This window comes from Pantoea sp. EKM101V, assembly GCF_011800325.1.
Classification (GTDB): domain Bacteria; phylum Pseudomonadota; class Gammaproteobacteria; order Enterobacterales; family Enterobacteriaceae; genus Pantoea; species Pantoea anthophila.
On the sequence record NZ_JAALFP010000006.1, the window covers coordinates 1 to 225,860 of the forward strand.

The 225,860-nt window shown below is 57.9% G+C and carries 226 protein-coding genes, 3 tRNA genes, 1 other RNA gene, 1 pseudogene and 1 other annotated feature (1 of these 232 running past the window's edge); of the genes and pseudogenes, 139 read left to right on the top strand and 92 right to left on the bottom strand.

All coding sequences use genetic code 11. The features are described 5' to 3' along the window. The first annotated feature begins 162 nt into the window (after positions 1-162). Positions 163-239: transfer RNA gene (locus HFD92_RS10995), tRNA-Asp, on the top strand. A 108-nt stretch (positions 240-347) separates the two neighbouring features. Here the strand turns inward: HFD92_RS10995 and yafC are convergent. Further along, entirely contained in the window at positions 348-1,250 is a 903-nt protein-coding gene (gene yafC / locus HFD92_RS11000; RefSeq protein WP_167428938.1) for a DNA-binding transcriptional regulator YafC, read from the bottom strand. A gap of 256 nt (positions 1,251-1,506) precedes the next feature. On the opposite strand from yafC, the gene HFD92_RS11005 reads away from it, so the two are divergent. Continuing rightward, positions 1,507-2,322, top strand: coding sequence for an endonuclease/exonuclease/phosphatase family protein (locus HFD92_RS11005; RefSeq protein ID WP_033736606.1), 816 nt, complete (start codon positions 1,507-1,509; stop codon positions 2,320-2,322). Between the two features lie 73 nt (positions 2,323-2,395). Here the strand turns inward: HFD92_RS11005 and mltD are convergent, their stop codons facing one another. Together mltD and gloB are read right to left on the bottom strand one after the other, a co-directional pair. Beyond that, positions 2,396-3,772: a murein transglycosylase D gene (mltD, locus tag HFD92_RS11010; RefSeq protein WP_033736400.1), complete on the bottom strand. Its 1,377-nt coding sequence runs from the start codon at positions 3,770-3,772 to the stop codon at positions 2,396-2,398. A 71-nt stretch (positions 3,773-3,843) separates the two neighbouring features. Continuing rightward, positions 3,844-4,599, bottom strand: a complete 756-nt coding sequence (gene gloB / locus HFD92_RS11015) for a hydroxyacylglutathione hydrolase (RefSeq protein ID WP_167429022.1) — start codon at positions 4,597-4,599, stop codon at positions 3,844-3,846. A 43-nt stretch (positions 4,600-4,642) separates the two neighbouring features. Here gloB and HFD92_RS11020 point away from each other — a divergent pair, with 43 nt between their 5' ends. Further along, positions 4,643-5,380 carry a class I SAM-dependent methyltransferase gene (locus tag HFD92_RS11020; protein ID WP_046101290.1) on the top strand — a complete coding sequence of 246 codons (738 nt, stop codon included), beginning with the start codon at positions 4,643-4,645 and terminating at the stop codon, positions 5,378-5,380. On the opposite strand, the gene rnhA is transcribed toward HFD92_RS11020, so the two are convergent. After that, complete coding sequence (gene rnhA / locus HFD92_RS11025) at positions 5,362-5,829, bottom strand: ribonuclease HI (protein ID WP_009091940.1); 468 nt, start codon at positions 5,827-5,829, stop codon at positions 5,362-5,364. The genes HFD92_RS11020 and rnhA overlap by 19 nt on opposite strands. Positions 5,830-5,880: 51 nt before the next feature. Here rnhA and dnaQ point away from each other — a divergent pair, with 51 nt between their 5' ends. Both dnaQ and HFD92_RS11035 read left to right on the top strand, forming a co-directional pair. Continuing rightward, on the top strand, positions 5,881-6,612 hold the full coding sequence (gene dnaQ, locus HFD92_RS11030; RefSeq protein ID WP_009091938.1) for a DNA polymerase III subunit epsilon: 732 nt from the start codon (positions 5,881-5,883) through the stop codon (positions 6,610-6,612). Between the two features lie 134 nt (positions 6,613-6,746). Continuing rightward, positions 6,747-6,823: transfer RNA gene (locus HFD92_RS11035), tRNA-Asp, on the top strand. A 64-nt stretch (positions 6,824-6,887) separates the two neighbouring features. On the opposite strand, the gene HFD92_RS11040 is transcribed toward HFD92_RS11035, so the two are convergent. Further along, positions 6,888-8,381, bottom strand: coding sequence for an NCS1 family nucleobase:cation symporter-1 (locus tag HFD92_RS11040; RefSeq protein ID WP_046101291.1), 1,494 nt, complete (start codon positions 8,379-8,381; stop codon positions 6,888-6,890). 144 nt (positions 8,382-8,525) lie between these two features. On the opposite strand from HFD92_RS11040, the gene HFD92_RS11045 reads away from it, so the two are divergent. Genes HFD92_RS11045 through puuE form a run of 3 tightly spaced genes read left to right on the top strand, consistent with a single transcriptional unit; the run spans position 8,526 to position 10,964 of the window. Next, entirely contained in the window at positions 8,526-9,248 is a 723-nt protein-coding gene (locus HFD92_RS11045) for a GntR family transcriptional regulator (protein WP_167428939.1), read from the top strand. Next, complete coding sequence (gene hpxA / locus HFD92_RS11050; protein ID WP_167428940.1) at positions 9,245-9,976, top strand: allantoin racemase; 732 nt, start codon at positions 9,245-9,247, stop codon at positions 9,974-9,976. Before HFD92_RS11045 ends, hpxA begins: the two co-directional genes overlap by 4 nt. A gap of 34 nt (positions 9,977-10,010) precedes the next feature. Next, positions 10,011-10,964 carry an allantoinase PuuE gene (puuE, locus tag HFD92_RS11055; RefSeq protein WP_009091930.1) on the top strand — a complete coding sequence of 318 codons (954 nt, stop codon included), beginning with the start codon at positions 10,011-10,013 and terminating at the stop codon, positions 10,962-10,964. A gap of 51 nt (positions 10,965-11,015) precedes the next feature. Here puuE and hpxZ read toward each other — a convergent pair whose 3' ends face one another. From hpxZ to HFD92_RS11075, 4 genes are read right to left on the bottom strand one after another with little or no spacing between them, the layout of a single operon-like run. After that, a complete protein-coding gene (gene hpxZ / locus HFD92_RS11060) occupies positions 11,016-11,396 on the bottom strand; it encodes an oxalurate catabolism protein HpxZ (RefSeq protein WP_111209066.1) in 381 nt (126 codons plus the stop codon). Beyond that, complete coding sequence (locus HFD92_RS11065) at positions 11,396-12,793, bottom strand: AtzE family amidohydrolase (protein WP_167428941.1); 1,398 nt, start codon at positions 12,791-12,793, stop codon at positions 11,396-11,398. Before HFD92_RS11065 ends, hpxZ begins: the two co-directional genes overlap by 1 nt. Beyond that, complete coding sequence (hpxX, locus tag HFD92_RS11070) at positions 12,790-12,972, bottom strand: oxalurate catabolism protein HpxX (RefSeq protein ID WP_009091925.1); 183 nt, start codon at positions 12,970-12,972, stop codon at positions 12,790-12,792. Before hpxX ends, HFD92_RS11065 begins: the two co-directional genes overlap by 4 nt. 13 nt (positions 12,973-12,985) lie before the next feature. Then, the gene (locus HFD92_RS11075) at positions 12,986-14,572 is read right to left on the bottom strand and encodes a gamma-glutamyltransferase family protein (protein ID WP_167428942.1); all 1,587 of its coding nucleotides are present in this window, start codon (positions 14,570-14,572) and stop codon (positions 12,986-12,988) included. Between the two features lie 138 nt (positions 14,573-14,710). On the opposite strand from HFD92_RS11075, the gene hpxU reads away from it, so the two are divergent. The 9 genes from hpxU to uraH all read left to right on the top strand — a co-directional run bounded on the left by hpxU (position 14,711) and on the right by uraH (position 21,911). Then, complete coding sequence (gene hpxU / locus HFD92_RS11080; protein WP_009091922.1) at positions 14,711-15,550, top strand: MurR/RpiR family transcriptional regulator HpxU; 840 nt, start codon at positions 14,711-14,713, stop codon at positions 15,548-15,550. 192 nt (positions 15,551-15,742) lie between these two features. Continuing rightward, positions 15,743-16,528, top strand: coding sequence for a transporter substrate-binding domain-containing protein (locus HFD92_RS11085; RefSeq protein WP_009091921.1), 786 nt, complete (start codon positions 15,743-15,745; stop codon positions 16,526-16,528). Positions 16,529-16,538: 10 nt separating this feature from the next. Further along, positions 16,539-17,207 (top strand): amino acid ABC transporter permease, encoded by a 669-nt coding sequence (locus HFD92_RS11090; protein ID WP_009091920.1) that lies wholly within the window; start codon positions 16,539-16,541, stop codon positions 17,205-17,207. Beyond that, complete coding sequence (locus HFD92_RS11095; RefSeq protein ID WP_009091919.1) at positions 17,207-17,863, top strand: amino acid ABC transporter permease; 657 nt, start codon at positions 17,207-17,209, stop codon at positions 17,861-17,863. The genes HFD92_RS11090 and HFD92_RS11095 overlap by 1 nt, the downstream gene beginning before the upstream one ends. Beyond that, on the top strand, positions 17,844-18,575 hold the full coding sequence (locus HFD92_RS11100; protein ID WP_009091918.1) for an amino acid ABC transporter ATP-binding protein: 732 nt from the start codon (positions 17,844-17,846) through the stop codon (positions 18,573-18,575). Before HFD92_RS11095 ends, HFD92_RS11100 begins: the two co-directional genes overlap by 20 nt. A 21-nt stretch (positions 18,576-18,596) precedes the next feature. Continuing rightward, positions 18,597-19,832 (top strand): alanine--glyoxylate aminotransferase family protein, encoded by a 1,236-nt coding sequence (locus HFD92_RS11105; protein ID WP_167428943.1) that lies wholly within the window; start codon positions 18,597-18,599, stop codon positions 19,830-19,832. After that, positions 19,829-21,082 carry an allantoate amidohydrolase gene (hpxK, locus tag HFD92_RS11110; protein ID WP_058956403.1) on the top strand — a complete coding sequence of 418 codons (1,254 nt, stop codon included), beginning with the start codon at positions 19,829-19,831 and terminating at the stop codon, positions 21,080-21,082. The genes HFD92_RS11105 and hpxK overlap by 4 nt, the downstream gene beginning before the upstream one ends. 2 nt (positions 21,083-21,084) lie before the next feature. Continuing rightward, positions 21,085-21,579, top strand: coding sequence for a 2-oxo-4-hydroxy-4-carboxy-5-ureidoimidazoline decarboxylase (gene uraD, locus HFD92_RS11115; protein WP_167428944.1), 495 nt, complete (start codon positions 21,085-21,087; stop codon positions 21,577-21,579). Further along, positions 21,576-21,911, top strand: a complete 336-nt coding sequence (gene uraH / locus HFD92_RS11120; protein ID WP_009091913.1) for a hydroxyisourate hydrolase — start codon at positions 21,576-21,578, stop codon at positions 21,909-21,911. Before uraD ends, uraH begins: the two co-directional genes overlap by 4 nt. 9 nt (positions 21,912-21,920) lie before the next feature. Here uraH and HFD92_RS11125 read toward each other — a convergent pair whose 3' ends face one another. Both HFD92_RS11125 and HFD92_RS11130 read right to left on the bottom strand, forming a co-directional pair. Next, positions 21,921-22,688: an amidohydrolase gene (locus HFD92_RS11125; RefSeq protein WP_167428945.1), complete on the bottom strand. Its 768-nt coding sequence runs from the start codon at positions 22,686-22,688 to the stop codon at positions 21,921-21,923. Further along, a complete protein-coding gene (locus tag HFD92_RS11130; RefSeq protein ID WP_058956400.1) occupies positions 22,676-23,836 on the bottom strand; it encodes a pyridoxal phosphate-dependent aminotransferase in 1,161 nt (386 codons plus the stop codon). Before HFD92_RS11130 ends, HFD92_RS11125 begins: the two co-directional genes overlap by 13 nt. 300 nt (positions 23,837-24,136) lie before the next feature. Here HFD92_RS11130 and HFD92_RS21640 point away from each other — a divergent pair, with 300 nt between their 5' ends. The 5 genes from HFD92_RS21640 (at position 24,137) to HFD92_RS11160 (ending at position 27,301) form a co-directional block, all read left to right on the top strand. Then, a complete protein-coding gene (locus tag HFD92_RS21640; protein WP_111208023.1) occupies positions 24,137-25,105 on the top strand; it encodes a colicin D domain-containing protein in 969 nt (322 codons plus the stop codon). Further along, positions 25,095-25,394 carry a colicin immunity domain-containing protein gene (locus tag HFD92_RS11145; protein ID WP_111208024.1) on the top strand — a complete coding sequence of 100 codons (300 nt, stop codon included), beginning with the start codon at positions 25,095-25,097 and terminating at the stop codon, positions 25,392-25,394. Before HFD92_RS21640 ends, HFD92_RS11145 begins: the two co-directional genes overlap by 11 nt. A gap of 68 nt (positions 25,395-25,462) precedes the next feature. Next, positions 25,463-26,077 carry a methylthioribulose 1-phosphate dehydratase gene (locus tag HFD92_RS11150; protein WP_009091910.1) on the top strand — a complete coding sequence of 205 codons (615 nt, stop codon included), beginning with the start codon at positions 25,463-25,465 and terminating at the stop codon, positions 26,075-26,077. After that, positions 26,074-26,757, top strand: coding sequence for an acireductone synthase (gene mtnC, locus HFD92_RS11155; protein WP_111208025.1), 684 nt, complete (start codon positions 26,074-26,076; stop codon positions 26,755-26,757). The genes HFD92_RS11150 and mtnC overlap by 4 nt, the downstream gene beginning before the upstream one ends. 1 nt (position 26,758) lies before the next feature. Next, positions 26,759-27,301, top strand: coding sequence for an acireductone dioxygenase (locus tag HFD92_RS11160; protein ID WP_140923343.1), 543 nt, complete (start codon positions 26,759-26,761; stop codon positions 27,299-27,301). A 64-nt stretch (positions 27,302-27,365) separates the two neighbouring features. On the opposite strand, the gene mtnA is transcribed toward HFD92_RS11160, so the two are convergent. Then, complete coding sequence (mtnA, locus tag HFD92_RS11165; protein ID WP_167428946.1) at positions 27,366-28,388, bottom strand: S-methyl-5-thioribose-1-phosphate isomerase; 1,023 nt, start codon at positions 28,386-28,388, stop codon at positions 27,366-27,368. Positions 28,389-28,510: 122 nt separating this feature from the next. On the opposite strand from mtnA, the gene mtnK reads away from it, so the two are divergent. After that, a complete protein-coding gene (mtnK, locus tag HFD92_RS11170) occupies positions 28,511-29,710 on the top strand; it encodes an S-methyl-5-thioribose kinase (protein ID WP_058956396.1) in 1,200 nt (399 codons plus the stop codon). 92 nt (positions 29,711-29,802) lie between these two features. Here mtnK and fadE read toward each other — a convergent pair whose 3' ends face one another. Beyond that, complete coding sequence (fadE, locus tag HFD92_RS11175; protein ID WP_167428947.1) at positions 29,803-32,253, bottom strand: acyl-CoA dehydrogenase FadE; 2,451 nt, start codon at positions 32,251-32,253, stop codon at positions 29,803-29,805. A gap of 255 nt (positions 32,254-32,508) precedes the next feature. Here fadE and lpcA point away from each other — a divergent pair, with 255 nt between their 5' ends. Both lpcA and HFD92_RS11185 read left to right on the top strand, forming a co-directional pair. Then, positions 32,509-33,087 carry a D-sedoheptulose 7-phosphate isomerase gene (gene lpcA / locus HFD92_RS11180; protein ID WP_009091904.1) on the top strand — a complete coding sequence of 193 codons (579 nt, stop codon included), beginning with the start codon at positions 32,509-32,511 and terminating at the stop codon, positions 33,085-33,087. A gap of 51 nt (positions 33,088-33,138) precedes the next feature. Beyond that, positions 33,139-33,906, top strand: a complete 768-nt coding sequence (locus HFD92_RS11185; protein ID WP_009091903.1) for a class II glutamine amidotransferase — start codon at positions 33,139-33,141, stop codon at positions 33,904-33,906. On the opposite strand, the gene dpaA is transcribed toward HFD92_RS11185, so the two are convergent. After that, the gene (dpaA, locus tag HFD92_RS11190; RefSeq protein WP_046101303.1) at positions 33,877-34,623 is read right to left on the bottom strand and encodes a peptidoglycan meso-diaminopimelic acid protein amidase; all 747 of its coding nucleotides are present in this window, start codon (positions 34,621-34,623) and stop codon (positions 33,877-33,879) included. The genes HFD92_RS11185 and dpaA overlap by 30 nt on opposite strands. Before the next feature lie 245 nt (positions 34,624-34,868). Between dpaA and dinB the strand changes: the two genes are divergently transcribed. Continuing rightward, positions 34,869-35,924 carry a DNA polymerase IV gene (gene dinB, locus HFD92_RS11195; RefSeq protein WP_058956394.1) on the top strand — a complete coding sequence of 352 codons (1,056 nt, stop codon included), beginning with the start codon at positions 34,869-34,871 and terminating at the stop codon, positions 35,922-35,924. Between the two features lie 34 nt (positions 35,925-35,958). Here the strand turns inward: dinB and HFD92_RS11200 are convergent, their stop codons facing one another. From HFD92_RS11200 to pepD, 4 genes are all read right to left on the bottom strand, one after another. Continuing rightward, positions 35,959-37,026 (bottom strand): sugar ABC transporter substrate-binding protein, encoded by a 1,068-nt coding sequence (locus HFD92_RS11200; RefSeq protein ID WP_046101305.1) that lies wholly within the window; start codon positions 37,024-37,026, stop codon positions 35,959-35,961. 25 nt (positions 37,027-37,051) lie between these two features. Continuing rightward, positions 37,052-38,053 carry an ABC transporter permease gene (locus HFD92_RS11205; protein WP_009091899.1) on the bottom strand — a complete coding sequence of 334 codons (1,002 nt, stop codon included), beginning with the start codon at positions 38,051-38,053 and terminating at the stop codon, positions 37,052-37,054. Continuing rightward, positions 38,050-39,555: a sugar ABC transporter ATP-binding protein gene (locus HFD92_RS11210; protein ID WP_154928046.1), complete on the bottom strand. Its 1,506-nt coding sequence runs from the start codon at positions 39,553-39,555 to the stop codon at positions 38,050-38,052. Before HFD92_RS11210 ends, HFD92_RS11205 begins: the two co-directional genes overlap by 4 nt. Before the next feature lie 260 nt (positions 39,556-39,815). Then, positions 39,816-41,273, bottom strand: coding sequence for a beta-Ala-His dipeptidase (gene pepD, locus HFD92_RS11215; protein ID WP_009091896.1), 1,458 nt, complete (start codon positions 41,271-41,273; stop codon positions 39,816-39,818). A gap of 254 nt (positions 41,274-41,527) precedes the next feature. Here pepD and gpt point away from each other — a divergent pair, with 254 nt between their 5' ends. From gpt to crl, 3 genes are all read left to right on the top strand, one after another. Beyond that, complete coding sequence (gene gpt / locus HFD92_RS11220) at positions 41,528-41,986, top strand: xanthine phosphoribosyltransferase (RefSeq protein ID WP_009091894.1); 459 nt, start codon at positions 41,528-41,530, stop codon at positions 41,984-41,986. Positions 41,987-42,106: 120 nt separating this feature from the next. Continuing rightward, on the top strand, positions 42,107-43,354 hold the full coding sequence (gene frsA, locus HFD92_RS11225; protein ID WP_009091892.1) for an esterase FrsA: 1,248 nt from the start codon (positions 42,107-42,109) through the stop codon (positions 43,352-43,354). Between the two features lie 100 nt (positions 43,355-43,454). Next, positions 43,455-43,856 carry a sigma factor-binding protein Crl gene (gene crl / locus HFD92_RS11230; protein WP_009091890.1) on the top strand — a complete coding sequence of 134 codons (402 nt, stop codon included), beginning with the start codon at positions 43,455-43,457 and terminating at the stop codon, positions 43,854-43,856. Positions 43,857-44,155: 299 nt separating this feature from the next. Here the strand turns inward: crl and ompC are convergent, their stop codons facing one another. Beyond that, positions 44,156-45,268, bottom strand: a complete 1,113-nt coding sequence (ompC, locus tag HFD92_RS11235) for a porin OmpC (protein ID WP_009091888.1) — start codon at positions 45,266-45,268, stop codon at positions 44,156-44,158. A 249-nt stretch (positions 45,269-45,517) separates the two neighbouring features. Between ompC and proB the strand changes: the two genes are divergently transcribed. The 11 genes from proB to HFD92_RS21790 all read left to right on the top strand — a co-directional run bounded on the left by proB (position 45,518) and on the right by HFD92_RS21790 (position 54,224). After that, positions 45,518-46,621 carry a glutamate 5-kinase gene (proB, locus tag HFD92_RS11240; RefSeq protein ID WP_009091886.1) on the top strand — a complete coding sequence of 368 codons (1,104 nt, stop codon included), beginning with the start codon at positions 45,518-45,520 and terminating at the stop codon, positions 46,619-46,621. 10 nt (positions 46,622-46,631) lie between these two features. Then, positions 46,632-47,885: a glutamate-5-semialdehyde dehydrogenase gene (proA, locus tag HFD92_RS11245; RefSeq protein ID WP_167428948.1), complete on the top strand. Its 1,254-nt coding sequence runs from the start codon at positions 46,632-46,634 to the stop codon at positions 47,883-47,885. Positions 47,886-48,246: 361 nt separating this feature from the next. Continuing rightward, positions 48,247-48,978 (top strand): S24 family peptidase, encoded by a 732-nt coding sequence (locus HFD92_RS11250; protein WP_009091882.1) that lies wholly within the window; start codon positions 48,247-48,249, stop codon positions 48,976-48,978. 423 nt (positions 48,979-49,401) lie between these two features. Then, positions 49,402-49,680, top strand: coding sequence for a hypothetical protein (locus tag HFD92_RS11255; protein WP_009091881.1), 279 nt, complete (start codon positions 49,402-49,404; stop codon positions 49,678-49,680). Positions 49,681-49,883: 203 nt separating this feature from the next. Next, positions 49,884-50,351 (top strand): glycoside hydrolase family protein, encoded by a 468-nt coding sequence (locus HFD92_RS11260; protein ID WP_009091877.1) that lies wholly within the window; start codon positions 49,884-49,886, stop codon positions 50,349-50,351. Next, complete coding sequence (locus tag HFD92_RS11265) at positions 50,348-50,695, top strand: hypothetical protein (protein ID WP_009091875.1); 348 nt, start codon at positions 50,348-50,350, stop codon at positions 50,693-50,695. Before HFD92_RS11260 ends, HFD92_RS11265 begins: the two co-directional genes overlap by 4 nt. Beyond that, the gene (locus HFD92_RS11270; protein WP_009091873.1) at positions 50,692-50,985 is read left to right on the top strand and encodes a hypothetical protein; all 294 of its coding nucleotides are present in this window, start codon (positions 50,692-50,694) and stop codon (positions 50,983-50,985) included. The genes HFD92_RS11265 and HFD92_RS11270 overlap by 4 nt, the downstream gene beginning before the upstream one ends. Before the next feature lie 204 nt (positions 50,986-51,189). Continuing rightward, a complete protein-coding gene (locus HFD92_RS11275; RefSeq protein WP_167428949.1) occupies positions 51,190-52,944 on the top strand; it encodes a glycosyl hydrolase family 28-related protein in 1,755 nt (584 codons plus the stop codon). Positions 52,945-53,098: 154 nt separating this feature from the next. Further along, positions 53,099-53,521 carry an Ivy family c-type lysozyme inhibitor gene (locus HFD92_RS11280; RefSeq protein WP_167428950.1) on the top strand — a complete coding sequence of 141 codons (423 nt, stop codon included), beginning with the start codon at positions 53,099-53,101 and terminating at the stop codon, positions 53,519-53,521. A 316-nt stretch (positions 53,522-53,837) separates the two neighbouring features. Further along, a complete protein-coding gene (cspA, locus tag HFD92_RS11285; RefSeq protein ID WP_009091867.1) occupies positions 53,838-54,050 on the top strand; it encodes an RNA chaperone/antiterminator CspA in 213 nt (70 codons plus the stop codon). Positions 54,051-54,053: 3 nt separating this feature from the next. Further along, on the top strand, positions 54,054-54,224 hold the full coding sequence (locus HFD92_RS21790; protein ID WP_140028666.1) for a cold-shock protein: 171 nt from the start codon (positions 54,054-54,056) through the stop codon (positions 54,222-54,224). Positions 54,225-54,348: 124 nt separating this feature from the next. Here the strand turns inward: HFD92_RS21790 and HFD92_RS11295 are convergent, their stop codons facing one another. The 3 genes from HFD92_RS11295 to HFD92_RS11300 all read right to left on the bottom strand — a co-directional run bounded on the left by HFD92_RS11295 (position 54,349) and on the right by HFD92_RS11300 (position 57,377). Then, on the bottom strand, positions 54,349-55,926 hold the full coding sequence (locus HFD92_RS11295; protein WP_046101315.1) for a methyl-accepting chemotaxis protein: 1,578 nt from the start codon (positions 55,924-55,926) through the stop codon (positions 54,349-54,351). Positions 55,927-56,225: 299 nt separating this feature from the next. Then, entirely contained in the window at positions 56,226-56,360 is a 135-nt protein-coding gene (locus HFD92_RS21795) for a hypothetical protein (RefSeq protein WP_255348909.1), read from the bottom strand. 54 nt (positions 56,361-56,414) lie between these two features. Beyond that, positions 56,415-57,377, bottom strand: coding sequence for a chemotaxis protein (locus HFD92_RS11300; protein ID WP_167428951.1), 963 nt, complete (start codon positions 57,375-57,377; stop codon positions 56,415-56,417). Positions 57,378-57,544: 167 nt separating this feature from the next. Here HFD92_RS11300 and HFD92_RS11305 point away from each other — a divergent pair, with 167 nt between their 5' ends. Then, a complete protein-coding gene (locus HFD92_RS11305; protein ID WP_009091859.1) occupies positions 57,545-57,937 on the top strand; it encodes a YgiW/YdeI family stress tolerance OB fold protein in 393 nt (130 codons plus the stop codon). Between the two features lie 33 nt (positions 57,938-57,970). On the opposite strand, the gene dbpA is transcribed toward HFD92_RS11305, so the two are convergent. The 3 genes from dbpA to HFD92_RS11325 form a co-directional block, all read right to left on the bottom strand. Then, on the bottom strand, positions 57,971-59,353 hold the full coding sequence (gene dbpA / locus HFD92_RS11310) for an ATP-dependent RNA helicase DbpA (protein WP_046101317.1): 1,383 nt from the start codon (positions 59,351-59,353) through the stop codon (positions 57,971-57,973). A 1,473-nt stretch (positions 59,354-60,826) separates the two neighbouring features. Further along, a complete protein-coding gene (locus HFD92_RS11320; protein ID WP_167428952.1) occupies positions 60,827-62,215 on the bottom strand; it encodes an amidohydrolase in 1,389 nt (462 codons plus the stop codon). A gap of 89 nt (positions 62,216-62,304) precedes the next feature. Continuing rightward, the gene (locus HFD92_RS11325; RefSeq protein WP_167428953.1) at positions 62,305-63,165 is read right to left on the bottom strand and encodes a LysR family transcriptional regulator; all 861 of its coding nucleotides are present in this window, start codon (positions 63,163-63,165) and stop codon (positions 62,305-62,307) included. Between the two features lie 87 nt (positions 63,166-63,252). Between HFD92_RS11325 and HFD92_RS11330 the strand changes: the two genes are divergently transcribed. From HFD92_RS11330 to yniD, 6 genes are all read left to right on the top strand, one after another. Next, positions 63,253-64,422, top strand: coding sequence for a cyanate transporter (locus HFD92_RS11330; RefSeq protein WP_167428954.1), 1,170 nt, complete (start codon positions 63,253-63,255; stop codon positions 64,420-64,422). A 209-nt stretch (positions 64,423-64,631) separates the two neighbouring features. Continuing rightward, a complete protein-coding gene (lldP, locus tag HFD92_RS11335; protein ID WP_167428955.1) occupies positions 64,632-66,287 on the top strand; it encodes an L-lactate permease in 1,656 nt (551 codons plus the stop codon). Further along, on the top strand, positions 66,284-67,057 hold the full coding sequence (gene lldR, locus HFD92_RS11340; protein WP_009091846.1) for a transcriptional regulator LldR: 774 nt from the start codon (positions 66,284-66,286) through the stop codon (positions 67,055-67,057). Before lldP ends, lldR begins: the two co-directional genes overlap by 4 nt. Continuing rightward, entirely contained in the window at positions 67,057-68,244 is a 1,188-nt protein-coding gene (gene lldD, locus HFD92_RS11345; RefSeq protein ID WP_009091844.1) for an FMN-dependent L-lactate dehydrogenase LldD, read from the top strand. The genes lldR and lldD overlap by 1 nt, the downstream gene beginning before the upstream one ends. Positions 68,245-68,302: 58 nt before the next feature. Continuing rightward, complete coding sequence (locus HFD92_RS11350) at positions 68,303-68,731, top strand: OsmC family protein (protein WP_046101325.1); 429 nt, start codon at positions 68,303-68,305, stop codon at positions 68,729-68,731. Positions 68,732-68,856: 125 nt separating this feature from the next. Continuing rightward, positions 68,857-68,961 (top strand): small membrane protein YniD, encoded by a 105-nt coding sequence (gene yniD, locus HFD92_RS21800; RefSeq protein ID WP_370525227.1) that lies wholly within the window; start codon positions 68,857-68,859, stop codon positions 68,959-68,961. A gap of 116 nt (positions 68,962-69,077) precedes the next feature. On the opposite strand, the gene HFD92_RS11355 is transcribed toward yniD, so the two are convergent. The 3 genes from HFD92_RS11355 to HFD92_RS11365 all read right to left on the bottom strand — a co-directional run bounded on the left by HFD92_RS11355 (position 69,078) and on the right by HFD92_RS11365 (position 70,389). Continuing rightward, on the bottom strand, positions 69,078-69,308 hold the full coding sequence (locus HFD92_RS11355) for a hypothetical protein (RefSeq protein WP_046102016.1): 231 nt from the start codon (positions 69,306-69,308) through the stop codon (positions 69,078-69,080). Between the two features lie 99 nt (positions 69,309-69,407). Next, on the bottom strand, positions 69,408-69,578 hold the full coding sequence (locus HFD92_RS11360) for a hypothetical protein (RefSeq protein ID WP_009091837.1): 171 nt from the start codon (positions 69,576-69,578) through the stop codon (positions 69,408-69,410). A 160-nt stretch (positions 69,579-69,738) separates the two neighbouring features. Further along, a complete protein-coding gene (locus HFD92_RS11365) occupies positions 69,739-70,389 on the bottom strand; it encodes a CPBP family intramembrane glutamic endopeptidase (protein WP_009091835.1) in 651 nt (216 codons plus the stop codon). A gap of 208 nt (positions 70,390-70,597) precedes the next feature. Between HFD92_RS11365 and HFD92_RS11370 the strand changes: the two genes are divergently transcribed. The 3 genes from HFD92_RS11370 to HFD92_RS11380 all read left to right on the top strand — a co-directional run bounded on the left by HFD92_RS11370 (position 70,598) and on the right by HFD92_RS11380 (position 74,245). Continuing rightward, complete coding sequence (locus HFD92_RS11370; RefSeq protein WP_009091833.1) at positions 70,598-73,201, top strand: EAL domain-containing protein; 2,604 nt, start codon at positions 70,598-70,600, stop codon at positions 73,199-73,201. A 274-nt stretch (positions 73,202-73,475) separates the two neighbouring features. Continuing rightward, complete coding sequence (locus HFD92_RS11375) at positions 73,476-73,772, top strand: I78 family peptidase inhibitor (RefSeq protein ID WP_009091832.1); 297 nt, start codon at positions 73,476-73,478, stop codon at positions 73,770-73,772. Between the two features lie 152 nt (positions 73,773-73,924). Beyond that, positions 73,925-74,245 carry a hypothetical protein gene (locus HFD92_RS11380; RefSeq protein ID WP_046101327.1) on the top strand — a complete coding sequence of 107 codons (321 nt, stop codon included), beginning with the start codon at positions 73,925-73,927 and terminating at the stop codon, positions 74,243-74,245. Positions 74,246-74,254: 9 nt separating this feature from the next. Here HFD92_RS11380 and HFD92_RS11385 read toward each other — a convergent pair whose 3' ends face one another. Then, positions 74,255-74,506 carry a biofilm development regulator YmgB/AriR family protein gene (locus HFD92_RS11385; protein ID WP_009091829.1) on the bottom strand — a complete coding sequence of 84 codons (252 nt, stop codon included), beginning with the start codon at positions 74,504-74,506 and terminating at the stop codon, positions 74,255-74,257. A gap of 387 nt (positions 74,507-74,893) precedes the next feature. Between HFD92_RS11385 and HFD92_RS11390 the strand changes: the two genes are divergently transcribed. Next, positions 74,894-76,168, top strand: coding sequence for a multidrug efflux MFS transporter (locus HFD92_RS11390; protein ID WP_167428956.1), 1,275 nt, complete (start codon positions 74,894-74,896; stop codon positions 76,166-76,168). Here the strand turns inward: HFD92_RS11390 and HFD92_RS11395 are convergent. After that, a complete protein-coding gene (locus HFD92_RS11395) occupies positions 76,050-79,187 on the bottom strand; it encodes a beta-galactosidase (protein WP_167428957.1) in 3,138 nt (1,045 codons plus the stop codon). The genes HFD92_RS11390 and HFD92_RS11395 overlap by 119 nt on opposite strands. 521 nt (positions 79,188-79,708) lie before the next feature. On the opposite strand from HFD92_RS11395, the gene HFD92_RS11400 reads away from it, so the two are divergent. Both HFD92_RS11400 and HFD92_RS11405 read left to right on the top strand, forming a co-directional pair. Further along, positions 79,709-80,011 carry a PsiF family protein gene (locus HFD92_RS11400; RefSeq protein ID WP_033736600.1) on the top strand — a complete coding sequence of 101 codons (303 nt, stop codon included), beginning with the start codon at positions 79,709-79,711 and terminating at the stop codon, positions 80,009-80,011. A 200-nt stretch (positions 80,012-80,211) separates the two neighbouring features. Next, positions 80,212-81,738, top strand: a complete 1,527-nt coding sequence (locus tag HFD92_RS11405; protein ID WP_167428958.1) for an FAD-dependent oxidoreductase — start codon at positions 80,212-80,214, stop codon at positions 81,736-81,738. Positions 81,739-81,785: 47 nt separating this feature from the next. Here HFD92_RS11405 and proC read toward each other — a convergent pair whose 3' ends face one another. Beyond that, complete coding sequence (proC, locus tag HFD92_RS11410) at positions 81,786-82,598, bottom strand: pyrroline-5-carboxylate reductase (RefSeq protein WP_167428959.1); 813 nt, start codon at positions 82,596-82,598, stop codon at positions 81,786-81,788. Positions 82,599-82,763: 165 nt separating this feature from the next. On the opposite strand from proC, the gene HFD92_RS11415 reads away from it, so the two are divergent. After that, positions 82,764-83,213, top strand: coding sequence for a YaiI/YqxD family protein (locus tag HFD92_RS11415; protein WP_167429024.1), 450 nt, complete (start codon positions 82,764-82,766; stop codon positions 83,211-83,213). A 2-nt stretch (positions 83,214-83,215) separates the two neighbouring features. Here the strand turns inward: HFD92_RS11415 and HFD92_RS11420 are convergent, their stop codons facing one another. Further along, positions 83,216-83,926, bottom strand: a complete 711-nt coding sequence (locus tag HFD92_RS11420; protein WP_009091814.1) for a DUF2076 domain-containing protein — start codon at positions 83,924-83,926, stop codon at positions 83,216-83,218. A 315-nt stretch (positions 83,927-84,241) separates the two neighbouring features. Here HFD92_RS11420 and aroL point away from each other — a divergent pair, with 315 nt between their 5' ends. The 7 genes from aroL to ppnP all read left to right on the top strand — a co-directional run bounded on the left by aroL (position 84,242) and on the right by ppnP (position 90,004). After that, positions 84,242-84,766 carry a shikimate kinase AroL gene (aroL, locus tag HFD92_RS11425; RefSeq protein WP_167428960.1) on the top strand — a complete coding sequence of 175 codons (525 nt, stop codon included), beginning with the start codon at positions 84,242-84,244 and terminating at the stop codon, positions 84,764-84,766. A 111-nt stretch (positions 84,767-84,877) separates the two neighbouring features. Continuing rightward, a complete protein-coding gene (locus HFD92_RS11430; RefSeq protein ID WP_009091809.1) occupies positions 84,878-85,069 on the top strand; it encodes a YaiA family protein in 192 nt (63 codons plus the stop codon). 343 nt (positions 85,070-85,412) lie between these two features. Next, positions 85,413-86,165, top strand: a complete 753-nt coding sequence (locus HFD92_RS11435) for an IclR family transcriptional regulator (RefSeq protein ID WP_167428961.1) — start codon at positions 85,413-85,415, stop codon at positions 86,163-86,165. 271 nt (positions 86,166-86,436) lie between these two features. Further along, complete coding sequence (locus HFD92_RS11440) at positions 86,437-87,996, top strand: OPT/YSL family transporter (RefSeq protein WP_167428962.1); 1,560 nt, start codon at positions 86,437-86,439, stop codon at positions 87,994-87,996. Positions 87,997-88,007: 11 nt separating this feature from the next. Beyond that, positions 88,008-88,940 carry a DUF1177 domain-containing protein gene (locus HFD92_RS11445; RefSeq protein WP_009091804.1) on the top strand — a complete coding sequence of 311 codons (933 nt, stop codon included), beginning with the start codon at positions 88,008-88,010 and terminating at the stop codon, positions 88,938-88,940. A 1-nt stretch (position 88,941) separates the two neighbouring features. Next, positions 88,942-89,619, top strand: coding sequence for an AroM family protein (locus tag HFD92_RS11450; protein WP_111208096.1), 678 nt, complete (start codon positions 88,942-88,944; stop codon positions 89,617-89,619). 94 nt (positions 89,620-89,713) lie between these two features. Further along, the gene (gene ppnP / locus HFD92_RS11455) at positions 89,714-90,004 is read left to right on the top strand and encodes a pyrimidine/purine nucleoside phosphorylase (protein WP_009091800.1); all 291 of its coding nucleotides are present in this window, start codon (positions 89,714-89,716) and stop codon (positions 90,002-90,004) included. 71 nt (positions 90,005-90,075) lie between these two features. Here the strand turns inward: ppnP and rdgC are convergent, their stop codons facing one another. After that, positions 90,076-90,987, bottom strand: a complete 912-nt coding sequence (gene rdgC / locus HFD92_RS11460; RefSeq protein WP_009091797.1) for a recombination-associated protein RdgC — start codon at positions 90,985-90,987, stop codon at positions 90,076-90,078. Positions 90,988-91,133: 146 nt separating this feature from the next. On the opposite strand from rdgC, the gene mak reads away from it, so the two are divergent. Continuing rightward, the gene (gene mak / locus HFD92_RS11465; RefSeq protein WP_150044184.1) at positions 91,134-92,045 is read left to right on the top strand and encodes a fructokinase; all 912 of its coding nucleotides are present in this window, start codon (positions 91,134-91,136) and stop codon (positions 92,043-92,045) included. 111 nt (positions 92,046-92,156) lie between these two features. Here mak and eat read toward each other — a convergent pair whose 3' ends face one another. Next, positions 92,157-93,521 carry an ethanolamine permease gene (gene eat, locus HFD92_RS11470; protein WP_058956377.1) on the bottom strand — a complete coding sequence of 455 codons (1,365 nt, stop codon included), beginning with the start codon at positions 93,519-93,521 and terminating at the stop codon, positions 92,157-92,159. 250 nt (positions 93,522-93,771) lie between these two features. On the opposite strand from eat, the gene HFD92_RS11475 reads away from it, so the two are divergent. Further along, a complete protein-coding gene (locus HFD92_RS11475) occupies positions 93,772-94,776 on the top strand; it encodes a phosphotransferase enzyme family protein (protein WP_009091791.1) in 1,005 nt (334 codons plus the stop codon). A 183-nt stretch (positions 94,777-94,959) separates the two neighbouring features. Beyond that, positions 94,960-96,027, top strand: coding sequence for an AraC family transcriptional regulator (locus HFD92_RS11480; RefSeq protein ID WP_046101340.1), 1,068 nt, complete (start codon positions 94,960-94,962; stop codon positions 96,025-96,027). On the opposite strand, the gene HFD92_RS11485 is transcribed toward HFD92_RS11480, so the two are convergent. Further along, positions 96,024-96,374, bottom strand: coding sequence for a cell envelope integrity TolA C-terminal domain-containing protein (locus HFD92_RS11485; RefSeq protein WP_255461719.1), 351 nt, complete (start codon positions 96,372-96,374; stop codon positions 96,024-96,026). The genes HFD92_RS11480 and HFD92_RS11485 overlap by 4 nt on opposite strands. A gap of 239 nt (positions 96,375-96,613) precedes the next feature. Between HFD92_RS11485 and HFD92_RS21805 the strand changes: the two are divergent. Beyond that, positions 96,614-96,727, top strand: a pseudogene (locus HFD92_RS21805) (GNA1162 family protein); the annotation flags it as partial. On the opposite strand, the gene HFD92_RS11490 reads toward HFD92_RS21805, so the two are convergent. After that, positions 96,722-100,396: an AAA family ATPase gene (locus HFD92_RS11490; protein WP_167428963.1), complete on the bottom strand. Its 3,675-nt coding sequence runs from the start codon at positions 100,394-100,396 to the stop codon at positions 96,722-96,724. The pseudogene HFD92_RS21805 and the gene HFD92_RS11490 sit on opposite strands and share 6 nt — an antisense overlap. Further along, a complete protein-coding gene (sbcD, locus tag HFD92_RS11495) occupies positions 100,393-101,589 on the bottom strand; it encodes an exonuclease subunit SbcD (RefSeq protein WP_046101343.1) in 1,197 nt (398 codons plus the stop codon). Before sbcD ends, HFD92_RS11490 begins: the two co-directional genes overlap by 4 nt. A 197-nt stretch (positions 101,590-101,786) precedes the next feature. On the opposite strand from sbcD, the gene phoB reads away from it, so the two are divergent. From phoB to proY, 6 genes are all read left to right on the top strand, one after another. Continuing rightward, entirely contained in the window at positions 101,787-102,476 is a 690-nt protein-coding gene (phoB, locus tag HFD92_RS11500; RefSeq protein WP_009091780.1) for a phosphate response regulator transcription factor PhoB, read from the top strand. A 14-nt stretch (positions 102,477-102,490) separates the two neighbouring features. Continuing rightward, entirely contained in the window at positions 102,491-103,804 is a 1,314-nt protein-coding gene (gene phoR / locus HFD92_RS11505) for a phosphate regulon sensor histidine kinase PhoR (protein WP_167428964.1), read from the top strand. A 19-nt stretch (positions 103,805-103,823) separates the two neighbouring features. Beyond that, a complete protein-coding gene (locus tag HFD92_RS11510) occupies positions 103,824-104,744 on the top strand; it encodes a PstS family phosphate ABC transporter substrate-binding protein (RefSeq protein WP_167428965.1) in 921 nt (306 codons plus the stop codon). 164 nt (positions 104,745-104,908) lie between these two features. Then, positions 104,909-106,015: a cobalamin-independent methionine synthase II family protein gene (locus tag HFD92_RS11515; RefSeq protein WP_046101345.1), complete on the top strand. Its 1,107-nt coding sequence runs from the start codon at positions 104,909-104,911 to the stop codon at positions 106,013-106,015. Positions 106,016-106,407: 392 nt separating this feature from the next. Next, positions 106,408-107,727, top strand: a complete 1,320-nt coding sequence (gene brnQ, locus HFD92_RS11520) for a branched-chain amino acid transporter carrier protein BrnQ (RefSeq protein ID WP_167428966.1) — start codon at positions 106,408-106,410, stop codon at positions 107,725-107,727. A 70-nt stretch (positions 107,728-107,797) separates the two neighbouring features. Next, positions 107,798-109,150 carry a proline-specific permease ProY gene (gene proY, locus HFD92_RS11525; protein ID WP_009091770.1) on the top strand — a complete coding sequence of 451 codons (1,353 nt, stop codon included), beginning with the start codon at positions 107,798-107,800 and terminating at the stop codon, positions 109,148-109,150. A 393-nt stretch (positions 109,151-109,543) separates the two neighbouring features. Here proY and HFD92_RS11530 read toward each other — a convergent pair whose 3' ends face one another. From HFD92_RS11530 to HFD92_RS11540, 3 genes are all read right to left on the bottom strand, one after another. Then, positions 109,544-110,800, bottom strand: coding sequence for a histidine-type phosphatase (locus HFD92_RS11530; protein WP_167428967.1), 1,257 nt, complete (start codon positions 110,798-110,800; stop codon positions 109,544-109,546). Then, positions 110,801-111,613, bottom strand: coding sequence for an inositol monophosphatase (locus HFD92_RS11535; RefSeq protein ID WP_046101347.1), 813 nt, complete (start codon positions 111,611-111,613; stop codon positions 110,801-110,803). 207 nt (positions 111,614-111,820) lie between these two features. Next, positions 111,821-112,402 carry an ACP phosphodiesterase gene (locus tag HFD92_RS11540; protein ID WP_167428968.1) on the bottom strand — a complete coding sequence of 194 codons (582 nt, stop codon included), beginning with the start codon at positions 112,400-112,402 and terminating at the stop codon, positions 111,821-111,823. 103 nt (positions 112,403-112,505) lie between these two features. On the opposite strand from HFD92_RS11540, the gene queA reads away from it, so the two are divergent. From queA to secF, 5 genes are all read left to right on the top strand, one after another. Continuing rightward, positions 112,506-113,576: a tRNA preQ1(34) S-adenosylmethionine ribosyltransferase-isomerase QueA gene (queA, locus tag HFD92_RS11545; protein ID WP_009091763.1), complete on the top strand. Its 1,071-nt coding sequence runs from the start codon at positions 112,506-112,508 to the stop codon at positions 113,574-113,576. 79 nt (positions 113,577-113,655) lie between these two features. After that, a complete protein-coding gene (gene tgt, locus HFD92_RS11550) occupies positions 113,656-114,804 on the top strand; it encodes a tRNA guanosine(34) transglycosylase Tgt (protein ID WP_009091761.1) in 1,149 nt (382 codons plus the stop codon). Further along, positions 114,804-115,136: a preprotein translocase subunit YajC gene (gene yajC / locus HFD92_RS11555; protein WP_009091760.1), complete on the top strand. Its 333-nt coding sequence runs from the start codon at positions 114,804-114,806 to the stop codon at positions 115,134-115,136. Before tgt ends, yajC begins: the two co-directional genes overlap by 1 nt. Before the next feature lie 25 nt (positions 115,137-115,161). After that, positions 115,162-117,009, top strand: coding sequence for a protein translocase subunit SecD (gene secD / locus HFD92_RS11560; protein WP_167428969.1), 1,848 nt, complete (start codon positions 115,162-115,164; stop codon positions 117,007-117,009). Positions 117,010-117,019: 10 nt separating this feature from the next. Continuing rightward, entirely contained in the window at positions 117,020-117,988 is a 969-nt protein-coding gene (gene secF, locus HFD92_RS11565; RefSeq protein WP_009091756.1) for a protein translocase subunit SecF, read from the top strand. A 61-nt stretch (positions 117,989-118,049) separates the two neighbouring features. Here secF and HFD92_RS11570 read toward each other — a convergent pair whose 3' ends face one another. Continuing rightward, on the bottom strand, positions 118,050-118,628 hold the full coding sequence (locus tag HFD92_RS11570; RefSeq protein ID WP_140028167.1) for a DUF3251 domain-containing protein: 579 nt from the start codon (positions 118,626-118,628) through the stop codon (positions 118,050-118,052). A gap of 16 nt (positions 118,629-118,644) precedes the next feature. Beyond that, positions 118,645-119,082 (bottom strand): peptidoglycan-binding protein LysM, encoded by a 438-nt coding sequence (gene lysM / locus HFD92_RS11575; protein ID WP_167428970.1) that lies wholly within the window; start codon positions 119,080-119,082, stop codon positions 118,645-118,647. A 185-nt stretch (positions 119,083-119,267) separates the two neighbouring features. On the opposite strand from lysM, the gene nrdR reads away from it, so the two are divergent. The 6 genes from nrdR to pgpA all read left to right on the top strand — a co-directional run bounded on the left by nrdR (position 119,268) and on the right by pgpA (position 123,338). Next, complete coding sequence (gene nrdR / locus HFD92_RS11580; protein WP_009091750.1) at positions 119,268-119,717, top strand: transcriptional regulator NrdR; 450 nt, start codon at positions 119,268-119,270, stop codon at positions 119,715-119,717. 3 nt (positions 119,718-119,720) lie between these two features. Next, complete coding sequence (gene ribD, locus HFD92_RS11585) at positions 119,721-120,821, top strand: bifunctional diaminohydroxyphosphoribosylaminopyrimidine deaminase/5-amino-6-(5-phosphoribosylamino)uracil reductase RibD (protein WP_058956372.1); 1,101 nt, start codon at positions 119,721-119,723, stop codon at positions 120,819-120,821. Between the two features lie 90 nt (positions 120,822-120,911). Continuing rightward, positions 120,912-121,382 carry a 6,7-dimethyl-8-ribityllumazine synthase gene (gene ribE, locus HFD92_RS11590; protein ID WP_009091746.1) on the top strand — a complete coding sequence of 157 codons (471 nt, stop codon included), beginning with the start codon at positions 120,912-120,914 and terminating at the stop codon, positions 121,380-121,382. A 19-nt stretch (positions 121,383-121,401) separates the two neighbouring features. Next, on the top strand, positions 121,402-121,821 hold the full coding sequence (nusB, locus tag HFD92_RS11595; RefSeq protein ID WP_009091744.1) for a transcription antitermination factor NusB: 420 nt from the start codon (positions 121,402-121,404) through the stop codon (positions 121,819-121,821). A 55-nt stretch (positions 121,822-121,876) separates the two neighbouring features. Beyond that, complete coding sequence (thiL, locus tag HFD92_RS11600; protein ID WP_046101351.1) at positions 121,877-122,854, top strand: thiamine-phosphate kinase; 978 nt, start codon at positions 121,877-121,879, stop codon at positions 122,852-122,854. Then, the gene (gene pgpA / locus HFD92_RS11605; RefSeq protein ID WP_111208105.1) at positions 122,799-123,338 is read left to right on the top strand and encodes a phosphatidylglycerophosphatase A; all 540 of its coding nucleotides are present in this window, start codon (positions 122,799-122,801) and stop codon (positions 123,336-123,338) included. The genes thiL and pgpA overlap by 56 nt, the downstream gene beginning before the upstream one ends. Before the next feature lie 51 nt (positions 123,339-123,389). On the opposite strand, the gene HFD92_RS11610 is transcribed toward pgpA, so the two are convergent. The 4 genes from HFD92_RS11610 to xseB form a co-directional block, all read right to left on the bottom strand. Beyond that, positions 123,390-124,364: an aldo/keto reductase gene (locus HFD92_RS11610; protein WP_009091739.1), complete on the bottom strand. Its 975-nt coding sequence runs from the start codon at positions 124,362-124,364 to the stop codon at positions 123,390-123,392. A gap of 80 nt (positions 124,365-124,444) precedes the next feature. Beyond that, a complete protein-coding gene (dxs, locus tag HFD92_RS11615; protein ID WP_167428971.1) occupies positions 124,445-126,310 on the bottom strand; it encodes a 1-deoxy-D-xylulose-5-phosphate synthase in 1,866 nt (621 codons plus the stop codon). Between the two features lie 19 nt (positions 126,311-126,329). Next, a complete protein-coding gene (ispA, locus tag HFD92_RS11620) occupies positions 126,330-127,229 on the bottom strand; it encodes a (2E,6E)-farnesyl diphosphate synthase (RefSeq protein ID WP_167428972.1) in 900 nt (299 codons plus the stop codon). Continuing rightward, entirely contained in the window at positions 127,229-127,471 is a 243-nt protein-coding gene (gene xseB, locus HFD92_RS11625) for an exodeoxyribonuclease VII small subunit (protein WP_009091735.1), read from the bottom strand. The genes ispA and xseB overlap by 1 nt, the downstream gene beginning before the upstream one ends. Positions 127,472-127,703: 232 nt before the next feature. On the opposite strand from xseB, the gene thiI reads away from it, so the two are divergent. Further along, positions 127,704-129,152, top strand: a complete 1,449-nt coding sequence (gene thiI / locus HFD92_RS11630; protein ID WP_009091733.1) for a tRNA uracil 4-sulfurtransferase ThiI — start codon at positions 127,704-127,706, stop codon at positions 129,150-129,152. A gap of 51 nt (positions 129,153-129,203) precedes the next feature. On the opposite strand, the gene yajL is transcribed toward thiI, so the two are convergent. Together yajL and panE are read right to left on the bottom strand one after the other, a co-directional pair. Further along, the gene (gene yajL / locus HFD92_RS11635) at positions 129,204-129,800 is read right to left on the bottom strand and encodes a protein deglycase YajL (protein WP_167428973.1); all 597 of its coding nucleotides are present in this window, start codon (positions 129,798-129,800) and stop codon (positions 129,204-129,206) included. Next, positions 129,754-130,674, bottom strand: coding sequence for a 2-dehydropantoate 2-reductase (gene panE / locus HFD92_RS11640; RefSeq protein WP_167428974.1), 921 nt, complete (start codon positions 130,672-130,674; stop codon positions 129,754-129,756). The genes yajL and panE overlap by 47 nt, the downstream gene beginning before the upstream one ends. 135 nt (positions 130,675-130,809) lie before the next feature. On the opposite strand from panE, the gene HFD92_RS11645 reads away from it, so the two are divergent. Then, positions 130,810-131,301, top strand: coding sequence for a YajQ family cyclic di-GMP-binding protein (locus tag HFD92_RS11645; RefSeq protein WP_009091726.1), 492 nt, complete (start codon positions 130,810-130,812; stop codon positions 131,299-131,301). Between the two features lie 608 nt (positions 131,302-131,909). Here the strand turns inward: HFD92_RS11645 and HFD92_RS11650 are convergent. From HFD92_RS11650 to HFD92_RS11685, 8 genes are all read right to left on the bottom strand, one after another. After that, the gene (locus tag HFD92_RS11650; protein WP_167428975.1) at positions 131,910-133,274 is read right to left on the bottom strand and encodes an MFS transporter; all 1,365 of its coding nucleotides are present in this window, start codon (positions 133,272-133,274) and stop codon (positions 131,910-131,912) included. 132 nt (positions 133,275-133,406) lie between these two features. Continuing rightward, entirely contained in the window at positions 133,407-134,294 is an 888-nt protein-coding gene (gene cyoE / locus HFD92_RS11655; RefSeq protein ID WP_009091722.1) for a heme o synthase, read from the bottom strand. 13 nt (positions 134,295-134,307) lie between these two features. Further along, a complete protein-coding gene (locus HFD92_RS11660) occupies positions 134,308-134,637 on the bottom strand; it encodes a cytochrome o ubiquinol oxidase subunit IV (RefSeq protein ID WP_008924889.1) in 330 nt (109 codons plus the stop codon). Then, on the bottom strand, positions 134,637-135,254 hold the full coding sequence (locus tag HFD92_RS11665) for a cytochrome o ubiquinol oxidase subunit III (protein WP_009091720.1): 618 nt from the start codon (positions 135,252-135,254) through the stop codon (positions 134,637-134,639). Before HFD92_RS11665 ends, HFD92_RS11660 begins: the two co-directional genes overlap by 1 nt. Further along, positions 135,254-137,236 (bottom strand): cytochrome o ubiquinol oxidase subunit I, encoded by a 1,983-nt coding sequence (cyoB, locus tag HFD92_RS11670; RefSeq protein WP_009091717.1) that lies wholly within the window; start codon positions 137,234-137,236, stop codon positions 135,254-135,256. Before cyoB ends, HFD92_RS11665 begins: the two co-directional genes overlap by 1 nt. A 4-nt stretch (positions 137,237-137,240) precedes the next feature. Beyond that, positions 137,241-138,167, bottom strand: a complete 927-nt coding sequence (cyoA, locus tag HFD92_RS11675; protein ID WP_046101354.1) for a cytochrome o ubiquinol oxidase subunit II — start codon at positions 138,165-138,167, stop codon at positions 137,241-137,243. A gap of 444 nt (positions 138,168-138,611) precedes the next feature. Next, positions 138,612-140,102, bottom strand: coding sequence for a muropeptide MFS transporter AmpG (gene ampG / locus HFD92_RS11680; RefSeq protein ID WP_167428976.1), 1,491 nt, complete (start codon positions 140,100-140,102; stop codon positions 138,612-138,614). 61 nt (positions 140,103-140,163) lie between these two features. Further along, a complete protein-coding gene (locus tag HFD92_RS11685; protein WP_009091711.1) occupies positions 140,164-140,742 on the bottom strand; it encodes a lipoprotein in 579 nt (192 codons plus the stop codon). 286 nt (positions 140,743-141,028) lie between these two features. Here HFD92_RS11685 and bolA point away from each other — a divergent pair, with 286 nt between their 5' ends. From bolA to HFD92_RS11730, 9 genes are all read left to right on the top strand, one after another. Then, positions 141,029-141,343 carry a transcriptional regulator BolA gene (gene bolA / locus HFD92_RS11690; RefSeq protein WP_008924895.1) on the top strand — a complete coding sequence of 105 codons (315 nt, stop codon included), beginning with the start codon at positions 141,029-141,031 and terminating at the stop codon, positions 141,341-141,343. A gap of 293 nt (positions 141,344-141,636) precedes the next feature. Continuing rightward, entirely contained in the window at positions 141,637-142,941 is a 1,305-nt protein-coding gene (gene tig / locus HFD92_RS11695; protein WP_009091709.1) for a trigger factor, read from the top strand. A gap of 335 nt (positions 142,942-143,276) precedes the next feature. After that, positions 143,277-143,900, top strand: coding sequence for an ATP-dependent Clp endopeptidase proteolytic subunit ClpP (gene clpP, locus HFD92_RS11700; RefSeq protein ID WP_009091707.1), 624 nt, complete (start codon positions 143,277-143,279; stop codon positions 143,898-143,900). A 134-nt stretch (positions 143,901-144,034) separates the two neighbouring features. Then, positions 144,035-145,306 carry an ATP-dependent protease ATP-binding subunit ClpX gene (clpX, locus tag HFD92_RS11705; protein WP_009091705.1) on the top strand — a complete coding sequence of 424 codons (1,272 nt, stop codon included), beginning with the start codon at positions 144,035-144,037 and terminating at the stop codon, positions 145,304-145,306. 186 nt (positions 145,307-145,492) lie between these two features. Beyond that, positions 145,493-147,847, top strand: a complete 2,355-nt coding sequence (gene lon, locus HFD92_RS11710) for an endopeptidase La (RefSeq protein WP_046101355.1) — start codon at positions 145,493-145,495, stop codon at positions 147,845-147,847. A 215-nt stretch (positions 147,848-148,062) separates the two neighbouring features. Further along, on the top strand, positions 148,063-148,335 hold the full coding sequence (gene hupB, locus HFD92_RS11715) for a nucleoid-associated protein HU-beta (RefSeq protein ID WP_009091701.1): 273 nt from the start codon (positions 148,063-148,065) through the stop codon (positions 148,333-148,335). Positions 148,336-148,582: 247 nt separating this feature from the next. Continuing rightward, complete coding sequence (ppiD, locus tag HFD92_RS11720; RefSeq protein ID WP_167428977.1) at positions 148,583-150,451, top strand: peptidylprolyl isomerase; 1,869 nt, start codon at positions 148,583-148,585, stop codon at positions 150,449-150,451. Positions 150,452-150,591: 140 nt separating this feature from the next. Continuing rightward, positions 150,592-150,945: a helix-hairpin-helix domain-containing protein gene (locus HFD92_RS11725; protein WP_033736593.1), complete on the top strand. Its 354-nt coding sequence runs from the start codon at positions 150,592-150,594 to the stop codon at positions 150,943-150,945. A gap of 97 nt (positions 150,946-151,042) precedes the next feature. Then, positions 151,043-151,441, top strand: coding sequence for a thioesterase family protein (locus HFD92_RS11730; protein ID WP_009091695.1), 399 nt, complete (start codon positions 151,043-151,045; stop codon positions 151,439-151,441). A gap of 47 nt (positions 151,442-151,488) precedes the next feature. On the opposite strand, the gene queC is transcribed toward HFD92_RS11730, so the two are convergent. Next, positions 151,489-152,184, bottom strand: a complete 696-nt coding sequence (queC, locus tag HFD92_RS11735; protein WP_046101358.1) for a 7-cyano-7-deazaguanine synthase QueC — start codon at positions 152,182-152,184, stop codon at positions 151,489-151,491. 41 nt (positions 152,185-152,225) lie between these two features. After that, positions 152,226-153,944, bottom strand: a complete 1,719-nt coding sequence (locus HFD92_RS11740; protein WP_167429025.1) for an SgrR family transcriptional regulator — start codon at positions 153,942-153,944, stop codon at positions 152,226-152,228. A gap of 93 nt (positions 153,945-154,037) precedes the next feature. Between HFD92_RS11740 and cof the strand changes: the two genes are divergently transcribed. Beyond that, positions 154,038-154,859: an HMP-PP phosphatase gene (gene cof / locus HFD92_RS11745; RefSeq protein ID WP_058956364.1), complete on the top strand. Its 822-nt coding sequence runs from the start codon at positions 154,038-154,040 to the stop codon at positions 154,857-154,859. Positions 154,860-154,893: 34 nt separating this feature from the next. Here the strand turns inward: cof and HFD92_RS11750 are convergent, their stop codons facing one another. Further along, positions 154,894-155,928, bottom strand: coding sequence for a PLP-dependent cysteine synthase family protein (locus tag HFD92_RS11750; protein WP_167428978.1), 1,035 nt, complete (start codon positions 155,926-155,928; stop codon positions 154,894-154,896). Positions 155,929-156,044: 116 nt separating this feature from the next. On the opposite strand from HFD92_RS11750, the gene HFD92_RS11755 reads away from it, so the two are divergent. The 5 genes from HFD92_RS11755 to amtB all read left to right on the top strand — a co-directional run bounded on the left by HFD92_RS11755 (position 156,045) and on the right by amtB (position 161,987). Beyond that, a complete protein-coding gene (locus HFD92_RS11755) occupies positions 156,045-156,515 on the top strand; it encodes an Lrp/AsnC family transcriptional regulator (protein WP_167428979.1) in 471 nt (156 codons plus the stop codon). 16 nt (positions 156,516-156,531) lie between these two features. Next, positions 156,532-158,301, top strand: coding sequence for a SmdA family multidrug ABC transporter permease/ATP-binding protein (locus tag HFD92_RS11760; protein WP_167428980.1), 1,770 nt, complete (start codon positions 156,532-156,534; stop codon positions 158,299-158,301). Continuing rightward, positions 158,294-160,069, top strand: coding sequence for a SmdB family multidrug efflux ABC transporter permease/ATP-binding protein (locus HFD92_RS11765; protein ID WP_167428981.1), 1,776 nt, complete (start codon positions 158,294-158,296; stop codon positions 160,067-160,069). The genes HFD92_RS11760 and HFD92_RS11765 overlap by 8 nt, the downstream gene beginning before the upstream one ends. 258 nt (positions 160,070-160,327) lie before the next feature. Beyond that, entirely contained in the window at positions 160,328-160,666 is a 339-nt protein-coding gene (gene glnK / locus HFD92_RS11770; protein WP_003850469.1) for a P-II family nitrogen regulator, read from the top strand. Positions 160,667-160,700: 34 nt separating this feature from the next. Then, positions 160,701-161,987 (top strand): ammonium transporter AmtB, encoded by a 1,287-nt coding sequence (gene amtB / locus HFD92_RS11775; RefSeq protein ID WP_009091680.1) that lies wholly within the window; start codon positions 160,701-160,703, stop codon positions 161,985-161,987. Between the two features lie 48 nt (positions 161,988-162,035). Here amtB and tesB read toward each other — a convergent pair whose 3' ends face one another. Further along, a complete protein-coding gene (gene tesB, locus HFD92_RS11780; RefSeq protein ID WP_140923306.1) occupies positions 162,036-162,899 on the bottom strand; it encodes an acyl-CoA thioesterase II in 864 nt (287 codons plus the stop codon). Positions 162,900-163,089: 190 nt separating this feature from the next. Here tesB and HFD92_RS11785 point away from each other — a divergent pair, with 190 nt between their 5' ends. Continuing rightward, a complete protein-coding gene (locus tag HFD92_RS11785; RefSeq protein ID WP_058956361.1) occupies positions 163,090-163,647 on the top strand; it encodes a YbaY family lipoprotein in 558 nt (185 codons plus the stop codon). 33 nt (positions 163,648-163,680) lie between these two features. On the opposite strand, the gene HFD92_RS11790 is transcribed toward HFD92_RS11785, so the two are convergent. Next, the gene (locus HFD92_RS11790) at positions 163,681-163,998 is read right to left on the bottom strand and encodes an MGMT family protein (protein WP_111207332.1); all 318 of its coding nucleotides are present in this window, start codon (positions 163,996-163,998) and stop codon (positions 163,681-163,683) included. 175 nt (positions 163,999-164,173) lie between these two features. On the opposite strand from HFD92_RS11790, the gene ffs reads away from it, so the two are divergent. Continuing rightward, an RNA gene (ffs, locus tag HFD92_RS11795) (signal recognition particle sRNA small type) lies at positions 164,174-164,270 on the top strand. A gap of 138 nt (positions 164,271-164,408) precedes the next feature. Here the strand turns inward: ffs and HFD92_RS11800 are convergent. The 3 genes from HFD92_RS11800 to HFD92_RS11810 all read right to left on the bottom strand — a co-directional run bounded on the left by HFD92_RS11800 (position 164,409) and on the right by HFD92_RS11810 (position 165,527). Beyond that, complete coding sequence (locus HFD92_RS11800; protein ID WP_003850458.1) at positions 164,409-164,624, bottom strand: HHA domain-containing protein; 216 nt, start codon at positions 164,622-164,624, stop codon at positions 164,409-164,411. 24 nt (positions 164,625-164,648) lie between these two features. Beyond that, positions 164,649-165,026 (bottom strand): Hha toxicity modulator TomB, encoded by a 378-nt coding sequence (tomB, locus tag HFD92_RS11805; RefSeq protein WP_046101364.1) that lies wholly within the window; start codon positions 165,024-165,026, stop codon positions 164,649-164,651. Between the two features lie 147 nt (positions 165,027-165,173). Next, positions 165,174-165,527, bottom strand: coding sequence for a hypothetical protein (locus tag HFD92_RS11810; protein WP_167428982.1), 354 nt, complete (start codon positions 165,525-165,527; stop codon positions 165,174-165,176). A 339-nt stretch (positions 165,528-165,866) separates the two neighbouring features. On the opposite strand from HFD92_RS11810, the gene HFD92_RS11815 reads away from it, so the two are divergent. The 3 genes from HFD92_RS11815 to HFD92_RS11825 are packed head-to-tail and all read left to right on the top strand — an operon-like array spanning position 165,867 to position 168,265. Beyond that, on the top strand, positions 165,867-166,535 hold the full coding sequence (locus HFD92_RS11815; protein WP_009091668.1) for a metal ABC transporter ATP-binding protein: 669 nt from the start codon (positions 165,867-165,869) through the stop codon (positions 166,533-166,535). Next, complete coding sequence (locus HFD92_RS11820; protein ID WP_009091667.1) at positions 166,532-167,371, top strand: metal ABC transporter permease; 840 nt, start codon at positions 166,532-166,534, stop codon at positions 167,369-167,371. The genes HFD92_RS11815 and HFD92_RS11820 overlap by 4 nt, the downstream gene beginning before the upstream one ends. Positions 167,372-167,386: 15 nt before the next feature. Then, positions 167,387-168,265: a metal ABC transporter substrate-binding protein gene (locus tag HFD92_RS11825; RefSeq protein WP_009091665.1), complete on the top strand. Its 879-nt coding sequence runs from the start codon at positions 167,387-167,389 to the stop codon at positions 168,263-168,265. A 45-nt stretch (positions 168,266-168,310) separates the two neighbouring features. Here the strand turns inward: HFD92_RS11825 and ykgO are convergent, their stop codons facing one another. The 4 genes from ykgO to HFD92_RS11845 form a co-directional block, all read right to left on the bottom strand. Next, positions 168,311-168,451: a type B 50S ribosomal protein L36 gene (gene ykgO / locus HFD92_RS11830; RefSeq protein ID WP_009091664.1), complete on the bottom strand. Its 141-nt coding sequence runs from the start codon at positions 168,449-168,451 to the stop codon at positions 168,311-168,313. A gap of 11 nt (positions 168,452-168,462) precedes the next feature. Further along, complete coding sequence (locus HFD92_RS11835; protein WP_009091662.1) at positions 168,463-168,717, bottom strand: type B 50S ribosomal protein L31; 255 nt, start codon at positions 168,715-168,717, stop codon at positions 168,463-168,465. Positions 168,718-168,872: 155 nt separating this feature from the next. Then, complete coding sequence (locus tag HFD92_RS11840) at positions 168,873-172,028, bottom strand: multidrug efflux RND transporter permease subunit AcrB (protein WP_009091661.1); 3,156 nt, start codon at positions 172,026-172,028, stop codon at positions 168,873-168,875. A gap of 16 nt (positions 172,029-172,044) precedes the next feature. Beyond that, on the bottom strand, positions 172,045-173,238 hold the full coding sequence (locus HFD92_RS11845; protein WP_167428983.1) for an efflux RND transporter periplasmic adaptor subunit: 1,194 nt from the start codon (positions 173,236-173,238) through the stop codon (positions 172,045-172,047). Between the two features lie 142 nt (positions 173,239-173,380). Between HFD92_RS11845 and acrR the strand changes: the two genes are divergently transcribed. After that, a complete protein-coding gene (gene acrR, locus HFD92_RS11850; protein ID WP_009091658.1) occupies positions 173,381-174,019 on the top strand; it encodes a multidrug efflux transporter transcriptional repressor AcrR in 639 nt (212 codons plus the stop codon). On the opposite strand, the gene rsmS is transcribed toward acrR, so the two are convergent. From rsmS to priC, 3 genes are read right to left on the bottom strand one after another with little or no spacing between them, the layout of a single operon-like run. Further along, positions 174,016-174,168, bottom strand: coding sequence for a pleiotropic regulatory protein RsmS (gene rsmS, locus HFD92_RS11855; RefSeq protein WP_009091656.1), 153 nt, complete (start codon positions 174,166-174,168; stop codon positions 174,016-174,018). The two genes, acrR and rsmS, sit on opposite strands and share 4 nt — an antisense overlap. 8 nt (positions 174,169-174,176) lie before the next feature. Continuing rightward, positions 174,177-174,422, bottom strand: a complete 246-nt coding sequence (locus HFD92_RS11860; RefSeq protein ID WP_046101367.1) for a GlsB/YeaQ/YmgE family stress response membrane protein — start codon at positions 174,420-174,422, stop codon at positions 174,177-174,179. Between the two features lie 57 nt (positions 174,423-174,479). Next, complete coding sequence (gene priC / locus HFD92_RS11865; protein ID WP_167428984.1) at positions 174,480-175,001, bottom strand: primosomal replication protein PriC; 522 nt, start codon at positions 174,999-175,001, stop codon at positions 174,480-174,482. A 57-nt stretch (positions 175,002-175,058) separates the two neighbouring features. Between priC and HFD92_RS11870 the strand changes: the two genes are divergently transcribed. From HFD92_RS11870 to htpG, 6 genes are all read left to right on the top strand, one after another. Then, positions 175,059-175,448 carry a DUF454 family protein gene (locus tag HFD92_RS11870; protein WP_167428985.1) on the top strand — a complete coding sequence of 130 codons (390 nt, stop codon included), beginning with the start codon at positions 175,059-175,061 and terminating at the stop codon, positions 175,446-175,448. Positions 175,449-175,592: 144 nt separating this feature from the next. Beyond that, positions 175,593-176,144, top strand: coding sequence for an adenine phosphoribosyltransferase (gene apt / locus HFD92_RS11875; protein WP_009091646.1), 552 nt, complete (start codon positions 175,593-175,595; stop codon positions 176,142-176,144). 157 nt (positions 176,145-176,301) lie between these two features. Beyond that, a complete protein-coding gene (dnaX, locus tag HFD92_RS11880) occupies positions 176,302-178,371 on the top strand; it encodes a DNA polymerase III subunit gamma/tau (protein ID WP_111207338.1) in 2,070 nt (689 codons plus the stop codon). Then, positions 177,713-177,774: a sequence feature (DnaX frameshifting element), on the top strand. It overlaps the preceding gene by 62 nt. Positions 178,372-178,426: 55 nt before the next feature. After that, positions 178,427-178,759 (top strand): YbaB/EbfC family nucleoid-associated protein, encoded by a 333-nt coding sequence (locus HFD92_RS11885; protein WP_009091641.1) that lies wholly within the window; start codon positions 178,427-178,429, stop codon positions 178,757-178,759. After that, complete coding sequence (gene recR / locus HFD92_RS11890) at positions 178,759-179,364, top strand: recombination mediator RecR (RefSeq protein ID WP_046101370.1); 606 nt, start codon at positions 178,759-178,761, stop codon at positions 179,362-179,364. The genes HFD92_RS11885 and recR overlap by 1 nt, the downstream gene beginning before the upstream one ends. A 97-nt stretch (positions 179,365-179,461) precedes the next feature. Then, positions 179,462-181,336: a molecular chaperone HtpG gene (htpG, locus tag HFD92_RS11895; RefSeq protein WP_033736390.1), complete on the top strand. Its 1,875-nt coding sequence runs from the start codon at positions 179,462-179,464 to the stop codon at positions 181,334-181,336. A gap of 290 nt (positions 181,337-181,626) precedes the next feature. Here htpG and HFD92_RS11900 read toward each other — a convergent pair whose 3' ends face one another. After that, on the bottom strand, positions 181,627-182,496 hold the full coding sequence (locus tag HFD92_RS11900; RefSeq protein WP_009091634.1) for a LysR substrate-binding domain-containing protein: 870 nt from the start codon (positions 182,494-182,496) through the stop codon (positions 181,627-181,629). Between the two features lie 187 nt (positions 182,497-182,683). Here HFD92_RS11900 and HFD92_RS11905 point away from each other — a divergent pair, with 187 nt between their 5' ends. From HFD92_RS11905 to HFD92_RS11920, 4 genes are all read left to right on the top strand, one after another. Continuing rightward, positions 182,684-183,559, top strand: a complete 876-nt coding sequence (locus HFD92_RS11905) for a DUF6024 family protein (RefSeq protein ID WP_167428986.1) — start codon at positions 182,684-182,686, stop codon at positions 183,557-183,559. Positions 183,560-183,672: 113 nt separating this feature from the next. Then, positions 183,673-184,317, top strand: coding sequence for an adenylate kinase (gene adk / locus HFD92_RS11910; protein WP_009091630.1), 645 nt, complete (start codon positions 183,673-183,675; stop codon positions 184,315-184,317). Between the two features lie 113 nt (positions 184,318-184,430). Next, the gene (gene hemH / locus HFD92_RS11915) at positions 184,431-185,390 is read left to right on the top strand and encodes a ferrochelatase (protein ID WP_058956355.1); all 960 of its coding nucleotides are present in this window, start codon (positions 184,431-184,433) and stop codon (positions 185,388-185,390) included. Between the two features lie 57 nt (positions 185,391-185,447). Next, on the top strand, positions 185,448-186,749 hold the full coding sequence (locus HFD92_RS11920; RefSeq protein ID WP_167428987.1) for an inosine/guanosine kinase: 1,302 nt from the start codon (positions 185,448-185,450) through the stop codon (positions 186,747-186,749). Positions 186,750-186,811: 62 nt separating this feature from the next. Here HFD92_RS11920 and ybaL read toward each other — a convergent pair whose 3' ends face one another. Next, on the bottom strand, positions 186,812-188,506 hold the full coding sequence (ybaL, locus tag HFD92_RS11925) for a YbaL family putative K(+) efflux transporter (RefSeq protein WP_009091623.1): 1,695 nt from the start codon (positions 188,504-188,506) through the stop codon (positions 186,812-186,814). Between the two features lie 505 nt (positions 188,507-189,011). Between ybaL and ushA the strand changes: the two genes are divergently transcribed. Then, the gene (gene ushA / locus HFD92_RS11930) at positions 189,012-190,784 is read left to right on the top strand and encodes a bifunctional UDP-sugar hydrolase/5'-nucleotidase UshA (RefSeq protein WP_167428988.1); all 1,773 of its coding nucleotides are present in this window, start codon (positions 189,012-189,014) and stop codon (positions 190,782-190,784) included. Positions 190,785-190,818: 34 nt separating this feature from the next. On the opposite strand, the gene HFD92_RS11935 is transcribed toward ushA, so the two are convergent. Continuing rightward, positions 190,819-191,250 carry a multidrug/biocide efflux PACE transporter gene (locus HFD92_RS11935; RefSeq protein ID WP_167428989.1) on the bottom strand — a complete coding sequence of 144 codons (432 nt, stop codon included), beginning with the start codon at positions 191,248-191,250 and terminating at the stop codon, positions 190,819-190,821. 89 nt (positions 191,251-191,339) lie between these two features. On the opposite strand from HFD92_RS11935, the gene HFD92_RS11940 reads away from it, so the two are divergent. Further along, on the top strand, positions 191,340-192,209 hold the full coding sequence (locus tag HFD92_RS11940) for a LysR family transcriptional regulator (protein WP_167428990.1): 870 nt from the start codon (positions 191,340-191,342) through the stop codon (positions 192,207-192,209). On the opposite strand, the gene ybaK is transcribed toward HFD92_RS11940, so the two are convergent. The 3 genes from ybaK to copA form a co-directional block, all read right to left on the bottom strand. After that, positions 192,206-192,685 carry a Cys-tRNA(Pro)/Cys-tRNA(Cys) deacylase YbaK gene (ybaK, locus tag HFD92_RS11945; protein ID WP_111207342.1) on the bottom strand — a complete coding sequence of 160 codons (480 nt, stop codon included), beginning with the start codon at positions 192,683-192,685 and terminating at the stop codon, positions 192,206-192,208. The genes HFD92_RS11940 and ybaK overlap by 4 nt on opposite strands. Positions 192,686-192,860: 175 nt before the next feature. Beyond that, entirely contained in the window at positions 192,861-193,664 is an 804-nt protein-coding gene (locus HFD92_RS11950; RefSeq protein ID WP_167428991.1) for a TraB/GumN family protein, read from the bottom strand. 71 nt (positions 193,665-193,735) lie between these two features. Continuing rightward, positions 193,736-196,249: a copper-exporting P-type ATPase CopA gene (gene copA, locus HFD92_RS11955; RefSeq protein WP_167428992.1), complete on the bottom strand. Its 2,514-nt coding sequence runs from the start codon at positions 196,247-196,249 to the stop codon at positions 193,736-193,738. 97 nt (positions 196,250-196,346) lie between these two features. On the opposite strand from copA, the gene cueR reads away from it, so the two are divergent. Further along, on the top strand, positions 196,347-196,751 hold the full coding sequence (gene cueR / locus HFD92_RS11960) for a Cu(I)-responsive transcriptional regulator (protein ID WP_009091609.1): 405 nt from the start codon (positions 196,347-196,349) through the stop codon (positions 196,749-196,751). On the opposite strand, the gene HFD92_RS11965 is transcribed toward cueR, so the two are convergent. From HFD92_RS11965 to HFD92_RS11980, 4 genes are all read right to left on the bottom strand, one after another. Continuing rightward, on the bottom strand, positions 196,739-197,185 hold the full coding sequence (locus HFD92_RS11965; RefSeq protein WP_167428993.1) for an NfeD family protein: 447 nt from the start codon (positions 197,183-197,185) through the stop codon (positions 196,739-196,741). The genes cueR and HFD92_RS11965 overlap by 13 nt on opposite strands. Beyond that, a complete protein-coding gene (locus HFD92_RS11970) occupies positions 197,185-198,099 on the bottom strand; it encodes an SPFH domain-containing protein (RefSeq protein WP_009091604.1) in 915 nt (304 codons plus the stop codon). Before HFD92_RS11970 ends, HFD92_RS11965 begins: the two co-directional genes overlap by 1 nt. 57 nt (positions 198,100-198,156) lie before the next feature. Next, positions 198,157-199,014 (bottom strand): co-chaperone YbbN, encoded by an 858-nt coding sequence (locus HFD92_RS11975; protein ID WP_009091602.1) that lies wholly within the window; start codon positions 199,012-199,014, stop codon positions 198,157-198,159. Positions 199,015-199,093: 79 nt separating this feature from the next. After that, a complete protein-coding gene (locus tag HFD92_RS11980) occupies positions 199,094-199,867 on the bottom strand; it encodes an SDR family oxidoreductase (protein WP_167428994.1) in 774 nt (257 codons plus the stop codon). Between the two features lie 341 nt (positions 199,868-200,208). On the opposite strand from HFD92_RS11980, the gene HFD92_RS11985 reads away from it, so the two are divergent. Continuing rightward, on the top strand, positions 200,209-200,853 hold the full coding sequence (locus HFD92_RS11985; RefSeq protein ID WP_167428937.1) for a hypothetical protein: 645 nt from the start codon (positions 200,209-200,211) through the stop codon (positions 200,851-200,853). Beyond that, on the top strand, positions 200,816-201,001 hold the full coding sequence (locus HFD92_RS11990; RefSeq protein ID WP_140923293.1) for a hypothetical protein: 186 nt from the start codon (positions 200,816-200,818) through the stop codon (positions 200,999-201,001). Before HFD92_RS11985 ends, HFD92_RS11990 begins: the two co-directional genes overlap by 38 nt. Positions 201,002-201,364: 363 nt before the next feature. Here the strand turns inward: HFD92_RS11990 and tesA are convergent, their stop codons facing one another. Next, on the bottom strand, positions 201,365-201,991 hold the full coding sequence (gene tesA / locus HFD92_RS11995) for a multifunctional acyl-CoA thioesterase I/protease I/lysophospholipase L1 (protein WP_140028190.1): 627 nt from the start codon (positions 201,989-201,991) through the stop codon (positions 201,365-201,367). Between tesA and ybbA the strand changes: the two genes are divergently transcribed. Both ybbA and ybbP read left to right on the top strand, forming a co-directional pair. Next, complete coding sequence (gene ybbA / locus HFD92_RS12000; RefSeq protein ID WP_009091595.1) at positions 201,959-202,645, top strand: putative ABC transporter ATP-binding protein YbbA; 687 nt, start codon at positions 201,959-201,961, stop codon at positions 202,643-202,645. The two genes, tesA and ybbA, sit on opposite strands and share 33 nt — an antisense overlap. Then, entirely contained in the window at positions 202,642-205,059 is a 2,418-nt protein-coding gene (ybbP, locus tag HFD92_RS12005) for a putative ABC transporter permease subunit YbbP (RefSeq protein WP_167428995.1), read from the top strand. The genes ybbA and ybbP overlap by 4 nt, the downstream gene beginning before the upstream one ends. Before the next feature lie 77 nt (positions 205,060-205,136). On the opposite strand, the gene purK is transcribed toward ybbP, so the two are convergent. The 4 genes from purK to ppiB form a co-directional block, all read right to left on the bottom strand. After that, a complete protein-coding gene (purK, locus tag HFD92_RS12010; protein WP_058956345.1) occupies positions 205,137-206,201 on the bottom strand; it encodes a 5-(carboxyamino)imidazole ribonucleotide synthase in 1,065 nt (354 codons plus the stop codon). Continuing rightward, the gene (gene purE / locus HFD92_RS12015) at positions 206,198-206,704 is read right to left on the bottom strand and encodes a 5-(carboxyamino)imidazole ribonucleotide mutase (protein WP_111207349.1); all 507 of its coding nucleotides are present in this window, start codon (positions 206,702-206,704) and stop codon (positions 206,198-206,200) included. Before purE ends, purK begins: the two co-directional genes overlap by 4 nt. A gap of 130 nt (positions 206,705-206,834) precedes the next feature. Continuing rightward, complete coding sequence (gene lpxH, locus HFD92_RS12020) at positions 206,835-207,551, bottom strand: UDP-2,3-diacylglucosamine diphosphatase (protein WP_167428996.1); 717 nt, start codon at positions 207,549-207,551, stop codon at positions 206,835-206,837. Further along, positions 207,551-208,045: a peptidylprolyl isomerase B gene (gene ppiB, locus HFD92_RS12025; RefSeq protein WP_009091583.1), complete on the bottom strand. Its 495-nt coding sequence runs from the start codon at positions 208,043-208,045 to the stop codon at positions 207,551-207,553. The genes lpxH and ppiB overlap by 1 nt, the downstream gene beginning before the upstream one ends. A 212-nt stretch (positions 208,046-208,257) precedes the next feature. Here ppiB and cysS point away from each other — a divergent pair, with 212 nt between their 5' ends. Beyond that, positions 208,258-209,643 carry a cysteine--tRNA ligase gene (gene cysS / locus HFD92_RS12030; RefSeq protein ID WP_167428997.1) on the top strand — a complete coding sequence of 462 codons (1,386 nt, stop codon included), beginning with the start codon at positions 208,258-208,260 and terminating at the stop codon, positions 209,641-209,643. 33 nt (positions 209,644-209,676) lie between these two features. Further along, positions 209,677-210,783, top strand: a complete 1,107-nt coding sequence (locus tag HFD92_RS12035) for an AAA family ATPase (protein ID WP_167428998.1) — start codon at positions 209,677-209,679, stop codon at positions 210,781-210,783. A 27-nt stretch (positions 210,784-210,810) separates the two neighbouring features. Here the strand turns inward: HFD92_RS12035 and ybcJ are convergent, their stop codons facing one another. Together ybcJ and folD are read right to left on the bottom strand one after the other, a co-directional pair. Next, positions 210,811-211,023, bottom strand: coding sequence for a ribosome-associated protein YbcJ (gene ybcJ, locus HFD92_RS12040; protein WP_111207351.1), 213 nt, complete (start codon positions 211,021-211,023; stop codon positions 210,811-210,813). After that, the gene (folD, locus tag HFD92_RS12045; protein WP_009091578.1) at positions 211,024-211,890 is read right to left on the bottom strand and encodes a bifunctional methylenetetrahydrofolate dehydrogenase/methenyltetrahydrofolate cyclohydrolase FolD; all 867 of its coding nucleotides are present in this window, start codon (positions 211,888-211,890) and stop codon (positions 211,024-211,026) included. Positions 211,891-212,063: 173 nt separating this feature from the next. Between folD and HFD92_RS12050 the strand changes: the two genes are divergently transcribed. The 3 genes from HFD92_RS12050 (at position 212,064) to HFD92_RS12060 (ending at position 213,324) form a co-directional block, all read left to right on the top strand. Next, positions 212,064-212,567 carry a DUF1198 family protein gene (locus tag HFD92_RS12050; RefSeq protein ID WP_167428999.1) on the top strand — a complete coding sequence of 168 codons (504 nt, stop codon included), beginning with the start codon at positions 212,064-212,066 and terminating at the stop codon, positions 212,565-212,567. A 94-nt stretch (positions 212,568-212,661) separates the two neighbouring features. Further along, positions 212,662-212,738: transfer RNA gene (locus HFD92_RS12055), tRNA-Arg, on the top strand. A gap of 262 nt (positions 212,739-213,000) precedes the next feature. Beyond that, a complete protein-coding gene (locus HFD92_RS12060; RefSeq protein ID WP_167429000.1) occupies positions 213,001-213,324 on the top strand; it encodes a hypothetical protein in 324 nt (107 codons plus the stop codon). On the opposite strand, the gene HFD92_RS12065 is transcribed toward HFD92_RS12060, so the two are convergent. Beyond that, positions 213,321-214,139, bottom strand: coding sequence for a DUF4225 domain-containing protein (locus tag HFD92_RS12065; protein WP_167429001.1), 819 nt, complete (start codon positions 214,137-214,139; stop codon positions 213,321-213,323). The two genes, HFD92_RS12060 and HFD92_RS12065, sit on opposite strands and share 4 nt — an antisense overlap. 326 nt (positions 214,140-214,465) lie before the next feature. On the opposite strand from HFD92_RS12065, the gene ddpX reads away from it, so the two are divergent. Continuing rightward, positions 214,466-215,053: a D-alanyl-D-alanine dipeptidase gene (ddpX, locus tag HFD92_RS12070; RefSeq protein ID WP_140924621.1), complete on the top strand. Its 588-nt coding sequence runs from the start codon at positions 214,466-214,468 to the stop codon at positions 215,051-215,053. Between the two features lie 133 nt (positions 215,054-215,186). Here the strand turns inward: ddpX and HFD92_RS12075 are convergent, their stop codons facing one another. Beyond that, a complete protein-coding gene (locus tag HFD92_RS12075) occupies positions 215,187-215,423 on the bottom strand; it encodes a DUF2171 domain-containing protein (protein WP_003854080.1) in 237 nt (78 codons plus the stop codon). A gap of 195 nt (positions 215,424-215,618) precedes the next feature. On the opposite strand from HFD92_RS12075, the gene HFD92_RS12080 reads away from it, so the two are divergent. The 8 genes from HFD92_RS12080 (at position 215,619) to HFD92_RS12115 (ending at position 222,522) form a co-directional block, all read left to right on the top strand. Next, positions 215,619-216,215 carry a DUF1349 domain-containing protein gene (locus HFD92_RS12080; protein ID WP_111207359.1) on the top strand — a complete coding sequence of 199 codons (597 nt, stop codon included), beginning with the start codon at positions 215,619-215,621 and terminating at the stop codon, positions 216,213-216,215. A gap of 104 nt (positions 216,216-216,319) precedes the next feature. Continuing rightward, positions 216,320-217,339 (top strand): DUF481 domain-containing protein, encoded by a 1,020-nt coding sequence (locus tag HFD92_RS12085; protein WP_167429002.1) that lies wholly within the window; start codon positions 216,320-216,322, stop codon positions 217,337-217,339. Between the two features lie 103 nt (positions 217,340-217,442). Further along, a complete protein-coding gene (locus HFD92_RS12090; protein ID WP_058956335.1) occupies positions 217,443-218,408 on the top strand; it encodes a magnesium and cobalt transport protein CorA in 966 nt (321 codons plus the stop codon). Positions 218,409-218,767: 359 nt separating this feature from the next. Beyond that, on the top strand, positions 218,768-220,132 hold the full coding sequence (locus HFD92_RS12095) for a cytochrome ubiquinol oxidase subunit I (protein WP_167429003.1): 1,365 nt from the start codon (positions 218,768-218,770) through the stop codon (positions 220,130-220,132). A gap of 9 nt (positions 220,133-220,141) precedes the next feature. Further along, a complete protein-coding gene (locus HFD92_RS12100; RefSeq protein ID WP_167429004.1) occupies positions 220,142-221,077 on the top strand; it encodes a cytochrome d ubiquinol oxidase subunit II in 936 nt (311 codons plus the stop codon). Positions 221,078-221,136: 59 nt separating this feature from the next. Further along, a complete protein-coding gene (locus HFD92_RS12105; protein ID WP_167429005.1) occupies positions 221,137-221,652 on the top strand; it encodes a hypothetical protein in 516 nt (171 codons plus the stop codon). 12 nt (positions 221,653-221,664) lie between these two features. Then, positions 221,665-222,114 (top strand): DUF421 domain-containing protein, encoded by a 450-nt coding sequence (locus tag HFD92_RS12110; RefSeq protein WP_167429006.1) that lies wholly within the window; start codon positions 221,665-221,667, stop codon positions 222,112-222,114. Positions 222,115-222,288: 174 nt separating this feature from the next. Beyond that, positions 222,289-222,522: a hypothetical protein gene (locus HFD92_RS12115; protein WP_167429007.1), complete on the top strand. Its 234-nt coding sequence runs from the start codon at positions 222,289-222,291 to the stop codon at positions 222,520-222,522. Positions 222,523-222,541: 19 nt separating this feature from the next. Here HFD92_RS12115 and HFD92_RS12120 read toward each other — a convergent pair whose 3' ends face one another. Then, positions 222,542-223,438: a lipid kinase gene (locus tag HFD92_RS12120; protein ID WP_167429008.1), complete on the bottom strand. Its 897-nt coding sequence runs from the start codon at positions 223,436-223,438 to the stop codon at positions 222,542-222,544. A gap of 170 nt (positions 223,439-223,608) precedes the next feature. On the opposite strand from HFD92_RS12120, the gene HFD92_RS12125 reads away from it, so the two are divergent. The 3 genes from HFD92_RS12125 (at position 223,609) to HFD92_RS12135 (ending at position 224,775) form a co-directional block, all read left to right on the top strand. Further along, the gene (locus HFD92_RS12125; RefSeq protein ID WP_009091548.1) at positions 223,609-223,881 is read left to right on the top strand and encodes a cupin domain-containing protein; all 273 of its coding nucleotides are present in this window, start codon (positions 223,609-223,611) and stop codon (positions 223,879-223,881) included. Positions 223,882-223,893: 12 nt separating this feature from the next. Next, the gene (locus HFD92_RS12130; RefSeq protein WP_167429009.1) at positions 223,894-224,319 is read left to right on the top strand and encodes a DUF4186 domain-containing protein; all 426 of its coding nucleotides are present in this window, start codon (positions 223,894-223,896) and stop codon (positions 224,317-224,319) included. Positions 224,320-224,457: 138 nt separating this feature from the next. Next, positions 224,458-224,775 carry a hypothetical protein gene (locus HFD92_RS12135; protein ID WP_033736382.1) on the top strand — a complete coding sequence of 106 codons (318 nt, stop codon included), beginning with the start codon at positions 224,458-224,460 and terminating at the stop codon, positions 224,773-224,775. 297 nt (positions 224,776-225,072) lie between these two features. On the opposite strand, the gene HFD92_RS12140 is transcribed toward HFD92_RS12135, so the two are convergent. Further along, on the bottom strand, positions 225,073-225,860 hold the 3' portion of the coding sequence (locus HFD92_RS12140; protein WP_009091545.1) for an AI-2E family transporter. Its footprint extends 439 nt past the window's final position; 788 of the gene's 1,227 nt are visible here — the last part of the coding sequence; its start codon lies off the right edge, out of view — the gene reads right to left on this strand; the stop codon is at positions 225,073-225,075.

The following is a 225,860-nucleotide window of genomic DNA, read 5'->3' on the forward strand; positions in this document are numbered from 1 at the left end:
GAACTCAGAAGTGAAACGCCGTAGCGCCGATGGTAGTGTGGGGCCTCCCCATGCGAGAGTAGGGAACTGCCAGGCATCAATTTAGTTCCTTTTCCCCTGACAAGGAAAACAACAGGAACAAACAGTTATCAGCCATCTGCTGACAGCTGTGAAAGAACCGGTGGAGCGGTAGTTCAGTTGGTTAGAATACCTGCCTGTCACGCAGGGGGTCGCGGGTTCGAGCCCCGTCCGTTCCGCCACTTAATTGGAAAGCCCTGACTTAACGGTCAGGGCTTTTTCCATTGCAGCAAATCCTGCCCGGAAATCCCCTCCTGAACGCAGGCATCCTCACCGGGCCTGGGCGCATATCAGATGCGCCACGGTTGTTCAGCACTCCACTCGCTGAGGAAGTCAATAAAGGCACGCACACGCTGGCTGACGCCAGTATCACTGTAATAAACCGCATTGAACGGCATCTCGACCGGCAGGCGCTGGTCTGCCAGCACTTCAACCAGCGTTCCCTCGGCAATTTCACGATCGATCATATATTCCGACAGACAGGCGATACCATTACCTGTGAGACAGAGCTGTTTAATCGTCTCCCCGCTGTTAGAGGATAAAGCCCAGTCGATATCATAGAGTTCACCGCTGTCACGGGCGACGGGCCAGCGATTAAGCCGGGGCGAGTCCTCAAAGCCCAGGCAGTGATGACGATCAAGCTCTGCCACGGTGTGCGGCACGCCATGCTCCCGAAGATAGGCGGGCGACGCAACCAGCTTACGAAAGCTGTTAAACAGCAGACGGGCGCGCAGGGTAGAGTCAGTCAGATTACCGGCGCGGATAGCGATATCCACTTTTCGCTCGATGAGATTGATAAAACTTTCCGAGGAGATTAACGAAAGCCTTACCCCTGGATAGCGGGCACGGAAAGGCTTTATCATCGGCATCAGCAAATACAGAATTACCGGCGTCGCGGCATCAACGCGCAAAAGGCCTTTTGGCTCCTGCAGGCTCTCAATCAGGTCGCTCTCCGCCGTCGTCATCTCCTGCAAAAAGCGCTGAACATGACGGAAATAACGCTCTCCCTCCTGCGTCAGTGCCAGCTGCCGGGTGGTGCGGGTGAGCAGGGCGATGCCCAGCTTGTTCTCCAGCTTTTTAATCGTTCTGCTGACGGCTGAGTTCGCCATCTGCAGCTGTTCAGCAGCGCGACTGAAACTTCCGCTTTCTACTACGCTGACAAACACTTTCAGTTCGTCAGAAGATGCCTTCATTTAACCTCCCTGCACGGACGTGGCGATGGCGCGACGCGGTGGCCGATAGTGCTGTGGTTCCAGTATAGAAGTCTGGTCAGCAATGACCGCACGAATCATGCCTCCCCGCGTTTTGTTCAACGTCTGCAAAGGCGCTGTTTTATTCTGGAAAAGGGTGCTGAATTCTGACATTGACCTGCATCCATTGAAACCCCGGTCTAAAATCCCTATAACAGACAGGTGTTATCTGTTTTTGAATCATCAGCCAGGCGGGAAAGTGCGCAAAAAAACTTATGCAATGCGATATGTGGCGGGACAACCTGTGGAACAAATCTTTCCACCGGGTGCGATGCTCCATCTCGGTCAGGCACTGCCACCTGGCGCTCCCTTGCCCGCGCATCCGAATCTTAAGGTTCTGGTGTGGAACATCTTCAAGCAGCAGCGTGCAGACTGGATGTCGGTGCTGGAGGGGTTTGGTAAGGACGCGCACCTGGTTTTACTTCAGGAGGCGCAGACAACGCCGGAGCTGGTACGGTTTGCGACGAGTAATTATCTGGCTGCCGATCAGGTTCCCGCCTTTGTGCTGCCTCAGCACCCCTCTGGCGTGATGACGCTCGCTTCTGCCCATCCGGTCTACTGTTGCCCGCTGCGTGAGCGTGAGCCGCTGCTGAGGCTGGCTAAATCGGCGCTGGTCACAGCTTATCCTCTGCCCACCGGTGAAATGCTGATGGTCGTGAATATCCACGCGGTTAACTTCAGCCTGGGCGTCGACGTCTACAGCAAACAGCTGGGCCCGATAGGGGAGCAGATTATGCATCATCGCGGTCCGGTGATCATGGCCGGGGACTTTAATGCCTGGAGCCGTCAGCGCATTAACGCGCTCTACCGCTTTGCCCAGCGCATGAAGCTGGAAGAGGTGATGTTCACTGCCGACCACCGCCGTAAAGCGTTTGGTCGCCCGCTGGATTTTGTCTTTTATCGCGATCTCAGGGTGAGTGAGGCCTCAGTGCTGGTGACGCGGGCTTCCGACCATAATCCTTTACTGGTGGAGTTCAGTTCAGGACGGGAGTCAGGGGCAGACAGAAAAGAGTAAAGCGAGGGTACAGCGCAGACGGCTGCGGATGAATAAAAGAAAAAGGCTGACAATTGTCAGCCTTTTCAACGTATCAGGTATCAGGTGTCGCGTTATTATTCACAAACAGCGTTAAATTATCGCCGGGTTGAATATCTTTCGCGCTGTCCAGCACACTATTCCAGCGCATCACGTCTTTGATATTGACGCCGTGATGCCGTGCAATACTGTCAAGAGAATCACCCTTACGAACACGATAGGTGATGCTGTTGCCGTTATCAGCCAGTCGGGTGCCATTCGAACCGATAGTCAGCGTCTGACCCGGTCGGATATCGGCACCGCGCAGGTTATTATCCTGCTTCAGTGTGGAGACGCTAACGCCAAGCTTCGCGGCGATACCCGAGAGCGTATCACCCCGTCGCACCTTGTACCCGCCGCTCGCACTCGCTTTCGCAAGCTGAGTTGGCTGTACCGCTGCGATGTCACCGGACGCCAGTGAGTTACGCAGTCTGGCGACGTTCGACTTCGGCACCATAATATAGTGCGGGCCGTTTGGCGCGGTTGCACCGCCTTTGTAGCCGGTATTGAAGCTCTTCAGTTTCGTGAGCGACATACCTGCCATTTCGGCAGCCTGCGTCAGCTGTATCTGCTGACCCACTTCCACCCGTGCCAGTGCACGACTTTCGTTGGGTGTCGGCAGTTTGATACCGTAACGCTTGTTATGTTTGAGCAGTTCACTCAGAGCTAACATTTTCGGCACATACACCGTGGTTTCGCGTGGCAGCGATAAGTGCCAGAAGTCAGTCGGCTTACCGCGCGCCTTATTCTGTTTTATCGCTTTGAGTACACGTCCTTCACCACTGTTGTAAGCGGCAATGGTTAATAACCAGTCACCGTCAAACATGGTGTTAAGACGCTGCATCATATCCAGCGCAACCCGTGTGGATGCGACAACATCCCGTCGCCCATCGTAATACTGGTTCTGTTTCAGACCATAATTTCGACCCGTTGAGGCAACTATCTGCCAGATACCAGCGGCATTGGCGGATGAGGTTGCGCGAGGGTCAAAAGCGCTCTCCACTATGGGTAGCAGTACCAGTTCCATCGGCATTTTACGTTTCTGTATCTGCTCGACTATCCAGTACATGTACGGCTCTGCCCGTAATGTTACATCGTGGAGATAGCTCTTATTTTTTAAAAATTTACTTTTTTGTTCGCGGATTGCCGGGTTTTCCGGAATCCCCATCTTCAACTCGTCACTAATGAAACTCCAGAGATCTGCGTCTGCTGCGAGGCCAGTTCCATCTTCCTGCCATCGCGGCGACAAAAACTCGTCTCCGTACTTTCCATTTTCACCTTGACCAGCTGAAGACAGGCTCTGTGCATGCTGTTCGGGGATATTGGCATCGTTCCTCGACGCCTGACATCCTACCAGCAAGACTGAGGCGAGTAAGATCGCTTTAGCCTTCATGTGTGTGTCAATAGTTCGCTTAAAAGACGAGCAACTATACGTGACGACTTTTCACAACACAACCCGAAAAATCAAAAAGCGTCTTTCTTCTCGCGTAGAACGGCAAATGTGTGCCATACCGGTTCATCATTCACGTTAACGTTTAACGCCCTTTGCAAATCAACATCTTGCGTGCGGAGAAATAAATTTATTGACCGTTCGTGCCCCAGTTTTGTGGGCAGACTAATGCCATTTTCGGCGCGTAAGTCCTTAATTTTCTGATATTCGGCCATTATTTGCGGGTCATGGGGCAGAATAGCCGCAGCAAACTTCAGGTTAGATAAAGTATATTCATGCGCGCAGCAGACCAGCGTTTCCTCCGGAAGCTGATTAAGCTTTTGAAAGGATTCATACATCTGCTCTGCTGTGCCTTCGAAAAGACGTCCGCAGCCACCCGAAAAGAGTGTGTCGCCACAGAAAAGATAAGGTGAGCTGTAATATGAGATATGTCCTAAAGTGTGACCAGGGGTATGAATCACCTCGAACGTCAGGCCGAGCACCGTCACCTGATCGCCCTCGCTGACCACCGTTCTGGCCCCTTTGGCGACCGTTTCCTGCGGGCCGTAAACTTCGAGCGCCGGGAAATGCTCACACAGCGTTTTCACCCCACCCGTATGGTCGTTGTGGTGGTGAGTTAACAGAATCGCCACCGGCTGCCAGCCGTTAGAGGCCATTTTTTCTAATACCGGCTGAGCTTCACCGGGATCGACAATCAGACACTGACCTTCATCATTATTCAGCGTCCAGATGTAGTTGTCCTGCAACGCAGGAATACTGGTAAGATTCATCATCACCTCTAGCAGGTCGTAGGAATAAGGAAGAGCGTAAAGCATGAAGCCCGCGAAAACACGCCAGATTCTGAACGCTCCGCTATCGTGGCGCGATATGCCGTGGGGAGACTATTTCCGCGACGCGCTGACCCAGCAGCTTCAGCCTTACCTCGGAAAGCTTTATGGCTTTCATATGCTTAAGCTTGGCAACCTCAGCGCAGAAATCAACACCGAACACTGTGCTATTTCACATCAGGTCAACGTGGGCAGCGAGGGCGAGCTGTTACAGGTGCTGGCTGACCCCCTGCAGCTTCCCTTTGAGTCGAAGTCGATTGATGCCTGTCTGCTGGCGCATACGCTGGCCTGGAGTCAGGACCCGCATCGGGTGTTGCGGGAAGTGGACAGGGTACTCATTGACGACGGCTGGATGATCATCAGCGGCTTCAATCCCTTCAGCCTGCTCGGGGTCACGAAAATGATTCCGGGGTTAGGCCGTAAGGCGCCCTGGAGCGGACGGATGTTCAGCCAGATGCGTCTGCTCGACTGGCTAAGCCTGCTGAACTATGAGGTGGTTTACCGCACCCGGTTTCAGGTGGTGCCGTGGCATCGGCAGGGGGGGAAATTGATCAGCGCCCACTTACCGGCGCTGGGGTGCCTGAATATTGTCGTGGCACGTAAACGCACCTTCCCGCTGCTGCCGACACGGGCGAAGAAGAGCATGAGTCCCAGCCAGATCCGCCAGACCGTCAATGCTACCCGCCAGTTCCGGCAGGCAGACGATCAGGACTCGCTCTTGTAACCGATATCTTCAAAGGCGGGATTTTCCGCCGCGCTGCGGGCCAGCACGTCGCAGCGCTCATTCTCCGGATGTCCCGCGTGGCCTTTGACCCACTCCCACTGAATCTTGTGGGTGCTGAGGGCCTGGTCGAGACGCTGCCAGAGGTCGACATTCTTCACCGGTTTTTTATCCGCGGTTTTCCAGCCGCGTTTTTTCCAGTTATGGATCCAGCTGGTAATTCCCTGACGCACATACTGGCTGTCGGTACTGAGCACCACATCGCAGGGCTGCGTCAGCGCTTCAAGCGAAATAATGGCAGCCATCAGTTCCATCCGGTTATTGGTGGTGAGGCGATAGCCCGCGCTGAAGGTTTTCTCATGCTGGCCATAACGTAAAATCGCCCCGTAACCGCCGGGACCGGGATTTCCAAGACAGGATCCATCGGTGAATATTTCTACCTGTTTGCGCATCTCTGGTAGACTTCCTCTCAAAAACGTCAAGTCTGACATAAAACGGGTCTTATGAGCACTGCAAATAACCGCCAGATCGTACTCGATACTGAAACCACCGGCATGAACATGATCGGGGTCCATTATGAGGGGCACCGCATCATTGAGATTGGTGCGGTCGAGGTGATAAACCGTCGCCTGACCGGCAACAATTTCCATATGTACCTGAAGCCCGATCGGCTGGTCGATCCGGAAGCCTTCGGCGTTCACGGGATTGCAGATGAGTTCCTTGCCGACAAACCGATGTTCAGCGAGATTGCGGATGAGTTTCTCGACTATATCCGCGGCGCCGAACTGGTGATCCATAACGCGCCGTTCGATATCGGCTTTATGGATTACGAGTTCTCAAAGCTGAATCGCGGCATTGAGAAAACCGAAACCTTCTGCAAAGTGACCGACAGCCTGGCGCTGGCGCGGCGCATGTTTCCCGGCAAGCGTAACAGCCTGGATGCGCTCTGCTCGCGCTATGAGATAGACAACAGCAAGCGAACGCTGCACGGCGCACTGCTCGATGCCGAGATCCTGGCGGACGTGTTCCTGACCATGACCGGCGGGCAGACCTCACTGTCGTTTTTATCCGAAAGTGAAAGCGCCCGTCAGGCGCAGGGCGAGAGCATTCAGCGCATCGTACGTCCCGCCTCGGCACTGCGCGTGGTGACGGCCAGCGACGAGGAGATCGTTGCCCATGAGTCACGTCTGGATCTGGTCATGAAAAAGGGCGGCAGCTGCCTGTGGCGCGGCTGAATGACGGAAATTTGTGGATAAAATCAACGGCGAGCTGAAAAAAACGGCAAACGATCGCGTCGTCAGGAAAAAGCGTTGACGCCGCAACGGCCTGCCATTACTATGCGCCTCGTTCTCGACGGGGAACAAAGCGCGGAGCGGTAGTTCAGTTGGTTAGAATACCTGCCTGTCACGCAGGGGGTCGCGGGTTCGAGCCCCGTCCGTTCCGCCAATCTCTTTAAAAAAGCCGATTCAGAAATGAATCGGCTTTTTGCTGTCTGCGATTCCGTGGCGGGTTACTCTTTCTGCGCCACGACCTCACCCTGCCAGCGCGCACTGTCTGCCGCTTCACGCTCTTCACGGGCGATAAAGCGGTAGCAGCCTGCCGCCAGACCGGCTCCGATAAACCAGCTGAAGTTCGCCACCTGATGCAGGGAAGGGATGAAGCTGATCACCAGGCAGATGGCTACAGACGGCAGCAGCGCGGCAATCGCTTTAGGGTTAAACCCGCCGCGATACCAGTACCGGCCCGCTGGCGTAGCATTAAACAGGTCGTCGACCGAGATGCGTCCGCGTTTGATCAGGTAGAAATCAGTCAGCAGAATCCCGAACAGCGGCCCGATAAAGGAGCCCAGGACATCCAGGGTGTAGTGAATCAGTTCAGGTGACTGGAACAGGTTCCACGGCGTTAACAGCACCGAGCCCACCGCGGCGATCATCCCGCCGGTGCGGAAGCTGATTTTCTGCGGTGAACAGTTAGAGAAGTCGAAAGCGGGTGAGACGAAGTTCGCCACAATGTTGATGCCGATAGTGGCGGTAATCATCGTCAGCAGCCCAATCGCTACCGCCAGGTCGTTGCCGACCATGCTCACGGTCTCGATCGGATCGGTGATCATTTTACCAAACAGCGACTGGGTGCCCGACACGATGACCACCGTCACCACGGAGAAGAGCAGGAAGTTAAACGGCAGGCCCCAGCGGTTGCCACGACGGATCTCTGACATGCTTTTACCGTAGCGGGAGAAGTCACCGAAATTCAGCAGCGGCCCGGAGAAGTAGGAGACGACCAGCGCGGTTGCGGTAATCATCTGCCACGTCTGCTCGCCCGGGGTGAGTGATTTACTGGCGAGGGTAAAAGAGATCCCATCAAAGCCGGTCTTGTATACAATCCAGCCCGCCAGCGCCACCATCACCACATAGACAGCCGGACCTGCCACATCGATAAACCGTTTGATGGCGCTCATGCCATGCCAGAAGACCATCGCCTGCAGCAGCCACATCACGCCAAAGCAGCACCAGCCCAGCAGCGACAGGCCAAGCCAGTGTGGCTCGGTCATTGAGTTCAGTGACGGGGCGAACTTCAGCAGAACCAGCATCAGCGCGTTCGCCGCCAGGTAGGTCTGGATGCCATACCAGGCAAAAGCGATCAGCCCGCGGATGACCGCCGGAATATTCGCGCCAAACACGCCAAACGCCTGACGGCAGATCACCGCATAGGGAACGCCTGCCATCTGGCTCGGTTTTGCCACCAGATTGGCACAGATCTGCACGATGCAGATTCCGGCCAGCAGGCAGAGCAGCACCTGCCAGCTGGCTAATCCCAGCGTGAAGAAGCTGGCCGCCACCACATAGCCGCCCATGCTGTGGACATCTGACATCCAGAACGAAAAAATGTTGTACCACGACCAGTTCTGGTCGCGGGTGGGCGCCAGATCGTCGTTACAGAGACGTGGGCTGTAACTGGCGTTAGCGTCAGAGGCCGTGCTGGCCACCGTGGAATGATTTGGCATGAAACCTGCTCCTCTACCCGAGAGTGAAATGAATAATCTGGTAAAGGGGTATTGCAGGATTCAGGCCAGATTTCTTTTCCTGTATACAATATTTGCTGTTCACGTATACGATATGTGGCGTACAGAGAGCTTCCGGAGCAGGTAATGACAAGTAAAACAGGCCAGCGAAACGCCGCCAGAACGCAGGATAAAGATGAAGGGATCTACCAGGCACTGATGACCGCCATTGTGGAGCATCAGCTGCCGCCGGGCAGTAAACTGCCGGAAGAGGCGCTCTCCGGCGTGTTTGGAGTAAGCCGCACCGGCATTCGCAAAGTACTGCAGCGCCTTGCTGCGGTGCAAATGGTCACCCTGACGCCCAAACGTGGTGCGCAGGTCGCCACCCCTGGCGTTGAAGAGGCGCGGGAGATCTTCGCCACCCGCAGTTTAATGGAGTGCGCCAATCTGCACGCCGTGCTGGCCCATCTGCAGCCCCCGCATCTGGTGGCGCTGGAACAGCTTATCGCACAGGAGAATCAGGCCCACGCCGCGCATGATGGCCCGGCAGCCATCCGGCTTTCGGCAGCCTTTCATATTCAGCTGCAGGCGATTTCCGGCAATCAGGTGCTCACCGGCATGGTGACCAGCCTGACGCAGCGCTCGTCGCTGGTGATTGCCGCTTATGGCGCGCCGTGGCAGCGCGGCTGCCGCTGTGACGACCACACGCATCTGCTGACTCTGTTACGGGCACGTGCGCTGCAGCCACTGACTGAGGCGCTGCAGCACCATTTTGAGCATATTGTTTCCAGCCTGCACTTTGAGCGCAGCGGTGAAACGCTGCCCGACTTTTCACGACTGTTTGCCACGGGCAAAGGAGCGGCCTCATGAGCCTGATTCAGGTCATTAACCCCAACACCAGCCTGGCGATGACCGAAACCATCGCTCAGGCTGCCCGTGCGGTTGCCGCACCCGGCACCGACATTCTGGCCGTTTCACCCTCGCAGGGCGTGCCTGCCATTGAAGGGCATTTTGATGAGGCGATCGCGGCCATCGGGGTGCTGGAGCAGGTCAGGCTGGGGCGGGAGCAGGGCGTCAGCGGACATGTGATTGCCTGTTTTGGTGACCCGGGGTTACTGGCGGCGCGCGAGCTGGCCAGCGGGCCGGTCATCGGTATCGCAGAAGCGGCAATGCACACCGCCACGCTGCTGGCGACGCGCTTTTCGATTGTCACCACGCTGCCGCGCACGCTGGTGATTGCCCGTCATCTTCTGCAGCAGTATGGCTTTACCCATCACTGTGCCGCGCTGCATGCCATCGATCTGCCGGTGCTGGCGCTGGAGGATGGCAGCGGACTGGCGCAGGAAAAAGTGCGTGAGCGTTGCCTCCAGGCCAAACGGGAAGATGGCAGTGGCGCGATTGTGCTCGGCTGTGGCGGCATGGCGACGCTGGCCGCCTCCCTGACGCAGGAGCTGGGTCTGCCGGTGATTGATGGCGTCGGCGCGGCCGTAAAAATGGTGGAGTCGCTGGTGGCGCTTGGCTTTGGCACCAGCAAACATGGCGATCTGGCCCGGCCTTTGCAGAAACCTCTCTCAGGTGCGTTTCAGCATCTAAACTAACGGAACTTTCCAGACAGAAGACAGGAAGCGAGTAATGACTGACGCTGCAGAGAAGAAAGAGTACAGCTTTAACAAAAACTATCCGCGCGATTTGATCGGTTATGGTGCTCATCCGCCGCACGCCGCCTGGCCCAACAACGCCCGGGTGGCGGTGCAGTTTGTCCTGAATTACGAAGAGGGGGCGGAGAACAGCGTGCTGCACGGTGACGCCGGCTCCGAGCAGTTCCTCTCCGACATCATCGGTGCCGCCAGCTATGCTGACCGTCATATGTCGATGGAGTCACTCTATGAGTACGGCTCGCGCGCCGGTTTCTGGCGCATCCACAATGAATTTCAGAAGCGCGGTCTGCCGCTGACCGTGTTTGGCGTGGCGATGGCGCTGGCGCGTCATCCGGAGGTTGTCGAAGCGATTAAACAGGCGGACTACGATGTGGTCAGTCACGGCTGGCGCTGGCTCCACTATCAGGGCGTGGATGCGAAAACCGAACGTCAGCATATGCAGCAGGCAGTGGATGTGCTGACCGATCTGTTTGGGAAAGCCCCAACCGGCTGGTATACCGGACGTGACAGCCCGAACACGCGCCGGCTGGTGGTGGAGCAGGGCGGCTTCAGCTACGACAGCGACTACTATGGCGACGACCTGCCGTTCTGGACGCAGGTGACCTGTCAGGATGGCACGGTTAAGCCGCACCTGATTATTCCCTACACCCTGGAGTGCAATGACATGCGCTTTGCCTCGCCGCAGGGATTTAACACCGCCGAGCAGTTCTTCACCTACCTGCGTGACAGCTTCGATGTGCTGTATGAAGAGGGGGAGACCGCGCCGAAGATGATGTCGATCGGGATGCACTGTCGCCTGCTGGGGCGTCCGGGCAAATTCCGTGCGCTGCAGAATTTCCTCGACCACATTCAGCAGCATGACGACGTCTGGATCTGTACCCGCCAGCAGATCGCCGATCACTGGATCGCGACACACCCGGCACCCTAAGCCGGTTCCGGTGCGTCGCCTTCCTCAGGACAGGCGACGCACCGGCGATAATCAGCTCATCAGACTGACCTGGGCGGCCACAATGCACCAGCCGTGCGGCATGCGAACCCAGGTCTGCTGCTGACGGCCGGTTTTATCACTGCCGGCACGGGTAAATTCGGTGCTGCAGACCGCATAATCCTCGCCAAAGGTGGTGATCACCGTATTCCGCAGCGTCCGGTCGAGGCCCGCAGCGGGGCGCGCAGCCCGGAAGGCGCGAATCTCATCGATGCCATACAGGTTTTCACCGGCCCCGAGGCGCACGGTGCGCGGGTCGTGCCAGAAAAGCGCATCCAGTTCAGCCACGTCATTGCTCACCAGCGCCTTTTCGTAACGCCAGAACTGCGCCGTCACCTCGCTGACCACCTGCGGTAAATTAATCTCTCTGTTCATCAGGCTCCTGCCATCGTGATTTGCGGCAGGGTGATGCCGCGTTGTTCCAGTGTCCAGGCGGCACGTAATGCCGCCGCTTCATTAAACGGGCGGGCGATAAGCTGTAATCCAATCGGCAGGCCGCTTCGGGTCGCCAGCGGAACGGTACAGACCGGCAGTCCCAGGAAGGAGATGGGCTGCGTCAGCATGCCCATGCTCGCTTTGGCGGGTAGCGATTCACCCTGAATTGACAGCGTCTGCTGACCGATGGTGATCGCGCTGCAGGGGGTTGCCGGGGCGATCAGCACATCGAAGCGATCAAACAGCGGCAGCACCTGCTGCTGGAAATGACGACGAAAACGCTGGGCCTGCACATACCAGGCGCCGGGCATCATCGCGCCGGCCAGCAGACGCTCGCGTGAGTTAGGTTCAAACACCTCAGGCTTCTGACGCAGGGCAGGCAGATAGTGATTCCCCCCCTCGGCGGCGGTCATGATAAAGGCTGCCGAACGCGCCAGCTCCGCCTCCGGCATCACCACCTCCTCCTGCGCTTCCAGCGCGGCTGCGACGGTAGCCACCGCCGCGCGGGCGTCCTCATCGCACCAGCGGGCAAAAAAACCGCCCAGCACGCCACAGCGCAGCCCTTCACTGCCCTGCGACAGGCCGGGCAGCGTGGCCTCTGGCGGCCGGACGGCCTGAAACGCATCTGCGGGGTCTGCGCCCTGCAGCAGGTCATAAACCAGCGCCAGGTCTTCCACCCGCCGGGCCAGCGGGCCGATATGATCGAGGCTGGCAACAAAGGGGTGGCTGCCGCTGCGTGACAGCCGGCCAAAAGTGGGTTTCAGGCCAAAAATGCCGCACAGCGACGCGGGCACCCGGATTGAGCCGTTGGTATCGGTGCCCAGCGAAAAGTGAACCAGCCCGGCGGCCACGGCGGCAGCCGAACCCCCGGACGAGCCGCCTGCGACGCGGCTTAAATCGCGTGGGTTACGGGTCGGGCCGTAATGGCTGTTCTCGGTGGTGAAACCATAGGCGTAGGCATCCATGTTCAGCATGCCTGACAGCAGCGCGCCAGCGTGGCGCAGTTTGCCGATGGCGAAGGCATCCGCCTGCGCCGCGGGGCGGTCGCTGAACAGCCTGGCGCCTGCCAGCGTGCTGTGACCCGCCACATCAAACAGGTTCTTCACCGCATAGGGAATGCCCGCCAGCGGGGGCAGGGGCTCACCGCGCTGCCGCTGCGCATCAACCGCGCTGGCTTCTTTCAACATGCGAGGCCCGGTGATTTCCGTCCAGGCATTCAGCGCCGGGTTATGCTGCTCAATCGACTGCAGCGTCTGTTCGGCTACCTCGCGAGCGCTGATCTCACCCTGGCGGATTGCCTGCTGCAGCGTCTGAATCGAAACGTCACCTGTTTTCATGCCTGATACACTCCCGCCACTTCCAGCCGGTCATCAAGCGGAAACGCCATCAGCGGTGCGGCCATCTCCGCGATACGCGACAGCTGGATCAGCAGCTCGGCGCGGCGGGGATCGTCCAGCGTCAGTTGCAGGATCTGCTCCATATGGCCGATGTAGCTGGCCCACTCATGTTCATTCATGATTCACTCCTGTTTAAAAACCGGCGGCGCTGCCGTTACTGCGCGGATCGCTCGCGCCTTCAAACATGCCGTTGCAGTGACGCACAATGGCACCCGCATGACCCACGGATTCGCTGAAGTCCGGCAGGCGTTCTACCTCGTGCCCCCACTGGCGCAGCTGTGCGACGGTTGCGTCGGCAATGCGGCCTTCCAGCTTCAGCGAGTCTGATGACTGGCCCCAGGTACGCCCCAGCAGCCAACGCGGTGCACTGACCGCCTGCTGCAGCGGCAACCCCTGAATCACATGGCGGGTAAAGATCGCTGCCTGGGTCTGCGGCTGACCATCTCCGCCCATCGCGCCATAAACCAGCGTCCGGCCATCTTTCAGCCGTGCGGCGGCGGGGTTCAGGGTATGGAAGGGCTGTTTGCCGGGTGCCAGCGCCAGCAGATGTTCAGGATCGAGGCTGAACGCGGCTCCCCGGTTCTGCCAGGTGATGCCCGTGCCAGGCAGGACGACCCCGCTGCCAAACTCGTGATAGATGCTCTGAATAAAGGAGACGGCAAGCCCGCTGCTGTCCATCACACCCATCCAGACCGTATCGCCCGGCCCGCGGCCGCTGCCCCAGTTTGCCGCCTCGCCATCTTTAATCTGGCTGGCGAGGGTGGCCAGGGCGTCCTCAGCCAGCAGCGCCTGCACATCTTCGGTGACGTGACGCGGATCGGTAATGTGCCGGTCGCGCAGCGCAAAGGCTTTTTTGGTGGCTTCCACGATGCGGTGCACCGTCTGCGCCTCGTCAGCCCCGGCCATCTCCAGGCGATCGGTAATGCCAAGGATCGCCAGCGAGACGAGGCCCTGGGTCGGCGGGGCGATATTCCAGATGTCGCCTTCGCTGTGAGCGAGGTGCAGGGGCGTGGTACGACGGGCGCGATGCTGCTGCAGATCGGCCAGGGTGACCGGCATGCCCAGCGTGGCCATTTCATCAGCCATATGGTGCGCCAGCGGGCCGCGGTAGAAGCTGTCCAGCCCCTGTTCGGTAAGCTGGCTCAGGGTCTGTGCCAGCGCAGGCTGGGTAAAACGGCTGCCAGGCTGCGGCACCTCGCCATCAGGCATAAAGGTGGCGCTGAAGCCTGGCTGATGCTGTAACTCACTGCGGAAGTTCGTCGTGGCGGCGGTCTGAGAGGCAGTAACCGGAATACCGTCCGCGGCGTAGCGAATCGCATCGCGCAGCAGACGCGCCAGCGGCAGCAGCGGGCTGCCGGATTCTGCGGCGATGGTCAGCGCCTCCTGCCAGCCGCTGACCGTACCGGCGACGGTCAGCGCCGCTTTCGGCCCGCGATGAGGGATTCTGGGGTGACCGGCATAGAAATCCGGATGCGCCAGCGAACCGGCGGCACCGCTGGCGTCGATAGCGACGGGATCGCCGCCGGGTGGCAGGATCAGCCAGAACCCATCCCCGCCCAGCCCATTCATGTGCGGGTAGACCACGGCGATAGTCGCGGCTGCCGCCACCATCGCTTCGATGGCGTTGCCGCCGTCACGCAGCACCGCCAGCGCGCTCTCACTCGCCAGATGGTGCGGCGTCACCGCCATGCCCATCGGCGCCATATTACTCTGAATCATCTTTTTCTCGTTCTTCGGGTAACAGAACCGATAGCAAAGCAAGAGCTGTTCCAGTTTTTAGCCTGAGCTGACATTGCGCCGGTTAACCTGGCGTAAATTGTGCTAGCTTCTGCTGAAACAAAAGTTACAGGGTGCGATATGAAACAGCTTGATGAACGACTCCGGAGTCACTATCCCCAGCTCTCGCCGCAGGAGCAGCGCATTGCCGACTTCGTGTTTGACCACTTCGATGATCTGATCAGCTACAACAGCGCCGAGCTGGCGCGGCTCAGCGGCGTGTCGAAAGCCACGGTCAGCAGGCTGTTTAAGCGTCTGGGATATGAGAAGTACAAGGATATGCGCGATGAGCTGCGCATCCTGCGTCAGAGCGGCATGCCGCTCACCGATAACCGGGATGCGGTGCAGGGCAACACGCTGCTGGCGCGCCACTACAAGCAGGAGATGGCGAACCTGACACAGTGGGTTAACAGCCTGGATGCCCGCCAGTTTAACGATGTGATCCAGCAGCTGGCGCAGGCGAAGCGCGTCTTTATCATCGGCATGCGCAACGCCTATCCGGTGGCGCTGCATCTGCGACAGCAGCTGGTGCAGGCGCGCTCGCAGGTCTTTATCCTGCCGCAGCCAGGCCAGACGCTGGCAGAGGAGCTGGTGGATATCACCCCGGAGGATATGGTGGTGGTGATGGCGTTTCGCCGCCGCACCCGCATCATCCGTCCGCTGATGCAGCAGCTTCAGGCGGCCGGAATACCGCTGCTGGCGCTGTGTGAGCCGCAGGCGCAGACGGTCACTGCGCTGGCACGCTGGCAGCTCTGCACGCCGCTCGACAGCGTTTCCGCCTTCGACAGCTACGGCTCAGCCATGAGTCTGATTAACCTGATTGCCAATGCGCTGCTGCATGAAATGCTGGCGCAGGGGCGGCAGCGTATTCATCAGATCGCCGATCTCTACCAGCAGTTCGACGAGCTGGAGCACCGTTAAAAGGCACCATTTTGGTGCTTTGCCCCATTTCAGCACACGCCCGCCCGCGGCGTAATCCTCCCCGGTTACGCCCCTTTTTCAGTGAACTCTTTGCCGCTTAACCCTTTTTCCGCCGCGGCCCTTGTTGGCACATTAGTTGCAGATTGCCTGTTAAAGAATCTTTTGTTTCATCACATTTCACCGGGGTGCATAATGAAAAAAGTTTTAATGGCGGTTGCAACAGCGGCATTACTGATGGCACAGGCGGGAAGCGCACTGGCCGATCAACTGCAGGACATTCAGAAGCGCGGTGTGATCCGCGTGGCCGTTCCGCAGGATTTCCCGCCGTTTGGCTCGGTCGGTACCGATCTGCAGCCGCAGGGGTATGACATCGACATGGCGAAGTACCTGGCGAAGCAGATGAAACTTAAGTTGCAGCTGGTGCCGGTCAGCAGCGCCAACCGGGTGCCTTATCTGCAAACCGACAAGGTCGATCTGGTGATCTCCAGCATGGGTAAAAATGCGGAGCGTGAAAAAGTGATCGACTTTACCCGCGCCTATGCGCCGTTCTTCCTGGGCGTCTTCGGACCGAAAGGTGACGAGATCAAAGCGGCCAGCGCGCTGAGCGGCAAGTCGATTGGCGTTACCCGCGGCGCGGTGGAGGATATGGTGCTGAGCGAAGTGGCACCGAAAGATGCGCAGGTGAAACGTTACGAAGATAACAACACCACCCTATCGGCGTATCTCTCCGGCCAGGTGCAGTATGTCGCCACCGGCAACCTGGTGGTCGCCGCCATTGCCCGCCAGAATCCGGAAAAAGCGCCGGTCGCTCAGTTTATGCTGAAAGATTCGCCCTGCTTTATCGGTCTGAAGAAAGATGAGCCTGCGCTGAAGGCGAAGGTGAATGCGCTGATTGAGCAGGGGATTAAAGATGGCACCCTGAACAAGCTGTCCGAAGAGTGGCTGAAAGCGCCACTGCCCGCCAGCCTGGGCGCATGAGGACAGATTCATGACCGGGCAACTTAACTTTCCCGCGTTGTGGCCCTACTGGCCGGAGCTGCTTTCCGGCCTCTGGGTCACCATTCAGCTGACGCTGCTGGCGACCACCGGTGGGGTGGCGATTGGCATCGCAGGCGCGGCGCTGCGCAGCGGTAAACCGGGCTGGCTGAGCCGCCTCTGGGGCCTCTATGTCGAGCTGATCCGTAATACGCCGTTTGTGGTGCAGCTCTTCTTTATCGTTTTTGGTCTGCCGAATCTGGGTCTGAAACTCACCGCCGGTGAGGCGGCGCTGCTGGCGATGCTGATCAACCTGGGCGCTTACAGCACCGAGATCATCCGTGCCGGCATCCAGGTGACCCCGAAAGGGCAGTGGGAAGCGGGGCGGGTGCTGGGATTGACCCGCAGCCAGACCTTTCTGCGGGTGGTGTTACCCCCTGCGCTGCAGCGGATTTATCCGGCGCTGGTGAGCCAGTGCATTATCGTGATGCTGGGGTCGTCGGTGGTGTCGCAGGTCTCCTACGAGGAGCTGACCTTCGCCGCCAACCTGATCCAGTCGCGCACTTTTCTGAGCTTTGAAGTTTATCTGGTGACCACGCTGATCTATCTGGCGTTGTCGATTGCGATGCGCCATCTGCTGCTGGCGATAGGCCGTAAATGGTTTGGAGTGCAGCCCTCATGATGACGACCTTTACCGACTGGGACATCGTGCGCAACCTGCTGCTGGCGGCGCGCTGGACCCTGTTACTGTCGCTGGTGGCCTTTGTCGGCGGAACCCTGGTGACGCTGCCTCTGCTGCTGCTGCGTCTGCTGCAGCGCAAATGGCTGACGCGTGCGATACGGGGTTACACCGCGCTGTTTCAGGGAACCCCGCTGCTGATGCAGCTGTTTCTGGCCTTTTTTGGCGTCGGCTTATTTGGCATTGATGTGGCACCCTGGACGGCCGCCTCGCTGGCGCTGACCTTCTACACCAGCGCCTTTCTGGTGGATATCTGGTACGGCAGCATCCGCGCCCTGCCGAAAGGGCAGTGGGAAGCGTCACGCTGCCTCGGCCTGACCTTTGGTCAGACGCTGTGGCGGGTGGTTGCACCGCAGGCGATCCGCATCGGCATCGCCCCGACGGTAGGTTTTGCCGTACAGGTTATCAAGGGCACCGCGCTGGCGTCGATTATCGGGTTTATCGAGCTGACCAAGGCGGGCACGATTCTGAACAACGTGACCTACCAGCCGTTTAAAGTTTTCGGGCTGGTGGCGCTGGGCTACTTCCTGATGTGTTATCCGCTGTCTCGCTACAGCCAGTATCTGGAGAAAAAATTCAATGCCGCTCATCACCATTAATCAGGTGCAAAAATATTACGGCGACAACCATGTGTTGAAAGGCGTGGATCTGGATATCGACATGGGAGAGGTGATCTCGATCATCGGTCGCAGCGGATCGGGCAAAAGCACGCTGCTGCGCTGTATGAACGGGCTGGAGGGCTATCAGGAGGGCAGCATCAAGCTCGGCGGCATGACCATCACCAGTCGTGACTCGCAGGCGCGTGAAATCAGCCGCTCGATTGGCATGGTGTTTCAGAACTTCAACCTCTTCCCGCACATGACGGCGCTGGAAAACGTCATGCTGGCACCGCGCCGCGTGCTGAAGAAAAGCGACGCTGAATGCCGGGCGCTGGCGACGCAGATGCTGGAGAAGGTGGGGCTGGGCGAGCGCCTTAACTATTATCCTGCCAGCCTCTCGGGCGGCCAGCAGCAGCGCGTGGCGATCGCCCGTGCGCTGGCGATGACGCCCAAAGTTTTACTCTGTGATGAGATCACCTCTGCGCTGGATCCCGAACTGGTGGGCGAAGTCCTGAAAGTGCTGGAGCAGCTTGCAGCGGAAGGCATGACGCTGATCCTCGTCACGCATGAAATGAATTTCGCCCGCGACGTGGGCGATCGAGTGGTCTTTATGCATCAGGGGCGCGTCTGGGAGCAGGGCGACAGTAAAACGCTGTTTGCGCAGCCGCAATCGCCGGAGCTGAAGCAGTTTATCTCTTCAGTGCGTCTCTGAGTCTTAAAAAAGGAAACCCGCATGGATATCAATCATTACCCGCAAATCAATCCGCCACAGCGTCTGCTGATGGGACCCGGCCCGATCAACGCCGATCCGCGCGTGCTGCGCGCCATGTCGAGTCAGCTGCTGGGGCAGTACGACCCCGCGATGACCCACTACATGAACGAAGTGATGGCGCTCTATCGCGTCGTATTTCGCACCGAAAACCGCTGGACGCTGCTGGTTGATGGCACCTCCCGCGCCGGTATCGAAGCGATTCTGCTCTCCGCTATCCGGCCTGGTGATAAGGTGCTGGTGCCGGTGTTTGGCCGCTTCGGCCATCTGCTGTGCGAGATTGCCCGCCGCTGCCGTGCAGACGTCCACACCATCGAAGTGCCGTGGGGCGAGGTCTTTACCCCCGATCAGATTGAAGAGGCGATTAAAAAAGTGCGGCCACGCCTGCTGCTCACGGTGCAGGGCGACACCTCCACCACCATGCTGCAGCCGCTGGCGCAGCTGGGTGCCATCTGTAAGCAGTATGGCGTGCTGTTCTACACCGATGCTACCGCGTCGCTGGCGGGTAACGCGCTGGAAACGGATGCCTGGGGACTGGATGCCGTCTCGGCGGGGATGCAGAAATGTCTGGGCGGGCCTTCCGGCACCTCGCCGATCACCCTGAGCGCAGAGATGGCCGCGGTGATCCGCAAACGTAAATGCGTGGAGCAGGGGATCCGCACCGAGGCGCATCAGGATGGCGAGGAGGAGATGATCTACTCCAACTATTTCGATCTCGGCATGATCATGGATTACTGGGGGCCGGAGCGACTCAATCACCATACCGAAGCGACCAGCGCGCTGTTTGGCGCGCGCGAATGTGCCCGCCTGATCCTGCAGGAGGGGCTGGACAACGGCATCGCCCGTCACAAACTGCATGGTGAGGCGATGCTGAAGGGCATTCAGGGGATGGGGCTGGAAACCTTCGGCGACCTGAAAAACAAAATGAACAACGTGCTGGGCGTGATGATCCCGTCAGGCGTAAATGGCGACCAGGTGCGCAAGCTGATGCTGGAGGATTTCGGCATTGAGATCGGCACCTCGTTTGGTCCGCTGCATGGCAAGGTCTGGCGTATCGGCACCATGGGCTACAACGCGCGTAAAGATTGCGTGCTGCAGACGCTGGCCGCGCTGGAAACGGTGCTGACTCACCTGGGGTATCGTACGCCGCAGGGCGCGGGAGCTCAGGCCGCCTGGGATCACTACGGGAGCCAGGCATGATGATGAGCGCCAGCGAAGCCCTCGCTGCTGCACAGCGCGTCATGGCGCGCTGTGATGCGCTGGCAGCGATTAGCGAAACGACGGAGGGCCTGACCCGCGTCTATCTGTCGCCGGAACATCTGCGCGCCAACGCCTGCGTTGGGGAGTGGATGCAGGCGGCGGGGATGACGGTCTGGCAGGATGAAGTCGGCAATATCTGTGGCCGCTACGAGGCAGCCGAAGCGGGGGCGCCCGCGCTGCTGCTCGGTTCGCATCTCGACACGGTACGTAACGCCGGTCGCTACGACGGAATGCTGGGCGTGCTCAGCGCCATCGAAACCGTACAGTGGCTTCATGAGCACCAGTGCCGTCTGCCGCTGGCGATAGAGGTGATCGGTTTCGGTGATGAAGAGGGAACCCGCTTTGGCATCACGCTGCTTGGCAGCCGCGGTATTACCGGCAGCTGGCCGCAAAGCTGGGTGACCCATCCCGATGGCAACGGCATTACCGTGGCGCAGGCGATGGCGGATGTCGGGCTCGACAGTGCGCAAATCGGCGCGGCGGCCCGACGGATAGAGGACATCGTCGGCTATCTTGAACTGCACATTGAGCAGGGCCCCTGCCTGGAGCAGGAGGATCTGGCGCTGGGCGTGGTCACGGCCATCAACGGGGCGCGTCGTCTTCACTGCCGTTTTACCGGTGAGGCGGGCCATGCCGGCACGGTGCCGATGACCCACCGCAAAGATGCGCTGGCCGCAGCCGCCGAGTGGATGGTGTTTATTGAGCAGACCACCCGTGAGCAGGATCCGCAGCTGGTCGCCACCGTCGGCACCCTCAGCTGTGCCCCGGGGGCGGTGAATGTCATCCCTGGCGAGGTGTCGCTGTCGCTGGATGTGCGCGGCCCGCTCGATCATCCGCTGGAGACCCTGCTCTCCACGCTGTTAACTCAGGCCGGGGCGATTGCGCTGCGGCGTGGAGTGCAGTTTACGTCGAACGAATTTTATCGCATCGGAGCCACCGCCTGTGATTCTGCGCTGCAGCAGGCGCTGAGCCATGCGGTTGAAACGGTGCAGGGGCGCAGCCTGTCGCTGCCAAGCGGAGCCGGACATGACGCCATCGCCATTGCTGAACGCTGGCCGGTCGGTATGCTGTTTGTGCGAAACCATCGCGGCATCAGCCATCATCCGGCCGAGTCTGTCGCGGTGCAGGATGTGGCACCGGCGCTGCAGGCCTATCTGCAGGCGGTCACGCTGATCGCCGGACGGAGCTGAAAATGGAATTAACGACGTTTAATCAGCTGCCGGCTGACGAGGCGCTGGCGGCTATCCGGCATTGTGTGGCGATCCCGCGCTGGCAGCAGTCGCTGGTGGCCGCTCGTCCTTTTGCCACCACAGACGCGCTGCTGACCCGCGCCGACACGCTGGCCCGCCAGTGGCAGCAGCCCGATCTGGCGGCGGCGCTGTCGGCGCATCCGCGCATCGGCGAACGCGCCCGGGGCGCAGACAAAGAGGCGACGCTGTCGCGCGGCGAGCAGTCCGCCATGCAGCAGGCCGATCACGTTCTGCAACAGGCGATGCAGCAGGGTAATGAGGCCTATGAGGCGCGCTTTGGCCGGGTCTTTCTGATTCGCGCGAAAGGGCGCAGCGGCGAGGAGATGCTGGCAGCGTTGCAGCGCCGGCTGCAGAATGACGATCAGGCTGAACAGCAGGAGGCGCTGGATCAGCTGCGTGAAATCACACTGTTACGCCTCAGGGAGACGATTCAATGAGTACCGTTACCACGCATATTCTCGACACGGCGCTGGGAAAACCGGCCAGTGGGGTGGCCATCTCGCTGGAGCAGAACAGTCCGGAGGGGTGGTTTCCTGTCTCTCAGGGTGAAACGGACAGCGACGGACGACTGAAAGATCTGACCCCGGAGCCGCTGACGCCGGGGCACTATCGCCTGACCGCTGAAATCGGCGACTATTTTGCTGCCGCCGGTCGGGATGCGCTCTACGTCAGCGCGCAGATCGATTTTATGATTGCCGAGGCGGGCAGCCATTTCCATCTGCCGTTTCTGATTTCCCCCTGGTCCTGGTCAACCTACCGCGGCAGCTGAGCCGGCCGTTTACAGCGAAAAGCGATCCGCATCCTGCCAGGCGGGGAAGCGTTCGCGGTAAGCGTGCAGCGTCTCCAGCGACAGCGTCGCATCCAGCCGGGCGCGCTGATGTGGCTCCGCCGCACTCAGGATCTCGCCCTGCGGCGAAATAATCTGGCTGTCGCCGCTGTAGTGATGCTGATTGCCATCACTGCCGACGCGGTTGCAGCCTGCGACATATGCCTGATTCTCAATCGCCCGCGCTAACAGCAGCGCCTGCCAGTGTAAGGCGCGAGGCGCTGGCCAGTTGGCGACATAGAGCGCCAGATCGTAGTCGTTGCGGTTGCGGGAGAAAACCGGGAAGCGCAGGTCGTAACAGATCTGTGGCAGGATGCGCCAGCCACGCCACGCCACCACCTGACGCGCTTCGCCGGGCTGATAGTGGTGATGTTCATCCGCCATGCGGAACAGATGTCGCTTGTCATACTGGTGCAGCGTGCCGTCCGGCTCCACCAGCAGGAATCGGTTCACCGCGCCGTTTTCGGTCTGGATCGCCGCGCTGCCGCCCACCAGCGCATCGCTGCGGCGGGCATGCTGATGCAGCCACTCCACCACCCGCGCCTGCGGCAGCGAGCTTTTCGCAGCCTCCATCGCAAAGCCGGTGGTAAACATCTCGGGCAGGATAATCAGATCGCGTCCGGTGAGTCCGGCCAGCTGTTCGTCAAAATGGCGCAGGTTGGCTTCGCCATCCATCCAGCTCAGCGTCTCCTGCAAAAGCGTGATTTTTAAAGCTGACATAAGCGCTCCGCGGCAGCATCTAACGTCGCCGGCTGTTTAGCAAAACAGAGGCGAATCAGTTTATGAGGAAAGGGATCGGCGCAGAACACCGACAGAGGAATCGCGGCGACGCCCACTTCGCGGGTCAGCCACTGGCAGAAACTGACATCATCCAGATCGGAGATCGCGCTGTAATCCACCAGCAAAAAGTAGGTGCCCTGGCACGGTAAAACCCTGAAGCGGCTGTGACGCAGTGCATTCGCCAGTCGATCGCGGCGGTCGCGATAGAAGGCGGGCAGGGCCTGATAGTGTTCCGGATGCTCACGCAGCATATCGGCAATCGCCAGCTGCGCCGGGGTATTGACCGAGAAGGTCAGATACTGATGCACCTTACGCAGTTCAGCGCTGATCGCCGCCGGGGCAATGCAGTAGCCCACCTTCCAGCCGGTCATGTGAAAGGTTTTGCCAAACGACGACACCGCGATGGCGCGCTGACGCAGGTCAGGATGGGCCAGCACGCTGGCGTGGCCCGCTTCATCAAAACAGATATGCTCGTAAACTTCATCGCTCAGCACGTAGACCGGTCGCGCAGCAATCGCCTGCCACAGCGCGGCAAAATCCTGCTGCTGCCAGACGGTGGCTGACGGGTTGTGCGGGGTGTTCAGGATCACCAGCCGGGTTTTATCACTCAGCAGCCCGGCAAACGCCTGCCAGTCTGGCCGGAAGGCGGGCGGCTGCAGCGCAATACGTTTCATGACGCCGCCCGAGAGCGTGACCGCCGGGGCATAGCTGTCGTAGCTGGGATCAAAGCAGATCACCTCATCGCCCGGACGCACCAGCGCGGTAATCGCCGCATAGAGCGCTTCAGTTGCGCCCGCCGTCACCGTAATCTCCGTTTCCACATCAGGCTGATAGTCATAAAGCCGCGCGGTTTTCTCCGCGATCGCCTGACGCAGCGGCAGCGCCCCGGTCATCGGCGCGTACTGGTTCGCGCCCTGGCTGACGTGATAGGCCAGCCGCTGCTGCAGATAGTCCGGGCCGCTGAAATCGGGGAAGCCCTGAGAGAGGTTGATGGCGTTATGCTGCTGCGCCAGCGCACTCATCTGGCTGAAAATCGTGGTGCCGAGCGCCGGAAGTTTGCTCTCGGGGATCAGGTTGTGCTGCGTCATGATGTCAGGCCTTAAGCGCGAAGAGAGAAGCGGGGTCACCCGGGGTTTGTGCCACTATAAACAGGATGGTAGTATTTGGCAATCAAGACGCTTAGACGTCTAAATGCTTTATGCTCCGCGCGTCAGCGGCGTTGGCCGCGCTTGCTTACCCGGGTCACTTACTCATGTAAACCCGCGGGGATGCGCGCAGTTGCGGGCTTGCTAAGAGGCGGATTATCAGGCCGTGTGAGGGGCAGGGCTCATCGTATTATCAGTAATACGTCATCATTGGACACATACCAGCAGCGTAAAAGGGACATTATGCTTCATGACTGTCAGACTATGTCACTGGACAACATCTACCTCGAAGACATTCACCACATTATTCACCCGGACACGGCGGCACGAGACCTCAAAGACACCACGCAGCCCAACCGCATCATTCAGGAATGGACGTTACCACAGGGTTATATCCGGTTTGTCAGCCGGTATCATCAATTCCACTGGCAGCGTCCCTGGATGGCATATCGCGATACGCTGGACGATATCCAATGCGGGAAGCTCGTTCTTCTGAAGAAAAACAGGGCCGACTACGCCATCCCGGGTGTGCTGACGACAACGGGGGATATTCGCAATGACCTGCCTCTGTTTCTCCGATCCCGGCTTAGCGACCTTATATCCCGCCAACTGAAACGCCCGATATATTCCCTCCGCCCGTCAGTGGCAAAAACTATCAATAGTAAAGCTGCCGGCCGGTTACTGGCTGCTGGCGGAATCTATAACGGCAATATTGAAGGATTCAGAAAGACCGCTGAACAGCTCGGCGGTGATGCTTCAGCGGGATTCAATCAGGTCATGGATAGCAAAGCTCTTCTCATTACCGGCGCATCTGTAGTGGCCGGTTTTGCCATGGGTAAAATGGGAACGGTAAATGAAATTGAAAAGCTGTCAGTGCTGTCAAAAGTACCCACTCGTGCTCCATCAGAACGGGTCATTTTTGAAACCAGGCAGCTACAGAAGAAATTTAAGCACGCTGTGGATTTTAACGTATCGGGCAATCCAGGTGCTGAAGGATTGAAGTCATATGAACAGGCTATTAAAGCGCACATAGATGATCCGGTAACACAACAGATAGTCGGTAAATACCGATGGAATCAGGATGTTAATCACTACTTTAATCCTGAAACTAAAATTGATGTAATGACCAGGCCAGACGGTAACTTCATCTCTGGATGGAAGTTATCTGACACTCAAATTTCCGATCTTAAAGGTGAAGGTAATGTCTATTAATCAAAACGAAGCAGATATGCTGGCTCTTATCGAATCGTTTGTTACTGGCGCTATGTCGGCTACAGAGTTTGAGGAAAAATACCTGAACGCATGGCGTGAACACAGGGAGGCGGATTCTGCCAAAAATCAAAATAAAGAAACACAACGTTATTTTGACTCGGTATTCTCAGCTGTGGATTCTTATTGCTCCGATCCTGACCTGATTGATGAAGATGAATTAGATGCCCAGGATCTGCTTGAATGCGTCATGAATTTAAGAAAAACCTGGGAAGAATCGGTTCTGGCTTGATGGGTAACGCAGACTGACCAGAACCTTCCTGAGCCACCCGGCCTCACCTTTCACCGCAAGGAACCTTTATGTCGCAGAGTCATCCGTTAGATCAGCTGGTTGCCGCCTGTCACTGGATAGGCATGAAAGGCTGGGCTCCGGCCACCGGCGGGAATATGTCGGTACGCCGCGACGGGCATGTCTGCCTGCTGAGCGAATCGGGCAAAGATAAGGGCACGCTGACGCGTGATGATTTTATCGAGGTCGATATCGCCACCAGCCAGTCGCTGTCGGGCCGTAAGCCCTCGGCAGAAACCGGCCTGCACACGCTGATCTATCGCCTCTTTCCTGAAGCGGGCGCGGTGCTGCACACCCATACGGTCAATGCCACGGTGCTGTCGCGGGTGGAGCAGGGCGCGGCGCTGCTGCTGCACGGCTATGAGATGCAAAAATCGCTAAGCGGTCAGCATACCCATCTGGACACGGTGGCGATCCCCGTGTTCGATAACAGTCAGGATATCGTGGCGCTGGCGTCAGAGATTGAAGATTACGCCGCCCGATTTCCGCTGCGTTACGGCTTCCTGCTGCGCGGCCACGGCCTGACCTGCTGGGGCGAGGATGTCAGCGAAGCGCGCCGCCATCTGGAAGGTCTGGAATTTTTATTTGAATGTGAACGTCAACGTCGCCTGCTGGAGAAAGCATGATCCGCGCCATTGTTACTGATATTGAAGGCACCACCAGCGATATTCGCTTTGTGCACAACATCCTGTTCCCCTATGCCCGTCAGCATCTGGCGGACTTTCTGCGAGAGCATCAGCATCAGCCAGAGGTCGCGGCGGCGCTGCAGTCGGTGCGGGAAGAAGCGGGGCAGCCGCAGGCCGATCTGGCGGCGGTCATCGCGATCCTGTCCGATTTTATGGATCAGGATCGCAAATCGACCGGGCTGAAAGCGCTGCAGGGCATGATCTGGCGTGATGGCTATCTTAACGGCAGTTTTACCGGCCATCTCTATGCCGATGTGCTGCCTGCGTTACGCCGCTGGCAGGCGCAGGGCATTGAACTCTATGTATATTCCTCCGGTTCGGTTGCGGCGCAGAAATTGTTATTTGGCTACAGCGACGAAGGTGATATTACTGACATCTTCAGCGGCTACTTTGATACGCACGTCGGCGCCAAACGCGAGGTGACAGCCTATCGCACGATCGCCGCTGAGATCGGGCAGCCAGCGGAGCAGCTGCTGTTCCTCTCTGATATTCGTCAGGAGCTGGATGCCGCCGCGGAGGCGGGCTGGCAGACGATACAGTTACTGCGTGGCGAGGCGGACAGCGAGAGCCGTCATCGTCAGGTGACGGATTTTTCCCAGATTAACCCGGAGTCGATTTAGCATGAGCGCACTGACGATTTTTTCTGACCGCGAAGCGAGCCAGCCGGTCTGGCACAGTACCGAAGCAGAGGCGATTCGGGAACGCCTGAACGCGAAAGGGGTGCGTTTTGAACGCTGGGAAGCCGATCGCGATCTGGGTGAGAACCCGGATGCGGAAACGGTCATTAAGGCCTATCAGCATGCGATTGATCGGCTGGTGGCTGAGAAGGGCTATCAGAGCTGGGACGTGATCAGTATGCGCGCCGATAATCCGCAGAAAACGGTGCTGCGTGAGAAGTTTCTTTCCGAGCATACGCACGGCGAAGATGAGGTGCGTTTCTTTGTCGAGGGGGCCGGGCTGTTCTGTCTGCATCTTGACGGTGAGATCCTGCAGATCCTCTGCGAAAAGAACGATCTGATCTCGGTGCCTGCGGGCACGCCCCACTGGTTTGATATGGGATCGTCACCGCACTTCACGGCGATCCGGATTTTCGACAATCAGGAAGGCTGGGTGGCGCACTTCACCGGCGATAAGATCGCCGATGCCTATCCGCGTCTGGCCTGATTGGCCCACGGCGGGAGCGACGTTTGCGGTGAGCCTCTGCGCTACCGCAAACGCCTGATATCGCTTACTGCGGCTGGAAGATGCCGCTCTGCACCTGGTCAGGCGTGACCACCCCCGTGTCGAGTATCCAGCCGCTGATCAGGGCGGCTGGCGTCACATCAAAGGCCGGATTGAAGACCCTGGCCGTTTCCGGTGCCCACTGCACGCTGCCAAAACTGCCCGCCACGCCCGTGACTTCGCTGGCGGCGCGCTGCTCTATCGGGATGGCGGCGCCATCCGGGCAGTGACGATCCAGAGTGGTATGGGGAGCCGCGACGTAGAACGGAATCTGGTGATAGTGGGCCAGCACCGCCAGACTGTAGGTGCCGATTTTATTGGCCACGTCACCGTTGGCGGCAATGCGGTCGGCACCGACCCAGACCGCATCCACCTCGCCGCGTGCCATCAGGCTGGCGGCCATGGAATCGGTAATCAGGGTACAGGGAATCGCCAGTTCGCCCAGCTCCCACGCGGTTAACCGGCCGCCCTGCAACAGCGGTCGGGTTTCATCCACCCAGACATTTTTGATCCACCCCTGCTGATGCGCGCGGGCAATCACGCCCAGCGCGGTGCCCACACCCGCGGTGGCCAGCCCGCCGGTATTGCAGTGGGTGAGCAGCTGGCTGCCCGGTTTGATCCGCGTGCAACCGGCTTCAGCAATCGCATCACAGAGCTGTTTATCCTCCTGCACCAGCCGCCACGCTTCGTCCGTCAGCGCAGTGACAAACGCCGGCTGGGCCAGCGCCACTTTCATCCGGTCAAGATTGTTCATCAGATTAACGGCGGTTGGCCGGGCGGCACGCAGATGTTCCAGCGCCTGTGCCAGTTCAGCGCGGGTCTGCCCCTGTTCAGCCAGCAGCGCCAGCAGCAGTGAGGCAGAGAGGCCAATCAGCGGCGCACCGCGCACCCGCAGCGCATGAATATGGTCAATCAGCTGCGTGACGCTGTGTGCGGGCAGCCAGTTCTTTTGCTGCGGCAGCGCCTGCTGATCCAGAATCCAGAGCTGATTGTCACGAACCTGTAAGCTGGTGGTTTTGAGTGTCTGCATTGTGGGTAAAATCCATGTTGCGTTAATGATGCGTATTGTGCCAACATGCTGAACGGATGTATAGACGTCTGAACGGCTTATTACACCTGGGTTATCCGCCTTCGATTGATGAGGAACAGGCAATGTCGCAATACCGTACCTTTACTGCTGCTGATGCTGTTGAGTATGCCCGGCAATTTGGCGGCGTGGACGATCCTGCCGCGCTCTGCAGCGCTGAAGAGATTGGTGATGGCAACCTTAATCTGGTGTTTAAAGTTTATGACGATCAGGGCCGGAGCCGGGTGGTGGTCAAGCAGGCGTTGCCCTATGTGCGTTGCGTCGGGGAGTCCTGGCCGCTGACGCTGGATCGGGCGAGGCTGGAAGCGCAGACCCTGGTCGAGCACTATAAATATTGTCCGCAGCATACGGTGCAGGTGACGCATTATGATGCGGAGCTGGCGGTGATGGTGATGGAGGACCTCTCCAGCCACCGTATCTGGCGCGGCGAGCTGGTGAAGGGCGCCTACTACCCGGAAGCCGCAGCACAGTTGGGCGTTTATCTGGCACAGACCCTGTTTCATACCTCCGATTTCGTTCTGCATCCGCATCAGAAAAAGGCGGAAGTGGCGCGTTTCATTAATCCGGAAATGTGTGAAATCACTGAAGATCTCTTCTTTAACGATCCCTACACCGATCATGAGCGTAACAGCTACCCTGATGCGCTTGAGCCGCTGGTCGCCAGCCTGCGTAACGACGATGCGCTGCGCATTGCCGTCGGCGGGCTGAAGCATCGCTTCTTTGCGCATGCCGAAGCGCTGCTGCATGGCGATATTCATAGCGGCTCGATTTTCGTGGCTGATGGCAGCCTGAAGGCAATTGATGCGGAGTTCGGTTACTTTGGCCCGATTGGGTTTGATGTCGGAACGGCGATTGGCAACCTGCTGATTAACTACTGCGCGCTGCCGGGGCTGCTGGCTCCGCGTGAGGCAGCCGATGCGCGCGAGCAGCGGCTGAGTGATGTCCATCGTCTCTGGTCGACGTTTGCTTCGCACTTTCTGGCGCTGGCGGCAGAGAAAACCCGCGATGAGGCGTTGTCCTGGCCCGGCTATGCGGCGGCGTTTCTGCGCAAGGTCTGGGCTGACACCATCGGTTACTGCGGCACCGAACTGATTCGGCGCACGGTGGGGATGTCCCACGTGGCGGATATGAAGCTGATTGCCGATCCGGCGATGCGCACGGACTGCATTGGTAACGCGATCAACCTGGGACGTACGCTGATCCTGGCTGCCGATCACGTGGAAGATGTGGATGCGCTGATTGCCCGCATCCGCCAGGCGGGATAAAAAAGGCCGACATGATGTCGGCCTCTGAAACAGAGCTGGCTCAGGAAGCATAAGTTCAGCAACCCGGTGCGGCCATCACACCGGCCTGAACCCTACGCCGCCTCGCTGGTGCGCGACGCAGGCTGAGGCGCTTTCTCCGCCACCGGCACCGCCAGTGCATCTGCCTCAAACTCATCCACGTTGATGGAGCGCAGACGGCTGGCTTCAGCACGCTGCAACACCTCTGCTTCCTTCGCATCGATCCAGCCCTGCTCCAGCGCACGCTTCGCCAGCGCATCCAGACGGGTGAAGGAGAGATGCTGCTTTGTCTGTTTGCACAGGCGGTCATAAATCACTTCGGCTGCCATCACCTCCTGCAGCGCCTGTTCCATCTGACCGGCGGGGTTATTCTCGCCCGGCGTCAGATAGATGCCCCGGCCCAGACGGCTGCGGGTCGCTGACGGCTGTTGCAGCAGTTTTGCCAGCTGGTGATCCAGACGATCAGACGGGGCAGGGCAGTGATGTCCGCCCGCAAAGATAGCCATGCGTAAGGCACCCGCGACCAGCCGGTTCGGGAAGTTGCGCAGCAGATCGTCCATCGCGACCTCTGCCTGATGCAGGGCATCCTGCACGCCCCAGTGAACCAGCGGCAGATCGGCTTCATTACGGCCTTCATCGTCATAGCGTTTCAGGGTGGCTGAGGCAAGATAGAGCTGGCTCAGCACATCGCCCAGGCGCGCCGAGATGCGCTCGCGGCGTTTCAGACTGCCGCCCAGTACCGCCATCGATACATCTGAGAGCAACGCCAGGTTGGCACTGATGCGGTTCAGATGCTGATAGTAGCGACGGGTGGCATCGCGGGTCGGGCTGGCGCTGGTGCGTCCGGCGGTGAATCCCAGCCACAGGCTGCGCACGGTGCTGCTGCCGACGTGGCCGATGTGACTGAACAGCGCATCATCGAAGGCATTAACATCGTTGCTGGCGGCGGCGGCCATCTCCTGCAGAACATATGGATGGCAGCGGATCGCCCCCTGACCAAAGATAATCATGCTGCGGGTCAGGATATTCGCGCCTTCCACCGTGATGGCGATGGGCGCACCCTGATAGGCACGAGCCAGGAAGTTACTGTTACCCAGCATAATGCCTTTGCCGCCGGCAATGTCCATGGCGTCAATAATGGCGCGCTGGCCGCGGTGGGTGCAGTGATATTTCACAATCGCTGACAGCACCGCCGGTTTTTCACCCTGCATAATCCCGGCGGTAATCAGCGTGGCCGCGGCGTCCATCACATAGGCGTTACCGGCAATACGCGCCAGCGGCTCTTCAATCCCTTCCATCTTACCGATAGAGAGCCGGAACTGACGACGGATGTGAGCGTAAGCGCCGGTTGCCAGCGCCACACTCTTCAGGCTGCCGGTTGAGTTGGAAGGCAGCGTAATGCCACGGCCCACCGACAGACACTCCACCAGCATCCGCCAGCCCTGTCCGGCCATTTCCGGGCCACCGATGATAAAGTCAATCGGCACAAAGATATCCTTGCCGCGCGTCGGCCCGTTCTGGAACGGCACGTTGAGCGGAAAGTGGCGATGACCAATCTCCACGCCCGGCGTGCTGGTCGGGATCAGGGCACAGGTGATGCCCGGGCTGGCGTTATCGCCCAGCAGATGATCCGGGTCGGTCAGTTTAAAGGCCAGGCCGAGCACAGTGGCGATCGGGGCCAGGGTGATATAACGCTTGTTCCAGGTCAGCCGCATGCCCAGCACCTGCTCACCCTGCCACTCACCCATGCAGACCACACCGGTATCCGGGATCGCACCCGCATCTGACCCCGCTTCCGGACTGGTCAGCGCAAAGCAGGGGATCTCTTCACCGCGCGCCAGTCGCGGCAGATAGTGATTTTTCTGCGCTTCGGTACCGTAATGCTGCAGCAGTTCGCCCGGACCCAGTGAATTGGGTACACCCACCGTAATCGCCAGAATCCCGGAGACGCCCGCCAGTTTCTGCAGAACGCAGGCCTGCGCATAGGCGGAGAAGGCCAGTCCGCCATACTCTTTTTTAATGATCATCGCGAAGAAACGATGCTCTTTCAGGTAGGCCCAGAGTTCCGGCGGCAGGTCGGCCATCTCATGGGTAATCCGGAAATCGTTCGCCAGGCGGCACGCCTCTTCAACCGGGCCGTCAAGAAAAGCCTGCTCTTCCGGCGTCAGGCGCGGCTGCGGGTAGTTATGCAGCTTCTGCCAGTCCGGCTTGCCCTGAAACAGATCGCCTTCCCACCAGGTGGTGCCCGCATCAATCGCTTCTTTCTCGGTGCGGGACATCGGCGGCATCACCTGCTGGAAGCACTGTAACATCGGCTGTGAAAAGAGTCTGCGACGCAGCGACGGCAGGTTGAACGGCAGCATCAGGATCGCCAGCGGCAGCAGGAGCCACGGCGTCCAGAGATGCGCGACCGCCATCGCGGCGGTCCACAGCAGCAGGATCGCGCTGGCGGTCCGCAGCGACAGGCGGTGATAGAAGAGGGCGCCAATCAGCGCCACCGTGGCAAGTATCGAAACAACCATCATAGTGAACCACTCCGCAAGTAGTAAGAGGTCTGACCTGTTATGTAGAGAGGTTTAGAGCAGCCGGGCGGATTTATCAATTTGTTTACATCGCAATTACAACCTGCCTCACAAAAACGGATTTTTGCCGTTTTATTCGACAACCGGTGTCGGAATCCACACCGCTACCGCCGGGTCAAGCGTGGCATGAAGCTTTGCGCTGACCGGCCATTCCGTTAAACTTGCTGCGATTAACCTCTTCTTATAAAGGACATCCCTATGTACCAGGACATCATCCGCTCTGAGCTTAATGAAGCTGCTGATACGCTGAATAAATTCCTCAGCGATGACGCCAATATTCATGCGATCCAACGTGCTGCGGTGCTGCTGGCTGACAGCTTCAAGGCGGGTGGCAAGGTGCTTTCCTGCGGTAACGGCGGCTCCCATTGTGATGCGATGCATTTCGCCGAAGAGCTGACCGGCCGCTATCGTGAAAATCGTCCTGGCTATCCGGCGATTGCCATCTCTGACGTCAGCCATCTCTCCTGCGTCAGTAATGACTTTGGCTATGACTACGTCTTCTCACGCTATGTGGAAGCGGTGGGACGTCCGGGCGACGTGCTGCTGGGCCTCTCAACGTCGGGCAACTCTGCCAATATCATTAAAGCGGTTGAAGCCGCCCGTGCGCAGGGGATGAAAGTGATCACCCTGACCGGCAAAGATGGCGGTAAGATGGCAGGCAGTGCCGATATTGAGATCCGGGTGCCACACTTTGGTTATGCCGATCGCATTCAGGAGATCCACATCAAGGTGATCCACATCCTGATGCTGCTGGTCGAAAAAGAGATGGTGAAGTAACTGCGCTGGCCTCCTGTCTGACGGGAGGCCGCTTAATCAGAGGCGGTGGCTATGTGCGAATTGCTCGGGATGAGCGCCAATGTTCCCACGGATATCTGTTTCAGCTTTACCGGACTGGTTCAGCGGGGCGGGGGAACCGGGCCTCACAAAGATGGCTGGGGCATTACCTTTTACGAAGATAAAGGCTGCCGTACGTTTAAAGATCCGCTGCCGAGCTTTAACTCTCCGATTGCGCGTCTGGTGCAGGAGTACCCGATCAAGTCGCATTCGGTGGTGGCGCACATCCGCCAGGCAAATCGCGGGCAGGTGTCGCTGGAGAATACCCATCCGTTCACCCGCGAGCTGTGGGGCCGCAACTGGACCTACGCGCACAACGGGCAGCTGAAGGGCTATAAGCAGCTGGAGACCGGCACATTCCGGCCGGTGGGGGAAACGGACAGTGAGAAGGCGTTCTGCTGGATCCTGCATCAGCTGGCGACACGCTATCCGCGCACGCCGGGCAACTGGCCGGCGGTGTTCCGCTTCATTGGCGAGCTGGCCACCGCGCTGCGGCAGAAGGGGGTATTTAACATGCTGCTGTCAGACGGACGTTATCTGATGGCCTTCTGCTCGACCAACCTTTTCTGGATCACCCGTCGCGCCCCGTTTGGCCGGGCACAGCTGCTCGATCAGGATGTGGAAGTCGATTTTCAGCAGCACACCACGCCGCATGACGTGGTGACGGTGATTGCAACGCAGCCTCTGACGGCCAATGAAACCTGGCAGCGGATTGCGCCAGGTGAATGGGCGTTATTCTGCCTTGGAGAGCGCCAGGAATGAACGGGAAGCGGCTTCGGGACTGGCTAAAACCGGTGCCGGGCTGCTGTTCATCACATATTTCCCGCTGGCGACATTGACCATCGGCGGCTGGTGATACTTCGCAAAATAAGCGTATCCCGGCTGCAGCTGCTGCCAGAAGCTGGCATAGGTGGAGTAGCGGTGACGCTGCATGTTGCTGTCGGTCATGCGGAACGGATAGATGCTGATGCTGACATCCTGCTGGCCGTTTCGCAGCGCGGCATTCACATAGGTAAAAATCTCATCCATATAGGCGTTGGTCATGGCATAGCAGCCAATCGACTTACAGTCGCCATGGATCATCAGGTAGTTACCGCTGTAGCCCTGATTGCGATCGTACTGATTCGGGAAGCCGATGTTGATGGCGCGATAAAAGCGGCTGTCGGGCTTCAGCTGATTCAGCTTCACGTTGTAAAAACCTTCCGGGCTTTTGAAATCACCTTCACGGCGTTTCGGGCCGAGGCCGCCAGAAAAGTTGCAGATGCGGTAGGTATCCAGCAGGCGATATTCGTTACCGATTTTGCCGTAGAGTTCGAGCGTGCGTTCTTCCTTGAAAATCTGGATGTAGACCGGCGTGCCGAGTAACTGCTTCTTTAATTCTTTGCTGACCGGTGCCGCTGACTGAACGGGTTCGGGTGTCATTGCCATGCTGAGGGCTGGCAGTAAAATCATCGCAAACAGGAGTGCGATTTTGCCCATGCTGTGTATACCTTGAGGTGAAGAGAACATGACACAAATTCTGCGTCTTTGTTGGCATTATCGGAACTATCCGCTACCGCAGCGCAACATTAAACATTGTCTGTTTTTTTAGCAAGACGGCGTCGGCCAAATTCGCGATTTACTGAAGGTTATTCGGCCAGAAATTTGTAAACTTTATTCGCCCGGGCAACAAATATTGCAGTTACCCCTGTCAGCTGTATACTTATCCAGTGCCGGAGGGGGGTATGCGTAAAATCATTCATGTCGATATGGACTGCTTCTATGCCGCAGTGGAGATGCGTGACAATCCCCAGCTGCGCGACATCCCGATCGCCATCGGTGGCAGCCGCGAACGTCGCGGGGTCATCAGTACCGCCAACTACCCGGCCCGCAAATTTGGTGTGCGCAGCGCTATGCCGACCGGCATGGCCCTGAAGCTATGCCCGCATCTGCGCCTTCTGCCAGGGCGTTTCGACGCCTATAAGGAAGCCTCCGCGCAGATCCGCGAAATCTTTTCCCGCTATACCCCGCTGATTGAACCGCTCTCGCTGGATGAAGCCTATCTGGATGTGACGGACAGCCCGCACTGCCACGGCTCGGCCACGCTGATGGCGCAGGCGATCCGCGCCACGATTTACCGTGAAACCGGGCTGACCGCCTCGGCCGGCATCGCCCCGATCAAGTTTCTGGCCAAGATCGCCTCCGACCTGAATAAGCCGGACGGGCAGTGTGTTATCACCCCGGCAGAGATGCCTGACTTTTTACTGACGCTGCCACTGGCGAAGATCCCCGGCGTAGGCAAAGTCTCCGCAAAGAAGCTCGAAGAGATGGGGCTGGTGACCTGTGGCGACGTGCAGAAGGCCGATTTAGCCCAGCTGCTGAAGCGCTTTGGCAAGTTTGGCCGGGTGGTGTGGGAGCGCAGCCACGGCATTGATGAGCGCGGCGTGATCGTTGAGCGCGAGCGTAAATCGCTGGGGGTCGAGCGTACGCTGGCGGAAGATATCAGCGACTGGGAGGCCTGCCTGGAGATCATCGATTTTCTCTATGCCGAACTCGACCGCCGGCTGACGCAGATCCGACCCGACAGACAGGTGGCGCGTCAGGGCGTCAAACTGAAGTTCAGTGATTTTCAGCAGACCACCCAGGAGCATATCTGGCCGGTGCTGAATAAAGAGGACATGATCGCCATCGCCCGCAAGACCTGGGATGAGCGCCGCGCCGGGCGCGGTGTGCGGCTGGTGGGACTGCACGTGACGATGGTAGATCCCCAGCTGGAACGTCAGCTCCTGCTGGGTTTATAAGTCAGCCTCACCCGCCGGCAGGGCTGACGCCAGATTACTTCTTATATTTCGCGGCCAGGGTGGCGAACCACGGCGCGACAAAATCCTCATTGCTGCCCCAGCCCGGAATGATTTTGTTCAGCGAGGCGACGTTCACCGCGCCAGGCTGGCTGTTCAGCTGCTGCTGAGAGATTGACGCCGCTTTAAACTGATACGTTGCTGGTGTCTCTTCACCGGCAATCTTCTTCGCCACCAGCCGCATATTGACCGCGCCAATGGTTTTAGGATCGACCGCCACCGTCTGCACCCACGGGCTGTTTTTCTCACGCATCAGCTGCAAATCCTGGTTCGAGACATCGATGCTATAGAGCTTGATCTCGGTCCGGCCATTCTCCTGCAGCGCCTTGTAAGCCCCCTGGCTGAACGCATCCCAGGCTCCCCAGATGGCGTCGATTTTGCCTTTCGGGTATTTCGCCAGAATCGCACCAATCTTGTTGGCGGTGTCGCCCTGCACGTCAGTTGAAACGGCCCCAATCGACTCCAGCTGATGAATGCCCGGATTCTCTTTCAGCAGTTTTTCATACACCACCTGACGGCGCTCCATCGGCGGGAAACCGGCGACCCACAGCTTGACGATATTCGCCTTGCCGTGGAAATCGTTGATCAGCTGGCCCAGCGACAGCTGCGCCAGCGAGGCATCATCCTGAGCGGTAACGGTGACGCCGGGAATCGGGCTCTCCACCGGGGTATCAAACACCGACAGTTTGATGCCTGCATCGGCAATGCGCTTCACCAGCCCGCTGGCGTAGGGCGCCTTTCCGTGCGACAGCACGATGCCGTCATACTTCTGGCTGATCGCCTGATTAACGAAGTCCTGGAAGCGCGCGTCGTCGCCGTTGCTGAGGAAGGTACTGACCTTAAAGCCAAGCTGGCGACCCTGCTGAATAGCACCGGCAACAAACTGGGTGGTGTTGTCATCGGAGCCGAGATTGCGGATCACCGCAATGCGGATAGGGCCGTCATGACCCGCGATGGCCGCAGGCACCGGCGTGACGGTCTCCGCGAAGGCGGCGCTGGCGTTCAGCAGGCTCAGGGCCAGCAGCGAGAGTGTTATTTTTTGCATTGTTATCAACTCCGGTAGACGCGCCTCAGCGGCGCTGGATATAGGTGATCGCCAGTGCTAAAGCCAGCACCAGCCCTTTGATGATGTCCATGGCGTAGTAGGGCACAGAGAGCATGACCAGGCCGTTCTGCAGCACGCCCAGGATCACCGCGCCGACCAGCGTGCCGAGCGCATTCGGCTTGCCGGAGCCCGCCAGTGAGAAGCCTATCCACGCCGCCGCGACCGCGTCCATCAGGTAGCCGCTGCCGGCGTTGACCTGGGATGAACCGATGCGCGATGCGAGCAGAATGCCGCCCAGGCCCGCCAGCAGGGAGGCGATGACGTAAGCCAGTACCCGGTAGCGGGTGGTGCGGATGCCGGAGAGGCGCGCCGCTTCCGGATTGCCGCCCAGCGCATACATCCGGCGACCATGTTTGGTCAGGGAGAGCGCCAGCTGTGCCGCGACGGTCACCACCAGCATGATGATAACAATGGTCGGCACCTGACCGAGCAGGCCAAACGCCGCCGGAATGGTGCCTTCCGCCATATCACCGCTCGGCAGCACCATGTTCTCGGTGATCGACCCGCCGAAGCTGTAGGTCATCGCCACCCCCTGAATCACGAAGAGGGTCGCCAGCGTCGCCAGCATGTCCGGGATGCGCAGGATCACAATCAGGAAGGCGTTGAACAGCCCGACCAGCGTGCAGAGCGCCAGGGTGATCAGAATCGCGGTAGTGGTGCCAAAGCCGTACCAGACAAACAGTGAAATCACCAGCGCGTTAGCCAGCGAGGCGGTCGAGCCGACCGACAGATCAAAGCCGCCGACGGTCAGGGAGATAGAGACGCCAACGGCAATAACTGTCACAATCGCGATCGAACGCAGAATGTTGATGATGTTATTGGGTTCAAGGAAGCTGTCGGAAGCCAGCCCAAAAGCGGCGATCAGGATCACCACCGTGAGCAGCATGCCCCATTTATAGAGAAAGTCGAATAGCTGGTGATGCCACGGGGTGGCGGTCAGTTTAAGATGGGTCTCTTTGCTGCTCACGCAGGGGTTCCTCCGGTGGAATAGAGCAAAAGCGTCTCTTCGGTGACGTCGTCTGCAGCCAGTTCAGCCACAATGCGTCCATCCCAGAGCACGCAAATCCGGTCGCATAAGCCGACCAGTTCAGAAAATTCACCCGACGCGTAGATAATCCCTTTCCCTTCCCGCGCCAGGCTGTCGATGAGGGTAAACAGTTCGGTTTTGGCTTTGATATCGACGCCCTTGGTCGGCTCATCGAAAATCAGCACGTCGGCGTTATTACGCAGCCATTTGCCGATCGCCACTTTCTGCTGATTGCCGCCCGACAGGCGGCGCAGCGTCTGAGCCGGACCGGTGGTGCGCACCTGCAGCTGCCGGATAATCTGCTCGGCCCAGCGCCACGCCTGGCGATGACCAAACAGGCTCCAGCGCGAAAAGCTGTCATCCGCGCTGACGCTGAGGTTCATCGCGACCGACTCATCAATAAAGATCCCCTCTTTGCGCCGCTCCTCCGGCACCAGCGCCATGCGACGGCTGACCGAATCGTGCGGCGAGCGGGGCTGCCACGGCTGACCGTGCAGTTCACCCCGGCTGACGCGACTTTGTGTGGCGCCGAACAGGGCTTTGCAGAGTTCGGTTTTCCCCGCGCCGGCCAGGCCGGCAATGCCCAGAATCTCCCCTTTATGCAGGCGCAGCGAGATAGCCTGCAGCCGCTGCGCATCGTGAAGTCCCTCTACCGCCATCAGCAGCGGCTGCGCCTGCTGTGGACGACGCGGCGGGAAGATGTCGGTCAGCTGATGACCCAGCATCTTCTCAACAATCTGCTCTCCGCTCAGCGCGGCCATCGGGCCGGTTTCAATCAGGCGGCCGTCGCGCAGCACCGTCAGACGATCACAGATGGCTTTCAGTTCATGGATGCGGTGAGAGATAAAGACCACGCCGATGCCGCTGGCCTGCAGGCGACGCACCACGGCAAACAGTCGCTCACTTTCATGCTGGTCCAGCGGGGCGGTGGGTTCGTCCAGTATCAGGAAGCGGCAGTGGTGCGACAGCGCCCGCGCTAACAGAATCTGCTGCTTTTCCGCCAGCGTGCAGCGCTCCACCAGCCGGTTTACATCCAGCGCCACATCGAGCTGAGCCAGCAGCGCCCGCGCCTGACGGCGGATCTCTCCCCAGCGATAGCGGTGACCCGGCTCGGCCAGACGGTCCAGCAGGATATTTTCCGCCACGCTGAGCTGCGGCACCAGCGCCACATCCACTTCCTGCTGAACCAGATGAATGCCCAGCTGCTTAGCCTCGCGCGGTGTGCGAATGGAGACCGGCTGGCCATCAAGCAGGATCTCGCCGCTGTAGTGGCTGTGCGCGCCGGACAGGATCGCCATCAGCGTGGATTTGCCCGCTCCGTTCGCACCGGTGAGCGCATGAACCGAATGGCCTTCACTGCGGAAATCCACCGACGATAGCGCGGCAAACCCGCCAAAAGCGATGGAGATGTTACGCATCTCAAGGCAATTTAACCCTGGCATGTGATGACTCTCCTGAAGAATGAGTGGCCGCATTTTTTCCTGAACCTTCAGGCGCGGCAACAGCCGAAAGCGCATAAGCTAGCACGAAATCTTATTAGCCATCCAGACATCCGGACATAATGGCGGCTATAACCAGCGAAGCGTGGGAACGTGGCGGAATAGCGGGGGAAAACGAAAAGAAGGCAGCGAATTATGCTGGGGGAAAGTGGCACGCATAAAAAAACCAGGCCGGAGCCTGGTTCATTTTTCTGACGACCGGATTACTTTTCTGGCACCACATTCAGCAGGGTGGTCAGCAGTTTCCAGTAAAGGCCAACGCTTTCAATATGCACCTGCTCATCAGGTGAGTGCGGCCCGGTGATGGTCGGCCCAATCGACACCATATCCATGTTCGGGTAAGGCTTCTTGAACAGACCACACTCCAGACCGGCGTGGATCACCTGAATGTTCGGCGTCTTGTCGAACAGGGCGATGTAGGTCTGACGGGTCAGCGCCATGATGGCGGAGTCCGCATCCGGCTGCCAGCCAGGGTAGCCGCCTTTCGCTTTGGTCTGCGCACCGGCCAGCTGGCCCAGCGAGGTCAGCATCTGCACCACATAATCGCGGCCCGTGTCGATCAGCGAGCGGATCAGGCAGTTGATCTCGGCGTGATCCTCTTCCATCGTCACCACACCGATATTCAGTGACGTTTCAACCACGCCTTTCGCCACGTCTGAATTGCGGATCACGCCGTTTGGCGTGCTGTTCAGCAGGTTCAGGAAGCGATCGCGGCTGTCAGCGCTCAGGGCGGCACCCTGATGCGCCAGTGGCTCGGTGACCAGGGCAATGTTCGGCTCTTTGATACCGTGCTCGTTCTGGATGGCGCTCAGGAACTGCGCTGCTGCTGATTTCAGCGCATCCGCTTTGTGGCTTTCAACCGCAACGGTCGCAAAGGCTTCGCGCGGAATGGCGTTGCGCAGTGTGCCGCCGGTGAAGGTCAGCAGACGCAGATCCAGTTCAGCCGCGTGGGCCGCCAGGAAGCGCGCCAGCAGCTTGTTGGCGTTGCCGAGGCCCATGTGAATATCGGCGCCGGAGTGACCGCCACGCAGCCCTTTCAGCGTCAGCTTCAGGGTCTGGAACTCAGCAGGCACGGCCTCACGGGTCAGCGGCAGGGAGGAGACGAAGTCGATCCCGCCCGCGCAGCCCATGTAGATCTCACCTTCCTCTTCAGAGTCGGTGTTGATCAGGATTTCGGCCTGCAGCCAGTTGGGCTGAAGACCGAATGCGCCATCCATGCCGGTCTCTTCGGTCATGGTCAGCAGCACTTCCAGCGGGCCGTGCGTCAGGCTGTTGTCAGCCAGTACCGCCAGCGCTGAGGCCATACCGATGCCGTTATCGGCACCCAGCGTCGTGCCGCGCGCTTTGACCCACTCGCCATCAATCCACGGCTGAATCGGGTCTTTGGTAAAGTCATGCACGGTGTCGTTATTCTTCTGCGGCACCATATCGAGGTGCGCCTGCAGCGCGACCGGGGTCCGGTTTTCCATGCCAGCGGTGGCGGGCTTGCGAATCAGGATGTTGCCGACCTGATCGCGCTCACACCAAAAGCCCTGCTCTTTAGCCCAGCCGGTGATGTAGCTCGCCAGCGCTTCTTCGTGAAAAGAGGGGTGAGGAATAGAGCAGATCTTAGCGAAAATATCCCACAGCGGCTGTGGAGAGAGTTGAGACAATTCAGACACGACAGGTCTCCTGTGTCAGTGTACCGGCGAGGCCGGACATCGCGAGTTTCCAGTGAAAAATCGCCGTCAGAGAATCTGACGAGCCAGGCCCGAGAATATCACTGTTTTTCACCGGGTGCGCTCCCGGACGCGCTAAAAAGCCGCAACCAGCGCGCGGGTGCTGGTTTTTAGCGCGTCAACTCCTTATAATCTCGCGCAACCTTTTCCCCGTTGCACATTTTTAAGCCACTTCGGTTGGCTGGGATTTCTATTCTATGAGCGAAAAATACGTCGTCACCTGGGACATGCTTCAGATTCATGCCCGTAAACTCGCCCAGCGTCTGCTGCCTGTTGAACAGTGGAAAGGCATCATCGCGGTGAGCCGTGGCGGTCTGGTACCGGCTTCGCTGCTGGCACGTGAACTGGGTATCCGCTATGTCGATACCGTCTGCATCTCCAGCTATGACCACGATCATCAGCGTGAAATGAAAGTGCTGAAGCGCGCAGAAGGCGACGGTGAAGGCTTCATCGTGATCGATGACCTGGTGGACACCGGCGGAACGGCGCAGGCGATTCGTGAGATGTACCCAAAAGCGCGTTTCTGCACCATTTTCGCGAAACCGGCCGGTCGCTCGCTGGTTGACGATTACATCGTCGATATCCCGCAGGATACCTGGATCGAGCAGCCGTGGGATATGGGCGTGGTCTATATCCCGCCGATTGTAAAAAGCTGATTGCGATATCCTCACGTCACAACGCCCGGTTTTCCGGGCGTTGTGCTTTCTGAGCCTCGCACCCCGAATTGCCGTACAGTACACTTAGCCATCGCCGTTTCTGTTGCAGGAGAAGTGAGAATGACGAGCAAAAACCTTAGCGAGGAGCTGTTCAAACCCCGCTTCAAACATCCTGAAACCTCTTCCCTGGTGCGTCGTCAGCATCATGCCACCCCGGATGTACACTCCACGCTGGACGGAGAGAGCCAGCGGGGCTGGTATCGGATGCTGAATAAGCTGATGTGGACCTGGCGCGGCCTGACGCCGCAGGAGATCAGCGAAGTGCTGGCCCGTATCGCCATCAGCAAGGTTGAGCATACCGATGAGACGCTGCTCGATACGGTGATCGGTTTTCGCAGCGGCAACTGGCATTTCGAGTGGTGCAGACAGGCGGGGATCTGGCAGCAGAAGGCGCTTGAATCTGGCGACGACAGTGAGGCAGGCGACTTCTGGCTGCATGCGGCGCACCTTTACAGCGTCGCCGCCTATCCCTACATAAAAGGGGATGAGCTGGCCGATCAGGCACAGACGCTGGCCAATCGCGCCTATGAAGAGGCGACGCAGCGCCTGCCCGGTGAACTGAAGACCCTGACGTTCGCCATCGCGGGCGGCAGCCCGGTCACCGGCTTTCTGCACATGCCGCCCGGCGTCGAAGCCCCTTATCCCACCGTGCTGTTCTGCGGCGCGCTCGACTCGTTACAGAGCGATCACTACCGTCTTTTCCATGATTATCTGGCGCCTCGCGGTATCGCGATGCTGACCATTGACGTGCCGTCCGTGGGTAACTCGGTGAAATGGACGCTGAATCAGGACACCAGCTTCCTGCATCAGCAGGTGCTGCGTGACCTGACCAATGTGCCCTGGGTCGATCATACGCGTGTGGCGGCGTTTGGTTACCGCTTTGGTGCCAACGTGGCCGTTCGGCTGGCCTATCTCGAATCGCAGCGGCTGCGGGGCGTTGCCTGTCTGGGGCCGATTGTACACGCGCTGCTGACGCAGACGGCGCTGCAGGATAAGATCCCGGATATGTACATGGACATGCTGGCGAGCCGTCTCGGCATGGCCACCGCCTCTGACAGCGCGCTGCGCACCGAACTCAATCGCTATTCGCTGAAAACTCAGGGACTGCTGGGACGTCGCACGCCCACGCCGATGCTTTCGGGCTACTGGCAAAACGACCTCTTTAGCCCGGAGGAGGAGAGCAGGCTGATCGCCCGCTCCTCATCGGACGGGAAAGCCCTGCTGATTCCGGTGAAGCCGGTGATGGCCAGTTTCGACAAAGCGCTGAATGAGATTTGCGACTGGCTGGAGAAGCGTTTAAAAAGGTAACTGGCAAAATTTTCACTGTTTGCTACAACTAGTAGCGGAATTTTTCCGGGCTACCCGGAAATCAGGGCTGTATAGCGGTCAAAACCAATGGAGAATCAGCATGACGTTACCAAGTGGTCATCCCCGCAGTCGCCTGCTTAAGCGTTTTACCGAGCTTGGACCTTATATTCGCGATGGGAAATGTGGCGAAACCCGTTTCTTCTTCGACTGCCTGGCTGCCTGCGTTAATGTGAAACCCGCACCGGAACTGCGTGAGTTCTGGGGCTGGTGGATGGAACTGGAAGCGCAGGCTGACCACTTTACCTATGTCTACCACATCGGCCTGTTCGATAAAGAGGGTGACTGGTCGGTGGCAACCATCAAGGGCAAAGAGAACACGGCGCGCGTGGAGGAGACCTTACGTAACTTCCATACCCGTCTGAAGGCGATGCTGAAGGAGTTAGATCTGGACCTTATTCCGGCCAGCGACTTCGATGAGAAACCGGTGAAGCTGAGCGCCTGAGTCAGCGGAAAAGGGCGGCCTGACCTCGTCGTCAGCGTGCTGAGAAGCCTGAAGCAGAGTGAAACTGGCCGCGATAACGAAACCTGATGCGCAGGGAACCGGGTCAGAAAAGGAAAGCGTCCCGCGCCAGGGACGGCGCGGGCCGAGCGGCCAGGGATTGGCTTAAGCGACTTTCCGTTCTGACCCGGTTCCCTGAGCGGGCTCGATCTCACCGCAGCCTGAGTCAGATTGATTAACAACAAAAGGGCGAGTGAAAACCCGCCCTTTTTTTATGCTGTGACCGGCGTGCAACCGCCACATCAGAACTGGTAAGTCATCCCCACCGCGACGATGTCATCGTTGTTGAGCGACAGCGCGTTGTCATCATCCAGCTGGTTGATTTTGTAATCCACGAAGGCCGACATATTTTTGTTGAAGTAATAGGTCGCACCGACGTCAATATATTTCACCAGATCCACATCGCCGATACCGTTTTCGATATCTTTGCCTTTGGTCTGCACATAGCCAATAGACGGACGCAGGCCGAAATCGAACTGATACTGCGCCACCAGTTCGATGTTCTGCGCTTTGTTGGCTGCGCCCGCAACGGAGGCACCCGTGTTGCGGTTGGTGCCGCTGATTGGCGTCATGTTGCGGGTGTCGGTGTAGATCGCCGCCAGGTAGACGCTGTTGGCATCATACTTCACGCCTGCGCCCCAGGAGTCGGCACGGTCACCGCCGCCATAGGCGCGCGCCTGCTGCTGGTTAGTACGGTCGGAGGAGGTGATGGCACTCATCAGGCTCACGCCGCTATCACCCAGCGCATAGCCCAGTGAGGCGCCGTAACCGTCGCCGTTCTGACGGTTAATATCGGTGCGGCTGTTGGCGCTGGTGGCGTCGTTTTTGCCCTGATACTGCAGCGCAAATTTCAGTCCATCCACCAGACCAAAGAAGTTGTTATTACGGTAAGTGGCGACGCCGGTGGCGCGCTGAGTCATGAAGTTATCTGAACGGGCCGTGCCGTCACCGCCAAATTCCGGGAACACGTCGGTCCAGGCCTCAACGTCATACAGCACACCGTAGTTGCGGCCATAGTCCACCGAACCGTACTGCGAAAATTTCAGACCGGCAAAACCGAGGCGGGTTTTGTTGCCATTGTTGGCGTCGCTGCCTTCGGAGTTATTGACGTTGTACTGATATTCCCACTGACCATAACCGGTCATCAGGTCATTAATCTGTGTCTGACCTTTAAAGCCGATACGGGTATAGGACTTGTCACCATCTGCGCTGGCGTTATCGCTGAAGTAATGTTCCGCTTTCACTTTGCCGTATAAGTCCAGCTTGTTGCCATCTTTGTTATAGATTTCGGCAGCCTGCGCGGCAGAAGCCAGCATCAGCGTAGAGAGGAGCATGGCCAGTGTGCTTTTCTTCATTTGCTATCAATCCCAATGTGAGCGCCGTGTGAACGCCGTAAAAAAATGAAAGTTTTTGTAAAGCACCGACTTTTTACCCGTCAGAGATGAACTTTTTATGACGCTTTTCCTGATTTCTTGTTAACGGTGAACTTTTGGTCTACGCCCCTGTCCACGTAATTTCGTGCTTTTCCCCCGCTGGCTGTTGGCTTCCTTATCGACTCCTGTTAAAACGTCCTTTCGTAAAAATTTTTCACTACGGCAGGAAATATGAGTGGCAGTCAGACCTTAGTGGTCAAGTTGGGTACCAGCGTTCTTACCGGCGGATCGCGCCGGTTAAATCGGGCGCACATGGTGGAACTGGTTCGGCAATGTGCGCAGCAGCACGCCGCAGGCCACCGCATTGTGATCGTCACCTCCGGCGCAATGGCCGCCGGACGCGAACATCTGGGCTACCCCGAACTGCCGCCGACCATCGCCTCAAAGCAGCTGCTGGCTGCGGTGGGGCAGAGCCGTCTGATTCAGCTGTGGGAACAGCTTTTCTCTATCTACGGTATCCATATCGGCCAGATGCTTCTGACCCGCGCCGACATGGAAGATCGCGAACGCTTCCTCAATGCCCGCGACACGCTGCGTGCGCTGCTGGACAACCACATTGTGCCGGTCATCAACGAGAACGACGCCGTCGCCACCGCGGAAATCAAAGTGGGCGACAACGACAACCTCTCGGCGCTGGCGGCGATGCTTGGCGGAGCCGACAAGCTGCTGCTGCTGACCGATCAGCAGGGACTGTTCACCGCCGATCCGCGCAATAATCCCGACGCTGAGCTGATCAGTGATGTCCATGTGATTGATGACGCGTTACGTTCCTTAGCGGGCGGCAGCGTCTCCGGGCTGGGCACCGGTGGAATGTCAACCAAGCTTCAGGCCGCGGATGTGGCCTGCCGCGCCGGCATCGACGTCATCATCGCGTCAGGCAGTCGCACCGGTGTGATCAGCGATGTGATTGAGGGGAAACCGGTGGGCACGCGCTTCCATGCGCAGCAATCGCCGCTGGAAAACCGCAAGCGCTGGATTTTCGGGGCACCCCCGGCCGGTGAGCTGACCGTCGATGATGGTGCGCTGGCGGCCATTATCGAACGCGGCAGCTCGCTGCTGCCGAAAGGGATTCGCGCCATCCAGGGAAATTTCTCGCGCGGTGAAGTGATCCGCATTCGCAGCCTGCAGGGCAGGGACATCGCCCATGGGGTTTCACGCTACAACAGCGACGCAATGCGGATGATCGCCGGGCATCACAGCCAGCAGATCAGCGACATTCTGGGTTATGAATATGGCCCGGTGGCGGTTCACCGCGACGACATGATCGTCAGTTAAGGAGCGGACAATGCTTGAAGAGATGGGAAAAGCGGCGCGTGCCGCAGCGTATACCGTGGCCGATCTGTCGACGGCAGAGAAGAATCAGGTGCTGATGACCATTGCCGACTATCTGGAGGCGGAAAGCGCTGAGATTCTGGCGGCTAACGCGCTGGACTTAGCCGATGCGCGTCAGAATGGCATGAGCGCCGCGCTGATGGATCGGCTGACGCTCAATCCGGAGCGGCTGAGCAGCATGGCCAGCGATGTGCGCAAAGTCTGCCAGCTCGCCGATCCTGTCGGCCAGCTCATTGATGGCGGGCAGCTCGACAGCGGGTTGCGCATCGAACGTCGTCGTGTGCCGCTGGGTGTGGTGGCCGTGATTTATGAGGCGCGGCCAAACGTCACCGTGGATGTTGCCAGCCTCTGCCTGAAAACCGGTAACGCCGCGATTCTGCGCGGCGGAAAAGAGACCTGGCGCACCAATGCGGCCACCGTGCGGGTGATCCAGAAGGCGCTGCAACAGCACGGACTACCGGCGGCAATTGTCCAGGCCATTGAGAACCCCGATCGTGAACTGGTGAATCAGCTGCTGAAGCTGGATCGCTACGTCGATATGCTGATCCCGCGCGGCGGAGCCGGCCTGCACAAGCTGTGCCGGGAAAACTCCACCATTCCGGTGATCACCGGCGGCATCGGCGTCTGCCATATCTACATTGATGAGACGATGGCGATCGAACCGGCGCTTGATCTGATCGTCAACGCCAAGAAACAGCGTCCCAGCGCCTGTAACTCGCTGGAGACCCTGCTGGTGGATCAGGCTGTGGCCGATCGTTTCCTGCCCGCTTTCAGCGCGCGTATGGCGCAGGAGGCGATCGCGCTGCATGCTGACAGCAACGTGCTGACGCAGCTGCAGCAGGGGCCGGCATCGGTCTCGCTGGTCAATCCGCAGCAGTATGACGACGAGTGGCTGTCGCTGGATCTCAACGTCCGGTTAGTGGCGAATATGGATGAGGCGATTGATCACATCCGCACGCACGGCACGCAGCACTCGGATGCCATTCTGACCCGCGACACCCGCAAGGCGATGCGCTTTGTACGCCAGGTTGACTCGTCAGCCGTCTATGTCAACGCCAGCACCCGCTTCACCGATGGCGGGCAGTTCGGTCTGGGGGCTGAAGTGGCGGTGAGTACGCAGAAACTGCATGCGCGCGGTCCGATGGGATTAGAGGCGCTGACCACCTATAAATGGATAGCCTGGGGCGACGATACGCTCCGCTCATAATTGCGATAATTTTTAACAAAACGGGAGTCTTTCACAGGCTCCCGTTTTTTTTAGCGTCTCTTTTTCGGGCCAGTGAAAGATAGGATTTTCGGCGCTTCAGTTTCAATTCCGTTCCGGTCACCTCATCGCAGGCCAGATTGCTGGCTGAATTTCACGCAATTTCTTACGGAACATTCCTGAAACACAAGGCGCTATGCGGCCTGAGGCAATATTTTTTGTCCCGTCGCAGGCTGAAGCGGATAATGATAATCAGGAACGCTTGATAAAGCGGTTAGGTAGTAAACGAGCGGTAATATAAAATGAACTGGTAGCAATAATGAAAATAACATCCAGTATCTCTTCTATGGCTGATTATTAACTAATGGTTAAAAAAGAAAGTACAAAACAAGCTTTCACCGCCAGGCTGATAGCGGCCTGTGAGAGTGCCGGCATTGCCGGACATGGACGGAACAAACAGGTTGCCAGCGCCCTGCAGAAGCAGGGCTGTAAAATTTCAACGCCGGGAGTGTGGAAGTGGTTTAACGCACAGTCAGTGCCTGATGATGGCAACTTACTGGCGCTCAGCGAGCTGCTGGGCGTCCGGGTGGAGTGGCTGCAGTATGGGATGGATCAACCCGCAGAGCCGGTGACGCTGAACACGTTTGCCGCCCGGAAAAATGTGTTCCGGGTGGACAGTCTGGACATTGGTCAGCGCAGCGCGGCGGGCCTGCCCGCGCGGGACGAGTTTGTCGAAACCATCCAGGCGATCGAATATGGTCCGGATGAGGCGCGGGTGCTGTTCAACGGTCGCCCGGCGGAAAACATCCGGTTAATCGCGATTAACAGCGACTCGATGGCGGACACCTTTGCGCCGCGCGATCAGCTGTTTGTCGATATCAGCGTGCGGATGTTTGATGGCGACGGCATCTACATCTTTACCCTTGACGAGCAGCTCTACCTCAAGCGTCTGCAACTTCAGCATAAGAAAATTGCTGTGATTTCAGACAATAAACGTTATGAGACCTGGTATCTCAATCATGATGACGTCACCAGCCTGAAGGTTCTGGCAAAAGTGATCATGAGCCAGGCGCGACAGTATCAAATCCTCGGCTGAGCCCGCCTTTATGACGTTTCTCTGGCGGGCCGCAAAAAAATAATCGGCATAAATTCATAAATTTAACCAGCGGTAAATAAAAAATTAACCAACAGTGTTTGATAATGCATAAGAACCTGTTAATAATTTGGATATGGATGAACAACGCCGTTCTTTCAGGGATGAGCCGCTCTTAAACAATTGAGGCGCTGCACAAGCGCGAATCATACCACCCAAAAGTCAGTGAACTTTGGGATGGGGTGGATGCGCAAAATGCAGCGTCGTCAGATGCCGTTTATTTCCCCTTCGCTTACTTTCCACCTGGCTGCTCACGCAGCCGGGGGGCGAGCGTGCGATCGTGAATCGCGACATTCGGGCCCGTTCGGTTCGCCGAAAGCTCGCGCCTGCCACCCCATCGCCAAAGACTCATTCACAGGAGGAGTTATGGCGATAATTCACTATGGCAAAAGCGTTTTTATGGGCAACGCACGTACTCGTCGCCATCGGCGGCGCCAACCTCTCAGCAGCCTGAAACAGAGTATCGACCAGGCCCTGAACTCTCCAGCTGAAACACCTGCCCTGCGGCGCGCAGAACAAATCTGCCAGCGTCAGGTTATCCCGCGCGTGGATCGCGCGATTACTGCACCCCGCATCATCAGCAAAGAGACCCCCGCTTTCGACAACTGCTGTCTGCCTCACGTCCATCTCTACGCCGTGAGCTGAAGCGCAAAAAAACACACCTTTTCGTTCCGGATAACGCTTTGCGTTCTCCAGCTTTCGCTGGGCGTAATCTGCTGAATTACTGTTCAGTTTTGCTGCAGGGTGAGCAGGGCATTCTGCTGCGCCGGACAGGGTAATGATCAGTGGGCGTTATGTATTTCTGTTCACAGGGCTGAATGGGTTTAACCCGTCATTGAGGAGTCGTTATGAGCCAGATAATCGCAGTACTGAACTTTGAAGAAGGGTATGTCGACGCGCCTTACCTCGACACGCTGGGGTTCCCCACGGTGGCCGGTGGCATCCGCATCGGACCCAAGGGCGCCTCGCTGAACAACTATGCGTTCCGGGTGCCACGGCGCGTCGGGGATGTCTGGAAGCAGTGCATTCTCGAAAACAAAATTCAGGAGATGCAGAGCCGGGAACTGCTGCGTAACGCGCTGGCAAAGTGCAATGACGCCCGCACCGATGTGTTGCTGAGCATGGCGTATCAGCTGGGCGTCGACGGGGTCATGCAGTTTAAAAACATGCTCAGCGCCATTGTGGCTGAGAAGTTTGATGAGGCGGCGGACGCGATGATGAACAGCCTGTGGGCCCGTCAGACACCGGGCCGGGCCAGACGTCACGCCGAGATGATGCGCAGCGGAACCTATGCGGTTTACAGGGGGTTGCTATGAGATGGCTCATGTTTCTGGTCGCCGTGCTGACGGCGATCATCATCCTGCTGCTGTTGCAGCGTTTCACCACCCTCCAGTTTGTCTCGCACGCCCGCCTGCTCTTCAGAACCTGGTCAGTCTGGCTGGCGTCGCTGGGATCGATGCTCAGTGCCTGGGCGCAATCCTTTCCTTCTGCCGCCGTTGATGCCTGGAGCGTACTGCCGGAGGACGTCAAAACGATTCTGCCGCACAACTATCTGGGGCTGGTCGGCGCCTTCATGGTGGCGATGGGCGTCATCGCCCAGTTTGTTCGTCAGAAAAACCTGCTGATTGAGAAGCAGAAGGCCGGAGGAACGCAGCCATGACGCTGATTACGACATTACTGGGAGGCGGCTGGCACTGGCTTGCCGCGCTGGCCGCCGTGATTGCGGCCCTGGGGGCCACTTATTTTGGTGGCAGGAAAGTGGGCAAAGTGCAGCAAAAAGCGCGGAACGACGTCGATAACGCGCAACAGGAGGCGGCCCGCGTGACTGCGGTGGCGCAACAGCAACAACATAACCGCGAGGAGGCTAACCGTGTGGCGACTGATAACCACAGCCTTGATGACGCTGCTGCTCGCGACAAGCTGCAGCAGTCGAAATACCACAAACCCTGAGCCGGTGGCGATCACCGACTCTGCCTGTGTTCTTTTTTCCCCTCTTTATACCTACGGCGATGACGCGCAAAAAATGGACGTTCGTACGGTGCGCGCCATCAACACCCACAACGACATGTGGGACACCCTTTGCGGCCATCCGGCTGCGGCGAAGTAGTGCGCTGATGGTCAGCGCGATATCCCAATAATCCTGAGGAGGATTCTATGATCGAAGTTAACTCTTTTGCTGAACTGCGTACCACAGTCCCATCAAAATCAGGTGAAGTGGCGAGCCTGAAACGCTATTACGACAAAGATTCCAGCTTCCGTGGCGGCGCTGATTTTGTCGGCTTCCTCAGCACCACCCCGCTGAAGGATGATGGGGGTACGGTGGCGGTGGGGAACGGTTTCTACTGGAAGCGCACCATCAACGATCCCACTGAAGTGAATATCCTGCACTTCGGCGCGAAAGGAGATGGTGTCACCGATGATACCGACGCCTTTATGCGGATGCTGGCATGGACACAGAGCTATAACACCTACGTGAAATCGCTGCCGGTGCGTTTTCCGGGTGGCCGCTTCCTGATTTCACCCATCGATCTCAGCGCGACGGAGACGGCGTTTTTTGGTATCCAGGGTGATGACAGCGATCTCGGATCGTCACCGCGTACCACCATCATTTCCGACAAAAGCGCCAATACGGTGTTTAAGGTTAATGCGCGCCGGATCGTCATCAAAGGCATCTGCTGGCATGGACAGGCTAATGCCGGAACCGTCGACACCACTGCCAAAGTCACCGTCACGCCAGAGCAGTGCAGCAACGTTCAGCCGTTCTTTGAAAACACGATTGTGGGCGGCCAGATCGTTAATATCTACTGCTTCAAGGCGCAAAGCACCGGCGGGACCGTCTTTAAGCTGCAGGATACGCTCGACAGTAAGTTTGATCAGGTCTACAGCTCAAGCACCTTCTCACGTGTGTTTGATGTTGGCTGGTCAAATACACCGAAGGGGAACTGGGACCACTCAACTGCGATTGAGTTGTGCAACGCCAACTTCCAGTCGGGCTATGGCGACGCCACGCTCTATATGCCGCGCGTGACCCAGGGGATCATGCGCAACGTCTGGATTGAGCACACCACCAACCCGGGGGATCTGTCGGACGGCGGCTGGACCATCGATACGCTCAACATTGAAGATTGTGGCACGCCGCTCAATCTCAACAATGCCCGCGTCCTGATGCGTCATATCAACCTGCAGGCCGGGGCGAAAATCACCAATGACGTGGCCGGCAATAAGTGGCTGTCGACCTTTGAATATGGCTATCGTCGGGATGAAAACTACGGCTCCTTCCTGACCGGTTCGCTGCGTGCTGGCTATTACAGCGGCTATAAAGTGGTGAACAACACCGACACCGATAACTGGTATCGGCTGGGTCAGCTCTATTTCCCGGCGCCTAACCAGCAGTGGGTGATGGAGTTAATCGGGAAAGCGGACGCCACCACGCCATCCGGCACCGCCGGTTCGCCGGTTAACGTCGTCGGTACGGGTAAGACGCTGATCAACCTGCAGCGTCTGGAGACGGTCTGGGCCGATGCGTACCACATGGGACAGCCGTCGGTGCTGGACATCCGCTATGGCCGGGTAGGGACCACCTATGCCGTTATCTGGGTCAAGCTGAAAGCCAACAGCGGCGAGACGATGTTCAACCTGAAGACCACCGGGCCGACCCGTTTCGATACCGGCTCCTGCTCGCTGTTCCAGTCCGACATGTCCGTGGTGACAGACGTCACCAAAGTCGGCTCCCTGAAACCCGCGGCACGCTTCGGCATGCACAACGGACTGGCGGGCATCGGGGCCAACGAAAAAGGCGTGGTTACACTCGCTACCGCAGCGGGAACACCCGCCAACAAGACCGCGCCAACGGGGTTTGTGCTGATCAATATCAACGGCGTTGACCGCAAGGTCCCTTACTACGATTGATGATCGGCATGTTTTGGGCGAGGCTCCGGCCTCGCCCTTTTTTGATCGGCCGTCAGAAACCGTAACGGCTCCCCGGCGATACTGACAGCGCGCGGTAAAACCGATAAGGTCATGGTCAGCGCAGATAAAACCCAGATATGAGGAGAAAAAGAGGATGAAAAGAGGCGTTATCGCGGCGGTGCTGGCTGCCGTTCCGCTGTTCGCGAGTGCCGCGGCCCCAACCTATCTGTATGATTTTATCCAGAACAAACAGACCGGCCAGGCGTATCACAAGCTCATCGCGGGGCACGCTTTTCCGGCATGGGTTAAGCAGGGCGGCACCAGTACCCCGGCCACGGTGGTCACCATTAAGGGGGTGAAGTATCAGGCGCTGTCGGGATGTAAGCCACACAACTGTCCGGCGCAGACGATTGCCATCCTCTACTCGCCGGAGAAGGGCGATATTCATGGCGTCTACTCCGATTATGATGAGAAAAGCCGGCGTCAGACGCTGACCTGGCTGAACCTCGATCCCATTGATGAGGGTGGTATGCGCAATAGCCTGCTGAGCGAGCTGAATGGCGACCTGGCACCCTGAGTCACGCTGGCAGACAGAGCAGAAGAGTGGCATGCGGGACGCATCGCTGAGACGTTTCCCCGCATGCCGGCCCGCTGAAACGGGCGGCCGCACAATTTGAGATTAATTTCAATTGCGGCTTGCGCCACCTGGTTAAGTGTGGCTTAATGAATCGTCGGTTTGATTAACAGACACTATCAAAGTAAGTAACCAAAGCAGTTCTCATCTCTAAGTCTGTCGCGAGACATCCCTTCTTTTTGAGTCTTCTCTTACATTCTGATTAAAATCTGTTCTCAGGCCATTATGCCGGAAGGCTCGATATATTAAGGATTTAAGCATGTCTAACAAAATTCGCGGTACCGTTAAATGGTTTAACGCAGAGAAAGGCTTCGGTTTCATCTCTCCTCAGGACGGCAGCAAAGATGTATTCGTACACTTCTCTGCAATCCAGGGCACCGATTTCCGTTCATTAGACGAAGGTCAGCAAGTTGAATTCACAGTAGAAAATGGCGCCAAAGGCCCAGCTGCTGCGAACGTTGTTGGTCTCTAAGGACTGAAAATTACTTTTAAATGTCCACACTGTCATGGCTCACAGTTTCGTACATCACATTTTGATGTCACAAGAGCCAACCCGCATGGAGCGAAATGCATTTTCTGCAAATCTGTTGTTGTTCAGGTGAACACGGCAAGGATTGCGATTCAGAGCCAGCCTCGCGCACTCTGACAGGCTAGTGAGCCATATAGCGTTGTTGCATTTACAGTAATAAAAGGCTGCCTCTGGCAGCCTTTTTTGTCTCTGCTATTGCCCGACCCGGAAACAGGCCTGCCGCAGCAGGCCGCTTCGGGCGTTAACGCAGTACCGGCTGCAGGGAGAGTTTACCGGTGTTAAACACGCTCATGGCCTGTGCCATCCGCTCTGCCTGATCCTGCAGCGCCTGTGACGCGGCTGAGGCTTCCTGTACCAGCGCGGCGTTCTGCTGGGTCACCGCTTCCATCTGGGTAATCGCCTGGTTGATTTCACTGATGCCGCTGCTCTGTTCGCTGCTGGCGATAGTGATTTCGCTCATGATGTTCGCCACGCTCTGCACGCTGTTCACCACCTCCCCGATGGTAGAGCCCGCATGCGTGACCAGCTTGCTGCCCTCATCGACTTTCGCGACAGAGTCCTCAATCAGCACTTTGATCTCTTTTGCCGCTGACGCTGAACGCTGCGCCAGATTGCGCACTTCCGTCGCAACCACCGCAAAACCGCGACCCTGTTCGCCCGCACGTGCCGCTTCAACCGCCGCGTTCAGAGAGAGAATGTTCGTCTGGAAAGCGATGGAGTCGATAACGCTGATGATATCGACAATTTTCCGTGAGGAGAGGGCGATCGCTTCCATTTTCTCAATCACCTGCTCCATCACCACGCCGCCTTCACGCGCCACGCTGGAGGTTGCCGACACCAGATGATTGGCTTCACGCGCATTATCGGCGTTGTGCTTCACCGTCGAAGTCATCTGCTCCATGGCCGATGCGGTCTCCTCCAGCGAGCTGGCCTGCTGTTCGGTACGGGTAGAGAGATCGAGGTTGCCGCTGGAGATCTGATTCGAGGCCACCGCGATCGTGTCGGAGCCGGTGCGCACTTCGGTCACAATAGAGAGCAGGTTGTCGTTCATCCGCTGCAGCGCCTGCATCAGAATGCCGGTCTCATCACGCGAGGTGACCTGCATCTGCGAACTCAGATCGCCTGCGGCAACACGTTCAGCCACGTCAACCGCCGCCACCAGCGGACGCACGATAGAGCGGGTCAGGAAGTAGCCCAGCACAATGGAAGCCAGAATCGCCAGGGCGGAGAAAATTAGCGTGACCGTAATAGCCGACTGGCCATTATCCATAATGCCCTGACCCTCACTGCGCAGCTGCGCGTCCTGGGAGTTGGCAAAATTGATGGCGTCCTGCAGGAATTTATTCTGTGTGGCGGTCATGGATTGCAGCACATAGGTGCTGGCAGCATCAAAATTACCCGCCTGTACCAGTGCCATCAGCTCGGCTTTCACCTTTTCGAAGGCCAGCGATGACGCGAGAAGACCGGCGATCTTTTTCTTACCCACCGGCGTGACCTGAATGGCCTCGATCTTTTTCATGGCGTTGTTTGTGCGTTGTGTCGCCTCTTCCAGCTGACCAAAGCGTTTCGCATTCTTTTCCGGGTGCAGCGTGTCGATCACCATGCCGCGCAGATATTTAATCTGATCGTTAACGCCGTCGCGCACATCAAAGGCCAGCCGGACCTTTACATAACGATCGTCAACGATCGAGGCGATCGCCGTATTAATACTGTTAATCCTCGTTATCGAGGTTACGCCGATGACGATTAGTAGCGTGACAATAATACCAAAGGCTGCAGCGAGCCGTATTCCCACCTTCATATTACTGATAATGAACATAATCTCTTCCCGTCTTAATATTAATCAATGAGTTATCAACAATCAGGTGCCTTGCCGTTGTGCGCAGTGCCTTGCTGATGCCTGAGGCCAGGACCGCAGACAAAAAGGGGGTCTCGCGCATACAGTTATCGGAGTGCGCAGGTGTACCTTTAATATTTTTTAAGTAATAACGTTGCGTGAATAAATAATCGGGTCTAAGCATCAGAAAAAATGAACAATGATTGAGCGGCGAAATTAAGACAAAAAAAAAGGCTGTCAGCAGAAACGCTGACAGCCCGGTTTAAGCAATGGTTTAAACGTCAGAAAATCAAAAAGTAGAGGCCAGCCCAGAATGCGAGGCTCAGGGTAACGGCGGTAATCCATGCCAGCTGGCGTAAACGGCCACGCAGCAGCTTCTGGCGAGCAGGGGTAACGGGTAAGGTTTCAATGTGCATAGTCGGTTCCTTGTCAGGTGAGCCGTAAACGCGGGCGAATGTGCCCGCATTCGCTTAGCGGGCCGCGTCGAGAACGTTGAAAATCACGTCTGACAGTTCGTTCAGCTCAAACTTCGCCACGTAGCCATCGGCACCGACTTTGCGCACGTGATCTTCGTTGGCGCTGCCGGAGAGGGAGGAGTGAATCACCACCGGCAGATATTTCAGAATCGGGTCACGCTTGATGTTGCGGGTCAGCGTAAAGCCATCCATTTCCGGCATCTCCAGATCGGTCAGCACCAGAGCAATTTTGTCATGGATCGACTTGCCTGCTGCCTGCGCTTCCTGGCTCATCTGCTTAATTTTTTCCCAGGCTTCCAGGCCAGTGTTATACATCAGCGCCGGGATGCCCATACTCTTCAGGCCCTGTTCCAGCAGCTGACGCGCCACTTTGGAATCCTCTGCCACAATCGCAACGGCGCCGGGGCGATAGTTGAACGTGCGTGGTCGCGCCGCTTCAGGCTCAACGCCGCGCACCGACGGAATGATGTCATACAGGATTTGCTCAACGTCCAGTACCATCGCCAGCTCATTGCTCTGCTTGTCACTGTCCAGACAGGCGATACTGGTGATGTTGCGACCGCCGATACCCGCTTCCGCGGTGTGAACCTGACTCCAGTCGAGACGCACGATGTTCTCAACGGACTCAACGGCAAACGCCTGAGTGTTGCGGGCATACTCGGTCACCAGCAGCAGGTTAAGGCCGGTTTCCGGCACACAACCGGCCACGGCAGGCAGGTCGATGACCGGAATGAACTGACCCCGAATACTCGCCATCCCCAGCAGCGGTGACCGCATGCCAGCGGCTTTGGTGATGGCCGGCATCGGCACAATTTCACGCAGCTTGAAGACGTTAATGCCAAACAGCTCGGACTTGCCTTTCAGCTGATCGGAACCTAAGCGAAAAAGCAGCAGCTCAAACTTGTTCGATAACGCGAGGTTCGCTCTTTCATCAATCTCTTTTTGAAAATTATCCATGGTTGCCTCTGCGTTAACGCAGCTGGTGAAATAGGGTGTGTAAAGGTTATCGGCAGCAAACGGAAAAAGGTGAGAAGAGAAGGGTGAAATAAAACGATCGCCAATTAATGTGCCAGGCTTAACCCTGAAGGTTCAACATGGACACCTTTCCAATAAAGGAGTGTGAAATGAAAAAAGTGATTTTAGCGTCATTGCTGGTGATGGTGAGCGCGGGCGTTGCAGCGGAAGAGGGTGGATACAAAGCGGGCGAAACGCCACCGCCACAGCACAAGCAGGATGCGGGCTATAAAGGCTCTGAAGATACCGGTCAGACGCATATCGATCAGATCCGCGACTTCCGTCAGGGCGGTTACGTGACGCTGGAAGGCTACATCGTGAAGAAAGAGCAGGGTGAACGTTATCAGTTCCGCGACAACACCGGGACGTTACCGATTATCGCGCCGAAGAAAACCTTTGATGGTAAGACCTACACTGCGGAAGACAAAGTGCGGGTCAGCGGCAAGGTGCAGGGTAAAGGGGATAAGACTACGCTGCACGTGACCCAAATCGAAGAGCCGTAATAAAAACGGGCGAGGTTATCCTCGCCCGTTTTTTCAATCCTTCAGCAGAATCGCCCGGCAGGTTTTGCCTTTGATTTTGCCCTGCTTGAGTTTCACCAGCGCGCCTTTCGCCTGACTGGCTTCAATGGCCACATAGGCATGGGTTGGCGTCAGCACAATCTTCCCAATCTGCTCCGCGCGATACCCCGCCTCACCGGTCAGTGCCCCCAGAATGTCGCCCGGACGAATCTTGGCTTTACGACCGCCATCAATGCAGAGCGTCATCATGGCCGCAGGCAGCGGTTTGCTGCTGCCTTTTTTCAGCGTGCTGGCCGCGATCCACGGCAGTTTCTGCTGCAGGAAATCTTCCAGCGCATGGGCGCGAGCCATCTCATCGGGTGCCACCAGGCTGACCGCAACGCCATGCTCACCGGCGCGTGCCGTGCGCCCGATGCGATGCAGGTGGACTTCAGGGTCCCAGGCGAGCTGATAGTTGACGACCATCGCCAGTGATTTGATGTCGAGTCCGCGTGCGGCGACGTCGGTGGCGACCAGGACGCGGCCGCTGCCGTTAGCGAAGCGGATCAGGACGCGTTCGCGGTCGCGCTGTTCGAGATCGCCATGCAGCGGCAGGGCGCTGATGTCGCGTGCGTTGAGCGCCGCGGCAACATCGTCGCATTCACGTTTGGTGTTACAGAAGACCACACAGGAAGCAGGCTGATGATCGCTGAGCAGGGCAATCAGTAAGCCCAGTTTTTCATTGTGGCTCGCTTCAAAGAACTGCTGGTCAATAGCGGGCAGTTCGCTGACATCTTCCGTCACCACGCTGAGCGCGTCGCGCTGGAAGCGGGTGCTGATAGCCGTGATGCCGTCAGGCCAGGTCGCGGAGAAGAGCAGGGTCTGGCGTGACGCGGGGGTGGCTTCAATGATCGTTTCCATATCATTCAGGAAGCCCATCTCCAGCATCCGATCTGCCTCATCGAGCACCAGCGTGTTGAGCTGGTCGAGCTTGAGGTTTTCACGATGGATGTGATCGAGGATACGGCCTGGCGTGCCGACCACGATATGCGGCGGATGCACCAGGGAGTCGCGCTGTGCGCTCATCGGCTGTCCGCCACACAGGGTGAGGACTTTGATGTTACGGGTAAAGCGTGCCAGCTGGCGCAGCACGTTGCCTACCTGATCCGCCAGTTCACGGGTCGGACAGAGGATCAGGGCCTGCGTCTGAAAGCGGGTGCTGTCGATATGGTGCAGTAAGCCGATACCAAACGCAGCCGTTTTACCGCTGCCGGTTTTTGCCTGCGCGCGCACGTCGCGTCCCTGCAGAATGGCGGGCAGCGTGGCGGCCTGGACCGGCGTCATGCTGGTGTAGCCCATCTCGCGCAGGTTATCGAGCTGGCTGTCGGGAAGCGAATTGAGGGTAGAAAAAGCGGTCACGGGCGCGGCCTCTGAGGCTGAAAGTGTAGGGCATGATTGCGGGGCAAGTCTGGCAGAAAGCATGCCAGACGGCAACGGGAACCTCGATGGTTAGCAGGGTGAATCTATCCCTGCCGTATCGCTTAGGAATAGACTGAAGTTTGCCTGAAAATGGTGGTTTTTTTTAATTAATTGGCCGGTGCCGAAGGCGACTAATCAAAAAAGGGTATTTCATGAGGCCAGTCATAGGTTTATAAGCTGCCGTTTTTAAAAATTTATTTCATTGTTAATCGGATAAATCCTTTGTCACGACTCCAGTAATAGAATTAATCATTAAAAAATATCACTCCTGGTGCCGATAAAAATCCTGAGCTAATTGCTTTATATTTAGCGCGCCATATTCCTGGTACAACGACCGGTAGAGGGTATTTGCATTGAGTAATAGCATCCAGGGACCACATGAAAATGTGCTTAAAATAGTAGGCCGCGCCGTACTGACACTTCACGTTCATGGAGAGAGCTTATCTGCGGATAAGATCGCTTCGATGATCGGGTGTTATGCGGAAGATGAGCCCTGTGATCAGGAAGATCGTCGCTTATACGCGCTGGCAATGGAATTAATGTCGAATCAACAATGGGCCAAAAGCGCGTAACACGCACTCCGCTCAGGTAAATGCAGAGCCTCCCCTGTGGAGGCTCTGTCGTTTCTGGGAGGCGTATGTCCGGCAGTCGTTTCCCGTTTCAAAACTATCGCTACTGGTAAACCGTGGGCACCGGAAATCTATCAGCGATAAATAAGCTTAAAGCGCAGGGAAGCCAGTCAGAAGAGGAAAGCGTCCCGCGCCAGGGACGGCGCGGGCCGAGCGGCCAGGGATTGGCTTAAGCGCCTTTCCGATCTGACTGGCTTCCCTGAGCAGGCTCGATCCATTTCACGATACCACTCAGCTTCCACTCAGAGCAGGCTTCAGGGAGCATACGCCCTCCGCAAAGACGCAAAACCGCCTTCCCTGGCAGGCTCAGCGCGGGCCATCCCTGGCCCGCTATGCTTTGCTACAGGCGTATGCTCCCTTCGCTTTACGTCCGGCAGTCGCTTCCCGTTTCAGGAAGGTCGCTGCTGATAAACCGTGGGCACAAGAAATCTATCAGCGATAAATAAGCTTAAAGCGCAGGGAAGCCAGTCAGAAGAGGAAAACGTCCCGCGCCAGGGATTGGCTTAAGCGCCTTTCCGATCTGACTGGCTTCCCTGAGCAGGCTCGATCCATTTCACGATACCACTCAGCTTCCACTCAGAGCAGGCTTCAGGGAGCATACGCCCTCCGCAAAGACGCAAAACTGCCATCCCTGGCAGGCTCAGCGCGGGCCATCCCTGGCCCGCTATGCTTTGCTACAGGCGTATGCTCCCTTCGCTTTAAGTCCGGCAGTGGCTTCCCTGAGCAGGCTCGCTCTCTCCGCTGTGACTAAGCAGGCTAAACGCCCACCATCCGCCCTGCGATTTCAGGCCGATGACAGCGCAAACACGGGTTTACCGCGCGAGAAGGTCGCGACTACCGGTGAAATACGTGCCACGGCTTCGGCGGAGCAGCTGGCGGCTACCAGCATCATGCTCGCATCATCGCCCGGTTGCGGCCACTGTCTCTCACCCTGAGCCGAAAGCGGGAGCCGATCGTCTGTGGCAATCCCCAGCGCCCGCGACAGCGAAAACTCATCCGATCCGCGATAGAGCTGGGCATAGAGATTCGCTTTTTCCAGCATGCTGCCGGTGCCAAAGGGTGACCAGTGATCGATAACGCTGTCGGTGCCGGTCATGACTTTTACGCCCGCCGCCTGCAGCTGCGAAATCGGCATAGTCAGTTTGCCGAGGGGAAGCGTTGAGGCGACGCTGAACTGCTGCTCTGCCAGCCCTTCAATCATTTTGTTCAGGGCGCTCCCCTCCAGCGTCGCCAGCGCAAAACCGTGGCTCAGCGTCACATTGCCTTTCAGCGCCGGGTTCCTGGCGACGGTATCGATCATGTACTGGATCGCGGCTACGCCAGCCGGGGAGGTTTCATGCAGATGGATGTCAACGCCGCGCTGATAATCGAGTGCAATCCGGAACATCGCATCCAGTGACTTCTCCATCGCGCCATCCACGCTGGTGGGGTCCAGCCCGCCCACCTTTGCGACGCCGTGCTGCATCGCCTCACGCATCAGGCCATCGACCTGCGAGTGCAGCAGGCCGTGCTGTGGAAACGCCACGATCTCGCAGTGAAAGGCGGGGTGCCGCGCCAGCGCCGCCTGCAGATGTTCCAGACTCTGCAGGCCACTGACCGGATCGATATTGCAGTGGCTTCGGGCGCGGGTGGTGCCTTTGGCGTTCAGCAGGGCGATTAACGCTTCGGCGCGCGCCTGTGAGTGCGGCAGCAGTTGCGGAATCAGCACCTGCTCGCGGGCTATCATATCCATGATGGTTTTGCCCTGACGGGGACGGGGCGCCTGCCACGGGCCGCCGTAAAAGGTCTTATCAAGATGGATGTGCATATCCCGGGTGGCGGGCAGCAGCAGTGCATCCTGCGCATCCCATGACGGCAGAGTCGTGTCGCCCTGACCGGCGGGCGTCAGCCGTTCGATACTGCCGTCGCGCACGCTGATATCGTAACGGCCGGTGCGGGTGGCGACGATCTCATCCTCCTCACGGATAAATCCCTCCTCCAGCCGCACATTGCGCAGCAGATAGTGATCCTGCTGAGGCAGCAGGGCGGGGGTGTCAGGGTGGGAGACGGAGGGGGCGGAGATCGTCGCGGCACTGGCCGGGCCGAGACCCGCAGCGAGCAGGCCGCCTGCGGCGGTCCAGCGGACACCGTGTCCGAGAAAGTCACGGCGGCTCGATGAAGAGGAAACGGGCATAAAAACTCCAGTCAGGGGAACAGACCGTTAATCTGACAAAGGCGGGCTTACCCTGCTGCGCTATTTCTCACTGGTGACTATTCGATATTTCACTGCCAGCGCAGCTGACCGAACGCCGCCAGTGATTCCGCCAGCGCGCGCTGCAACGGATCCTGTGGATGACGGCAGAACAGCGCCAGTTCAAAAGTATCAATCACCGGCAGCCCCTGCTCACGGCCCAGCACCCGATGTCCGGGCAGGCGACAGCTGGCGGGCAGCAACGTCAGCCCCAGCCCCTGCGCACTGGCGGCGGCCAGCGCCACCAGACTGGCGCTGCTGTAAGTGATGCGCCAGCTTCGGCCCAGCGCATCGAGCGTCTGACACACCTCATCGCGATAAAGCCCCTGCTGGGGAAACAGCACCAGCGGCACCGGCGTCTGTTCGAAGCAGGGCCACTCTGCGCTGTCGAGCCACAGCAGCGGTTCCGGCCGCGATGCCAGCGGACGATCGCCATAGGGCTGCTTAATCAGCATGATATCCAGCTCTTCACGCTGCCAGGCGCGCCTCAGCTCCACCTGCATGCCGCTCATCACATCCAGCCGCAGCTGAGGGTGAGCGCGACTGAAGTGCGCCAGCAGACCGGCGGTGGGGGCGGCAAAATCTTCCGGCACTCCCAGCCGCAGCACGCCGTCGCGCCACTGATCGCTCAGGACATCGTGGGCTTCCCCGTTCAGCGCAATAATCCGGCGGGCATATCCCAAAAGTTTCTCGCCCTCTTCGGTGATCTGCACCTGATGCGAGGAGCGAACCAGCAGCGCCTTTCCTACCATCTCCTCAAGGCGCCGCACCTGCTGGCTGACGGTGGATTGCGACAGGTGCACCCGGTCGGCCGCCCGGGTGAAGCTGGTGGTTTCGCACACGGCCACAAAACTGAGCAACTGCTGCGGAGTAAACATCGGCTGACGATTCATTTTCTCACTACCTGGCAGAGTAATATTTCATTTCCCAATAGTATCGGCTGCTGTCAGGCTGACAACTTTTAAACGTATGGATTGCCGATGAAGAGAGATAACGTTCTGCTGCTGGCGGCACTGGTACTGGCCGGGCTGAATATGCGGCCGCTGATGACCTCCGTCAGCCCGCTGCTCGGCCAGTTACGCCAGAGCATTGGCCTGCCACCGCTGGCGGCGTCGCTGCTGCCAGCGCTGCCGATGATGATGATGGGCGCGATTGCCCTCGTCAGTGCGCCACTGATGCAGCGCTTTTCCGTGCGCAAACTGCTGCTGGGCGGGCTGCTGCTGTTGCTGCTGGCCCTGGCGAGCCGGCTGTTTGTGACAGAGGGGCGAGGACTGGTGCTGACGACCCTGCCGGGCGGTGCGGGCATCGGCATCGTGCAGATGGCGATGCCGGGAGTGATCCGTCAGCGCTTTGGCCAGCGCAGTGCCGGGGTCACCGGTCTGTGGGCCGCGGCGCTGATGGGCGGCGGCGGCATCGGTGCGGCAATCTCGCCGTGGCTGACCGGGCAGCTTGGCTGGCAGGGCGCGCTGAGCAGCTGGGCGCTGCCGGTGGTGCTGGCTATGCTGCTCTGGCTGTTTATCGCCAGCAGACCGGTCGCCCGCCAGGAGAGGGCAGCGCTGCCTTCCCTCTGGCGTAAACCGCGCGCCTGGACCCTGGCGCTGAGTTTCGGCCTGGTGAACGGCGGTTACGCCATCTGTGTCGCCTGGCTGCCCGACTTCTATCACCAGCTCGGCTGGCCTGCGCAGGCGGGCGGCTCACTGCTCGGCATGATGATCGGCTGTCAGGTGACCGGGGCGCTGCTGCTGCCTCTGATGGCGCGGGGGCGCGATCGCCGTCCGCTGCTGCTGCTGACGCTGGCGATGCAGCTCAGCGGCATGCTTGGCTTCCTGTTTGCCCCGCAGCTGGCTCCCTGGCTCTGGGCGGGGATCGCGGGCGCAGGACTGGGCGGGGCGTTTCCGCTGGCGCTGGTTCTGGCCCTGGATCATCTGGCGCAGCCGCAGGCGGGTGCACGGCTGGTCGCCTTTATGCAGGGCGTCGGCTTTATAATCGCGGGTAGTATGCCGTTTATCGCCGGGCAGTTGCACACGCTTACCGGCCACTTCACCAGCGTGTGGGTTCTGCAGGCGGCGGTTACGCTGCTGCTGATTGCGCTGAATCTGCGTTTCCATCCGCGCAGTTATCCGCACGCCTTTCCCGAAGAAAATGCCTGATTTTGGTCAGACCAATCGGCGCAATATTTTTCCCTGGTTCACACAACCAGAAAAATCGCGCAACTTTTGTTGCCACAGGTTAACAATGCATTAACTATCTCCAGCCATAAGGCCCGCGAAAGCCGGATGTGGTCTGACCAATCCGGCGGGCTGAAGGAATGCAGCACAGCGACTGTCTTCCACCTCATCTTTCCTCTGGAGATAACGGCATGCAGATCTGGCAACAAAACTACGATCCGCTGGGCAACATCTGGCTTTCGAGCCTGGTCGCACTGATACCGATTCTGTTTTTCTTCTTTGCACTGATTAAACTTAAGATGAAGGGCTATCTGGCGGCCACCCTGACTGTGGTGCTGGCGCTGCTGGTGGCGCTGTTCCTCTATCAGATGCCGGTGGCACAGGCGCTGGCCGCCGTGGTGTATGGTTTTCTCTACGGCCTGTGGCCGATAGCCTGGATCATTGTCGCCGCCGTTTTCGTCTACAAAATTTCGGTTAAAACCGGCCAGTTCGATATTATCCGCGCCTCTATCCTGTCGATTACGCCCGATCAGCGCCTGCAGATGCTGATTGTCGGCTTCTCGTTCGGCGCCTTTCTGGAAGGGGCGGCGGGCTTTGGTGCACCCGTCGCGATTACCGCCGCGCTGCTGGTGGGGCTGGGCTTCAACCCGCTCTATGCCGCCGGACTCTGCCTGATCGTGAATACCGCGCCGGTCGCCTTTGGCGCGATGGGAATTCCGATTATCGTGGCGGGGCAGGTCACCGGGCTGGATAGCTTCGCCATCGGCCAGATGGCCGGACGTCAATTGCCGCTGCTGACCCTGATTGTGCTGTTCTGGATTATGGCGATTATGGATGGCTGGCGTGGGGTAAAAGAGACCTGGCCGGCAGTCATGGTGGCGGGCGGTTCCTTTGCTGTCGCCCAGTTTCTCAGCTCCAACTTTCTGGGCCCGGAGCTGCCTGACATTATCTCGTCGCTCGCCTCGCTGATATCCCTGACGCTGTTTCTGCGGGTCTGGAAGCCGGTGCGCATCTTCCGCTTTGCTGATGCCGGGGCGAAGCAGGATGACGCCCTGACGCCGCCGCAGAGGTACCGGCTGGGCCAGATCGTTCGCGCCTGGATGCCGTTCCTGTTTCTCACCGCCACCGTAACGCTCTGGAGTATTCCGCCGTTTAAGGCGCTGTTCACCCAGGGCGGCGCGCTCTATGAGTGGGTGCTGAACATACCGGTTCCGCTGCTGAATGGGCTGGTGGCGCGGGTGCCGCCGGTGGTCAGCAGCGCCACCCCTTATCCGGCTCTCTATAAGCTCGATCTGATCTCCGCCACCGGCACCGCGATTCTGATCGCGGCGATTGCGGCGATGATCTTCCTGCGCATGAAGCCCAGGGCCGGATTGCAGACCTTCGCGGCCACGCTGAAGGAGCTGGCGCTGCCCATCTACTCTATCGGGATGGTGCTTGCCTTTGCCTTTATCTCCAACTACTCCGGCCTCTCCGCCACGCTGGCGCTGGCCCTCGCGCACACCGGTCACGCGTTTACCTTCTTCTCGCCGTTTCTGGGCTGGCTGGGCGTCTTCCTGACCGGATCGGACACCTCATCCAATGCGCTCTTCGCCGCCCTGCAGGCCACCACCGCGCAGCAGATTGGCGTCTCCGATGTCCTGCTGGTAGCGGCCAACACCACCGGCGGCGTGACCGGCAAGATGATCTCACCGCAGTCGATCGCCATCGCCTGTGCGGCGGTCGGGCTGGTGGGCAGAGAGTCTGACCTGTTCCGCTTTACCGTGAAACACAGCCTGATTTTCACCTGTATGGTCGGTCTCATTACCACGCTTCAGGCCTACGTTTTCCCCTGGATGATCCCATGACAAACCCGGCAGACCCGCTGGTGACGCGCCTGCGGGCGTACATCACCGACCATCAACTTGAGCCAGGCATGCGCCTGCCCGCCGAGCGACAGCTGTCGGCTGAACTCGGCGTTTCACGCTCCTCGCTGCGTGAGGCGATTCAGCAGCTGATCAGCAGCGGGATGCTGATCAGCCGGCGCGGCGGCGGAACCTGGCTCCGGCAGCAGCTGGCCCCCTGGTCGGAACAGCGCATCGTGGAGCCGATTCGCCAGCTGCTGCATGACGATCCCGACTACCGCTATGACATTCTGGAGGCGCGTCACGCCATTGAGGCCAGCACCGCCTGGCATGCGGCACTGCGCGCCACCGACGCCGACAGAGAGCGGCTGCAATACGCCTTTGATGCCACGCTGAAGCTGAAGGAGAGTGACGATCCCGATCTCGCCGCCCAGGCCGATGTGCGCTTCCATCTGGCGATTGCCGAGGCGTCGCACAACCTGGTGCTGCTGCAGACCATGCGGGGCTTTTTTGAACTGCTGCAATCCTCGGTCATGCAGAGCCGTCAGCGGATGTATACCCAGCCTGCGATTTTTGCCCGCCTCACGGAACAGCATCAGGCGCTGCTCGACGCCATTCTCGCGGGCGACGCCGACGCCGCCCGGCAGGCAGCGATGCAGCACCTGGGGTTTGTTCACACCACCATGAAAAGCCTGCATGAAGATGAAGCGCGTCAGGCGCGCATCACCCGCTTACCGGATAACGACACACGCAACCCTAAGGAATCTGACTGATGATTATCTCAGCTGCCAGTGACTATCGCGCCGCCGCGCAACGTATCCTGCCGCCGTTCCTGTTCCACTATCTTGACGGCGGGGCCTATGCCGAACATACCCTGCGTCGCAATGTGGAGGATTTGTCGGACGTGGCGCTGCGCCAGCGTATTCTGAAGAACATGTCAGAACTGAGCCTGGAAACGACCCTGTTTAAGGAAACCCTGTCGATGCCGGTTGCGCTGGCGCCGGTAGGACTGTGTGGCATGTATGCCCGTCGGGGAGAGGTGCAGGCGGCGCGTGCGGCCGCCCTGAAAGGGATTCCGTTTACTCTCTCCACGGTTTCGGTCTGCCCGATTGAAGAGGTGGCACCGGCGATTAACCGCCCGATGTGGTTCCAGCTCTATGTGTTGCGCGACCGCGGCTTTATGCGCAACGCCCTGGAGCGCGCCAAAGCCGCGGGCTGCTCGACTCTGGTCTTTACCGTCGATATGCCGACGCCGGGTGCCCGCTATCGCGATGCGCACTCCGGCATGAGCGGTAAACACGCCGCGCTGCGGCGCTACTGGCAGGCGGTCACGCATCCGCAGTGGGCGCTGGATGTCGGCCTGCAGGGACGTCCACACGATCTGGGCAATATCTCTGCCTATCTCGGCAAGCCGACCGGACTGGAAGATTACATCGGCTGGCTGGCGAACAACTTCGATCCCTCTATCTCCTGGCGCGATCTGGAGTGGATCCGTGAGTTCTGGGACGGGCCCATGGTGATCAAAGGGATTCTGGACCCGGAAGATGCGCGCGATGCGGTGCGCTTCGGGGCCGACGGGATTGTGGTGTCTAACCACGGCGGCCGTCAGCTGGATGGTGTGCTGTCGTCTGCGCGGGCGTTACCGGCGATTGCCGATGCCGTCAAAGGGGATCTTGCCATTCTGGCAGACAGCGGTATCCGCAACGGGCTGGATGTGGTGCGCATGATTGCGCTGGGCGCAGACAGCGTGCTGCTGGGACGCGCCTTTATCTATGCGCTGGCGACCCACGGTCAGCGCGGCGTGGAAAACCTGCTGAACCTGATTGAGAAGGAGATGCGCGTTGCCATGACCCTGACCGGCGCGAAGTCCATCGCGGATATCACGCGCGATTCGCTGGTGCAGGCCGGGGCGCTGCTGGAACCGCAGAGCGCTTCACCCCGTCCGCGCGCGGTGAGTTAAGCCTGCGAAAATGAATGCATTGTCTATACTTAGCTTCTTTACCCACAGGAGGAATGAGATGACCATTCATAAGAAAGGTTCGGCGCATTGGGAAGGCGATATCAAAGGCAAAGGCACCGTCAGCACCGAGAGCGGCGTGCTGAGCCAGCAGCCCTATGGCTTTAACACCCGTTTTGAAGGCGGCAAAGGCACCAACCCGGAAGAGCTGATTGGTGCAGCGCACGCGGCCTGTTTCTCCATGGCCCTGTCGCTGATGCTGGGCAATGCGGGTCACAAGCCGGAAAGCATTGATACCACGGCCGATGTGTCGCTGGACAAAAAAGGCGACGGCTTTGCCATCACCAAAGTGGCGCTGACCAGCACCGTCTCTCTGCCAGGCATTGATAAGTCAGCGTTTGATGAAATCATCAACAACGCTAAGGCGGGCTGCCCGGTTTCTCAGTTACTGAATGCGGAAATCACACTGGATTACACGCTGAATAACTGATGCCGGTAACGGGTCGCCCTCTGGCGACCCTGGCGCGACGCTATGCACAACCGGTCCTGCTGTTGACCGAAACAGATGCGCCTTCAGGCGCATCTTTGCTTTCTGACAGAGAGGAAACCGCGATGATGAGAGTCCGGGCGGCCAGAAAACAGTGGAAGATGGTGCTGGTGCTGTTATGCATCTGTAGTGCACTGCTGCTGATACGCCGGGCTGCGATGATTTGGGCCTGAACCGATGAAGGGAACAGGTCGCCACACGCTGGGCATCTTACTGATGGTGATTATCGTGCTGGAGGCGATTTACTTCCTGCTGACAGCCTCATAGCTGCCGTGGCGGTAGATTTCGCTCAGACAAAGGCATCTTCGCGCCGTCTGACGCGCACGTCGCTGCGCGCAATGCGATGAGCCTTACGCGGATCGCCCACCACAAACTCAAAGGTAGGCGTGTAGTAAAACGGCAGCCAGCCGCCATAACTGCTCTCCCACTCCCAGCGGACAGGGCAGGGCCACAGAATGCCATCATACAAAAGATAGTAAACCCAGCGTCCGGCAGGACGACGGGGACGTGATGTTTTCATGGGATTCACAACGATAATGGTGAACAACAGCTTATATTTTGTACGCTAAATCGCCAGCTTGCAATGTTGCCGCGCGGCTTTATTGCGACTGGTCCTGAATCAGCGATGAACTTCACCGCAAAGCAGGACCACGTTCGGTCTGACTTTGTGAATACGGTGCGCCATCGTTTCACAGTCGGCTTTGGTCGGATAGATACGCTCCGAGACGGGTAACGCCTCACAGGCATCATATCCACACGCGCTCACTAACAACACAAATCCTATCAACATCGCTCTTCTCCTTTACACGGTCTGCTGGTCCGGACTGTGACGTTTTTTTTCCCTTTTTATCCACCAGTATAGACAAACGTGCCGGGGCAGCATTGTCAGTGTGAGCGGTGGCCCGCGACACGGCCGGAAAACGGTGCGTCAGCGATGAGGCGATGAGGCGTCAGCCCGCGAAATACCAGGCGGGCAGCAGCGCAATCAGGTTGTTCAGGGTGTGCAGAAAGATAGGCAGGGCAAGACTGTTACTCCGCAGCCGGGCGTAGCAGAGCAGCAGCGAAAAGAGTGTCAGGGCGATCAGGGTCTGCCAGTGAACATACTGCGTGTGCATCACCGCGAACAGCAGCGAGGTCAGCAGCATACAGGCGAAGCGGCTGCGCGGCGCCCACAGCAGAAAGCCCTGCAACAGGAATCCGCGGAACAGCACCTCTTCAAACACCGGGGCTAGCAGCACGGCGGTGAGCAGCAGAATCAGCAGCGAATTGCGTCCCTGCTGGGCCTGCATCACCAGCCAGCCTTCCGGCTGCATAAACTGCATCTGGGCCGCCATCAGGACAAACAGCGCGCCGGTAAAGAGCAGGGTCTGCAGCATGCCGAGTTCACCCAGCGGCAAATCGGCGCGGCGCTGGCAGTAGAAGCGATACAGCGGGTAGATGACCGCAAATTCAAACAGGCAGAGCACCGGCACCAGCAGTCCGTCATTGCGCAGCACGCTGTAGTTGGGAAACAGCGTGATCAGCATGGTAACCAGGTAATAAACCACAAAGCTGCCGACGTAGAACAGCGTCAGGGTCACTCTGTCGGAATTGGTGTTCATAGGCGACTCTGCCAGCGAAGGTTAGCGCATAGTAGCAATGCGCCTGATCGCTGTCGAGTCAGCCCTTGAGACAATATTGCATGCTTATTTTTGCCGCAGACTAAACACCGGAGCAGGCGGGCCGATAACTGAGGAAACTATCTGGTCAGCCCCCCGTATTACGGGGCTGGCCCGTGACTAAAACCTGGTTGTGTAGTGAGCACTTTCAATGAATTTTAACCCCCCGGCACCGCCCTCACCGCCATTCAGACAGGCTGCTGAAGACCGCACTGTGCGCTTTACGCGCCGCAGTCTGCGTACGCTTTCGCTGCTGCTGTTTGGCGTGCTGCTGCTCTCAATGGTGATGGTGCTGACCATTGCCCAGCGGCAGAACAGCACATCGGCTGAGCACGATCTGCTGCTGGTGCAGCAGGCATGGAAGAGTCGTCAGGAGGCGATGGCCACTGATATCCGGGATTATGCCTTCTGGGGCGAAGCGTGGCGTAATCTTCACGTCAGCGTGAACAAAGCCTGGGCGTATGACGAAGAGAACTTTGGTCCGGGTCTTTATGAAGAGTATCACTATGAAGGCGTGTTCGTGGTGGATGGCAAAGGTCACACCACCTACACGGTGATTGATGGTCAGCTGACGGACACGCCGCTGGAGGCGTGGCTGGGTCAGCAGACGCCCGGCCTGATTGCGGCCGCGCGCCAGCTGAACAACAGGGCCATGACGCAGGATGCAGAGATCAATCATCTGCCCGCCATCGTGGTGGCCGCCCCGATCAGCAGCGGAAGAGTGGATAACACGCCGTCAAAGGCGGGGCCGCCATCCGTGATGGTGTTTGTGAATCTGTTTACCCCCGCCAAGCTTCAGGCGCTGGGTGCCTCGCTGGATGTGCGCGAGCTGCGTCTGCCCGACAGTGAAGAGGATGCGCTGCGCGAGCCGCGCATGGTGCAGCCGTTGCCGCACGGCGAACCGATTGTCCTGCGCTGGACACCGAAGATGCCGGGAATGGGCCTGATCCTGTTTCTGTTGCCCCTGCTGACGCTGATGGCGATCATCATTGGTCTGATCACCCGCCGCGTCAGCCGCCATGCGCTTTCGAATGCGATTCTCTCAGACCGGCGCTTCGCCATGCTGGCGATTAGCCAGCAGGAGCTGGCCAGCAGCGAAGCGCGGTTTCGCGATCTCGCTGAGGCGGCGTCAGACTGGATCTGGGAGACGGATGAGAAGGGCCGCCTGATCTACCTGTCCGCGCGCTTTGAAAATGTCACCGGCCACGACATGTCACACTGGCTGGGGCGACACATCGATCAGCTGCTGACCCATCCCAGCCATTCGCTGGTCGCCTGGCTGCTGCGCCAGGAGGAGGAGGGGCAGCAGATGCCGTTGCGCTGCCAGTTTATGTCGGCGCAGGGCAACCGCCGTATCGGTCAGCTGGTGGCGAAAACGATCTGGCATGACACGCGCCGTATCGGATTCCGCGGCACGGTTTCAGACATCACGCAGAGTATGGAAGCGGAGGCGCGTATCCAGTTCCTGTCGCGTCATGACGTCTTAACCGGCCTGTCGAACCGCGTGCAGCTGCAGGAGTTTCTGACACAGCATCTTGAGCAGCCGGAAGGGATCGTGCCGTTGACGCTGATTACGCTCGACCTCGATCAGTTCAGGCCGATCAACGAAACCTGGGGCCATGCGACGGGCGATGAGGTGCTGAGCCAGATCGCGCAGCGTCTGAAGCGCGCCACGGGGCCTCAGGAGCTGGTGGCACGACTGGGCGGGGATGAGTTTGTGCTGGTCCTGCGTGAAACGAACCGCGAGCGGGTCGATCAGCGCTGTGCTCAGCTGGTGCATGAGGTTCAGCAGCCGATCAGCACCGGCCAGCATGTCCACTATCTGACGGTCAGCATGGGCATTGCCTGCGTCCCGCAGGATGCCAGTCACCCGGAAACGCTGCTGCGTATGGCCGATATCGCGCTCACCGAAGCGCGTGAAGCAGGGCGCAATCAGTGGGTCTGGTATGCCAGCGAGATGGCCAGCCAGCGCGAGGATAAGCGTGAAATGGCACGCCGCATTGAGAAAGCGCTGAGGAACAATGAATTTCGCCTGCACTATCAGCCCCGCTATCAGCTGCTGAGCGGCCAGCTGGCGGGAGCCGAGGCGTTGCTTCGCTGGCAGGTTGCGCCGGATCAGTGGATGACACCCGATCACTTTATTCCGCTGGCGGAAGAGAGCGGACTGATTGCCACCATCAGTGACTGGGTGCTGATGCGCGCCTGTGAAGATGCGCTGGGGTGGGGAGGCGACCGCTACGTCTCGGTGAATATCTCGCCGATGGAGTTTCGCACCAGCGACCTGGTGCAGCGGGTGGCGGATGCGCTGGCCCGAAGCGGCCTGCCGGCAACGCGCCTGGAGCTGGAGATCACAGAGAATGTCACCTTTGAACATCCGCAGCGTGCGCTGGAGATGATGCAGGGCTTACGGGCGCTGGGGGTCAGGTTAACCGTGGATGATTTCGGCACCGGTTATGCCGCGCTGGGTTACCTGAAAACCTACCCCTTTAACGGCCTCAAGATCGATCGCTCATGGATGAAAGATTTTCCGGAGTCGGAGCAGGCACAGTCAGTGGTAGCGGGCATTATTGCGCTGGCACGCGCGTTTGCGCTGACCATTACGGCAGAGGGGATTGAGACAGAAGCGCAGCTGAACCAGTTAAAACAGCTCTCGTGCGAAGAGGGGCAAGGCTACTTCCTCGGTCGTCCGATGCCGCTGGCTGCGTTCAGTACGCTTCTGGAAAGAACGGCGCAGAATCAGGCTGGGTCCGCTTAACGGACTTTGACCGCCACGGCGGTCATCAGCATGGCGCAGACAACAAAAATAATCAGTTCCATTATGGACTCCCGGAGCTAAGAATAATCTTAGTTAATTGTAGCCACCGGGCGTTTCTTTTTTAAGCAGTGCGTGCGATTAATCCTAAATTGTGATCGCCACCGCTTACGGTTTTCGGCGGCTGTAACAACTTTACTTTTTTAGAGTTCAGCCTGACCGGCACGCTTTGCTACTCTTGGGGACAGGGTTTTACACGTCCAACAGGAGATCAAACGTGAAATTTTATGGAAAAGGGCTGCTGGTAGCGGGTCTGTTTGCCTTAACCGCCTGTCAATCCGCCTCCCACTCTGACACGGCCAGCGTGAAGCCGGATCCTGAGAATGATCGCTGTGGTGCCTCACAGTTTCAGCACTATGTCGGCAAACCGTTAACCGCGCTGCAGGGACAGCATTTCGATCAGCTGGTGCGTCCTATCCCTTATAACTCTGCCGTCACCATGGACTTTAACCTCAACCGGCTTAACTTCCTGGCGGATAAAAACGGCAACATCAGCTCTGTTTATTGCGGCTGACGGCCTGGGTGTCACAGCCTTGTCATAACGGCGGGCGAGAATGGCGCTGCATTTCGATGCGCTTCTCGTCACGCGATTGACAATGCTCGTCTTGTTTATTCCCGCCCCGGCGGGAATTTTTTTAGCGCCTGCGGGCGGTAACAGGAGCGAACATGAAACGGATGAAAGGCGCGCTACTCTCTGTAGCCTTACTCAGCAGTGCAGCGGCGCAGGCCTCCAGTGCCGAAGCCTGGCAACAGAGCCGTCAGGTGATGACCCAGGCCTGCATTAACGCCAGTCACCTGAGCAAAGTCAGGGTGCTGGGCGAGCCGATTGAGTATGACGACAGCACAGGATACAGCGCTCTGTTGCTGGAGGGGCGCTATCCTCAGCGTCAGATGAACAATAAGCGTGGACGGGAGCTCTGCCTGTTTCAGCGCAGCAGCGGGCGGGCCAGCATCAGCGAAGCGGATAAGCTGCGCTGGGTGAAATAAGCCAGCGCTTCAGGCCCGGGGTGGCGCGTCGATTAACTGAGCCAGCAGGGTACGATAACGTTGCAGCTGCGTTTCGTCCCCTTCGACTTCCAGTTTCTCAATCACCCGCGCAATAATCGCTTTATTAGTGGCGGGCTGACCCGCCTCCATCATCTCGCGCATAATCACCGCCAGCAGATCGGACTCGGGCGGCGTCCGCCAGTTCGGGCCATTGAAATAGTCGGTGATAGCGCGGCTGGCGCTGTTCGGTTGCACTCTCATTTCCCACCTCCGCTAAACCCCAGACCTCTCCCTTACACCCGGGTGCAGGGGCGTTTATCTACTTAATACGCGGGTTCGCCTCAGCATAGCCGGACGGTCTGCACCGTTGTTTGCGGAGGGCGTCACACCGATCGGAACGATCGCCATACCGCCGTGGCTGGCGGTTTTTTAAACATAGAAGCGAAGCAAACGGTTGTCAGTAACACAATGACATATTTTTCCATCCTGCTGAGGGGGGATAGAGATCGGCAGGCGACAGATCCGCGACCTGTCCGGCGGCGTAAATTGCGCAGAATCAAGACGCTTGCCGTTTTTGCCATGTTCTGGCGGTCACGCACAGCGGGCCTGGGTTAAACTCAGCCTTCTTTCTCTTCACGCTCTCTGCCCATGCCACGCATTATTGAACCCTGGAAGATAAACCTGATCTCGGTCTGGTTTGGCTGTTTTTTTACCGGACTGGCGATCAGCCAGATTATTCCGTTCCTGCCACTCTACCTTGAGCAGCTGGGCGTCACCGGCGGCACCTCACTGAGCCTCTGGTCGGGACTGACGTTCAGCATCACCTTTGTGATCTCAGCGGCCGTTGCGCCACTGTGGGGCAGCCTGGCCGATCGCAAAGGGCGGAAACTGATGCTGCTGCGCGCCGCTGCTGGCATGGGGATCGTGATCCTGCTGCAGGCTTTCGTCACCGAAGCCTGGCAGTTGCTGCTGCTGCGCGCCCTGATGGGGCTGACCTCCGGCTATATCCCTAACGCCATGGCGCTGGTGGCCGCTCAGGTGCCGCGTGAACGCAGCGGCTGGGCGCTAAGCTGTGTCTCTACGGGCCAGATTGGCGGGGTGATTCTGGGACCGATGCTGGGCGGGCTGCTGGCTGACGGGGTGGGGCTGCGCATGGTCTTCATGGTCACCGCGGCTCTGCTGCTGGTCAGTTTTCTGGTTACACTCTTCCTGATTAAAGAGACCGGCTACACCCCGGTGAGTAAAAAGGAGAAGCTCAGCGGACGCGAGGTGTTCCGCTCGCTGGATAACCCCAGACTGGTGCTCTGCCTGTTCTTTACCACCCTGGTGATTCAGATGTGTAACGGGTCGGTTAACCCCATCCTGACGCTGTTTGTGCGGGAGCTGGCGCCCCATGCGGAGAACATCGCGTTTCTCAGCGGGGTGATCGCCGCGCTGCCCGGCGTGTCTGCTCTGCTGGCCGCACCCCGGCTGGGGCGACTCGGCGATCGCATCGGCACACAGCGTATTCTGCTGGCGACGATGGCGATCTCGCTGCTGCTGTTTATCGCCATGTCCTTTGTGACCAGCGCAACGCAGCTGGGCGTGCTGCGCTTTCTGCTGGGCTTCGCCGATGGTGCGATGATGCCTGCGGTACAGACCCTGCTGGTGCGCCATTCACGCGACAACATTACGGGGCGGATCTTCGGCTACAACCAGTCGTTTATGTATCTCGGCAACGTTGCCGGTCCGCTGCTGGGCGGGGCGGTGTCGGCGATGGCAGGTTTCCGCTGGGTCTTTTTTGCCACCGCCGTGGTGGTGCTGATTAATGTGCTGTTTCTGAAGCGCGTTTACCGTCGTCCGAAGACCGTGCTGCCCGCGCCGGCTGGCAAATCGTCAGTTCCGTCTGCCAGCGCTGCTGAGTCAGCAGAAACTCAGGACTGACGCTGGGACTCCAGGAGTCATCGCCGCCCACGCCCATGTGGTACGCATCCAGATGCAGCCAGCAGCCCGCTTCCGGGCGCAGGAGGTGGCGGTGTGACGTCTCCCGTAGCTGCTCCAGGCTGAAGCGACTCAGCGAGAAAGCGAAATCCCCGCTGACCTGCCAGCTGCCGGTATCAAGCTCACGGGTGCCGCCGCGCAGGCCGTTCTCACCCGGGAAAACATAGGGCGTAAAGAGCCGATCCAGCGGTAACTGCCAGCGGGAAAACTGTGCGGCCAGCTGGCGGTCAGGGTAGTTTTCGTGCGGACCGAGGCCGAGCCAGTTCACCTGCTGCGGGATCGTCGTCAGCGCGCAGCGTAGCCCGATGCGCGCGGGCGGCGGCATACCGCGGGACTGCTCAACGGAAAGCTGCAGCGTCAGCTCCCCCTGTGCATTGATCAGAAAACGTATCCGGCTGATAAAGGCGAGCTGTCCCCCGGCGTGCCAGCTGTGCAGCGTCTCAATCTGCACCGCCCGGGTCAGCGTATCGACCGCAATCGCTATCCGCTGGCTTTGCATCTGGTCATAGCCCGCCGCTTTCCAGCGCTCCGACCAGGCGTTGGGATCGATCCGTTCCGCTTCGCTGGTGCCGATGTCATTATCCAGCGGCGCGCGGATAAAGCACGCCTGAAGCGGCGTCAGCAGCGTCGGCTCGTCATCCACCCACCATTGTTCCAGTTCGCCGCTGTGACGGGAAAATTGCCAGCGCTGCTGCCGGTGGGTGACGACAATCTCACGGCCGTTATCGTGCAGCTGCGGTGCTTCACCGATTTCCGGCAGGGAAGGCAGTGCCAGCGTGGAGGGGAGCGCCCACTGATCCCAGGCGACACGCCAGCCAGCTTCGCTCCAGCGGGTCGGCTGCACCTGATGCACGGCAACATTCAGCCAGCATTCGCCCTGCAACGGAGGCGGGGAGGGCAGGGTGATCCGCTGCTGGCCCTGCGCGGGGATATCAAGCGGGATATCACCCTGCGCCACGACCTGGCCGGCCTGCTCTATGCGCCAGCGTAACACTTCGTTATCACTGTGGCGGAACAGATAGTCGCTGCTGACCGTAAAGCTCAGCGGATCGTCGGGATCGACCGTGAAGTGCCAGAACTGCTGGGCGCGCTGCGCCTCATAGAGCGCCGGATGAGGTGTACGGTCGGCAAACACCAGCCCGTTCATACAGAACTGACGATCGTTGGGTGTATCGCCAAAGTCGCCGCCATAGGCCTGCCAGGGTTCTCCCTGATCGTCATAGCGGGTCAGGCTCTGATCCACCCAGTCCCAGACGAAGCCGCCCTGCAGGCGCGGAAACTGACGGAAAGCCTGCCAGTATTTCGCAAAGCCGCCAAAGCTGTTGCCCATCGCATGAGCATATTCACAGAGGATCAGCGGGCGCGTTTCGCCCGGCAGTCCAATCCACTTTTTCAGTGACCATTTCGGCACCGCCGGGAAGGGCTGATCCTGATCCACCCTGGCGTACATCGGGCAGATGATATCGGTCGCGGCGGTATCCGCACCGCCGCCTTCATACTGAACCGGACGGGTCGGATCGCTGCTTTTCACCCAGCGGTAAAGCGCGTCATGCGTTGCGCCATGGCCGGACTCGTTGCCCAGCGACCAGATAATAATGCAGCAGTGGTTACGGTCACGCTGCACCATGCGCGTCACCCGCTCGCTGTAGGCGGCAAACCAGCGCGGATCGTCAGAGAGCCGGTTCATGGGCTGCATGCCGTGGGTCTCAATGTTGGCCTCATCCACCACATAAAGCCCGTACCGGTCGCACAGACGGTACCAGAGCGGATGATTGGGGTAGTGCGAGCAGCGCACCGCATTAAAATTGTGCTGCTTCATCAGCATGATGTCGCGGCGCATCATCGCCTCATCCACTACCTGACCCCGTTCAGGGTGGTGCTCGTGACGGTTAGTGCCGCGGATCAGCAGCGGTTTGCCGTTCAGGCACAGCAGGCCATTGTCGATGGTGACCTGGCGGAAACCGACATCCCACGCTTCCACCTCGATTAACTGCTGCTGCTCATCCAGCAGGGCCAGCGTGGCGCGGTAGAGGTGAGGCGTCTCCGCGCTCCACAGGTCAGGCCGCTCAACCGGCAGGCTGAGCAGAGCGCGTTCGGGATAGTGGCCGCGTTCATCGATGATGGCGCTGCCCAGCGGCTGCTGACACTGTGCAATCTGCTGCTCGCCCTGCCACAGCGTCAGACGCAGCTGATAGCGCGAGGTGACGGCGGAAGGCAGCGCGACACGCACCTGCGCGCGCAGATCCGCACGGCAAAATTCCGGGCTGAGCCGGGTTTCCAGCTGAACGTCAGCCAGATGAACCCGGGGTTTATGCAACAGGGTGACGTCGCGGAAAATACCGCTCATGCGCCACATGTCCTGATCTTCCAGATAGCTGCCATCGCTCCAGCGCAGCACCATCACGGCCAGCCGGTTTTTACCAGGACGCAGCACCTCGCTCAGGTCAAATTCGGCGGGCAGCCGGCTGTCCTGGGAGTAGCCAATCCAGTGACCGTTGCACCAGAGGTGAAAGGCGGAATTAACGCCGTCAAAAATAATGCGCGTCTGTCCCGTCTCCAGCCAGGCGGCTTCAATGCTGAATGTGAGCGAGTAACATCCGGTCGGATTTGCTGCCGTTACCCGCGGCGGATCGACCGGGATCGGATACTGCACGTTGGTATAAATGGGCGCGTCATAGCCGTGCATCTGCCAGTTGGCCGGCACCGGAAGCGTACCGGCATCCGGCAGATCCTGCAGTAACCAGCTGGCGGGAATCGCTTCAGGCTGCGCAAAGTAACTGAATCCCCACTCACCATTGAGACTGCGCAGTGAGGCGGACGGGGCGTCATCACGCGCAGCGGCTTCATCGCGCCAGCTGGCAAAGGGCGGGTGGGCATCCAGCCGATGCAGCGAGGTCACTACCGGGTTTTCCCAGTCGCGCCGGGAGAGGATGTCGCTGAGAGCAGCCTGAGAGAGAGTCATGTCGGTATCCTGTAAATGTAATGCGCTCACAATGCGCAAAAAATGCCAGGCTGTAAAGCGTTCGCCCTCCCGTTTTACACAAATAGTTTCATCTGCAAACCGGTCGGGATGTTGAGAACAGAGCAGATTACTGACTGTAAAATGTTAAGTCTGGTCAGCAAAGATGAATAGCGGCAGGATGCAGAGAAATCTCACTTGTCAGCCCCGCTGATGGCTTCATACACTCAGCCCGATTTTTACACCCTGAGGTTGATATGAAACGAATCGTTAAGCTGGCGGCTGTTGTGGCATTAGGTTTTGTCCTGAGCGGATGTCTTTTCCCGCCTCCTGGCGGCGGCGGTGGAGGGGGCTGGGGCGGGCCGGGTGGCGGGCCAGGCCACGGATTTGTTGATCCGCGCTAGACGTGCAGTACAGTCCCACTCTGGAATGGGATCTTTCCATCACGCTGACCGGAAACATTTCCCGCTTTGCTTATTCGCTGCCAGAATAAGAAAGAACACATCCACATGGGAGATAACACGATGAAAGTCGGTTTTTTGGCAATGATGATGGCGGGCCTGCTGGTCAGCGGGCTGGCAAATGCGGCGGAGAAGACCCCGCAGCAGGAGAAAATGACGATCTGTAACCAGCATGCCAAATCACAGGATCTCAAGGGAGATGCGCGCAAATCCTTTATGAGTGAATGCCTGAAAAAAGAGAGCAAGCTGTCACAGATGTCTCCGCAGCAGATGAAAATGAAAAGCTGCAATGGCGAAGCTGGCGATAAAAAGCTGGCGGGTGATGCACGTAAAACCTTTATGAGCCAGTGCCTGAAAAAAAGCTGATGTTTCTCCCGGCCACGCAGGTGGCCGTTTCCCTTCCGGCCTGCGTTTAAATTCCCTGCTGTAACAGCCCGTTACGCTTCTGACAAATATTCCGCGTCAGGCTTTTAATTTCCTTTGCCACACTTACTGTTTGTGGGGATTTGCGCTGCGCAGGATCTGACGGCGCGGCGCCCAACCGGAACAGTCAAAGGAGCCACGTTGTGAACTATCAATTTACCGTCGATCTGAAAGACCTGCCGCAGCGTCAGCCGGTTAAAAAAACGCTGGGTGAGGTGGAAGTGTTACTGATCCGCGAGGGGGAGAGCGTTCGTGCTTACCAGGCGAAATGCCCGCATGCTGGCGCGCCGCTGGAGCAGGGCGCGATCTGTGGCGACCGGCTGGTCTGCCCGTGGCACAAAGCCGCATTTAATCTGGCCGACGGCAAAATGTGTGAACCGCTGGCGCTGGCCGATCTCAAACAGTATCCGCTGCGGATTGAAGAGGGGCGTGTGCTGGTCAATCCTGAGGCGATGTCGCCCGCCGCGCCCATTGGCAGCGGTGCAGACGCACCGGTTTTCGTGGTGCTGGGTGGCGGCGCGGCGGGAAGTGCTGCGCTGTGGCGGTTACGACATGAGGGCTATAAAGGGCGTCTGGTGCTGGTGGAGCGGGAAGCGGACGCACCCTACGACCGCACTGCACTGACCAAATTTGTGCCATCAGGCAAGATGGATATCAGCGAGGTACCGCAGCTGCTGAAAGCGGATGTGATGGATCACGTCGAGCGCATTCAGGCCAGTGTGAGCCGCCTTGACGCTCAGCAGCAACGGCTGATCTTTGAAGATGGTGAAAGCCTCGCCTTCGACAAACTCCTGATCGCCAGTGGCGCGGCACCTGTACGTCCCGATATACCCGGCAGCGATCTGGAGGGGGTGCATCTGCTGCGCAGCAAAGCCCAGACCGACCAGCTGCTTCAGGCGGTAGATGCCAGCCATAAAATTGTGATCATCGGCAACAGCTTTATCGGCACCGAACTGGCGTCGGCGTTGCGTAACCGTGACATTGATGTGACGGTGATTGCCCGCCAGACGCTGCCCTTTGCGAAACAGTTTGGCGACCAGATTGGCCGCTATTTCTATCAGCTGCATCAGAAAAATGGCGTGAAATGGGAGCAGGGCGAAATTGAATCCCTGCAGGGCGATCAGCAGGTGAGCAGTGTGCAGCTTAAAGGGGGGCGGCAGTTGCCCGCTACCGTCGTCCTGTTTGCCACCGGCGTGAAACCGGCCACCGACTTTATCCACGATCTGCCGCTGGCAGAGGATGGCAGCCTGCAGGCCGATGCAGAGCTGAAGGTGGCTGAGAACATCTGGGTTGCGGGTGACATCGCGACGTATCCGTCGGCGCAGGGGCCGCTGCGCATCGAGCACTATCGTGTTGCGCATCAGCAGGGACAGACCGTCGCCAGAAATATGCTGGACCAGCACGTCGCCTTTGAACGTGTGCCCTTTTTCTGGACGACCCAGTATGGCACCCGTTATGAGTATCTGGGCCACGCCAGAGAGTGGGATAATTTCCAGCTGCTCGGCTCGCTGGAGGAGAAAAAGTTTATCGCGTGTTATGGACAGCAGGGTGAACTGGCGGCGATCTGTTCGTGCGGGATGTATACGCTGACCGCTGAGCTGGTAGAGCGGATGCAGCAACCCATGACGTTTGCCGACGCCGTGGTGTACTGCAAGGCAGCGATGGAGTAGGCCGAATGCAGGGCGGGCCGACGGGCCGCCCTGCTCATCGTGGCTTGCTAGCTGCGGCTCAGTTTCTCTGACTTCGCCATGCACTGCTGCATCGCTTCAATCACCGCCGAACGCATCCCTTTCTCTTCCAGCACCTTCACCGCTTCAATGGTGGTGCCGCCGGGAGAGCAGACCATATCTTTGAGCTCCGCCGGATGTTTGCCGGTAGTCAGCACCATCTGCGCCGCCCCTTTCACCGTCTGCGCGGCAAACTGATAGGCCTGCGCGCGCGGCATGCCGCCAGCGACAGCCGCATCCGCCATCGCCTCGATAAACATGAACACGTAGGCCGGGGCGGACCCGCTGACGCCCACGACCGAGTGAATCAGATACTCATCCACTACCGCTGCCTTGCCGAAGCTCTCAAAAATCGCGACCACTTCGTCGGTTTCTGTGGACTCCACCAGCGCATTAGGCGTGACCGAGGTCATGCCTTCACTCACCAGCGAGGGGGTATTAGGCATCGCCCGGACAATTTTGCGGTCATAACCCAGCACCGAGGAGAGTGAATCAAGCGTCACACCCGCCGCGATCGACACCACCAGCGCCTCTTTCTTCAGGCTGCCTGCCAGCTCTTTTAACACTTTCAGGATGACATTGGGTTTGACCGCGCCAAACAGAATGTCCACCTCGCGCGCCAGCGCGTCAGCACTCTCTGCGGCGTTGATGCCATACTGCTCTGCCAGCGCCTGGTTGGTGTCTGCTTTGCGGTCATAAACGAAAATATCAGACGGGGCGATTTTGCCACTGTTGACCAGTCCGCCGATAATGGCTTTCGCCATATTTCCCCCGCCGATAAACCCGATTTTCTTAGCCAGCATCGCCATCTCCTTAGGACATTATGCGTTTTCTTCCGGCTAGCTTACTTCAGTCAGCCCGAATAACAAGTCAGCCGCGTGCAGCCTGGAAAGCGTGCCGCAAATTAAATTTGCCATTTAAAGGGAACCCGGCAAGATCGCAGACTTCTCTGACTGTAAGGAGTGATGATGTCTATCTGGGTCGATGCCGATGCCTGTCCGAATGTGATCAAAGAGGTGCTGTACCGCGCGGCCGATCGCACCGCCACCACGGTCATCTTTGTGGCAAACCAGTTTCTGCGTGTGCCGCCTTCGCCCTATCTGCGCACCCTGCAGGTGCCTGCCGGGTTTGATGTCGCGGACAATGAAATTGTTAAACGTGTTGAGCCTGGGGATCTGGTGATTACCGCCGATATTCCGCTGGCGGCCGAGGTGATTGAGAAGGGGGCGGCGGCGCTGAATCCGCGTGGCGAGCGTTACTCACCGGCGACAATACGGGAACGGCTGACGATGCGCGACTTTATGGATACCCTGCGGTCAAGCGGTGTGCAGACCGGCGGCCCCGCGGCAATGAGTCCGCGTGACCGCCAGCAGTTTGCAAATGAACTGGATAGCTGGCTCAGACAGCAGAAACGCTGACGTTAAACGAAGCTGTCGTCGTCGTAGTCATCGCCGCCAAAATCGTTGAGGTCGCCGTTGTCGGCAAAATTGTTATCCCAGCCGCTGTTCTGATCCAGGAAGGCGTTGTCATTACCCTCATTGAAGGTATTGAGGTTGTCATCGCCACCGTTAAAGGTGTTGAGATTATCGTTCACCTCCGGCAGCGGTGGCTCATTGATGATGTTCACAATCTCTTCCGGCTGTGAGTGGTGGAACATGCTGGTCAGCATATCGGCCATCACCACACCACCGGCGACACCCACCGCCGTCTGCAGTGCGCCGCCGAGGAAGCCAGTGCCGCGTGACGCCGGGGCTGGCGCATATTGCGGCTGAGCCGGTTGCTGAGGCGCACTGTTCCAGGGTGACGGTTGCTGCTGTTGCTGAGCAGGCTGCTGCTGACGTGAACCGCCGCCAAACAGTCCTGAGAGGAATCCGCCACTGCTCTGCGCGGGCTGCTGTTGCTGCTGCTGTGCCAGCTGACTTTCCAGCGCCGATACCCGCTCATTGAGTTTTTTCAGCGCCGCTTCCTGAATCAGGATCGCCTGCGCCATGTAGTAAGGTGCGCCAGGCTGCGCCTGCAGGTGCTGGTTAATCAGTTGTTCGGCAGCGGCATCACGTGCCGCGGTCTGGCTTTCGGCCTGTTTCAGGCGGGTGAACAGCCCTTCGATCAGTTGTTGTTCTTCGCGTTGCATGATGACTCTCCTGTGGCGATGGTGATCAGTATATGTGGGCGGCTGAGAGAAAAGTAAATCTGTGGCGGTAAGCAAATATTGCCAGACCCGTTTTGCCCCGCTTTTTCACCATTTCCGCCGGGCAGTGGAGACCCTGATGCACAAATCGTGCATGCATTTCCCCTTGAAAAGATAAGACTTATCGCCATTCAGGGCAGTAAAGTGCGTAAAACCTGCCTGACAGGTGGAGGCCATAATAATTTCCAGTTATGATGCGTCGCATTAATCAGCTAACCATGCAGCCGCATCGCGCGGTCAGGCGGAGGAACGGCCCTGATGTCACTACCCATCTTTTTGATTGGCGCTCGCGGTTGCGGCAAAACCACAGTCGGCGTGGCGTTGTCGCAGGCGCTGGGCTACGCCTTCACCGACACCGATCACCATCTGCAACTCAGCACGCAGCGCAGCGTGGCCGAGATTGTGGCGGCAGAAGGGTGGGAGGGGTTCCGCGCCCGTGAAACGGAATCACTGCGGGCCGTGACGGCGCCGCGCACCGTGATAGCCACCGGCGGTGGCATGATTCTGGCCGAGGAGAACTGCCGCTTTATGCGGGAGCAGGGACAGGTGATCTGGCTTAGCGCCTCTCCCGAGGTGCTGGCAGAGCGGCTGCAAAGCGAACCAGAGGCGGCCCAGCGTCCGACCTTAACCGGCCGTCCGATTGCCGATGAGATGAGCGATGTCCTGCGCGAACGCGCGCATCTCTATCAGGCCGCCGCCCATCATCAGGTGAATGCCGTGCAGTCCCCCGAGCGTGTGGTAGAGGAGATCCTGCTCTCCCTCTCCCTGGCGCGCGCCAGCTAACCCTCAGATTTTTCCCGCTTTGATCCCGCTTCAGTGGGTGTTGTCTATACTTACCTCATGACAGGCAGCGGCCTGTCCTGTGGAATGTTATTGAGAGAAGAGGGACACAGTATGCCGACCAGACCACCGTATCCACGTGAAGCGAAAGTTGTGCCTGTAGAAAAGGGTCCTGAGGGTAAAAAAGTCACGTCCTATGAGTTACGTGCCGACCACCCTAAACCAAATTCCTTAATCAGCGAGCACGAAACGGAAGAAGAAGCGCATGACGCCAAAGCGCGCTACGAAGACGTCGAAAAAGAGTAATTCGTTGCTGCTGGCAGGGACGCCAGCCTGTTCCATCCTGTCATAGCTGGCAACATCCTCTTCTGTCACCCCTGCGCGATAAAGTTTCCCCTCTCCCCGACCGCATCCGGTCAATTAACACGCAAAATTTACGCAGATTTACTGCGACTGGCTTTTTGTCCGGGCGTCTGTTCTGCGCACTCCCGGCGTCGCCCTATAAAGCCCCGCTAATCAATTTTATCGCCGTATTTTCTCTGCTGCCGATCCTGTCGGCGACAAAATTGTCGCTTGACCGATTCAGCGTCACGTTTTATTTTCGTCGCAACTGCAGAGGAACTTTGTTCCATATAGTGGAACCCGTGACATGACCACACTCGAAAATGCCGCCGCCGTACTCCGGTTATTTCAGCACAAGGGCGTGACGCAGGGGCATGTCGGTCTCTCCTTCAGTGAGGTGGTTGAGGCGCTGGGCCTGCCCAAAAGCACGGTATCGCGTCTGCTCGCCACGATGGAAAGTCAGGGGATGCTGGAGCGCGATGCCGACACGCGCGGTTATCATATTGGCCGCGTATTGTTAGCCGCCGCCGGGCACTATCTGTCTGCACCGCTGGTGGACAGCGTCTCAGCCGCGATGGTCAGGCTGGCCGCAAAAACGGGTTGCATGGGCTACGTGTCAAAGCTGGATGGCCGGGAAATATTAGTGATGCGCATGTTTCATGGCCGTCACTTTACCCAGATGGTCACCCCACCCGGCAGCCGGATGCCGGCTGACGCCACCTCAACCGGCAGAGTACTGCTGGCGCAGTTAAGCGATGACGAGGTGCTGGCGCGCTTTCGTGACCACTGGCAGGCTGGCCCGGCAAACTCGCCGCAAAGCCCGGAGGCGCTTCTTGCCAGTCTGGCGGAAATCCGGCAGCAGGGCTGGTCACTGGCCCGTAATGAGGCTCTGCCTGGCATCAGTTCACTGTCAGTCGTCGTGCACAACAAACATCATGGCGAAACGGTCGCGCTCTGCCTGTCGTTTCTGTCGCAGGAGTCGGAACCGGGATACCCGCCCGCGCTCCTTGACGCATTACGCGCAACGGCCACAGAGATGGCCGAAAAGTTTGGCGCGTAACGTCACCACGATTTTATCGGCGTAATACTTTCGCCACACCAGGGAAAACCAGGGCCTTCGGGCCTTTTTCTTTCAATCTGATCGCGATGCTTTACGCAGCAGCCTGGCTGCCTGTGTGCGTCCCCTCGCGTGTTTGTGCACGGGTGACGTTCCTGGCAGGAGGGCAGCGCCTGCGCGCATCAGAACCGTAAAAAAAGACAAGCGGCGTCAACCCGTCAGCAGGCGGGCAGACATTCTTCTATTTCTTCTGGACAAGGACTGGCGGGGACATATGGAACGGGTAAATCCGATCAGGCACGCTGGCGTGGCACTGGTTTTAATTTTGCTTTCTATCGCGGGTGCCATTATTGGTATCCAGCTGATCACCACCCTTGGCGTAACGCCTAACACGTCGATTATTGGTGCGCTGTTTGCCATGCTGCTGGCGCGTATTCCGCTGCAGGCTTTCCGCCGCTATCGTTCGATTGAAATCCAGAATCTGGCGCAGACTGCTATCTCGTCAGCCACCTTCGGGGCAGCCAACAGCCTGCTGATGCCGATTGCGGTGCCCTGGGCGCTGGGAGAGCCACAGCTGGTCCTGCCACTCTTCTGTGGCGTCAGTGCCGCAATGCTGCTTGATGCCTGGCTGCTCTATCGTCTGTTTGATACCCGCGTCTTTCCGGCCAGCAATGCCTGGCCTCCGGGCGTGGCGGCGGCTGAAGCGATCAAAGCAGGAGATAAAGGGGGACGTCAGGCTTGGCTGCTGGTGGCGGGTATTGTCGGTGGCGTTGTCGGCGCGATGCTGAAGATCCCGATGTCCGCCTTTGGCACCGCGTTTATCGGCAATATCTGGGCGCTGTCGATGCTCGGCATCGGTTTTCTGCTGCGGGCCTACGCGCAGCCGGTGGCCGGTATTGATATCAATACACTCTACATTCCGCATGGCGTGATGGTCGGCGCCGGCCTGGTGGCGCTGATTCAGGTCATGATGGTGATCCGCAGTCGCAAAAATGATGCGCAGGGGGTGAGCCGCAACGGCAATGAGGTGCAGCGGGCGCTGGGCTTCGGCAGCGTGGGCTACATCGTGATTTCGGCGCTGCTGGCGCTGGCGGGCGGCCTGTGGAGTGAGATGGGCATCGCGATGCTGCTGCTGTTTGTCCTCTACGCCGCCTTTGCGGCCTTTGCCCATGAACTGATTGTCGGGATTGCCGCGATGCACTCCGGCTGGTTCCCGGCCTTTGCCGTGGCGCTGATTACGCTGATTATCGGCATTCTGCTCGGCTTTCCGCCGCTGGCGCTCTGTCTGCTGTGCGGCTTTACCGCCGCCACCGGGCCGGCGTTCGCCGATATGGGCTATGACCTGAAGGCGGGCTTTATCCTGCGCGGCAACGGTGCCGACCTGCAACAGGAGCTGTGGGGACGGCGCATTCAGTTGATCGCCGCCATGATCGCCTTTGTGGTGTCGATTCCGCTGGTCTGGTACGCCCACACTCTGTTCTTTACCGATAACCTGCTGCCGCCGGTGGCGCGGGTCTATGCCAAAACGATTCAGGCGGGCGCGGAGCCGGGTATCGCCGGAAACCTGCTGCTGTGGGCGATTCCTGGCGCGATGATTCAGCTGATCGGCGGACCGAAACGGCAGCTGGGCGTGCTGCTGGCCACCGGTCTGTTAATCAACAACGCGATGGCGGGCTGGGCTGTGATGGTCGGGATTGCCCTGCGCATCGTCATTATTCGCGTCTGGGGCGAGCGTGGCCGGTCGCCTATGGAAGTCATGGCGGCAGGGTTTATTGCCGGTGATGCCCTCTACAGCTTCTTCCATTCGCTGTTTGCCAGCAGCAGCAAGAAATAAAAGGATTAACGATGAGTTTGCAGCAGACCCTGACGGTTTTTGAATTACTGGACAGCGCCCATATCGACGGGCAGCAGGTGGTGGATCTGTTTGCGCCCTGGCCGGAGATCACGGCCCGTTTCAACCGGGTGACGGGTCCCAAAGGCCGGACCGACTTTGTGCGCATCGATATCCCGGGCGTGCAGGGCAAAGCCGCGGGAGGCCGTGCGCCAACGCTGGGCATTATTGGCCGGCTTGGCGGCATCGGTGCCCGCCCTGGCCGGATCGGGATGGTCTCCGATGCCGATGGCGCCGTCGCGGCGATCGCCTGTGCGCTGAAGCTGGCGCAGATGCAGGGTAAAGGCGACAGGCTGACGGGGGATGTGATCATCACCACCCATATCTGTCCTGATGCGCCCACGCGGCCGCATCTGCCGGTCGATTTTATGGATTCACCGATTGATGATGTCACGATGAATGACAATGAGGTGGTGGCGGGGGTGGATGCGATTCTGTCGATCGACACCACCAAAGGCAATCGCATCATCAACCACAAAGGTTTTGCCCTGTCGCCGACGGTAAAAGAGGGCTACATCCTGCGGGTGTCGGAGGATCTGCTGCGCATCATGGAGATGACCAGCGGTCGTCCGGCGGTGACCTTCCCGATCACGACTCAGGATATTACGCCGTACGGTAACGGGATTTATCATCTCAACAGTATTCTGCAGCCTTCCACCGCCACCGATGTCCCGGTTGTGGGCGTGGCGATCACGGCAGAGTCGGTGGTGCCGGGCTGCGGAACCGGGGCCAGTCATGAAGTGGACATTGCGGCCGCCGCGAAGTTTGCCATTGAGGTCGCCAAGGAGTTTGGTCGTGAAACCTGTCACTTCTACGACGCCGACGAATATGCGCGGCTGATCGCGCTCTATGGCAGCCTGGCGCATCTGCGTCACCGGAACCACTAAGATGACGGCCTCCCTGGTGACGCTGACCATCGGTCAGTCGCCGCGCAGCGACATACTGCCGCTGCTGCGTCAGCATCTGCCGGATGCGCAGACCGATCACGCCGGACTGCTGGATGGGCTGAGCCGCACCGAGATCCAGGCGCAGTTTGCGCCGGAGGCAGGCGATGCGGTGCTGGTGTCACGGCTGCAAAACGGCGAACAGGTGCGGCTGGCGGCGTCGAAGGTCGAGCAGGGATTGCAGCGCAAAATCAGTGCGCTGGAACGGGCGGGCTATCAGACCATCCTGCTGCTCTGCACCGGTGAATTCAGCCAGCTTCGCACCCGACAGGCGCTTCTGCTGGAGCCGGACCGTATTATCCCGCCGCTGATCGGCGCCATGGTGCAGCAGCAGCAGATCGGGATCGTGGTGCCGGTTACGGAGCAGATTGTCGAGCAGGCGGGTAAGTGGCAGCATCTGCCCATCCCCCCCTGTTATGCGGTTGCCAGCCCCTATGAGGGCGATCAGGCGACCTTCACCAGTGCAGCGCGCACGCTGCAAGCGCAGGGGGCGGCGCTGGTGGTGATGGACTGTATGGGGTATCACCAGCAGCATCGAGCTGCGTTACAGCAGCAGCTGGGCGTGCCGGTTCTCCTCTCTAATGAGCTGGTGGCCCGGCTGGCGGCCGCGCTGCTTCCCTGACGAAGGCGATCACAAACGCCTGTGATTTCGCGTGACAGATCAGCGGGTTCCCTTCTACACTGCCAGACACACAACATGTGCTCTGGAGACTATTATGCTCAACGTAAGTGAGTATTTTGACGGAAAAGTTAAATCTATCGGTTTTGACAGTGCGAGCACCGGCCGTGCCAGCGTGGGCGTGATGGCTGAAGGTGAATACACATTCGGTACCGGTCAGCCGGAAGAGATGACCGTGGTCAGCGGCTCGCTGAAGGTGTTACTGCCGGGTGAGACGGAGTGGAAATGGTTTGAAGCGGGTTCGGTGTTTAACGTGCCGGGTCACAGCGAATTTCATCTGCAGGTGGGCGAGCCGAGCTCCTATCTCTGCCGTTACCTGAAAGATTAAAAAAGGGCCGCTTAGCGGCCCTTTTTTTATGGTCAGGCAACCCCTGTCAGCATGGGGCTGCCTGCCGATGATTAACGCTGGGCTTCGCCGCCGAGCGCTTCCACCAGGTTGCTGGTCAGCGCGGCCAGTTCGCTGGTCATCAGAATAAAGTCAGCATCAAAACGCTGGGCAAAATCTTCGCGGTCGATATCGTCGTTCTGGTCGCGCAGCGTGTCGCTGAACTTCAGACGTTTCACTGAACCATCATCGGCCAGCACAAACTGAATACGCTCCTGCCAGTCGAGCGCCAGTTTGGTCACCAGCTTGCCCGCTTCAATGTGGTTGGCGATCTCATCGCACACCAGATCCTGCTTTTTACAACGGATGACGCCGCCATCTTCCAGCAGCGCTTTCAGCTCCGCTTCATCCATCAGTGCAAAACCGGCCGGCAGATCGCCTGAGCGCACCCATTCGGTCAGCGTCAGCTCAATCGGGCTTTCCAGCGTCAGGGGCACTACCGGCAGTGAACCCAGACTTTTACGCAGCAGCGCCAGCGTATCTTCCGCTTTCTTAGCGCTGGCACAGTCCACCATAATCAGATTGTTAACCGTGTCGATCCAGAGGTAAGTCTGGCTGAAACGGCTGAAGGCGCGCGGCAGCAGGCTGTGCAGCACTTCATCCTTCAGCGAATCTTTTTCAGTCTTCTTCAGCTTGCGGCTCTGCTCAGATTCCAGCTTGTCGATTTTGGCTTCCAGCGCCTGTTTCACCACCGGTGCGGGCAGAATTTTCTCTTCTTTACGGGCGCAAATCACGATCTGGCCGTTGTTCTCGTGGGTCAGCGCATCACTGCGGTTGCCCATCGGCGAGACCCAGCCGGTTTTGCTTAAATCCTGACTGCCACACGGCGAAAACGTGAAGGCGTCGAGCTGTTTTTCCATCTCATCTGCGGACAGCGGAATGTCACGATTCAGACGATAAACCATCATATTTTTAAACCACAACATCGGGATTCCTTACCGTGGCGCGATCGGGCGCACAAGTCTGCTAGAGTCAGCGCGCATGATAGCGAAACATCGGAGTGGTTTCATTGCCTTTCCGGCTGGCGGCTTCTACTGTATCTCTCATCTGAACGAATAATGAGGAATAAACCGTGCGCATAGGTATCGATCTGGGTGGCACCAAGACAGAAGTGATTGCATTGTCAGATGAAGGGCAGGCGCTGTTCCGCCACCGGGTAAATACCCCTCGTGATGACTATCCGGCGACGGTACAGGCGATTGTCGATCTGGTGACCCTGGCTGAAGAGAAAACCGGCCAGAGCGGCACGGTCGGGATCGGTATTCCTGGCTCACTGTCGCCTTACAGCAGGCGGGTGAAGAATGCTAACTCCACCTGGCTCAACGGCCAGCCGCTGGATAAAGATCTGGCACAGGCGCTGAACCGCGAAGTGCGTATCGCCAACGACGCCAACTGTCTGGCGGTGTCGGAAGCGATCGACGGCGCCGGGGCCGGACAGGCGCTGGTGTTTGCGGTGATCATCGGCACCGGCTCGGGAGCGGGCGTGGCGATCAACGGTGAATCACGCATTGGCGGCAACGGCAATGCCGGTGAGTGGGGGCACAATCCACTGCCCTGGATGGATGAGGATGAGCTGCGCTACCGCCAGGAAGTGCCCTGCTACTGCGGCCAGCAGGGCTGCATTGAGACGTTTGTCTCTGGCACCGGCTTTGGTATCGACTATCAGCGGCTGAGCGGCGTGCATCGCAAAGGGGCGGAGATCGTCTCGCTGCTGGCGCAGCAGGATCCGATCGCCGAACTGGCGATGAGCCGTTATGAGCTGCGGCTGGCAAAATCGCTGGCGCAGGTGGTGAATCTGATCGATCCCGATGTGATCGTGCTGGGCGGCGGGATGAGCAACGTGGATCGCCTCTATCAGACCGTGCCGCTGCTGATGAAGAAGTGGGTGTTTGGCGGCGAGTGTGAAACGCCGGTGCTGAAAGCGCAGCATGGCGACTCCAGCGGCGTGCGCGGTGCGGCGTGGCTCTGGCCGCTGCAGAGCTGATGCGGCATGCCGGTGAGAGCTGGCTCTGTCATGCGCTTGCCGGACCGTGGCGGCTCAGCCCCTGAAGTACCAGGCGCTGAGCCGTTGATCCGTCAGCGTTGTTATGCCGGTTTACTCGCCCACCAGCATACTGTCCTGCGGAGCGCGTCCGCGCTGCGCTTTGGTCGCGAGGAAATAGAGATAGCCCACCACCATAATGGCGACAAACAGCGCGCCAATCACCGGGTTGAACCACAGCATGGCCAGCAGACAGATGACCGACAGCAGCAGGGCGATGCCCGGCACAATCGGATAGCCCGGCGCACGGAAACTGCGTGCCATCTCTGGCGCGCTGCGGCGCAGCCGGAAGAGGCTGAGCATGCTCATGATGTACATCACGATGGCACCAAACACCGCCATGGTGATCATCGCCGCCGTCAGTGTCATCCCCTGCAGATTGATCACGCCATCGCTGTAGATGGCCGCAATGCCCAGCACGCCGCCGGTAAGGATGGCGCGATGCGGGGTCTGAAAACGCGACAGTTTTGCCAGGGCAGGAGGCAGATAACCCGCGCGGGCCAGCGCAAAGAACTGCCGTGAGTAGCCGAGAATAATGCCGTGGAAGCTGGCAATCAGGCCAAACAGGCCGATCCAGACCAGCATGTGCATCCAGTTTGAGTGCTCCCCGACGATCATTTTCATCGCCTGCGGCAGCGGATCGTTAATGTCAGCCAGTTTGCGCCAGTCGCCCGCACCGCCCGCCATCAGCATCACGCCAATCGCCAGCACCACCAGCGTCAGAATGCCGCTGATGTAGGCGCGGGGAATGGTCCGGGTGGGATCTTTTGCCTCTTCCGCCGCCATTGCCGCGCCTTCAATGGCGAGGAAAAACCAGATGGCAAAAGGGATCGCGGCGAAAATGCCGGAGAAGGCGGGCAGTCCGAAGCTGTCGCTGCCGGCCCAGCCGTGTGCGGCGAAGTTCGCCAGGCTGAAACCGGGAGAGACCACGCCCATAAACACCAGCAGTTCGATCACCGCCAGCACCGTCACCACCAGTTCGAACATCGCGGCCAGTTTTACGCCGAGGATATTCAGCGTCATAAACAGCAGGTAGGCGCCGACGGCGGCGGTTTTCGGGTTAAGGTCGGGATACTGCACGTTGAGATAGGCCCCAATCGCCATGGCAATCGCCGGTGGCGCAAAGACAAACTCAATCAGCGTCGCCAGACCGGCAATCAGCCCGCCGGTTTCGCCAAAGGCGCGGCGACTGTAGGCAAACGGCCCGCCCGCATGGGGGATCGCGGTGGTCAGTTCGGTGAAGCTGAAGATAAAACAGGTGTAAAGCGTGGCGATCAGTGCGGTGGTGACCAGGAATCCCAGCGTGCCCGCCACCGCCCAGCCATAACTCCAGCCAAAATATTCGCCTGAGATCACCAGGCCAACCGCAATCCCCCACAGATGCAGGGTGCCCAGCGTGGGCTTGAGTCTGTTTGTCATAACTGCCATCCCCGTCGTTGTTGGTCTTATGCGGCGTTACACCGCCATTACGCTACAGTAGAAGGATGATGCCGCTGCCTTGCGCGCCACGACTTGACGCCAGCGCAGTGACTTCTGTTCTCCAGAGTCAACTCACACGCAACAACCGGGCCAGTTGCACGCTGCGGTCAACTTTGTCTCCTCTGAAGTCAAGCAGCACACACGCTGGCCACGCATGCTGAAATGACGCAAGTGACCAGGAGCCGGACTGATGAGCGCGAAACAATATGACAACCTGACTGATTCCCAACTCACCCTGATGGCGCAGCAGGCGCTGGCCTGTTATCCCGATCCGCTGCAGGGTCAGCTCAGCCTGCTGTGCCGATCGGAGAACGCCACATTTCTGCTCAGGGCGGCCGGGCAGCGTTATGCGCTGCGGCTGCATCGTGGCGATTACCATCAGAAAGCGGATATCGTCAGTGAACTGCAGTGGCTCGATGCGCTGCGTGAAACCGGCATCATGGTGCCGGAAGCGGTGCCGGATAAAGAGGGCGAACAGGTGCTGACGCTGCGGCTGCCGGATGGCAGCGAGCGTTATGTGGTGCTGTTTCACTGGATCGAGGGCGAGATGCCGACCACCGACGTCGATCCCCGCGCCTTTCAGCAGCTGGGGCAGATCACGGCCCGGCTGCACCAGCAGAGTAAGCAGTGGCAAAAGCCAGCGGGCTTTCAGCGTATTATCTGGGACCACCACACCATGACCAGCGCGGAGAGTCACTGGGGACGCTGGCAGGATGCGCCGAACCTCAACCCTGCCGATCACGGCGTGGTCGAACAGGCGATTGCGCAGGTGGGCGCGGCGATGGCGCAGTTCGGGAAGGGATCGGATCGTTACGGCCTGATCCACGCCGATCTTCGCCTGACCAACCTGCTGCTGCACAAAGGGGAAACGCGGGTGATCGACTTTGATGACTGCGGGCTGGGCTGGTATCTGCACGATCTGGCGGCGGCGATCAGTTTTGTTGAGCACCATCCGCGCGCCCCGGAGTGGATCGATCACTGGATCCGCGGTTATGAGCAGGTGGCGCACATCAGCGATGCGGAGATGGCTATGCTGCCTGCGCTGCTGGTTCAGCGTCGTATTCAGCTCACCGCGTGGGTCGGTTCGCATGCCGAAACGGAAATGGCGCGCAGTCTGGGACCCGAGTGGGCGAGCCATTCAGTGCGTCTCTGCCGCCGTTATCTGGAGGGGGAGCGACTGCCGGTGGGAGTCTGATGCACCAGCGACGGGCGTCGCTGCGCCGCCACAGTGCCCGACAGCCGGGTGGCGCAGCGGAAGAGGCGGCCGGGATGCGGGATGCGGTTGCGCCCGTGCCGCCTGCGGCTGGCTTCGGGAAACTGGTATGGAAATTGCTGTCAGTAACAGGGGTGATCCACCTTTCTACTCACAGAGGCGACCATGAATCCGACACTGATCAAGCCCGATGCGTTTGCTGCCTGCTCGGCAGCCGCAGAAGCTGGCAATCACGGCGTACTGGCTGCGGCAGCGACTGGCCTGAGCGACTTTATTCATACTCAGGGTGGCGACGCGGACCGCATCTTCGGTATCAGCGGCATCGATCCGGAGCGCCTTGCCAGCCCGACGCTGAGCCTCGGGCTGGTTAACTACTGTCGGGTACTGGAAGAGGCGGCCCGACACTCCGGTTCTGATAACTTCGGTTTGCACTACGGCAGGCAGTTTAAACCGCAGTCATTAGGCCTGATTGGCTACATCGGTCTCTGTTCCACCACGCTGGAACAGGCGCTGCACAATGTGGTCAACGCGTTTCCCTGGCATCAGCACGACACGCTGACACGCCTGGTGGATAAGGGGGAGTGCTGGCGGCTCGACTATCAGGTGCGCCACGGGGCGATTCTGTCGCGCCGTCAGGATGCGGAGCTGACGCTGGGCATGTTTATGAATCTGATCCGCCACGTGGCGGGCAAACACTGGGCGCCGCGCGAAGTGCACTTTGAACATCCGCGCCCCGGCCAGTGGCACGATCACTGCAAAGTCTTTGATGCGCCGGTCTGGTTCGATCAGCCCTTCAATTCACTGGTGATCCCGAAGCGCGATCTGCTGCGCGCCATGCCGGAGAGCGATCCGATCCTGCTGACGGTGATGCAGGATGCGATCCGGCGGCTTAATCGTGGCACGTCGCAGCAGAGCATGATTGAGCAGGCGCGTTCGCAGGTCAATCTGTCGCTGATGCAGGGGGAGCCGGTGCTGGAAGAGGTGGCGGATAAGCTGGGGCTGTCGAGCTGGTCACTGCAGCGGCGGTTGCGCGAAGAGGGCAGCAGCTTTACCGCGCTGGTGGATCAGGTGCGCTGCGAAATGGCGACACACTACCTGCAACAGAAGCAGCTGCCGATTTCAGAAATGGCGCTGCTGCTGGGCTACTCGGAAGTCAGTGCTTTTTCGCGCGCGTTCCGTCGCTGGTTTGGTATCAGTCCGCGTCAGTGGCGTCAGGAGGGGCTGGCCAGCTAACCACGCGGCGCAAAGCCGAACCACGCGGGTTGTCCGGGCTCCGGCGGTGGCGGAAGGCCGCGGGTCTGCGCCACCAGCTGCCATGCGCGCAGGCAGAGCGCTTCATCACCCTGGGTCTGGGTCACCGCATAACGTCCACTCCGTTGCCACTCCATCCGTACCAGACATTGCTGGCCCGCATAACGGGCTGCATCCCGGAAGTCCCGGTTCAGCACCGGCTGCATTTGATGCGTCCAGTGACAGGATTTGCTGTCAGGATCTTTCTCCGGCTGACAGAGGTTTGCCACGCTATCCCGTTGCTTTATCACAGCTTGCTGGCAGGCGCTGAGCGAGATGGCAACAATCACACCCGGCAATATCCGCCTCATTATATTAATCAAATTCATTTAACTGGCCCATCTCCCCTTAAAGATCTTCCGGTCTGCTGCCGACAGTCTACAGACCGGCCTGCTGAATGCTATGGCATTCCTCCGACTGTCAGCAGAACCAGAATTTACCGCCCCGGTGCGGACGATCTCTCTTTCACGTTTTGGATGAGAAAGGCAGAACACAGGCCTTTGCGGCACTCTCCCGGTTGACGGCGGGCAGTGCCTTCCATGCCAGCAAACCCGCCTCGATTCTGGTGCTGCCTGCGGATAACGGCTCGCCGGATGTCAGCGCCGCGCATCGCTTAACCTCCCGGCTGACGCGCCCGTTATCCCTGGGGCAGCTCCAGCTGGCTGTAACCCAATCCGTTCATCTTGCGCACTTTAATCTGCACCGGGATGCGCTCCTTCATCGCCTCAACGTGGCTGATCACCCCGATGGTTTTGCCGCTGGCGTTGAGCGCATCCAGGGCATCCAGCGCGGTGTCGAGCGTCTGGGCATCCAGCGTGCCGAATCCTTCATCCAGAAACAGCGATTCGATGCGCGTTTTGTGGCTCACCAGATCGGATAACGCCAGGGCCAGCGCCAGACTGACCAGGAAGCTCTCCCCGCCCGACAGGGTGCGGGTATCGCGCGCGGCATCAGCCTGCCAGGTGTCAACCACATCCAGCTCCAGCTGATCCTGCGCCCGCCGCTGCAGCAGATAGCGGCCGTGTAGCCGGTCGAGCTGACGGTTAGCGAGCGCGACCAGATGATCCAGCGTTAGTCCCTGGGCGAAACGCCGGAATTTATCGCCGCTGGCGGAGCCGATCAGGTCGTTGAGCAGGCTCCACTGCGCCAGCGCCACCCCATCCTGTTCTATCTGTGTCATCAGACTCTGCTGCCGGGCACGCAGGCTGGCGTCGCTGTGCAGCTGCTGCTGAATCTGACCCTGCTGGCTGGCGTTGTCGCGCAGCGCCAGTCGTAACTGCTCCAGCTGCTGCGCCAGCGCCTCGGCAGATTCCGGCATCGCGTCGGGCTTTGCCTGCTGATGGGTGCTGAGCCGCTGACGCAGATCCGCCCGTCGCGCCTGCTGCTGCTGGTACTGCTGATCGAGCTGCTGCAGCTGCTGGCGCAGTTGCAGCGCACTCTGCTCATCCAGCAGCGCCGCGCGCAGGCTGGCTTCATCGGCAAATCCGGCGCGCGCCAGTGCCTGCTGCAGTATGCTTTCCGCCTCTGTCAGTTTGCCGCTGAGGGTCTGACGCTGATTTTCCAGCCCCGCCAGCTCACCCTGCAGGCGACTGACCTCGGCCTGCGCCTGTTGCAGGGCGGTGAGCTGCTGTGCCAGCTGTTCATCGGCGTGCTGAACGCGGGCCTGCAGCTGCTGACGGGCGAGGGTGACCTCGCGATCGCCAAACAGCGCCAGACGCTGCTGACGCATTTCGCTGAGCTGCGCCTGGCTCTGCTGCTGCTGCTGCAGACGAGTCGTGAGCTGCTGCTGTTCCTGTTCAGCCTGCTGCTGCAGGGCAGTGAGCTGGGTTTCCCCTTTCAACAGCTGTGGCTGCAGGTTAGCGAGCAACTGCTCACTCTCCTGCCAGCGCTGCCAGCGCCGCTGTTGCTCCGCCAGCCACGCAGCGCGATCGGCGGCAGCGGGCAGGGCAAGATGGTGTGCGCTGAACTGCTGCTCCAGACGGCTCTGCAACTGCTCCCAGGCCTGCTGTTCCTGCTGCTGACGCTGTTGCAGCACATCCAGCGCCTGTAGCAGGCTGGTCAGGGACTGCTGCGCCAGCTGTTCGGCCTGCTGCTGCTGCTGCCAGGCCTGTAGCTGCTGAAGATGGTGATCTTTCGCAGCCTGAAGGGCCTGTTCAGCGGCTTCCTGAGCCTGTCGCTGCTGCTCAAGCTGACTTTCACGGTCGCTTTGCTGCTGCTGCCACGTGGCTAAGGCCTCGCGATCGGCAAGCGGGAAAGTAAGTGCCAGCTCACCGCTCAGAACCTGCCATTGCTGCTCAAGCTGCTCAAGCTGTTGCTGCATCCCGGCGATTTCCTCGCGCAGCGTCTGCTGCTGTACCGCAGACTGCTTCAGCTGTTCGTTTTTTGCCGTGCCCGCTTCGCGCAGTGCCTCGGTTTGTTGTTGCAGCGCAGCCCGGCGCTGCTGATTAGCACTGACTTCCAGTGTGCTGTAGGCCCCGACGGCGGGATGGGTGCAGGAGCCGCACAGCGGGCAGGGCTGATCGGCGGTGAGTCGGGCGCGGTAGTCGCTGAGATCGACAATCTGCTGCTCCAGCGCGCAGATTTTTTCCACATCATCCAGCTGCTGTTTTTCGCGTTTCCACGTCTCACGCAGCGTCTGCAATTCCGCTTCACTCTGCTGATGCGCTTTTTCCAGCGCGTGTAGCCTTTGCTGGCGCTGGTCCAGCTGCTGGTGCAGCGGCTGCCACTGCGTTGAGAGCAGCAGCAGTTGCTGACGCGCCGGACGGCTGCTCTGCAACTGGCTTAACGCCTGACGCAGTGCAGCAGGCGGATGCTGCTCCTGAAGCGAAGTTAGTGCTTGCTCCGCCTGCGACAGCGCCTGGCGGGCCTGTTGCTCCGCCTGCTGGCGCGACAGTGCCTGTCGGGCCAGCTGCTGCTGTTCCGCCTGCTGGGTGGCGATCTGCTGCTGCTGCTGATTGCGCTGTTGTGTCAGTCCCGCCAGCGTCGCTTCACGCTGTGCCAGCAGGGCAAAGTTCTCCTGCCACAGCGGCAGCGAAGCCCCCCAGTGCGCCAGATCGGTCAACTGCTCACGTAACTGATGCTGTTCTGCCATCGCCTGCTTCAGGCGGGTCACCTGACGGGTCTGCTCCGCCAGGGTTGCCTGGGTCTGCTCAAGATGCTGTTGCTGACGGGCGTTTTCCTGCTGCTGCTCCTCATTGTGCTGCTGCAGGGCGCTGATGCGCTGATCCAGCGGCAACACCTGTTCCATCAGCAGGGTCTCCTGCTGCTGCTGTTCCTGCTGTGCCTGCTGGCGGGCAAGCTGGGTGGCCGCATAGCGCTGCTGATGCTGCTGATGCTGGCTCTGCGCCTGCTGCTGCTGATCCGTCAGCTGCTGACAGCGATGCGAGACCTGCTGCTGCTCGGTACGCAGGGCGTCGCGCTGCTGCAGCGCGCCTCGCAGTTTTTCAGCCGGTTCGCTGCGTGCCAGCCGCTGGCGATCGGGCTCAGCGGCCTGTAATGCCGCGCTGGCCTGCTGCACCGCCGCCTCCGCCTGCTCACTCTCCCGCTGCAGCTGCTGTACCTGTTGCTGCCACTGCTGTTGCTGCTGCGCCTGCTGATAGTGGCTGCTGAGCTGCTGTTCCGCCTGGGTCAGCCCGGTCAGCTGCTGTTGCAGCGCCTCGCGCGCTTCACTCTCCAGCAGGGTCATCGCGCCTGCCTGGCTGCGCAGCAGGTCCAGCTGGGTTTTCGCCTCTTTGTGGCGCTCATAAATGGCGGCTGAGATCAGGCCGTAGATTTCGGTGCCGGTCAGCTCTTCGAGAAGTTCGGCGCGTTCACTGGCTCTGGCATTGAGAAACGCGGCGAACTGGCCCTGAGAGAGCATCATCGAGCGGGTAAAGCGTTCAAAATCGAGCCCGGAGAGGGTTTCCGTCAGCTTCAGCTTGTCACCCACCTTATCGGCCACGATGGTGTTGTCGGCGCAGCGTGCCAGCTCAACGCGCGGGGCCTGCAGCTTGCCGTCGGCGGCACCGCGCGCGCGGTTCTGACTCCAGAAGGCGCGCCAGGCTTCACCCTTAATCTCAAACTCCACCTCAGCCAGACACTCCGCGCAGTCGCGGGTCATCAGCGGGTTCTGGCTCTGGGAGATCGCGCCCAGACGCGGCGTCTGGTGGTAGAGCGCCAGGCAGATGGCATCCAGCAGGGTGGTTTTCCCGGCACCGGTGGCACCGGTAATGGCGAACAGGCCGTTGCTGGCAAAAGGTTCGGCGCGGAAATCGATAAACCATTCACCGCGCAGGGCATTCAGATTTTTAAAACGTAGCGTAAGGATCTTCATTGGGTCTCTTCCATGGCGGCCAGCGTCTGACGAAACAGGGTGGTCATCTGATCGATCTGCTCCGCCTCTAAGCCCTCATCCAGCGCCAGCCGGCGGGCGAAGACCTCTTCCACCTTCAGCTCGCTCAGGGTTTCATTGTCAAGCCGCGCCAGGCTCTGCTGCCGCTGTTCACGGCTGCGGCGCAACAGCAGCACCTCGACGGGCAGCGTGGCGGTCAGCGTTTCCACCTGCCGTTGCAGATCGCTGAGGTACTCCTGGGTCGTGACTTCGATATCGAGCCAGATCGGTTTCTCCGGCTGCTGCCCGCTGAAGGCGTTTAACTGTTCAGCAATCTGCGCCAGCGATCCTTTCAGCGCCTGCATCGGCTGAGTCTGCGGCACCACCAGCGGGGTAACCGCCTGCAGGCCGCTGGCCGTCAGCTCCAGCAGGAAGACGCTTTTTTCACTGCTCAGCTCATCAAAACTCAGCGGGATTGGTGAGCCGCTGTAGCGGATATGCTCGCTGCCGGCGACGCGCTGCGCGCGATGAATATGGCCCAGCGCAATGTAGTCGGCGGCGGGAAAGGCACTGGCCGGGAAGGCGTCCAGCGTGCCGATATAGATGTCACGCACCGAATCGCTCTGGCTGACGCCGACGGTGGTGAGGTGACCGGTGGCGATCACCGGTAGCGCATGGCCCAGTGCCTGTGCTGCGGCGAAACGCTGCTGATAGTGGTGAGCGATCGCCTCCAGCAGCGAGGTCTGTTTGTCGCGTCCCGACTGACCCGCCCGGCTGCGCAGGATGTCGCGCGGACGCAGGTAGGGAATCGCACAGAGCAGCGCCCCCGGTTCACCCTGACGGGTGTTGAGCAGCAGCACATCATCGTCCTGCGGGGTGGCGATCACCCGGGTATTGAGACAGGCGAGCAGCTCGCGCGACTCATTCAGCGTCGCCACGGAGTCGTGGTTGCCCGCCAGCACAATCAGCTGACAGCCGCTGGGCTGCAGCGCCACCACAAAACGGTTGAACATTTCGCGCGCGTAGCTGGGCGGCGTGCCGGTATCAAACAGATCGCCCGCAATTATCAGCGCATCCACCTGATGCTGTTCAATCTGGATCAACAGCCAGTCGAGAAACGCCTGATGTTCGGCCGCCCGGCTTTTGTTGTAGAAGAACTGCCCCAGATGCCAGTCCGCAGTGTGAATAATGCGCATGATGAGTCCCTGCCGTTGTGATTCGCCCGGCGATTATACTGGCTCTGCGGCCAAAGCAAAAAAGAGTCGCTGCACTGTCATAATTGATTACCTATGTGGTTACAGGCAGGTTATGTTTTTCATAAAAGTGTCACAAATCTGACGCATAATGGCGCCGCGAATCTCAGTGACAGCCGTCATAATCAGCAGGAGAAATAATGGCTAAGCGCATTTTGGTTGTGGAGGATGAAGCCCCCATCCGTGAAATGTTGTGTTTTGTTCTGGAGCAGAACGACTATCAGCCAATCGAGGCGGAAGATTATGACAGCGCCGTGGCCAGGCTGATCGAACCCTGGCCCGATCTGATTCTGCTGGACTGGATGTTACCGGGCGGCAGCGGTATTCAGTTTATCAAACACCTGAAGCGTGAGGCGATGACGCGCGACATTCCGGTCATGATGCTCACCGCCCGTGGCGAAGAGGAAGATCGGGTGCGCGGGCTGGAAGTGGGCGCGGATGACTACATTACCAAGCCTTTTTCCCCCAAAGAGCTGATGGCGCGCATTAAAGCGGTGATGCGCCGTATTTCACCAATGGCGGTGGAAGAGGTGATCGAGATGCAGGGGCTGAGTCTGGACCCCTCGTCGCATCGCGTGATGTCCGAAACCACGCCGCTGGAGATGGGCCCGACCGAATATAAGCTGCTGCACTTCTTTATGACGCACCCGGAGCGCGTTTACAGCCGCGAACAGCTGCTGAACCACGTCTGGGGCACCAATGTGTATGTGGAAGATCGCACCGTTGATGTTCACATCCGCCGTTTACGTAAAGCGCTGGAGATCTCCGGCCACGATCGCATGGTACAAACCGTTCGCGGAACAGGGTATCGTTTCTCTGCCCGCTACTGAACGGAGCCTTTACCGTGCTGGAACGCCTCTCCTGGAAGAGATTACTGACAGAACTGCTGCTGGCCTGTCTGCCCGCGCTGCTGCCGGGCCTGCTGTTTGGCGGGCTGGCCTGGTGGCTGCTGCTGAGCGTGCTGCTGGTGCTGCTGTGGCATTTTCATAATCTGATGCGGCTGTCACACTGGCTGTGGCTCGACCGCACCATGACGCCCCCTGCCGGGCGTGCCAGCTGGGAGCCGCTCTTCTATGGGCTTTACCAGATGCAGCTGCGCAACCGGCGGCGGCGGCGCGAACTGGGCAATCTGATCAAGCGTTTCCGCAGCGGTGCCGAATCGCTGCCGGATGCGGTCATCCTCACCACCGAAGAGGGCACCATTTTCTGGTGCAACGGACTGGCGCAGCAGCACCTTGGCCTGCGCTGGCCGGAAGATAATGGCCAGAACATCCTCAACCTGCTGCGTTACCCCGAATTCTCCCGCTATCTTCGCCAGCGCGATTTTGATAAACCGTTGACGCTGGTGCTGAACAATAAACTGCACATGGAATTTCGCGTCATGCCCTACAGTGAAGGGCAGTGGCTGCTGGTGGCGCGCGATGTGACGCAGATGCATCAGCTGGAAGGGGCGCGCCGCAACTTCTTTGCCAATGTCAGCCATGAGCTGCGCACCCCGCTTACGGTGCTGCAGGGCTATCTGGAGATGATGAACGACTCGGTGATGAGCGAACCTTCGCGCAGCAAAGCGCTGCACACCATGTCGGAGCAGACGCGCCGCATGGACAGCCTGGTTAAGCAGCTGCTGACGCTGTCGCGCATCGAAGCGGCCCCGGCGATCGACCTGAAAGAGAAGGTCGATGTGCCGGTGATGCTGAAACTGCTGCAGCATGAAGCCGCGACGCTGAGCGGCGGCCGCCACGACATCCATTTCCACACCGATCCCCATCTGAAAGTGTTCGGCAACGATGAACAGCTGCGCAGCGCCATCTCCAATCTGGTTTACAACGCGGTGAACCACACGCCAGAGGGCACGCGGATCGATATCAGCTGGCTGCGCGGCAAACAGGGCGCGATTTTCCGGGTCTGTGACAACGGGCCGGGGATCGCGCCGGAACACATCCCGCGGCTGACCGAGCGCTTCTACCGGGTTGACAAGGCGCGCTCACGCGCCACCGGTGGCAGCGGGCTGGGGCTGGCGATTGTGAAACATGCCCTGAGCCACCACAACGCGCGGCTCGATATCACCAGCGTGCCGCATAAGGAGACCTGCTTTACCTTTACGCTGCCAGCAAGGTTGATTGTCAGCAGCGTGATGCAGGAGAATGCCGTTTATTAACCGCTGCCGGAACTCTGCCATGCGCCTGCTTCTTCTCTTCCTCATTACGCTGCTGCCGGGTCTGGCGCTGGCTCAGCCCGGCACGCTCGCCGGCAATCTCAGCAGTGTCGGGTCTGATACGCTGGGCTATCTGATGACCCTCTGGAGCGAGGATTTCAGCCGTCAGGCTCCGGGCGTCAACGTGCAGGTGCAGGCCTCCGGCTCCTCTACGGCCCCGACCGCGCTGGCGGCGGGGGCGGCGCAACTCGGCCCGATGAGCCGCCCGATGCAGGCGGATGAACGCCAGGCGTTTGAAGCGCGCTACGGCTACCCGCCGCTGGCGGTTCCGGTGGCCATGGATGCGCTGGTCGTCGTGGTCAACCAGCGTAATCCGCTGCAGCAGATTGCGCCCTCGCAGCTTGATGCCCTCTTTTCAGTGACCCGCCTGTGCGGTGCACACAGCGTGCCGCGGTTCTGGGGCGATCTTGGCTTAACCGGCGCTGAGTGGCGTAAACGGCCGATTCAGCGCTATGGCCGCAACTCCGCCTCCGGCACCTGGGGTTTCTTCAAGCAGCAGGCGCTCTGCAAGGGCGATTTTCGCCGCGACGTGGCGGAGTTTCCCGGCTCGGCTGCGGTGGTGCAGGCGGTAGCCGGTAACCCGCGCAGCATTGGCTACGCCAGTTTTGGCTTTCATCTCAGCGGCGTCAAAATGCTGGCGGTGATGAACGATCAGGGGCAGGCGATTGCCCCGGATGCGGAGGCTATCCGCAGTGGCCGCTATCCCTGGGCGCGTCCGCTCTATCTCTATGTCAATAAAGCGCCCGGTAAGCCGCTGCCGCCGCTGGTGGCCGCGTTTCTGCAGCAGGTGCTTTCTGCGCAGGGACAGCGTCGGGTTAGTGAGGCGGGCTACCTGCCGCTCTCTGACACGCAGATGGCGCAGGCACGTGCAGCCCTGCAGTAATCCTCTAAGTTGAATTTTTTTCATCATCGCTGAATTTTCTTCAGTTGCAGACTTAGGCCACTCATGTCACTCTGCATTCAGACATATAGCCATCCAGATGGCTATTTATATCAGAATGCAATTATTTCCTGCCGCAATGATTGGCAGGAGAGACAGGAGTGATCATGCAAAGAGAAACCGCCCCGTTCCGTGCCGATACCGTTGGCAGCTTCCTCCGTCCCGCTGCGATTAAACAGGCGCGCGAACAGTTTGCGGCCGGCGAGATTGATGCGGCAGCGCTGCGTCAGGTGGAAGATGAGGCCATCCGTGATGTGGTGGCTAAGCAGCGTGAGAACGGCCTGAAAGTCGTGACTGACGGTGAGTTTCGTCGCGGCTGGTGGCACTTCGATTTTTTCTACGGCCTGGACGGCGTCGAGAGCTATGAAGCGGAGCAGGGCATTCAGTTCAATGGCGTGCAGACCAAAGCGCACGGTGTGAAAGTGGTAAGTAAGCTCGGCTTTCCGGCCGATCACCCGATGCTGGACCATTTCCGCTTCCTGCAGAGCATTGCCGGTGATGCGGTGCCGAAGATGACCATTCCCAGCCCCAGCGTGCTGCACTTCCGTGGCGGTCGCAAAGTGATCGACGCGGAGGTCTATCCCGATCTGGCGGACTATTTCGACGATCTGGCGCAGACCTACAAACAGGCGATTCAGGCGTTTTACGCGGCGGGCTGTCGCTATCTGCAGCTGGATGACACCGTCTGGGCTTACCTCTGCTCGGAAGATCAGAAGCGGGATATCCGGGCGCGTGGTGACGATCCGGCGCAGCTGGCGCAGACCTATGCCCGGGTGCTGAACAAAGCGCTGGAGGATAAACCGGCCGATCTGACCGTGGGTCTGCATGTCTGTCGCGGTAATTTCCGCTCAACCTGGATCTCAGAGGGCGGTTACGGACCGGTCGCTGAAATCCTGTTCGGCAGCGTCAACGTAGATGCTTTCTTCCTGGAGTATGACAATGCCCGTTCCGGCGGCTTCGAGCCTCTGCGCTTTATCAAGCCCGGTCATCAGCAGGTGGTGCTGGGGCTGATCACCACGAAAGTGGGAGAGCTGGAAGATCCGGCGCAGGTGAAATCCCGGCTGGAAGAGGCGGCGCAGTTTGTGAGTCTGGAGCAGATCTGCCTCAGCCCGCAGTGCGGCTTTGCGTCGACCGAAGAGGGCAACAGCCTCAGCGAAGCTGAGCAGTGGCAGAAGATTCGACTGGTTGTCGATATCGCGAAACAGGTCTGGTAAGGCTGTAACGTTGTGCAGACAGGCGCGTAAAACGCGCCTTTTGTGTATCTGCCGGTGCGTTTATGCGGACATTTCCCACCGTCTGTCTGTTTTTCAGGCACATCATCTTGTGTGCCTGTGCCAAAAATCAACGCTATCCTCTGTCATTTGAAAAAATGGCGGGATAAGCTTCTGGTTTTCCGATCCCGTATTGCCTTTCTCCGCTATAAACGTTTTACTTAGCGCCGTTGTCGATCCATCCCTCTGTGAACAGAATAAAAGCAGCTCAAATCACCTGCACTTTTCCCTGCGACGAGCATAATGCGCTGAGACACTCAGTCAGGTCGCGGCTTATATGCAGCGAGGGGGACAACACAAACCCAACTTCCACCGCAACATCAGTGACAGGCCGTATGACACATCGTTTAACTTCGAAGGACATTCTCGCGCTGGGCTTTATGACATTCGCCCTGTTTGTTGGCGCGGGCAACATCATTTTCCCTCCTATGGTTGGTATTCAGTCTGGCGAACACGTCTGGACTGCCGCTATCGGATTTCTGCTTACCGCTGTGGGTCTGCCCGTGATGACCGTGATCGCGCTGGCCCGTGTCGGCGGCGGCGTGGATGCGCTCAGCAGCCCGATCGGCAAGGTGGCGGGCATCGTGCTGGCCACCGTCTGCTATCTGGCCGTCGGGCCGCTGTTTGCCACCCCGCGAACGGCGACGGTCTCGTTTGAGATGGGCATCGCCCCCCTGACCGGTGAAGGCGCGCTGCCGCTGTTTATCTACAGCCTGATCTACTTTGTGCTGGTGATTGGCGTGTCGCTCTATCCCGGCAAGCTGCTCGACACGGTAGGGCACTTCCTGGCACCCCTGAAAATCGTTGCGCTGACCATACTGGGCGTCGCCGCGCTGTTGTGGCCGGCAGGCGGGACGATCACCGCCACGGCTGATTATCAGCGTGCGGCCTTCTCCAGCGGTTTCGTCAACGGTTACCTGACCATGGATACCCTGGGCGCGCTGGTGTTTGGCATCGTGATTGTTAACGCCGCCCGTTCGCGTGGCGTGGACAATGCTGCACTGCTGACCCGCTATACCGTACTGGCAGGACTGATTGCCGGTCTGGGCCTGACGCTGGTCTACCTCTGCCTGTTTAAACTGGGGGCGGGCAGCGGCGCGCTGGTGGATCAAAACGCTAACGGCGCAGCGATTCTGCACGCCTATGTTCAGCACACCTTTGGCAACATGGGCAGCTTCTTCCTGGCCGCTCTGATCTTCGTCGCCTGCATGGTGACCGCGGTGGGCCTGACCTGTGCCTGTGCGGAATTTTTTGCGCAATACCTGCCGTTATCGTATAAAACGCTGGTGTTTATTCTGGGTCTGTTCTCTATGGTGGTGTCGAATCTCGGCCTGAGCCACCTGATTCAGATCTCCATCCCGGTACTGACGGCGATCTATCCGCCCTGTATCGTGCTGGTGGTGCTGAGTTTCACCCTCAAATGGTGGAACAAGAGCAGCCGGATTATCGCGCCTGCAATGCTGGTAAGCCTGCTGTTTGGCATTGTCGATGCGATTAAAACGACCGGGTTTAAAGATTTGCTGCCGGCTTTCAGCCAGCATCTGCCGCTGGCTGACCAGGGTCTCGCCTGGCTGCCGCCGTCGCTGGTGATGCTGTTGATTGCCGCTGTGGTTGATCGGGTGAAAGGGCCTGAACAGGTAACGGCTCACTCGTAACAGTCAGCACGGTTTTTTCTTTAACCACGGGCTTGCCCGTGGTTTTTTCATTTCACAGGTACAGGTTGTTATGCAAGAAACCAATAAGCTCAAACGCGGACTGAGCACGCGCCACATCCGCTTTATGGCGCTGGGATCGGCGATTGGCACCGGGCTCTTTTACGGTTCCGCTGACGCGATTAAAATGGCCGGGCCGAGCGTGCTGCTCGCCTATATCATCGGCGGGGCAGTGGCTTACATCATCATGCGCGCGCTGGGTGAGATGTCGGTCAATAATCCTCAGGCCAGCTCCTTCTCCCGTTACGCCCAGGACTATCTGGGGCCGATGGCCGGATACATCACCGGCTGGACCTACTGTTTTGAAATCCTGATTGTGGCGATTGCCGATGTGACGGCGTTTGGCATCTATATGGGCGTCTGGTTCCCGGAGGTGCCGCACTGGATCTGGGTGCTGAGCGTGGTGCTGATCATCGGGGCGGTTAACCTGATGAGCGTCAGGGTGTTTGGCGAGGTGGAGTTCTGGTTCTCCTTCTTCAAGGTCGCCACCATTATCGTGATGATTCTGGCCGGTTTCGGCATGATTATCTGGGGGATTGGCAACGGCGGGCAGCCAACCGGTATCCACAACCTCTGGACCAACGGCGGCTTCTTCGCTCACGGCGTGGTCGGCATGCTGCTGTCGCTGCAGATGGTGATGTTCGCCTACGGCGGCATCGAAATCATCGGCATCACCGCCGGGGAAGCGAAAGAGCCGGAGAAGTCGATTCCGCGCGCGATCAACTCGGTGCCATGGCGCATTCTGGTCTTTTATGTCGGCACGCTGTTTGTGATTATGTCGATCTACCCGTGGAACCAGGTGGGGACGTCGGGCAGCCCGTTTGTGCTGACCTTTCAGCATCTGGGGATCGCTGCAGCCGCCTCGATTCTCAACTTCGTGGTGCTGACCGCGTCACTTTCCGCGATTAACAGCGATGTCTTTGGCGTGGGCCGTATGCTGCACGGCATGGCGCAGCAGGGCCATGCGCCGAAGGTCTTCATGAAGGTTTCCGCACGCGGCATTCCGTGGGTGACGGTCGTGGTGATGATGTTCGCCATGCTGATCGCGGTCTATCTCAACTACCTGATGCCAGAGAAAGTCTTCCTGGTGATCGCCTCGCTGGCGACCTTTGCTACGGTGTGGGTCTGGATTATGATTCTGCTGTCGCAGATCGCGTTCCGCCGCAAAATTGGCAAAGAGGCGGCCGGTAAGCTGCTGTTCGCCTTGCCGGGCGGCAGCTGGACCGCTGGCGTCGGCGTCGCCTTCCTCTGCTTTATTATCGGCCTGATTGGTTATTTCCCCGATACCCGCATTTCACTCTACGTGGGTATGGTGTGGATTGTGCTGTTGCTGCTGGGCTATAAGCTGGTGCGCAAGCCACGCTAATCTTCCGTTCTGCTCTCCCGATTCACGGGGGAGCAGAACCGGCAATCTCCCGCCTTCATTCTCTTTTCCTCCCGCCTTAATTTCTCAAAGGATGCGCAGTCAGCGCAGAATAAAAGTCATTACCCGGCAGACGGCGTCAGACAGGCCTGAATGGCCAGAGAAGGGAAGGGTAAAAGGAAATAAAAAACGGCGAAACCAGTCGCCGAAAGAATCTAAATATTACAGGAAAAAATGTATAAAGGGATGATTGACGGGGCTATCGTAAAACAAAACGCGGGACGCTGAAAGCCAGCCGGATTCAATTAAGAAAAGGGCGGAATAGCGCTAATTAACAGGGATTAACATTATTCAGACCGCGTTTTTGTTGCGGCCTGAATATGATTAGCCACAGACTCAGGGCAATATAACGGAAACCGGCAGCGTGGCGCTGTTGTCGATGTTTTTCTGCAGGTGTGTCAGCGTGGATTGATAAGGGCAGAGCAGGCCCACCCTGGTATCCCTGCAGCCAGGCTGATGCCACGCCTGATGTAATAACGGGTGTTTTTCATCAACCGGCTGCAGCCGACGGAGATCATCCAGGCTTTGCGCCTGAAAGTAGATCTGCAAAAAACGTTCCCCGCTTCGCGTGTCGCGCCAGCGCTCCAGCACCAGACTGCTGCCTGGCGGAATATTCCCGCATGAATAGCCTGGCAACGCCCAGTCAAAGCCCATCAGCGTGCGCACCATGGCAATATTGGTGTCGTGCGCTACCAGAATTAACCAGCGGGTCGGCGACGTGTCAGAGCCAATCGCCTGCAGCATTGTGCTGAGCAGGATCGAGCCACGCCGCTGGGCCAGATAAAGGATATCGTTACTGAGGTCGTAGTTTGCGGTCAGCAGTGGCAGCAACGAGGTGATCTGCGCCGCCGAGGTGATGTGTCCCCAGGCGAGCTGATTAGACGGCAGATTTTCGCTGTAGCCCAGGCGCAGCGTCTCCACCATGCTGGCCATCGCGCTCAGCCCCTCAACGTAACTGCCGCCGTTGCGGGTCTGTCTGAACTGCCAGGGGCGATCGAAGAACGTGCAGCGGGACGCAGGCGGGCAGACCGCCGCTCTGAGCTGCTGAATTGCCGGTTGCAGCTGCTTTTGCCGCTGTGCCAGATCGCCTGCCTTCTGCTGCTTAGCCGCCAGCGCCCGGGCGGGATCGATGCGGGTGAGCGGCAGTTTGTCGCTCTGAAACAGGGGATCGACATCGCCCGCGACGTGATGCACCGGCACGCCGCAGCCGGGAAAGGCGCCGTCAGTCAGTGCCGCCGCGGTGGCGCGGGTGCGCTGCAACGGACTGGCCCGCACGTAGACCTGCGCCGCATCGGGGCAGCCCGCCGCCAGCAGGCCGAGCTGGCGATAGTGATCGCCCTGCCAGCGCCCCTTATTCACGATCGCGCTGTAGCCATGTCCGGTCAGCTCCCCATCGGCGGTGGTCCACACCGTCCAGGATTGCTCACTGGCCGCCTCAATCTCTTTGCGGTTTCCCGGCGTCGGTGGCCGCACGCCGTGGCGGCTCAGCTCGACCACCTTCTCCAGCTGATACTCAGCCGCCTGTGACGTCGTGCTCAGCAGACAGAGAGCGGCGAGAATAAGCGCGCACCGACGCAGCCGTAACCGGATCATCTACTCATCCAGAGCGGGATTACCCGTCAGCGCTTTAATCTGTGGATAGAGGGCCGCATTGGCCAGCAGAACCGGATTACCGTTTTTCAGCCCGTCGTTACGCAGGTAGTCGTTGGTGACGCCGCCCGCTTCGCGCATCAGGACAATGCCCGGCAGACTATCCCAGGGATGCATGTGCGCTTCGTAATAGCCTATCAGGCGTCCAGCAGCAGCCCAGGCGCTGGTCAGCGCGCCGGACCCCACCCGAATAAACATGCCACCCTGCTCAATCAGACCGGTGATGAGGCGCGAGACGCTTTCGCCGCCGGTGCGGCTGGAGTTGCTGATACCCAGCAGCCCTTCGTTAAGCCGCTCTGCCGCATGGACCTGCAGGCGGCTTTCGTTAAGCCACGCCCCGTGGTTTTTGCGGGCATGAAACAGCTCCTGATGATTGGGGTCGCAGATTACGCCGATCACCGGTTCGCCCTCGCAGACCACCGCCAGCGACACGCACCAGTTAGGCAGGCCGTTGACGAAGCAGGCGGTGCCGTCGATGGGATCGATGACCCAGACAAAGGGGGCGCCCTGAACCTCGCCACCGCTCTCTTCGCCATAGACGGCATCGTCAGGAAAACGTTCAGCGATTAATGTTTTAAGCAGCGCTTCCACGTTGCGGTCAGCCTCGCTCACCACATCCTGTAAATCCCTTTTGTGTTCCACCACCAGTGTCTGACGCTGCTGATACCATGACAGGGCCCGGCTGCCCGCCGCACGGGCGATGTCGCAGGCGTAACGGTAACGCGCGTCAATTTCAGATTGCGAAGCGGATGACATCTTTTCCTCTTATGATTTTGTGCCATAACGAACGGAAGGCGCGCCTGAACAGGCGGTCTGGCTGTGCTGTTAACGTAACTATTGTTAAGAAAGGCTTCATTAAGCCGCAGTTAGCGGGCAATGGCAAGATGGCGCAGGGGCGGACGACGGGCTTTTTCAGCGGGCAGGCGCCTGCGCCCGCCCGGTGCGGCAGCAGAGGATCGGGTTTTACAGGGTGCGGCTGGTCGCCAGCGCCATTAAACGCGGATAAAAAACAAAAAACAGCGCTTCCAGCTGATCGTAGTGTTTAGTGAAATCCTGGTAGGAGTCGCGCAGTGCCGCCAGACGCGGACGGCGGCTGGCCATGCCATGGAGGACCCGCTCCAGCCGCGCGGGCTGGGCATAATGCTCAAACCAGCGCTCGCGCCACATCACCGCGTTAAGTTCCTGAAAATCGACCGGCGTCTCCGCGAGGTGCGGCACGATTTCGCGCTCGGCGGCGGCAGAAAACTGCGCCAGCGTCTGGCCGGGCATGAACTGCTGCCAGTGACGGGCCAGAAAATGGTCCCAGATGACGTCCAGCGTAATCGGGGCCACGCGATAGGTTTCAGCACGGAACAGCTGACGGGCGCTGCGCACTTCCGGCAGCGTGTCGGTCATGACGTCAAGACGCCGGTGCATGAGGATGCCGTCTGCGACAGGCGCAGACCAGTGCTGGTGCGGGTTACCCCGCACAAAGTCAGCCATTAGATTGCCGAGCAGGGAGCTGTCGGCCAGCTGAGCCAGATGGAGATGAGCAAGAAAGTTCATGCCGCATTATAGGCTGAACTGCCTTTGCGCAGCCAGCTGTTCAGAATTGGTCGATTTTCCGCTAAACTGTGCCGCCTGTTTTTGCCTGAGAAAGAACACTTCAATGCGTGTCGCCGATTTTGCTTTTGAATTGCCCGAATCCCTGATTGCTCACTATCCCCAGGCGCAGCGCAGCGGCTGCCGTCTGCTGTCGCTCGACGGTCCCAGCGGCGCACTGACGCACGGGGTCTTTACCGACGTGCTGGATAAGCTGAATCCAGGCGATCTGCTGGTGTTCAACAATACCCGTGTGATCCCGGCGCGCGTCTTTGGCCGCAAAGCCAGCGGCGGCAAAATCGAGATGCTGGTCGAGCGGATGCTCGACGACAAGCGTGTGCTGGCACATGTGCGCGCCTCAAAAGCGCCGAAGCCGGGTGCAGCGCTGCTGCTGGGCGAAGATGAGAGCGTGAAAGCGACCATGGTGGCCCGCCACGATGCGCTGTTTGAGATTGAATTTGATGATGAGCGCGCGGTACTCGATATTCTGAACAGCGTGGGCCATATGCCTCTGCCGCCCTATATCGATCGGCCGGACGAAGAGGCCGACCGCGAGCTTTATCAGACCGTCTACAGCGCCCGTCCGGGGGCCGTCGCGGCACCCACAGCCGGTCTGCATTTTGATGAGCCGCTGTTGCAGGCGCTGAAAGAGAAGGGCATTGAGATGGCGTTTGTGACGCTGCATGTCGGGGCGGGAACCTTCCAGCCGGTGCGTGTCGAAACCATCGAAGAGCATCACATGCACGCGGAATATGCCGAAGTACCGCAGGAGGTGGTTGATGCGGTGCTGGCCTGCAAGGCGCGCGGCAATAAGGTGGTTGCGGTGGGCACCACCTCCGTCCGGTCGCTGGAGAGCGCAGCCAAAGCGAGCCAGGATGCCCTGATCGCGCCATTCTTCGACGATACCCAGATTTTTATCTATCCGGGCTATGAGTATCAGGTGATCGACGCGCTCATCACCAACTTCCATCTGCCTGAATCGACCCTGATTATGCTGGTCTCGGCCTTCGCCGGGTATCAGCACACCATGGCCGCGTACCGCGCAGCCGTGGCTGAGCAATATCGTTTCTTCAGTTATGGCGACGCGATGTTTATCAGTAAAAATCCGCAGGCGCCGCTGGAAAAAGTGGGCGACTGATTTATCAACCGATAGCCGGAATCGCGCTCTGCGTGACAGAAGGCTATCTGCATCGGACTGTTTCTCCGATGGAGGCTTTGTGAAATTTGAACTTGATACCACAGACGGGCGCGCACGCCGTGGCCGTCTGATTTTTGATCGCGGCGTGGTGGAAACCCCGGCGTTTATGCCCGTTGGCACCTATGGCACCGTCAAAGGCATGACGCCGGAAGAGGTACAGGATACCGGCGCGCAGATCATTCTGGGGAATACCTTCCATCTCTGGCTGCGTCCGGGTCAGGAGATCATGAAACTGCACGGCGATCTGCATGACTTTATGCAGTGGAAAGGGCCGATTCTGACCGATTCCGGTGGCTTCCAGGTCTTCAGCCTGGGCGACATCCGTAAAATCACCGAAGCGGGCGTGCATTTCCGTAACCCGATCAACGGCGATCCGATCTTCCTCGATCCGGAAAAATCGATGGAGATTCAGTATGACCTCGGTTCCGACATCGTGATGATTTTCGATGAGTGTACGCCTTATCCGGCGGACTGGGACTATGCCAAACGTTCAATGGAGATGTCGCTGCGCTGGGCACGACGCAGCCGTGACCGTTTTGACAGCCTCGGCAACAAAAATGCGCTGTTTGGCATTATCCAGGGCTCGGTTTACGAAGATTTACGAGATGTCTCGGTTAAAGGTCTGGTAGAGATTGGCTTTGATGGGTACGCTGTGGGCGGCCTGGCGGTGGGTGAACCTAAGCAGGACATGCACCGTATTCTTGAGCACGTCTGTCCGCAGCTTCCGCAGGATAAACCCCGTTATCTGATGGGCGTTGGCAAACCTGAAGATCTGGTTGAGGGCGTCCGTCGCGGCGTCGATATGTTCGACTGCGTGATGCCAACCCGTAATGCGCGCAATGGTCATCTGTTTGTGACCGAGGGCGTGGTGAAGATCCGCAACGCCCGCTACAAAGATGACACCGCGCCACTGGATGCGGAGTGTGACTGTTACACCTGTCGCAATTATAGCCGGGCCTACTTGTATCATCTCGACCGTTGTAACGAAATACTGGGCGCGCGTCTGAATACTATCCACAATTTGCGCTACTACCAGCGTCTGATGGCTGGTTTACGCCAGGCTATCGAAGAGGGTAGATTAGAGCGCTTTGTAACTGAGTTTTACCAACGGACGGGTAAAGAAGTTCCGCCTTTAACGTCTGACAATTCATCAATGAGGGAAATTTAATGAGCTTATTCATTTCTGACGCCGTGGCCGCAGCAGGCGCACCGTCTCAGGGAAGTCCGTATTCTCTGGTGATCATGCTGGTGGTGTTTGGTCTGATTTTCTATTTCATGATCCTGCGTCCGCAGCAGAAACGTGCGAAAGAGCACAAGAAGCTGATGGATTCCATCTCAAAGGGCGATGAAGTGTTAACCAGCGGTGGCCTGGTGGGTCGCGTCACAAAAGTCTCTGACACGGGCTACGTCGCTATCGCGCTGAATGACACCAACGAAGTGGTCATTAAACGTGATTTCGTTGCCGCCGTGCTGCCTAAAGGCACCATTAAGGCGCTGTAATTCTTTCTTCCCTAAGGGAACTGCCGTGTTAAACCGTTATCCTTTGTGGAAGTATGTGATGCTGGTCGTCGTGATTATCGTCGGCCTGCTCTATGCGCTTCCCAACCTCTATGGTGAGGATCCGGCCGTTCAAATCACTGGTGCGCGCGGAAGCGCCGCCAGTGAGCAGACGCTGGATCAGATTCAGTCCGCATTAAAACAGGAGAATATCCAGAGCAAATCTGTTGCGCTGGAAAATGGTGCGATTACCGCGCGCTTCGCCAATACGGATGTGCAGTTACGCGCCCGTGAAGCGATCATGAAAGCGCTGGGTGAAGATTACGTCGTGGCGCTGAACCTCGCGCCTGCCACGCCCCGCTGGCTGACCATGCTGTCAGCAGAACCGATGAAACTCGGTCTCGACCTGCGTGGCGGCGTGCACTTCCTGATGGAAGTGGACATGGACACCGCACTCAGCAAACTGCAGGAGCAGAATGCTGATACGCTGCGTAGCGACCTGCGCGCCAAAAATATCCCCTATACCAACGTCAATAAAATCGCGAACTACGGCGTGGAAATTCGTTTCCGTGACGCCGCCAGCCGCGATGCGGCGATTTCCTGGCTCTCTTCCCGTCATCAGGATCTGGTGATCAACAGCAGCGGCAGCGATGCGCTGCGTGCCACCATGAGCGATGCCCGTCTCAGCGAAGCGCGTGAATATGCGGTTCAGCAGAACATCACGATTCTGCGTAACCGTGTGAACCAGCTGGGCGTGGCGGAACCGCTGGTTCAGCGTCAGGGTTCCGATCGCATCGTGGTGGAACTGCCAGGGATTCAGGACACGGCGCGCGCCAAAGAGATTCTGGGTGCGACCGCAACCCTGGAATTCCGTCTGGTGAACACCACCGTGGATCCGAGCGCAGCCGCCAGTGGCCGGGTGCCGGGTGACTCCGAAGTCAAAAAGATGCGTGACGGCCAGCCGGTCGTACTCTACAAGCGGGTGATTCTGACCGGTGACCACATCACCGACTCGACCTCCAGCATGGATGAGTACAACCAGCCACAGGTGAACATTTCACTGGATGGCGCAGGCGGAAACATCATGTCGAACTTCACCAAGGACAACATCGGCAAACCGATGGCGACCCTGTTTGTGGAGTACAAAGACAGCGGTAAGAAAGATGCCAATGGCCGTTCCATTCTGGTGAAACAGGAAGAGGTGATTAACGTCGCCAATATCCAGTCTCGCCTGGGGAACAGCTTCCGCATTACCGGTATCAACAATCCGAACGAAGCGCGTCAGCTGTCGCTGCTGCTGCGTGCCGGTGCGTTGATTGCGCCAATCCAGATCGTGGAAGAGCGCACTATCGGACCGACCATGGGTCAGCAAAACATTACTCAGGGTCTGGAAGCCTGCCTCTGGGGTCTGCTTGCGTCGATCCTGTTCATGGTGGTGTTCTACAAGAAGTTTGGTCTGATTGCGACCAGTGCGCTGCTGGTAAACCTGGTGCTGATTGTCGGCATCATGTCCCTGCTGCCGGGCGCGACCCTGACCATGCCGGGGATTGCCGGTATCGTGTTAACCCTGGCGGTGGCAGTTGATGCCAACGTACTGATTAACGAACGTATTAAAGAAGAGCTGCGCAACGGGCGCTCGGTTCAGCAGGCAATCCATGAGGGCTACAAAGGCGCCTTCTCCAGTATTGTCGATGCGAACGTGACCACCCTGATCAAAGTGATCATTCTTTACGCGGTCGGCACCGGTTCGATCAAAGGCTTTGCGATTACCACCGCTATCGGTATCGCGACCTCAATGTTCACCGCGATTATCGGTACCCGTGCCATTGTTAACCTGGTTTACGGTGGCAAACGCATCAACAAGCTGTCTATCTGAGGAGTGCGTTGTGGCACAGGAATATAACATTGAGCAGTTGAACCACGGGCGTAAAGTCGTCGACTTTATGCGCTGGGATACGCTGGCCTTCATCATTTCGGGACTGCTGATCGTCGCTGCGATTGCGATCGTGGGCGTGCGCGGTTTTAACTGGGGCCTCGATTTCACCGGCGGTACCGTGATTGAGATTGCGCTGGAAAAACCTGCCGACCTCGACACGCTGCGCAGCGATCTGGTGAAAGCGGGCTTTGACGAGCCGCTGGTGCAGAACTTTGGCAGCAGCCGTGACGTCATGGTGCGTATGGCACCGGTTACCGGTCCGGCAGGCACCGAAATAGGCAATAAAGTGGTGTCGGTGATTAACCAGACCACCCAGCAGAACGCGACCGTTAAGCGCATTGAGTTCGTAGGCCCGAGCGTGGGCAGCGACCTGGCGCAGGCGGGGGCGATGGCGCTGTTGTCTGCACTGATTGCGATCCTGATCTATATCGGTTTCCGCTTTGAGTGGCGTCTGGCACTGGGCACCGTGCTGGCGCTGGCGCATGACGTCATCATCACCTGCGGTCTGCTGGCGCTGTTCCGTATTGAAATCGACCTGACGATTGTTGCCTCACTGATGTCAGTGATTGGCTACTCGCTTAACGACAAAATCGTGGTCTCTGACCGTATTCGTGAAAACTTCCGCAAGATCCGTCGCGGCAGCGCTTACGATATTACCAACGTGTCTCTGACCCAGACCTTAAGCCGTACGCTGATTACCTCGCTGACCACACTGGCGATGATCCTCATCCTCTTCATCTTTGGTGGTGCGCTGCTGAAAGGCTTCTCACTGACCATGCTGATTGGTGTGACGATCGGTACGATTTCATCCATTTATGTCTCTTCGGCGCTGGCGCTGAAGCTGGGCATGAAGCGTGAACATATGCTGGTGCAGAAGGTTGAAAAAGAGGGCGCAGATCAGCCTTCTATCCTGCCGTAATCGCATGACAGAAATGAAAACGGGCAGCCCTGGGGCTGCCCGTTTTTTTTTGCGCCGGCCGTCAGGGTAATGCCGGTGCAGCAGGTGGGGTCTGGGTCGGCACGTTGCCGGTCACGTTATGCACGCGGACGTAGCCAATCTGCTCCGGTGTCAGACCGCTGAGTCGCAGCGGAACGGTGACCGAATGCTGCGGCAGCAGGGAGGCAGGTACGGTGATGGTCTGACTCAGCGTGTCATTGCCGAGCGGCTTGCCGCTGGCGGGATCGAGCTCGCCCCAGATCACCGTGGCGTTCAGCGCAGGCAACGGCTGTTCATCCATCGAACGCACCGTGAGGGTTGCCCGCGAGCCGCTCGCTTCAGCCGTGACGGGCGACAGCGTCAGTCGCAGCGTACCGAGCCGGGTCTGCAACGCCACGGGCGTATTGGCCTGTGGCAGCAGCCATGCTCCCTGCTGAGACTGGCTGTTCAGCTGTCCCTGAATCTCCAGCGCACTGGCTTGCGAGGTCAGGTGCTGCATCTGCTGATTAAGCTGATTCACTTCCTGATGCAGCTCTCTGACCTGCGGTGTGCTGGCGGTGCTGCTGCATCCGCTCAGCGTTACCAGAGAGAGCGCCACCGGAACCCAAACCATCCTGTTCATAAGTTATCCTTGTCCGTTATTTCGGGATGCGTAACACCTGACCCGGGTAGATCTTATCAGGGTGTGACAGCATCGGTTTGTTCGCTTCGAAAATCTTATTGTACTCATTGGCGTTGCCGTAGACCTGTTTCGAGATAGCGCTCAGCGTATCGCCTTTTTTCACCGTGTAGAGTTCGGACTCCGCTGCGCTGTCGGTGACGGTAACCTTGTCTTCCACTTTGGTAATGCCCGCGACGTTGCCCGCTGCGATCAGAATCTTCTCTTTCAGCTCCTGAGAGAGGCCATCGCCGGTCACCGTGACGGTATCGCCATTCACTTTGACATCAACCTTGTCGCTGTCGGGTAATCCGAGTTTGTCGATGTGCTCCTGCAGCTTTTTATTCTGGTCATCACCGCCATGCACGGCATCCCACAATTTTTCACCCGCTTCTTTCACAAAGTTAAACAGACCCATACAACCTCCAGTGTGTTAGTGGAAAATTTCAATTGCAGCCCTTAAAGCGTAGTCCCTTTTGCTGCAGACGAAATTTAGCATCGTTTATCCTGAGAGGTGAATCCTCTGAAAGGCACGAAGAGATTTTGTTGATTCGCAGTTCGCGCTACACTGTCTGACCCATCACTCTCGCGTCAGGAAACGTCATGCATTGCCCATTCTGCTCCGCTGTGGACACCAAAGTGATTGATTCTCGTCTGGTTAGTGAAGGCTCTTCGGTGCGCCGCCGCCGCCAGTGTCTGATGTGCCATGAGCGCTTTACCACCTTTGAGGTGGCAGAACTGGTGATGCCTCGCGTGGTGAAAAGCAATGACGTGCGCGAACCGTTCAATGAAGACAAAATGGCCAGCGGGATGATGAAGGCGCTGGAAAAGCGTCCGGTCAGCGCCGACGCGGTGGAAAGCGCCGTGAATCATATCAAAACCCAGCTGCGTGCCACGGGTGAACGGGAGATCCCCAGTAAGCTGATTGGCAACCTGGTGATGGATGAGCTGAAAAAACTCGATAAGGTGGCCTACATCCGCTTCGCCTCGGTTTACCGCAGCTTTGAAGATATCCGGGATTTTGGCGAAGAGATCGCCCGGTTACAGGATTAAAGTATGGATGAACGCTATATGGCGCGCGCGCTGGAGCTGGCGCGACGCGGCCGTTTTACCACCATGCCCAACCCCAACGTCGGCTGCGTTATCGTACGCGATGGTGAGGTCGTGGGGGAGGGGTGGCACCAGCGCGCCGGAGAACCCCATGCGGAAGTCCACGCGCTGCGTATGGCAGGCGAAAAAGCGCGCGGTGCTACCGCCTATGTGACGCTGGAGCCGTGCAGTCATCATGGCCGTACGCCTCCCTGCTGTGATGCCCTGATCGCCGCCGGTGTGAAGCGGGTCGTGGCCGCGATGCAGGACCCGAATCCGCAGGTCGCCGGTCGCGGGCTGCACCGCCTGCAGCAGGCGGGCATTGAGGTCAGCCACGGTCTGATGATGCCGGAAGCGGAGGCGCTGAATCGCGGCTTTCTCAAGCGGATGCGCACCGGGTTTCCCTGGATTCAGCTCAAACTGGGCGCGTCGCTGGATGGCCGGACCGCCATGGCCAGCGGCGAAAGTCAGTGGATTACCTCTGCGGCTGCACGTCGTGATGTGCAGCGTCTGCGGGCGCAAAGTGCGGCTATCCTGAGCAGCAGCGCAACCGTGCTGGCGGACGATCCCTCCCTGACGGTGCGCTGGTCCGAACTCAGTGCGGACACCCAGGCGCTGCTGGATGAGCAGCAGCTGCGTCAGCCGGTGCGGGTGATTATCGACAGCCAGAATCGCGTTACGTCCGGGCATCGCCTGATTACGCAGCCGGGAGAAACCTGGCTGATGCGCCATCAGCCGGATCAGCAGAGCTGGCCCGCAGGCGTGACGCAAATTGCCGTTCCGCAGCGCGAGCATCAGCTGGATCTGGTGGCGATGATGATGCTGCTGGGCCAGCGCCAGATCAACAGCGTCTGGGTTGAAGCGGGTGCAACGCTGGCGGGTGCGCTGCTGCAGGCGGGACTGGCCGATGAGCTGATCGTCTACGTGGCACCTAAGCTGTTAGGTGATGAAGGCCGCGGCCTGTGTCACCTGCCCGGACTCAGTCAGCTGGCTGATGCGCCTGCCTTTCGTTTCAGCGATGTCCGTCAGGTCGGAGACGATTTACGCCTGACCCTGACGCCGCAATAACACGGGCGGAAAAGCGAGAGCACGCCGCCGAAGAGTATGATAGAATCCGCCCCCCTGCGCGGGGCTAAATAAACCCCTGAAAGGATAAGTATGAAAGTTATCGAAGCTGCTGTTGCAACGCCTGAGGCCAGTGTTGCCATCGTTATCGCGCGTTTTAACAACTTCATTAATGACAGCCTGCTGGAGGGTGCAATTGATGCCCTGAAACGCATCGGCCAGGTCAAAGATGACAATATCACCGTAGTCTGGGTTCCCGGCGCCTACGAACTGCCTCTGGCAGCTCGCGCGCTGGCTAACGCCGGCAAATATGATGCGATTATCGCCCTCGGCACCGTGATTCGTGGTGGCACAGCCCACTTCGAATATGTGGCGGGTGAAGCCAGCTCCGGTATCGCCAGCGTCGCCATTAACAGCGACATTCCTGTCGCGTTTGGCGTGCTGACAACCGAAAGCATCGAGCAGGCCATTGAACGTGCCGGTACCAAAGCCGGTAACAAAGGTGCGGAAGCCGCACTGACCGCGCTCGAAATGATCAACGTATTGAAAGCCATTAAAGCCTGATTTTTGTAAGGGGAATTTTGTGAAACCTGCTGCTCGTCGTCGCGCCCGTGAGTGCGCTGTTCAGGCGCTTTACTCCTGGCAGTTGTCGAATAACGACATTGCCGATGTGGAATACCAGTTTCTGGCGGAACAGGACGTCAAAGACGTCGACATTACCTATTTCCGCGAACTGCTGTCCGGTGTGGCGACCAACAGTGCGTATCTGGATGGACTGATGAAGCCCTACCTGTCGCGTCAGCTTGAAGAGCTGGGTCAGGTAGAAAAAGCGATCCTGCGCATCTCACTGTATGAGCTGAGCAAACGTGATGATGTGCCCTATAAAGTGGCCATCAACGAAGGGATTGAGCTGGCGAAAGTCTTCGGCGCTGAAGACAGTCATAAATTTGTTAACGGCGTGCTGGATAAAGCCGGTCCACAGATTCGACCCCATCGCAAATAAACAAAAAGGCCGGCTTGCCGGCCTTTTTTCATAGAGGGTTAAGCGGAACGTAATTATGTCTTGTGGTGAATTTGAACTCATCGCACGCTACTTCAACCGCAGAACACGCAGCCGCCGTGATGTCGAACTCGGCATCGGTGACGATTGTGCGTTACTGAGCGTGCCGGAAAAACAGACGCTGGCGATCAGCACCGATACCCTGGTTGCCGGTGTGCACTTCTTACGGGATATCCATCCCGCCGATCTTGGCTACAAAGCCCTGGCTGTTAATCTCAGCGACCTCGCCGCTATGGGCGCCGATCCCGCGTGGCTGACGCTGGCCCTGACGCTGCCGCAGGTCGATGAGAGCTGGCTGTCGGCGTTCAGTGAGAGCCTGTTTGAGCTGCTGGAGTATTACGATATGCAGCTGGTGGGCGGTGACACCACGCGCGGCCCGCTGAGCCTGACGCTGGCGATTCACGGTCTGGTGCCGCAGGGCCGGGCCCTGAAACGCTCCGGCGCGAAGCCGGGTGACTGGATCTACGTGACCGGCACGCTGGGTGACAGCGCGGCGGGGCTGGCGCTGCTGCAGCATCACTGCCGCATCAGCGATCCGGCGGTGCATGAGGCGCTGATCAAACGCCATCTGCGCCCCATGCCGCGCATTCTGCAGGGACAGGCCCTGCGTGCGCTGGCCTCCTCTGCGGTAGACCTCTCTGACGGCCTGATTTCCGATCTCGGTCACGTGCTGAAAGCCAGCGGCTGTGGCGCACGGCTTAATCTTGATGCTCTGCCGCTTTCTGGCGCGCTGCGTGACCATTTCGACCCTGAGCAGGTTCTGCGCTGGGCGCTGAGTGGGGGAGAGGATTATGAGCTCTGTTTCACCGTGCCGGAGGTGAATCGCGGCGCGCTGGATGTGGCGCTGGGTCATCTGGGCGTGCCCTACACCTGCATCGGTCAGATAGCACCGGAGTCGGAAGGCTTAACGCTGCTGGATAATGGCAAGCCCGCCACTTTCCGCCATAAAGGATTTGATCACTTTGATACGAAATAACGATGTGGCCAAAGGCCGCCTGCGGATGAGCAATCCCTGGCATCTGCTGGCGACCGGTTTTGGCAGCGGGTTAAGCCCGGTGGTGCCTGGCACCATGGGATCGCTGGCGGCGATCCCGTTCTGGTGGCTGATGACGTTTCTGCCGCAGGACCTCTATTCGCTGGTCGTGCTGGTCGGCATCTGCGTCGGCGTTTACCTCTGTCATCGCACCGCCAAAGATATGGGCGTTCACGATCATGGCAGTATTGTCTGGGATGAGTTTATCGGCATGTGGATTACGCTGATGGCGATTCCGGTCAACAGCTGGCAGTGGGTGCTCGGGGGATTTGTACTGTTTCGTATTCTGGATATGTGGAAACCCTGGCCGATTCGCTGGTTTGACCGCAACGTGCACGGTGGCATGGGCATTATGGTCGATGACATCATTGCCGGGGTCATTTCGGCTGCCATGCTGTATGGCATCGGAGTCTGGCTGGCGGGCTGATCCGCTCACCCGCGATAAGATGACGCCCGGCAAGGGCGTCATCTGACAGCGTTACTCGAATCCCACCGCCTGATGCGGCTGATAGACCTCTTCCAGCAGGGTAATCTCGTCGTCACTCAGTGTGACATCCACCGCCTTCACCAGATCCGCAAACTGCTCAGCACGCGACGCGCCAATGATTGGCGCCGTGACGGCAGGTTTGCTCAGCAGCCAGGCCAGGGCGACCTGTGCCCGCGTCACGCCTTTACTCTCCGCCACCTGCGCCAGACGCTGCGCAATGGCGGCATCATTCTCTTCGGTGGTGGCATAGAGCTTCGCCATGACCTGATCAGAGGTGGAGCGAGCGGTGTTTTCACCCCAGGGGCGGGTCAGCTTACCGCGCGCCAGCGGGCTCCAGGGCAGCACGGCGATCTGCTCTTTCTGACAGAGCGGATGCATTTCACGCTCCTCTTCACGCTGAATCAGGTTGTACTGATCCTGCATGCTGACAAAGCGATGCCAGCCCTGTTGCGACTGCATCTGCAACGCCTGTGCAAACTGGCTGGCGTGCATGGATGAGGCCCCGATGTAGCGCGCTTTGCCCGACTGTACGACATCATGCAGCGCTTCCAGCGTCTCTTCCAGCGGCGTCTCGTAATCCCAGCGGTGAATCTGCAGCAGATCGACATACTCCATGCCGAGGCGCTGCAGGCTGTCATCAATGGATTGCAGGATATTTTTGCGCGACAGACCCTGTGAGAGGTTGCTCAGGGGGAAATAGACTTTGGTGGCGACCACAATCTCTTCACGGCGCGCAAAATCTTTCAGCGCCCGTCCCAGGATCTCTTCACTGCTGCCGTCTGAATAGCTGTTGGCCGTGTCGAAGAAGTTGATCCCTGCGTTCAGCGCCTGCTGGATCAGCGGACGGCTGCTCGCTTCAGGCAGCGTCCAGGCGTGGTTGCCGCGCGTCGGCTCGCCATAGGTCATGCAGCCCAGACAGAGGCGCGAAACCTGAAGGTCGGTAGTTCCCAGTTGAATCAGTTTCATGGTGGAGGCTCCTGCGAAAGTGCAAAGGTTTCAGCATAGCAGGGCGTTGCGCTCCCCGGAGGGAGCGCAGAGAGGAGAGGTTACTGCGCCAGCCAGCGGGTGATCTGCTGCTGGATACCTTCGGCGTCCAGCAGGTAGTCATGGCGCACTTCTTCCTGTGTGCCCTGCGGGATAAATTCATCGGGCAGACCGATATTGAGAACCGGCACAGCCAGGCGTTTCGCCATGACGAACTCATTGACGCCGCTGCCTGCACCGCCCTTGATTGCGCCTTCTTCCAGCGTAATCAGTGACGTGTGGGTGGCGGCCAGTTCGGCAATCAGCGCCTCATCCAGCGGCTTCACAAAGCGCATATCGACCAGGGTCGCATTCAGCGCTTCCGCCGCAGCGGCCGCTTCCGGCAGCAGCGTACCGAAGTTCAGAATCGCCAGTTCTTCACCCTGACGTTTCACCACGGCTTTGCCCAGCGGCAGGCTCTGTAGCGGTGCCAGTGGGGTGCCAACGCCGGTGCCGCGCGGATAACGCACGGCGCTCGGCCCGTCCTGATAGTGATAGCCGGTGTAGAGCATCTGACGGCACTCATTTTCGTCGCTGGGGGTCATGATCACCATCTCCGGCACACAGCGCAGATAGGCAAGATCAAATGCGCCCTGGTGAGTCTGACCGTCTGCGCCAACAATACCACCGCGATCGATAGCAAACAGGACCGGCAGTTTCTGGATAGCGACGTCATGGATCAGCTGATCGTAGGCGCGCTGCAGGAAGGTGGAATAGATGGCCACAACAGGCTTATAACCGCCAATCGCCATACCGGCAGCGAAGGTCACCGCGTGCTGCTCGGCGATCGCCACATCAAAATATTGCTGCGGGAACTCACGCGAGAAGGCCACCATGCCGGAGCCTTCACGCATCGCCGGGGTAATCGCCATCAGCTTCGGATCGTCGGCGGCCATTTCGCACAGCCAGTTGCCGAAGATTTTAGAGTAGCTCGGCAGACCTTCGGCACTTTTCGGCAGTTCGCCAATGGCCGGATCGAATTTAGGGACGGCGTGCCAGGCAATCGGATCTTCCTCTGCCGGGGCGTAGCCTTTCCCTTTCTTCGTCATGATATGCAGGAACTGCGGCCCTTTCAGGTTGCGCATGTTACTCAGCGTATTGACCAGCGTCAGGACATCGTGGCCATCAACCGGACCGATGTAGTTGAAGCCTAACTCTTCAAACAGCGTTCCCGGCACCACCATGCCTTTGAGGTGCTCTTCCGTGCGCTTAACCAGCTCTTTAATCGGGGGCAGGTTAGTCAGCACGCGCTTACTGCCTTCACGCAGTCGCGCGTAGGTTTTACCTGACAGGATCTGCGCCAGACGGTTATTCAGCGCGCCGACGTTTTCGGAAATCGACATCTCATTGTCATTGAGGATCACCAGCATGTCCGGTTTGATATCACCGGCATGGTTCATCGCTTCAAACGCCATGCCTGCGGTGATAGCCCCATCGCCGATAATACAGGCGGTGCGACGACCCTGACCTTCGCGTTCTGCCGCCGCGGCCATGCCCAGACCGGCACTGATGGAGGTCGACGAGTGACCGACGCTCAGCACGTCATATTCACTTTCGCCGCGCCACGGGAACGGATGCACGCCGTTTTTCTGACGGATGGTGCCGATGCGATCGCGGCGACCGGTCAGAATTTTATGCGGATAAGCCTGATGACCCACATCCCACACCAGATGGTCAAAAGGAGTGTTGTAGACATAATGCAGCGCGACAGTCAGTTCGACAACGCCCAGACCCGATGCAAAATGGCCGCTGGAGCGGCTCACGCTGTCTAACAGATACTGACGCAGTTCATCACACAGTGCAGGCAGCTTCTCTTTCGGCAGGGCACGCAGCTCCTGAACCGTGTTTGCCAGCGCCAGTGTCGGGTATTTAGCAATATCAAAACTCATCAGAGACTCATTATGGAAGTTATTTGTCGCGTTCAATTATGAAGCTCGCCAGCGCCTGCAGTGCTGTGGTGTTATAGGAGTGCGCAGCGAGCAATTCCAGAGCATCAAGGGCTTCCTGATACAAATCCCGCGCTTTGGCACGGGCATTTTCTAAGCCTAACAGTGAAGGATAGGTGCTTTTGCCCAGTTGCTGATCGGCACCCTGACGTTTTCCGATAACGGCGGTGTCACCCACCACGTCCAGGATATCGTCCTGCACCTGAAACGCGAGACCGATAGCCTCAGCATAGCGGTCGAGCAGCGGCAGGGCTTCACGGGCCGCATCGCCTGCGGTAAAAGCACCTAAGCGGACGGCTGAGCGGATCAGCGCGCCCGTTTTGTGGCGATGGATCTGCTCCAGCTGATCGAGATCCACCGATTTACCCTCTGCCGCCAGATCAAGCGCCTGACCGCCGCACATGCCGGCCACGCCGCTGGCGTTTGCCAGTTCAGAGATCATCCGCAGCCGGTACTCCGCGCTGACACCCGGCATGGCTGCGTCAGTCAGAATTGAGAAGGCCAGCGTCTGCAGGGCATCGCCTGCCAGTATCGCCGTATCTTCGCCATATTTAATGTGACAGGTCGGCTGCCCGCGACGCAGTGCATCGTCATCCATCGCAGGGAGATCGTCATGAATCAGAGAGTACGCATGAATGCATTCAACCGCGGCGGCGGGCGCATCCAGACTCGCCGGGTCGGCGCGGAGCATCTCACCGGTCGCGTAGACCAGAAAAGGGCGCAGGCGTTTACCGCCCAATAATGCCCCATAATGCATGGCATTAACCAGAGGAGAACTCTGAAAAGGAAGTGGCGCTATAAAACGCGTCAGCGCGGCGTTGACCTGCTGCTGATACGCGTCGAGTAATCGGACAAAATCCATTAGTCATTTTCCGGCGTGAAAGCAGTGAGGTCGGCGTTTTTATCATCGTTCAGCAGAATACGGACACGCTGTTCAGCCTGCTGCAGCGTCTGCTGGCCTGTCCGCGCCAGCTGCACGCCGCGCTCAAACTCGTTCAGGGCTTCTTCCAGCGGCAGTTCACCACTTTCCAGACGGCTGACAATCTGCTCCAGCTGCTGCAATGACGTTTCAAAGCTGGCTGGCTGTTCGGCTTTTTTCGGCATATTTCGTGTCGACTCACGGTTGGGACATTATCTCGCAATCGGTCATGGTAGCTGAGACCCTATGATTAGCAAAATAATCAATGCGGCAGCTGATGAAGAAGCAGTCACCTGACAAAGGTGATATACTCCCGCGCCTCGGATGCGGTTGCGCCTTGCAGCCCGCAATTTTGTGATTTTACCAGCTAAGTGCTGCCTCTTTTAGCACTTATTTGCCCAACGAAGCTGTGTCGCCATGAAGTTTATCATCAAGTTATTTCCTGAAATCACCATCAAGAGTCAGTCGGTGCGTTTGCGCTTTATCAAGATTCTTGCCAGCAATATCCGTAACGTCCTGAAAACCGTCAGCGACGACATCGCCGTTGTGCGTTACTGGGATCACATTGAAGTGCGCTCAAAAAACGACGCGCTGCGGGACATTATTCCCGATGAACTGACGCGCATTCCGGGGATTCATCACGTTTTAGCGGTTGAAGATCGCGAGTACACCGATATTCATCACATCTTCGAACAGACCTTAGCGCAGTATCGCGACAGCCTCGAAGGAAAGAGCTTCTGCGTTCGGGTTAAACGTCGTGGTAAGCATAGCTTCAGTTCGCAGGATGTGGAGCGCTATGTGGGCGGGGGGCTGAACCAGCACATCGAAAGCGCCCGTGTGCAGCTTAAAAACCCGGAGGTAACGGTTAATCTCGAAGTGGACGAGAATCAGCTGACGCTGGTGACCGCACGCTATGAGGGGCTGGGCGGTTTCCCAATCGGCACACAGGAAGATGTGCTGTCGCTGATCTCCGGTGGCTTTGACTCCGGCGTCTCCAGCTACATGCTGCTGCGTCGCGGCAGCCGCGTACACTACTGCTTCTTTAATCTTGGCGGCGCCGCCCATGAGATTGGCGTCCGTCAGGTCGCGCACTATCTCTGGAACCGCTTTGGCCGTTCGCACCGGGTGCGCTTTGTGGCGATCAATTTTGAGCCGGTCGTCGGCGAGATCCTGGAAAAAGTGGATGACGGTCAGATGGGCGTGGTGCTGAAGCGCATGATGGTGCGTGCCGCTTCCCGCGTGGCTGAACGTTACGGCGTACAGGCGCTGGTCACCGGTGAAGCGGTCGGGCAGGTGTCGAGCCAGACGTTGACCAACCTGCGTCTGATTGATAACGCCTCCGATACGCTGATTCTGCGTCCGCTGATCTCTCACGACAAAGAGCACATCATCAAAGTCGCCCGGGAGATCGGTACCGAAGATTTTGCCAGCACCATGCCGGAATATTGTGGGGTGATTTCCAAAAGCCCGACAGTGAAGGCGGTGAAAGCGAAGATCGAGGCAGAAGAGCAGAATTTCGACTTTACGATTCTGGATCGCGTGGTGGAAGAGGCGACCAATGTCGATATCCGCACCATCGCTGAGCAGACAGAAGAGGAGGTGGTGGAAGTTGAAACCGTCGCGCTGCTGAGTGAAAACGACGTGGTGCTGGATATCCGCGCCATCGACGAGCAGGAAGAGAATCCGCTTGAGCTGAAGGCCACGGAGGTGAAATCACTGCCGTTCTACAAACTCAGCACGCAGTTTGGCGATCTCGATCAGAACCGCACCTGGCTGCTTTACTGCGATCGCGGCGTGATGAGCCGTCTGCAGGCCCTCTATCTGCATGAGCAGGGCTTTAAGAACGTGAAAGTCTACCGCCCGTAGTGCTGGCTTACGGTCAGTCAGACCCTGTCGGGGTCTGACTGATGAGCCTGATCACGCCTGATAGTCATAAATGCCGGGTGCCAGCACCAGTTGTGCGGCAACGTCGCGCGCCATTTCTTTTCCCACCAGCAGATCGATCAGCTTCAGCGCAAAATCCATGGCCGTGCCGGGTGCCTGGCTGGTGAGCAGTTTTACCCGCGGATCCCAGACGACGCGGCGCTCCATCCATTTCTCCGCCGGAATGGTCTCTTTTAAGCCGGGAAAGCCGGTCATGTTTCCGACAGGGAACAGATCGTGGGGAACCAGCACCGTACCTGCCGCCGCGCAAATCGCCGCAACGATTTTATCACTGAGATGAAACTGACGCACCGTTTCGACCAGCAGCGGGCTGTCACGGAAGGTCTCCGCGCCTTTGAGGCCACCGGGCAGGACGATGGCGGCGAAATCGTTGTCGGCGACCTCGACCAACGGTGCGTCAGCCAGCAGGCGGACACCGCGTGAGCAGACGATCTCCCGGCTGCCATCGCTTTCGACGCTGGCGGTGACGACGTTCAGCCCGGAACGAACCAGCAGGTCGATGGTGGTGACGGCTTCGGTCTCTTCACTGCCATGTGCCAGGCAAACCAGCACCGATGCGTTCGCGGTCATAATGGGACTCCTTGCGTTTTACAATGTCATACAGACGGGTGTTCTCCGACAGCACCAGGCCGTGCGTCCGGGCGCGGCGCAGTAAAAAGCCGCTGATGTAGTCGATTTCGGTGAGCCGCTGCGCGCGGATATCCTGCAGCATGGAAGAGGTGTTCGCCGCCGTGCTTTCAATCACGTCGAAGATAATATCCTGCAGGCTTTCGCTGGCTACGTTCTGACCTTCACGCTCCATGACCCAGCTGATCTCTTCGCATAACTGCGCAATCTGTTCCGGATACGCACGCAGCGCGCCGTTCTGGCACTCATACTCCACGCTGAGCGGGTTGATCACGCAGTTCACCGCCAGCTTGCGCCAGCAGGCCGCACGGATGTTGTCATGCCAGGCGACATCGGGCAGGGCATGGTGCAGGATGTCGGCCAGATCGCTGTAAGCAGCGCTTTTACGGTTACCGGGGCCGATGTGGGTGATGCCGCTGGCGATGTGTTTGATGACGGTGCCATCACGCATCGCGGCGTGCGTCGTGACGCTACGCAGTAGCGGCTGAGTTAACCCTTTAAGCTCCTCCAGCGTGCCCATGCCGTTATGCAGCAGCAGCACCGGGCAGTTTTCCGGCAGAACGCTTTCCAGATTTTTCACGGCGGGTGACACCTGTGGCGCTTTTAGCGTAACCAGCAGCAGCTGGCTTTCCGCCAGAAACAGCGGATCGTTAGCGATGAAGGTGCGGTTGGCTATGTTGCCTTCCGGGTCGACGACATTGGCCGAGCAATAGGGCTGCGGCACCCGCAACCATCCCTGCACCTCGTGTCCCTGACGGGCGAGCGCTGTCAGCCAGACCTGACCCAGAGCACCGCACCCTAACACGGTAATTTTCATACTGCCTCCCGCTGGCGGGCTATCCATTTATTATTTACTGTCACACCATGAGTATAGCGTCGTGCACAGCCTGATTTTATTTAGCACCGTAAGACGCGTATTATGCATGTCACTTTAGCGTCAGGAGAAGAAGAGATGCCATCTTTCGATATCGTTTCAGAAGTCGATCTGCAGGAAATTCGCAATGCGGTGGAGAATGCCAACCGTGAGGTGTCTACCCGCTTCGATTTCCGCAACGTGAGCGCCGAGTTTGAGCTCAACGAAAAGAATGAAACCATTAAAATCACCAGCGAGTCTGATTTTCAGGTTAAACAGCTGGTCGATATTTTGCGTGAGAAGTTACTGAAGCGCGGGATTGAAGGCGGTGCCTTAGAGGTGCCGGAAGAGATTGAGCACAGCGGTAAAAGCTGGGCGGTCGATGCCAAACTGAAGAAGGGCATTGAGAGCGACGTAGCGAAGAAGCTGGTGAAGCTGATCAAAGACAGTAAGCTGAAAGTGCAGACCCAGATTCAGGGTGAAGCGTTACGAGTGACCGGCAAAGCGCGCGATGATCTGCAGAGCGCAATGGCGATTGTGCGCGGCAGCAATCTGGGGCAGCCGTTCCAGTTTAAAAACTTCCGCGATTAAGCGGGGCAGGCTGTTTTTTTGGCCTGAAGGCAGTTATGAAAAACCCGGCTCAGGCCGGGTTTTTTGTTATCTGGCAGGAGCAGCGCTGCATCGATCCAAATTTGTGAGCCGTCTGAATGAAGGCGTGGTTTGTGACGTTAGTGGCATCGTGCGCTGGCTTGCATCTCTTTGAACAAGTAAAGCGTCTGGAGCGGGGTGTGAGCTGTAGGGCGTCTGTGCGATCGCGCGCTTGCTCAGGGAGCCTGTGCCTTACGCAAAGACGCAACAGCGCCATCCATGGCGGGCTCAGCGCGGGCCATCCATGGCCCGCGATGCTTTGCTACAGGCACAGGCATCCATCGCTTTGAATTTCTGAGTTGTCTGTAAGAAGACTTGTGCCGGGTTTAAGATTAAGCACAAAATCAAATTCGGGGGGATTCAGCAGCAACGTAGAAGCTTAAGGGGCGCAGGGAACAGGGGCAGAAGAGGAAAGCGTCCCGCGCCAGGACGGCGCGGGCCGAGCATGCCATGGATGGCGGCTTTTGCGACTTTCCGATCTGACCCTGTTCCCTGAGCCAGCTCGATCCTGAAGCGAAACGAGCGGAAGTCGTCGCGAAAATTTTCTTAAACTAGCAACTCCCCAGCAGCGCTTCCAGCTCTGGCCGACTGGTGACCTTGCTATCAATTTTGATATACGCGCTTTTCTCTTCCGGCACGATAAACACGGAATTCACCCCTTTCTGCGCTTTCAGGCGCTGCTCCAGATTCGGCAAAGCCAGTGCCGCGTCACTCAGCACAATGCGCAGGCTGCTCACATAAGGGGGTTCCTGCATCGTCATACTGACAAACAGCCAGGCCGCAGCCACCATTGCGCCGACCATAAACACGGTCTGTGCATCGAAATGACCAAACACCCAGCCGCCCATGCTGCCGCCAACGGCTACGCCAAGGAACTGGCTGGTGGAGTAAATGCCCATCGCCGTTCCTTTGTAACCGGCAGGCGACTCTTTACTGATCAGCGAAGGGAGAATGGCTTCCATCAGATTGAAAGCGAAGAAGAAGAGCTGAACCCCAACGACCAGCGTCCAGAAATGCCCTTCCGCACCCCACAGCACGATCTCGGCAATAACGATCATCCCGACGCAGCCCACAAAGACGCGCTTCATGCGACGCTTCACTTCGGCATAAATGATGAACGGCACCACGCCCGCAAAGGCAATCAGCATGGTCGAGAGATAGACTTTCCAGTGTTCCGGGGCCGGGAAACCCGCCTGCTCAAACTGCCCCGGCAAGGCGACAAAGCTCGACATCAGCAGGATATGCAGACAGAAAATACCGATATTCAGCTTCACCAGGCGCGGATTCGCCAGCACCTTGCGAAAGCTGCCTTTGACCATCCCCGATTCACGGTTCAGCACATGATGCGGAGTGGATGGCACCACCAGCAGCGTGATGACGATACCCAGCGAGGCCAGAATCGCAATCATCCAGAACAGCGCCTGCAGCCCTAACGCGTGCGTAACGACCGGGCCGACGACCATCGCAATCGCGAAGGTGACACCAAAACTGATGCCGATAAAGGCCATCGCTTTGGTGCGGTTCTGCTCTCGCGTCAAATCGGAGAGCAGCGCCATCACGGCAGCGGCAATTGCGCCGGAGCCCTGCAGCGCACGGCCCAGAATAATGCCCCAGATAGATTCCGTGCAGGCAGCAATAACGCTACCCACAACAAACAGCAGCAGTCCGCCCACGATCAACGGCTTTCGCCCGATGCGATCGGAAAGCAGACCAAAAGGAATCTGAAAAATCGCCTGGGCCAGGCCATAGATACCAATCGCCAGGCCGATCAGCGTTTCACTCGCGCCCTGTAATGCCATGCCATAAGTGGTCAGTACCGGCAGGACCATAAACATTCCCAGCATGCGCAGGGAAAAGACCGTACCGAGGCCCCATGTGGCGCGTAGCTCCACCGGAGTCATTTTATTATCGTTCATTCCAACCTCTGTTAATGTGCTGCATTTATTCTAGGGGGCGGGGCAGGGCGGGTAAAACAATAGTTTTTAAGCAGTCGTAACAAAAAGAAAGGGCGCGAAAATCGCGCCCTTTTCATGCTCTTACGGTGTCCGTTACCAGACGTAAGTCAGCAGGTCCTTTGAGGCCGGAGCCATCGAATCTACCGACATCATCACGCTCAGCGCGGTAATCGTCACGATAGAGAAGACAAACAGTTTACGCGCCCAGACACGATCGTCAGCGGTTTTATAACCGGATAACGCCATGCCCAGCCACCAGACGCTGACCGCAGCGGCCACCACCAGATATTTGTAGCCGGCATAGCCACCCAGCGTCAGCATCAGCGTGGCAATCATAAACGCCAGGATATAGAGCGTAATATGATTTTTTGCTACGGAGATCCCTTTCACCACCGGCAGTACCGGGATGTTCGCCGCCTGGTAATCTTTGAAGCGGAAGATGGCAATCGCGTACGAATGCGGCATCTGCCACAGGCTGAAGATCGCCAGCAGGATTAAGGCACCGGCATCAAACTCATTGGATACCGCACAGTAGCCGATAACCGGCGGTGCAGCACCCGACAGACTGCCAATCAGCGTACCGTAAACGGAATGACGCTTCATGTAGAGACTGTAGATGCCCACGTAAACCACGAAGCCCATCACCGCCAGCCACATGGCCAGCGGATTTGCACCGAAGTAGAGCAACGCAAAGCCAGCAATACCCAGCACAGTGGCATAAACCAGGCTTACTTTCGCGGAGATAAGGCCTTTTACCAGCACCCGATTCCTGGTTCTCTCCATCTTGATGTCGATGTCGCGGTCGATCACGTTGTTGAAAACACAACCCGATGCAACCACCAGTGACACGCCCACCAGGGTGATGAGAAACAGGGCGTAATCCGTGTTGCCTTTAGAGGCCAGCAGGAATCCGCCGATCACAGAAATTAAATTCCCGAAAATAATTCCTGGTTTTGTAACTTGCAGGTATTGCTTAAACATTACGCGTGACTCTTTAGTGAGGCATCATGTTGTAGTTGAGGTTCCACATGATCCACAGTGAGCCTACTACGACAATCAGGATGATGATGGCCGAGAAAACAATGGCTACCATGTTCCAGCCACCCTCAGATTTGCTGTCTAAGTGCAGGAAGTAAACCAGGTGAACCAGCACCTGGATGACCGCACAGACCAGAACAACACCGAGGATAGTACCGTGAGATGCACTGCCATCCATGACCATCCAGAACGGGATCGCCGTCAGGATGATAGATAGGATGAAGCCGATCATGTAGGACTTCACGCTACCGTGTGAAGCGCCATGTTCGTTAACAGAATGACTCATTACATGGCTCCCATCAGGTAAACAACGGTGAAGACGCAAATCCAGACCACGTCCAGGAAGTGCCAGAACAGGCTCAGACACATGATACGGGTGCGGTTAGTCGCGTTCAGGCCACGTTTGGAAATCTGGAACATCAGCACCAGCATCCAGATCAGACCCGAGGTCACGTGCAGACCGTGGGTACCGACCAGCGTAAAGAAGCCAGACAGGAAGCCACTGCGATCCGGACCAAAGCCTTCCGCAATCAGGTGATGGAATTCATAGATTTCCATGCCGATGAAGCCCAGACCAAACAGGAAGGTCAGCGCCAGCCAGCCGATAACGGCACCTTTTTGCTCCTTGTTCATGGAGATAACAGCCATGCCGTACGTGATGGAGCTCAGCAGCAGCAGGGCGGTTTCTACCAGAACAAACGGCAGCTCAAAGATATCTTTACCTGCCGGGCCACCGGCAGTGTTGTTGACCATGACGGCATAGGTCGCAAACAGGGTTGCGAAGATAATGCAGTCACTCATCAGGTAGATCCAGAAGCCAAAGACTTTATTGGCTCCTGCATCGTGATGCCCATGCTCCGCATGGGCGTCGTGGTGATGTTTAATCAGAGTTTCAGTTGACATTATTTCAGACCTGCTTTGCTGATTTCGTCAAAGTGCTGGTTTTCAATCTTCTGAACTTCAGCAACCGGAACGTAGTAATCCACGTCTTCGTCGAAGCTCTTCACGATCCAGGTAACGATCATGCCGAGGAATGAAAGACCTGCCAGCCACCAGATATGCCAGATCAGCGCGAAGCCCATTACCGTCGCGAACGCACAGATAACCAGTGCAGCACCGCTGTTTTTCGGCATATGAATCTCTTCATACGACTCCGGCTGCTTGTACGCTTCGCCTTTCTCTTTCATTTCCCAGAAAGCGTCACGCTCATGCACATGCGGGATCACAGCAAAGTTATAGAACGGTGGTGGTGAAGAGGTTGCCCACTCCAGCGTACGACCGCCCCACGGGTCACCGGTCAGATCACGGTTCTGGTCGCGGTCACGGACCGAAACGTAGAACATGGTCAGCTGACACAGGATACCCATTGCAATCAGACCTGCACCGACCGCAGCGACCACTAGCAGAGGGTGGAACTGTGGATCGATATCCTGGCTCAGACGACGGGTCATACCCATGAAGCCCAGTGCGTACAGCGGCATAAAGGCAACGAAGAAGCCAATGATCCAGAACCAGAAGGCGCGTTTGCCCCAGGTTTCGTTCAGGGTAAAGCCAAAGGCTTTCGGGAACCAGTAGGTCACGCCCGCCATACAACCGAAGACAACACCACCGATGATAACGTTATGGAAGTGTGCAATCAGGAACAGGCTGTTGTGCAGAATGAAGTCAGCACCCGGAACGGCCAGCAGTACGCCGGTCATACCCCCTACAGAGAAGGTTACCAGGAAGCCAACGGTCCACAGCATCGCAGAGTGCATCTGGATGCGACCCTGGTACATGGTGAACAGCCAGTTAAAGATTTTAACCCCGGTCGGAATCGCGATGATCATCGTCATGATACCGAAGAAGGCGTTAACGTTCGCACCCGCACCCATGGTGAAGAAGTGGTGGAGCCAGACGATGAACGACAGCACGGTAATCGCGATGGTCGCCCACACCAGTGAGGTGTAGCCAAACAGACGTTTTTTGGAGAAGGTCGCGGTAATTTCTGCGAACACACCAAAGACCGGCAGAACCAGAATATACACTTCCGGATGACCCCAGACCCAGATCAGGTTGACGTACATCATCATGTTCCCGCCCATTTCATTGGTGAAGAAATGGAAGCCGAGATAACGATCAAGGGTCAACAGCGCCAGGGTCACGGTCAGAACCGGGAACGCAGCGATGATCAGGACGTTGGTGCACAGCGCAGTCCAGGTAAAGACAGGCATTTTGAACAGGCTCATGCCCGGTGCACGCATCTTCAGGATGGTCACGAAGAAGTTAATACCGGTTAAGGTCGTACCGATACCGGAGAGCTGAAGACTCCAGATCCAGTAGTCGACCCCGACGCCGGGACTGTACTCCGCGCCGGACAGTGGCGGATAAGCCAGCCAGCCGGTCTGCGCGAACTCGCCCACACCCAGCGACAGGTTAACCAGGATCACACCGACCGCGGTAAACCAGAAGCTCAGGTTGTTCAGGAACGGGAACGCAACGTCACGTGCACCAATCTGCAGCGGAACGGCGATGTTCATCAGGCCAACCACGAAAGGCATCGCCACGAAGAAGATCATAATGACGCCGTGCGCCGTAAAGATCTGGTCGTAGTGATGCGGTGGCAGAATGCCCGCTTCACCGGCCGACGCCATTACCTGTTGGGTACGCATCATGATGGCATCAGCAAAACCACGCAGCAGCATGACGAATGCCATGATGACGTACATGATACCCAGTTTTTTATGGTCGACAGACGTTAGCCATTCAGACCACAGATATTGCCATTTACCAAAATAGGTGATGGCGGCAATCAGTGCCAGACCACCTAAAATGATACCGGCGACCGTGACCATGATAATCGGCTCATGGTACGGCACTGCATCCAGTGTTAATTTTCCGAACATCGTATTATTCCTCGGCTCCCGCGGAAGCGGCGTGACTCATGTCCATACCTTCATGTTCAGGCATGTCCATCTTCCCGTGGCTGGTCATGAACTTAGCGATAACTTGCTTGAACAGTTCAGGATTCGCTGAAGAGAAATATTCCACCGGGTGGTTTTCGCTTGGTACAGCAACTTTCTCGAAATCTTCCATGGTGGTCAGCGTGTTAGGTGCTGCTTTAACTTTTGCTACCCACTGCTGGAATTCCGCATCGTCTTTGGTTGCAATGGCTTTGAACTTCATGCCAGAGAAACCGCGACCACTGAAGTTCGCAGAGATACCGTCGAAAGTCCCTGGCTCATTCGCAATCAGATGCAGCTTGGTCTGCATACCGGCCATCGCATAAATCTGGCTGCCGAGCGTTGGAATGAAGAAAGAGTTCATGACGGAGTTAGACGTGATTTTGAAGTTCACTGGCGTGTTTGCCGGGAAGGCAATCTGGTTCACGGTTGCAATACCCTGTTCCGGGTAAATAAACAGCCATTTCCAGTCCAGTGCAACCACATCGATCTCAACCGGTTTTACATCAGATTGCAGCGGTTTGCTGGGCTCCAGTGCATGGGTCGATTTCCAGGTCAGCACGCTGAGGAAGAGAATGATCAGGATCGGAATGGTCCAGACCACGGCTTCCACTTTGTTAGAGTGTGACCAGTTAGGGCTGTACTTCGCATTCGTGTTGGATGCCCGATATTTCCAGGCAAACACCACGGCCATCAGGACTGCGGGGATAACGACGATCAACATCAGGCCAAAGGCAGTCAGTATCAGCGAACGTTGCTCCAGTGCAATCTGTCCTTTGGGATTTAACAATGCACTATCGCAGCCACTCATTAATAAAGTGCCTGCAATTAATGACAAAATCCCCAAACTTTTATTGTATTTACTGAGTCTCATTTAACGACCTCAATGACAAAGGGCTCTATTGTCGTTTAAGTGTGCGCGCATTTTACGGGAAGGTTTATGCAGTGTAAACCAGCTTAAGGATGTGTCAGATGCGTGTTGACACCTTTTGCTAAGGGTGTCACAGATGTTGCGTCAGGTGACAAATAGTTAACGCAGACAAGCAGTTGGCACCAATATAACAAAAACCAATGGAAGTAACCGCAAAAAAATCAGGGAAAGGAATAACCCTTACTTTTAACGCCCAAATATTTAACAAGTCTGCATCATTTGTGTGATGAAATTTAACTAAAGTAATTGCTCACCGGTTTTTAGTATTTCCGCTCCCCCTCCTCAGGCCATATTCTTATTTTCAAAAAATAACAGACGATGATAAATGACGGCGGCCTGGTCCGTTGACAAAAAAATAAGCCGCAGCCGTTAACCCATCGATTTCACTTAAGCATCTGACGCGGGCAGGGCAGGCGCTCGTTTCAGTGCCCGGTAGTCGAGCAGCAGACCCGACAATACGGCCAGCAACGCGAGTACCATGCCAGTACCAAACAGGGGTGACAGCAGGGCAGCCAGCACAGTGAGCCCCAGCGCATCCAGCGCCAGCGCCACCAGCCAGAGTCCCAGCACGCCACAGGCTGCTGCAAACAGACGATTCGTCCAGCGATAGCCAAGAGGATAGTAGCTTCGTGTCAGGAATTTGCCACTCTGCTCGACCTGATTTAGCGTCTGACGGCAAAATGCCAGCAGCAACAGACCCGGCACGCCCGCCACGACGGTGAAGGCATAAAAGGCTGGCCAGCCCCAGAGTTCAACCAGCCAGCCCGCAGCCGGACCGACGTAAACCCGGCCCACCGCAGAAAGCGCTGACAGCAGGGCAAACTGGGTCGCGGAGAACGATTTGTTGCAGAGGGTCATCAACAGCGCCACAAAGGCGGCGGTGCCCATGCCGCCACAGAGGTTTTCCACAAAGACCGCGCTGGCCATGCTCCACAGCTGTTTATCCGTCACCGCCAGCAGCCAGTAACCGAAGTTTGAGACAGCCTGCAGCAGGCCGAAAATCATCAGTGCCCGGAACAGACTCAGGCGCTGCATGACGACACCCCCATAGAGCGCACCAATGATGGTCGCCAGCAGGCCCAGCGTCTTGTTAACCAGACCGACATCGCCAGCATTAAAGCCGACGCCGCGAATCAGAAAGGTGGTGGTCAGTGAGGCGGCAAAAGCATCGCCCAGCTTGTAGAGAATAATCAGGGTAATCAGCAGCCAGGCGTTATTGCGCTGAAAAAAATCTTTCAGCGGGTCGACAACAGCCTGACGCAGAGAGTGGGGCGTGGAAATATGGGTGTCCGGCTCGCTCGCCATCAGCGTGGCGATAATGCCAGGCACCATCATCAGCGCCATCAGCCAGTAGGTCGCCTGCCAGCCGAGATAACGGTCAGCCAGCCACAGCGCCAGCCCGCCTGAAATCAGCATCGCCAGCCGGTAACCCAGCACGGTAATCGCCGCGCCGCTGCCGCGCTCTTCAGGCGGCAGAATATCGGTTTTCCAGGCGTCAAAGACAATGTCCTGTGAGGCGGAGCAGAAGGCAACCAGCACCGCCAGAGCCGCCATCAGGGTCAGATCCCGGCTGGGTTGCAGAACCCCCATCGCCGCAATGCCCCCGACCAGCGCCAGCTGGCTGAGCAGCAACCAGCCGCGACGCCGGTCCAGAAATGGCGGCGTGTAGCGGTCCATCATCGGCGACCAGAGAAACTTAAAGACATAGGCCTGGCCGACCAGCGAAAAGAAACCGATGGTTTTCAGATCGACATTGTCCACCGTCATCCACGCCTGCAACGTGCCGGATGTCAGGGCCAGCGGCAGGCCGGAGGCGAAACCGAGCAGCAGCAGTACGGCGGCATTTTTCTGGCTGAAGAGGCGAAGATAGTGATTCATGCGGATCCTGCCGGTAACAAACACGATGCCCGGCATCATGCCGGGCAGAGGAGAGGCGAAATTAACGCGCGTTCTGTTTGATGAAGTCGTTGACGCTGGTGTCCTGTGCCATGTCTGCGATGACATCGCTCATGGTGGCGTTGACCGCGTTAGTAATCTTCTGGTTCGTTGCGCTGAACGCGCCTTCTACGCTGTAAGTCTGGCGGTAATTTTTAACCTGTTTGCTGCCGTTTTTGGCGGTAGCAATGATAGAGATGTCCGCTTTGGTGGTGATGCTGTAGCGCACATTGCCCTGGGTAACGTCAGCATAGAGGTTGTTCACTACGATCTGCAGATCGACCGCGCCATTCGGTCCCACCATGTAGCCACGTGCCGTCATCTGTTTCTCCAGCACTTCCTGCAGCAGGAAACGCAGGTCGCGCGATGGTGTCAGGGTCACCAGCTGACCGTCACGGTTCACTTTTGCCAGCGCCTGATCCTGACGCTGATCGGCTCCGTTGATGCTGACGGTGACCGCCATCAGGCCCGGATCGCGCTGTGGCAGCTCAATCTTAGGCTGAATGGTGAGGGTATTATTGCTGGTTGCACAGCCGGCTAAAATGAACGCAGCCAACAGGGGGAATAACAGTTTTTTCAACATACTTTTTCTCGTTGGTGTCAGGGGGTTGGTTTGCAAAAATGGCGTTCATCATAGCATTGCCCGGCAGTGAAAAAAGCCCTGCGCCAGGGGAAATTGTCTCTGAAGATGTTTTGCGCGGGGTCACTGGCGGGTCTGTTTGCTGTTCGTTTCAGCTGCGTTATGATGCGCGCCGGAAGCTGGCCAACGCCTGAGCGAATATTTCGTGTCGGCTGACGGGTAAGCGCAGTAAAAGCGACTAAGATTGAATGAGATGGGGCACCGCGCTCGCCATTGAGGAGTAATAGCCATGATCCGCGAACAAATAGAAGAAAAGCTGCGTGTGGCATTTCAGCCAGCTCATCTGGAAGTGCATGACGAAAGTTACCGGCATAATGTGCCTGCCGGTTCCGAAAGTCACTTCAAAGTGGTCATTGTCAGCGACTGCTTTGCAGGCCAGCGCTTTCTGGCGCGTCACCGTCTGATTTATGGCGAACTGGCGGCAGAACTCGCCGGCAGCGTCCATGCCTTAGCCCTGCACACCTACACACTGAAAGAGTGGGAAGGATTGCAGGATACCGTGCTGGCTTCGCCGAACTGTCGTGGGGCCGGAACCCTCGCCTGATCTCCCTTCTCTGAAACGGCCTGCGGGCCGTTTTTTCGTTTATTTAGCGAAAAACGCGATCCCTGGCTCAAAAAAGCAGCAAAGCTGCTGAAAAGTGGTGAGTTACCATCCTCGACTCATTCCAGCGATGCCGCTATAATGCTGCGTCTATTTTTCCGGAATGTCTTCGGGACGCTTCTGGTAACAGGGATCAGGTTCTCTTCACGGAAGCCGTCCCGGTTGTTGGATACGGCGCATTTCACGATGTGTGGTGTCTGAAGTTGACCGAGCACGTGATTTTTTGAGGTAACAAGATGCAAGTTTCTGTAGAAACCACTCAGGGCCTGGGCCGTCGCATTACGATTACTGTCGCTGCTGACAGCATCGAAAGCGCAGTAAAAAAAGAACTGGTTGACGTTGCCAGGAAAGTTCGCATCGATGGTTTCCGTAAAGGCAAAGTGCCGATGAACATCGTCGCACAGCGTTACGGCGCTTCTGTCCGCCAGGACGTGCTGGGCGAGCTGATGACGCGCAACTTCGTTGACGCCATCATCAAAGAAAAAATCAACCCGGCTGGCGCACCTAACTACGTGCCAGGCGAGTACAAAGAAGGTCAGGATTTCACCTACGCGGTTGAGTTCGAAGTCTATCCGGAAGTTGAGCTGAAAGGCCTGGAAAACATCGAAGTCGAAAAACCTCTGGTTGAAGTTACCGATGCTGACGTTGACACCATGCTGGATACCCTGCGCAAGCAGCAGGCTAACTGGATTGAAAGCGACGCAGCGGCCGGTGCAGAAGATCGCGCGACCCTCGACTTCAACGGTTCCGTTGACGGCGAAGAGTTCGAAGGCGGCAAAGCCTCTGATTTCGTTCTGGCCATGGGCCAGGGCCGCATGATCCCGGGCTTTGAAGAAGGCATCGTGGGTCACAAAGCGGGCGAGACGTTCACCATTGACGTGAAATTCCCGGACGACTACCACGCAGAAACCCTGAAAGGGAAAGACGCGAAGTTCGAGATCGTGCTGAAGAAAGTTGAAACGCGCGAGCTGCCAGAACTGACTGAAGAGTTCATCAAACGTTTCGGCGTTGAAGATGGTTCTGTTGCCGGTCTGCGCACTGAAGTCCGTAAGAACATGGATCGCGAGCTGAAAGGCGCTATCCGTAACCGCATCAAATCTCAGGCGATCGACGGTCTGGTTGCGGCTAACGAAATCGACGTTCCTGCTGCGCTGGTTGATAGCGAAATCGACGTTCTGCGTCGTCAGGCTGCACAGCGTTTTGGTGGCAATGAGCAGCAGGCGCTGGAACTGCCTCGTGAACTGTTCGAAGAGCAGGCGAAACGCCGTGTTGTTGTCGGCCTGCTGCTGGGCGAAGTGATTCGTACCCATGAGCTGAAAGCGGATGAAGCACGCGTTAACACCATGATCGAAGAGATGGCTTCTGCGTATGAAGATCCGCAGGAAGTGATCGAGTTCTACAGCAAGAATAACGAGCTGATGAACAACATGCGCAACGTTGCGCTGGAAGAGCAGGCGGTTGAAGCGGTCCTGGCGAAAGCGAAAGTGACCGAGAAAGAGACCAACTTCCAGGATCTGATGAACCAGACCGCTCAGGCCTGATCAGACCTTTAACGGTATGTGCTAAGCCCGCGACTGAAAAGTCGCGGGCTTTTTTGTTTTGACGCGCAGCACGCGATTCTTCCCCTCTATTTGCTTAATTAACCAGCAAATTATTCACGCATCGCTTTTTCCGGGTTAGCGAACAGGGAAAAGATTGTTATGCTTGAAACAGGCGTGCACTATCCCCAGATATAGGGAGTATGCAGGAAGAAGAGTGAGGCTGGCTGATTAACCGTCCTGAAGGTGTCGGAAAGAGACGTGGCGTGGAGTTTCCCGCGCGTCTTTCGTAGAATCGGTACAGAATGTTGCCAATGAAATTTATCCAGGAGACGGTAATGTCATACAGTGGCGATCGTGAATATACTGCACCGCACAATGCGCTGGTGCCAATGGTTGTTGAACAGACTTCGCGTGGTGAGCGTTCTTACGACATTTACTCCCGTCTGCTGAAAGAGCGTGTGATCTTCCTGACCGGCCAGGTCGAAGACCATATGGCGAATCTGATCGTCGCGCAGATGCTGTTTCTGGAAGCGGAAAACCCGGAAAAAGATATCTATCTCTACATTAACTCACCGGGCGGCGTGATCACGGCTGGCATGTCGATTTACGACACCATGAAGTTCATCAAGCCGGACGTCAGCACCATCTGTATGGGCCAGGCCTGTTCCATGGGCGCTTTCCTGCTGACCGCGGGGACCAAAGGTAAACGTTTCTGCCTGCCAAACTCACGCGTCATGATCCACCAGCCGCTGGGCGGCTATCAGGGCCAGGCGTCAGACATCGAAATCCATGCGCGCGAGATCCTGAAGGTGAAACAGCGTATGAATGAGCTGATGGCTGAGCACACCGGTAAATCGCTGGAAGAAATTGAGCGCGACACCGAGCGTGACCGTTTCCTCTCTGCCAGTGAAGCGGTAGAGTATGGCTTAGTCGATTCAATTCTGACGCATCGCCAATAAGACCCGACTTACCCTTGTCCCTGGTCTATAGTTAACAGGACAACGGTACTATTACGGGTTGAATGAATTTCGGCCGTCACTGCACGGCCTGCGCCGTACGCAGGTACGGCCTGAGAACAAGAAGAGGTTAACTGATGACAGATAAGCGCAAAGACGGTTCAGGAAAGTTGCTGTACTGCTCTTTTTGCGGCAAAAGCCAGCATGAAGTGCGAAAGCTGATTGCCGGGCCGTCAGTGTATATCTGCGATGAGTGTGTTGACCTGTGCAACGACATCATTCGCGAAGAGATCAAAGAAGTTGCCCCGCATCGTGAACGCAGTGCGTTGCCAACCCCACATGAAATTCGCCATCACCTTGATGATTATGTCATCGGTCAGGAGAGAGCGAAGAAAGTGCTGGCGGTTGCGGTTTACAACCACTACAAACGTCTGCGCAATGGCGATACCAGCAACGGTATTGAGCTGGGCAAAAGTAACATTCTGCTGATTGGTCCGACCGGTAGTGGTAAAACGCTGCTGGCTGAGACGCTGGCGCGCCTGCTGGATGTACCGTTCACCATGGCTGACGCAACCACGCTGACTGAAGCGGGTTACGTGGGTGAAGATGTCGAAAACATCATCCAGAAGCTGCTGCAGAAGTGTGACTATGACGTGCAGAAAGCGCAGCGCGGCATCGTCTACATCGATGAAATCGATAAAATTTCACGTAAGTCTGACAACCCGTCGATTACCCGTGACGTGTCAGGCGAAGGTGTTCAGCAGGCGCTGCTGAAGCTGATTGAAGGTACTGTAGCCGCGGTTCCACCGCAGGGCGGACGTAAGCATCCTCAGCAGGAATTTTTGCAGGTTGATACCTCTAAAATTCTCTTTATCTGTGGCGGCGCATTCGCCGGTCTGGACAAAGTGATCTCGCAGCGTGTTGAAACCGGATCCGGTATCGGCTTCGGCGCAACCGTGAAAGGGAAATCGCAGAAAGCCAGCGAAGGCGAACTGCTTTCACAGTGTGAACCTGAAGATTTAATCAAATTTGGTCTGATCCCTGAGTTCATCGGTCGTCTGCCTGTTGTGGCGACCCTGAGCGAGCTGAGTGAAGAAGCCCTGATTCAGATTCTGCGTGAGCCGAAGAATGCCCTGACCAAACAGTACCAGGCGCTGTTCAACCTGGAAGGCGTTGAGCTGGAGTTCCGTGACGAGGCGTTAACCGCTATCGCGAAAAAAGCGATGTCACGTAAAACCGGTGCACGTGGTCTGCGTTCGATCGTTGAAGGCGCGTTACTGGAAACGATGTATGACCTGCCTTCTATGGATGACGTCGAAAAAGTAGTGATTGATGAGTCAGTTATTGACGGTCAGTCTGAACCGATGCTGATTTACGGTAAGCACGAAGCGCAGGCATCTGGCGAATAATTAAACAGATCGTCCACATTGTTATCTTAAAAAAGGGGAAAATGTTTCCCCTTTTGCTTTTCTCGCCTCTGTGACGTTGAATGTCAGACAATCATCCCCATATACTCAGATACCTGTGGGTTTAACTGCATACCTGCCTGATGCGGTTCCCATCACCTGGCGGACATTAAACAAAGAGAGAGCTCTATGAATCCTGAGCGTTCTGAACGCATTGAAATCCCCGTGTTGCCGCTGCGCGACGTGGTGGTTTATCCGCACATGGTAATTCCGTTGTTTGTTGGCCGGGAAAAATCAATTCGGTGCCTTGAAGCCGCAATGGATCATGATAAAAAAATCATGCTGGTCGCACAGAAAGAGGCTTCAACGGATGAACCTGGCATTAACGATCTCTTTTCAGTAGGGACCGTGGCATCAGTATTGCAAATGCTGAAACTGCCGGATGGCACCGTCAAAGTTCTGGTCGAAGGTTTACAGCGCGCCCATATCACGACGCTGGCCGATAACGGTGACCATTTTGTGGCACAAGCTGAATACCTGGTTTCGCCGGAAATTGAAGAGCGCGAGCAGGAAGTGCTGGTGCGCACGGCGATCAACCAGTTTGAAGGCTACATCAAACTGAATAAAAAGATCCCACCTGAGGTGCTGACCTCACTGAACAATATTGACGATGCGGCGCGCCTTGCCGACACCGTTGCTGCACATATGCCACTGAAACTGGCAGACAAACAGTCTGTGCTGGAGATGTCCGACGTTAACGAACGTCTGGAATATCTGATGGCGATGATGGAATCTGAAATCGATCTGCTGCAGGTTGAGAAGCGTATTCGCAACCGTGTTAAGAAGCAGATGGAGAAGAGCCAGCGCGAGTACTATCTGAATGAGCAGATGAAGGCGATTCAGAAAGAGCTGGGCGAGATGGATGACGCGCCGGACGAATATGAAGCGTTAAAACGCAAAATCGACGCGGCAAAAATGCCGGAAGAGGCGCGTGAGAAAGCCGAAGCTGAGCTGCAGAAGCTGAAAATGATGTCTCCGATGTCGGCGGAAGCGACCGTGGTGCGTGGCTACATCGACTGGATGGTGCAGGTTCCGTGGAACGCACGCAGCAAAGTGAAGAAAGATCTGCGTAAAGCGCAGGAGACACTGGATACCGATCACTACGGCCTGGAGCGCGTGAAGGATCGTATTCTCGAGTATCTTGCGGTTCAGAGTCGCGTCAGCAAAATCAAAGGGCCGATTCTCTGCCTGGTTGGACCGCCAGGGGTAGGTAAAACGTCCCTCGGTCAGTCGATCGCCAAAGCGACCGGACGTAAATATGTGCGTATGGCACTGGGTGGCGTGCGTGACGAAGCGGAAATCCGTGGTCACCGTCGGACTTACATCGGCTCAATGCCGGGTAAACTCATTCAGAAAATGGCAAAAGTCGGGGTGAAAAACCCGCTGTTCCTGCTGGATGAAATCGACAAGATGTCCTCGGACATGCGTGGCGATCCGGCGTCGGCGCTGCTGGAAGTCCTCGATCCGGAACAGAACATTGCGTTCAACGATCACTATCTGGAAGTCGACTATGACCTCTCAGATGTGATGTTCGTGGCCACGTCAAACTCCATGAACATTCCGGCTCCACTGCTTGACCGTATGGAAGTCATTCGTCTGTCGGGTTACACCGAAGATGAAAAACTGAACATCGCTAAGCAGCATCTGCTGCCGAAGCAGATTGAGCGTAACGCCCTGAAAGCCAGTGAGATTACGGTTGAAGACAGCGCCATCATCGGCATCATTCGCTACTACACTCGCGAAGCCGGGGTGCGTAGCCTTGAGCGTGAGCTGTCGAAATTGTGCCGTAAAGCGGTGAAGTCACTGCTGATGGACAAGACGAAAAAGCACATCACCATCGATGGCGAGAACCTCAAGGATTTCCTGGGCGTTCAGCGCTTCGACTATGGCCGTGCTGACAGCGAAAACCGTGTCGGTCAGGTGACCGGACTGGCGTGGACCGAAGTGGGCGGCGATCTGCTGACCATTGAAACCGCCTGTGTGCCGGGTAAAGGCAAGCTGACTTATACGGGGTCGCTGGGTGAAGTGATGCAGGAGTCGATTCAGGCTGCGCTGACCGTGGTGCGTGCCCGTGCCGAGAAGCTGGGCATCAATGGTGACTTCTACGAAAAACGTGATATTCACGTTCACGTTCCGGAAGGCGCGACGCCAAAAGATGGCCCAAGTGCCGGTATCGCAATGTGCACCGCGCTGGTCTCCTGTCTGACCGGTAACCCGGTGCGCGCCGATGTGGCGATGACCGGTGAGATCACCCTGCGTGGTCAGGTGCTGCCGATTGGCGGTCTGAAAGAGAAACTGCTGGCCGCGCACCGTGGTGGCATCAAAACCGTGCTGATCCCGGACGACAACAAGCGTGATCTGGAAGATATTCCTCAGAACGTGATTGCCGATCTGGCGATTCATCCGGTGAAACGCATTGAAGAGGTGCTGAATCTGGCACTGGAAAATGCGCCATACGGTATGCAGGTCGCAACAGCAAAATAGTGATTAGCGGCATAAACCGTTAAAAAGCGAAGCTGGCAAGGCAATTGACGCTTGCCAGCTTTTTTTTGTGCCGCTAATTTAGGGGGCTGCCGGCATGACGTTCTCAGAGAAATTCCGTTGTTTCGGCTCCACAGGCTTGATATAACTTGCTGCGCGTTCGTACCCGGCGGGAAGCCGGGGTACGATGTGAAATAATAAAAGAGGGGATGAAGAGAGTGAATAAGTCACAATTGATCGACAAAATTGCTGCTGATGCTGACATTTCTAAAGCGGCAGCGGGACGTGTTTTAGATGCATTTATGGGCTCTGTTTCTGATGCGCTGAAAGACGGTGATGAAGTGGCTCTGGTCGGTTTCGGTACTTTCTCTGTACGTGACCGTGCTGCGCGTACTGGCCGCAACCCGCAAACCGGTAAAGAGATCACGATCCCGGCCGGTAAAGTGCCAGGTTTCCGTGCCGGTAAAGCCTTGAAAGACGCAGTCAATTAAGAATAACGAACAGATTCATTGACGCATTTTCTTCAGTGGATGAGAGGACGATGAACGCGTTCTCATGTAACATACGGGCACATCAATGAGATGTGCCTTTTTTGTTTTAATCGGTGAAAATCGGGCCGTTAGATGGACCTGGACCGGATTGAGACTGCCAGCTAAGCCAGCAGTTGCGTGAGTCGCCAGCCAGAGGCGAAGGGCGACCGGGCTTTACATTCACACTACAGCGGAGTGTTGCCATACCATGATGGACAATTTACGCGCGGCGTCGAACCATGTCGTGCTCAAGATTATTTTGGGGCTGATTATCCTCTCCTTTGTGCTGACGGGCGTTGGCAACTATCTGATTGGCGGCAATAACGACTATGCGGCCAAAGTAAACGGTCAGGAGATTAGCCGCGCGCAGCTGGAGCAGGCGTTCAACAGCGAACGCAGCCGTCAGCAGCAGATGCTGGGGGACCAGTTCTCGCAGCTGGCCAGCAACGACGGTTACATTCAGCAGATGCGTCAGCAGGCGCTGTCTCAGTTAATCGACCGGGCGCTGCTTGACAGCTATATCAAAGATCTCCACCTCAGCATCAGCGACGATCAGGTCAAACAGGCTATCTTCAACCAGCAGGCTTTTCAGACCAACGGTAAATTCGATAATGCGAAATACCTCAATCTGATCGGCAGCATGGGTTTCAGTGCTGACCAGTATGCTGAAGCGCTGCGTAAACAGCTCTCCAATCAACAGCTGATCAATGCCGTTGCCAATACTGACTTCACGCTGAAAGGCGAAGCGAGCCGGCTGGTGGACCTGGTGTCACAGCAGCGTGATATCCGTCAGGCGACGCTGGATGTGAACGCGCTGGCGGCGAAACAGACCGTCACCGATGACGAAATCAGCCAGTATTATCAGCAGCATAAAAGCAGCTTTATGGCACCAGAGCAGTTCCGCGTCAGCTACATCCTGATGGATGCTGCCAGCATGCAGCAGGATGCCAGCGAGGCGGATATTCAGGCCTGGTACGATCAGCATAAAGCGGACTACACGCAGCCACAGCGTACCCGCTACAGCGTAATCCAGACGAAAACGGAAGCGGATGCTAATGCCGTTCTGGCTCAGCTGAAAGCGGGCGCCTCTTTCGCGGACGTGGCAAAAGCCAAATCCATTGACCCTATCTCCGCGCGTAAGGGCGGCGACATGGGTTGGCTGGAACCGTCTACCACACCGGATGAGCTGAAAAATGCGGGCCTGACAGAGAAAGGCCAGATGTCGGGCGTGATCAAGTCGTCAGTAGGCTTCCTGGTCGTGCGTCTTGACGATATCCAGGCAGAGCAGGTTAAGCCGCTGGCTGACGTTCACAGTGCGATTGCCGCGAAAGTGAAGCAGGAAAAGGGCGTTGATGCCTTCTACAAACTGCAGCAGAAAGTCAGCGAAGCGGCGAGCAACGATAATGAGTCACTGGCGGGGGCCGAGCAGGCTTCCGGTCTGAAGGCGCAGGAGACCGGCTGGTTCAGTCAGGATTCACTGCCAGACGCGCTTAATTTTGATCCGGTGAAGCAGGCTATCTTCAACGGTGGCCTGGTGGGACAGAACGGTGCGCCGGGTAATAACTCTGATATCATCACAGTGGATGGCGACCGCGCCTTTGTGCTGCGTATCAGCGATCACAAACCGGAAGCGGTAAAACCGCTGGATCAGGTTAAGGCGCAGATCACCGACACGCTGAAGCATGATAAAGCGACGCAGCAGGCGAAAGCCCAGGCGGACAAACTGCTGGATGCGCTTAAAGCCGGTAAGCAGGATGCGCTGACCGCAGCAGGCCTGACGCTGAGCGCCAGTAAAACGGTCGATCGCAACGTGCAGGATCCGGTGGCACAGGCTGCCTTTAATCTGCCTCAGCCTGCGGATAACAAACCGTCATGGGGCGTGAGCGAAGATATGCAGGGCAACGTGGTGCTGGTGGCAGTGGATAAGGTGAAAACCGGCACCATGCCACAGGCGCAGATTGATGAAATGGTCAAAGGTGTCACGCAGAACAATGCCCAACTGACCTTTGAAGCGTTACTGCAAAATCTGCGCAAAGAGGCAAAAATCAAGTACGGCGCAGCCGCACAAATGCAGTAAGCCTCGCAGAAACCGCGAAACCACTGTAATAACCCAAGGCCGCATTCGCGGCCTTTTCCATTTCTGAAATCCCGCTTTTGTGTCTTGTGCACCGTCGTGACACGCTGTCGCTGCTGTTTACACACAAGGAGAAACACAGCATGGCTAAACATGAAGTCGTTGCCCTCTATCTTTCACTCGCGCTGGGCGGCGCGTTCTGCCACAGCAGCGTTGCTGCGGCCCCTGATCCTGCCAGCACTTCCATCAGCCAGAACGCATTGCCTGCGCCGGAAAAAGCAATCAGCGACGTTGCTCAGCCGGGTCAGGTCAGCATCAACGATGCGACGGCGGAACAGCTCTCTGCCGTGATGAACGGCGTGGGTCTGAAAAAGGCCCAGGCCATTGTCAGCTATCGCGAACAGTACGGACCGTTCAGTGCGATCCAGCAACTCAGCGAAGTGCCGGGGATCGGGAATGCGCTGATAGAACGTAATGCAGGCCGGCTGAAATTGTGAGGCAACACGCATCTGTGATGCATAACCCGCGCTGAACCGGCGGCTCTGCTAAAGTGAACAGGTCCAACCAGTTCACCCGAAGCAGGAGAGCATGACCATGCAGACCACGATAAAAGTGCGCGGCTACCATCTGGATGTCTATCAGCACGTCAACAATGCGCGTTATCTTGAATTTCTTGAGGAGGCGCGCTGGCAATGGCTGGAAGAGGCTGAAGCATTCCACTGGCTGCAGGAGCAGAAACTGGCGTTTGTGGTGGTCAATATTAACATCAACTACCGTCGCCCGGCCGTACTGGGCGACGTACTCACCATCGACAGTGAGATTACGCAGTTAAATGGCAGGAGTGGCGTCATCGCGCAGCGGGTGCTGCTGGCAGGCCAGGAAACAGTGGTTGCCGATGCTGCGCTGACCTTTGTCTGCATCGATTTGCGCACCCAGAAGGCGGTCACCCTGGAAGGGGCGTTGCGGGAGCGACTGATGCGTCTGATGGCATGAGAGAAAAAAGGCGGCAAATCCGATCGCTGCCGCCATCGCTGTCGGCCTCAGTTAAGGCCGCTCTTTGCTTTCATTGCGGCCATCACGCCCGCACGATCGCTGAGATAACCCTGCAAGCCGTTGGCCCGTAAATGACAGGCTGCACACTCACCGCAGCCGTCTCCTTTCACGCCGTTATAGCAGGTCAGCGTCTCTTCGCGAATCAGCGGCAGTTGCTGCCAGTAGTCCGCCAGCGCCCAGGTTTCCGCCTTATTGAGCCACATCAGCGGCGTCTCGAAGCGGAGAGTGCGCGCCATGCCAAGCGTGACCGCTTGGTTCATGGCTTTGACAAACTCATCGCGGCAATCGGGATAGCCGGAAAAATCGGTTTCGCAGACGCCCGTGATCACCGCTTCGGCCTCTACCTGATAGGCATAAACCGAGGCCAGCGTCAGAAAGAGAATATTGCGACCCGGCACAAAAGTACTCGGTAACCCGGTGGCATCAGGATTGTAGGCGGGTACCGGAATGCTATCGCGCGTCAGGCTGCTGACGGCGAGTTCGTTCAGCATGGTGACATCCAGCACTTTATGTGCGCGCGCACCCAGCCTGATAGCCAGATCCCGGGCCACCTCAATCTCTTCCCGATGGCGTTGTCCGTAATCGAAGGTGACGCAGTGCACCTCATCATAAAGTGCTAAAGCCTGAACCAGGCAGGTTGTGGAATCTTGTCCACCGCTGAAAACAACAACAGCGCGTTTCATGGCATTTCCCTGATAAGTAATTTTGCGCTTATGGTAATGCCTCATTCCGCCGCTGAACAGCTGCACGGCGGATCAATCGGCGGCGGAATCCATGCGCGGCTGAAATCGAACCAGCCCAGCGTATTGAGTTCAATCCCTTCGACGCCGGGCGGCGCGTAGATTTGGTAGCGATAGTTGAACAGCGGCAGCAGAACGCCGTCCGCCATCAGCTGATGATAAAGCTGATGCAGCGCGCGGGAGCGGGCCTGACCGTCAGTAATCTGCTGGATAGCCAGCAGCTGTCTCTGTACCGCTTTGCCCTGCGGGGTCGCTGACAGAGGCCGCCACAGCGGGTCCAGTGCCAGCCAGGTCGCCAGTGTAAACACCGGGGCATCGCCTATCAGTCGATCGCCCATCACCAGGTCGGCCTCATCAAGCTGATGAATGGTTTGCCAGCTTTTGACCGGATGAAAAATCACCCTGAGATGACAGCCATGCTGCCTCAGTAATTCACATAACGCCTGCGCCATCTGATGCAGCTCAACCGGCAGCTGATAGTGGAGTGTCAGCGTGGCGGGCAGGGGGCCAGGCACCGCCTCGATCGGCGGCACCGGCCAGCCAGGCAGCAGCTCGTTGCTGGGCGTAATTAAGCCTTCATCAAGAGGCAGCTGGCTGACGATGCCGCTTTGCTGGATCAGATGGAAAACGCAGCGCGCCTGTTCGGCAGTAAATCCGTCACGCGGGCGGCAGAGCAGATAGCAGAAACCGAGACTGATGCTGTTGCTGACCGGTTGCAGCGTCTTAAGCTCGGCGGCATCGCCGATGGCGATCTGCACCGGATGACGACAGCTGCTGCCCAGGCGGGGGTCGAACAGTTGTGGCGTAATCCAGTACTCCACGGCCTGCAACAGTGGACGCTGCAGGTGCCACTGCGCATGACTCTCCATCCTGACCAGTTCAGGGCTGAAGTGACGCAGTTTCCACGGACCGCTGCCGATGGCGGGATGATCGGGATGGGGCAGCAGGCACAGCAGATGTGCCAGCCGGTGCGGTAGCCAGAAATCAGGTTGCCGCAGCACAAAACGCAGGGCCAGCGGATGCTGCGCTTCCACGCTCTCCACGTCGGCCAGCAGCAGTGCGACGCGCGGTTCCTGCAACAGCTGACGAAACTGCGACACCAGTTGCTCCGCCTGAACCGGCTCGTCGTTGTGCCACCTCAGCTGAGGCCGTAACCAGAATAGCCAGTGACATCCCGTTTCATCGTGCTGCCAGTGATGAGCCAGATCGCCGACCGGTGCATCCTGCTCAAAGCGGGTCAGGCCGGAGTAGATCTGGCGCACCAGATGCTGTTCAGCCCGACCGGTAATCTGATGCGGTGCTGTGCTCTCCATCGGGCGATAGTAGGGGATGCGCAGCACCGGCGTATCGTTCTGCCACTGTCCCCCCATCATCGGGCGCAGCAGAGTCATCAGCCGCTCCGGCGGCAGATCCAGCAGCTGCAAGGCGTCTGCCGCCGCGCCGGTATCGAGCTGCCGTTGCAGCAGCTGCTGACGTAACGCTTCAGGCGTGCGCAGAAAAGTGACCTGGCCCTGCTTACCCCGGCCCGCTTCACCCCGCCAGCTGAGCCAGCCCGCCTGCTGCCAGTGTGACAGCAGCGTGCGCAGATGACGCTCGCTGCAGATGCAGTGACGGGCCATCTCCGCCACGCAGGTGTGCTGAGGCGCCCCCTGACTCTGCTGCCACAGGCGCTGAAACTGATGAATACGGTGAAGTTCGCGCATCATAAACCCGGAACAATTTTTTAAAAGTATTCACTATTAGTTCCGTAATTAACAGGCAATAGTGGGACTCATCTTTTCAGCAGGAGGAGAGTCATGATGCGTTTAGCCGCGTTCGATATGGATGGCACATTGCTGTTGCCGGATCACCAGCTGGGACAGCAGACACTGGAGAGTCTGCAGGCGTTACATTCACGGGGTCTTCATCTCGCGCTGGCGACGGGCCGCCACCTGCTGGAGATGCAGATTCTGCGGGAAAAAATGATTCTGCCCGCCTGGCTTATCACGGGGAATGGCACCCGCATACATGACCGGCAGGGAACGCGGCTTTTTGGATGCGATCTGCCTTCTGCCGTCGCCGAAGAGGTGATCCATCGTCACTGGGAGACGACTGCCACGATGCACATCTTTAACGACCAGGGCTGGTTTACCGACCGGCCGCAGCCTGAACTGCTGGTGGCGCATCAGATGAGCGGATTTGGCTATCAGCTGTGCGACCTTAAAACGCTGCCCGCGCATCAGGTAACAAAAATCTGCTTCATCGATCGGCATCAGCACCTGTGTCAGCTTAAAACGCAGCTGGATGCCGTGCTGGGCGATCAGGTCAACATCTGTTTCTCTGCGGAGGATTGTCTGGAAGTGTTGCCCGCAAACTGCAACAAGGGCAGCGCGCTGGCGCTGCTGTGTGACCACCTCTCCCTGACCATGGCGGAGTGTATGGCGTTCGGGGATGCGATGAACGATCGCGAGATGCTGGCTCAGGCCGGGCAGGGTTTCATCATGGGCAATGCGATGGCGCAGTTAAAGAGGGCGCTTCCGCATCTGCCGGTGTTAGGGCATTGCGGGACACAGGCGGTGTCCCATTATTTAAATCACTGGCTGGCGACACCCCACCTCGCGTATTCCCCCGAATGCTGAGGATTGCCGTGAACCGGACTGGAAGTCCGGTTTCTTACGCCAGCTCGCGCTGCCACGGCGTGATATCACCGATATGTTTTGCCACCCATTCCGGCTGATAATAGCTGTCGGGATAGCGTTCGCCACTGTCACATAACAGCGTGACCAGCGCGCCCGACTGCTTTGCCGCCCGTAAGCGTTTCGCCACCTGCATCATGCCCCAGAAGTTGGTGCCGGTAGAGGCACCCGGCTTGCGTCCCAGAATCTTTTCCAGTTTCAGCATCGCGGCCAGCGTTGCGCCGTCCGGCACTTTGATCATTTCGTCGATCACATCGGGCATAAATGACGGCTCGACCCGCGGACGGCCAATCCCCTCGATCAGGCTGCCACGGGTGCTGGTCAGGGTGGCATCACGCTGCTGCCAGTAATCGAAAAACACCGAGTGCTGGGGATCGACCACCAGCAGTTTCGTTTCGAGTCCCTGATAGCGGATATAGCGCCCCAGTGTGGCGGAGGTGCCGCCGGTGCCCGCACTCATAATCACCGTATGAGGGATCGGATAGGGTTCATGCTGCATCTGACGGAAAATGCTCTCCGCGATGTTATTATTGCCGCGCCAGTCGGTTGCACGCTCAGCATAGGTAAACTGATCCATAAAGTGGCCGTTCAGTTCACGCGCCAGCCGCTCAGATTCCGCGTAGAGCTGGCAGGGATCCTCGACAAAATGACACCGCCCGCCATAAAAGGCGATCTGCTCAATTTTCCGTTTTGCCGTACTGGCTGGCATCACCGCAATAAAGGGCAGCCCCAGCAGCCGTGCGAAGTAGGCCTCAGAAACAGCCGTGCTGCCTGACGAGGCTTCAATAATCGGCGTATCCTGTTTAATCCAGCCGTTGGAGAGGCCATAAAGAAACAGGGAGCGCGCCAGGCGATGCTTCAGGCTGCCGCTGGGATGGGTACTCTCATCTTTCAGGTAGAACCAGATGCCGGGAAAATCCGCCAGATCGAAACGGATCAGATGCGTCTCGGCCGATCGCTGAAAATCGGCGTTAATTTCGTTGATAGCGTGGCGAATCCAGCAGGTCTGCATCTCAGTCATCCGGTTATAAACAGTCCGGCTATTTTATGGCACGTGCAGGAAAAAGAGATTGCAAAATTACCGCTAAAATCGCGTTAATGGAGAAAATGATTCTCCCGGAGGCGCGAATGTTAGACAAAACTGACCTTAAGCTGCTTGCGCTGCTGCAGCGAGACTGCACGCTGTCGCTGCAGGCACTGGCAGATGCCGTCAATCTCACGACCACCCCCTGCTGGAAGCGACTGAAAAAACTGGAAGATGATGGCATTATTCGCGCGCGGGTGGCGTTACTGGACGGTGACAAAATCGGCCTGTCACTGACGGCGTTTATGTTTGTTAAAACCCAGCAGCACAGCCGTGACTGGTATCAGGCCTTTGTCTCGGTGGTCAATAGCATGCCGGAGGTGATGGCCTTTTACCGCATGGCAGGCGAGTATGACTACCTGCTGCGCATTCAGGTGGCCGACATGAAAAGCTATGATGCTTTCTATAAGCGATTAGTCAACGGCGTGCCCGGCCTGATCGATGTGACCTCCAGCTTCGCCATGGAAGAGATTAAATACACCACGGCTTTACCCGTTGCCCCTCTGGGGGCCTGAGATTGAGAACAGCGCTGTGCGATTATTCAGTCAGTTGAGTTGGTATTTTTTGCGGGAGTGGCGACGCTATCTGGGCGCGGTCATCCTGCTGATTGTTATTGCTGTTCTGCAGTTGCTGCCGCCACATGTGGTGGGGATCATTGTTGACGGCGTGACAGGCGACACCATGAGTACCGGTCGCATCATGATGTGGATTGGGGTCATGCTGGCAACGGCGGTCGTGGTCTATCTGCTGCGCTATGTCTGGCGCGTGCTGCTGTTTGGCGCCTCCTACCAGCTGGCGGTCGAGCTGCGTGAAGATTTTTATCGTCAGCTGAGTCGTCAGCAACCGGCATTTTATCTGCGCCATCGCACGGGTGACCTGATTGCGCGCGCCACTAACGACGTGGATCGGGTGGTGTTTGCTGCCGGGGAAGGGGTGCTGACGCTGGTGGACTCGCTGGTTATGGGCTGTGGCGTGCTGCTGGTGATGAGCACCCAGATCAGCTGGCAGCTGACGCTGCTCTCGCTGGTGCCGATGCCGGTGATGGCGATCGTCATCCATCGTTACGGTAATCAACTGCACGATCGCTTTAAGCTGGCTCAGGCAGCCTTTTCCAGCCTTAACGATCAGACGCAGGAGAGCCTGACCAGCATCCGCATGATCAAAGCCTTTGGGCTTGAGCAGCATCAGTCACAGCAGTTTTCCGCTATCGCCCGCGACACCGGTGAGAAAAACCTGCGGGTGGCGCGGGTTGATGCCCGTTTCGATCCCACTATCTATATCGCCATCGGCTTTTCAAACCTGCTGGCGATTGGCGGCGGCAGCTGGCTGGTGTGGCATGATCAGATGACGCTGGGTCAGCTCACCAGCTTCGTGATGTATCTCGGCCTGATGATCTGGCCCATGCTGGCGCTGGCCTGGATGTTTAATATTGTTGAACGCGGCAGTGCCGCATGGAGCCGTATCGGCGCGCTGCTGGCGGAAGCACCGGCGGTGGAAGATGGTGACAAAACGCTGCCGCCTGACCCCGGAACGCTTCAGGTGGCAATTCGAGCCTTTCACTATCCGGCCAGCACGGCGCCGGTGTTAAGCGATGTCTGCTTTCAGCTGAAACCCGGTGAGATGCTGGGACTGTGCGGCCCGACCGGCAGCGGCAAAAGCACGCTGCTCAGCCTGATTCAGCGCCACTTTGACATTCAGCAGGGGGATATCCGCTACCACGAGATCCCGCTGCCGCAGCTGCGGCTCGACAGCTGGCGCAGCCGTCTGGCGGTGGTCAGCCAGACGCCGTTCCTCTTCTCTGACAGCGTGGCTAATAACATTGCGCTGGGGAAACCGGGCGCGACCCGGCAGGAGATCGAACAGGCCGCCAGGCTCGCCTGCGTGCATGACGATATCCTGCGTCTGCCTCAGGGTTATGAAACGGAAGTCGGGGAGCGGGGTGTGATGCTCTCCGGGGGACAGAAGCAGCGCCTTTCCATTGCCCGGGCTCTGCTGCTGAATGCCGAAATCCTGATTCTGGATGACGCGCTTTCTGCGGTGGATGGCCGAACCGAACATGAAATTCTGCATAACCTGCGTATCTGGGGAGAGGGACGCACGCTGATTATCAGCGCGCACCGCTTATCGGCGCTGACGGAAGCCAGTGAAATTCTGGTGATGCAGCAGGGCAGCGTCGCCCAGCGCGGCGACCACGATACGCTGAGCGGAACGCCCGGCTGGTATCGGGATATGTTCCGTTATCAGCAGCTGGAAGCCGCACTGGATGATGATGAAAATGAGAAAGGAGTGCCGCATGGCTAAGTCTGCCCGCTTGTGGCCTACCCTGAAGCGCCTGCTGAGCTACGGTAAGCCCTGGCGTAAATCCCTGTCGCTGGCCGTCGGCCTGCTCTGGATCGCGGCCGCTGCTGAGGTGACCGGACCGGTGCTGGTCAGCTACTTTATCGACAATCTGGTGGCGAAACATCAGATGCCCTGGGGGCTGGTCTCCGGCCTGCTGGTCAGTTTCATTCTGCTTCAGCTACTGGCCGCCGCGCTCCACTACTGGCAGGCGCTGTTATTCAACCGGGCGGCGATCGGCGTGGTGCAGCGGTTACGCAGCGATGTGATGAATGCCGCGCTCTGTCAGCCGCTGAGCGCCTTCGATACCCAGCCGGTCGGTCAGATTATTTCACGCGTGACCAACGACACCGAAGTGATCCGCGATCTCTACGTCACGGTGGTCTCAACCGTGCTGCGCAGTGCCGCGCTGGTCGGGGCCATGATGGTGGCGATGTTCAGCCTTGACTGGCGCATGGCGCTGGTGGCGATGATGATCTTCCCGCTGGTGCTGATGGTGATGGTGATCTATCAGCGCTTCAGCACGCCGATCGCCCGCCGGGTTCGCGGTTATCTGGCCGATATCAACAACGGCTTTAACGAAGTGATCAGCGGCATGAGCGTGATCCAGCAGTTTCGTCAGCAGGCCCGCTTCGGCGAGCGGATGGGTGAGGCCAGTCGCTCTCACTACCTGGCGCGGATGGAAACGCTGCGTCTCGATGGCTTTCTGCTGCGCCCGTTGCTAAGCCTCTTTTCCGCGATGGTGCTGTGCGGCCTGCTGGTCCTGTTCAGCTTCTCCGTGCCTGGCGTATTTGAAGTCGGTGTGCTTTATGCCTTCATCACCTATCTGGGACGCCTGAATGAGCCGCTGATTGAGCTGACCACACAGCAGTCGATGTTGCAGCAGGCGGTGGTCTCCGGTGAGCGCATCTTCGAACTCATGGATGCCGCGCAGCAGCAGTATGGCGACAGTCAGCAGCCGCTGGCTTCCGGCCGCATTTCGCTGAACAATCTGAGTTTCGCCTACCGTGAAAACCGCGATGTGCTCAGTGACATCAATCTTGAGGTGGCGCCGCGCGAATTTGTGGCGCTGGTCGGCCATACCGGCAGCGGCAAAAGCACGCTGGCAAACCTGCTAATGGGCTACTACCCGGTGACGCGCGGTGAAATCCGCATTGATGATCGGCCGATTGGGGATCTGAGCCATAGCGTGCTGCGACACGGGATCGCCATGGTGCAGCAGGACCCGGTGGTGCTGGCGGATACGCTGCTGGCCAATGTCCGGCTGGGCCGTGATATCAGCGAAGAGGCGGTCTGGACGGTGCTGGAACAGGTCCGGCTGGCGCCCCTGGCGCAGGCTCTGCCGGAGGGAATTCACACCCGGCTGGGTGAGCAGGGGAATAACCTGTCGGTCGGGCAGAAGCAACTGCTGGCGCTGGCGCGGGTGCTGGTCGATCTGCCGCAGATACTGATTCTGGACGAAGCCACGGCCAATATTGACTCCGGCACGGAACAGGCGATTCAGCAGACGCTGGCCAGACTGCGTCAGCACAGCACGCTGGTGGTAATTGCTCACCGTCTCTCCACCATTATCGACGCCGACAAAATCCTGGTCCTCCATCGCGGCCGAGTGGTCGAGCAGGGCACGCACCAGCAACTGCTGGCGATGCAGGGCCGCTACTGGCAGATGTATCAGCTTCAGCAGGCCGGAGATGATCTCGCGTCGGGCGTGCCTGCCACCGCGGAAGCCTGACCTGCACCTTTTTTGCGCAGCTTTATCGGACTAATCTGTATAAATGCACTCCTTTGACGCCTGAAGCACCAAAGGAGTGCATCCCGATGCGCTGACCGGCTTTCTCCTTTTCCCCCTTTTCAGAGCCACTGCAGAGCCTCACCTTGCTCCATCCCGCCTGACCCACTGATTATCACCACTTTTACTAACTGGCACAGCCTTTGCTTATCTCCCTGTGTGTCCGTAAACGTTACCTATTTACTCGCTGGAGGGGATCCAATGAAGCTGGTTACCGTCGTAATTAAGCCATTCAAGCTGGAGGATGTGCGTGAAGCTTTGTCCTCTATCGGCATTCAAGGACTGACCGTCTCCGAAGTGAAAGGGTTTGGCCGCCAGAAGGGGCATGCCGAGCTCTATCGGGGCGCAGAGTACAGCGTGAACTTCCTGCCGAAAGTCAAAATTGATATCGCTATTGCCGACGATCAGCTGGACGAAGTTGTGGATGTCATCAGTAAAGCGGCTTACACCGGAAAAATTGGCGACGGTAAAATTTTCGTGGCTGAACTGCAGCGCGTCATTCGTATTCGTACCGGCGAGACCGACGAAGCCGCTCTGTAATTACGACTCAGTATTGTGATGGGATGGAATAAAAATGAATAAAGTTCTGACTAAGCTGGGCCTGACCAGCCTGGCACTGTTACCATCGCTCGCGATGGCTGCGCCTGCCGTTGCGGACAAGGCTGACAACGCATTTATGATGATTTGCACCGCGCTGGTGCTGTTTATGTCAATTCCAGGGATTGCGCTGTTTTACGGCGGTCTGATTCGCGGTAAGAATGTGCTGTCGATGCTGACGCAGGTGGCCGTCACTTTCTCGCTGGTGTGCGTCCTGTGGATGGTCTACGGCTATTCACTGGCGTTCAGCGAAGGTAACGCCTTCTTTGGCGGATTTGGCTGGGCCATGCTGAAGAATATCCAGCTGACCGCGGTAATGGGCAGCTTCTATCAGTATATCCACGTTGCGTTCCAGGCCTCATTTGCCTGCATCACCGTGGGCCTGATTGTGGGTGCCATTGCAGAGCGTATCCGTTTCTCAGCCGTACTGATCTTCGTCGGTGTCTGGCTGACGCTGGCTTACCTGCCTATCGCGCATATGGTATGGGCGGGCGGTTTCCTGGCGCAGGATGGCGCGCTGGACTTTGCCGGCGGTACCGTCGTGCATATCAACGCCGCGGTAGCGGGTCTGGTGGGCGCGTATCTGGTTGGCAAACGTGCCGGCTTTGGTAAAGAAGCTTTTAAACCTCATAATCTGCCGATGGTCTTCACCGGCACCGCGATCCTCTATGTAGGCTGGTTCGGCTTCAACGCCGGTTCTGCCTCAGCAGCAAACGAAATTGCCGCACTGGCGTTCCTGAACACCGTTGTGGCAACGGCGGGTGCCGTACTCTCATGGACCTTTGGCGAATGGGCGGTGCGCGGTAAGCCTTCTCTGCTGGGCGCCTGTTCAGGCTTTATCGCCGGACTGGTCGCGATTACCCCAGCCTGTGGTTATGTCGGCGTCGGCGGTGCACTGATTATCGGTCTGGTTGGCGGACTGGCGGGTCTGTGGGGTGTGACCTCTCTGAAGAAATGGCTGCGTGTGGACGACCCCTGCGATGTGTTCGGCGTGCACGGCGTCTGCGGCATTGTTGGCTGTATCCTGACGGGCGTGTTTGCCTCCTCTTCACTGGGCGGCGTCGGTTATGCGCAGGGTGTGACCATGGGCCATCAGGTCTGGGTTCAGCTCTTCAGCGTCGGCGTCACAATCGTCTGGTCTGGCGTGGTGGCCTTCATCGGCTTCAAACTGGCCGATCTGATTGTCGGTCTGCGCGTACCGGAAGAGCACGAACGCGAAGGTCTGGATGTTAACAGCCACGGCGAGAACGCTTACAACCAGTAATGCGTGAGAGTATAAACAGCGAAAAGGGGCGAGCTATCGCCCCTTTTTTTATTCGCTTCGCTGGCGCATCACCCCTTCCTGCACCGTAGAGGCGACCAGCACCCCCTGCTGATTGTAGAACTCACCCCGTACGAACCCCCTGGCACCTGACGCTGAAGTACTTACCACGCTGTAGAGCAGCCACTCGCTGAAGTCGAACGGACGATGGAACCACATTGAATGATCGATCGTGGCGACCTGCATGTCCGCCTCTAAAAAGCCTTTGCCGTGCGGCTGCAGCGCAACCGGCAGGAAATTGAGATCCGACGCATAGCCGAGCAGATACTGATGGATGCGCAGATCGTCAGGCAGCGGACCGTTGGCCCGGATCCAGACCTGCCGCTCAGGCTTGTCCACATGCCCGCGCAGCGGATTGTGAATCTGCACCGGGCGGATCTCCAGCGGACGTTCCGCGATAAATATCTCCCGCAGTTTTTCCGGCAGCATGTGCGCCATCTTCTGCGCCATCGCCTGTTCCGTGACCAGATTTTCCGGTCCTGCTACCTGTGGCATCGCATTCTGATGCTCAAAGCCACTTTCCGGTGACTGGAATGAGGCGGTCATATAAAAAATAGGCTGGCCATTCTGTATGGCACTGACCCGGCGGGCGCTGAAACTTTTGCCGTCACGCAGGGTTTCGACGTCGTAGATAATCGCTTTCTGGCTGTCGCCGGGCCGCAGAAAGTAGCTGTGAAAGGAGTGAATCGTCCGATCGGTCGCGACGGTTTGCTTTGCGGCATAGAGCGCCTGACCCACCACCTGACCGCCAAACACCTGGCGCAGGCCAAGATCTTCACTCTGGCCGCGATATAAACCTTCTTCCAGTTTTTCCAGATTTAATAAATTCAGCAGATTTTGCAGTGCCTGACTCATGGCGCGTTCCTCAATATAGTGACCTGCTCAGTGTGAAAGATCGGACCAGTTGACGTCAATCAGACTTTCCGCTTTGCCTGTGCCAGGCAAAATTTCATTTTTGTGCCAACATTAAGGACATACGGCGAGTGAAACGCTGTAAGCAGGATTCGCTGCCGACAATCATTTTGATCAAATGGAGACGACATCAATGAAACTGTGGCATGTGTTCAGTGGGGTAGTTATGGCGGTTGCTGTTGCGGGCTGTGCCGACAAGAGTAAACCTGTGCCAACACCAACGTTGGGTTCTGCGGTAGCCGGACAGACGGCGGCGATTGCGCAGCCTAACGTCAGCGGTTCAGTCTTTATTCGCCAGCGCATCGCGCTGCCGCCGGATGCGGTGTTAACCGTGACGCTGTCGGATGCGTCTGTTGCCGACGCCCCGTCAAAAGTGCTGTCACAACGCGTGGTGCGGACGGAAGGCAAACAGGCGCCGTTCCAGTTTGTGCTGCCGTTTAACCCGGCTGACATCCAGCCAAATGCACGCATTCTGTTAAGCGCCGCCATCGCGATCGACGGCAAGCTGGCCTTTGTCACTGACAGCGTAAAACCGGTCATCAATCAGGGCGGCACCAAAGCTGAACTGCTGCTGGTACCGGTGCCTTCAATGGCGATGCCAACCCAGCCAGGCGCAGCGACCACCGTGCCTTCGACATCACCGACTCAGGTCACGCCTTCTGCGGCGGTGCCTGCACCCACCCGTCTGTAATGTGCAAACGGGGCGGCAGAGCCGCCCCGTTTTTCAGCCATCAAATCGCCAGCGATACGTTTCAAGATCCAGCTCACCGGCATCACTCACCACAATCCCTTCTGCTTCCAGTGCATCCCGCTGTCGTATCAGCTGGTCGCCCTGAAGCGAAATCATGCCGTGACGATTGACGACACGATGCCAGGGGAGGGTGGTTCCCTCGGGTAACCGGCTCAGCACACCGCCGACCTGACGTGCCGCACGCGGCGAACCGGCCAGTCGTGCCACATCGCCATAGGTCGTGACACACCCGGATGGAATCGCGGCAACAATTTGCCAGATGCGTTGCTGGAAAGTGTCAGGCTGATTCATGTGCTTATTTCGTCAGGAAAAAGAGGGTTAACTTTATCATGCAGAGGCGATGGTGAAAGCATCAACGCGGCGGTTGTTCAAGAAAACAACGGTTGTCCCGACGACGCTTGCAATTGCCAGCCCCTTCCCAGATAATGCCCCCGCTCTCGTAAAGAGGGCTTGTCAATGGGGGCCCTGTTGGTTCTCCCGCAATGCTAGCTTGTGAACTCGGTCAGATCCGGAAGGAAGCAGCCGTAGCAGGTGATGCGTGTGCCGGGATGTAGCTGGCAGGGCCCCCACCACTTTCCCCCCCTGAACTTCTTCCCCAGTATGACAGACAGTCAAAACCCGCCTGGGCCGATCCTTTGCCGGCAGGCAGGAGTATCCGGTACTTAATGTGGGGACAATGCCGTCAGATGCAGGTGAGCAGATTAGCGGACAAACTTCCAGACCGAACCCGGTACTTTATCGTAGAGCTTATTCATCGTCAGCTCGGCCAGACGATGGTCAGCTGCCGAATAGAATACCGCTAATTCATCTTCCGGTAATTCATACTTATTCTTTTCGATCACCCGCTCCAGGGTATCCAGGGAGCGACAGCGACGCAGTCGCATCAAATAATCAGTTTTTGTCAGTGTTTTGTTCATAAATAAAGCGTTCTCACGTCTGTACTATAATGAATGGCTCGGTTGCTGGAGAAAAGCGCACTCTTCAGTGAACAGATTAAATAAGCGTTTTGCTGAACGTTGCCACCGCTGAAGATCAGGATTATTGATACCGTAGTTACTGAATAACATAAAAGTATCATCAAGATATTCATCGATTTGCGAAATCAGCGCTTCATCTTCAACGTGTTTAATTTTGTAATTCATGGTGAACGAAGCGATATGTTCAATCAGATCGTTCAGGTGCAGATTGCTTTCAGAAGTGGGATCATTTACCCAGCCATGATGGCTGTCAGTCAATGTTGCCATGCTGTCGTCAAACAGGCTCTCACACAGGTATTTCAGCTGGGCAATATCATGCCGTTTTGGTGAGTATTCGTCCATCTTTTTCCCCTCCATAGCTTGCACAGTTGCCGCAGGGCGGCGAGTTCGGATAAAGCGGCCAGGAAGCGATCTTTCAGGTGGTTATTAAACGGGATACGTTAAAGATAGTGTAAAACCATTAGTTCTGCTCATCTGAATTACTAAATATTACAATTCATCACCCGGAGAGGGTTGCTGGTTGTCTATCACATCAAACTCAAGCGCACCGGGCTTAATGTAAAAATTTACCCGCTCCGTTTGGGTCACCGTTTCATTCAGATCCTGACAGGGACTAAATAAATTCCACTGAAAATTGTAAAGTAATTTAAAACTATTCAGATCCAGGTATTCAACGGAAACTATTTTTAAACTGTCTGGTACTAACTGCGCATTCTGAGCGTACCAGCGTAAATCCCCTGTCAGCAAATCTGATATTTTGAGAATATTCCGCTGAACAACTTCAGCTATTTTTGCGCAGTCTGTTTCACCCATCGCAATATCACATTCAATCCGTGACAGCATATCTTGTCTACTCCTAACCGTTAATAAACCTATCATTGGTTTTACGCAACAGGTTTGCAAGCCAGTAAAGCACAAAACTGTCATTTTCTGAGTTTTACCAGCAAAGCGGTGCGGCGGGTGTGGCTTAAACGCCCCCGGGGCCGCCGGACTCCCGATACCTTTTGAAACACATTCCGCTCTTGAACCGCAGGCTGCATCCGGTATTCTTATTGTTATGTTATAACATATTGGTGAACTGATGCGTCAGAGTGGATTACTTATGTCGCTGGGCGGACGGCTGGGCGTCGCCCTGCTGATCATCGCGCTGCTGGCTGTCGCGATATATTGGGGGATCAGCACATGATCCGATTTTACGCACTGCGTGCAGGCTACCAGGGAGAGGGGGTCACCCCGGCGATCACGGGTCAGCTCGCAGCAGGCTCCATGACTGCGCTGGTCGGCGCAAACGGCAGCGGGAAATCGACCCTGCTAAAAACCATTGCGGGCTTACTGCCGCCGGTAAGCGGACGCTGCGAACTGCAGGTGGCGCGCCGGGATATCGGCTGGCTGCCACAGCGCACCGAACTTGAGACCCGCTTTCCGCTGACGGTCTTCGAACTGGTTTCCATGGGTTGCTGGCCACGCTGCGGCTGGTTTGGCGGCATTAACCGGTCACTGCGGCGGGAAATCGGGCAGGCGCTGGAGGCAGTTCAGATGAGCGATTATGCGGATGCGCAACCGGCCACCCTCTCGGGCGGGCAGCTTCAGCGCGTCCTGTTTGCCCGGCTGATGCTGCAGCGCAGCGCGCTCTGGCTGCTGGATGAACCCTTTAACGGCATAGACAGCCAGACGGTTACCCTGCTGATGTCGATTCTGGAGCAGCAGCAGCAGGCAGGTACCACTCTGCTGGTGGTGCTGCATGACCGCCCGCTGGTGGCGCGTTACTTCAGTAACGTCCTGTCGATGGATGAACATCATCTCAGCGATACCTTCCGGTCCGATGTCCTGGCACGGAGTCGAGCCTCGTGACCCTGATTCAGCCTTTTATCGAATTTGGCTTTATGCGGCGAGCGCTGGTGGCCTGCCTGGCACTCGCCGTCAGTGCCACGCCACTCGGCGTGTTCCTCTCGCTGCGTCGCATGAGCCTGATTGGTGACGCCTTATCCCATGCGGTGCTGCCGGGTGCGGCCATTGGCTATCTGATCTCCGGCCTCTCCCTGGTGGCCATGGGTATCGGCGGCCTGATTGCCGGGCTGGCGGTCGCGCTGCTCTCTGGCGCAGTCAGTCGCTATACGCCATTGAAAGAGGATGCCAGTTTTGCCGGATTCTATCTTGGATCACTGGCGCTGGGCGTCACGCTGGTTTCACTGCGCGGCTCAAGCGTGGATCTGCTGCACGTTCTGTTTGGCTCGCTGCTGGCGGTCGACAACGCGGCGCTGTTGCTGGTCGGTGGCATCGCGGCCTTTACGCTGATCATGCTGGCGGTGATTTATCGCCCGCTGGTCATCGATGCCTTTGACGGTGACTTTCTGCGGGCGCAGGGGAAATGGAGCGCGCCGCTGGTGCATGGCCTGTTTTTAATGCTGGTGGTGCTGAACCTGGTCGCGGGCTTTCAGGTGCTGGGCACGCTGATGTCGGTGGGTTTAATGATGTTACCCGCTGCCAGCGCCCGTTTCTGGAGCCGTCATCTTGCCGCGATGCTGGCCATCGCCATCTTCATGGCAACCCTCTCTGCGCTGGCGGGCCTGATGCTCTCCTGGCACTTCTCGCTGCCGGCCGGCCCCGCCGTGGTGCTGAGCGCCGCCATGCTCTTCTTTCTCTCGATTCTGACAGGACCGTGCGGCGGAATTTTACGTCGCCATTAATCTCAAGGGGTATCTATGAAAAAATTACCGGTTAGTCTGGCGCTCGCTGCGCTGTTCGCCACGCCGCTGGCGATGGCAAAAACCGTAGACGTTGTCGCCAGCTTTACCGTGCTGGCAGACATCGTCAGCCAGGTGGGAGGCGATCATGTGAAGGTGAAAAGTCTGGTAGGGCCGGATGGCGATCCCCATACGTTTGAACCGACGCCGCAGGACAGCCAGGCGCTGGCAAAAGCGGATCTGGTCTTTGTCAGCGGGCTGGGACTGGAAGGGTGGATGGACCGCCTGGTCAGCGCTTCCGGTTATCACGGTCAGCCGGTAGTCGCCTCTGCGGGTGTCACCACACGCAGCATGGAAGAGGAGGGCAAAACCATCACCGATCCGCACGCCTGGAACAGCATGCAGAACGGCGTGATCTATGCGACCAACGTGATGAATGCGCTGGTCAAAGCCGACCCCGAGGATGCTGCGGCGATCCGTCAGCGCGGACAGAATTACATTCAGCAGTTACAGGCGCTGGATAGCTGGGCAAAGACGGCGTTTGATAAGATTCCTGTGGAGAAGCGGAAGGTGCTGACCAGCCATGATGCCTTTGGCTACTTTGGCCAGCGCTATGGCGTGACGTTCCTGGCGCCCGTCGGGTTCTCTACCGAAGCGGAAGCGAGTGCCAGCAACGTCGGTGATCTGATCACTCAGCTGAAACAGCAGCACATCACCCGCTATTTTATTGAGAACCAGACCGATCCGCGTCTGGTTAAACAGATCGCCAGCGCTACGGGAGCGGAGCCAGGCGGTGAGCTCTATCCGGAGGCGTTGTCCCCGGCTTCTGGTCCGGCACCGACCTATCAGGCTGCCTTTAAGCACAACGTGAACGCCATGCTGAAGAGCATGCAGTAAGCATAAAAAAGGCCGGGCAAGCCCGGCCAGTCATCACGACACACACTAGCGTTTCTTCTTTCTTCCCTGTACGGCTTTAAAGCGCGGATTTGTTTTGCAGATGACGTAAATACGTCCCTTGCGACGGACCACCCTGCAATCCCGATGGCGATTTTTTGCGGAACGCAGCGAGCTTAATACCTGCATGACCCTCTCCTCTATTTACGACCCAGGAAGCGTCCGAAGCGCTGGTTAAAGCGCGCGGTGCTGCCCTCTTTAGCGAAATCTTTCTGTTTACCGGTGTAGAAAACGTGTGAAGCCGACGACACATCCAGCGTGACGTAGGGCAGCGTTTCACCTTCAAACTCTACGGTGCGGTCGGTTTTAATGGTCGAGCCGATTTTGTAGTAAACGTCAGCCGAGGTGTCATGGAAGACCACCGGGCGATAGTGAGGATGGATATTTGCTTTCATAATGCACACCTATGTAATGTTATAATATAACAATATTATGCGCCGCCGCGGAACGGAATGCAACGTCTGCTGATGGCAGAAAGGCGAGGGGAAGAGGAGGGCGAAACTGAAGGGTAAAAAAAAGGCCGCTTACGCGGCCTCAGAGGTGTTACTGCTTAGTGAGTCTGGTTGTGCTCAACCGGCTCAGCGCTGCGCGGTTCCTCTTTGTGCTTACTGAAGCGGCGGCGAACCACTACGAAGAACACCGGAACAAAGAAGATAGCCAGCGCGGTCGCGGTCACCATGCCGCCGATAACGCCGGTACCCACGGCGTTCTGCGAACCGGAACCGGCACCGGTACTGATCGCTAGCGGCAGTACCCCGAGAATAAACGCCAGTGACGTCATCAGGATCGGACGCAGACGCATACGACAGGCTTCCAGCGACGATTCCACCAGGCCTTTGCCCTCTTTATCCATCAAATCTTTAGCAAATTCGACGATAAGGATGGCGTTCTTCGCCGAGAGGCCAATGGTTGTCAGTAACCCCACCACAAAGTAGACGTCGTTACTCAGGCCACGCAGGGTGGTGAAGATCAGCGCACCGATAACCCCCAGCGGAACCACCAGCATAACCGCGAACGGAATCGACCAGCTCTCATACAGGGCGGCGAGACACAGGAAGACCACAATCAGCGAGATGGCATAGAGCGCAGGCGCCTGGTTACCCGACAGACGTTCCTGGTAAGACATGCCCGTCCAGTCATAGCCGATACCCGCAGGCAGTTTCTCCGCCAGCTGCTCCATCAGATCCATGGCGGCACCGGAGCTCTTACCTGGCGCAGCCTGACCCAGGATTTCCATCGCAGGCAGACCGTTGTAACGCTCAAGACGCGGTGAACCATACTGCCACTTCGCCGTCGAGAAGGCGGAGAAAGGCACCATCGTTCCGTTGCTGTTGCGCACGTACCATTTGCCGATATCATCCGGCAGCATACGGGAGTCCGCTTTACCCATGACGTAAACTTTCTTCACGCGACCACGGTCGATGAAGTCATTGACGTAGGAGCCACCCCAGGAGGCCGCCAGCGTGGTGTTGATATCGCTTAACGATACGCCCAGCGCCTGTGCTTTCTCCTGATCGATGATCAGCTTGTACTGCGGCGTATCTTCCAGACCGTTAGGACGCACACCCACCAGAGTGTCAGGATGCTGGGCAATCATGCCGAACAGCTGATTACGCGCTTCGGTCAGTTTCTCGTGGCCCAGGTTGGCCTGGTCAATCAGCTCAAAGTCGAAGCCGGTGGCGTTACCCAGTTCGATAATTGCTGGCAGGTTGAAGGGGATGACCATCGCATCTTTGATGGCACCCAGTGCCTTCATCGCACGCCCGGCAATCGCCGGTACCTTCATGTCGCTGCCGGTTCGCTCATCCCACGGCTTGAGGCTGACGAAAGCAATACCGGTGTTCTGTCCGCGACCGGCAAAGCCGAAGCCGTTAACGGTAAACACCGATTTAACCGTGTCTTTCTCCTGCGTCAGGAAGTAGTCGGTGACCTGATCCAGCACTTTCTGGGTGCGTTCCTGCGTAGCGCCCGCAGGCAGCTGCGCCTGAGCCAGCAGTAACCCCTGGTCCTCTTCCGGCAGGAATGAAGAGGGCAGACGCATGAACAGATATGCCATGCCGACCACGATGACCAGGTAGATCACCATGTAACGGCCGGTGCTGCGAATGATGTGGCCAACGCTGTCGACGTAGTGATTGGTACTTTTGTCGAACATCCGGTTAAACCAGCCGAAGAAGCCGGTCGTTTTACCGTGACCGTCTTTTTTCACCGGCTTCAGTATGGTGGCGCAGAGTGCCGGGGTCAGAATCAGGGCAACCAGCACCGACAGCGCCATGGCTGACACAATGGTGATCGAGAACTGACGGTAAATCACACCGGTCGAACCACCAAAGAACGCCATCGGGATAAATACCGCGGCCAGCACCAGCGCGATACCGACCAGCGCACCCTGAATCTGCTCCATAGAACGCCTGGTCGCCTCTTTTGGCGGCAAGCCCTCTTCCTGCATCACGCGCTCAACGTTCTCTACCACCACGATGGCGTCATCCACCAGCAGGCCGATAGCCAGCACCATCCCGAACAGCGTCAGGGTGTTTATCGAGTAGCCAAAAATGCTGATGATGGCGAAGGTGCCGAGCAACACCACCGGCACGGCGATAGTCGGAATCAGCGTCGCGCGGAAGTTCTGCAGGAACAGGTACATGACCAGGAACACCAGCACGATGGCTTCAGCCAGCGTTTTCACCACTTCGAAAATAGAGATCTTAACGAATGGGGTGGTGTCGTACGGATAAACCACTTTCATCCCGGCCGGGAAGGTGGACTGCATCTTCGCCAGTTCCGCTTTCACCGCATTCGCGGTATCCAGGGCGTTGGCGCCGGTTGCCAGTTTGATACCGATACCGGACGCGGGCCGGCCGTTATAACGGGCAATGATCTCGTAGTTTTCTGCACCGAGCTCGATTTTTGCCACGTCACGCAGGCGAACCTGTGAACCATCCTCATTCACTTTCAGCAGGATTTTGCCGAACTCATCGGTCGAGGTCAGGCGGGTCTGCGCAATGATAGAGGCGTTAAGCTGCTGTCCCGGCACCGGCGGTGTCCCGCCTAACTGACCGGCGGCAACCTGGGCATTCTGCGTGTTCAGCGCGCTGATCACGTCAACCGGCGTCAGGTTGTAGTTATTGAGCTTGTGCGGGTCCATCCAGATACGCATCGCATACTGCGCACCAAACACCTGGGTATCACCGACACCTTTGGTACGGCTCAGCGGATCTTTAATGGTCGAGGAAATATAATCAGAAATATCATTCTGAGTCATATTGTCATCGTCACTGATGAAGCCGGCGACCATCAGGAAGCTGCTGGAGGATTTTTTAACCTGAATCCCCTGTTGCTGAACTTCCTGCGGCAGCAGTGGCATCGCCAGCTGCAGTTTGTTCTGCACCTGAACCTGCGCGATGTCTGCATCCGTGCCTGACTCAAAGGAGATGGTCAGGGTCAGGGTACCGGATGAGTCACTGCTCGAGGACATATACATCAGTCCATCGATACCGTTCATATTCTGCTCAATGACCTGGGTCACCGTGTCCTGCAGCGTTTTCGCATCCGCACCAGGGTAAGAGGCCTGAATCTCAATCGCCGGCGGCGCAACATTGGGATATTGCTCGATCGGGAGTTTGAGAATCGACAGCGCACCGGCCAGCATGATGATGATGGCGAGCACCCACGCAAAGATGGGGCGATCGATAAAGAACTTAGCCATGAATCAACGGCTCCTGTTATGACGATGACTTGTCAGACTGCGGCTTAGAATCGGGTGCCGCTTTCGCATCGTCTGAGACTTCTTGTGGGGTAACCTGTGCGCCCGGCTTGGCTCGCTGCAGACCTGTGCTGATCACACGTTCACCCGCTTTAACGCCGTCGGTGACTAACCATTTGTCGCCAATCGCCTGTGAGGTTGTGACCTGACGCGATTCAACTTTGTTGTCTGCGCCGACCACCATGACTGTCGCCTGGCCTGTTGGCGTGCGGGTGACCGCCTGTTGCGGAACCAGCAACGCATTCGGATTGGTCCCTTCCTCCAGACGCGCGCGCACAAACATGCCCGGTAACAGGGTATGGTCCGGGTTCGGGACAATGGCACGCAGGGTGATGGAGCCGGTGGTCTCATCGACGGTGACGTCAGAGAACTCCAGTGTTCCCTTCTGCGCAAAAGTGTTGCCGTTCTGCATCAGCAGGGTCACGCTGGCTTTGCCATCGGTCTGCTTCAGCTGACCTGATTCCAGCTCTGAACGTAAGCGCATGAAATCTTCGCTCGACTGGGTCACATCGACATACATCGGGTCAAGCTGTTGCACGGTCGCCAGCGCGGTGGTCTGGGCGCTTTGAACCAGCGCACCCTCGGTGACTGACGATTTGCCGATGCGGCCACTGATAGGGGAGGTGACTTTGGTGTAGGCCAGATTAATGCGGGCCGTTTCCACGTTGGCTTTTGCCACCTGGACCGCTGCGTCATTCTGCGCAGCCGTGGCAACCGCCGTGTCGTAATCCTGCTGACTGATATATTTCGTGCCGAGCAGTGGCTTGTAACGCTTAACGGTCAGCTGAGCGATACGGGCGTTGGCCTGTGCCTGGGTTAAATCGCCTTTCGCGCTGTCATAAGCAGCCTGATAGGTGGCCGGGTCGATCTGATAGAGAGACTGACCGGCTTTGATATCACGGCCTTCAATAAAGTTACGCTTGAGAATGATACCGGAAACCTGCGGACGCACTTCAGCCACGCGATAGGCTGAGGTACGGCCTGGAAGTTCAGTCGAAATTTTCAGGGGTTCAGTTTTCAGGGTCACGACACCCACTTCTGGCGGTTGCTGGGCGGCTTGTTCGGATTTATTGTTGTCACATCCTGTTAACAAAAAGCTGCCTGATAGCATCAGGACGGCCGCCAGAGGCGATAATCCTCTGATTTTATTCATAAATAAACCTCTAGTGTCCGATATCAATTGGTCAATGGATCACAAACTGAAAAACCCATTGCTGTGTCAAGTCGCAGGTCGTGCTATGGTACATACATTCACAAATGTATGTAAACTTACCCGTTTGTAAAAAAAGCCCCCTATGGCACGAAAAACCAAAGCGCAAGCACTTGAAACGCGGCATCAAATTCTTGATGCCGCCCTTGTTCTGTTTTCGCAGCAGGGCGTCTCAGCCACGTCTCTGGCCGATATTGCAACCGCTGCCAGTGTGACGCGCGGGGCAATCTACTGGCACTTCAAAAATAAAGCCGATCTCTTACATGAAATATGGCTTCGTTGTGATGCCGGTCTGGATGATGTGGAACTTGAGTATCAGACAAAATACCCTGGTGATCCACTCTCTGTGTTGCGTGCAATGCTGGTCTATATCTTTGAAGCGACAGCAAAGGATCCTCAGCGCCGCGCCTTGATGGAGATCATTTTCCACAAATGCGAATTTGTTGGCGAAATGTCGGCGATGAAGAGTATGCAGCAGAGCCTGTTGCTGGAGTGCTACGACAAAATCGAAGATGTCCTGCGCCAGTGTATTGAAGCGGAACAGCTTCCGGGCACGCTCAGCACGCGGCAGGCCGCCATTATTCTGCGTGGGTATGTCAACGGCATGATGGAAAGCTGGCTGTTCGCGCCAGAGAGCTTTGATTTAGCCGCCGACGCGCCGACGCTGGTAAATGCCTTTATCGATATGCTGTGCCTCAGCCCGACGCTGACCGCCCGCCATTAATCGGGCTGACGGTCGCGTTTGTTCTCGAAGTCGCGCTGCACCATGGCCAGCGCTGAGAGCACCGTCTCCACCGGCAGTTGATGCTCTTCCAGCAGCTGAATCAGATCGACGGCCAGTTTGACGTCGTCAGGAGCATTTTCCAGTGACATCGCTTCTCCTATATACGTAATCGGGCCACGACCAGCAACATCAGCAGCGCACCTGCAATGGCCATCCCCAGCGCGCCGATGTGCACCGTGGCCAGTGAACCCAGTTCAAAGTACGTCGCAATATAGCCGCCAATCAGGGCGCCGATCATCGACAGTGTCAGGGTGGCCACCAGCCCGCCAGGGCGTCCCGGCAGCAGCAGACGTTTCAGCAACCCTAGTAGCAGCCCGCATAACAGCCAGGTGAATAAGCCCATTGTTCTTCTCCGCGCAGAATCACACCCAGTATAGAAGCGCTTTTGTCGCGCTGCGTTTTATTCGCTGCCGCGCAGTGATGCCGCCCACTCCACCGAGCGAATCGCCTGACGGCAGCGAGCCAGCCGACCCTCTAACGTTTCCAGCTCCTGCTTCAGCTGCTGCTGAATCATCAGGGTTTCCGCCAGGGCCAGACGCTGCTCACGCTGATCGATCATCGCCAGCAGACGCCGTTCAAATTCACGGTACTCCTGATATTTTGTCGGGGCGGGTCCCTGCACCGGCTGTTCACGTCGCAGACGCAACTGCTGGGTACCCACCTCACGTTGCAGAGCCGCAATCTGATCGACCAGGCGTTCCGCCAGCCAGCGGCTGCGAGACAGATCCTGGCTGCTGTCGCACAGACGGGCGAAATTCAGCTCCACTTCCTGCAGATAATCCGCCAGCCGGGTGCCTTTGGTGTGGAACAGCTGGCTGTCAAAACGTGGCAGGCGGCAGACGCCGTCCGGGTGACGTGCCAGGGTCTCACGCAGGGTGAGAATAAGCTGCTGCAATCGCTGCTGAATAGCGATCGCCCTCATCGCGGCACGCTCAACTGTGCTAACGTAAGCAGATGAAGAAAGAGCTGGGCGGCATTTATGCAACGCATTCTGTTATTAACCCTCGGCTGGCTGGCCATTGTGCTGGGAACGCTGGGCATTGTATTACCTTTATTACCTACCACGCCATTCATGCTGCTGGCAGCCTGGTGTTTCGCCCGCTCATCGCCGCGCTTTCATCACTGGCTGCTGTGGAAATCGCCTTTTGGCCGCTATCTGCGCCACTGGCAGCAGCATCGCGCCATGCCGCCGGGTGCCAAAGTGCGTGCCATCTGTCTGATCGTGGCGACCTTTAGCCTCTCCCTGTTTCTGGTTCACCAGGTCTGGGTTCGCGTCATGCTGCTAATCATGCTGACCGCACTGCTGCTGTTTATGTGGCGGATTCCGGTGGTGGCAGAAACAGCGGACGCACCGCCGCCACCCGGATAAAGTTGCAATTAGCCGGTCATTTGCTTAGATTTGGGCGTCTTCGTGCGTGGCTTCCCTTTGTGAATTAACTTCCGCTGAGCCTTTTACCAGGTATTAGCGCTTTTGAAGCTGCGCGAAACAGAATTTTTTACCAGGCGTATCATCATGACCGACACTGCGCAGCAGCTTGAATTCATTAAAAACAGCATCAAAAGCATCCCCGATTATCCTAAGCCAGGCATCCTGTTCCGCGATGTCACCAGCCTGCTGGAAGATCCCAAAGCCTATGCCGCGTCGATTGCGCTGCTGGTTGAGCGTTACCGTAATAAAGGCATCACCAAAGTGGTCGGCACGGAAGCGCGCGGTTTCCTGTTTGGCGCACCGGTGGCGCTGGGCCTCGGCGTCGGTTTTGTGCCGGTGCGTAAGCCGGGCAAACTGCCTCGTGAAACCTACAGCGAAGCCTATGAGCTGGAGTACGGCACCGATCAGCTGGAACTGCACAAAGATGCCATTCAGCCTGGCGACGTGGTGCTGGTGGTCGATGACCTGCTGGCAACCGGCGGCACGATCGAAGCGACAGTGAAACTGATTCGTCGTGCAGGCGGTGAAGTGAAAGACGCGGCGTTCATCATCAATCTGTTCGACCTGACCGGTGAATCGCGTCTGACTGCCCTGGGCGTTGAGAGCTACAGCCTGGTTAAATTCCCCGGCCACTAAGCCACTCCTCCGGCCTTGCTCCCGCGCGAGGCCGTCACGCCCCTGGCGTCAAGATAACGAGTGCCAGGCAAAAGCGTAGCTGATAGACTACTGCAATCTTATACAGGGGTTGCAGAGCGTCTGCGCTCATCTTTCCATCCAACTTCGTCGAATCCACATGAGCTATCAGGTACTTGCGCGAAAATGGCGTCCCCAGGCTTTTGCTGATGTTGTCGGTCAGGAACATGTTCTGACCGCGCTGGCGAATGGATTGTCTCTGGGACGCATCCATCATGCTTATCTCTTCTCCGGCACCCGCGGCGTCGGGAAAACCACCATTGCGCGTCTGCTGGCCAAAGGCCTTAACTGCGAAACCGGTATCACCGCGACCCCCTGTGGTCAGTGTGACAACTGCCGGGAAATCGAGCAGGGCCGCTTTGTCGATCTGATCGAGATTGACGCCGCATCACGCACCAAAGTTGAAGACACCCGCGATCTGCTCGACAACGTGCAATACGCCCCGGCGCGTGGCCGCTTCAAAGTCTATCTGATCGATGAAGTGCACATGCTGTCGCGTCACAGCTTCAATGCGCTGTTAAAGACGCTGGAAGAGCCGCCTTCACACGTTAAGTTTTTACTGGCCACGACCGATCCGCAGAAACTGCCGGTGACCATCCTCTCGCGCTGTCTGCAGTTTCACCTCAAGGCGCTGGATGTCGATCAAATCCGTCAGCAGCTTGAGCATGTCCTGAAGCAGGAGCAGATTGAGAGTGAAAACCGTGCGCTGCAACTCCTGGCACGGGCTGCCGATGGCAGTATGCGCGATGCGCTGAGCCTCACTGACCAGGCCATTGCCATGGGGCAGGGGGCGGTGACCAGCAGCACGGTCAGCGTCATGCTTGGCACGCTGGATGATGAGCAGCCGCTGGGGCTGCTGGAGGCGCTGGTCGAGGGTGACGGTCAGCAGGTGATGAACCTGCTGAGTCAGGCGGCGTCTCGCGGCGTCGAGTGGGAGGCGCTGCTGGTAGAAATGCTGCGCCTGCTGCATCAGATTGCGATGGTGCAACTGCTGCCCGCCTCACTCAACGATGATGACGAGAGCAGCGCGCTTCGTTTGCGGGAACTGGCCCGGGTGGTGCCGCCCGCCGATCTGCAGCTCTACTATCAGACCCTGCTGATGGGGCGCAAGGATCTGCCGATTGCGCCCGACCGCCGCATGGGGGTGGAGATGACGCTGCTGCGTGCACTGGCGTTTCATCCGAAAGCCGCGGTGGCGGAACCCATTGCGCGTCCCGCATTAACCGAGCAGATGTCACCAGTAGCCCCGGCACAGCGATCGGCTGCGGGATCGACATCAGCGGCACCAGCCGCCCGACAACCAGCCACGCCGTCACCGGCCGCTGCGACACCGCCGCAGACGGCACAGCCACAGCCGCAGCCAGCCGTAACCCCGCAGCCGGTTGCCGCGCAGCCACAGATGGCGGCACCCGACGCGGAGCCACCGCGTTCGCCGCCGCCCGATGCCGCACCGGACAGCGCGCTGTCGAGTTCCACCAGCCAGCTCCTGCAGGCGCGCACTCAGTTGCTGCGTCAGGGAGCGAACAAACCAAAAAAGAGTGAGCCGGCGGCGCCAGGTGCGCGGCCGGCCAACTCCGCGCTGGAGCGGCTGGCTTCCGTTACCGAGCGCAGTCAGCAGCGGATCCGCGATCGCGAGCCTGCCGCGCCGGTAAAAGAGGAAGCGTACCGCTGGAAGGCGGTAAATCAGACGGAGGAAGTGGCGGAGCCGGTGGCGACGCCAAAGGCCTTGCGTTCTGCGCTGGAGCATGAGAAAACCCCTGAGCTGGCGGCGCGTCTGGCGGAAGAGGCGCAGCAGCGCGATCCCTGGGCCGCAGAAATCGCTCTCCTGCCGCTGCCGAAGCTGGTTCAGCAGCTGGCCTTAAACGCGTGGAAAGAGGTGACCGAAAGCGGCGTCTGCCTGCATCTGCGCAGCAGCCAGCGGCATCTTAATTCAGCGTCGGCGCAGCAGGTGTTAAGCGAGGCGCTGAGTCAGCACGCCGGGCAGAGAGTTGAACTCTCGGTAGTTGAAGACGATAATTCATCGGTGTTGACGCCACTGGAGTGGCGTCAGGCCATTTACGAAGAGAAACTGGCGCAGGCGCGTCAGTCGATCACCTGTGATACCCACATCCAGACGCTACAGCGATTTTTCGATGCCGATCTGGATGAGGAGAGTATCCGACCTGTTTGAACACGCTGCTGCTATCGTCACGATAGCGTTGTAGCCTTAGCTGAGAGAGAAAACTATGTTTGGTGGTAAAGGCGGATTGGGCAACCTGATGAAACAGGCCCAGCAGATGCAGGACAAAATGGCCAAAGTTCAGGAAGAGATCGCCGCGCTTGAAGTGACCGGTGAGTCCGGTGCTGGCCTGGTAAAAGTCACCATTAACGGCGCGCATAACTGCCGTCGCGTGGAAATCGATCCCAGCCTGCTGGAAGATGATAAAGACATGCTGGAAGATCTGGTTGCCGCAGCGTTCAACGATGCCGCACGTCGCATTGACGAAACCCAGAAAGAGAAGATGGCTTCTGTCTCTTCAGGCATGCAGCTGCCGCCAGGCTTTAAGATGCCATTCTGATGCAAACCAGCCCACTGCTTGAATCATTGATGGAGTCGCTGCGCTGTCTGCCCGGCGTGGGGCCGAAGTCGGCTCAGCGCATGGCGTTTCAGCTGCTGCAGCGCGATCGCAGCGGGGGCATGCGGCTGGCACAGGCGCTGACCCGGGCGATGTCGGAGATTGGTCACTGTGCCGATTGCCGCACCTTCACCGAGCAGGAAATCTGCACGATCTGCGCCAACCCACGGCGTCAGCAGAACGGTCAGATTTGCGTGGTGGAAAGCCCGGCGGATATCCACGCCATTGAGCAGACCGGCCAGTTTGGCGGTCGCTACTTTGTCCTGATGGGCCATCTCTCGCCGCTCGACGGGATCGGTCCGGCCGACATCGGTCTGGATCGTCTGGAGCAGCGTCTGGAGAGTGAAACCCTGCAGGAAGTGATCCTCGCCACCAACCCGACGGTGGAAGGTGAGGCGACCGCGAACTATATCGCGGAGCTCTGTGGCCAGTATGGCGTCAGCGCCAGCCGAATCGCGCACGGCGTGCCGGTGGGCGGTGAGCTGGAGATGGTCGATGGCACCACGCTCTCCCATTCACTGGCGGGTCGCCAGAAGTTTAAATTTTAATCACTTGCCGGTGTTGTGACAGACACCGGCTTGAAAATCCCCCCGTCATCCCCACATCAACCTCAACGTTTGTTCAACCTGTTTTGTTGAGGTAGCAATGACCATGAAAGGACAAGAGACCCGTGGCTTTCAGTCGGAAGTAAAACAACTTCTGCACCTGATGATCCATTCTCTCTATTCAAACAAAGAGATTTTCCTGCGTGAGCTGATCTCCAACGCCTCGGATGCGGCAGACAAACTGCGCTTCCGCGCCCTGTCAGATTCCAGCCTGTATGAAGGTGATGGCGAGCTGCACGTTCGTCTCTCTGTTGATAAGGACAACCGTACCCTGACGCTGAGCGACAACGGTATCGGTATGCGTCGTGATGAGGTGATTGAGAACCTCGGGACTATCGCCAAATCAGGCACCAAATCTTTCCTCGAATCCCTGGGTTCTGACCAGGCGAAAGACAGCCAGCTGATCGGTCAGTTTGGTGTGGGCTTCTACTCCGCCTTTATCGTGGCGGATAAAGTGACTGTGCGCACCCGTGCCGCGGGCGCCTCAGCCGATGAAGGGGTCTTCTGGGAGTCAGCAGGCGAGGGTGAATATACCCTGGCGGAGATTGAGAAAGCCGACCGCGGGACCGAGATCACCCTGCATCTGCGTGAAGGCGAAGATGAGTTCCTGGATGTCTGGCGCGTTCGCAACATCATCAGCAAGTACTCCGATCACATCGCGCTGCCGGTTGAGATCGAAAGCAAAGATGAAGAGAGCGACACGACGCACTGGGAGAAGATCAACAAAGCTCAGGCGCTGTGGACCCGCAACAAATCTGATATCAGCGATGAAGAGTACAACGAGTTCTACAAGCACATCGCCCACGACTTCAGCGATCCGGTCGCGTGGAGTCACAACCGGGTGGAAGGTAAGCAGGAATATACCAGCCTGCTCTACATTCCGGCGCGTGCGCCGTTCGATATGTGGAACCGCGATCAGAAGCATGGCCTGAAACTCTATGTACAGCGCGTCTTTATCATGGATGACGCTGAGCAGTTTATGCCGAACTACCTGCGCTTTGTGCGTGGCCTGATTGACTCCAGCGATCTGCCGCTGAACGTCTCCCGTGAGATCCTGCAGGACAGCCGCGTCACGCAGAGCCTGCGCGGTGCGCTGACCAAACGTACCCTGCAGATGCTGGAAAAACTGGCGAAAGATGACAGTGAGAAGTATCAGACCTTCTGGAAAGAGTTCGGTCTGGTGCTGAAAGAGGGCCCGGCAGAAGATCACGCGAATCAGGAAGCGATCGCGAAGCTGCTGCGTTTCGCGACCACCCAGAGCGACGGCGCGGCACAGACCGTTTCGCTGGAAGATTACGTCAGCCGCATGGTGGAAGGTCAGGAGAAGATTTACTACATCACTGCTGACAGCTATGCCGCCGCTAAGAGCAGCCCGCATCTGGAGCTGTTCCGCAAAAAAGGCATTGAGGTGCTGCTGCTCTCCGATCGCATCGACGAATGGATGATGAGCTACCTCACCGAGTTTGACGGGAAAACCTTCCAGTCAGTGAGCAAAGCGGACGAGTCGCTGAGCAAGCTGGCCGATGAAGAGACCGAAGAGCAGAAAGAGGCGGAAAAAGCGCTGGAGCCATTTGTTGAGCGGGTGAAAAATCTGCTGGGTGAGCGCGTGAAAGAAGTACGTCTGACTCACCGTCTGACCGACACACCCGCCATTGTCACGACCGACGCCAACGAGATGACCACGCAGATGGCGAAGCTGTTTGCCGCGGCCGGACAAGAGGTACCGGAAGTGAAGTACCTGTTCGAAATCAACCCGGATCACCCGCTGGTGAAACGTGTTGCCGATACTCAGGATGAAGCACGCTTCGGTGAGTGGGTTGAGCTGCTGCTGGATCAGGCACTGCTGGCTGAGCGCGGCACCCTTGACGATCCAAACCAGTTTATCCGTCGCATGAATCAGCTGCTGACGGCTTAAACCCTCAGACCGGTATTTTCACCGGTCTCAGTCGGCTGATAAAGCCAAAGCAGGATGATTCTGACCGCAACGCCTGCACCCGCTGCGCAGGGGACACGGTCAGAAGAGGAAAGCGTCCCGCGCCAGGGATGGCGCGGGTCGAGCGTGTCAGGGATGACGGCTTTTGCGTCTTTCCGATCTGACCGTGTTCCCTGTGCTAACTCGATCTGACAGCAGAGCCGAGCAGAGTAGAGCAGGGCAGTTCAGAGCAGAGTCAACAACATCAAGCCGGTGATCATCACCGGCTTTTTTTATGGCTGTGCGGCATCCCGCAGCCAGTCCCGAAACAGGGTGATCTCGCTGTCGTCACGGCGACTCTGCTTCGTCATCATCCATGTTGCCCGATCGGTCGGGACAAAGCCGAGTGGGGCGATCAGCGATCCCTCCTCCAGCTCCCGCCGAACCAGCAGACGTGGCGCCATCAGCACGCCCAGACCACTGCGTGCCGCCTGAATAGCCAGCGTCAGCGTCTCAAAGTGCTTACCGCTGCTGAAGCGGCCACTGACCCCTGCCTTTGAGGCCCACTCTGACCAGGCGTGGAGACGGGTATCCGCATGCAGCAACGGCATTGCCGATAAATCTTCGCCCACCCGCAACTGTGAAGCGAAATGCGGGGCGCAGAGCGGTCCGATCTCATCCTCGCTCACCAGCATCGCGTCAATATCGGGTTCAGGTGATTCACTATGGCTGAGGATCAGCACATCCACATGCTCGCTGCGCAGTTGAGGAACCTGAGCCAGCGGCTGAAAGTGAACCTCAATCTCCGGATAGCGCTGATAGAAGCTGGAGATGCGGGGGATCAGCCATTGCGATAAAAAACTGGGGGCACAGGAGATGCGAATCTGCTGAAGCAGACCGGTGCGGATATTTTCACAGCTGCTGCGTAATTCACTGAATGCCTGCTGACAGCTCAGCAGCAGCCGGTCGCCATGTGCCGTCAGCTTTACGCGGCCATTGGTGCGGACAAACAGCGGTTTGCCCATCCAGCTCTCCAGCTGGCGAATCTGATGGCTGATAGCACTGTGCGTGACGTGCAGATGTTCAGCCGCCACGCTGAAGCTGCTGTGCAGGGCTGCCTGGTGGAAATAGTGCAGCGCTCTCAGTGGCGGCAGTCCGTTCATCCTTATCCCCTGTGCAAAAATCTAACAGGGATTGTCAATTTATATCATTTTAAAGTCCAGCCGCATTGGCCTACTCTACAGGCCAAATTCTGGCGGGTTGACTCATCCTTTTATCTGTGATTTTCCACAGCTATTCCGCCTGGCTTCACCTGCGTTCACGCCACACTATTATTCAAGCGAGACTGCCATGGCAAACGGCCCTTTATCCTCTGAAACGTCTGAAGAGGCGCGTCATCGGTTGCGCCTGGCGCTGTCACGTTATTATAAACTTGAGCAGTTTGACCTCTTCTTTACCCCCTCACTGCATGTGGCTCAGGTGCTGCTCTCTCAGCTGTTTCTGCGCCAGGAGCAGACGCGCAATCAGACCCGCTACGCCTCACACTATCCTGTTACCGAACTCAGCGTTCTGCCCGCGATCCCCCTGATAGCCGGTAACATTACGCTGGTGCCGCACGTCGACTTACCGGATGGTCGGGTGCGCCCGCTGCGGGAGTGCCAGCGCCACGGCGTGACGGAAGCGAGCGAGAGCTTCGCCAGCGTGCTGCATCACAAACTGATCGACGAAGCCCGTCTGTTTGTGACCCGACTGGATAGGCATGCGGAGATCTGCAGCGATCTGGTGCTGGTGGCGCTAAGAACGCACGACTTCAGCACCCTGGTACGCAGTGAACTGCGTCTGTTTGAACAGGGGCTGACGCTGCCCGCCATCGACGAGGCGCTGCATCGCCTCAACGATCCGCAGTGGCGGCCTTACAATGCCGCCACCGTCGATGCGCTTTCACTTTCAGGGCCGCTGTCGCTCAACTCCAGCCATCAGCCCGGTCTGCCCTTTGCCAGCTTTACGCTCCCGGCACCGCTGTTCGCCAGGCTGTCGGACGCCGATGACGTGGTGAAGTGGCCACAGCAGGCGCGGCTGCAGCTGAATGCCAACGTGCGCGGCAGCGGTAAAAAAAGCGTGAATATGACCCATTATCTGAGCCGCCGGCTGCAGTTTTTGCTCGGCACCGGCATGAAATCTGAAAAAGCGTCAGGCAGACCAGCCGGGTCTGGTTTCGCGCCATAAAGCCAGTAAAGTAGCCCTGAGCGATCCGCGCCCTTCCTTGTGATGAGCGGGTCATAATGGTATGTTCTTCGCCTTCAAGATAGATCAATGCGATTCGCAAGGGGATTTACGCAATGCGTATTATTCTGCTCGGAGCTCCGGGCGCAGGTAAGGGGACTCAGGCCCAATTCATCATGGAGAAGTACGGCATTCCGCAAATCTCCACTGGCGACATGTTGCGTGCAGCAGTGAAAGCAGGCAGCGAGTTGGGCAACCAGGCGAAAGCCATCATGGATGCTGGCAAACTGGTGACCGATGAGCTGGTGATTGCGCTGGTTAAAGAGCGTATCACCCAGGAAGATTGCAAAAACGGTTTCCTGCTGGACGGTTTCCCGCGCACCATTCCTCAGGCGGATGCAATGAAAGAAGCCGGGATCACCGTTGATCACGTGCTGGAGTTCGCTGTACCGGACGAACTGATCGTCGAACGTATCGTAGGTCGTCGCGTGCATGCGCCGTCAGGCCGCGTCTATCACGTCACCTTCAATCCACCGAAAGTGGAAGGCAAAGATGATGTGACCGGTGAAGAGCTCACCACGCGCAAAGACGATCAGGAAGAGACCGTGCGTAAGCGTCTGGTGGAATACCATGAGATGACCGCGCCGCTGATTGCTTACTACAGCAAAGAAGCGGAAGCGGGCAACACCGCCTATCACAAAATCGACGGCACCCGTAAGGTGTCCGAAGTGAGTGCTGAGCTGGCTAAGATTCTGGGCTAAGCTCACCGGGGCCGGGATTACCGGCCCCTTTTGCAGTAATTGCTTTTACCTCCTACTAATTCCGCTACAATTTCCCTGTTTTCACGCATCCCCGTTGTTATCAAGGAACTCCAATGAGGCAAGATAAGCCCGGCGTGTTACTGGTTAATTTAGGTACGCCAGACGCCCCTACCACACCTGCTGTTAAACGTTATCTGAAACAGTTTTTAAGCGATCCTCGCGTGGTCGATGCGCCGCGCTGGCTCTGGTGGCCGGTTCTCAATGCCGTCATTCTGCCGTTTCGCTCACCGCGTGTATCGAAGCTCTACGCTTCGGTCTGGATGGAAGGGGGATCGCCGTTGCTGGTCTATAGCCAGCGTCAGCGCGACGCCCTGGCGGCCCGCGTCGATATGCCGGTTGAACTGGGTATGAGCTACGGCAATCCCAGCCTGAAAAGCGCCGTGGATAAGCTGATGGCGCAGGGCGTGACCCGCCTGATTGTGCTGCCGCTCTATCCGCAATTCTCCTGCTCCACCGTGGCGGCGGTGTGGGATGGCCTGACCAGCGTCTTCAGAGCGTATCGCTCATTGCCTGAGGTGCAGTTTATCCGCGACTACGCCGAGCATCCGGCCTATATCGCCGCGCTGAAAGCCTCTGTCGAGCAATCCTTTGCGCGGCACGGCCAGCCCGATCTGCTGGTGTTATCCTTCCACGGCATTCCGCAGCGCTTTGCCAACGAAGGTGATGACTATCCGCAGCGCTGCGCGGATACCACAGCGGCCCTGGTGAAAGCGCTCGGTCTGCGTGAGGATCAGTACATGATGACCTTCCAGTCGCGTTTTGGCCGTGAGCCCTGGCTGATGCCCTACACCGACAAAACGATGGAAAGCCTGCCTGCGAAGGGGATTAAACATGTTCAGGTGATGAGCCCGGGCTTCTCGTCAGACTGTCTGGAGACGCTGGAGGAGATCAGTGGTGAAAACTGCGAAATCTTCATGCACGCCGGCGGCGAAAAGTTTGAGTACATTCCCGCACTGAACGCGGATGACGCGCACATCGACATGATGGTGCAACTGGTCAACGCACGTCGTTAAAGCAGAGGCGGAGAGTGTGATATCATTCTCCGCCTGTTTTTCCAGACGGCACTCCCGATGAAATTTCCCGGCAAACGCAAATCTAAACACTACTTTCCCGTCAGCGCACGCGATCCCCTGTTACAGCCGACTCAGACCGACGTTGATGCGGGCAGCTGGGTGGTGGGTATCGACCAGACGCTGGTGGATATCGAAGCAAAAGTCGATGACGCTTTTCTGTCACGATACGGCCTGAGTGCCGGGCACTCACTGGTCATCGACAATGCTGTCGCGGAAGCGCTGTACAGCGAGCTGATGCGTGACGGGCTCATCACCCATCAGTTTGCCGGTGGCACCATCGGTAACACGCTGCATAACTTTTCGGTGCTGGCCGATGATCGCTCGGTCCTGCTGGGCGTGATGTGTAACAACATCCAGATTGGCGGCTACGCCTATCGCTATCTCTGCAACACCTCAAGCCGGGTAGATCTCAACTTCCTTCAGGGGGTGGATGGCGCGATCGGTCGCTGCTTCACGCTGATTGGCGAGCATGGCGAGCGCACCTTTGCTATCAGCCCCGGTCAGATGAATCAGCTTCATCCGGATAGTGTGCCGGAAGCCGTAATTGCCGGGGCCTCGGCGCTGGTTCTCACCTCCTATCTGGTGCGCTGTGCCGAGGGTGAGCCGATGCCGCAGGCAACGCTGCGCGCGATTGAGTATGCCAAACGCCATCATGTGCCGGTGGTGCTGACGCTGGGCACCAAACATGTGATTGGCGACAACCCTCAGTTCTGGCGTGACTTCCTGCGTGACCATGTCAGCATCGTGGCGATGAATGAAGAAGAAGCGCTGGCGCTGACCGGAGAGTCCGATCCGCTTCTCGCCGCGGATATGGCGCTGGAGTGGGTGGATCTGGTGCTCTGTACCGCTGGCCCAATCGGGCTCTATATGGCGGGGTACACCGAGGAAGAGTTCAAACGCAAAACCAACCATCCGCTGCTGCCTGGCGCGATTGCGGAGTTCAATCAGTATGAGTTCAGCCGGGTGATGCGCCAGCAGGATTGCCAGCAGCCGCTGCGTGTCTTCTCGCACATCGCGCCTTATATGGGCGGCCCGGAGAAGATCATGAACACCAACGGCGCGGGGGATGGGGCGCTGGCGGCGTTACTGCATGATATTACCGCCAACACCTATCACAGTCTGAACGTGCCCAACTCCAGTAAACATGCGCGTCCTTATCTGACCTACTCGTCGCTGGCGCAGGTGTGTAAGTACGCCAACCGTGTCAGCTATCAGGTGCTGAACCAGCATTCGCCGCGTTTAACCCGCGGACTGCCGGAACGCGAGGACAGCCTGGAAGAGTCCTACTGGGATCGGTAAAGCGGGTCGCGACAGGATATAAAAAAGGCCCTCCTGAACAGCAGGGCCTTTATGAACAGCAATCAGCGCACTACATCACAGGGCTGTAAATCCTCGCCCTGCGTCATCTCATCCTGCAGGATCTGCAGCATGCTGCTGGCGATCTCACGCTCACCCATCACGACGCGGGATGCACCGCGTTCCATGATGTATTCCACTTCATCGTCGTAGTGGGCGCGGGCGATAATCTCAATGTTCTGGTGTTTTTCACGCGCGGCGGTGACCACTTCACCCGCCTCATAGCCATTCGGGATCGTGAGTAACAGCCAGCGGGCGCAGTCCAGTCGTGCCAGTTCCATGGTTTCAGCGCGGGCCGCGTTGCCCAGCACCGCTTTGATACCCTGCTCGCGCAGCGCTTCGACCCGTGGACGCGAGTTTTCAACCACCACCAGTGGCACATTCGCCTCCAGCAGCTTCTGACCAATCAGGCTGCCCACCCGGCCATAACCAACAATCACCGCGTGATTGCAGAAATCGACCGGAATCTGCTTCTCTTCTTCGATGGCCTCTTCCAGCGTCTGCTCTTCCATGGTTTCGGTTTTCGCCAGAAAACGCTCCAGCAGGGTAAACAGAATCGGGTTGAGCATAATCGACAGAATAGCGGCAGCCAGCACCAGGTTGCGCCCCTCATCGCTGAGCAGGCCGAGTGAGATACCCAGACCCGCCAGGATAAAGGCGAACTCACCGATCTGCGCCAGACTGACCGAAATGGTCAGCGCCGTGCGACGCGAATGGCCGAGCAGTGACACCAGCAGCCAGGCGGCGACTGACTTGCCGACCACAATAATCACCAGCGCACCCAGCACGGCCAGCGGCTGCGTTACCAGAATGGAAGGGTCAAACAGCATCCCCACCGAGACGAAGAACAGCACCGCAAAGGCATCGCGCAGCGGCAGGGTATCGCGTGCCGCGCGGTGGCTCAGTTCGGACTCGTTGAGCACCATACCGGCGAAGAACGCACCCAGCGCAAACGAGACATCGAAAAATTCAACCGCGCCAAACGCGATACCCAGCGCCAGGGCTAACACGGCCAGGGTAAAGAGTTCACGTGAACCGGTCGCCGCACTGCGGGCGAGGATCCAGGGCACAGCCCGGCGTCCCACGACCATCATCAGCACCATAAAGGCCGCCACTTTGCCGATGGTCCACAGCAGATCCCAGGCCAGCAGACCGGCGCTGGCGTTGCCCTGTTCCATCATGCCGGCAATTGCAGGCAGCAGCACCAGCGTCAGCACCATCACCAGATCTTCAACAATCAGCCAGCCAATCGCAATCTGCCCGCGCTGGCTATCGATCAGCTGTCGCTCCTCTAACGCGCGCAGCAACACCACGGTACTGGCGGTAGAGAGGCAGAGGCCAAAGACCAGGCCGGTCATCCATGACCAGCCCAGCGTCCAGGACAATCCCATTCCCAGTAAGGTCGCGACGGCGATCTGCGCGATGGCACCGGGAATGGCGATCGACTTTACCGACATGAGATCTTTCATTGAGAAGTGCAGGCCGACACCGAACATCAGCAGGATAACGCCGAGTTCAGCCAGTTCAGGGGCCAGATTGGTATCGGCAACGAAACCGGGGGTAAAGGGGCCGGCCAGCACGCCGGCCATCAGGTAACCGACCAGCGGGGAGATACGCAGGCGATTCGCCAGCATCCCAAGGAGAAATGCCAGAACCAGCGCTCCGACAATGGTAGTGATCAACGGGGTGGTGTGATGCATGCCTGTCTCCTTGTATGCAAATGTATCCGCTTGTAACAAACGAGTTTAATGTAAAATCACACCTTCCGCTGAGCAATTTGCGGGAATAGCGTAAAAAAACCGGAAAAAAAGCCAATTACACAATCGGAAGGCCATTTCTGCTCATTATCGGCAATACTGGCTGAGTTTGCGGTTCAGCCAGAGCAGGATAAATAAAAATTATCGTGAGGAAATACCGGGAGTCTGACGCAAATAGCTGGTAAATGGCCTCTCAGAGCGGCTAAAACCTGCCAGCCCCTCTTTTTGCAGGAGTAAACAATCAGTTAACAATAGAGCGAACGGCCGGTTGAGGTGACGCTGGCAGACAGGGAGCCTGCGATACGGTGCCCGCCCCCGGTTCTGCTGGCGGCATTGCGCGGACCGGTGCAGCTGGAGTAATGCGCATTGGCCTTGAGTTCGCCGGGAGAATGTGCGACACAGTGGGGCAATGCGGCCGGGAATTCGGGCCAGGGGAAAATTAAGGAGAATGTCAGTGGTGTTTTCAAAATGGACAGGGGCGGGCGTCGCGCTGCTGATGGCGCTGTTTCCGCTGTTTTCACAGGCCGCCCAGGCCGACCGCAGCTATCGCTTCAGCGTGCTGCACACAAACGATGAGCATGGCCATTTCTGGTTTAATGAACAGGGCGAGTATGGTCTGGCGGCACAGAAAACGCTGATGGACACGATGCGCTATGACGTGCAGGCCAGAGGCGGCGGCGCACTGATCCTCTCCGCCGGGGATGTGAACACCGGGGTGCCGGAGTCTGACGAGCTGGATGCAGAACCTGATTTTCGGGCGATGAACCTGATTGGTTATGATGTCATGGCGCTGGGCAATCATGAGTTTGATAAGCCGATTGCGGTGCTGCGTAAGCAGGAGAAGTGGGCGCGCTTCCCGCTGCTGGCTGCCAACGTCTATCAGAAAAGCACCGGTCAGCGGATGTTTAAACCCTGGGCGGTCTTTAACCGTCTCGGACTGAAAATCGCGGTTGTCGGGCTGATCACGCCTGACACGGCGAAGCTGGCTAACCCTGAAGGACTGAAAGATACCGACTTCCGCGATCCGATTGCTGAAGCCGTGAAGGCGGTGGCCGAACTGCGCGCCACAGAGAAGCCGGATGTGATTATCGCGCTGACCCATCTTGGTCACTATGACGATGGCAACCATGGCAGCAACGGCATTGACGATGTCACCCTGGCGCGCAGCCTGCCCGCCGGGACAATCAATCTGATTGTCGGCGGTCATTCGCATGACGCCGTCTGTATGGAAAAAGAGAACGTCAGCGTGAAAAATTATCAGCCTGGTCAGCCATGCCAGCCTGATAAGCAAAATGGCATCTGGATTATGCAGGCCGACAAGTGGGGCAGATATGTCGGACGCGGCGATTTTACCTTCCGCAACGGTCAGGTGGCGCTGGAGGCGTATCAGCTGGTGCCGGTGAATCTTAAACACCGGGTGAAAAATGCCGATGGCAGCGAAACCTGGCTCACCTGGCAGGAGGAGATCCCTAAAAACAGTGCGATGATGAAACTGCTGATGCCGTTCCAGAAGCGGGCGGAGGCGAAGTTAACCGTCAATGTCGGCAGCGCCGACGGCGACTTCAGCGGTGAAAAAGAGCAGGTTCGCTTTGAGCAGACCAACCTCGGCCAGCTGATTCTGCGCGCCCAGATGGCGCACACGCAGGCGGATTTTGCCGTGATGAGCGGCGGTGGCATTCGCACCTCGCTGAAATCGGGCAAACTCAGCTGGCGGGATCTGCTGCAGGTTCAGCCGTTTGGCAATCAGGTGGTCTCTGTCAGCCTGACCGGCGCGGAGATTAAAAAATATCTGGATGTGGTTGCCAATATTCAGCCGGACACGGGGGGCTACGCCCAGTTTGCCGGGATCAGCCTGACCGCGGATGGAAAGCAGGTCAGCGACGTCATGATCAACGGCAAGCCGCTGCAGGAGACGCAGCACTATCGTATGGCGACCAACAGCTTTAATGCGGCAGGTGGCGACGGTTATCCGCGTCTGGATAACCACGCGGGCTATCGCAACAGCGGAGCGGTGGATGCGCAGGTACTGCGTGAGTGGATTCACGCCCATTCGCCGCTTAAAGCCAGTGACTATCAGCCCAAAGGCCAGATCGTGCATCTGACCGATGAGCAGATCCGGGCGCGGGATGAAGCGGCCGAAAAAGCGCGTAAGCGTAACTACCCGAAAATGATTCTGGCGTGGATCTGGCCGTGGGGGAACGAAACAGCCCGCACGCATTGAACGCACCGGGAGGCGTCTGCGCCTCCCGATTTTCTCATGCCCGGCAGTGGCGACGCCTGATCCAGCGGGCGCGCAGCTGATCCCAGCCCCAGTTATAAGCGAGGGTAAACGGCAGGAAGAAGAGGAAAAAGGCCACTTCCACCAGAAACGCCTGCCACAGGGTAATATCCAGCATCAGGGCGGCAATCGGCAGACCGATCAGGATAAAGCCACCTTCAAATCCCAGCGCATGAACGGCACGCACGACAGCCCCGCGTTTCTCGCCCGGCGCATAGATCCGATCAAACCCGGCGTTGTAGATCATGTTCCACAGCATCGCCGCGGTTGAAAGCATAATCGCCAGCGATCCCATCTGAAACAGCGGTTTATTCATCACCCAGGCCGCCAGCGGCGAAACGGTCAGAATCGCCAGCGTCTCAAAACAGACGGCATGAAGAATACGTTCTTTAAGTGAGCGGGTACGCATTGTGTTTTCTCCTTCAATCATGCGGCGCATTTTCCCATCGCAGAATGCTAAGATAAAATGAAAACCTATCGAAAAAAGCGATGGAACGAATGCGATACTCCCCGGAATCCCTTGAGGCTTTTATGCAGACGGTGGCGAGCGGCTCCTTTTCTGCGGCTGCGCGCGCGCTGGGCAAAAGCCAGTCCACCATCAGTGCAGCGGTGGCCAGTTTAGAAGACGATCTCGGTTTTGCGCTGTTTGACCGTGCCGGTCGTCAGCCTATCCTGACGGAACAGGGGCACCGTGTGCTGCCTCAGGTTCAGCAGATTCTGGCCGCCAGTGAACGGCTGGATGCGCTGGCGATACGCCTGTCGCAGGGGGTTGAGCCCCGGCTCAGTTTTGCCATGTCCGATTTCTGGCAAACCGATCATCATGAACAGCTGCTGAAACAGCTTGATGCCCGCTACCCGGAGCTGGAACTGGAGTGCATGATTGCGGAAGATGAGGACGTGCTGGACCTGCTGCAGGCCGGGCGGGTCCATCTGGGCGTCGTGCGGGCGCAACCCAATCTGCCGGTGGATATCGCGGTGGCGCGACTGCAGGTTGAAGCACAGATGGCCATCTTTTTACATCGCGATCACCCGCTGGCACAGGCGGAGATCCTCAGCGAAAGCCAGCTGGAGCCGGTTCGGCATCTGCGGCTTAACACCTGGGTTGAAGCGCACCAGCCAAAACCGATGGGGCGTATCTGGTCTGCGCCCACCTATCTGTTACTGCTGGAGATGGCGGAACAGGGATTTGGCTGGACGATTCTGCCGCGCTGGCTGGTGAAACAATTCGGGCATGGCGTGTTGAAAGAGCTGTCGCTGCCGGGCTGGCCGCAGCATATCGCTGTTGAGGTTGTCTGGTCACGCCGCACGCCACCCGGTCCGGCGGGGCGCTGGATGATCGACCACCTCTGTGCTCAGCCACGGGTTTAATCGTGGCGGGCAATATCCGCAAACGGCGCATCCAGCAGTCGTGAAAGATCGCCGGGTGCCAGTTCGATATCCAGCCCCCGTTTGCCGCCGGAGATAAACATGGCGCTGAACGCGCTGGCGGAGTGATCGATGACGGTAGGCAGTCGTTTTTTCTGTCCCAGCGGGCTGATCCCCCCCACCAGATAGCCGGTGACCCGTTGTGCCAGCTGCGGGTCGGCCATATCCGCTTTTTTTGCGCCCAGCGCCTTTGCCACCTTCTTCAGATCCAGCTGCGTCGAAACCGGCGTAATCGCCACCGCCAGCTGCTTCGCCTCGCCATTAAGGGCGACCAGCAGCGTTTTATAGACCTGGCGGGCATCCAGATTGAGCTTGCGCACCGCTTCGTCTCCAAAATGGGTTTCGTTGCTGTCATGCTCATAGGGATGCAGGGTAAAACTGACCTTCTGTTTTTCCAGCAATTTTACGGCGGGCGTCATACGGGTTCCTTACTCAGAAAAATCTTATTACGCTTAATGATGGAAAAAGGTGGCGGAATTTTGTTCTTTGAGTGAAAATTGGCCGCGCGCCAGCAATTCGGTTGCTGAGCGATAACCAAAATCATAAACAAATTCCTCTTTGACGAGCCGATAATCTTATCGGCTCTCTTTTTTTTCAGGGCCTCTTCAGCATCTCAGGCAGGTTATGTTCGCCATAGAGGTGCAGCGCCCCCACCGCCACCACATAGTTGCCCGCCGCCAGACTCTGCAGGCTTTTACACCACTGCGCATTACGCTGACCGATCAGGGTATCGTTCAGCGTCTGGCTGAACGTGGAGGGCAGGGTGATATCTGGCTGACGGGGTGGCGTATCGAGCCACCAGCTCACCATCATCTGCAGCAGCCGGGCATTGGTGTGCCAGTGCAGCAGCGTATCCTGTAACAGGGCCATACCGTCATCGGGCAGCGCGGTCAGCAGGGCGATCTGCGCATCGGCGCCTTCCAGCTCAATCACCGGTTTGTTCAGACCTTTCGCGGCCTGCAACAGCTGATAATCAATGCCGTAATCAGGCCTTAATCCCAGCCTCTGCGCCTGCTGTGCCTGTAACATCAGCGCCACCTGCCACGCAGGCAGATGATCAAACTGGCTCAGCGTCAGGCTCATCTCCTGACAGAGTGCGCTGAGCCTTTGCATCGCCTGGTCATCGAGCCGGGAGGCGAGGGCAGGGCGATCGCCAGCGTGATCAAAGGGTGAGCCGCCCTGGGTAATATCCGCTTCCACAATCAGCGCATCAGCCTGCTGCAGCTGACGCAACAGGCGGGCGGGCAGCGGCTGCATGTCGCGGGTCCCCATGTGGATGCTGCCAACCAGATGCAGCTGACGGTCGCCAAGCCGGACATCCATTGCCGGCCAGCGGTAACTGGCGGGGAAAAGCTGGCCGATAAAGCCGCGCAGTGAGCGCCAGAAGTTGCCTGTCATTCCCGGTCCTTTGCGATGTAAAACCCCATGCTAGCGACTTCAGCGAGGGAAAAACAGCGCCGGAACAACGATCACGGGCGCGGTGGCCGGTAACGCAGCAGGCGATTAGCATTGCTGACCACCGTAATCGAGGAGAGCGCCATCGCCGCACCGGCCACAATCGGACTGAGCAGCGTGCCGGTCAGCGGATAGAGCACGCCTGCCGCCACCGGAATACCGATGCTGTTATAAACAAAGGCTCCGAAGAGGTTCTGCCGGATATTGCGCAGTGTCGCCGATGAGAGGGCTAGCGCATCCGCCACGCTGTTAAGGTCAGCGCGCATCAGGGTAATCCCTGCGGTTTCGACAGCCACATCACTGCCGCCGCCCATGGCAATACCCACGTCGGCCTGCGCCAGCGCGGGCGCGTCATTGATACCGTCTCCGACCATCGCCACGCGATGCCCCTGCTGCTGTAATTGGGTAATCGCTGCCGCTTTGCCTTCCGGCAGAACGCCTGCAATAACCTCGTCAATGCCCGCTTCGGCAGCAATGGCGCGCGCGGTCGTCTCGTGGTCCCCGGTCAGCATCATCAGACGATAACCCTGCTGATGCAGGCGCTGGAGGGCGGCCCGGCTTTCCGGTCGCAGCCTGTCGCGCAGCGCGATTAATCCGACCAGCTCACCCTGTTCAGCCAGCAACACAGGGGTAGCGCCCTGCTGCGTCAGGCGCACAATCTCTGCTTCCGCTATCCGGCAATCGACGCCGTTCTCCTGCATCAGTGCCGCATTACCCAGCAGCAGCGTTCTGCCATCCAGTATGCCGCTGACACCTTTGCCGCGTATTGTACGAAATTGCGCAACGGCAGGAGGCTGTGTCAGTTTCGCTTCAGCCACAATCGCTTTGGCCAGCGGATGCCCGGAGGCAAACTCCAGCGCGGCGGCCGCTGCGATCACCGATTCCCGGCTGGCTGTGCCCCAGGCCTGAACATCGCTGACCTGCGGCGTACCCGCGGTCAGGGTGCCGGTTTTATCAAATACCAGGGTGTCGATCTGGCTGGCGCGTTGCAGCGCATCGGCGTCACGAACCAGCACGCCCAGCTCGGCGGCGCGACCCACACCGGCAATGATCGACATCGGCGTCGCCAGTCCCAGTGCGCAGGGGCAGGCGATGATCAGCACCGTCGTCGCAATCACCAGCGTGTAGGCAATCTGCGGCTGTGGCCCGAACAGATACCACACGGCAGCGCTGAGAAGCGCAATCACCACCACCACCGGCACAAAGATGGCAGAGATGCGATCGGCCAGCCGGCCCACGTCGGGTTTGCTGCTCTGTGCCTGCCGCACCAGCCGGATAATGCGCGACAGGGTCGTCTGCTCGCCGGTGGCTTTCGCGATGAATTCCACCGATCCATCCTGCACCAGGGTACCGGCAAAAATCGCCGCACCCGGGCTTTTACTTTGTGGCACCGCTTCGCCGGTCAGCATCGCCTCATCAAACCAGCCTTCACCGCTGGCGATGTCGCCATCGACCGGCACCCGGTCGCCCGTGACCAGACGCAGCCGCATGCCGGGCTGCACCGCGCTGACCGGTATCAGCTGGTCACCCTGTTCGCCGACCTGGCGCGCCTGAGCCGGGGTCAGATCGAGCAGGCGCTCCAGCGCTTCTGACGAGCGCTGACGTGCGCGCTGCTCCAGGGCATGGCCCAGGTTGATCAGGCCCAGAATCATGACGCTGGCTTCAAAATAGAGATGGCGGGCCTGCGGCGGGAAGAAGCCCGGCCAGAGCACCACACTGAAAGAGTAGATCCAGGCCGCACTGGTGCCGAGTGCCACCAGCGTATCCATGGTGGCACTGCCGTTGCGCAGACTGCGCCAGGCACTGCGGTAAAAATGGCTGCCGGTAAGCACCATGATCAGCAGGGTAAGGCAGCCCAGCGTCAGCCAGAGAGTGTGGTTGCTGTCGGTGAGCATCATGTTGTCGCCCACCATGCCCCAGATCATCAGGGGCACGCCAAAGGCCAGCGCGACAGCCGCCTGCCAGCTAAAGCGGCGCATCGCGCTGCGGGCGCTCTGCTGCTGCTTTTCGCGCCGCTCCTGTTCATCATCAACCACCTGCGCGCCATAGCCTGCGGCATCGACAGCGGCCACCAGCGACTGCGGATCAGCATCACCCAGCACCAGCGCGCTGCGTTCACCGAGATTAACCCGCGCCTGAGTGACGCCGGCAACCTGCTGCAGTGCTTTTTCTACCCGGCTGACACAGCTGGCGCAGCTCATCCCGTCGATCAGCAGCACATGAGTGGGAGCGGTTTTTTCTGCCGGCTGCGAGGCATTATCCGTTGTCAGCGCCTCCGGCGGCGGCTCCGATGCTGTCAACGGTTCAGACTTTGGGAAGGTGTCCGCCGGTTTCAGCGTCGCGTGATAGCCTGCCTGCTCCACGGTGGCGATCAGCGCAGCGGCCTCCGCGTGACCGGAAACCTGGGCTTCCTGCAGCGTGACCTCCACGTGGTCGACGTCGTCGCGCTGTTCCAGTGCCTCTTTCACGCGTTTGACGCAGTGTCCACAGGACAAGCCGTCCAGGGCAAGGGAAAGGGTATGTGACATAATCAGCTCCTCAGGTGAACATATTTGACCGTTAAGCCAGTTTCGATTCATGCTTAAGCATAAACCTTCCATCAAGGGGAAGGTCAAGGGGACGAAAATGAACATCAGCGATGTGGCGAAAAAGACCGGGCTGACCAGCAAGGCGATCCGTTTTTATGAAGAGAAGGGGGTGGTCACGCCGCCAGTGCGCAGTGAAAATGGTTACCGCAGCTACAGCGGACACCACCTTGATGAGCTGAACCTGTTACGTCAGGCGCGGCAGGTGGGTTTCACGCTGGATGAGTGCCGTGAGCTGGTGGCGCTGTTTAATAATCCCTCGCGCCACAGTGCGGATGTTAAAGCCCGAACCCTGCAGAAAGCCGAAGAAATAGCCGCGCACATTGAAGAGCTGCACGCGATGCGGGCTCGTCTGCTGGCACTGGCAGACGCCTGTCCGGGCGATGAGAGCGCCGAATGCCCGATTATCAACAATCTGGCCGGGTGCTGCGCTCAGCGTGGCTGAACACGCAGCGTAATGCCTTCAATGCCGACCACGATCACCGGGGTGCCCGCCGGCAGATCCCGATCGGCCTGCACCCGCCAGCTGCTGTCTCCGATGCGCACGTGTCCGGTACGATTCTGCAAGGCGGTATCCAGCGTCAGCGTCGAGCCGATCATCTGACGACCCCGCTGATTCAGCGCATTCGGAGCCTGATGCGCTTCGCGGTGACGCATCCAGCGATACCATAAGAAGACGCAGACCAGCGTCAGCACAGCAAACGTTGCCCCCTGTGCCGTCCAGCTGAGCGGAACAAACCATTCAAAGACACCGACCAGCACCGCCGCCAGCCCGATCCAGAGCAGATAACCGCTGGTGCCCAGCATCTCCGCCGCCAGCAGTAATCCTCCTAGCGTCAGCCAGAACCAGTGCGGATGCGCAATGATATCGACCAGCATCAGCGTTTCGACTCAGTGCGGGTTTCTTTCAGCAGTTCGCCGATGCCCGCAATCGAACCGAGCAGGCTGCTGGCATCCAGCGGCATCATCACCACTTTGCTGTTATTCCCTTCGCCGATTTTCTGCAGTGCATCGGTATACTTCTGCGCGACGAAATAGTTGATCGCCTGAATGTCGCCCGCGGCGATCGCTTCAGAGACCATTTTCGTGGCGTTGGCTTCCGCTTCTGCCTGACGTTCACGCGCTTCAGCCTGCAGGAAGGCCGAGGTCCGTTCCCCTTCGGCTTTGAGGATTTGCGACTGCTTATCCCCTTCAGCCCGCAGGATAGCCGCCTGACGCACCCCTTCAGCGGTCAGAATATCAGCGCGTTTGGTGCGCTCCGCTTTCATCTGCGCATTCATCGCGCCAACCAGCTCCTGCGGTGGACGAACATCGCGGATCTCTATACGGGTAATCTTGACGCCCCACGGATTGGTCGCTTCATCCACAATGTGCAGCAGGCGGGTGTTAATGCTGTCGCGCTGAGAGAGCATTTCATCCAGCTCCATGCTGCCCAGCACGGTGCGCATGTTAGTCATGGTGAGATTCAGAATCGCCTGCTCAAGATTGCTGACCTCATAGGCGGCGCGCGCCGGGTCAACGACCTGAATAAAGCAGACCGCATCGATGGTGACGTTAGCATTGTCTTTGGAGATGATCTCCTGGGAGGGGATATCCAGCACCTGTTCCATCATGTTGATCCTGCGACCGACACGATCCATGAACGGCACCACCAGGCTCAGTCCGGGTTGCAGGGTGCGGGTATAACGGCCAAAACGTTCAACCGTCCATTGAAAACCTTGTGGCACGACCTTGACTGTCGCCCAGACAGCCACCAGTGCCAGCACAATCAGGGCAGGAATTACTGTTATCATACAACCTCCGCATTGTCAGAATAACGGGCCGAGTCGCTTCGGCCCGGGGTCTGCCGGTCAGTAAAGCAGGGAGTAGAGCTGACGACGGTAGCGCGCGGCAAGTGCATCGCCGGTGCCCAGCGCAGCCAGAATCTCCTGCAGCATTTTACGCGCCTGGCCATCCGCCGCATTCAGATCGGATTTCAGGAAGCTGAACAGCAGTTCCAGCGCCTCTTCATTCCGGCCCACCTGATGCAGCTGTAACGCAAGTTTAGCAGCCAGCCCGGCGTTAGCCGGCTCCGCTTCCAGCTGGGATTGCAGCTGCTGGATCTCCGGCGTGTCCGCCGCCTGTTTCAGTAGATCGATCTGCGCCATCAGGCTCTGATAACGGGTATCCTGATCCTGCAACGGCACCACTTTCAGCACCGCTTCCGCTTCATCGCTGCGGTTCAGCGTAATCAGCACGTCTGCCAGCAGGAAGCCGATTTCGCTGGACTGTTTGCTTAACTGCCACGCCTCTTTCAGCAGCGGCAGCGCTTCCAGCGGTTTCCCTTCCTGCATCAGCGCCATCGCCTGCTGGGCTTTCAGCTCTTCTTCGCGCGGCAGGACTTTTTCCAGCAGGGCGCGGATAGCCTCTTCCGGCTGCGGACCCTGGAAGCCGTCGACCGGCTGACCATCCTGGAACAGGTAGACGGTCGGGATAGAGCGCAGACCAAACTGCGCCGCCACGCGCTGCTCTCTGTCGCAATCCAGTCGGGCGAGAATAAACTGACCCGCATACTCCTGTGCCAGTCGCTCCAGCAGCGGCGTCAGTTCCTGACAGTGCTGGCTGCGCTCAGACCAGAAGTAGAACAGCACCGGCAGCTGCATCGACTGCTCAAGGGTCTGCTGCAGGTTAGATTCGTTGATGTCGATGATCGAAGCATGTGGTGACATGGAGAAGTCTCTTTGCAAAAAGTGTTCTAAGAATATGGGGCCAACGGGCCCGGCTTCAAGCGCTAATGCCTGCGGCTGATTAATGGCTGCGCAAAATGCGATCCAGCATCCAGCCAGGCAGCAACCGTTTCAGCAGGCTCATCACGTGTGCGACCAGGGTCACCGGATAACGTAAACGGGGATGCTGACTCTCGAGTGCGTGACGAAGTTTCGGCAGAATGGCTTCCGGTGGCAGGGTAAAACGGGCCGCGATGCCGGGATTGCGCACCGGATTGTGCTGTTCGCCCTGCGTCACGTTGTCGGTAAAGCGGGTCTGGATCGGGCCGGGCTCAATCAGGCTGACCCGGATGCCGCTGCTGCGTACTTCCAGCCGCAGCGCATCGCTCCAGGCTTCCAGTGCATATTTACTGGCGGCATACGCCCCGCGGCCGGGGGTCGAGATCAGTCCCAGCACCGAACTGGTGTTAACAATGCGTCCGTCGCCGCTGGCCTGCAGCGCGGGTAACAGCCGCAGCGTCAGCTGATGGACACCGAAAAAGTTGCTGGAAAACTGCTGTTCCAGCTGCTGGCGGGTCAGCGTCCGAAGCGGGCCATAGAGGCCAAAGCCGGCGTTGTTAAACAGCGCGTACAGACGGTTATCGCAGAGTGCAATGACCGTGTCTGCGGCCTGATCCACGCTCTGCGGATCGTCAAGATCCAGCTGAAGTCCGATAAAGCCCAGCGAACTCATGCGCGCGACATCATCTGCTTTGCGACAGGCGGCGATCACCCGATAGCCGCGCGCCAGCAGATCCTGTGCAGCGACCAGGCCGATGCCACTGGAACAACCTGTAATCAGGATGGTTTTTTGCACAAATGCATACTCCTTCGGGTTTTATGTTTCTTCTGAATTAAGCTGTTATTTCTTTTGCATATATACCTGATTGTAAAGAGTCAGCATTTCACGTCTCCCCCTGGTATATCAGGATTCCGCCATAAAAATGTGTTTCTACAATAGCATGTTCATGATGTTCAGACCCAGAGCGGGCATAAAGCAGTGTCATGGTGAAGTTATTGTTCCAGTTAGCATCATCTGACGAAATGATAGCGCTGGTGCGGTGCAGGAAGAAATGCAGGCCCTTTAATAAATTCGTTTGAAAGCACTTGTGAGTTTTGATTATTCTTTATCCAGTTTCAGAGCGGCAGGGATGGAATATGGACATTAAGCAGGCTGCGGCCGGTATTGTCGATGGGCTCTCCTCTATACCTCATACGGCTTACATGGGGCTGGTCAGAAGTTGGGAGGGGAGCGGACTCGCGGGGGAAAGCATCCGACAACGAAACCAGGCTGAGACGGAGCGTTTTTTCCGTATGCTCAAAAGCCTGGGTAATGCTGAGTCACCTTTGCGCAGACTGATTACGCTTGTTTTCACCGCGTTTTATCAGAAGCTTAATGATGAAGGCAAAGAGGCTGTTAACAATAAACTGGGTTACGGCGCTGGAAGTGTTGCAGGAAGAACAGCCGGGCAGATTACACTGGCTCAGACAACGGCGAGTATAATGTTGCGTCGATTGGCTATTGACGAGGCGTACAGGCATTTCATCCGATTCAGTGCTTCAGTCTCCTTAAACGTAGTCATGCTCCAGGGAATAATTGAAGAGTCAGCAAGGGCATCTGAAAGGATGAGAACCCGGTATCCCGTTACGTACGGTAGGGTATCAAAAGATAATCTGGATAGGGTTTATTTCCTTGTTGAACGACAATTAGAGCCTTACCTTGTATTCATTGAGGGACATCCAATCAATTGCAAAGGAATACAGAATGAAATTTGTAAAATCATTAATTTCTCACGCAATTGAAGGAACCATTACTTTTTTAGCCGTGATTTTTGCAATGGGTTCTTTTTACTGGTTTGAAAACACATGGATGAAAATCGTCGGCTGTATTGGGGCACTGATAGCAGGCTATGTGATTTCATATGGAGCAGCGAAAATCAGGCAGACCTGAATCTGAATCGTTCTTTTTCCCAATGGCAGGCAATACAAAATAGAAAGCCGTTAAAGCCTGTTTTTAAAATCTAAGGCATACTGATCGGACTTGATTCCTGCCTGCAGGCAGCAGGTTAAACGCAGACGTTCAACCCTGGTGTCATCTCTGACCCCAGGCTGAAAAAAGCCGCTCTTTTGAGTGGCTTAAATATATTACTTTGCTCATGTTGGCTTGAACCAGCGCAATCGGGAATAAGTCAGGTTCAGCCAGGAACGGCCCACACACTGTCGCGATTGTTAACTGAACCGATAGATGTTTTAAATATTATTAATTATCAGGCATTTTTTGCATTTCTTTACCCTTTTCGCGTATCCGGTCGCGCTACGGCTGCTTAACTAAAGGGGCCAGCTCTTTCGCCATGAACCGGGCGATAAAAGGCTGGGCATCGGGATTGGGGTGGATGCCGTCCTGCTGCATCCATTCAGGTTTCAGATAGACCTGCTCCATGAAGAAGGGCACCAGCGGAATATTGTGTTGCTGCGCTAATCCCGGATAGATGCCGCTGAACGCCTCGGTGTAGCGGCGACCATAGTTGGCCGGCAGGCGAATCTGCATCAGCAGCGGTTTCGCATTGGCGGCTTTGACATCTTCGATCACTTTACTCAGCGTCTGCGTAATCGTCGCGGGCGGGAAACCACGCAGGCCATCGTTACCGCCCAATTCGATTAACACCCATTGCGGCTGATGCTGTTTTAATAGCGCGGGCAGACGCGCCAGCCCCTGAGCGGAGGTATCACCGCTGATACTGGCGTTGATGACTTCAGGCTGCTGCTGCCACTGCTTGTTAAGCAGGCTGGGCCAGGCGGCCGTGGCGGACATGCGATAGCCCGCACTCAGGCTGTCGCCCAGCACCATCAGGGTATCGGCAGCCGCAAACCGCGACACCAGCAGAAGAACCAATAACAGGAAGGGATAATGCCAGCGGAAAACATTGTTGAAGTTCATCATCTTACTAAGTCCGTCGGTCAGGGAGAGCATCAGTTAACCATCCTTACCGGAGTTGAGCTGGTTGTCAAACCAGCCGAGACCATTGCGCTGATAGGCGAGTCAGGTTCCGGTAAGTCAACGCTGCTGGGCATTCTGGCCGGGCTGGATGATGGCAGTAGCGGCGAAGTTCATCTGCTGGGGCAGCCGCTGCACCAGATGAACGAAGAGCAGCGAGCGGCCCTGCGCGCCCGGCAGGTCGGCTTTGTTTTTCAGTCTTTTATGCTGGTGCCAACCCTCAACGCGCTGGAGAACGTGCAGCTGCCCTCGCTGCTGCGTGGTGACAGTGACCGTCAGAGCCGTGAACAGGCGCGTGAACTTCTGACGCTGCTGGGGCTGGGGGAACGTCTGCATCATCTGCCGGCTCAGCTTTCCGGCGGCGAACAGCAGCGGGTCGCGCTGGCACGCGCCTTCAGTGGGCGGCCGGGTCTGCTGTTTGCCGATGAGCCGACCGGCAATCTCGACCGCAAAACCGGCGATCGCATCGCCGATCTGCTTTTTTCCCTGAACCGTGACTTTGCCACCACCCTGATTCTGGTGACACATGATGAGCAACTGGCGGCGCGCTGCGACCGTCGTCTCCGGCTGCGTGACGGTAAATTGTGGGAGGAGCAATGATCTGGCGCTGGTTCTGGCGCGAGTGGCGGTCGCCCTCGCTGCTGATTGTCTGGCTGGCCCTGACGCTGGCGGTGGCCTGCGTGCTGGCACTGGGATCGATCAGCGATCGGATGGAAAAAGGGCTGAATCAGCAGAGCCGTGATTTTATGGCGGGTGACCGCACGCTGCGCAGCACAGATGCGGCGCCGGAAGCCTGGCTGGAGAAAGCGCAGCAGAGCGGTCTGACGGTCAGCCGACAGCTGACCTTTATGACTATGACCTTTGCCGGTGAGTCGCCTCAGCTCGCCGCCGTGAAAGCGGTAGACGATCGCTATCCGATGGCTGGCACGCTGCAGACAGCCCCACCGGGGCTGAAACCGCAGGCGGGCACCGCCCTGGCCGCCCCGCGCCTGATGGCGCTGCTGAATCTGAAAGTGGGCGATATGCTGGACGTGGGGGACACCCGGCTGCGGATAACCGGGGAGCTGATCCAGGAGCCGGATGGTGGCTTCAACCCCTTTGAAATGGCGCCGCGTCTGCTGATTAACCTGGCCGATGCTGCAAAAACCGGTGCAATTCAGCCCGGCAGTCGCCTGACCTGGCGCTATAAGTTTCTGGGTAATCCTGAAGCGCTGGCCCGCTATGACCGCTGGATTGAACCACAGCTGAAAACGGACCAGCGCTGGATCAGCGTCGACAATTCCGAAGATGCGCTGGGGCGATCCATGCAGCGGGCGCAGCAGTTTCTGCTGCTCTCGGCGCTGCTGACGCTGATGCTGGCGATAGCCGCCGTGGCGGTCGCCATGAGTCACTACTGTCGCAGCCGCTACGATCTGGTGGCGGTGCTGAAAACCCTGGGCGCTACGCAGGGCGCATTGCAGCGCCTGATAATCGGTCAGTGGCTGGCTGTGCTGCTGCTGGCGGCGATAGCCGGTGGCCTGGTGGGGCAGGGCGTGGAAGCGATGCTGATGGCGATGCTGAAACCGGTCCTGCCCGCCAGCTTACCCGCCGCCAGCCTCTGGCCGTGGATCTGGGCTGTGGGATCGCTGTTTGTGATTTCGCTGCTGGTCGGCCTGCGCCCCTACCGGCTGCTGCTGGCGACGCAGCCACTCCGCGTTCTGCGGCGTGATGCGGTCGCCAGCCTCTGGCCGCTAAAAATCTATATTCCGCTGATGGGCGGCGTGGTCGTTGCGCTGCTCGCTCTGCTGGTCGGTGGCAGTAAAATGCTCTGGGCGCTGCTGGCAGGCGTGGTGGTGCTGGCGGCACTGCTGGCCCTGCTCGGCTGGGGAACCCTGCTGCTGCTGCGCCGGCTGGTGGTGCGCAATCTGGCGTTACGGCTGGCTATCAACCGGTTGTTGCGCCAGCCCGGCATGACGCTGAGCCAGCTCGCGGCTTTTTCGTTCTCGTTTATGCTGCTGGCGCTGCTGCTGGTGATGCGCGGCGATCTGCTGGATCGCTGGCAGCAGCAGCTACCGGCGGACAGCCCGAACTTCTTCCTGCTGAATATGACGGCCGATCAGGTGCCGCAGGTGCGCGATTTCCTGCAGTCGCACCAGATCAGGCCCGAAACCTTTTATCCGATTGCACGGGTGCGGCTCACCGGACTCAATGGCAAACCTGCCGACCCCGAACGGGATAACGCTCTCAACCGTGAACTTAACCTGACGGCCCTGGCGGAGCGCCCGGATCACAATCCGCTGGTGGCCGGCAGCTGGCCGCCTGGCGCGGGTGAAGTATCGATGGAAGTGGAACTGGCGGACAGGCTGGGCCTGAAGCTGGGTGATACCCTGACATTTGAAGGCGATACGCAGACCTTCAGTGCCCGCATCAGCAGTCTGCGCAAAGTGGACTGGGAGAGCCTGAAGCCAAACTTCTTTTTTATCTTTCCACCTGGGGCGCTCGACAGCCAGCCTCAGACCTGGCTCACCAGCTTCCGCATGGCGTCCGATCCCGCTCTGCTGGCCGCGCTTAACCGGGCCTTTCCGACGCTAAGCCTGCTGGATATCGGCGGCATCATGCGGCAGGTCGGTCAGGTGCTGACGCAGGTCAGTCAGGCGCTGGAGATTATGGTGGTGCTGGTCACCGCCTGCGGCATCCTGCTGTTGCTGGCGCAGATTCAGGTCGGTATGCGCCAGCGTCGTCAGGAGCTGGTGGTCTATCGAACGCTGGGTGCCGGCAGGCGACTACTGCGCACCACGCTGTGGTGTGAGTTTGCACTGCTGGGGGTAGTTTCAGGTGTGGCGGCGGCCATAGGCGCGGAGGCGGCGCTGTGGGGATTGCAGCGTAAGATTTTCGACTTCCCGTGGCAGCCGGACTGGACACTGTGGCTGGCGTTGCCGTTGTGCGGTGCCCTGCTGTTATCGCTGTGCGGCGGCTGGCTGGGGATCCGGTTACTGAAAGGAAAGGCGCTGTTCAGGAAGTTTGATGCGGCGTAAGGGATAATGGCTTAAAGGCGGCACCAGGCCGCCTTTAAGCTTCATCCGGACCGTACCCGCGAGCGGGTAACGGGGAACTACAGTTTTTCAACGGCCCAGGCGATGCCGCTGGCATACTCTTCCGGTAACTGCGGTACCAGCGCATCCAGCGCGGCCTTAAGCCGTTCTGCATCGCTGTCGGTCAGATTGAGATGACCCACCTTACGGCCCGGACGTACCTCTTTGTCATACCAGTGCAGATGCACCAGCGGCTGCTGCAGCCAGCTGAGGTTCACCGCAGTGCCGATCAGATTGACCATCACCGACGGGGCAAACACCACCGGCTGCGGCAGGGGCAGACCCAGAATGGCACGCAGATGCAGCTCAAACTGGCTGACTGACGCGCCGTTCTGCGTCCAGTGGCCGCTGTTATGCACACGCGGGGCCAGCTCGTTGATCAGCAGTCCGGCAGGCGTAACAAAACACTCCATCGCCATCACGCCCACGTAATTCAGCGCCTGCATGATTGCACTCAGCATCGCCTCGGCCTGCTGTTGCTGCGCCTGATCCGCCTGCGGCAGCGCCACGCTGGTGCGCAGTATGCCGTCCTGATGCAGGTTATGCGTCAGCGGATAGAACACAACGTTGCCATCGTGGCCGCGTGCGCCCACCAGGGAGACTTCACCGGAAAAGTTGATGCCCTGCTCAACGATGCAATCACCGTAGCACTCCTCCGGCAGGGTGTGCGTCTCACCGGCGCGCAGACGCCACTGACCGCGCCCGTCGTAACCCCCGGTGCGGCGTTTTACAATGGCCAGTTCGCCCAGCGAGTTAAACACCGCCGGCCATTCGCTTTTATCCGCCAGCAACTGCCACGGCGCGGTGGCGAGCCCCAGCTCATCCAGCAGCTGTTTCTGCGTCAGGCGGTCGGCCAGACGCGGAAAAATATCGCGATTCACAAAGGCCGGATGACGGGCCAGTTCCCGCGTCAGCGCCGTTTCCGGCCAGCGTTCGATTTCGGCGGTGATCACGCTGTCGGCGATAGGAAGCGCGGCAGGATCGGCGTCCAGACCCACCGGATAGACCGCAATGCCCAGCGGTTCACCGGCCTGACGCAGCATACGGCCTAACTGGCCGTTGCCCAGAACGCAGACCGGCTTCATGCATCCACCCGCGGATCGGGATGGTTCAGCACCTCATCGGTCTGGCTCTGCCGCCAGTGATCGAGACGTGACGCCAGCGCGCCGTCATGCAGGGCCAGAATCTGCGCCGCCAGCAGGGCGGCATTGGCTGCGCCCGCTTTGCCAATTGCCAGCGTACCGACCGGAATACCGCGCGGCATCTGAACAATCGAGTAGAGGCTATCCACGCCGCTCAGTGCCGCGCTCTGCACCGGTACACCCAGTACCGGCACCAGGGTTTTGGCCGCCAGCATACCCGGCAGATGTGCCGCGCCACCTGCACCGGCAATGATCACCTGAAAACCGTTTTCGGCTGCCGTTTCGGCGAAGCTGAACAGTTTATCCGGGGTGCGGTGCGCAGAGACCACTTCGACATGAAATGGGACGTCCAGGCTGGTAAGGATCTCAGCGGCGAACTGCATGGTGGCCCAGTCACTTCTGGAACCCATGACAATGGCGATGCGGGCCGGGGCGTTGGATGACATGCGGTCAACTCCTGTGAATGAACAAACAGACCTGGCCGGGCGGACAGGTTTTGAAGGGCACAGAGAATAGCATGAGAAGGGCGCAAGGAAAACGGTTGCGTCGGGCTGATGTCGGGGATTTACCCACCGGTTAAAAGTCGAAATCGATAAGCTGAATGCCAGCAGCGTCAAGCTGGATCATGGAGCCGCGGCTGTGCCAGGCGCCGAGTACCGCGCGTTGCGCCGCCTCACTCTGCAGGGTCAGCGTATGAATCGCCGGACGATGGGTGTGCCCGTGGATCAGCAGCGGCACCTGATGGCGCTGCATCGTCGCGACCACCGCATCCTGATTCACATCCATGATGCTCTGTGATTTGTGCTGATTAGCCTGTTTACTGTCGGCGCGCATCCGGGCAGCAATGCGTTTGCGGACCCACAACGGCAGGGCCAGAAACAGCCGCTGAATCCACGGATTGTGCACTTTGGCGCGAAAGCGCAGATAACCGGCGTCATCGGTACAGAGCGTATCGCCATGCATGATCAGCAGTCGATGGCCATACAGCGTCAGCACCTGTTCTTCGGGCAGCAGTGTCATCCCGCTGGCACGCGCGAAACGTCGGCCCACCAGAAAGTCGCGATTGCCGTGAATAAAGTAAACCGGAACCGGCAGGGCGCGCAGGGCGCTGGCCACCTGCTGATGCAGAGGATTGGGATCGTCGTCGCCAATCCAGGCCTCAAACAGATCGCCGAGAATATAGAGCGCGTCGCAGTGGGGCGCTTCGCGCTGTAAAAAATGCAGAAAACCGGCGGTAATCGCCGGTTCTTCCTGACACAGATGGAGATCTGCGATAAACAGCGTGCGCGACATTACTCGCTGACGGTCACTTTCTGGATAACGACGTCATCTTTCGGTACATCCTGATGCATGCCGCTGCGACCGGTAGAGACCGCTTTGATCTTCTCGACCACATCCATGCCTTCAACCACTTCAGCGAATACGCAGTAGCCCCAGCCCTGAACGCTTTCATCACGGAAGTTCAGGAAGTCGTTGTCAGCCACGTTGATGAAAAACTGTGCCGTCGCTGAGTGCGGCGCAGAGGTGCGAGCCATAGCCAGCGTACCTTTGGTGTTTTTCAGGCCGTTGTTCGCTTCGTTTTTGATTTCGTCTTTGGTCGCTTTCTGCTTCATGCCCGGCTCAAAGCCGCCGCCCTGAATCATAAAGCCGTTGATTACGCGGTGAAAAATGGTGTTGTCGTAAAAACCTTCACGGCAGTAATCCAGGAAGTTCTGTACGGTTGCTGGCGCTTTATCATCGAAGGTTTTGATTACGATATCGCCATGGTTCGTCTGGAAAGTTACCATTTTTGTCGTCCTGTAAAGGTTGTGATCAGTAGCCGGGGTCGCTCTGTCGGATGGCGTCCCCCTTTTTGTCGACCGTTCTTATATCATAATTTCCAATGACGCGTCAGCAGCACGGCGCAGTTGGCTTGCTTTGCGTCGCGCGAGCGATAAAAATACGGCACAATGTCTGGATACTTAAAAGTGTCAACCACACGCGAAAACGGAACCGTTCAATGCTTAAGATTTATAACACCCTGAGTCGACAGAAAGAGGAATTCAAACCCATTCATGCCGGGAAAATCGGCATGTATGTTTGCGGCATCACGGTGTATGACCTCTGTCACATTGGTCATGGGCGGACGTTCGTGGCGTTTGACGTGGTGGCGCGTTATCTGCGCTATCTGGGTTACCAGCTTAATTATGTGCGCAACATTACGGATATTGATGACAAAATCATCAAACGCGCCAATGAAAACGGCGAGAGCATCGAAACCCTGACCAACCGCATGATTGGCGAGATGCACAATGACTTCGCCGCGCTGGGGATTCTGCCGCCGGATCAGGAGCCGCGTGCGACCCGCCACATCCCGGAAATCATTGCGCTGGTGGAGACGCTGATCGCCCGTGGTCACGCCTATGTGGCAGATAACGGCGACGTGATGTTTGATGTGCTGAGCGATCCTGACTACGGCGCACTGTCGCGCCAGGATCTGGAACAGCTGCAGGCAGGCGCACGGGTTGAAGTCGCTGACGTGAAGCGTAACCCGATGGATTTCGTGCTGTGGAAGATGTCTAAAGCGGATGAACCGGCCTGGTCATCACCGTGGGGCAACGGTCGTCCTGGCTGGCACATCGAGTGCTCGGCCATGAACTGCAAACAGCTGGGCAGCCATTTCGATATTCACGGCGGCGGCTCCGATTTGATGTTCCCGCACCATGAAAATGAAATTGCCCAGTCGGGCTGTGCCCATGACGGTCCGTACGTTAACTACTGGATGCACTCCGGCATGGTGATGGTTGACCGTGAGAAGATGTCTAAGTCACTCGGCAACTTCTTCACCGTACGTGATGTGCTGCAGCACTATGACGCGGAGACGGTGCGTTACTTCCTGATGTCCGGTCACTATCGCAGCCAGCTCAACTACGGCGAAGATAACCTCAATCAGGCGCGTGCGGCGCTGGAGCGTCTCTATACGGCGCTGCGCCACACTGACAGCAGCGTGCCAGCCAGCGGCGGTGAAGCGTTTGAAGCGCGTTTCCGCAGCGCAATGGATGATGACTTCAATACCCCGGAAGCCTACTCGGTGCTGTTTGATATGGCGCGTGAAGTGAACCGCCTGAAAAGCGAAGAGGGCGCCTCAGCGCATGGGCTGGCGTCGAAGCTGCGTGAGCTGGCCAGAGTGCTGGGCATTCTGCAGCAGGACCCGGAGCTGTTCCTGCAGAGCGGCGCGCAGGTAAATGATGAAGAGGTTGCCGAGATTGAGCATTGGGTGAAAGCCCGAGCCGATGCGCGCGCGGCTAAAGCCTGGGCGGAAGCAGATATCGCCCGCGACAAACTGAACGCGCTGGGCGTGATTGTCGAGGATGGGCCTCAGGGCTCCAGCTGGCGTCGAAAATAAACCGGAGAGGGCGAGCAATCGCCCTTTTTTATTATGACGATTGAACAAATTGAGATCCGTGGCTTCCGTTCAGTCCGTAACCTGACGCTGTCACTGCAGCAGCTCAATGTGGTGAGCGGCCCTAACGGCTGCGGTAAATCCAACCTCTATAAAGCGGTACGGCTGCTGCATGAGGCGGCCTGCGGTCGTCTGGCCCAGGCGCTGGCGGAGGAGGGCGGCATTCAGAAAGCGATGTGGGCCGGCGGTCTGCGTCGCGGCGATCGCCGCCACGATCCAAAGCGGCTGGAACTGGCCGTGGTGATGGATGACATGGATTATCAGCTGGAGATTGGCTTTCCTGAACCGCTGGTAATCAGCCTGTTCAATCTCGATCCGCTGGTGAAGGCGGAGCGGCTCTGGCTCAGCGGTCAGCAGCGCCGTCCTTCCGCCTGCATTATGCAGCGTGAAAATCAGACCGCCTTTCTGCACAACGTGGAGGGAGAGCGCATCGCGTATCCGGCGGTGCTGCATCCGGAAGAGTCGCTGTTTGGTCAGCTCGGTGAACCGCATCGCTACCCGGAGCTTTCGCAGCTGCGCGAACGTCTGCAGCAGTGGCGCTTCTATCATGAGTTTGCCGTCTGGCCAGGGTCACCCATCCGGGCACCGCAGATTGGGGTGCGTGCACCGGTGCTGAGCCATGACGGCAGTAATCTGGCGGCGGCCTGGGCGACCATTGTGGAACGCGGGCATTCAGAACTGCTGTTTGAGGTGATGGCGCAGGCGTTTCCCGACAGCCAGTTTGATGTGGACGTACAGAACGGTCGTTTTCAGATGCTGATGTCCCGTCAGGGCATTCTGCGTCCGCTGGAGAGCGCGGAGTTTTCTGACGGCACCCTACGTTTTCTTTGTCTGGTTGTGGCACTGCTCAGCCCGCGTCCTCCCGCCTTTATGGCGCTGAATGAGCCGGAAAACAGTTTGCATGAAGATCTGTTGCCTGCTCTGGCCCGTCTGATTGCCGAAGCCAGTCAGTTCAGTCAGCTCTGGATCACCAGCCACTCACCGCGTCTCGCGACGCTGATTGCACAGCATACGGCAGTGAATCATATTGCACTGGAACAGCGGGAAGGGGAGACGAGGATCAGGGGAGAGGCGTTGCTGTAACAGCGTCCCCGCAGGGACGCCTGAAGATTACGCGACCACAGTAATGCGGTAACCCGCGAATTCAACGGTCTGACCGGCTACGATTTTGCAGCGCTTACGGGTTTCCACCGCCCCATCGACCTTCACTTCACCGTCGGCAATCACGACTTTTGCCTGTGCGCCGCTCTGAACCCAGCCTTCCAGCTTCAGCAGGTCACACAGATCGACATGCGGGAATTTTCCCAGTGAAAACGTTGCCATTTAATCTACCTCTTTATCGTGAAACTCTTCACACGCCTGCAGCGTGTTTTGAATCAGTGTTGCGACGGTCATTGGGCCCACACCGCCCGGCACCGGCGTGATGTAGGAGGCGCGTGCTGATGCGCTCTCAAAATCAACGTCGCCCACCACTTTGCCGCTCTCAAGACGGTTGATCCCCACGTCGATGACAATCGCGCCGGGTTTAATCCAGTCACCCGGAATAAAGTTGGGTTTGCCCACCGCGACCACCAGCAGATCGGCGTGTTCAATGTGGTGACGCAGATCTTTAGTAAAACGGTGGGTGACGGTTGTGGTGCAGCCCGCCAGCAGCAGTTCCATGCTCATCGGGCGACCGACGATGTTGGACGCGCCGACCACCACGGCATTCAGGCCGTAGGTGTCGATGTTGTAGCGCTCCAGCAGCGTGATGATACCGCGCGGCGTGCAGGGACGCAGCGTGGGCGCGCGCTGACACAGGCGACCCACGTTGTAAGGGTGGAATCCATCGACATCTTTATCAGGCGTGATGCGCTCCAGCACCTTCACGTTATCGATGCCCGCTGGCAGCGGCAGCTGAACCAGGATGCCATCAATATCGTCATCCTGATTGAGCGTATCGATCAGCGCCAGCAGCTCATCTTCGCGGGTGGTGGCGGGCAGATCGTAAGAGCGCGAGTGGAATCCGACCTCTTCACAGGCACGGCGTTTGCTGGCCACATAGATTTGCGAGGCCGGGTTTTCACCCACCAGCACGACAGCCAGGCCCGGGGCGCGTTTTCCGGCCGCCAGGCGCTGCTTCACTTTTTCCGCAACCTCAACGCGCACCTGCTGCGCAATCGTTTTACCGTCAATAATTTTTGCTGCCATCAGAGAGGAAATCCACTGTGTTGTGTTGAATCGGGGAAGGGGGCTATTTTGTCAGAAGCGCGGGCTGCTGTCAGTCACAGTTTCAGCCGTGTATGCGCCTTCCGGCTTTTTCGTCGCGACGAGAGCCAGCCTGCATGCGTATGATATCAGCAGGACAACCCGGGGACGATGTCATGATTTGGATAATGCTTGCTACGCTGGCGGTGGTATTTGTCGCTGGATTTCAGCTGCTCACCGCTGGCTCACGCCACGCCGCCCAGCGGCTCAGCAAACGGCTGCATCTGCCACCGGTACAGGTGGAATCGATGCTCTCTATGATGGGCAAAGAGGCGGCGAAAGAGTTTACCGACTATCTCAGCAGCGACAACGAAACGCATCTGCATAATGGGGCAGCGGTTCTGCTGATCTGGCAGGTGTTGATTGTTGACGGCAGCGAGGAGAACAGCCAGCGCTGGCATGCGATTCTCAGGCATGCCGGTTTTCCACCGCTTATCAGCCGCCAGCAGCTGCTGCTCGCGCTGGGCTTTCTGCGACAGCTGGAGCCAGATAGCCAGGAGCTGCACGCACTTCGTGAGCAATACAATGCGTATTTCACATCACAAGGGATTGAGCTGGAAGGAGAATTCACCGGCAGCAGTAAACTCGTGTCGCTCAGCGAATGGCGCAAGCGTCACTGACGCCAATTGGTCATTACAGCAGCACTTCGCAGCCGGGAAGCGGCAAAAACGTTGACGTACCCGCTTCCCGACGTATAATCCGTGCCATCTCCATGCGCCCTTAGCTCAGCTGGATAGAGCACCGGCCTTCTAAGCCGTAGGTCACAGGTTCGAATCCTGTAGGGCGTGCCAGCTTTTCCTTTCACTTAAGCATCGCCAGATTCATTTTCGTCCCTTGGCATAATAAGATTCTGATTTCTTACTCTTTTGATATTCATTACGGCACCCTATTTAGGCAGGCATTAAGGCCCTGATGATTGTGAGTAAGGAAGCATTCTGGACGTCTGAACAAACACAGATGTTTTCTCTGGTCATGTAAACAGGCGAGTTAGCATGTACCAGATTCACTATGCTATATTTTGCTCATGTCATAATTTCATTCAGGATGAATCAGATGAACGAATTTGAGCAAGAACTTTATAATAATGGTTTCTCTGCTAAAGACATAGGTAAGCTCAAAAGCATCATTAAAAAAGACGAGTCAAAAAAAGACACACTCCAAAGCCTTGTGATTGATTTAAGCAAGCGTTTCTGGGGTGGAGTTATAGCCCTTGTTATTTTGATACTTATTGGATTGGATGGCATTTTTAATGGAGATGCTTCAAATGCCATTCCATACATTGTTGTTCTGACGTTTGCATTCCTTGTGGTCTATTTTGTTACGCCTTTGAACCTGGCCTGGAAAGCTAACAAATTTATCAGAAGAACCAGAGGTTAGTATTGAGCGGCGCTATTTTGCATTTGATAAAGGTTGATACCTATCCCACTCCCTTTATAGACTGCTCCAGCGCCTTTTAAAGCCAGTGCAGGTTTACTCATCACCTGAACTTTGCGGTAATAGTCAGTAGGCAGATATTTGTATAGCCTCCAGGCTTCTGGCTTCAAAGTCAGCTTGAAAATGCCATAGTATGAAGTTGTCAAATCAACTACCTGATAGGCTAATAATCCGAGACGCTTATCAAAACCAAAGAAATCTGCAACATCCTCATATTTATCTCTTACTGGGTTGGATGGGTGAGCCACACCGCTAAGGCTCCCTAAGGTCTCAATCCCTGATCCCACTCCATTCATCACCAGAGTTGAACCCGCTACAACGCCTAAAACATTACCGGTTGTTACAGAACCTACAATCAGACCGACTCCAGCCACGATCTGTAAGCCGCTCAACACTACGCCGATGCCATTAATTACATATCCAATGACCTTTTCATGGTCATGGTAAAACTGCACCGAAGACGATATGACAGCTTCTCCGGTTCTGAGCATTCTGTCCTGAATCTTCAGATACTGGCTTTCCTGCTTAAGATTCTGAATACATTGCTGACATTCATTGTCCGAGGTCGATGTGCGAATTGCCTGGAGCTGCAGCCGGGCAAACTGACGCACTTCATCCTGAAATTTTACTCTTAGAAGAGCATCTCTAAGATGAAATTGCGAAAGGGTAGTTGCTATATTCACTAACTGATTGGCTTCCAGATTTGCCATCGTCAGGAGGTAATTTGACAGTCTTTTTGTGTCCCAATAGTTGTCCATAACAGTGCCTCTGAATAAAAGTGGATCTCACTGAATGTGCCTAATCAGTTCCTAAAATAACTGGAGTTGCAGGTGATCACAAATTGAAGTCCAGGTAATGAAAGCGATGTTGAGAATTATCCCCATCAGCGAGCTGGCTATCTCCCCCATCAGAGTTCTGAAAAGGCAAACGCTTTGAGAAAAACCTGTGCCAGGAAAATGCCACGCTACTTTCTGGTGCATAAATGCATCCAGCTTTCCTTCCCCCTGCCGCAGTGCCATGATACCCCTCAACATCACCGTTCATGGCTAGCCTGACACAGCGCATAAACAGGGAGCTCACCACCATGGAAAATAACCATCTGACAGACATCGCTGACGCCTTTCCTCAGTTAGCCATCGATCTGAAATACGCCACCGCCGACAACCTCACCGGGCAGCCAATCTACCGCGACGCGCGCTGTCTGCTGCACGTTGATGCGGCGAAAGCGCTGGCGAAAAGTATCGATATTGCAGAGGTCGCGGGCTATACGCTGCTCATTCTCGACGCATACCGGCCTCCTGAAGCGCAGGCGATCCTCTGGCAGGCGTGCCCGAATCCGGACTATGTTGTTCCCCTGGCACTCGGCTCTAATCACAGCCGGGGCACGGCGGTGGATGTGACGCTGATCGACGAGCGCGGCGAGATAATGGATATGGGCACCGGCTTTGATGAGATGAGCGAGCACTCCCATCCTTATCATCCTGCGGTAGCCGTGCAGGCGCAGCGCAACCGGCTGCTGCTCAATGCCATCATGCTGGGAGGTGGGTTTACCGGCATTGCAACTGAATGGTGGCATTTTGAACTGCCCGATGCCGGGCGCTATCCACTCATCGAAGGGGTATTCGGCTGCTATGCAGCAACGCGAATGGAAAATATCAGCCTGTCTTCATAAAGGACACAGATTTTATTAGCGGCGAAAAGTTTATGCAGTAATAAATTTAAAGGGATAGAGAGAACGGCCGGGGCAGGGCGCAGAAACAGGTACGTGAAATAAATACGCCGTGGCGGGAGCCACGGCGGCGATATTATGCAGACTGCCACTCACTTTCAACGTCAGCTTTGGCTTTAGAAAGGATGACTTTATTATCGTCAACCTCTTTCACCCAGCTGAAAGGAATAATGTGGTGTTTGCCGCCCGCTTCCGGATCGCTTTTCGCCAGCTTAATTTTGTCGTCACCTTCGAAATGGTCGACGATACCGACATGTTCACCGTTAACATCAACAACCTGGGCGTGATCTAAAATTTCTGATTTATCTACCATGGTGGCTTAATCCTTATATTTAATGAGTTCAGTTGCCGTCAGACAAAACAAGCCTGGCTGTTAAATGCCGTTTTAGCCAGGCGATTAACAAAATGAAATAGTTAAGCTGACTGGCCCTGATGGCGATGATGATCAGACCGATGACCTCGCTGCAGGCCAGCCTGCAGGCGTTTTACCTTACTGAAAGGAGTGACCATGAGAGCAGTCAGTTCAATAACGGCCGAAGGCGGCGTCTGGATTAATCAGCCGCCGGTGCACAGTCTGGATGGTGAAACATTGCAGTTTGAAACCGCGTTAAACAGCGATTTCTGGCAGCGCACCTGGTACGGCTTCGAACGGCACAGCGGCCATGCATTTGGCTTCTGGGTAGAACACGACTTTACCGTTCAGGTGCAGGTGAGGGCGGACTTCAGCCAGCTTTATGACCAGGCCGGTCTGTTTATTCAGGACAGTGAAACGCACTGGGTTAAAGCAGGCATTGAGTTTAACGATGACCAGCCTGCTATCGGCAGCGTGGTCACGCGCGAGTTTTCTGACTGGTCTACCGGTGTTTTCCCCGGTGATGCGCGTCAGTTCTGGATGCGCGCGACGCTGGAAAAGGCGGCATTGCGAATCCAGTACTCCACCGACGGCCTGACCTGGCCACTGTTGCGGCTCTGTCCCTGGCCCGGTCAGGCGCGGCGTTTTGTCGGCGTGATGGGCTGCTCGCCGGAGCGGCAGGGACTGGCGATCCGTTTTTCCGACTTCAGGCTGGGGCCTCCCCTCAGTAAAGAGCTGCACGACCTGTCATAACCGGGGCGGCACATTGCATATAGTCGCGGAATCGGCTTAATTGTCAGGTCAGAATTTGCGGTGACGCGTCGTCCATGCAGGACGACGCCTTTTCAGGGAAAGCTATGCGCTGTGCCACCTCGTTTACCACACTGCTGGTTATCAGCTGCTGCGCCGGATGGGCTCAGCAGGCCGCCGCCGATACCGTCTGGCTGAATAATGGCGACCGGCTCACCGGCACCATCCGTTACCTGAGTGATGGCAAGCTGGCGTTAGAGACGCATTATGCCGGCACGGTCACGCTGGACTGGAATGCGGTCAGCACCCTCGCCAGCGACAATCCGGTGAATGTTGAAAACAAAAAAACCGGTGAACATTATCAGGTGCGGCTCTCCTCCTCGGATCCTGGCTACGTCTGGGTGGAACGCGACGAGCAGGAGCAGCAGGTCTCCGTCAGGCGCATCAATGAGTTTATGAAAGCCAAAGTCCGCAGCGATCAGCTCGCCTGGACCGGCAACATCGACGCCGGTATGAAGGTCAAAAAGGCCTCTACCAAAACGGACGACTACAGTTTTGCGCTCAACACCAGGCTGAACCAGGGAAAATGGCGGCATGATATCGGCGCAACCTACAATCGCGAGCAGGAAAATGAGAGCGTCAACACCGACAACTACAGCCTGCGCTACGCCGTTGACTATCTGTTCCGGGAGCAGTTCTTCTGGCAGGCACGTGCCACCTATAAGCGCGACTGGGTGGAGAATCTGTCGCGCCAGGCACTGATTGGCACCGGTCCCGGCTATCAGCTGTGGGACACCGAACTCAGCAGCTTCTCGCTCTCCCTGCTGGGGGGGGCCTTTGAGTATGGTTACAGCGATGACCGGGAGGAGCGCCACTTTGGCGGCTCGCTGCGCTGGAACTATCAGCGCTATCTGCTGGGCAAATCGGTCACGCTCTACAGCAACGGTGATGTCGGTCATTCGCTGGATGACGACGGCGTATTCATGCTGGATGCGGAAGCTGGCCTGCGCTACAGCCTGACCTCCTGGTCGACCCTGCACGTTGGCTACCATCGTAATCTGGTCAGCGGCATTCCTGATACCCTGAACGAAGGGATCTTCTCCACCGGATTAGGCCTGAAGTGGTAACCCGCTGACGACACACTGTTGCAGCAAATCCTTACGGTTTTTATCCGGTTACGGGCGCGGGATTGGCTAAGCTGCTTCTATTGTCACAACGGGAACACAGAAGATGATCGTAAGCAGCAGGGTGTATCGTCCGGGAAGCGCGGGCGAAGAGATAGACGTTGAGGATATCAGCGACGTGATTAAAGAGCCGGAGGCGTTTATCTGGCTCGGCCTGTGGCAGCCAGACGCGGCGTTTATGGCAAAGATCAAAGAAGAGTTCGGACTCCACGAACTGGCCGTTGAAGATGCGCTGAATGCGCATCAGCGGCCCAAGATCGAACATTATGGCGAGTCGCTGTTTATCGTGGTGAAAACGGTGCGTGCGAAAGATGACAGCTGTGAACTGGGCGAAACCCATTTCTTTGTCGGAAAAAATTTCCTGATCAGCATCCGTCACGGTGCCTCGGAGAGCTACAGTCCGGTGCGCGAACGGGCGGCAGAAAATCCGGCGCTACTGAAACTGGGGCCGGGTTATCCGCTCTACTGCCTGCTCGATTTTATTGTCGACCGTTATGCCGAACTCTCCACCTCGCTGAACGAACGCGTCGGGCAGATGGAGAACGATCTCTTCACCAGCGAATTTGACCGCCGGTCGGTACAGGCGGTCTATACCGTGCGGCGGCAGCTGCTGAAGCTGCGCAATGCGGCACTGCCGCTGGAAGAGATCTGCAACCAGCTTATTCACCTGCATGAGGATCTGATCCCGCGCCCGCTGCGCGCCTATATCCGGGACGTGCAGGATCACGCCCGCCATGTGGTGACCGATGCGGAAGATATGCGCGAGATGCTCACCAGTGCCATGCAGGTCAATCTGGCGCTGGTGACGGTGCAGCAGAATGAGGTGGTGAAAAAGCTGGCGGGGTGGGGTGCCATCCTGGTGATCCCGACCGTGGTGTTCAGCATGTATGGCATGAACTTCGAACATATGCCGGAGCTGAAGTCGCATTATGGCTATCCGCTGGCTGTCGGGCTGACGTTGCTGGCCTGCGGCGGATTGTGGGCCAGGCTGCGTCGCTCCGGCTGGCTGTAGGGCAATCCAGAGGCGGACGAATTAATTCTCCGCCTCGCTTAATGCTTATTTTCGTTATTTAAGCGCAGCGCATCCGATAGGGCGATAATATCTTTTTTATCGCTGTTCACCGGATGGCAATTAATGTGGTTCTTCACGTGCTTTTATTCTTTCCCGGTCGATGCTGGCTGAACTTTTATTTCTTCACTACGATAAACTGACAAAACGAGAGGCGACTTACCGTCTGGCGAAATAAGCCTGACGCTGATGAGAGGCAATAAGATCAGGAGAGAGTCAGATGAAAGAACGGCTTGCGGCGGCGTGTCTCTCCTCATCCGTCACGCACTCCGGCGGATCTGAGGCTTCGGGACGATACCGCCATGAATGACAGCGACTGGGTGCTGGCAATTGCCCGGACGCAGTTTGCGCTGACTATGGGCATGCATATTACGCTGGCGGCGCTGACGCTGGGACTGGCCCCCTTTCTGGTGTGGTTTGAGGCGCGCTGGCTGTGGGGAAAACAGCAGGCTGCACGGGATGTGCTGCACTTCTGGCTGACGCTCTTTTCCCTGACGGTGGCGATAGGTGCCGCCTCCGGCGTCGTCATGGAGTTTCAGTTCGGCACGCACTGGGCGCGCTTTTCACAGCAGGCCGGCGGCGTGATTGGGCCGTTAATGTTCTATGAGGTGCTGGTCGCGTTTTTTCTCGAATCGGCCCTGACCGGAGTGATGCTGTTCGGCTTTAACAAAATCCGGCCCGGCGTGCATTTTGCTGTGACCTGTCTGGTGGCGTTCGGCGCGCTGCTCAGCGCCTTCTGGATTCTGGCCGCTAACTCATGGATGCAGACGCCGGTCGGCTTTACGCGGGATCCGAACGGGGTTTTTCTTGCGGACAGCTGGCGGTCACTTTTGCAGGCTCCCTCCTTTATGTGGCGCTTCAGCCATATGGTGGTCGGGTCGCTGATTGCCGTGGCGGTGATGATCGCGGGCGTGGCGGCGTGGCGACTCCGCCATTTCAGCGGGGAGGCGGCTTCGCGTCTGATGCTCAACAGCGCGCTGACGTTGCTGCTGTTTGCGGTGCCACTGCAGATCGTTCTCGGCGATCTGCACGGTGAAAACACCCGCGACTACCAGCCCGCTAAACTGGCTGCGATGGAAGGCAGCTGGCACCAGCCAGCCCCCGGCGAGGGGGAGCCTCTGCGGCTGTTTGCGCTGCCGGACCAGCAGGCGCAGCGTAACGTTCTGGAGGTCACTCTGCCCGCACTCGGATCGCTCTATCTGCGCCACAACCTCTCCGGCCACATTAAAAGCCTGAGCGAATTTCCTGCGGATGCCATCCCCCCGGTGCTCCCGGTCTTTTTCGCTTTTCGCCTGATGGTGGGGCTGGGGGTGATTATCCTGGCGACCACGCTGGCGGCGAATCTGCAGCGCTGGCGGGGAGGGCTGACCATGTCGGGGCGCTTTCTGCGCTGGCTGACATGGCTCTCACCGGCGGGCTTTATTGCCCTGTTGTCAGGCTGGGTCGTGACCGAAGTCGGGCGTCAGCCGTGGACGGTCTATGGCCTGTTACGCACCGCACAAAGCGTCTCGCCGCTGTCACTCAGCAGCACGCTGGGCATCTTCGTGGCGGTGCTGCTGATCTATGCGCTGACCTTCGCCCTCGGCTTACGCTATCTGCTGCGCCGGGTTAAAGGTGAGATGCCATCGGGAGAACCGGTGGTGATTGCGCTGAAAACGCCCCATTAGGAGAGTGACATGGCCGAACTCTCTGCGCTGATTATCTGTCTCTCTCTGCTGCTCTACCTGCTGCTGGATGGCACGGATCTGGGCGTGGGGATGCTTTTCTGCTGGTTTCACGATGATGAACAGCGTGAACTGATGACGCACAGCATTCTGCCGGTGTGGGATGCGAATGAAACCTGGCTGGTGCTGGCGGCGGGTGGGCTGCTGGCGCTGTTTCCGCCGGTCTATGCGCTGCTGTTCAGTCAGCTGAGTGTCCCGCTGTTTGCCATGCTGCTGGCGCTGCTGGTGCGGGCGATGGCACTGGAGTATCGCGCTCAGAGTTCTCCCCGCCTGCGTCGCTGGCTGGATCGCCTCATGGCGGGCAGCTCCGCGCTGGCGACCTTTATTCAGGGCTGGTGCGCCGGCATGATCATCAGCGCTCAGCCGCAGACCGGCCTGCCGGATGGGCTGAGTCTGGTGCCGCTGCTCAGCGGCGCAGGCCTGATAGCGATCAATTCGCTGATGGCCTGCTGCTGGATTGGCTGGCGCATTGGTGAGCGGGTACAGCCGCTGGCGGCGGCACTGAGCTGGCTGTGGTGGCTGCTGGCGCTGGTTATTTTTCTGGCCGACCTCTATCTCAATGCCGATCTCTGGCGGCAGAGCTGGCAGCGACCGCCGGGCAGGATCGCGGCAGGCGCGATAGTATTGCTCTGGATCGCCCTGCCGGTGGCCTTGTGGCGCGCCAGGCCGCTACTGCAACTCATTCTGACGCTGATGCTGATTAGCGCACTCTTTAGCGGCGTATTGTGTGGCCTCTATCCGTGGCTGGTGCCCTATCAGTTTACGCTCAGCGACAGCGCCGCTTCGCCGGTCACGCAGGGTTTTGTGCTGGTAGGAGCGGTGATTGCGATGCCGCTCACGCTGCTCTACCACAGCTGGTCGTTCTGGGTTGAGCGCCGCGCGAAATAATGCCCGTCCGCTATGCTTCAGGCAGCGTGCTGCAGAGGCGGGTACGCTTACCAGAGGGAATGAGAGTGAAGAGAGATCGCATTGTGAGTCGGGACTACCCGATAAAAGAAGATCTTCGCTGGGTACGGCGTGAATGGCTGATTCAGCGGGCAGGGGAGTATCTGTTAATTCTGCTGGTGATTCTGGGGGCGTGCGGCCTCTTTTCTAAAGGGGTGCTGAGCGAGGGTCATAGCCGCTCGCCAGACGGCACACTTCAGGTTGAATATGAACGGTTCGGCCGGACCGAAAGCAATATGGATATGCGGATTGGCTACAACGCACCCGCCGGCGATCGCTTCTCGATCACGATTGGCGGCGGCGCGCTGAATAATCTGCAGATCCAGACGCTGCAGCCGCAGCCGCTGGAAGCCGTGACGATCGGCAGCGATCTGCGGCTGACCTTTTCCAGCGGTGACACCGGGGCGGATCACGCAATCTGGCTCGGCCTGCAGCCACGCAATGCGGGCCTGATCCACGTCACGATTCAGGGCGATGATCACGCGCCGGCCCGATTTACCCAATGGATCTATCCCTGACAGAGGCACTTTATGGAAACGGTTTTACGCGCTGCAGCGATCTACCTGGTTCTGATGGTGGTGTTCAAAATTGCGGGCAGACGCACGCTGTTGCAGATGACCTCTTTCGATCTGATTCTGCTGCTGATTATCAGCGAAGCCACGCAGCAGGCGCTGCTGGGCGATGATTTCTCGGTGACGGGCGCGGCGCTGACGATTATCACACTGGTGACGATCGACATCGTACTGGGAAAACTGAAAAGCCGCTTTCCGGTGGTGGAGCAGGCGATCGATGGCGGTCCGGTGATTCTGGTGGAAAACGGCAACCTGCTGACCGAACGCATGAAGATGACCGGGATTGATCCTGACGATGTGCTGGAGGCGGCGCGTTCCGGACCGGGACTGGAACGGTTTGATCAGATTAAATATGCCGTGCTGGAGGTCAACGGACATATCTCGATTATCCCCCGCGCAGACAGCTGACCGCCCTTGACGGCAGGGTCGCCGGGCTGCGGATACCACGCCTGGCGGGCAGGGTGACGCCCGCTTCACTTGCTATTCAGCCAATCTGCGCCAGGCTAAGTAATCGAATCGTGTTTTATTTTCTGAGCTGGCCTGACACTCAATCAGCGTTATGCTTAACAAGTCAGGTATATAGTGAATGATTTTAACCGTTTTACCTTCTATCCGGTCACCGGCTGGCACATCGGCCCGTTAAGCGGGCACGCCGCGCTGGTGTTGCAGTTCAGCTATCTCGATCCTCAGGTTCCGCGCGAGCGATCTGCGCAGGAGTCGCTGTTTTTCGGCCTGACCATCGAGATGGCGAAAGAGCTGGTCAGCATCCTCACCACGCAGATCAACGACGCCGAAAAGAACGGCACTCAGCATTAACCCCGCGATGTGACATCCGCTATTGCGCTGTCGGATCGGCAGGGGCATAAACCTGTATGGCCCCTGCGATCAGGCGGAAATGGGCGGGCGTCTGTCCGATAATCTCGCCGTCTGCATTGATGTAGTGGGGGCGGCGCGTTTCGATGGTGAGCGCCGTCGTGCTGAAGGTGCGCACGTTGCGCCAGCGACCCTGCGTACCCCGTCGCAGAAAGGGCAGCAACGCAATCAGCTGCCAGCTGTGCCGGACCTCCAGACTGTAAACGTCCAGCAGCCCGTCGTCCGGTGCGGCGCGCGCTTCGACCGTCATCCCTCCGCCATAAAAACGGCCGTTGCCCACGGAAACCTGAACGGTCCGGATGGGCATGCGCTGCTCCTCATGGATCAGGGTGGCGCTGAACGGACGGCTCTGACGCAGCAGCCGCAACGCCGCCAGAGCATAACCGCCGACCCCCCAGCGTTTTTTTGATTCTGCAGTGAGATTGCGCGCCAGCTCGGCGGAAAAGCCGATGCTGGAGACGTTGAGGAACAGATGCTGATTCACCTCCCCCAGATCGACTGCGCGCAGCTGCCCGTCAGTGATAATCTGCACCGCCTGCTCCAGCGTGGCGGGGATGCCGAGCGTCCGGGCAAAGTCGTTGGCGGTGCCCAGCGGCAGGATCCCCAGCGGCAGGCCGGTCTGCATCACGCCCGGCGCGGCGGCGTTAAGCGTGCCGTCGCCCCCGCCAACGATCACCGCATCAATGCGATGGGCATAAGCCGCGATGAGTTCGTGGTAGCTGCGGCTCTCCTCCTCAGCCGGTTGCAGCAGGGTGATACCCGCCTGAGTCAGCAGCGTCCTGGCCCGGCTGGCCGCCGCGCGGCCTTTACGCGAACGCGGATTGATCAGCAGCAGGGCGGTTTTCAGAGGGTGAGACATATTTTTCCGTCATCCTGATGTCAAAATGGCTGGCACGAGGCGGAAAGTACAGCATCGGTATGCGCGGTGAACAACCCTGCTTGCGCTACTTTACGTAACCACCGGCGTGCCATAAATGGCGATAAAAATCGTCTACACTACCAGGGTCGGTTCCATATCGAGGAGTGACAATGACAGAAGATGAATTCAGAAAACGATTAGCCGGAGAGGGGTTTGACGAGCCACTGCTGGTGGAACGTGCGCCCGCCACCGAGCTCGACAATCATGTCCATCCCTTCGAAGCACTGGCCCTGATCCTCAGTGGTGATATCACCATCAGTACAGAACAGGGCGAGACCACTTACCATCCGGGAGAGACGTTTCACCTGCAGCCGAATGAGCTGCATCGTGAGGCGTTCGGGCCGCAGGGCGTCCGCTATCTGGCGGGACGGAAATATGAGTGACGGGCGGGCAGTATGACGGTTTCTGACGATCTCTTTGCCCGCCTGGCGCGCTCGCCATTCCGCCAGCGCTTTCGACTGGGGCGCGCGGAGTATGATTATGCGCTGAGTAAAGGCGAGCCGGTGTTGCGTGAGCATGCCGCAGAGTTTGTTGCACAGCGGCTGGCGCCCGCCCGGCCTGCGCGTGATGGCAAACAGACGCCGATGCGCGGTCATCCGGTGTTTATCGCCCAGCACGCCACCGCGACCTGCTGTCGCGGCTGTCTGAGCAAATGGCACAATATTACTCAGCAGCAGCCCCTGAGCGCAGAGCAGCAGGCCTATGTGGTGTCAGTGCTGTTGCAGTGGATCAGCGATCAGATGCAGCGTCCCGCACCGCCCGCGCGGGTGGACAGAAAGACGACGAAGCCAGATGACGATCCGCAGCTCGCGCTCTGGTAACGGACGATCAGGCTGCCCCGAAGGGAATTTTCTGGTGAAAACTGGCCCTTTTTCATTCCTGGTTTATTCTTAAATCTTTCCTGGAATCGCTATGCCAGGATTAAAACCTACACGGCAACAATGAATACAGAGGGAATTATGAAGAAATCAATTATTGCACTGTCTGCTATTTTGCTGGCCTCGCCGGTATTTGCTGCTACTACTACCGATAACACCGTTGCGGAAGCGCACAAAGGCGCGGATACCGCTAAAGAAAAACTGCATCATGCGCAGAATCAGGGCGAAGAGCTGAAGCTGAAATCTGAGCACGCGGCGGAAGGCAAGAGCCATACCACCGGCAGCAAAATCAGCGAAGGCACCCAGAAGGGCTGGCATAAAACGAAAGAAGGTGCCGAGAAAGGCTGGGATAAAACCAAGCAGGGCGCTGAAGATCTGAAAAACAAAGCGACCAACTGATTCGCTACCATTTCAGATAAAAAAAGAACCCACCAAAAGGTGGGTTTTTTTATGGCTGCAATGCCAGGGCAGATTGCTTTGATATTGAGCCTGCCCCGGGAGCAGGGGCAGATCGGAAAGTCGCTTATGCCATCCATGGCCGCTCGGCCCGCACCGTCCCTGGCGCGGGACGCTCTCCTCTTCTGACCCTGTTCCCGACGCGTTGCGCGTTTTCATTGCTGCCTGATTAACCGGGTCTTAAATTTTGTAGCCTCTGAAAACCCACCGAAAGGTGGGTTTTTTTATTTCCAGAGAAAATCAGGCTTTGCTGGCGGCGGCTTTTTCTTTCTCCGCTGCCGCTAAGGCTGAGACTTTCATCTCCGCGTCAGCCGCTGCTTCGGCTGCAACGGCGGCGGCTTCTGCCGCGGCCTCGGCGGCGGTCTCAGACTGTTTCTTGCCCTCTTCGATCACCTCTTCGTCGATGACTTCGATGTTCTCGCGATTATCGCGCCCGGAGAGCAGGTTCCAGCAGGCGATGAACAGCGCCGCAATCACCGGACCGATGACAAAACCGTTGATGCCATAAATCTCCATCCCGCCCAGCGTGGCGATCAGGATCAGGTAGTCAGGCATTTTGGTGTCTTTACCGACCAGCAGCGGACGCAGGATGTTATCCACCAGCCCCACAATCACCACGAAGAAACCGACCAGGAAGAGGCCTTTCCACACGGCACCGGTGGCGAAGAAGAAGACCGCTGCAGGCACCCAGATAATGGCGGAGCCGACGGCCGGGATCAGGGAGAGGAACGCCATCAGCGCCCCCCACAGCAGGCTGCCGTCAATGCCGGTGAACCAGAAGGCCAGCCCGCCGAGAATACCCTGCACGATGCCGACCACAACCGTGCCTTTGACCGTCGCACGCGCCACCGCGGCAAACTTCACCAGCAGGTGATGCTTGACGTAGGTCGAAAGCGGCAGCGCTTCCAGGATCAGATGCACCAGATAGGAGCCATCTTTCAGCAGGAAGAACAGCAGATAGAGCATCACGCCAAAACCGACGGTAAAGCTGAAGGTGCCCCTGCCGATGATGAATGCGCTGCCTGCCA

Coding starts and splice junctions, on each gene's coding strand:
- yafC (WP_167428938.1), bottom strand. CDS start 1,250: ATGAAGGCATCTTCTGACGAACTGAAAGTGTTTGTCAGCGTAGTAGAA.
- mltD (WP_033736400.1), bottom strand. CDS start 3,772: ATGAAGGCTAAAGCGATCTTACTCGCCTCAGTCTTGCTGGTAGGATGT.
- gloB (WP_167429022.1), bottom strand. CDS start 4,599: ATGAATCTTACCAGTATTCCTGCGTTGCAGGACAACTACATCTGGACG.
- HFD92_RS11020 (WP_046101290.1), top strand. CDS start 4,643: ATGAAGCCCGCGAAAACACGCCAGATTCTGAACGCTCCGCTATCGTGG.
- rnhA (WP_009091940.1), bottom strand. CDS start 5,829: ATGCGCAAACAGGTAGAAATATTCACCGATGGATCCTGTCTTGGAAAT.
- dnaQ (WP_009091938.1), top strand. CDS start 5,881: ATGAGCACTGCAAATAACCGCCAGATCGTACTCGATACTGAAACCACC.
- HFD92_RS11040 (WP_046101291.1), bottom strand. CDS start 8,381: ATGCCAAATCATTCCACGGTGGCCAGCACGGCCTCTGACGCTAACGCC.
- HFD92_RS11045 (WP_167428939.1), top strand. CDS start 8,526: ATGACAAGTAAAACAGGCCAGCGAAACGCCGCCAGAACGCAGGATAAA.
- hpxA (WP_167428940.1), top strand. CDS start 9,245: ATGAGCCTGATTCAGGTCATTAACCCCAACACCAGCCTGGCGATGACC.
- puuE (WP_009091930.1), top strand. CDS start 10,011: ATGACTGACGCTGCAGAGAAGAAAGAGTACAGCTTTAACAAAAACTAT.
- hpxZ (WP_111209066.1), bottom strand. CDS start 11,396: ATGAACAGAGAGATTAATTTACCGCAGGTGGTCAGCGAGGTGACGGCG.
- HFD92_RS11065 (WP_167428941.1), bottom strand. CDS start 12,793: ATGAAAACAGGTGACGTTTCGATTCAGACGCTGCAGCAGGCAATCCGC.
- hpxX (WP_009091925.1), bottom strand. CDS start 12,972: ATGAATGAACATGAGTGGGCCAGCTACATCGGCCATATGGAGCAGATC.
- HFD92_RS11075 (WP_167428942.1), bottom strand. CDS start 14,572: ATGATTCAGAGTAATATGGCGCCGATGGGCATGGCGGTGACGCCGCAC.
- hpxU (WP_009091922.1), top strand. CDS start 14,711: ATGAAACAGCTTGATGAACGACTCCGGAGTCACTATCCCCAGCTCTCG.
- HFD92_RS11085 (WP_009091921.1), top strand. CDS start 15,743: ATGAAAAAAGTTTTAATGGCGGTTGCAACAGCGGCATTACTGATGGCA.
- HFD92_RS11090 (WP_009091920.1), top strand. CDS start 16,539: ATGACCGGGCAACTTAACTTTCCCGCGTTGTGGCCCTACTGGCCGGAG.
- HFD92_RS11095 (WP_009091919.1), top strand. CDS start 17,207: ATGACGACCTTTACCGACTGGGACATCGTGCGCAACCTGCTGCTGGCG.
- HFD92_RS11100 (WP_009091918.1), top strand. CDS start 17,844: ATGCCGCTCATCACCATTAATCAGGTGCAAAAATATTACGGCGACAAC.
- HFD92_RS11105 (WP_167428943.1), top strand. CDS start 18,597: ATGGATATCAATCATTACCCGCAAATCAATCCGCCACAGCGTCTGCTG.
- hpxK (WP_058956403.1), top strand. CDS start 19,829: ATGATGATGAGCGCCAGCGAAGCCCTCGCTGCTGCACAGCGCGTCATG.
- uraD (WP_167428944.1), top strand. CDS start 21,085: ATGGAATTAACGACGTTTAATCAGCTGCCGGCTGACGAGGCGCTGGCG.
- uraH (WP_009091913.1), top strand. CDS start 21,576: ATGAGTACCGTTACCACGCATATTCTCGACACGGCGCTGGGAAAACCG.
- HFD92_RS11125 (WP_167428945.1), bottom strand. CDS start 22,688: ATGTCAGCTTTAAAAATCACGCTTTTGCAGGAGACGCTGAGCTGGATG.
- HFD92_RS11130 (WP_058956400.1), bottom strand. CDS start 23,836: ATGACGCAGCACAACCTGATCCCCGAGAGCAAACTTCCGGCGCTCGGC.
- HFD92_RS21640 (WP_111208023.1), top strand. CDS start 24,137: ATGCTTCATGACTGTCAGACTATGTCACTGGACAACATCTACCTCGAA.
- HFD92_RS11145 (WP_111208024.1), top strand. CDS start 25,095: ATGTCTATTAATCAAAACGAAGCAGATATGCTGGCTCTTATCGAATCG.
- HFD92_RS11150 (WP_009091910.1), top strand. CDS start 25,463: ATGTCGCAGAGTCATCCGTTAGATCAGCTGGTTGCCGCCTGTCACTGG.
- mtnC (WP_111208025.1), top strand. CDS start 26,074: ATGATCCGCGCCATTGTTACTGATATTGAAGGCACCACCAGCGATATT.
- HFD92_RS11160 (WP_140923343.1), top strand. CDS start 26,759: ATGAGCGCACTGACGATTTTTTCTGACCGCGAAGCGAGCCAGCCGGTC.
- mtnA (WP_167428946.1), bottom strand. CDS start 28,388: ATGCAGACACTCAAAACCACCAGCTTACAGGTTCGTGACAATCAGCTC.
- mtnK (WP_058956396.1), top strand. CDS start 28,511: ATGTCGCAATACCGTACCTTTACTGCTGCTGATGCTGTTGAGTATGCC.
- fadE (WP_167428947.1), bottom strand. CDS start 32,253: ATGATGGTTGTTTCGATACTTGCCACGGTGGCGCTGATTGGCGCCCTC.
- lpcA (WP_009091904.1), top strand. CDS start 32,509: ATGTACCAGGACATCATCCGCTCTGAGCTTAATGAAGCTGCTGATACG.
- HFD92_RS11185 (WP_009091903.1), top strand. CDS start 33,139: ATGTGCGAATTGCTCGGGATGAGCGCCAATGTTCCCACGGATATCTGT.
- dpaA (WP_046101303.1), bottom strand. CDS start 34,623: ATGGGCAAAATCGCACTCCTGTTTGCGATGATTTTACTGCCAGCCCTC.
- dinB (WP_058956394.1), top strand. CDS start 34,869: ATGCGTAAAATCATTCATGTCGATATGGACTGCTTCTATGCCGCAGTG.
- HFD92_RS11200 (WP_046101305.1), bottom strand. CDS start 37,026: ATGCAAAAAATAACACTCTCGCTGCTGGCCCTGAGCCTGCTGAACGCC.
- HFD92_RS11210 (WP_154928046.1), bottom strand. CDS start 39,555: ATGCCAGGGTTAAATTGCCTTGAGATGCGTAACATCTCCATCGCTTTT.
- gpt (WP_009091894.1), top strand. CDS start 41,528: ATGAGCGAAAAATACGTCGTCACCTGGGACATGCTTCAGATTCATGCC.
- frsA (WP_009091892.1), top strand. CDS start 42,107: ATGACGAGCAAAAACCTTAGCGAGGAGCTGTTCAAACCCCGCTTCAAA.
- crl (WP_009091890.1), top strand. CDS start 43,455: ATGACGTTACCAAGTGGTCATCCCCGCAGTCGCCTGCTTAAGCGTTTT.
- ompC (WP_009091888.1), bottom strand. CDS start 45,268: ATGAAGAAAAGCACACTGGCCATGCTCCTCTCTACGCTGATGCTGGCT.
- proB (WP_009091886.1), top strand. CDS start 45,518: ATGAGTGGCAGTCAGACCTTAGTGGTCAAGTTGGGTACCAGCGTTCTT.
- proA (WP_167428948.1), top strand. CDS start 46,632: ATGCTTGAAGAGATGGGAAAAGCGGCGCGTGCCGCAGCGTATACCGTG.
- HFD92_RS11250 (WP_009091882.1), top strand. CDS start 48,247: ATGGTTAAAAAAGAAAGTACAAAACAAGCTTTCACCGCCAGGCTGATA.
- HFD92_RS11255 (WP_009091881.1), top strand. CDS start 49,402: ATGGCGATAATTCACTATGGCAAAAGCGTTTTTATGGGCAACGCACGT.
- HFD92_RS11260 (WP_009091877.1), top strand. CDS start 49,884: ATGAGCCAGATAATCGCAGTACTGAACTTTGAAGAAGGGTATGTCGAC.
- HFD92_RS11265 (WP_009091875.1), top strand. CDS start 50,348: ATGAGATGGCTCATGTTTCTGGTCGCCGTGCTGACGGCGATCATCATC.
- HFD92_RS11270 (WP_009091873.1), top strand. CDS start 50,692: ATGACGCTGATTACGACATTACTGGGAGGCGGCTGGCACTGGCTTGCC.
- HFD92_RS11275 (WP_167428949.1), top strand. CDS start 51,190: ATGATCGAAGTTAACTCTTTTGCTGAACTGCGTACCACAGTCCCATCA.
- HFD92_RS11280 (WP_167428950.1), top strand. CDS start 53,099: ATGAAAAGAGGCGTTATCGCGGCGGTGCTGGCTGCCGTTCCGCTGTTC.
- cspA (WP_009091867.1), top strand. CDS start 53,838: ATGTCTAACAAAATTCGCGGTACCGTTAAATGGTTTAACGCAGAGAAA.
- HFD92_RS11295 (WP_046101315.1), bottom strand. CDS start 55,926: ATGTTCATTATCAGTAATATGAAGGTGGGAATACGGCTCGCTGCAGCC.
- HFD92_RS21795 (WP_255348909.1), bottom strand. CDS start 56,360: ATGCACATTGAAACCTTACCCGTTACCCCTGCTCGCCAGAAGCTGCTG.
- HFD92_RS11300 (WP_167428951.1), bottom strand. CDS start 57,377: ATGGATAATTTTCAAAAAGAGATTGATGAAAGAGCGAACCTCGCGTTA.
- HFD92_RS11305 (WP_009091859.1), top strand. CDS start 57,545: ATGAAAAAAGTGATTTTAGCGTCATTGCTGGTGATGGTGAGCGCGGGC.
- HFD92_RS11320 (WP_167428952.1), bottom strand. CDS start 62,215: ATGCCCGTTTCCTCTTCATCGAGCCGCCGTGACTTTCTCGGACACGGT.
- HFD92_RS11325 (WP_167428953.1), bottom strand. CDS start 63,165: ATGAATCGTCAGCCGATGTTTACTCCGCAGCAGTTGCTCAGTTTTGTG.
- HFD92_RS11330 (WP_167428954.1), top strand. CDS start 63,253: ATGAAGAGAGATAACGTTCTGCTGCTGGCGGCACTGGTACTGGCCGGG.
- lldP (WP_167428955.1), top strand. CDS start 64,632: ATGCAGATCTGGCAACAAAACTACGATCCGCTGGGCAACATCTGGCTT.
- lldR (WP_009091846.1), top strand. CDS start 66,284: ATGACAAACCCGGCAGACCCGCTGGTGACGCGCCTGCGGGCGTACATC.
- lldD (WP_009091844.1), top strand. CDS start 67,057: ATGATTATCTCAGCTGCCAGTGACTATCGCGCCGCCGCGCAACGTATC.
- HFD92_RS11350 (WP_046101325.1), top strand. CDS start 68,303: ATGACCATTCATAAGAAAGGTTCGGCGCATTGGGAAGGCGATATCAAA.
- yniD (WP_370525227.1), top strand. CDS start 68,857: ATGAGAGTCCGGGCGGCCAGAAAACAGTGGAAGATGGTGCTGGTGCTG.
- HFD92_RS11355 (WP_046102016.1), bottom strand. CDS start 69,308: ATGAAAACATCACGTCCCCGTCGTCCTGCCGGACGCTGGGTTTACTAT.
- HFD92_RS11360 (WP_009091837.1), bottom strand. CDS start 69,578: ATGTTGATAGGATTTGTGTTGTTAGTGAGCGCGTGTGGATATGATGCC.
- HFD92_RS11365 (WP_009091835.1), bottom strand. CDS start 70,389: ATGAACACCAATTCCGACAGAGTGACCCTGACGCTGTTCTACGTCGGC.
- HFD92_RS11370 (WP_009091833.1), top strand. CDS start 70,598: ATGAATTTTAACCCCCCGGCACCGCCCTCACCGCCATTCAGACAGGCT.
- HFD92_RS11380 (WP_046101327.1), top strand. CDS start 73,925: ATGAAACGGATGAAAGGCGCGCTACTCTCTGTAGCCTTACTCAGCAGT.
- HFD92_RS11385 (WP_009091829.1), bottom strand. CDS start 74,506: ATGAGAGTGCAACCGAACAGCGCCAGCCGCGCTATCACCGACTATTTC.
- HFD92_RS11390 (WP_167428956.1), top strand. CDS start 74,894: ATGCCACGCATTATTGAACCCTGGAAGATAAACCTGATCTCGGTCTGG.
- HFD92_RS11395 (WP_167428957.1), bottom strand. CDS start 79,187: ATGACTCTCTCTCAGGCTGCTCTCAGCGACATCCTCTCCCGGCGCGAC.
- HFD92_RS11400 (WP_033736600.1), top strand. CDS start 79,709: ATGAAAGTCGGTTTTTTGGCAATGATGATGGCGGGCCTGCTGGTCAGC.
- proC (WP_167428959.1), bottom strand. CDS start 82,598: ATGCTGGCTAAGAAAATCGGGTTTATCGGCGGGGGAAATATGGCGAAA.
- HFD92_RS11415 (WP_167429024.1), top strand. CDS start 82,764: ATGTCTATCTGGGTCGATGCCGATGCCTGTCCGAATGTGATCAAAGAG.
- HFD92_RS11420 (WP_009091814.1), bottom strand. CDS start 83,926: ATGCAACGCGAAGAACAACAACTGATCGAAGGGCTGTTCACCCGCCTG.
- aroL (WP_167428960.1), top strand. CDS start 84,242: ATGTCACTACCCATCTTTTTGATTGGCGCTCGCGGTTGCGGCAAAACC.
- HFD92_RS11430 (WP_009091809.1), top strand. CDS start 84,878: ATGCCGACCAGACCACCGTATCCACGTGAAGCGAAAGTTGTGCCTGTA.
- HFD92_RS11435 (WP_167428961.1), top strand. CDS start 85,413: ATGACCACACTCGAAAATGCCGCCGCCGTACTCCGGTTATTTCAGCAC.
- HFD92_RS11440 (WP_167428962.1), top strand. CDS start 86,437: ATGGAACGGGTAAATCCGATCAGGCACGCTGGCGTGGCACTGGTTTTA.
- HFD92_RS11445 (WP_009091804.1), top strand. CDS start 88,008: ATGAGTTTGCAGCAGACCCTGACGGTTTTTGAATTACTGGACAGCGCC.
- HFD92_RS11450 (WP_111208096.1), top strand. CDS start 88,942: ATGACGGCCTCCCTGGTGACGCTGACCATCGGTCAGTCGCCGCGCAGC.
- ppnP (WP_009091800.1), top strand. CDS start 89,714: ATGCTCAACGTAAGTGAGTATTTTGACGGAAAAGTTAAATCTATCGGT.
- rdgC (WP_009091797.1), bottom strand. CDS start 90,987: ATGTTGTGGTTTAAAAATATGATGGTTTATCGTCTGAATCGTGACATT.
- eat (WP_058956377.1), bottom strand. CDS start 93,521: ATGACAAACAGACTCAAGCCCACGCTGGGCACCCTGCATCTGTGGGGG.
- HFD92_RS11475 (WP_009091791.1), top strand. CDS start 93,772: ATGAGCGCGAAACAATATGACAACCTGACTGATTCCCAACTCACCCTG.
- HFD92_RS11480 (WP_046101340.1), top strand. CDS start 94,960: ATGAATCCGACACTGATCAAGCCCGATGCGTTTGCTGCCTGCTCGGCA.
- HFD92_RS11490 (WP_167428963.1), bottom strand. CDS start 100,396: ATGAAGATCCTTACGCTACGTTTTAAAAATCTGAATGCCCTGCGCGGT.
- sbcD (WP_046101343.1), bottom strand. CDS start 101,589: ATGCGCATTATTCACACTGCGGACTGGCATCTGGGGCAGTTCTTCTAC.
- phoB (WP_009091780.1), top strand. CDS start 101,787: ATGGCTAAGCGCATTTTGGTTGTGGAGGATGAAGCCCCCATCCGTGAA.
- HFD92_RS11510 (WP_167428965.1), top strand. CDS start 103,824: ATGCGCCTGCTTCTTCTCTTCCTCATTACGCTGCTGCCGGGTCTGGCG.
- HFD92_RS11515 (WP_046101345.1), top strand. CDS start 104,909: ATGCAAAGAGAAACCGCCCCGTTCCGTGCCGATACCGTTGGCAGCTTC.
- brnQ (WP_167428966.1), top strand. CDS start 106,408: ATGACACATCGTTTAACTTCGAAGGACATTCTCGCGCTGGGCTTTATG.
- proY (WP_009091770.1), top strand. CDS start 107,798: ATGCAAGAAACCAATAAGCTCAAACGCGGACTGAGCACGCGCCACATC.
- HFD92_RS11530 (WP_167428967.1), bottom strand. CDS start 110,800: ATGATCCGGTTACGGCTGCGTCGGTGCGCGCTTATTCTCGCCGCTCTC.
- HFD92_RS11535 (WP_046101347.1), bottom strand. CDS start 111,613: ATGTCATCCGCTTCGCAATCTGAAATTGACGCGCGTTACCGTTACGCC.
- HFD92_RS11540 (WP_167428968.1), bottom strand. CDS start 112,402: ATGAACTTTCTTGCTCATCTCCATCTGGCTCAGCTGGCCGACAGCTCC.
- queA (WP_009091763.1), top strand. CDS start 112,506: ATGCGTGTCGCCGATTTTGCTTTTGAATTGCCCGAATCCCTGATTGCT.
- yajC (WP_009091760.1), top strand. CDS start 114,804: ATGAGCTTATTCATTTCTGACGCCGTGGCCGCAGCAGGCGCACCGTCT.
- HFD92_RS11570 (WP_140028167.1), bottom strand. CDS start 118,628: ATGAACAGGATGGTTTGGGTTCCGGTGGCGCTCTCTCTGGTAACGCTG.
- lysM (WP_167428970.1), bottom strand. CDS start 119,082: ATGGGTCTGTTTAACTTTGTGAAAGAAGCGGGTGAAAAATTGTGGGAT.
- nrdR (WP_009091750.1), top strand. CDS start 119,268: ATGCATTGCCCATTCTGCTCCGCTGTGGACACCAAAGTGATTGATTCT.
- ribD (WP_058956372.1), top strand. CDS start 119,721: ATGGATGAACGCTATATGGCGCGCGCGCTGGAGCTGGCGCGACGCGGC.
- ribE (WP_009091746.1), top strand. CDS start 120,912: ATGAAAGTTATCGAAGCTGCTGTTGCAACGCCTGAGGCCAGTGTTGCC.
- thiL (WP_046101351.1), top strand. CDS start 121,877: ATGTCTTGTGGTGAATTTGAACTCATCGCACGCTACTTCAACCGCAGA.
- pgpA (WP_111208105.1), top strand. CDS start 122,799: ATGGCAAGCCCGCCACTTTCCGCCATAAAGGATTTGATCACTTTGATA.
- HFD92_RS11610 (WP_009091739.1), bottom strand. CDS start 124,364: ATGAAACTGATTCAACTGGGAACTACCGACCTTCAGGTTTCGCGCCTC.
- dxs (WP_167428971.1), bottom strand. CDS start 126,310: ATGAGTTTTGATATTGCTAAATACCCGACACTGGCGCTGGCAAACACG.
- ispA (WP_167428972.1), bottom strand. CDS start 127,229: ATGGATTTTGTCCGATTACTCGACGCGTATCAGCAGCAGGTCAACGCC.
- xseB (WP_009091735.1), bottom strand. CDS start 127,471: ATGCCGAAAAAAGCCGAACAGCCAGCCAGCTTTGAAACGTCATTGCAG.
- thiI (WP_009091733.1), top strand. CDS start 127,704: ATGAAGTTTATCATCAAGTTATTTCCTGAAATCACCATCAAGAGTCAG.
- yajL (WP_167428973.1), bottom strand. CDS start 129,800: ATGACCGCGAACGCATCGGTGCTGGTTTGCCTGGCACATGGCAGTGAA.
- panE (WP_167428974.1), bottom strand. CDS start 130,674: ATGAAAATTACCGTGTTAGGGTGCGGTGCTCTGGGTCAGGTCTGGCTG.
- HFD92_RS11645 (WP_009091726.1), top strand. CDS start 130,810: ATGCCATCTTTCGATATCGTTTCAGAAGTCGATCTGCAGGAAATTCGC.
- HFD92_RS11650 (WP_167428975.1), bottom strand. CDS start 133,274: ATGAACGATAATAAAATGACTCCGGTGGAGCTACGCGCCACATGGGGC.
- cyoE (WP_009091722.1), bottom strand. CDS start 134,294: ATGTTTAAGCAATACCTGCAAGTTACAAAACCAGGAATTATTTTCGGG.
- HFD92_RS11660 (WP_008924889.1), bottom strand. CDS start 134,637: ATGAGTCATTCTGTTAACGAACATGGCGCTTCACACGGTAGCGTGAAG.
- HFD92_RS11665 (WP_009091720.1), bottom strand. CDS start 135,254: ATGTCAACTGAAACTCTGATTAAACATCACCACGACGCCCATGCGGAG.
- cyoB (WP_009091717.1), bottom strand. CDS start 137,236: ATGTTCGGAAAATTAACACTGGATGCAGTGCCGTACCATGAGCCGATT.
- cyoA (WP_046101354.1), bottom strand. CDS start 138,167: ATGAGACTCAGTAAATACAATAAAAGTTTGGGGATTTTGTCATTAATT.
- ampG (WP_167428976.1), bottom strand. CDS start 140,102: ATGAATCACTATCTTCGCCTCTTCAGCCAGAAAAATGCCGCCGTACTG.
- HFD92_RS11685 (WP_009091711.1), bottom strand. CDS start 140,742: ATGTTGAAAAAACTGTTATTCCCCCTGTTGGCTGCGTTCATTTTAGCC.
- bolA (WP_008924895.1), top strand. CDS start 141,029: ATGATCCGCGAACAAATAGAAGAAAAGCTGCGTGTGGCATTTCAGCCA.
- tig (WP_009091709.1), top strand. CDS start 141,637: ATGCAAGTTTCTGTAGAAACCACTCAGGGCCTGGGCCGTCGCATTACG.
- clpP (WP_009091707.1), top strand. CDS start 143,277: ATGTCATACAGTGGCGATCGTGAATATACTGCACCGCACAATGCGCTG.
- clpX (WP_009091705.1), top strand. CDS start 144,035: ATGACAGATAAGCGCAAAGACGGTTCAGGAAAGTTGCTGTACTGCTCT.
- lon (WP_046101355.1), top strand. CDS start 145,493: ATGAATCCTGAGCGTTCTGAACGCATTGAAATCCCCGTGTTGCCGCTG.
- ppiD (WP_167428977.1), top strand. CDS start 148,583: ATGATGGACAATTTACGCGCGGCGTCGAACCATGTCGTGCTCAAGATT.
- HFD92_RS11725 (WP_033736593.1), top strand. CDS start 150,592: ATGGCTAAACATGAAGTCGTTGCCCTCTATCTTTCACTCGCGCTGGGC.
- HFD92_RS11730 (WP_009091695.1), top strand. CDS start 151,043: ATGCAGACCACGATAAAAGTGCGCGGCTACCATCTGGATGTCTATCAG.
- queC (WP_046101358.1), bottom strand. CDS start 152,184: ATGAAACGCGCTGTTGTTGTTTTCAGCGGTGGACAAGATTCCACAACC.
- HFD92_RS11740 (WP_167429025.1), bottom strand. CDS start 153,944: ATGCGCGAACTTCACCGTATTCATCAGTTTCAGCGCCTGTGGCAGCAG.
- cof (WP_058956364.1), top strand. CDS start 154,038: ATGATGCGTTTAGCCGCGTTCGATATGGATGGCACATTGCTGTTGCCG.
- HFD92_RS11750 (WP_167428978.1), bottom strand. CDS start 155,928: ATGCAGACCTGCTGGATTCGCCACGCTATCAACGAAATTAACGCCGAT.
- HFD92_RS11755 (WP_167428979.1), top strand. CDS start 156,045: ATGTTAGACAAAACTGACCTTAAGCTGCTTGCGCTGCTGCAGCGAGAC.
- HFD92_RS11765 (WP_167428981.1), top strand. CDS start 158,294: ATGGCTAAGTCTGCCCGCTTGTGGCCTACCCTGAAGCGCCTGCTGAGC.
- glnK (WP_003850469.1), top strand. CDS start 160,328: ATGAAGCTGGTTACCGTCGTAATTAAGCCATTCAAGCTGGAGGATGTG.
- amtB (WP_009091680.1), top strand. CDS start 160,701: ATGAATAAAGTTCTGACTAAGCTGGGCCTGACCAGCCTGGCACTGTTA.
- tesB (WP_140923306.1), bottom strand. CDS start 162,899: ATGAGTCAGGCACTGCAAAATCTGCTGAATTTATTAAATCTGGAAAAA.
- HFD92_RS11785 (WP_058956361.1), top strand. CDS start 163,090: ATGAAACTGTGGCATGTGTTCAGTGGGGTAGTTATGGCGGTTGCTGTT.
- HFD92_RS11790 (WP_111207332.1), bottom strand. CDS start 163,998: ATGAATCAGCCTGACACTTTCCAGCAACGCATCTGGCAAATTGTTGCC.
- HFD92_RS11800 (WP_003850458.1), bottom strand. CDS start 164,624: ATGAACAAAACACTGACAAAAACTGATTATTTGATGCGACTGCGTCGC.
- tomB (WP_046101364.1), bottom strand. CDS start 165,026: ATGGACGAATACTCACCAAAACGGCATGATATTGCCCAGCTGAAATAC.
- HFD92_RS11810 (WP_167428982.1), bottom strand. CDS start 165,527: ATGCTGTCACGGATTGAATGTGATATTGCGATGGGTGAAACAGACTGC.
- HFD92_RS11815 (WP_009091668.1), top strand. CDS start 165,867: ATGATCCGATTTTACGCACTGCGTGCAGGCTACCAGGGAGAGGGGGTC.
- HFD92_RS11825 (WP_009091665.1), top strand. CDS start 167,387: ATGAAAAAATTACCGGTTAGTCTGGCGCTCGCTGCGCTGTTCGCCACG.
- ykgO (WP_009091664.1), bottom strand. CDS start 168,451: ATGCAGGTATTAAGCTCGCTGCGTTCCGCAAAAAATCGCCATCGGGAT.
- HFD92_RS11835 (WP_009091662.1), bottom strand. CDS start 168,717: ATGAAAGCAAATATCCATCCTCACTATCGCCCGGTGGTCTTCCATGAC.
- HFD92_RS11840 (WP_009091661.1), bottom strand. CDS start 172,028: ATGGCTAAGTTCTTTATCGATCGCCCCATCTTTGCGTGGGTGCTCGCC.
- HFD92_RS11845 (WP_167428983.1), bottom strand. CDS start 173,238: ATGAATAAAATCAGAGGATTATCGCCTCTGGCGGCCGTCCTGATGCTA.
- acrR (WP_009091658.1), top strand. CDS start 173,381: ATGGCACGAAAAACCAAAGCGCAAGCACTTGAAACGCGGCATCAAATT.
- rsmS (WP_009091656.1), bottom strand. CDS start 174,168: ATGTCACTGGAAAATGCTCCTGACGACGTCAAACTGGCCGTCGATCTG.
- HFD92_RS11860 (WP_046101367.1), bottom strand. CDS start 174,422: ATGGGCTTATTCACCTGGCTGTTATGCGGGCTGCTACTAGGGTTGCTG.
- priC (WP_167428984.1), bottom strand. CDS start 175,001: ATGAGGGCGATCGCTATTCAGCAGCGATTGCAGCAGCTTATTCTCACC.
- HFD92_RS11870 (WP_167428985.1), top strand. CDS start 175,059: ATGCAACGCATTCTGTTATTAACCCTCGGCTGGCTGGCCATTGTGCTG.
- apt (WP_009091646.1), top strand. CDS start 175,593: ATGACCGACACTGCGCAGCAGCTTGAATTCATTAAAAACAGCATCAAA.
- dnaX (WP_111207338.1), top strand. CDS start 176,302: ATGAGCTATCAGGTACTTGCGCGAAAATGGCGTCCCCAGGCTTTTGCT.
- HFD92_RS11885 (WP_009091641.1), top strand. CDS start 178,427: ATGTTTGGTGGTAAAGGCGGATTGGGCAACCTGATGAAACAGGCCCAG.
- recR (WP_046101370.1), top strand. CDS start 178,759: ATGCAAACCAGCCCACTGCTTGAATCATTGATGGAGTCGCTGCGCTGT.
- htpG (WP_033736390.1), top strand. CDS start 179,462: ATGACCATGAAAGGACAAGAGACCCGTGGCTTTCAGTCGGAAGTAAAA.
- HFD92_RS11900 (WP_009091634.1), bottom strand. CDS start 182,496: ATGAACGGACTGCCGCCACTGAGAGCGCTGCACTATTTCCACCAGGCA.
- HFD92_RS11905 (WP_167428986.1), top strand. CDS start 182,684: ATGGCAAACGGCCCTTTATCCTCTGAAACGTCTGAAGAGGCGCGTCAT.
- adk (WP_009091630.1), top strand. CDS start 183,673: ATGCGTATTATTCTGCTCGGAGCTCCGGGCGCAGGTAAGGGGACTCAG.
- hemH (WP_058956355.1), top strand. CDS start 184,431: ATGAGGCAAGATAAGCCCGGCGTGTTACTGGTTAATTTAGGTACGCCA.
- HFD92_RS11920 (WP_167428987.1), top strand. CDS start 185,448: ATGAAATTTCCCGGCAAACGCAAATCTAAACACTACTTTCCCGTCAGC.
- ybaL (WP_009091623.1), bottom strand. CDS start 188,506: ATGCATCACACCACCCCGTTGATCACTACCATTGTCGGAGCGCTGGTT.
- ushA (WP_167428988.1), top strand. CDS start 189,012: ATGTCAGTGGTGTTTTCAAAATGGACAGGGGCGGGCGTCGCGCTGCTG.
- HFD92_RS11935 (WP_167428989.1), bottom strand. CDS start 191,250: ATGCGTACCCGCTCACTTAAAGAACGTATTCTTCATGCCGTCTGTTTT.
- HFD92_RS11940 (WP_167428990.1), top strand. CDS start 191,340: ATGCGATACTCCCCGGAATCCCTTGAGGCTTTTATGCAGACGGTGGCG.
- ybaK (WP_111207342.1), bottom strand. CDS start 192,685: ATGACGCCCGCCGTAAAATTGCTGGAAAAACAGAAGGTCAGTTTTACC.
- HFD92_RS11950 (WP_167428991.1), bottom strand. CDS start 193,664: ATGACAGGCAACTTCTGGCGCTCACTGCGCGGCTTTATCGGCCAGCTT.
- copA (WP_167428992.1), bottom strand. CDS start 196,249: ATGTCACATACCCTTTCCCTTGCCCTGGACGGCTTGTCCTGTGGACAC.
- cueR (WP_009091609.1), top strand. CDS start 196,347: ATGAACATCAGCGATGTGGCGAAAAAGACCGGGCTGACCAGCAAGGCG.
- HFD92_RS11965 (WP_167428993.1), bottom strand. CDS start 197,185: ATGCTGGTCGATATCATTGCGCATCCGCACTGGTTCTGGCTGACGCTA.
- HFD92_RS11970 (WP_009091604.1), bottom strand. CDS start 198,099: ATGATAACAGTAATTCCTGCCCTGATTGTGCTGGCACTGGTGGCTGTC.
- HFD92_RS11975 (WP_009091602.1), bottom strand. CDS start 199,014: ATGTCACCACATGCTTCGATCATCGACATCAACGAATCTAACCTGCAG.
- HFD92_RS11985 (WP_167428937.1), top strand. CDS start 200,209: ATGGACATTAAGCAGGCTGCGGCCGGTATTGTCGATGGGCTCTCCTCT.
- HFD92_RS11990 (WP_140923293.1), top strand. CDS start 200,816: ATGAAATTTGTAAAATCATTAATTTCTCACGCAATTGAAGGAACCATT.
- ybbA (WP_009091595.1), top strand. CDS start 201,959: ATGCCAGCGGAAAACATTGTTGAAGTTCATCATCTTACTAAGTCCGTC.
- tesA (WP_140028190.1), bottom strand. CDS start 201,991: ATGATGAACTTCAACAATGTTTTCCGCTGGCATTATCCCTTCCTGTTA.
- ybbP (WP_167428995.1), top strand. CDS start 202,642: ATGATCTGGCGCTGGTTCTGGCGCGAGTGGCGGTCGCCCTCGCTGCTG.
- purK (WP_058956345.1), bottom strand. CDS start 206,201: ATGAAGCCGGTCTGCGTTCTGGGCAACGGCCAGTTAGGCCGTATGCTG.
- purE (WP_111207349.1), bottom strand. CDS start 206,704: ATGTCATCCAACGCCCCGGCCCGCATCGCCATTGTCATGGGTTCCAGA.
- lpxH (WP_167428996.1), bottom strand. CDS start 207,551: ATGTCGCGCACGCTGTTTATCGCAGATCTCCATCTGTGTCAGGAAGAA.
- ppiB (WP_009091583.1), bottom strand. CDS start 208,045: ATGGTAACTTTCCAGACGAACCATGGCGATATCGTAATCAAAACCTTC.
- cysS (WP_167428997.1), top strand. CDS start 208,258: ATGCTTAAGATTTATAACACCCTGAGTCGACAGAAAGAGGAATTCAAA.
- HFD92_RS12035 (WP_167428998.1), top strand. CDS start 209,677: ATGACGATTGAACAAATTGAGATCCGTGGCTTCCGTTCAGTCCGTAAC.
- ybcJ (WP_111207351.1), bottom strand. CDS start 211,023: ATGGCAACGTTTTCACTGGGAAAATTCCCGCATGTCGATCTGTGTGAC.
- folD (WP_009091578.1), bottom strand. CDS start 211,890: ATGGCAGCAAAAATTATTGACGGTAAAACGATTGCGCAGCAGGTGCGC.
- HFD92_RS12050 (WP_167428999.1), top strand. CDS start 212,064: ATGATTTGGATAATGCTTGCTACGCTGGCGGTGGTATTTGTCGCTGGA.
- HFD92_RS12060 (WP_167429000.1), top strand. CDS start 213,001: ATGAACGAATTTGAGCAAGAACTTTATAATAATGGTTTCTCTGCTAAA.
- HFD92_RS12065 (WP_167429001.1), bottom strand. CDS start 214,139: ATGGACAACTATTGGGACACAAAAAGACTGTCAAATTACCTCCTGACG.
- ddpX (WP_140924621.1), top strand. CDS start 214,466: ATGGAAAATAACCATCTGACAGACATCGCTGACGCCTTTCCTCAGTTA.
- HFD92_RS12075 (WP_003854080.1), bottom strand. CDS start 215,423: ATGGTAGATAAATCAGAAATTTTAGATCACGCCCAGGTTGTTGATGTT.
- HFD92_RS12080 (WP_111207359.1), top strand. CDS start 215,619: ATGAGAGCAGTCAGTTCAATAACGGCCGAAGGCGGCGTCTGGATTAAT.
- HFD92_RS12085 (WP_167429002.1), top strand. CDS start 216,320: ATGCGCTGTGCCACCTCGTTTACCACACTGCTGGTTATCAGCTGCTGC.
- HFD92_RS12090 (WP_058956335.1), top strand. CDS start 217,443: ATGATCGTAAGCAGCAGGGTGTATCGTCCGGGAAGCGCGGGCGAAGAG.
- HFD92_RS12095 (WP_167429003.1), top strand. CDS start 218,768: ATGAATGACAGCGACTGGGTGCTGGCAATTGCCCGGACGCAGTTTGCG.
- HFD92_RS12100 (WP_167429004.1), top strand. CDS start 220,142: ATGGCCGAACTCTCTGCGCTGATTATCTGTCTCTCTCTGCTGCTCTAC.
- HFD92_RS12105 (WP_167429005.1), top strand. CDS start 221,137: ATGAGAGTGAAGAGAGATCGCATTGTGAGTCGGGACTACCCGATAAAA.
- HFD92_RS12110 (WP_167429006.1), top strand. CDS start 221,665: ATGGAAACGGTTTTACGCGCTGCAGCGATCTACCTGGTTCTGATGGTG.
- HFD92_RS12120 (WP_167429008.1), bottom strand. CDS start 223,438: ATGTCTCACCCTCTGAAAACCGCCCTGCTGCTGATCAATCCGCGTTCG.
- HFD92_RS12125 (WP_009091548.1), top strand. CDS start 223,609: ATGACAGAAGATGAATTCAGAAAACGATTAGCCGGAGAGGGGTTTGAC.
- HFD92_RS12130 (WP_167429009.1), top strand. CDS start 223,894: ATGACGGTTTCTGACGATCTCTTTGCCCGCCTGGCGCGCTCGCCATTC.
- HFD92_RS12135 (WP_033736382.1), top strand. CDS start 224,458: ATGAAGAAATCAATTATTGCACTGTCTGCTATTTTGCTGGCCTCGCCG.